The sequence below is a fragment of the Bradyrhizobium sp. SZCCHNRI3043 genome (assembly GCF_032377735.1).
In the GTDB taxonomy this organism is placed as follows: domain Bacteria; phylum Pseudomonadota; class Alphaproteobacteria; order Rhizobiales; family Xanthobacteraceae; genus Bradyrhizobium.
In genome coordinates this window covers 237,112-465,275 of the sequence record NZ_JAUHID010000001.1, presented here as the reverse complement: position 1 = coordinate 465,275, position 228,164 = coordinate 237,112, and the positions used below count along the sequence as shown (strand labels likewise).

Sequence of the window (228,164 nt, the reverse complement as noted above, 5' to 3'; positions counted from 1 at the left end):
TAGCAGGCGGGCCATGGGTGAGGCCTTCACCCGGCATTCCCTGCGCCCTCTCGTTTGTTTCGAAGGGCGGTGTCGATCGCACGATCCGGGCGTCATGCGCCGCGGGGATGCGAAGTCATGTCCGATATTGTCTGGGATATGGACCTCACGCCGTCGGCATGGCTGGACGGGCCTCATGGTTCGAGACGGCGCTGCGCGCCTCCTCACCATGAGGGTTCAGCTCCGAGAGCGGCGCGGCACATGGACCGTCAGCAGCGTGGTCATGGAGAGAGCGAGAGTGCTGGATCGATCTACACGGTACGTGTTCTGGGCACGACTTCCGCTCCTCACCCTGAGGAGCCCGCCGCAGGCGGGCGTCTCGAAGGGCGAGGCCCGTACGGTGGCCTCATGGTTGGAGACGGCGCTATCGCGCCTCCTCACCATGAGGGTCTCCAGCATTTGCGGGACGTGAGATCGAGCAGACACCAAACGATGCCGCCCTGCTCTCCCGCGCGCCCGTCAGAATCTCGGCAGATCGGGAAACGCCAGCTTGCCGCCATGGACGTGCATCCGCCCGAGCTCCGCACAGCGGTGCAGCGTCGGGAAGACCTTGCCGGGATTGAGCAGGCCCTGGCTATCGAAGGCGCACTTCACCCGCTGCTGCTGGTTGAGGTCGATCTCGGAAAACATCTCCGGCATCAGGTCGCGCTTCTCGATGCCCACCCCGTGCTCGCCGGTCAGCACGCCGCCGAGCTCGACGCAGCAGCGCAGGATGTCGGCGCCGAACGCCTCCGCCCGCTCCATCTCGCCCGGCTTGTTGGCGTCGTACAGGATCAGCGGATGAAGGTTGCCGTCGCCGGCATGGAACACGTTGGCGCAGCCGAGCTGGTATTTTTCCGACAGCTCGCGGATGCGCGCGAGCGCCTTCGGCAGCGCGCCGCGCGGGATGGTGCCGTCCATGCAAAGATAGTCCGGCGAGATCCGGCCGACCGCGGGAAACGCCGCCTTGCGGCCGGCCCAGAACAAATTGCGTTCGGCCTCGGAGGTCGAGATCCGGCAGGTGGTCGAGCCGCAGGCGTTTGCAATCGTTTCGACGCGGCCGATCAGTTCGTCGACCTCGACGCCGGGGCCGTCGAGCTCGATGATCAGGAGCGCCTCGACGTCGAGCGGGTAGCCGGCATGAACGAAGGCTTCGGCGGCGTGGATGGCGGGCTTGTCCATCATCTCCATGCCGCCGGGAATGATGCCGGCGCCGATGATGCGGGCGACGCATTCGCCGGCGGCCTCGACCTCGGCGAACCCGACCATCAGCGCGCGCGCCGTCTCCGGCTTCTGCAGGATGCGCACCGTCACCTCGGTGACCACGCCGAGCAGGCCCTCGGAGCCGGTGATCAGCCCCATCAGGTCGTAGCCGGCGTTCTCGGCGCATTTGCCGCCGATGCGCAGCACCTCGCCGGTCATCAGCACGATCTCGCAGCCGAGCACGTTGTTGGTGGTCATGCCGTATTTCAGGCAGTGCACGCCGCCGGAATTCTCCGCGACATTGCCGCCGATCGAGCAGGCGATCTGCGAGGACGGATCGGGTGCGTAGTAGAAGCCGGCATGCGCAACCGCCTGGCTGATGGCGAGATTGGTCACGCCGGGTTCGGTGACGACGACGCGGTTGTCGAAGTCGATATCGCGAATGCGCTTGAACTTGCCGAGCCCCAACAGCACGCCATCGGCCAGCGGCAAGGCGCCGCCGGACAGCGACGTCCCCGAGCCCCGCGGAACCACCTTGATGCCCTGCTCGTGGCAGTATCTCAGGACCTTCGACACCTGCGCGGTGGTCTCCGGCAGCACCACGACCATCGGCGGCTGGCGGTAGGCCATCAACCCATCGGACTCGTAAGGGAGCATCTCGGCGGCGCTGTCGATGACGCCTTCGCCCGGCACGATTGCGCGCAGTGCAGCAACGATCTCGTCGCGGCGCGCCAGCACCGCCCGATCAGCTTCCGGCATCATGATCGCCATCGCGTTCCTCCGGCCCTCGATTTGCCCTGGCATATCAATCACAACGGAAACGGTTTGGATAGGCAGCGGATCAGCATCGGAGTTTGCGGCAGAGCAACAAACTCAGCCATTATGCTGATTTGCCTCAGCGCTTCCCCGCTTGTGCGTCGCTTGAGGCCATGCCACAACCTGCGCGCAAACTCGTCTCGTAACCCACAGAGCCTGATCCATGAAGAAAATGACTTTGAGCGCGCTCGTCATCCTCGCCTCGTCGTCGCTGGCGTCTGCCGCGCTGGCGCAGGATGCGGCCGCCGGCAAGACGTCCTTCAACAAGTGCCTGCCCTGCCACGCGATCGGCGAAGGCGCGAAGAACAAGGTCGGTCCGGAACTCAACGGCCTCGATGGACGCAAGTCGGGCAGCGCGCCGGACTACAACTATTCGGAAGCCAACAAGAACTCGGGCATCACCTGGAACGAGGCGGTCTTCAAGGAATACATCAAGGACCCGAAGGCCAAGATCCCCGGCACCAAGATGACCTTCGCGGGCATCAAGAACGAGACCGAGATCAACAATCTCTGGGCCTATGTCGCGTCGTTCGACAAGGACGGCAAGCAGAAGCAGTAAGCGGCCGGCCGCGGCCCTCCGCTCGAGACCTGGAGGCCCCGGCAGACGCCGGGGCCTTTCCATCATCAGGGCGCCGCTTCGACGGCCGTGAGCGCGCTGACCATCCGATCGACCTCGCCCACCACGAGCTCCGGCACCACATTCTGGACCATGTGCCCGAGGTCGGGCACCACGATCAGGCGCGCCTGGGGCAAGACCCGCGCGAGCGGCCGGGAATGGATCTCGGTATAGACCGTCCTGTCGGCATCGCCGGCCAGGATCGTGACCGGCACCTTGATCTCGCCATAGCGCGGCGCCTGCTCGATCACCGCCTGCTTCAGGGTGACGAGGTCGCGCGCATTGGCCAGGAACTCGCGCGGCCGCAGCAACAGCGGCGTCGCGGTCCGGTCGACGAAATCGTCCGGCATCTCCTGCGGCGCGAACACGCCGCGAGCACCAGGCGCCATCAGCGCCAGGCCGAGCGGCAGCGTGATCGTATGCGCCAGCAAGGGCCCGACCACCGGCGTCGTGACGGCCGCATTGTACTGCCCGACCCCGCCCCGCCAGGGATAGGCGACCGGCGCCAGCATGACGAGGCCCGCGACCCGGTCAGGGAAGTCGAGCGCCATGCGCAGGCCGAGCGCACCGCTCCAGGAATGGACCACCAGGATCACCGGGCCGATGCCGAGCCGGGCCAGCGCCTCGTCCAGCATGCGGGCCTGGACGGCCGGCGTCGAATCCTCGGCGCGATCGCGCGGGCTCCAGCCGTGGCCGGGACGGTCGACCAGGAGCACCCGATGCCGCCGGGCGAGCAGGTCGCCGAGCGGCCTGCGCATCGCCTCGAGGTTCGAACTGGCGCCGTGGACAAGCAGAAGCGGCGGCCGCTCCCCGTCACGCGGCCCGATATCCACAAGATTGATGGTCGCCCCACCGACCTCGACCGCCTCTCCCTGGGCCGGATAGCGTCTTTCCATCAGCACGACGCCGGCCTGGGTCAGCAGCGCCAGCAGCCCCAGGGCCCCCACTACGAGTATTGAAATCATTGATGATTTTCTGCCTGTCACCTGGACAGATACGGGTCAGATCGCAGCAGGTTGCGGCTGCGGCCGCCGTCTCCCGTCATTTCGCCCGCGAATCCTGTCATGATGGCGTCGTCGGCCATTTTATAACCATGGTCAGGACATTTCCTCGCAATCAGCCGATGGCCGTGAATTACTTGCGGTCGGGTCATTGCGCAGTCGAAGCACGATGACCGGCCCTGTGTTTAGTTTGGTGTTTTGGGAGGGGGTTACCGATGAGCTTTCGTTCAAGCGAGGCAGCCATCGACGAGATCGTCGCGAGCTGCAACGGCGACCTTCGCGGCGCGCTGAAGGCGCTGCTGCTGGTCAACGAGCATCTCGAGGCCGAGATCGCACAACTCTATGCCGCGGCCGCCCAGTACGGCCTGCCGGACCGCCGCAGCACCGCGTTCCACTGAGCCGCCAGCCCGCTCGCGGGCGAGCCGATCAGTCCTCCTGCGTCATGTCCTTGTTCGGGCACGCGTTGATCGTGGATCTCGCGAGCTTGGCGTCATCCTTCGATTTGAAGGGGCCGGACGCGAACCAGATGTCGCCCATGATCGTGACGACCGGGTTGCTGGTCACGATCTCGCAGCGATTGGTGGCGCGGTTGCCGACCACCCAGAACAGATCCGGATCCTCGGCCCAGGCGGCCGACATCGTCGTCATCACCAGCGCTGCCGTCAGCACCGCCCGCCGCATCGCGTCTCTCCTGCCGAGCTCCATCGTTGAGAGGCAGCTAGGTTCGCGCGGCCGGTCCGACAAGGACGGCCGCCCAGACGTGGTTAATCGGCCGTTACGGCTAGATGTCGCGCCCCTCGACCTTCTCGGTGAGGGTCTTCACCAGCTCCGGCACCTTGTCGAGATGCGGATTGACCTCGAGCGCCTTGCGGAACGCGTCCAGCGCCCGCTTCTCCTCGCCCAGATCCTGCATGATCATGCCGAGACCTGCGAGCGCGCCGAAGTGGCGCGGCTCACGCAGCAGGACCTGCTGGATGTCGGCAAGCGAGCGGCCGTAATCGTTCTGGAGGTAATAGATGGTCGCGCGACGGTTCCAGGCCTCGACATAGTCCGGACGAAGCTTAATCACCGAGTCCAGCAGCTTGAGCGCCACCTCGTTCTGCTTCGCGTCCATCGCCGCTTTGGAGCGCGACATCAGCAGGGCGACGGTATCGCTTGGGGTCTGCAGCCAGATCGCCCAAATCCGCGCCTCGACATGCTTGGCGCTGATCTCGTCGGGCGCCGCCTTCAGGGCACCGAACAGGAAATCGAGGCCCTTGGTCTTGTCGGCGCCGATCTTCGGCAGCTTGGCCGGAGCCTCGGGCGGCTTTGGCTTGACGCCGGCCCGCGGCTCCCCCTGCGCAAAGGCAAGATGCGGTACCGAAATGACGACAACGGCGAGAAGAATCGCCCGCAAGGATCGCTTGGCCATGCCCCAAGTCTAAACGCAGTCGGCACGTCCTGCAAAGCAGCACGCGCCTCAAAGACCTGTGAGGAGGCCCCTCTTCTCGAGGGGAGATCTACGGGATCAGCCCTGGCGCGCCTTGAAGCGGCGCTGGACCTTGTTGATCACATAGACGCGGCCCTTGCGGCGGACCAGACGGTTGGCGCGATGGCGGCCACGCAGCGACTTCAGCGAGTTACGGACCTTCATGGGACATCCTGATACGTTGAAAGGCCGTGTTGGACAGGCCGGAAGTGGCAAATACAAAGGGAGTTCCGCAAGCGACCAAGTCGCCCGGATTGGCCGGTTTCTAACCACCAGCCCGCCGGATGTCAATCATGGCGGGCCCCGGCTTCAACAGAACCGGCCGGCGACGCGCCCCTCGATCCAACTTGGCGATTGCCAAATTTGTTATATCATATAATCAATTTTCCAAAGCCAAGAACCAACCGCCGGGAACGCCCATGCCCAAGCTCGCTCTGCCCAAGATCGACGATGTCGTCGCCATCGACATCCATACCCATGCCGAGGAGCCCTGCGGCATGCATGCGGATGACGGCTACGACGATTTCCAGGCCCAGATGGCCGACTACTTCAAGTCGCCGCACAAGCATCCGCCGACGGTGCCGGAGACGGCCGCCTATTATCGCTCCAAGAACATCGCCGCGGTGATCTTCCCGGTCGACGCCGAGCGCGAGACCGGCTTTCGGCGCTACAACAACTACGAGATGCTCGAGGTCGCTTCCGACCATCTCGACGTCCTCATCCCCTTCGTCAGCATCGATCCGCACAAGGGCAAGCTCGGCGTGCGCGAGGCGCGCAAGCTGATCGAGGAGTATGGCGTCCGCGGCTTCAAGTTCCACCCTACGATGCAGGGCTTCTACGCCAATGACCGGCTGGCCTATCCGCTGTATGAGGCGATCAACGACGGCGGCGCGATCGCACTGTTTCACACCGGCCAGACCGGCGTCGGCTCGGGCATGCCGGGCGGCATGGGGATGCGGCTGAAATACTCCAACCCGATGTACATGGACGACGTCGCGGCCGACTTCCCCGACCTCAAGATCATCCTCGCCCATCCCTCCTTCCCCTGGCAGGAGGAGGCGCTGTCGGTGGCGACCCACAAGCCGAACGTCTACATCGACCTCTCGGGCTGGTCGCCAAAGTACTTCCCGCCGATCCTGGTGCGCTACATCAACTCGATCCTGCAGGACAAGATGCTGTTCGGCTCGGACTGGCCGGTCATCACGCCGGACCGCTGGCTCGCCGATTTCGCCAAGCTCGACATCCGCGACGAGATCCGGCCGAAGGTGTTGAAGGCCAACGCCCGCAAGCTGCTCGGGATCTGACGTCGTCGGTCCTGTCCTTGCCGCCCCGCGCAAGTCACGGGCATCATGCTATCATCCGCAGGCGCGGTGGCCATCAGCCTTAGCGCCTGTCTGCTTTCGATCAGGTGAGCGCCGTGCCCTTCAAAGCCGTGGTCTTCGATGCCTATGGCACGCTGTACGACATCCAGTCGGTAGCGGCCGTGACCGAGCAGGCCTTTCCCGGCCATGGCGACATCATCACGCAGATCTGGCGCATCAAGCAGCTCGAATACACCTGGCTGCGCTCGCTGATGCAGCGCTACGAGGACTTCACCGCCGTCACCCGCGACTCGCTGATCTACACGCTGCGCGTTCTCGGGCTGCAGGCCGATGCGGCGACGCTGGACCGCATCATCGCCAAATATCTCGATCTCGATCCCTACCCCGATGCGAGGGCTGCGCTCGCCGCGATGAAGGATCATCGGCTCGCGATCCTCTCCAACGGCAGCCCTGCGATGCTCGACAGCCTGGTCAAGGCCAGCGGCTTCGATGCTCCGCTCGATGCGGTCATCAGCGTGGATGCCCGGAAGATCTTCAAGCCGAGTCCCCAGGCGTACGCGCTGATCGAGGAGACGCTCGGGTTTGCGCCCGACGAGGTGCTGTTCGTGTCCTCCAACCCCTGGGACGTCTGCGGCGCCAAGGCGTTCGGATTGAACGTCGCCTGGATCGAGCGCGTCACCCCGGACGCCATGGCGGCTGCCTGCAGCCAGACCGACCTCGTCGCGCCGCTCACCCTGTTCAAGGCGCTGCGCACCCAGATGGACGAGTTGGGTTTGGCACCGGACTATCGTATTGCTGCGCTATCCGAACTGCCCGAGATCGTCGCCAAACATGAGCCTTGATTCCGTCCGCGCCTTCTTCACCGAAAAAGCCCCCGACATCGACGTCCTCGTCTCCAGCCAGAGTTCCGCCACCGTGGCGCTCGCGGCGGAAGCCTATGGTGTCGAGCCGGCCCGCATCGCCAAGACGCTGTCGCTGCGCGTCGGCGAGCGCGTCATCCTGATCGTCGCCGCGGGCCACGCAAGGATGGACAACAAGAAGGTCAAGGCGCAGTTCGGCGGCAAGCCGAAGATGCTCGGCCTCGACGAGGTCGCCGACATCACCGGTCACGAGGTCGGCGGCGTCTGTCCGTTCGGGCTGAAATCGCCGCTGCCGGTCTATTGCGACGTCTCGCTGAAAGCCTTCGACATCGTCGTGCCGGCGGCAGGCTCGACCCATAGCGCCGTCAAGATCACGCCGGACCGCATGGCCGAGCTGACATCGGCCGAATGGGTCGACGTTTGCGAGGTCGCGACTTAGTCGTCGCACCGAAATGATACCAGGCGCGGCAGCTTCATCGCGTCGTGCGCTCATTTGGCGACTGACGAAAGCTCACTGTCTTGCGAGCGAGCGGTGCCCGACTTCAAAAATAGCGCCCCCATGAGCGCCATGAACCATGCAACGAACGGATGCCAGAGCGGCACCGCCAGCAGTCCGAACCATCCGAAAGCGATTTCCGGCACTCGAGCGTTGCGCTCATAGCTCCGGGACGCGGGCATGAGTCCACCATTTGCGTCGTTGAAGGTGCAGGGTCCACGCCGGGCGGTCTCGACGCCGTCTTGTGTGTAGGTGATCAACGCACGTGCACGCACGGAGCAGATCAGCACATCTCCCGCGTCACTGACACCGATATCGAAGGCGCCGCCTTGCGAACCGACGTAAAAACCTCGCTCGAAGCCCTGGGGACCATAGCGCTGCACTCTCCCCAACGGCTCGCTCGCAACGAACACACGTCCATTTGGAGCTGCAACCCGGGCCGAGCCAAGCGCGTTTGGAAGCTCGATCGCATTCAGCCAATTGTCCGGAAACACCCCCAATCCGAGCGGTAGCAAAAACCCAATGATTCCGAGAGCGACGGCGCACCTTGCAACGGCGCTCGGCAGCTGCTTCCACATGGAAACCACTCCCCCGAACGTCACTTGCGCTTCCCTTTCGCCAGCTCCTTGACCAGGAACTCCGCCAGCACCTCGACCCGGGCGGGGCGCGGGCCGCCGGGCGGCATCACCAGATGCATCGCCCCTTCGGGCTGGCTCCAGCCCTTCAGGATCACCTCGACCTCGCCCGAGGCGATCGCGTCGCCAACGATGAAGTCCGGCAGGTCGGCGATGCCGAGGCCGGCGAGCACCGCCGGCAGCACCGCCTCGCCATTGTTGACGCGCAGCTGTCCGGCGGGGCGCACGCTTGCCTGCTCGCCGGCTGCATTGGTGTAGTGCCAGACGCCGGCGGTGGAGAGATAGGCGTAGCCGAAGCATTTGTGCTCGGCAAGATGCATCGGATGCGTCGGCCGTCCGTGCCGCTTCAGATAGGACGGCGCCGCCACCGTGTAGCGCGGCATCGCGCAGAGGCGGCGCGCCACCAGTGATGAGTCCGGCAGCCGCGCGATGCGCAGCGCGAGATCGAACCCCTCGCCGATGAGATCGACGGTCGCATCGCTCATGTGCAGATCGATCGACACTTCCGGATATTGTTCGAGAAAGACCGGCAGCAGCGGTGCGATCTTCTTCACACCGAAGGTCATCGGCACCGCGAAGCGCACCAGCCCGCGCGGCGTCAGCGATTGCGCCAACGCCTCGGTCTCCGCCGCCTCGCCATCCGCGAGCAGTTGCGCGGCCCTCTCTGACAGCCGCTGCCCGGCATCGGTCAGCGCCAGACGGCGCGAGGTGCGGTTGAACAGCCGCGTGCCCAGGCGTTCTTCCAGCCGGCTCACGGCCTTCGACACTGACGCCTTGGACAGGCTCAGCTCCTGCGCCGCGCCGGCGAAGGAGCGCAGCTCGACGACCTTGGCGAAGATCGCCATCGCCTCGAAATCCGGAAGTCGCGCCATTGGCGGCAATCTCACTTTTGGAAACAATGGGTTTCAATAGTTTCTATTTCTATACTCGGATCGTCAGCCTATTCCAGTGCCCAACGGCACGGCGGCTCGCGGCCGACGTGCAACAATGGAGCAAACCCATGATCGAATTGAAGCCCTTTGCGGCGCTGGGCGGCGCCGACCACGGCTGGCTGAAGGCCAAGCACCATTTCTCGTTCGCGAACTATTACGACCCCAGCAACATGGGCCACGGCGCCCTGCGGGTCTGGAACGACGACGAGATCGCGCCGAACACCGGCTTCCCTGCACATCCGCACCGGAACATGGAGATCATCACCTATGTCCGCGAAGGCGCGATCACGCATCAGGACAGCCTCGGCAACAAGGGCCGCACCGAGGCCGGCGACGTCCAGGTGATGAGCGCGGGCAGCGGCATCCGCCACTCCGAGTACAATCTGGAGCCGACCACGACACGGATCTTCCAGATCTGGATCGAGCCTGCCACCGATGGCGGCCAGCCGACCTGGGGCGCCAAGCCGTTCCCGAAGTCCGACCGCTCCGGCAAGCTGGTCACGCTGGCGAGCGGCTTCGCAGATGACGGCGACGCGTTGCCGATCCGCGCCAAGGCGCGCGTACTCGGCACCACGCTGAAGGCAGGCGAGACCGCCGAGTACAGCGCCGACAATTCCCGGCACATCTATCTGGTGCCCGCGGCCGGCAGCGTCGAAGTCAACGGCGTCCGAGTCAACGCCCGCGACGGCGCCGCCATCCGCGACGAGGCCACGCTGAAGATCACCGCGCTCGAAGATTCCGAGCTGGTGCTCGTCGACGCCGCCTAACCGTCTCACGCGATCCCGGCCGGGCATCCGGCCGGGACGCTCTTCCCGATCATCCTCGTCCCCACGGAGACTGCCATGACCAAGGTTCTCGTTCTCTACTACTCCGCCTACGGCCACATCGAAGCGATGGCCAACGCGGTGGCCGAAGGCGCCCGCGAGGCCGGCGCCACCGTGGACGTCAAGCGCGTGCCCGAGCTGGTGCCGGCCGACGTTGCCAAGGCCTCCTACTACAAGCTCGACCAGGCAGCCCCGATCGCCAAGGTCGAGGAGCTCGCCGATTACGACGCGATCATCGTCGGCACCGGCACCCGCTTCGGCCGCATGGCCTCGCAGATGGCCAACTTCCTCGATCAGGCCGGCGGCCTGTGGGCTAAGGGCGCGCTCCACGGCAAGGTCGGCGGCGCCTTCACCTCGACCGCGACCCAGCACGGCGGCCAGGAAACCACCCTGTTCTCGATCATCACCAACCTGCTGCACTTCGGCATGACCATCGTCGGCCTCAACTACGGCTTCGCCGGCCAGATGAAGCTCGACGAGGTCACCGGCGGCTCGCCCTATGGCGCCACCACCATCACCAGCGGTGACGGCAGCCGGCAGCCGAGCGCGAACGAGCTGGCGGGTGCGCGCTATCAGGGCCGCGTCATTGCCGAGACCGCAAAGAAGCTGCATGGCTGATGCGACTGGGGCGGCACTTCCGCAAACGAAGTGCCGCCCCATTTCGCAAGAGTTGGAAAGTAGGAGAGGAGTCCGCAATGCCCGCCATGCTCGAACTGGTGACGCTGGCCCGGTTGGCCCGCCATCCGCTGCAGATGATGGCGCGCCGCTGGTACTGCAAGAGCCTCTACCGCGCCAGCCGCGGCCAGCGCCGCTGCCCGGAATGCACGGCCGCTACAGCGGCTTGATCTGCACCTTCCTGAACTTCACGACGCCCGAGCCGTACTGCAGGGCGATCGGTCCCGCCGCGTGCTTGCTGTCGTCGACATCGGCGGTCTTCTCGCCGTTGAGGATCACGGTCAGCCGCGTGCCCTTGGCGGTGATCTCGTAGGTATTCCACTTGCCGCCGGCCTTCGGCATCGGATCGACCTTGGACACGTCGACGATCGCGCCGGTGCCGTATTTCGGATCGGGCCGCTTGTCGAAGATGTTGACCTCGTAGCAGATGTTGGAGTCGATCTTCGCCGACTGGTCGCAGCGGATGAAGATGCCGCTGTTGGCGGCGTCATCGACCCAGAACTCGGCCTTGATCTGGAAGTCCTTGTAGCTCGCCTTGGTCACCAGATACGATGGATCCTTGCCGTCGAGCTTGTCGGCCGACAGCGCGCCGTCCTTCATCTCCCAATTGGCCTTGCCGACCTCGGTGAAGTCGGCCTTGGTCGTGGAGTCGACCAGGGTCACCCAGCCGTCATCGGCCAATGCCGCTCCCGTCATGCCTGCGCCCGCAATCAATAGTCCGGCCGCGAGCCCACTCAAGCGATACCGCATCGAAACTCCTCCCTGATTTCTGTTTCGTTCGTCGCCACGATAGCAAAGCGCCGGACAATTCAAACGGGTTTCGATGCTGCACCTGCTCTATCGTCTCCTCCAACTACACCGCCGTGGCGCGCGCAAAATCGACATAGATCTCGCGCAGCCGCGCCGCCACCGGTCCCGGCTTGCCGTCGCCGACGGGCTTGCCGTCGATCGTGACCACCGGCTGCACGAACGAGCTCGCGCTGGTGATGAAGGCTTCCTTCGCCGCGAGCGCCTCCTCCACCGTGAACAGCCGCTCCTCGACCTTGAGCTGGCGCTCCTCGGCGAGCTTCACCACGGCCTTGCGGGTGCAGCCCGGCAGGATCGCGTTCGAGTTCGGCCGCGTCACGATGACGTCGTCCTTGGTCAGGATGAAGGCCGAGGACGAGCCGCCCTCGGTGACATGACCGTCCTCGACCATCCACGCCTCGCCGGCCCCGGCCGCGGCGGCCGCCTGCTTCGCGAGCACCTGCGCCAGTAGCGCCACGCTCTTGATGTCGCGGCGCGCCCAGCGGATGTCGGGCACGGTGATGACGCCAATTCCCGTCTTCGCCGAGGGCGCATTGATGATATCCTTGGCGGTGACGAACATCACCAAGGTCGGCTTGACGTCGCCCTTGGGAAACGGGAAGTCGCGGCCCTTGTCGGCGCCGCGCGTCACCTGCAGATAGACCATGCCCTGGTCGAGCCGGTTGCGTGCGACCAGCTCCTTCTGCAGCTCCTCGATCCGCGCCAGGCTCTCCGGCAGCGCCAGCCCGATCTCGCCGACCGAGCGCTCCAGGCGGGCAAGATGCGGGGCACTGTCGACCAGCTTGCCATCGAGCACCGCCGCCACTTCGTAGATGCCGTCGGCAAACAGGAAGCCGCGATCGAGGACCGAGACCTTGGCCTCGGACAGGGGCACGAAGGCGCCGTTGACGTAAGCGATCGGGTCCAAATTCATATTCTCCAACTTCGAGATTCAGGGTTCGCGCGTTCCGCGCGCCCCGGAACGACGGTAAGTGCTAATGCGACAGGATCTTCGACAGGAACTGCTGCGCCCGCTCGCTGCGCGGCTGGCCGAAGAAATCCTCCTTCTTGGCGTCCTCGACGATCTCGCCGCGGTCCATGAAGATGACGCGGTGGGCGACCTTCCTGGCGAAGCCCATCTCGTGGGTCACGACCATCATGGTCATGCCCTCGCGGGCGAGATCGACCATGACGTCGAGCACCTCGCTGATCATCTCCGGATCGAGCGCCGAGGTCGGCTCGTCGAACAGCATCGCGATCGGGTCCATGGCGAGCGCACGTGCGATCGCCACGCGCTGCTGCTGACCGCCGGAGAGCTGCGCCGGAAACTTCTGCGCCTGCTCCTTGAGACCGACGCGATCCAGGAGCTTCATGCCCTTCGCGGTCGCTTCCTCATGGCCACGACCCAGCACCTTCTGCTGGGCGAGGCAGAGATTGTCGATGATCTTGAGATGCGGAAACAGCTCGAAGTGCTGGAACACCATGCCGACCCGCGAGCGCAGCTTCGGCAGGTTGGTCTTGGAATCATTGACCTTGAGGCCGTCGATCGTGATCACGCCGTCCTGGAACGGCTCCAGCGCGTTGACACATTTGATCAGGGTCGACTTGCCGGAGCCGGAGGGGCCGCAGACCACCACCACCTCGCCCTTGGCGACCGAGGTCGTGCAGTCCTTCAGCACCTGGAAGCTCGGGCTGTACCATTTGTTGACGTGGCTGATTTCGATCATGGGAGCCGACTATCTGATGATGGAGATGCGCGACTGCAGGCGGCGGACGCCGTAGGACGCGACACAGGAGATGGTGAAGTAGACCAGGGCCGCGAACAGGTACATCTCGACCAGACGGCCGTCGCGCTGGGCGACTTTCGAAGCAGCGCCGAGGAAGTCCGGAATCGAGAGCACGTAGACCAGCGACGTGTCCTGGAACAGCACGATGGTCTGCGTCAGCAGCACCGGCAGCATGTTGCGGAACGCCTGCGGCAGCACGACGTAGCGCATGGTCTGCGCATAGGTCAGGCCGAGCGCCGAGGCCGCGGCCGGCTGGCCGCGCGAGATCGACTGGATGCCGGCGCGCATGATCTCGGAGAAATACGCCGCCTCGAACAGGATGAAGGTGATCAGGGAGGACGCGAACGCGCCGACCTTGATCGGCCGCGACGAGCCGGTGATCCACTGCCCGATATAGGGCACCAGGAAGTAGAACCAGAAGATCACCAGAACCAGCGGCAGCGAGCGCATGAAGTCGACATAGAGCCCGGCGATAAAGCCCATCACCCGATAGCCGGACAGCCGCATCAGCGCGATCAGGGTGCCGAACACAAGACCGCCCGTCGCCGACAGCGCCGTCAAGGTCAGCGTGAAGGTCATGCCGTCGATGAAAAGATAGCTCAGCGAGCGGCGGATGACGTCGAAATCGAAATTGGCCAGCATCTCATTTGCCCGTGATGTAGCCAGGGACCGCCACTGCGCGCTCCAGGAGCCGCATGCCGATCACGACGATGACGTTGATGACGAGATACATCAAGGTGGCGGCGCTGAAGGCCTCGAACACCTGGAACGAGAATTCCTGCATGGCGCGCGCAGCGCCCGTCAGCTCGATCAGACCGATCGTGATTGCGACGGCGCTGTTCTTGACCGTGTTGAGAAATTCGGACGTCAGCGGCGGCAGGATGATGCGGAAAGCCATCGGCAGCAGCACGTAGCGGTAGGCCTGCAAGGTGGTGAGGCCGAGCGCGGTCGCCGCCAGCTTCTGGCCGCGCGGTAGCGAGCCGATGCCGGCCGCCAATTGCACGGCGACACGCGCCGACATGAACAGGCCGATGCCGACGGCCGCCGTATAGAATGGCGCATTGGGCATCTGCTTCAGCCACAGGCCGATCGTGGGCGGCAACAGCTCCGGCAGCACGAAGAACCACAGGAACAGCTGCACCAAAAGCGGCATGTTGCGGAAGAACTCGACATAGGCGAAGGCGATCCAGGTCGCCAGCTTGGACGGCAAGCTGCGCAGGATGCCGACGATCGTGCCGCAGATCAGCGCGATCACCCAGGCCGACAGCGAGGTCACGATCGTGACCTTCAACCCCGACAGCAGCATGTCGAAATAGGTGCCGGCCCCGGTCGGGTTCGGCTCCAGGAAGATGTGCCAGTTCCAGGTGTAGTTCACGGGGACATCCTGAGAGGGAATTAGCTCGCAAGTCGCATTACACAGTCTTTGCCAAAAACTCGCTGCGCTCCCTCCCCCCTTGCGGGGGAGGGTCGGGGGGTCCACACGGGCAGTCTTTCCTGAGACCCCCACCCCCGACCCCTCCCCGCAAGGGGGAGGGGGGCGCATCGAATTCGGCGCGAGAGCTGCGACCTCACCTTACGGCTTGTACGAATCCGGATCCGGCGAATCCGACGGCTTGGCGAACTCGGCCTTCAGCTCCGGCGACAGCGGGGTGTTGAGGTTCAGGCCCTTCGGCGGGATCTTCTGCATGAACCATTTGTCATACAGCTTGGCGCCCTCGCCGCTGGTGTAGATCTTGGCGGTCGCCGCATCGACCACCTTCTTGAACTGCGGGTCGTCCTTGCGCAGCATGATGCCGTAGGGCTCAGGCTTCGAGAACGCGTCCTTGGAAACGACATAGGCGGCCGGATCCTTGGAACCGGCGACGAGGCTCGCCAGAAGAATGTCGTCCATCACGAAGGCGACGGCGCGATCGGTCTCCACCATCAGGAAGGCCTCGGCATGATCCTTGGCCGGGATGATGTTGATGCCGAGATTGCGCGCGGCATTGGCCTCGGTCAGCTGCTTGATGTTGGTGGTGCCGGCGGTCGACACGACCGATTTACCCTTCAGATCGTCGATCGAGTTGATCTTGCTCGCCTTCTTCGAGACGTAGCGGCTCGCCGTCAGGAAGTGGGTGTTGGTGAAGGAGATCTGCTTCTGGCGCTCGGCATTGTTGGTGGTCGAGCCGCATTCGAGATCGATGGTGCCGTTGGCGAGCAGCGGGATGCGGGTCGACGACGTCACCGGGTTGAGCTTCACATCGAGCTTGTCGAGCTTGAGCTCCTTCTTCACGGCATCGACGATGCCCATGCAGATGTCGATGGCAAAGCCGATCGGCTTCTGATTGTCGTCGAGATAGGAGAACGGGATCGAGGAGTCGCGGACGCCGAGCGTAATGGTGCCGGTCTCCTTGATGTTCTTCAGGGTCCCCGTCAGGTCCTCGGCCTGCACCTGGCCGGCGCAGAGCGCGGCGGCGACGGCAAGACCGAATAGGCGAAGCTGCTTCATAACTGATCTCCTCAATCCGGCTGATTGCCGGATGCTTGCATAAACCACAGCGAACTCAAAATGGCCCCCGCCCCCGGACGATCTCCGGCCGGACGAGCGCGGGCACCATAGACCGCCCCGCGGCGGGACGTCCTCGGACGATCGCGACAAATTGCCTGTCCCGCGTCCCCTTCGACAAGACGTTCGGGCTGAAACGGCAGCGCCGAACGTCGGGATGGTAAACTGCGAGGGGCTCGCGAGCCCCGCGACCAGACGAAAGTCTCACTCGGGCAGTTCCCGCACGCGGCAATGCAACCGCACAGCACACGGGCCTCGTGGTTCGAGACGCGCCGCGCGCGGCAAGCCCGCCTTCCATCTTCCTGATCGGCGCCGCGTTCCTCACCATGAACGTCACCGCGGACTTCGCCAAGGCACCAGTCCTCGCCCTGAGGAGCCCGCCGAAGGTGGCCATCTCGAAGGGCGGCCGCAGGCGCTGAACACGACCGGGGCGTCGCTCACCCCGCCTCAGGCAGCGAGAGGTGAGCACCGATAACGCCAAGAGATGTGTGCTCATGCCCCCTTCTCGCCTCACAACGGCTTCTGCAGCTCGCCGAGATCCCAGAACAGCCCGGCCATCAGGCCGAGCGCCTCCTCCGTGACATCCAGCAGAATGTGCTCATCCGGCGCGTGCTGCGAGCAGCCCGGATAGGAATGCGGCACCCACATGGTCGGCATCTTCAGCACGTCGGCAAACACGTCATTGGGCAGCGAGCCGCCGAAGTTCGGCAGCACGGCGGGCGCTTTGCCGGTGCTCATCTTGACGGACTCCGCGGCCCATTTGATCCAGGGGCTGTCGATGTCGGCGCGCGAGGCCATGAAGCTCTGCGCCATGCTGACTTCGATCATCGGGAAGCCATGCGCGGCGAGATGGTTCTTCACGTCGGCTACGATGCTGTCGACCTTGGTGCCGACGACGAAACGCAGCTGCAGCACGGCGCGGGCGCGGCCGGGGATCGCATTCGCCGGCTTGTCGATATTGCCGGAGGAGATCGCGAGCACCTCGAGCGTATTCCAGGCATAGAGCCGCTCCGCGGGCGTCAACCCCTCCTCGCCCCAATTGTCCGACAGCGCCGGCTCGTCGGCGGTCGGCTCCACCTTCACGTCGGCGAGGATGGCGCGGATCGCATTGGTGAGACGCGGCGGCTTCAGCGACTCCAGCTTGATACGGCCGTGGCCGTCGACCAGCGTGGCGATCGCGTTCGCCAGAATGGTCGCCGGATTGGCAAGCACGCCGCCCCAATTGCCGGAGTGATTGCCGCCCTCGCGCAGCTTGACGTCGAGATGCAACCGGATGCCGCCGCGGCAGCCGAGAAAGATGGTGGGGCGCGCGGTCGACAGCCGCGGGCCGTCCGAGCCGATGAAGACGTCGGCCTTCAAGGCGTCGCGATGCAGATCGGCCACCTTGGCGAGATCGGGCGAGCCGATCTCCTCGCCCATCTCGATGATGAACTTGGCATTGAAGCCGAGCTTGCCGCCACGCGCCTCGCGCACCGCGCGCAGCGCCGCCATGTTGACGCTGTGCTGGCCCTTGTTGTCGGCGGTGCCGCGGCCATAGAGACGATTGCCCGCCGGCGTCACCGCCCAGGGATCGCGGCCGTCGCGCCATTCGCCAGCCATGCCGTCGACGGTGTCGCCGTGGCCATAGCTGAGCACCGTCGGGGCGCTGTCGCTCTCGTGGTAGGTCGCGATCAGAAACGGCGACTTGCCGCTCGGCGAGGGCACGATCTCGGAGGAAAAGCCGAGCGCTGCAAAGGACGGCGTCAGCTCTTTGGTCAGATACGCCGCGAGCTCGTCCTTGCGCTCGGGATTGAGGCTCTCGGTACGATAGGCGACCCGGCGGCCGAGCTCGGCCAAGAAGTCACCGCTCGTCAGCGTCTGACGGGCACGGGCAATTGCATCAATCCTGGTCATGGCGCTTTTCCAGTCACAACGAAGGCGGCGTCATATCGGGATCGCGCGGCGAGCGGAAGGGGCTGGGTTTGAATTCAATGCTGACATCAAGCAAGTCTCGGATTTCGGAACCGCGTAGCCTGCCATCAAACTCGGTGGTTGGATCGTGCTGCGGCTTGCTCGGTACTCCTCGCCCGCCCGTGTAACGCCAGCCCCGTCCTCGTCCCGGACGAAAGTGGTCAACTGACAATCCAGAGGCGCAGTCTCTCAATTCACCGCGTGGCTGACCATCACCTCGATCAGCTTGGCGCCGGGCCTGCGGAACGCGTCCGACAAGGTCGGATTCAGCTCGCGCGGATCACTGATGCGCATCGCCTCGCAGCCGAGCGACTGTGCCAGCCCTGCAAAATCCACCGGCGGGTCGGCAAAATCCATGCCGATGTAGTTGTCGTCGCCGTGAAACGACAGCAGCCGCTGCTTGATGATGCGATAGCCGCCATTGTTGACGATGACCACCGACAGCGGCAGCTTGTGATGCGCTGCGGTCCACAGCGCCTGGATCGAATACATCGCGCTGCCGTCGCCGGAATAGCACACGACCGGACGATCGGGATTGGCGAGACTGACACCGACCGAGGCCGGCAGGCCCCAGCCGATGCCGCCGGAGGCGAGGCCGTGATAATTGTAGCGGTCGCGATAGGGCCACAGCGCCGTCATGTAGCGCGCCGAGGTCAGGCCCTCGTCGACCAGGATGCCGTGCTCAGGCATCGCCTCGGCGACCTGCAGCGCCAGATAGTCCGGGTCGATCGGCGTCCGCTCGCGGGCCGCCTCGATCTGCGCCGCCAGCGTCCGGCGCCGTGCGCTCCAGTTCTTCGACGACAATCCCGCGGTCCGCTCCTGCGCCCGCGCCTTCAGGGCGGCGCCGCCAAGCTCGCGCAGCAGCGGTGTGAGCTGCTGGAGCGTCTCGCGGACATCGGCCTTGAGCGCGATCTCGGCGCCGAAGTTCTTGCCCAGCTCCCAATCGACCAGGCCGATCTGCACGATTGGCAGGCCGTCCGGCAGCGGCTCGGTCTCGCTGTGCACCGACATCCGCAACGGATCGGCGCCGAGCACGATCATCAGATCATGCGGCGCCAGCAGCTCGCGCACCTGCTTCTGGGCGCGCGACAGCGCGCCGATGTAGCAGGGATGCTCGGACAGGAAGTGCGCGCCATAGGGCGCCGACTGCTGATGCACCGGCGCACCGATCGCCGTAGCGAACTCGGCCGCTTCCTGCAACGCATCGCTCTTGACGATCTCGTCGCCGGTGGTGATGACCGGCCGCTGCGCTTTGAGGATGCGCTGCGCCAGTGCCTGCAGGGCCTCGCTGGACGGGCGCACGCGCGCATCGACCCGCGTCGAGCGACCGAGCTCGATCCCGGCCTCGGCATTGAGGATGTCGCCGGGCAGCGAGATGAAGACCGGCCCGGTCGGCGGTGTGGTCGCGACCTTGGCGGCACGCCTGATGATGCGCGGCAGGTCCTCCAGCCTCGTCACCTCGACCGCCCATTTCACCAGCGGCTCGGCCATGCGCACCAGCGGACCATGGAGCAGCGGCTCCATCAGGCCGTGGCCCTGCTCCTGCTGGCCGGCGGTGAGGATCATCGGCGTGCCCGTGAACTGCGCGTTGTAGAGCGATCCCATCGCATTGCCCAAGCCCGGCGCGACGTGGACGTTGCAGGCGACGAGGCGTCCCGAGGCGCGGCTGAAGCCGTCGGCGATCGCCACCACCAGGCTCTCCTGCATCGCCATGACGTAGGTGAGATCGGGATGATCCTTCAGCGCATGCATGATCGGCAATTCGGTGGTACCGGGATTGCCGAACAGATGCGTGATGCCCTCATCCTTGAGCAGCGCGAGGAAGGCCGAGCGTCCGGTGGTGCGGTTTTTCATGGGTCGGCTCCTCCAGGCACGGTCCTATTAGTTGACGCCAACTCTCGCTCCACCGTCATTGCGAGCGAAGCGAAGCAATCCAGGGTGGCGCACGCGACTCTGGATTGCTTCGTCGCTACGCTCCTCGCAATGACGGCGGAGAGAGCGCGAGCTACGCCTTCGCCATGGCGTCATACGCCGGATAGTCCGTGTAGCCCTTCTCCTCGCCTCCATAGAAGGTCGGACGGTGATACGGCGTCAGCGGCCAGCCGCGCTGCAGGCGGGCGGGCAGGTCCGGGTTGGAGATGAAGGTGCGGCCGAAGGCGATGGCGTCGGCGTGGCCGGCCTGGATCGCGGCGTCCGCCGGCTCGCCGGTGAAGCCGCCGGCGCCGATCAGCACGCCCTTCCACACCGGCCGGAACAGAGCGATGGCCGACGGCACGTTCTGCCAGTTGACGTCGGCGCGGCCGGCGCCGGAGGAGCGCGGCTCGATCAGATGCAGATAGGCGATGCCGAGCTTGTTGAGCGCCTCGATCGCGTAGGTATAGAGCGGCATCGGCTCGGCCTCGCCGGAGCCGTTGGCGATGCCATAGGGCGACAGCCGCACGCCGACCTTGTCGGCGCCGCAGGCGTCGATCACCGCCTGCGTGACCTCGAGCAGGAAGCGGCAGCGGTTCGCGATTGCGCCGCCATAGCGGTCGGTGCGCTGGTTGCTGCGGGTCTGCAGGAACTGCTCGATCAGATAGCCGTTCGCGCCATGCACCTCGACACCGTCGAAGCCCGCCGCGATCGCGTTGCTCGCCGCTTGGCCATAGGCCGCGACGAGCGCGGGGATCTCGTCGGTCTCCAGCGCCCGCGGCGTCTCGTAGGTCGCCGGCCTGCCGTCCGCCGTCATTGCCTTGAGATCGTCGCCGATCGCGATCGCCGACGGCGCCACCGGCAGCGCGCCGCCCGGCTGGAACGAGGAGTGCGAGACGCGGCCGACGTGCCAGAGTTGCAGAAAGATGAATCCGCCCTTGGCATGCACCGCGTCGACGACCTGCTTCCAGCCGGCGACCTGCGCCGCGCTGTAGATGCCCGGCACGTTCGGGCTGCCGGTGCCGGTCGGCAGCACCGGCGAGGCCTCGGCGATGATCAGCCCGCCCGGCGTCGCGCGCTGCGCATAATACTCAACGTTGAGCGGCCGCGGCGCGAGGGTCTCCCTTGCGGCGCGCATGCGGGTCAACGGCGCCATCACGACGCGATGCTTGAGGTGATAAGGACCGATCGTGAGCGGTGAAAACAGCGCAGGCAGCATTTCGTCCCCAGATGTCGTTGCGATTGTCGATTGGGATCATCTTGTTCGCAAAACATGATGGTGGCAATGTCCGCCCCACGTCAGTACGAGCAGACCCTCCATGCCGAAAGCGAACGCCCTGCCCTCGCTCAGCCTGCGCATCGATCTCGATGACGGCAGCCGGATCGGGCCGGGCAAGATCGCGCTCCTGGAGAACATCGCGCGACACGGCTCGATCTCTGCGGCCGGGCGCGCGATGGACATTTCCTACAAGCGGGCCTGGGACCTCGTCGACGAGATCAACCGGGTGTGCCGGCAGCCCGCGGTCGCGCGGCAGACCGGCGGCCGCAATGGCGGTGGCGCAGCGCTGACGGCGTTCGGCGCGCAGTTGGTCGAACGTTATCGGCGCATCGAGCGCGATGCGGCTGACGCCGTGAAGAAGGATCTCGCCGCGCTGCGCAGCGACATCGAGAAGCCGAGGAAGGCGCGCGGGGCCAAGGCCGCGTCGTAAGCCGGTTCCAGACGACGCGATGCATCTGCGACCGGACTGGTGCCCTCGCGTTGCAGCCGCAAAAAACCCGTCTTGCCGTCAGCCGGATGATCTTGCGGCCGCGCCAGGACGTCATACACCAGCATCTCATCGTCATGCCGGAGAACCTGCCGTGTCTCACCCTGCCCTATCCGCCGACCACACCGCCGTCATCACCGGAGGCGCGTCCGGCATCGGGCTTGCCGCCGCCATGCGCTTCGCAGAACGCGGCATGAACGTCTGCATCGCCGATGTCGACGAGGCCCGGCTCCGCGACGCCGCCGCCAGGCTCGCGGCTGCGGCCAAGCGTGGCGAAGCTGCGGTCATGACCGCCACGGTCGATGTGAGCAACCGGGACAGCGTGGTCGCGCTCGAAACGGCGGTGCGGCAGCGCTTCGGCGCGATCGACGTGCTGATGAACAATGCCGGCATCCAGCCGGGCAGCAAGATGCTTGCCGACGACAATTGGCAACGCATCCTCGGCGTCAATCTGTGGGGCGTCATCCATGGCACGCAGGTGTTCGCCCCCGGCATGATCGCGCAAGGCAAGCCGGCGCTGATCATCAATACCGGCTCCAAGCAGGGCATCACCACGCCGCCCGGCGATCCCGCCTACAACGTTTCGAAGGCCGGCGTGAAGGCGTTCACCGAGGCGCTGCAGCACGAGCTGCGCAACACGCCCGGCTGCGAGGTGACAGCGCATCTGTTCATTCCGGGCTTCGTGTTCACGCCGCTGACGGCGAATGGCCGCGTCGAGAAACCGGCCGCCGCCTGGACGCCGGAGCAGACGGTCGACTTCATGCTGGAGCGGGTTACGGCCGGCGACTTCTACGTGCTGTGCCCCGACAACGACGTGCCGCGCGCGCTGGACAAGCGGCGCATCCTGTGGGCGGCCGGCGACATCGTCGAGAACCGGCCGCCGCTGTCGCGCTGGCATGCCGACTACGCCGACGCATTCGCGGCGTTCGCAAAGATATCGCCATGATCCGACCACATCGGAGCGGCGGCGCATAGCTGCTCCCGGTCTCAGCACAAGCTCCCAGACGCGTCGGATCGTCGCAAGGCGGTCCGCGTGCGTTCGGGACGTCTACCCATCGACCGAATCGCTACGGTCGAACGCTCTTGCAACTCACTGATTTGCCGCGGGCGCGACATCGCCGCTGGTCGCCGGCTCTTGAAGCGCCCCTCGACCGTCAAGCGGTGAGATGTCGCAGCTCTGCGGGAGCGCCATCCGTACGCCGCACGACAATCTGACGCAGACGCATTCCACAATCCCTGCGCGAAGCAGCCACGAAGCAGGCAGCAGATAGCCCTCATCATCCGCACCCGCGTCAGCCGCGCCCGTTGCTTCGGCTCATCCGCAGTGGTGCGCAGCTTTGAGGAGTACGTTGGACATGTCGCGCCATCACCGTCACCATCACGACAGTCACCACGGTCACCATCATCACAACGACCACCACCACCATCATCATCACAATCATCACTGCCAGCCGGCGCCTGCGCCAATGCCTCCGACGCCGCCCACGCCGACACCGCCCACGCCGCCGACGCCCGCGCTCGGCTTTGCCGATCTCGGCGTCGTCTTCAACGACGCGACGCGCTTTCTCGAAGGCGGACTGTGGCGCAACGTGGTCGAGGAAGGCGGCCAGGGGCTTGGCAGCGTCTACAACTACACTGGCGATCTCACCGTGATTCAGGATGGTCTGAAGGCGATGGTTGCCGCCGGCCAGTTCACCGGGCAGACGCTCACCAACATCAACAAGATCCTCGCCGACATCACGGTCGCGCAGGATGCCGCGATGGCTTCGGTGACCGGCGGCGGCGCGTTCGGCAGCATCGCCGCCGCGGAGACCGCGCTGCGCAACGCGCATCTCGACATCCTCAACGTCGTCAACAACGATCCGAACCTTGCGGGCAAGGCGACCAACGCCGACGGCGCCACCGGCTTCCTGCAGGCGCCGGCGCTGCTGCCCGAAGGCGTGACGGCCGCAACCGCCGCCAAGGGCACGCTGGCCGAGCTCGGCCTGATCTTCAACGATGCCGCCAACCGGCTGATCGGCGGCGTGAACGAAAGCAATGTCGATGTCATCCAGGACGATGTCGACGCGCTGATCGCCGGCCTCAATGCGCTGGTCGCCGCCAATCCGCTGCAGTTCGGCGGCCTGACCGGCGTGCACGCGCTCGCCATCATCGACCAGCTCGCGCTCGTCAACACCCACATCAACGGTGCGGCCGGCAATGTCGACATCGGCCGCGCGCTGAACGACGACTTCCTCGACATCATCGACATCGTCGCCGGCGACACCAATCTCGCCAACATGGCGCAGCAGAACGGCCTGACCGGCTGGAGCGGCTTCGGCGACTTCCTCAACCCGACGCCGGCCTATCAGGACAACCAGGCACAGACCGATTTCTGGGCCATGTTCATCGCCCAGTCCAACGCGCTCGGCAAGGCTGCAATCGCCGCCGTCAATTCCGGCGACGCCGCCGCGATGGCCAAGGTCACCGCCGACCTGATGACCTTCAAGAAGGACGTCACCGATTTCGACGCGGCGCAGGGCGGCATCTTCCAGGCCCGCTTCGACAACGAGCTGCTCGGCGACCAGAGCACGCTCGGCGCCGAGATCGCCAAGATCCTCGAGGGCTTCCAGGCCGGCAACAAGGCGCTGGTCGCCGCGGCCGCCGACCAGATGCACCAGAACGCAGCCGATGTCGGCGGCAACAACATCCCGGTCAATGGCGGCGCCTACAATGTCGATGGCATCACGATCGGCCAGGTGCTGGCGACCACCGGCGGCGGCAACAGTGCCGACGCCGCCGCGCTGCTGGCCGCGGTCACCAGCGCGCCGGCCTCGAACGTGATCATGCTTCCCAGCGCCGCGCCGGCAGCACAGGCCGGCGCCGCTCCGGCAACCCTGGTCATGGACGGTCCGATGATGGAAGGGCCGATGATGGAGATGCCACAGCATCAGCATCATCACATGTGGGCGTGATCACCTGTCGCTCGGGCGCCTGCATCAGCAGGCGCCCGACGAGCGCGAGCGCGGTTTCCGTGGCCGGATCGGCCGAGATCACGGAGACCGCGAGCACGATGAGGTCGACCGGCTGGTGCGACAGCACGATCACATGCGTCGCATGCCGCGCATCCATCAGCGCCACCATGCGCTCGACGGCGGGGTCGGTGACCGCCCGCCGCCACGGCGCATCGGCCCGGCGCAGCACACGGCTTGACGCGAGAAAGTCGCGCAGCAGCGGCGGATCATAGGCGGTCAGCTCATCCTCGTGACAGCGGCGTGCGCTTTCGAAGACCGGCTGGCGCGTGAGCTCGGCGATCAGATCGTCGCGCGTTGCCCCAATCGAGGCCCCGATCGAGTCGAGCACGCCCGGCTCGCGGGCTTGCAGCATCGCGCGCAAGGCATCGCCGATCAGCCCGATCGTGAGCACGCCGGCCACCGCGACCGCGCAGAAACGCATCAATTGCGCCGCATCGACGTCCGGCGACAGCGCGGCCGCGGCGGCGCCGAGCAGGGCGGCGCCGAGGATTCGCAACAATGTCAGCAGCCCGCCCTGACGCTGCGTCTCCGCGCTGGCGCCGGCGATCAGGATCGCGGTCACCGCCAGCAGCGCGCCCAATGCGCCGAGCCGCACCGGCATGCTCGGCGCCAGCACGCGAAAATCGGTAATGATGAAGGGAATGACCATGACGGCGCCGAACGCGACGCGATCGATGGCGCGGTTCTCCCAGGTCAGCAGGCTCGCGCGGTCGCGGCGAAGCAGCAGCCACGCGCAGGTCGCAAAGCCTGCGAGCTGAAAGGCCGACAGCACGATCGTGTGCTGGCTTTCGAACTCGACCGGACCGAGCGCGCCGGCGAGCGCGAGCACCACGCCGACGGCCAGCGCGATCGCCTTGAGCGCGCGATGCGCGTGCCGGCGCAGCAGACCTTCCGTCACCACCAGCGCGCCGAGCGGGATCAGCGCCGCCGGAATCAGCGAGACGCGGTCGAGGAAAGCACTGTCCGTCCACCAGGCGATGCCACGCAACAGGAACAGCGAGGCGACGGTCCCGAGCAGAACGACGAGCCGCGCCGTCAGCGGTCCCCTCGGGTCGCGCCGGTGCAGCATGGCGGCGGCAACCGCGAGGCCGAGCGCGCCGCAGAGGTTGACGACTGAGTCCGCAACGATGCCGGCCGTCATGGCGCGGGCTCGCCGGACTGCAGGCGCGGACGCAGCGTGCCGAACGCCCTGGTGTCGTCGAGCCAATGCACCAGCGGCAGGATCATCCGCTGCAGCGCCAGCACGGCCGAGGTCGCCAGCAGCGCCGGCAGCGAGCCGGAGGGGATCTCGCGCAGCAGATAGCGCCGGGCGGCGGCGAGATCGATTCGGCCGAGCTGCAGCAGATCGTCGCCCCTGGTGTAGTCCAGCTCGCGCGCGCAGAAGCCGTTGTAGATGGCGTCGCGATGCTTGGGCGCATCGTCATACGTCTTCTTCAGCGCATCGGAGCCGCCGGTATAGGCGTTGGTGATGACGAAGCGCGCCTCGTCGAACCCAGCCTCGCCGCCGACACCGAACACCGCGCGATGCGCCCGCATGATGCCGCGCGCGAGCTGAAGATGCGCAAAGCTCTGTCGGGCCTGCGGCAGCGGCGACGGATAGACGTCCGAGAAGGTCTCGCAGACCATGCCGGCCACCGCCGGCACCTGCGTGACGTTGGAGATCCATTTCGGCCGCAGGCCGTCACGGACGAACAGCAGCAGCGTCGTGAGGCCGTAGAGCACGCCGGACAGGCCTTTGCCGCGCGCTTCCGGGTCGACCATCACCAACCCGAGATGGATCACCTGCTGGGTGTCGCCGTCGCGCTCGACCTGCATCACCGCGAGCGCATTGAAGGCGATCGGCCGGCCGCCCGCCTCCTCCGACACCACCGTGATGATGGCGCGCGCGAGCGGGTCGCGCTCGCCTGAGAAGATGCCATAGGTGAGCTCGCCGGCGGGCAGCGTCTTGCCGGCGACGGTGCGGAGATCGGCGACGAGCGCCGCCAGCGCCGCGTCGTCCAGGGTCGTGCCCGGGCTCTCGACGATGCGCGTGCGAAACTCCGCATGGGTTCGTAGCGACAGGTCCATCGCCTCCTGCCCCAGCGCCGTCAGCCAGAAGCCGACATTGTCGTGGATACGCCTGGCCGTTGCGACGACGTTCATTGTCCTCATCCACCTGCCCGATCAGAAACGTCTCGCCGAAGCCGTGCCTAGAGTTCACGACATACGCTCCGCGCCGTTAATTCATGATCATGACGCAGGACGGAGCGTCAGTGACGGTAAACGCAGGTTGAACGACCGCAAGCGGTGGACGCCATCGCATCCACCGCTTCCCGGCACGCGCGGAGTGTCCCCCTCACCGGATTGCATCTTCGATGCAATCCGGCCTCTACCCGCAGGCGGGGAGAGGCGAGGAAACCGCTGCTCACGCCGCCTTCGACACCTCCATCAGCAGGCGCTCGGCGCGGGCGTCCTCGATGCGGTTGACGAGCTTGCCGCTCTCGTGGCGGTCACGCAGGGTCTTGGTCAGGGTGACGCAAGTCTGCACCAGCATGACGATGCCCATCGTCAGATAGCCCTTCATCCAGAGATCGATCGGCATGAAGAACACGCCGAGGGCGACGAGGAAAGCGGAGGCGGCGAACGAGGCGTAGGAGAAGGTGATGAAGGCGCTGCTGTGGGGCTGGGTGTTCTGGTTCATGGTCGGCTCCTATGATGACAATCAGGTTGGCTGATGCGTTTCGATCGGTGGTCACGAAATTCAGTTGGCCGGTGCAGTGCGGCCGGCTTTCAGCCGCGCCAGCACGTCGTCGGCGGTGGTCTTGATGCGCGGGCCAAAGCCCTGCTCGGCGAGCTTCTCGGCGGTGGTGATCGGCCCCGTCGCGGCATCGAGCTCCATCAGCGCCTCGTCGGCCGCCTGAGCCTCGATCTGCCGCTCGCGCAGCCGTTTCAGCGTCGCCTCCGCCTCGGGCAGCGTGCATTCGTAGGGACGCGCCGCCTCGATGCCGCCGCGGCGCAGATTGCGCACGGCCTCGGAGGCGCGCGCAATCCGCCGGCCGCGATCGAGCTCGGCAATGCGCGCCTCGGCGTTGGCGACATGCTTCTTCAGCCTGGTGATCTCGGTCGCGAACAGCGCCCGCGCCGTCCTGGCAGCGTCACGCTCGGCCTCGAGGCCGGCGATCGCCTGCGCCGCCTCGCGGGCCAGATCCTCGCGGCCGCCGTCGAGCGCTGCGGTGGCGCGCACCTCGAGATCGGTGATCCGCGCCAAGGTCGCCTCGAGCCGCTTGCCCTCCTGCTGGTCCTGCGCGATGGCCAGCGCCAGCGCGCGCTTGCTGCGATCGACGGCGGCAGCGGCGTCACGCAGCTGCTGATCCAGGATCACCAGCGCGGTACGGTCCTGCAGCTCCTCCTCCGCGACGGCCACGGTGCCCCGAAACAGCGTCAGAACAGTCTTGAACATTGTGAACTCCCTGTTATGAGCATTGCTCATATAGTTTCTTCTAGCGCAATCATGAGCGGCGCTCAAGAAGTATTTTGAGCATCGCTCAATATTTTGGTTAACAATGTCCAAGACACTGGAAAGACGTGCAAAACAGCGCGAAGCCCTGATCGAGGCCGCCGAGCGGATGATCCGGACGAGGGGTCTCGCCGGTCTGAAGACGCGCGATCTTGCCCAGGAGATCGGCGTCGCCAATGGCGCGGTCTACAATCTCGTCGCCGATGTCGACGAGCTCGTGCTGATGGTTGGATCACGCACCCTGGCGCGGCTCGACGCGGAATTGTCGGCGGCCGAAAGCGCCGGGCCGCCGGGCCCCGAGGCTGCGCTGGTGCGCATCGCGATCGCCTACTGCGACTTCGCCGCCCACAATCTCGAGCTCTGGCGCGCGCTGTTCGAGCATCGCATGGCGCCCGAGAAGCCGCTGCCCGACTGGGCCATCGCCGACCAGATGCACCTGTTCCGTCACATCCACCAGCCGCTGGCGGCGTTGTTTCCGCAGCGCTCGTTCGACGACATCAGCGTCACCGCGCGCAGCCTGTTCTCGGCGGTCCACGGCATGGTCGCGCTCGGGCTGGAGCAGAAGCTGATCGCCGTTCCGCTCGCCGCCCTGCGCCAGCAGATCGCGACCATGGTGCAGGCGATGGTGACGGGACTGGTGGCGGAGGAGACGACCGGCCGGTGACGCGCAGCTTGGCGTCGCGCGCAGCGTCATCGGCCGCCTGACGCCAACGATCAAACACGACTGCTTCACGGCATTTCTCTCCTGCCTGCTGTGATAGCTAGTTGCTGCCCCGGCGGCGCGGCTCCCGCCTTGTTCAGCCGGAATTGACGGCGAGAACAAACAACCGCCCCATTGCTTCGCAGTATCATGCCGACGTTCGGACTTGTTCCAGACAACATGTCTGGAACTGCCGATCCACCAGCACTCGATGACGAGTGTTGGTCTGTGTGACATGTGCAGATCTCGGCGCATGGCCACGCTCATCCGGCCGGCAGAACCTGCAGCGTATGACGGCCGCGCAATCAAGAAAAAACTCCAACGAGTCCATGACGCGCGAGCCAAGGGGAAAATCGTGAGACATCTGCGTGCGCCCAATGACGACCGCGATCCGCCATTCCCGTCCGGCTACGACGACGGCCGGCGTCCGCTGTATGAACAACCGTGGCGCGACGAGCACGATCGGCCTACCCCTGCTGAATTCGCGTCCCGTTATGGCGTGCAGGAGGTTCCTCGGCCGCCACGGGAACGGCGTCTCCTCGGCGCGTTGAGCATGATGGGGCTCGTGGCTGTTGCCGCGGGCGTGGCCGGCTTTGCAGCGACGAGACTTCCTACGCGGTGGACCGCTGCGCTCTCCGCCAAGAGCAGCGCGGAGGCGACAACGACGGCAACAGTCCCATCGCCGCCGGTCCAAGCCGCGCAGACCGTTGCGCCAGTCCAGGATACTCTCCGGACCGGAGCGCTCGCGAGCGCCGCTCCGGCGGTCGCGCCGGACCAGAACATGCCGCTGAGGGAGGACGACCGTGTGCCGAAGTTCGATACGCGGATGGCCAATGCCGCGTCGGCGCAGCCGACCAGCGCGCGGCCCCCGATCCAGGGCGTGACGGATACCGAAATCAGCTTCGGAATGGCGGCGCCGTTCTCGGGTCCGGCCAGGGAGATGGGCCATCAGCTCAAGCTCGGCATCGACCTCGCCTTCGCGCAGGCCAACGAGGAAGGCGGCGTGCATGGCCGGCAGCTCAAGCTCTACACGGCCGATGATGCCTATGAGCCGACGCGGACGCTGAACGCGATGAAGGAGCTCTACGAGCAGCACAAGGTGTTCGGCTTCGTCGAGAACTACGGCAGTCCGACGGCCCTGATCTCGGTGCCGTACGCGCTCGAGCATCATGCGCTCTATTTCGGCGCCTTCACCGGCGCTCCTTCGCTCCGCCACGATCCGCCGGACCGCTACGTCTTCAACTACCGTGCCGGCTACGCCGAGGAAGCCCATGCGCTCGTGAACTATCTCGTCAAGAGCCGCAAGCTGCGTCCGCAGGAGATCGGAGTTCTCACCCAGCAGGATGCCTACGGCGACGCGGGGTGGGAGGGTGTCAGCAAGGCGATGCACGGGCTGCGCGGCGGCGTGGGCGACGCCTTCCGCATGAGCTACAACCGCAATACCGTCAATGTCGACGAGGCCATCGCGCAACTGCGCCGGCAGAAGCATGCGATCAAGGCGGTGGTGCTGGTCGCCACCTTTCGCGCCGCGGCCAAGTTCATCGAGAAGACCCGCGACCTGTATCCGGACATGATCTACGCGACGATTTCGGGTGTCGGCAGCACCGGCCTCGCCAGTGAGCTGATGGTGCTCGGCCCGCGCTATGCGGACGGCGTCATCTGCACCCAGGTCACGCCGGCGGTCGACGGCTACGCGTCCGTCACCCTGAACTACAAGAAGGCGCTCGACAGATATTTCCCGGGAGAGCCGGCGGACTACTCGTCCCTGGAAGCCTATCTCACCGCCAACATCCTGATCGAAGGACTGCGTCGCGCCGGTCCCGCTGTCGACACCGAGTCGCTGGTCGATGTCCTCGAATCGATGCGGAATTACGAGCTGGGCGTTGGATCAAGGGTGAGCTTCGGCCCGTCCGACCACCAGGCGCTGCACAAGGTCTGGGGCACGCAGCTCGACAAGACCGGCCAGTATCACGCAATAGATCTCGAATAGGCTGAATGGCCTGGGCTCGCCGCTCCGTGCAGCGTGCATGAGCGGGTTGCTTTCATCGGCGCTTTCGGCCATATCGATCGCATGATCAAGACTGAGACCTTGCACGCGAACACGTGGTGGCGCTCCATCTAGGAGCGGCACGGCCTCGTCATTCATTCGCCCGTCGCCGCCGTTCATCGGCCTGCGACGCGGTTCTTGTCATCAACAGCATCGAAGAGCTCGATCGAGCGGCGGTTCTCACTTCTGGAGAACCACGATGCCTCTCTCAATGCCAGAACGTCCCGTCATCCTGACCGGCGACAGGACCACCGGCCCCCTGCACCTCGGCCACTATGTCGGCTCGCTGCAGAACCGCGTCGCGCTGCAATCGACGCATCGGCAATTCCTGCTGCTGGCCGATGCCCAGGCGCTGACGGACAACGCCCACGATCCGGGCAAGGTGAGCCGGAACATCCTGGAGATCGCGACCGACTATCTCGCCGTCGGCATCGACCCGGAGATGACGACCATCTGCCTGCAATCGCACCTGCCGGCGCTGGCCGATCTCACGCTGCTCTACATGAACTTCGTCACGGTGGCGCGGCTCGAGCGCAACCCGACCATCAAGGACGAGATCCAGGCACGCGGCTTCGGCCGCGATATACCAGCCGGCTTCCTGTGCTATCCCGTCGCGCAGGCCGCGGACATCACCGCCTTCAGGGCGACCATCGTGCCGGTCGGCGAGGACCAGGCGCCGCTGATCGAGCAGACCAACGAGATCGTCCGCCGCATCAACCGCCAAGCGGGCACGGAGGTGCTCCCCGAGGCACGCGCGCTGATCCCGAGCGTCGGACGCCTGCCTGGCGTGGACGGCAAGGCCAAGATGAGCAAATCACAGGGCAACACGATTCCACTCTCCGCCACCGCGGACCAGATTCGCGATGCCGTCCGCCGCATGTTCACCGATCCCGGCCACGTCAGGGCCGCCGATCCGGGGCGTGTCGAAGGCAATGTCGTTTTTACCTATCTCGACGCGTTCGACGACGATCACGCGGCGGTCGCGGACCTGAAGGCGCGCTACGTCCGCGGCGGCCTCGGAGACAGCATCGTGAAGCAGCGACTTGATGACGTGCTGCAGGCCGTGGTCGCGCCGATCCGCGACCGGCGGGCAGCGTTTGCGCGTGATCCCGACCATGTTCTCGAGATCGTCAGGCACGGCACCGAACTGGCGCGCACCGTCACCGATGCGACCTTGCGCGACGTACGCGAGGCGCTGGGTCTGTTTGCGCTGCATTAGCGGTGCGATGCTAATGCCTGATAACATGAATTAACTAATTCTCGCTCCGCTGCGTCACTGGAACACGAAACGGCTGCGCGTGTCCCGTCGAAATAGGCGCTGCGCTGTCAAGCGGCCGCGAAAGGCGCTATGCTGCGTTCGCGCCTGCCCAACTGTGATGCCGAGATCCGGTTTCGAAGTATTCAGCACTCGCGTTTCACCCGGAGAACACATGGCGAAGCGACCCATCGTAAAGCCGCCGACGGCCGCAAAGCCGCAGCCAAAGAAGCAGGCTTTCGATCCGGCGGTGTTCCTGAAGACCGAAGGCCCAGGCCGGACGATCGGGAAATACCGAAAGGACCAGCAGATCTTTTCCCAGGGCGGCCTCGCCGATGTGCTGTTCTATATCATCACGGGCACGGTCAAGATCGTCGTCCATTCCGAGCAGGGCAAGGAGGCGGTCATCGCGCTGCTCGGTCAGGACGATTTTTTCGGCGAGGGGTGCCTGGCCGGCCAGTCTCATCGGCTGTCGGCAGCGTCGGCCATCACGGACAGCGAAATCCTGCGGATCACCAAATCGGCCGCGATCAGCACCCTGCGTGAGCAGCCGGCGTTCTCCGAGGTGTTCGTTTCGCATATCCTCGCCCGCACGATCCGCGTCGAGGCCGATCTCATCGATCAGTTGTTCAATTCGAGCGAGAAGCGCCTTGCGCGGGCGCTACTGCTGCTGGCCAATTTCGGCAATGACGGCAAGCCGCAGCGGGTCATCGCGAAGGTCAGCCAGGAGATGCTGGCCGACATGATCGGCACCACCCGCTCGCGGGTCAGTCACTTCATGAACAAGTTCCGCAAGCTGGGCTTCATCGACTACAACGGCCATCTCGTGATCCACAACTCCCTGCTGAACGTGGTTCTGCACGATCAGCCGCATATCGCAGGCGTGAAGTCGGTTGAAGGCAAGGCTCCCCTCAAGAGCCTATGACCGTGCATCTCGAGTGACCGTGCATCTCGAGATCGAGCTGGCGCTGGCCCTGCTCGATCCGCGCCACCATTAAATCAATGCTGGCTGCGCACCGCCGTCGTGGGCGGCTGGAGAAATGCATCGAACCGCTGCTTGACGATGGCGTAACATTCGCACGAGGCTTTCTCGAGTCCGGGCCGGTCGAGCACCTGAATGGTGCCGCGACGATAGCTGATCAGGCCGGCCGCCTGCATGGATTGCGCGGCAAGCGTCACCGACTTGCGATTGGCGCCGAGGATCTGCGACAGGAATTCATGCGTGTACGGAAGCACCGCCCCTTCGGCCCGGTCGTGCATCATCAGCAGCCATCGGCAGATGCGCTCGACGGGATCCATCTGTCACACGCCCCACGACTCGCTGTCGGTGGGCCACACCACCGAGCGGAAAGAATTGCCGCCGAATGAGCGGATCTGACCGACGCGCCAACCCGGCCTGCCGCCTGGCTCGCATAGGGCGGTCTCCGGCGATGAGGGTGCTGCCCGCCGACTGAAAGGCTGGCATGAGCACGCCTCTCGCCACAGCATCAGTGCCCGCTCTCCGTGAAAGGTCCTCTGGATGAGCGCGCGGGGGGGGCACAGCAAGCGTCAGGTGCTACTGCCCGGCGCTCGACGCGCGCCGGGGGGCCATTCCTCGATTCGGCTCCCGACGAATTGCGCTGCGGCAAACTGGACCCCTGTTCGCTTTTGCTCAGACTCCGACCGGTGAACGGCAACACAATAGTCTCATAATATCAAATTGTAAGGAAGAGAGCAGCGGGGAATTTGTAGTCGGAGTGCGTCCTGTTTTGGAGAATTCGCGTGTTGAGACATCAGAGCCAAGATACCGCTTTTCCGATCTTTCTCGAGCGGGCAGGCGTCCGGAATGACATACGCAGCTACAGGCTCATCCAACAATCTGTGCTCGCCGAATTCAGTCGTGCTGCATTGCAGACCCGCGATATCAACAGCGTTCTTCAGCGCGCCACCGCGCTCTGCGCCAAGGGCCTCAATGCACCGTTCACGATGGCGATGGAATTCGTGGCGGATGGCAAGAGACTGCTGGTCCGCGCGGGTTACGGATGGCCGAGCCCGGTCGAGCAATCATCGTTCGTCGTGGACAGCGCCTCGTCTGCTGGCCGCGCCTTCCAGACAGGTCAAGCCATCATCACCAGTCGCGGCCCCCCTGATGGTCGCTTCGAGACACCGGGACTTCTTCCAGTAGACCGCGGCATCAAGACGTCGATCAGCGTCCGGATCGATCGCGGCGGACAAGGCGGCGGCTATTTCGGCGTGCTCCAGGTCGACAGTCCGGCCCCCCGCCGCTTCGACGAGGCAGACGTTGCCTTCCTCACTGAATTCGCCGACCTCGTCGGGATTGCAATCGAGCGCCTGCATGAGGAGACGCGGCTCCGGGAAGCCTTGGACCATCAAGCCATGCTGACGCGCGAAATGGGCCACCGCGTCAAGAACAGCCTCGCATCCGTCGTGGCCATGCTCCGCGTCCAGTCGTTCGGGTCGCATTCGGCTGAAGCCAAGCGCGCCCTCGAAGACGCAGGATCGCGCGTGGCGGCCATTGCCCAGGTTCATGATCATCTCTCGCGGGCCTCGCAGATCGGCTTGATCGACGTCGACGTCTTCCTCAATGACTTCTGCAGCCGGCTGCAACGCGTCGCGGGAACGAATGTGCTGCGCTGCGACTCCGACCCGATACGGCTTTCGGCCGATCATGCCGTTCCTCTCGGCCTCCTGATCAACGAGCTGGTCAGCAACGCCGTGAAACATGCCTACCCGGGCCGGGACGGGACGATCGACATCTCCGCCCGTGACATCGACGGCTGGCTGCACCTCAGCGTGTCCGATCATGGTGTCGGTCTGCCGGCCGATTTCGACATCGATCAACCGCGCGCGAGCCTGGGGTTCCGGATGATCAAGGGGATGGTCGAGCAGCTCCGCGGCCGCCTCTCCGTCAGCGCCAACCAGTCGACCGGCACGCGTGTCCTGGTCGAACTGCCGATGATCCCCCGCAATGAAGGGATTGCTCCGGCGACAGCATTCGTCACCGCAGAGCGACCGGTGCTGGAGAAGACCCGGTGATCCCTTGGGCGATCATCAATTGCCAGCACGGCCGATGACGTGATCCTCGATGCGCCGCTGACAAGGCCGGCCGCTTTCTCGAACGGCAGCTCTTTGTCAATGCTCCTCGTCCACGTGCCGCTGGTGGCGACGAGCGCGCTACACGCTTCATGGTGAGACCACACCGCAAATCCGAACATGCGCGAGCCCGGCGGCATTTACCGGGCGGAAACCGTTGCTGGCGTTCAATGCGAGCATGGCACAGTTGCGCATGGAAGTTCGCGATTCGACCGGCACCATCCTGCCGGGCTATGGCGACGCATTCTTCGACCTCAGGCTCCCCGGCGATCACCGCCGCGTGGCGCGGACCCTGCTCCAGATCATTCGCGGCGACGATGTCCGCTCACCGGTGCATAGCGTCCACTTCTTCCGGGGCGCTTCCGAGATCGGCTGCTGGTCGGTCGACGACGAGCGCGCGGAGATGAGCTTCGTGGACCAGTTCGCGCACACGCCGCCGGCCGCGGCGTAACAGCTTCCCCGACGAGCTCAAGGCACGCGGCATCGGCCTCACGCGATCCGCGGGTGCGCGCCAGGTCCAGGCCGAGCGGATGATCGTGCCGTCATAGTCGGTGCCGAAAATCGCGACGTCCGGCACATGGCCGAGGATCGCCGTCAGCGCCCGCGGGATCAGGTGCGTCTCGGGATCGCGCAGCTCACCGATCAGGCCTGACGCGTCGGCACCGCCGGCGTTGAAGTGCGGCGATGGCCGGTGGACAGATTGTCGTAGTAGATCGGCACGTAGCCGGCCCCGGCGACAGCCTTGCAGCAATGAGCCCCGATGTAGCCGGCGCCGCCGGCAACCAGGATCGCTCCCTTGTGACCCATGCATGAAGGCCTTCTGATCAGCAAACGGCTGGATCGAGTCGCGGATGAGAAATGTGACCCAGCGAGCCAACCGCTGCAACCGGGCAGCGCGCGCCGGCCGGCGTCACCGACAACCGCTTGGCGGCAGGCCGCTCCGTGCTCTTAACGCTCTCGCACCCGGCCGGTCGTCCGATTGCGGTCAGGTGACGCCGAATAGCGGGCGTCCCGCGACTACAGCACGACATCTAGCCGTGAACAGACCTCGTACCGGGCCGCGCCGCTGATTCGGACGCGGTTCGTTCAAGCCACGTTCTGAACGTTAACGTGAGCGCGCACGACGTCGCATTCTGGGACATCATGCGCAGGCTCGCCGTGGCAGCGAGTCCAGCGCTGATGCCGTTGGCGCGATCCCGGCGCGGCGATCGCGGGCTGTGCCTGTGCTCAACCTGCTGGCCTGTTAGCTGGTTCATCACGGTCCGATCGCCCGCGGGTTCCGTTCGGCGCGCAGATGTCCATGCCCCGCGACGCATGGCTCACGACCCAGAGTCCAGGTGGCACGCGGCGCAGAATGGGGTACGAGTCGTCGGACTGATCAGCGTCGGCCGATGCGGGAGACGTCCCTTGAGTGAAACACCGAGCAACGTCGACGCGGCGGCGCGCGCTGCAGCGACGCCACCGCCCTCGTCCGCCGCGGCGCCCGGGCTCTCGGCGCGTCTCGGCATTCCGCTGCTTGCGGTGATCGCAGCGCTCGCCTTCGTGGCGCTCGCGACCACGCGCTGGAACGCCTGGACCGGCAACGCAACGACCCAGTCGACCAACGACGCCTATGTGCGCGCCGACCTGACGCAGCTCTCGAGCCGCGTGGCCGGCGAGGTGACGAAGGTCGCGGTCAGCGATTTCCAGCAGGTCAAGGCCGGCGACCTGCTGGTCCAGATCGATCCGGCCGACTACGAGGCACAGGTGTCGCAGGCCGAGGCCAATGTCGAGGCGGCACAGGCGGCGCTCGACAACCTCAGCAATCAGGTCGAGCTGCAATACGCAACCATCGCGCAGGCCGAAGCGCAGCAGGTCTCGGCCGGCGCGGCCGAGGTGCAGGCCAGGCAGGAGGAAGAGCGCCAGCAGTCGCTGTCGCAGAGCGAGGCAGGTACCAAGCAGCGGCTGGAACAGGCAACGGCCGCCTATGCCAAGGCACAGGCGGACGTGCGCGCGAGCCGCGCGGTGATCGCCGCGCAGCGTCATCAGCTCGAGGTGCTCACCGGCACCAAGAAGCAGCGCGGCGCCGATCTCGCCGGCGCCAAGGCCGCGCTGGCCGCCGCGCGGCTCAAGCTCGGCTACACCAGGATCACCGCGCCGTTCGACGGCGTCGTCGGGCAGCGCCAGGTCCAGGTCGGCGACTACGTCAATATCGGCAGCAGCCTGATCGCGGTGGTGCCGCTGCCGCATGTTTTCGTCATCGCCAACTACAAGGAAACGCAACTCACCCATGTCGCGCCCGGCCAGCCGGTCGAGGTCACCGTGGACTCGTTCCCCGGCGAAAGCCTGCAGGGCCGCGTCGAGCGGATCGCGCCGGCCTCCGGCTCGCAATTCGCGCTGCTGCCGCCCGACAATGCCACCGGCAACTTCACCAAGGTCGTGCAGCGCATTCCGGTCCGCATCGCCCTCGACGGCGACCAGCCGCTGCTCGCGCGGCTGCTGCCGGGGATGTCGGTCGTGACCCACATCCGCACCACCGGCCAGGCCGATGGCGCCAAGTGAGACCGATCGCGGACCGCTGTCGCGCGGCGGCCAGGCGGCGCATCCGCTGTTTGCCGTCGGCGCCGTCCTGCTCGGCTCGTTCCTGGCGAATTTCGACAGCCGGCTGACCTCGGTCGGCCTGCCCGATCTGCGCGGCGCATTCTCGCTCGGTTTTGACGAGGGCGCCTGGCTGTCCACCGCGGCGATCGGCTCGCAGATCGTGATCGCGCCGGCCGTGGCGTGGCTCGCGACCGTGTTCGGTCTGCGCCGCGTGCTCGGCATTCCCAGCCTGATCTATGCCGTGCTGTCCCTGATCATTCCGTTCGTGCGCGACTATCCGACCTTGATCGCGCTCGCGATCCTGCACGGCATGCTGCTCGGCACCTTCGTGCCGGCCACGCTCATGATCATCTTCCGCAACCTGCCGATCCGCTGGTGGCTGCCGGCCATCTCGATCTATGCGATCCGGGTCGGCTTCGCGCTGGATACCTCGACCTCGCTGGTCGGCTTCTACGTCGAGCATCTCGGCTGGCAGTGGCTGTACTGGCAGGGCGTCGTGCTGGCGCCGCTGATGGCGCTGATGGTCTATCTCGGCACCCCGGCCGAGCCCGTCAACCGCGCGCTGCTCGAGAACGCCGACTGGGGCGGGATGCTGCTGCTCGGCAGCGCCGTGGCGATGATCTATGCCGGACTCGACCAGGGCAACCGGCTCGACTGGCTGCAATCGGGCACGGTGATGGCGCTGCTAGGCGGCGGCGCCGTGCTGTTCGTCCTGTTCCTCGTCAACGAGGCGCTCGCCCCGCAGCCATGGGCGCATTTCAACGTGCTGTTCTCGCGCAACATCGGGCTGTCGCTGGTCGTGATCCTGCTCTACACGCTGACCAGCCTCTCGAATGCGTCGCTGGTGCCGAACTTCCTCGTCACCATCACGCAGTTGCGGCCGGAGCAGAGCGGCTCGCTGCTGTTGTTCTACGGCGCGCTGCCGATGGTCGTGCTGGTGCCGCTGTCGATCGTGCTGCTTCGCCATCTCGATCCTCGCATCGTCGTCGTGCTCGGTCTCAGCGCCTTCGCGGCGGCCAATCTGCTCGGCACCCAGATCACCCACGCCTGGGCGCGCGAGGATTTCATCGTCATCGTCGTGCTGCAGTCGATCGGGCAGGCCCTGACCTTGCTGCCGATCATCATCCTCGCGCTGTCGAATTCCGATCCGGCCCGCGCGACGTCCTTTGCGGCCTATATCCAGGTGATGCGACTCGGCGGCGCCGAAATCGGCGTCGCCCTGATGGGAACGTGGCTGCGGGTGCGCGAGCAGGTGCATTCGGCCTATCTCGGCCTCAACATCCGGAGCGGCGATCTCGACGTCGCACGCGCATTGCAACGGTTGACCGGCTATTTCGCCGCGCATGGCGGCGGCCAGGCCAAGGCCCGCGCCGTCGGGACCTTGGCCGCGCAGGTGCAGCGCGAGGCCAACGTGCTCGCTTATCTCGACGCGTTCTGGCTGTGCTTCTGGCTCGCGATCGCCGCGCTCCTGCTGGTCGCCCTGATCACGCGCGCGCCGTCGGGCCCGTTCTCGCCAGCACCGATCGGTCTGAGGGCGGCGTGGATGCGACGGTTCGGATCGTCGACGACGTGAGCGAGCCCGACCCCGCATTCGGGTCGTAGCTTCCTCTCCAACAACGCCGGCGCGCCTCTGCGCCTTTAACCTTCTGGCGAAAGCCGAGCCGCGCGATCAGAATTGCTGGCGCTGCATGTTGCGCGCTATATCTGAGAGCTACGACATCTAGCCGTGAACAGATCTCAAACCGTGATTCGCAAGCGATTCGGACGCGGTTCGTTCCAGCCGCGTTCCGAACCTTAACAGCGGCACGGTGAGCGTCGCATTCTGGGACATCATGCGCGCGATGGTTGCGGCAGCTCATCGAGCGGCCATTTCGGACGCTTGATCTTCCTGTAGGGCAACGTCGTCACGTCGCGCGCGACCACGCCGGGCGCATCGACCATGATGATGTCGGCCGCGATCGGCGCAAATGCCGCGCGGAAATGCTGGGCGGATTTCACCACGACGAGCTTGCGCGTGGCAGGATCGCAGCCGAGCTGCGTGAAGAAGTCGGTGCCGAACGCCTGGCAACGGAACGTCGTGATCACGACCTCGACGCCATTGCTCACGATCAACGCGCAATCGCCGAGCTTGGCGGGCGTGCCGGCAAGGCCCGTCATCACCATGTTCTCCTTCAGCGCCTTGATCTCCCAGGTCGCATCGACCGAATCACCCGACAGCGGACCGATCTTGCCGCCGATCCGCAGCGGCAGCTTGGCGCCAACGCCGGCATCGAAGGCGATGCGCACCGCTATCGGATCCCAGAGTGGACCGAGGCAGGCATTGCCGATGTTGCGGTCGAGCAGCCGGCGCAGGATGAACGTGGAATCGCCGGGCGCACCGCCGCCGGGATTGTCGCTGGCATCGCCGAGCACGATGGTGCCGTCTGTCGCCAAGGCCTGGTCAAGCGCGGCATCGACGGCGGGCATACGCTCGGTCACCGCCTCGCGCATGCCGATCAGCTCGTCCGCAAGGCGGCGTGCCAGCGCCTTCGCCCTGACACCATCCGGATCGACGGCGGCATCGCTGTAGACCAGCACCTTGGTGCCCATGTCAGGCGTGTCGCCCCAGCCGAAGCCGTGCACGATCGAGACCGAGACGATGCCGTCCTTGCCTTCGAGCGCGGTGATGCGGTCGACGAAGCTGCGCACCGGCTCGCGCGTGGTGTGCAGGGTGACGATCATGTCGGTGTCGACCAGGGCCTTCTGCAGCTTCAGCCGCTTCTCGGCGATCTCGTTGCAATGCTTCACCAGATCCTGCGCGCGCTCGAGGATGTCGGTGTGCGGATATTCCTTCCAGCAGATCAGCAGATCGGCGCTTCTGACCATCAGCTCGCTCATGTGAACGTGGGGGTCGAGCGTCGCACCGATGACCACATCGGGCCCGACGATCTCGCGGATGCGCGCGAGCAGCTCACCCTCGCAATCATCATAGCCGTCGGCGATCATCGCGCCGTGCAGGCCGATCAACGCCATGTCGACCGGCAGCGCGGCTTTGAGGTCGGCAAGAATCTGGTCACGCAGGGTCTCGAACGCGGCGCGGGTGACCAGCCCGTTGGGCACGGCCGCGGCCACCAGCCCTTCGATCAGCGTCCAGCCCTTGGACGGCCCGACCTGGCGCGCAGCCCATAGCGGCCCGCCATGCATCTGCATCTTGTCGGGGTGCTGGCCGGCCGGGAAATAGGCGCGCTCATGGAAGGTCGCGAGCCCCGTGGGCATCGGAGCGAAGGTGTTGGTCTCGGTGGCAAGGGCGGCGGAGAAGACACGCATGGAGGGGAGGCTCTTGGTTCGCGCGAGGGACGAGGATGCGGCGCAGGGGACCGCATCGCGTCCATCAGCACAAGCCGGCAGGAAGGAAGAGCGCCCGTCGCCCAGCGCATGAGCGGCGTCAGACCGCCCTCTCAAACGCGACCGACTGATCCTCGATCGCCTTGATCGCGACCAGCGCGACCTGCGTCAGCGCCTCGCGGTCGGCGCCTGACGACGCCATCACGCTCATGCCGGTGATGACGGCCGAGACATAGCGGGCGAGCGCCGCAGGGTCGGCGGTGGCAGCCAGATCGCCTTCGCCCTTTGCGCGATCGAAACGCTGCCGGAGCTGCGCCTCGGTCTGCGCACGGCGGGCCGCGAGCTCGAACGGCACATTGGCCGAGCCGGAGCCGCAGGCGAGACCGCCCTGCACCAGCAGGCAGCCGGGCGGATTGGACGGATCGGTCTGTTTCTCGGCGACGCCCATCAGCATCCGCGCGGTGACCTCGCGCGCGGTCGGCGCGCTCAAGACCTCGTCCATCCAGGCCTCCCGTCGCGCCGTGTAGCGGTCGAGCGCGGCCCTGAGCAGGGCCTCCTTGCTGCCGAACGCGGCATAGAGGCTGGGCGGGTTGATGCCCATGGCGTCGGTGAGCTGGGCGATGGTGGCGCCCTCATAGCCATGGCGCCAAAACACCTCCATCGCCTGGTCCAGCGCGGTGTCGCGATCGAAAGTCCGGGGCCGTCCGATGCCCATGTGCAAACTCCTGTTCCGTCTCCGCCCCGTCCGATTTCTTATCTAGTTGTTATTGAACGCGATTTCTTTGATCTGGCGCAGTCGCCGAAAGTCGGGCTACTATTTTCGTAGTATCCGTTACATAAGTCTCTTGCGAACGGGTTGCCAGCGCCACATTTGTAGCGAGCACTACAAAACTGGAGCGCGCCAATGCCTTCGCCCGAAATTCGTTCCTCCGGCCGCCTGAAGCGGTGGCTGAGCACCGTCGCCGCCGCTGGCCTGCTGATTGCCGCCGGATCCTATGCCGGCTCCCAATATTTCAACTTCAGTTCCGCGCCGAATGCAGCCCGCGCTGCGGCCCCCGAACAGGCCGTCGCCGTTACGGTTGCCGTGGTCGAGCCGCGAAAGGCGAGCCTGTGGGACGAATTCTCCGGCCGGCTCGAAGCCGTCGAGCGGGTCGAGATCCGGCCGCGGGTGGCCGGTGCCATTCTCGGCACCAATTTCACCGAGGGCTCGCTGGTCAAAGCTGGCGACGTCCTGTTCAAGATCGACCCGGCGCCCTACGCAGCCGAGGTCGACCGGGCGCAGGCGCAGCTGGAAGCGGCGCGCGCCCGCGCCGCTTTCGCTGCCAACGAACTGGAGCGCGGCGCGCAGCTGGTCGGCAATTCGATCGTGACCAAGCGCGATTACGACCAGCGCGACAACGGCAATCGCGAGGCGATCGCCAACGTCAAGGCCGCCGAGGCGACCTTGCAGACGGCCAAACTCAACCTCGACTACACACAGGTGCGGGCGCCAGTCGACGGCCGGGTCGGCCGGATCGAGGTCACCGTCGGCAACCTCGTCGCCGCCGGCTCGGCCTCGCCGGTGCTGACTTCGCTGGTGTCCGTCAATCCGATCTATGCGAGCTTCGATGCCACCGAAGAGCTGGTGTTGCGCGCATTGTCGGCGATCGCCGATGGCTCGGGCAAGCGCGGCAATCTCGACCGCATCCCGGTCGAGATGACGACCTCGGGCGGCATCGCGGCATCCGGCCACATCCAGTTGATCGACAATCAAGTCAACGGGCAGAGCGGCACGATCCGCGTCCGCGCCGTGTTCAAGAACGAGGACGGCCGGCTGATCCCCGGCCAGTTCGCGCGCGTGCGCATGGGCCAGCCGCAGCAGCAATCGCTGGTGCTGCTCGACGAGCGCGCCATCGGCACCGACCAGGACAAGAAATTCGTGATGGTGGTCGGTGACGACGAGCGCGCTGTCTATCGCCCGGTCAGCCTCGGCGGCAGCGTCGACGGCCTGCGCATCATCTCCGCCGGTCTCAAGCCCGGCGAGCGCGTCGTCGTCAACGGCCTGCAGCGGGTGCGGCCGGGTGCGTTGTTGAAGACGCAGGTGGCCGCGATGGGCGCACGCGATGGGGCGGCGTCAGACAACAAGCAACTGGCGCAGCGCTGATCGTCATTGAGGCCCGGCTATCCGCGACCACCACAACTGTCGTCCCCGCGAAAGCGGGGACCCATAACCACCGGCCCTGCTTGTCGACCAAGGAAGATGACCCGCAGTCTTTTTCACCAATTGGCCGTCCGCGGTATGGGTCCCGGCGTTCGCCGGGACGACACCGGATGTGAGGCGGCAGCGAGCCAAACAGGCCAAGCGAAATCCACACTACACGCTGACATCTCCCGACCACGGGGCCTCCCATGAACCTCTCCAAATTCTTCATCGACCGGCCGATCTTCGCAGGCGTGCTGTCGACGCTGATCTTCCTCGGCGGCTTGATCGCGCTGTTCTCCATGCCGATCTCCGAATACCCCGACGTCGTGCCGCCCTCCGTCGTGGTGCGCGCGACCTATCCCGGCGCCAATCCGAAGGTGATCGCCGAGACGGTGGCGACGCCGATCGAGGAGCAGATCAACGGCGTCGAGAACATGCTCTATATGAGCAGCCAGGCGACCACCGACGGCGCGATGACGCTCACGGTCACCTTCAAGCTCGGTACCGATCCGGACAAGGCCACGCAGTTGGTGCAGAACCGCGTGCAGCAGGCCGAGCCGCGGCTGCCCAACGTCGTGCGCCAGCTCGGCGTCATCACCAAGAAGAGCTCGCCCGACCTCACCATGGTCGTGCATCTGATCTCGCCGAACGGCCGCTACGATACGACGTACCTGCGCAACTACGCGGTGCTCAACGTCAAGGACCGGCTGGCGCGCATCGACGGCGTCGGCGACGTGCAGCTGTTCGGCGCCGGCGACTATTCGATGCGGGTCTGGGTCGATCCGCAGAAGGCGGCCGAGCACGGCCTGTCGGCGTCCGACATCGTCAAGGCGATCCAGGCGCAGAACGTCGAAGCCGCGGCCGGCGTGGTCGGCGCATCGCCCAGCGTCAAGGGGCTCGACCTGCAGCTCTCGGTCAATGCCGAGGGCCGGCTGTCGAACGAGGACCAGTTCGCCGACATCGTCGTGAAGACCGGCGCCCATGGCGAGATCACGCGGCTGCGCGACGTCGCGCGCATCGAGCTCGGCGCCTCGGAATATGGACTGCGCTCGCTGCTCGACAACAAGCAGGCGGTGGCGATCCCGATCTTCCAGGCACCCGGCTCCAACGCGCTGCAGATCTCGGACAACGTCCGCGCCACCATGGCCGAGATCAAGAAGACGATGCCGGAGGGCGTCGAGTACCACATCGTCTACGACCCGACCCAGTTCGTGCGATCCTCGATCGAGGCCGTCGTGCACACGCTGTTCGAGGCCATCGTGCTGGTCGTGATCGTGGTCATCCTGTTCCTGCAGACCTGGCGCGCCTCGATCATCCCGCTGCTGGCGGTGCCCGTCTCGATCGTCGGCACCTTCGCGGTGATGCACCTGTTCGGCTTCTCGATCAACGCGCTCAGCCTGTTCGGCCTGGTGCTCGCCATCGGCATCGTCGTCGACGACGCCATCGTCGTGGTCGAGAACGTCGAGCGCAACATCGAGAGCGGCCTGTCGCCCCGCGACGCCACCTACCAGGCGATGCGGGAGGTGTCGGGACCGATCATCGCGATCGCGCTGGTGCTGGTCGCAGTGTTCGTGCCGCTCGCCTTCATCTCCGGCCTCACGGGACAGTTCTACAAGCAGTTCGCGCTGACGATCGCGATCTCGACCGTGATCTCCGCCGTCAACTCGCTGACCCTGTCGCCGGCGCTGTCGGCGCTGCTGCTCAAGGGCCACCACGAGCCGAAGGACCGCCTCACCCGCATCCTCGATTCGTCGCTCGGCTGGTTCTTCCGCGGCTTCAACCGCACCTTCGTCCGCGCCTCCAACAATTACAGCGGCAGCGTGTCGAAGGTGATCACCGGCAAGGCCGCGGTGATGATCCTCTATGTCCTGCTGGTCGGCGCCACCGCCGTGCTGTTCAAGCAGGTGCCGGGCGGCTTCGTGCCGGGCCAGGACAAGCAGTATCTGGTCGGCTTCGCGCGGCTGCCCGATGGCGCCACGCTCGACCGCTCCGAGGAGGTCATCCGCAAGATGAGCGACATCGCGCTGACCCAGCCCGGTGTCGAGAGCTCGGTCGCCTTCCCCGGCCTGTCGATCTCCGGCTTCACCAACTCCTCCAATGCCGGCATCGTGTTCTCGACCTTGAAGCCGTTCGACGAGCGCAAGGATCCGTCGCTGTCCGGCGGCGCGCTGGCGATGGAGCTCAACAAGAAATATGCGGGCATTCAAGACGCCTTCATCGCGATGTTCCCGCCGCCACCGGTCAACGGCTTGGGCACCATCGGCGGCTTCAAGCTGCAGATCGAGGACCGCGCCGGGCTCGGCTATGAGGCGCTCAACGACGTCAGCAAGGCGTTCATGGCGGGCCTGCAAAAGTCGCCGGAGATCGCCGGCGTGTTCTCGAGCTTCCAGGTCAACGTGCCGCAACTGTTCGCCGACATCGACCGCACCAAGGCGCTGCAGCTCGGCGTGCCCGTGACCGAGGTGTTCAACACCCTGCAGATCTACCTCGGCTCGTACTACGTGAACGACTTCAACAAGTTCGGCCGCACCTATTCGGTGCGCGTGCAGGCCGACGCGCCGTTCCGCGCCCGTGCCGACGATATCCGCCAGCTCAAGGTGCGCTCCGCCTCCGGCGACATGGTGCCGCTGTCGGCGCTGCTCAACGTGCGACAGAGCGCAGGTCCCGAACGCGCCATCCGCTACAACGGCTTCCTGTCGTCGGACATCAACGCGGCAGCGGCACCCGGCTTCTCCTCGGGCCAGGCGCAGGCGGCGGCGGAGCGGGTCGCGGCCGAGGTGCTGCCGCCGGGCTTCGCCTTCGAATGGACCGACCTGACCTATCAGGAGTTCATCGCCGGCAATTCGGGCCTGTGGGTGTTTCCGCTCGCGATCCTGCTGGTGTTCCTGGTGCTGGCCGCGCTGTACGAGAGCCTCACCTTGCCGCTCGCGATCCTGATGATCGTGCCGATGGCGCTGCTGGCGGCGATGTTCGGTGTCTACCTCTCGAAGGGCGACAACAACATCTTCACCCAGATCGGCCTAATCGTGCTCGTCGGCCTCTCCGCCAAGAACGCGATCCTGATCGTCGAATTCGCCCGCGAGCTCGAATTCGCCGGGCGCACGCCGCTGCGCGCCGCGATCGAGGCCAGCCGGCTCCGGTTGCGCCCCATCCTGATGACGTCGATGGCCTTCATCATGGGCGTGCTGCCGCTGGTGCTATCGACCGGTGCAGGCTCGGAGATGCGGCGGGCGATGGGGGTCGCGGTGTTCTCCGGCATGATCGGCGTCACCGTGTTCGGCCTGTTCCTGACGCCCGTGTTCTACGTGCTGCTGCGAACGCTGACCGGCATGAAGCCGCTGACCCAGCACGGCGGCCACGGCACGGTGGCAGCGCAGCCTGCGGAGTAAACGGCATGTGAACAAGCGTGATGTCGGACGCGGAGAAACGCAATCGTCTCTTGTTTCGTAGAGGCAAGTGACAGTCGGCGTCCTCATCACGCTTCCCCGATGATCCGGGGCACGATCAATTCTCAGCGACTGTGAACTGGATCACAGACCAGCGCAGCGGAATGGAGGACGCCAACTCCAGCACGTTGCGCCGACCCGGCGGCCTGTCCCGCACCAGGCCGCCGGGTCATTCGACCGAAGGAGTTGCAACATGGATTTTTTGAATCATCTCGTCGCCGCCAGGCTGAAGAAGACGGCAAAGGGTTTTGAACGCATCGGCGCACACGGTGCAGCGCGGCGGCTGCCGGCTCCGACCCGTGCACGGGCGACGAGCAGACCGGCGCTCGGCCTCGTCGTCGACAATTCGGCGGAGAGCGAACCGGTGCCGGCGCTTGCCTGCCCGGACGATCAAGGCTGCAGCGCCGGATTGTAGGGCCGCAAGCCCCCAACGCGTCTCTGAGGTTGAACCCGGCCGGACCAGGCCAGGCGCCGGCAGCGGACGATCTCAACACGCCCCGCCGCAACGCGGCCGACGCCGCCCCTAGCGCCAAAATGGCATCATCTCACGATCAAAACTCGCGCTTGCCACGGCTGGGAACAGCCGATAGCTTTTTTGAACCTTTCAAAGCGCGACGGATCATCGAGCATGTTTTCACGGCGGACCAGCCCCACGGGTGTGAAGGTGTCGAACGGAACGGGTCGGGCGACGCCACGCGCGGCCCTCACCGTCTCGAAGACGGTGCTGGTGGCTGCGGCAGCCGTGCTGAGCCTCGCCGCGGCGGCGCAAGCGCGCGATCTCACGGTGGTGTCGTGGGGCGGCAACTATCAGGACGCGCAGCGCAAGATCTACTTCCAGCCGTTCGCCGCCAAGCTCGGCGCCACCGTGCTCGACGAGAGCTGGGACGGCGGCTACGGCGTGCTGCAGGCCAAGGTGAAGGCCGGGGTGCCGAACTGGGATGCGGTGCAGGTCGAGGCCGAGGAGCTCGAGCTCGGCTGCAGCGACGGCATCTATGAGAAGATCGACTGGAGCAAGATCGGCGACAAGAAAGGCTTCATCCCGGCCGGCGTGAGCGATTGCGGCGTCGGCGCCATCGTCTGGTCGACGGGCATGTCCTATGACGGCGACAAGATCAAGGACGCGCCGAAGACGTGGGCGGACTTCTGGGACACGGCGAAGTTTCCCGGCAAGCGCGGCCTGCGCAAGGGCGCCAAATACACGCTCGAATTCGCGCTGATGGCCGACGGCGTGCCGGCGGCCGACGTCTACAAGATGCTGAAGACCAAGGAGGGCGTCGAGCGCGCCTTCAAGAAGCTCGACGCGCTGAAGGCCGACATCGTCTGGTGGGAGGCCGGTGCGCAGCCGTTGCAGCTGTTGTCGTCCGGCCAGGTCGCGATGACCTCGGTCTATAACGGCCGCATCAGCGCCATCAACCGCACCGAGGGCAAGCATTTCGGTTTCGTGTTTCCGGGCAGCATCTACGCGGTCGATAGCTGGGTGGTGCTGAAGGGCTCGCCGAACAAGGATGCCGCGATGAACTTCATCGCGTTTGCGAGCCAGGCCGAGAACCAGGCCAAGCTGCCCGAATACATCGCCTACGGCCTGCCGAACATCGCCGCCGCCAAGCTGGTGCCGGAAAAATTCGCCGCCGAGCTGCCGACGACCCCCGATAATCTCAAGCAGGCGATCGCGCTCGACGTCGGCTTCTGGACCGACAATTCGGAAGAGCTGTCGAAGCGCTTCAATGCCTGGCTGGCGCGCTGAGGCTCGCCGCTTCAGCAAACCGGGCGCGCGATGATCGTCGTCGCGACGCGCGCCTGCCCTCCTCGTGCATGAGTCCCGGCGAGGTCCGCGCCGAAAGCCTCCGTCATGGATACCCCCTTCATCTCGTTCCGGCAGGTGGTCAAGCGCTTCGCTGCGCTGACCGTGGTCGACGATCTCGATCTCGATATCGCCCGCGGTGAGTTCGTCGCCCTGCTCGGGCCCTCCGGCTCCGGCAAGACCACGCTCTTGATGATGCTCGCCGGCTTCGAGCAGCCGACCAGCGGCACGATCGAGGTCGGCGGCGCCAGGGTCGACGGGCTGCCGCCGCACAAGCGCAACATGGGTGTGGTGTTCCAGAACTACGCGCTGTTCCCGCATATGAGCGTGCGCGACAACATCGCCTTTCCGCTCAAGATGCGCGGCACGTCCAAGCCCGAGATCGCGCAGCGCGTCGCCCGCGTGCTCGACATGGTCAAGCTGTCGACCATGGCCGAGCGCAAGCCGGCGCAGCTGTCCGGCGGCCAGCAGCAGCGCGTCGCGCTTGCCCGCGCCCTGGTGTTCGAGCCGCAGGTGGTGCTGATGGACGAGCCGCTCGGCGCGCTCGACAAGAAGCTGCGCGAGCAGATGCAGCTCGACATCCGCGACCTGCACCGCCGGCTCGGCCTCACCATCGTGTTCGTCACCCACGATCAGGACGAGGCGCTGACGATGTCGGACCGCATCGCCGTGTTCAACCACGGCAGGATCGAGCAGATCGGCACGCCGCGCGAGATCTACGAGCTGCCGCGCACGCCCTTCGTCGCCGAGTTCATCGGCGAGACCAACCTGCTGGCGTGCAAGGTCGACGAGCACGCGGGCGAGGCGGTGCGGCTGACGACGGACTCGGGCCTCGCGCTGGCGGCGCATGCCGGGGCCGGCCGCATTGATGGCGGCAGGGTGCAGGTCTCGATCCGTCCCGAGGCCATCCGGATCAACGATCATGCAGCGGCGACCGCGAACCGCCTGACCGCGCGCATCCTGGATGCGGTGTATTTCGGCGATCACATGCGTCTGGTCGCCACGGTCGGCGCGCAGCGGCTGATCATCAAGGGCGATCGTGCCGGTGGTCAGGCTGCGGAGGTCGGCAGCGAGGTCGCGCTGTCGTTCGCGGCGTCGGATGTCTGGGTGGTGGGATCATGCGACCAGACCTCCGCCAACGGTTGACGGCATTTCTTCTGCTGGCGCCGCTTCTGGCGTTCATGCTGTCGTTCTTCGTCGTGCCGCTGGTGACGATGATGAAGTCGGCGGTATCGGATCCGGTCGCGACCGAGTCCCTGCCCCGCACCCACAAGGCGCTGGCGCGCTGGGACCGCATAAGCGTTCCTCCTGCAACCGCACAGGCCGCGTTCGTCGACGACATCCGCAAGCTGGCCAATGACGAGCAGTTCGGCGATCTCGTTCGCCGCCTGAACAGCGCGCAGTCCGGCTTCCGCAGCCTGCTCGGCAAGACCCGCCGCGCGCTCGACGGCACCGGCGCGGTCGACCTCGCCGCGATCGACTCGCGCTGGAGCGAGACCTCCTATTGGACGACCATCGCCGAGGCCGTGGCCTCGCCCTGGACCGACAAGAACCTGCTCGCCGCCGTCGACCTCGAGCGCAACGCCGCCGGCAATATCGCTGCGATGCCGGACGGCGCCTCGGCCAACCGCCTGATCATGATCCGGACCTTCGTGACCTCGGCGCTGGTGACGCTGGCCTGCATCCTCATCGGCCTGCCGTTCGCGATGGTGGCCGCCTCGGTCGACGGCTGGCGCCGGCAGATCCTGCTCGGCGCGGTGCTGCTGCCGCTGTGGACCTCGCTCCTGGTGCGCACCGCGGCCTGGTATGTCGTGCTGCAGGACAACGGCCTGATCAATGCCACGCTCAGGGGATTGGGCCTGACTTCAGCGCCGGTCCCGCTGATGTTCAACCGGCTCGGCGTCGTCATCGCGATGACGCATGTGCTGCTGCCGTTCATGGTGCTGCCGATCTTCAGCGTGCTGATCGCGATCCCGCGCAACCTGATGCCGGCGGCGGCCTCGCTCGGCGCGCATCCGCTGCGCGCCTTCGTCCACGTCCTGCTGCCGCTGTCGATGCGCGGCGTCGTCTCCGGCGCGCTGCTCGTGTTCATGGCCGCGCTGGGCTACTACATCACGCCCGCTTTGATCGGCGGCGCCAACGACCAGATGATCAGCTCGGTGATCGCCTACTACGCCACGGGGGCGGCGAACTGGGGCATGGCCGGCGCGCTCGGTCTCGTCCTGCTGGCGATGACGATCCTGCTCTATGCCGTCTACATCCGGCTGACCTCGGCCGAGGAGCAGCGCGCATGAAATGGCTTCCGCTCATCAAGCTGCTGTTCGCGATCGCCGTCGTCGTGTTCCTGCTCGGGCCGTTGATCGCGGTGCTGCCGTTGTCGCTCACCGACAGCGTATTCCTGAACTATCCCATTCCCGGCTATTCGACGCGCTGGTTTCGCGAGCTGGTCACCGCCGAATCCTGGCGGCTGTCCATCGCCAACAGCCTGCTGATCGGCTCGGGGACCACAGCCCTTGCAACGTTGCTCGGCACGCTCGCCGCGCTCGGCCTGCGCGGCAGGCGCGCCTCGCTGCTGATCTCGACCTTGCGCACCGTGTTCCTGCTGCCGATGGTCGTGCCGGCGGTCGTGCTCGGCGTCGGCATGCAGCTGATGTTTTCGCGCTACGGGCTCACCAACACCTATCTCGGCGTCATCATCGCGCACACCGTCGTCGCCGTTCCGTTCGTGCTGGTCAACGTCTCCTCAGCCTTGCAGGGCGTCGATATCCAGCTCGAGCGGGCCGCCGCGAGCCTCGGCGCCTCGCCCGCCATGGTGCTGCGCTCGGTGACCTTTCCCATCGCGCTGCCCGGCATCATCTCCGGCGCATTGTTCGCTTTTGCGACCTCGCTGGACGAGGTGGTGCTGACGCTGTTCGTCGCCGGCCCCAATCAGCGCACCCTGGCGCGGCAGATGTTCGCCACCATCCGCGAGAACATCAGCCCGGCGATCGTCTCGGCGGCGGCCGTGTTCATCGTCGGCACGATCGCGCTGTCGCTGGCGATGCTCGCGATCCGGCGGCGGATGTCGTGAAGGCCCGACGCGCACGCCTGCCCGTCGAGTTACTCGTCATGCCCGGGCTTGACCTGGGCATCCACGTCCTTTCCTCCACGCATGAAGACGCGGATGGCTGGGACGATCCCGGCCATGACGTCGTGGAGAGAGCCGGACTACAACCCTGATCGTCAAGTCAGATCGCCCTACCCCGCCTTCACGTACTTCCGCCAATTGTGCGCTTCCTTGAACCCGAGCACCTCGCGCGCCTTGCGGTTCGACAACGGCGCTTCGCGCTCGCCGAGCTCACGGGTGATCGGGACGTTGGGACAGTAGCGGCGCAGCAGCTCGCGCGTCGGGATATCAGCCGTCACCGTGTCGTTGACGGCGTTGAAGACCTGGAAGCCGAGCCCGTCCTTCTCGATCGCCAGGTGCACGATCTCGCCGAGGTCGCGGGCGTCGATATAGGACCACGCATTGCGCTTGCGCGACGGGGGATCGGCGAGAAAGCCGGGAAACCTGTCGTATTCATGCGGCTCGATGACGTTGCCGATGCGCAAGCAATAGATGTCGATGCCGTAGCGCATCGCAAACGCCCGCGCGGTCTTTTCGTTCACGACCTTGGACAGCCCGTAGGAATCCATCGGGTCGGTGTCGTAGTCCTCCTCGAGCGGAAAGCTCCTGAAGTCCTTGTCGCCCTCCGCGAAGCATACGCCATAGGTGGTCTCACTGGAGGCGATGATGATCTTGCGCACGCCGAGTTTGGCCGCGGCCTCGATGACGTTGTAGGTGCTGATCGTGTTCACGCGAAAGGTCTCATTGTCGGGCTCGATGAGCACCCGCGGGATCGCGGCGAAATGCACCACCGCATCCGGCGCCCGTGGCGGCCGTCCGGCGTTGAAGCCGCCGAAGCCATGATGCGTGGTCAGCGCGTTGAAGGCCTGGCCGCTGTCTGTCAGATCGGCGATCAGGGTGTTGATCCCGGGGTGATCGAACGGCTTGAGGTCGACGTTGAGGAGCTCGTAGCCCTCGTCCTGGAGATGCGGCAGCACATGCCTGCCCGCCTTGCCTGTTCCCCCGGTGAACACCACGCGTTTGGCTGTCATTGTTCTATCCTCGTGAATGCGTCGGTTCTAGCAGCTTCCGCCGCGCCCGCTCCATAGGAACTTCCAACCGGCCGTGGCCCGCTGTCCCTCGACGTCGAACCGTGTTGCCGCGCCGCATGGGCTGACGAACGCGCCGGCCGGCAGGCGATCCATTTCAAGCTGTTCCTTGTAGATGAAACATTCCACGCACGATTCCAACAATCCGAATTCGGCCAATGTCCCCACAGGCCAAACCCAAGCAACTCATTCGCCTCTGATCCATCACGACGCTGGCGACAGCGGCCGCTGAGACTCTTTCTCACCATCAGCAGCCAAGTTCCCGCACTCGTGATAGGTAACTAATTGCCGTTACGTAGATGCACTGGGCGGCTGGTCCGTCCCGGAAAGGAGTTGTCATGCGATTGTCGTCTCGCGTCGTCGCGCCGTCATTCGTTGCAGTATTGGCGACGATCCTGCTCTGCGGCACGGCCGTCTCGCAACCTGCAAAAGGCTCCGCCTCCACTGCTCCTGTTTCGAAATATCGAGGTAGTACTTGAGCAGCGTGATACCCGAACGCTCGATCATTGCCTCGAATGCCGGCACGGTCTCGAGGAATTCCTTGGTTTCCTCCTTGGTGCAGAAGCCCATGACGCGCTCAACTCCAGCCCGGTTATACCAACTGCGATTGAACAGCACGATCTCTCCTGCCGCGGGCAAGTGCGAAACGTGACGCTCGAAGTACCATGAACACTGTTCCCGATTGCTTGGCGGCCCCAGCGCCACGACGCGGGTATCACGCGGGCCTAGATGTTCGACGATCGACTTGATCGTGCCATCCTTGCCGGCGGCGTCGCGACCTTCGATGATGACGAGGATGCGCTGACCGCGCTCGATCACGCAGCGCTGCAGCTTCACGAGCTCTCCAATGAGACAAGTTTGTCCAATCGATGCACGCTGACGTTGCGCTAGATCAATTCATACAGGCCTTCTCGGATCATTGTCGTTTTTGAGACACCGGATGCGGGTAGCTGCGCTCCCCGAAAATGAACTTGGAGATGCTCCTATGAACAAGTCGTCCAAAGCCGTGCTGGCTGCACTCATCATCGCCACCATGCCGCTTCTCGTTGCCCCTGTCATTGCCGCTCCGGTAACCTCCCCGCTGATGCTGCGCAGCGCTGTGGCGCCATCGGTCGAGACCGTGCGATATCGCCATGGCTGGCACGGCGGCACGGGTGTCGGAATTGGTGCAGGCATCGCTGGCGCGCTGATCGGCGGAGCGATCATTGGGGCAACGCAACCCTACGGATACTACGGCTACGGTCCCGGGCCGGTCTACGTCGCTCCGGCTCCCTATGTGGGCGACGCGGTCAGCTATTGTGCGCAACGCTTCAGGTCTTATGACCCGTATTCCGGCACGTATCTTGGTTACGACGGCTTACGACATCCGTGCCCGTGAGAGTAACCGGAGTCTCCGCCTGTCTGTTGTGATTCAAGCCTGTGATCTATTCAGATCAACCGCTCGAAATATAACAAATCCGCTATAGCTGGACGCCTCATTGGCGGGCTCCGTTCCTCCTTGTCCACTCATGAAAATGAGTGGACATTATTGGACTCCGTGCTCCCCTTCAGAGGCTGCTCCAGTCTCGCCGGGCGCTGTTCTTCTGAAACAAGGGCCTGCTCGTCCGGCGTGACGGAGGTCGACTACTGACGCTATCGTGGCCGCTACTACCGCGCTTCCGGAGTCCGCAATCGGTTCTGGGATTCCCGGCGCCGAAGCTGGAGCCGCTACCTACCGACCCGGCCATTTCGCGCCGGGCTACTACGCACCAGGCCAATACGGTTGTCCCTACCGCTATCGTCGCCGCCACGTGCCATGCTGAGGGCACGATTAATCCAAGATATACAGAAGAGACGCGGTAGCGCTCATCTGCGTTTGGGAATGTCACGGCTAAACATGCGCCGCGCAGCGGCGCCAAAGCTTGTTGCTGTGATTATGTCAACTCCGTTGACGCGTTCACCTTTATCGTCATGCCGGCCTTTCCGCCTCGAAATTACCCCCGCGGTTTTGCGCTACATCAAGGTCGCCATGACCGCGAGGAGCAGGCTGTTTTTCTCTTTCTTCAACCTGCGGAGAAACCAGATGAGCCTTCCGAGATTGTGGACTACCAGCCAGGAGCCTGCATTCGACCCATTCAGGGCCATGCGGCGTGAAATGGAGAACGCGCTTCGCGTTTTCGATCAGGGTTTGCCTTCTCCCAGCATTGGTGCCGGGGCGCCAGCAGTCAGTGTGGCGGAGACCAAGGATGCTTTCGAAGTGACCGCCGAACTTCCCGGCGTGGACGACAAAGATATCAAGGTCAGCCTGGACGGCAACCAGCTGGTTATCTCCGGCGAGAAGAAGGCGGAGAGCACGAAAGACGAAAAGGACTGGCACGTCGAGGAGCGCAGCTACGGCTCATTCTATCGATCGATGTCTCTCCCATTCGAGCCGGAAGAGGGAGCCGTCGAAGCTCACTTCGACAAAGGCGTGCTGCATCTCGCAATCAAGAAGCCGGCCAAGGCGGTGAAGACCACCAAGACGATCGATATCAAGACAGGTGCTCCACCGAGCGCAAGCCCCGCACCGAACAAGGCCGCCGCACCTGGCAAGGCCGCTTAGTTCTGCGCGGCAGAAAGCCGGAGACCAGACCGAGGTAAGCCGGTCGCGGTCTCCGGATTTGGTCATTCGCCTTCTCCGGTGCCGCGATCGAATGAGACTTCGTAGCTTGATCGGCTTCTTGGTCTCAGCGAGCCTCCGTCACGCCTCTGCGATAGAATGAGAGCTCCGATGAAGAAGTCAGTTCGCTCAATTGAGGAGTCTGAGCAGAAGGTGCCACGTGCCGACCGGCCGCCGTCGGAAGGATTTGTGGTCATTGTCGACGGGCACTTCAAGTCGGCGTTTGAGACGGCCGAAGCGGCCGAAGCATCAGGTCGTAAACTGAAGTCGACTTATCCGATGCTCAAAATCGAAATCTATGACGCCGCTACAAGGGGCAGAACCTTGTTAACCCAAGACACATAGCTATCGCATCGTCCTCGTCGGGAGCGGACAATGGCCTTCCTAAAAAGGGAACTGTATCGCCAGGTAAAAGGCCCCGATATCACACGCGAGGATCGCTGTTTCCTTGTCTTCGATACAGACACCAAGAACTTGTATGTCGAGCGGGAGGTGGCGCGTTTGGAGACTGGCATTGGGGGCACGATCGAATACCAAACGGCGACAATGGATATTTCGGACTATCTGACGCAGGGCGGTCAAACAGCTGGTCACCGCGAACTTTGGCGTTTGCTGAGAGCGCTCTTCAACGAGGACCGCGACGGTGCCGGCCCCTCGCGTGAGGTCTAACTTCGCCGCACCTTTTCACCGCCATCATCTGATGAACTCCGCACCCCAAGCCGACTGATCCGGCGCCGCGCGCACGACGACCTGCGGCGACGTCATGTTGGGCTTTGCTTCTCTTTTACAATTTGCGCCAACAGTCTGCGCACTCGCTCATCGTGAAATGTCATTCCGAAAAGGGCCAGAACGACCTGGCCGGGCGGAAGTTCCTCGTCGCCCTTTGCCTGTCGAATGAACATTTCCATCTCGCCATTTTCACGAACAACGATAGCCGCGTCGTTGGCCTTGGCCGGCACCGGGCCGTATACCTTGATCCCAATCAACAATTCGGCCTAGCCGTAGCCTATGGTGGCAATGACCATCATCCCAGGCCCGGAGCCAAAGCGAGATGAACACGCAGCTCGGCACTGGTGCTGCGGCCGAAAGCAGGGAAGCTCTGCCCTATGTGCCGCGTCCATCGACTGGACGCCCGGTCAGCGAGCCGGCCGTACAGCCACGATTTGCGACGAGGCGCTGGGTTCTCGTTGGGATCGCGGCACTGCTTCTTGCTGCATCCCTGGGCATCTGGTGGTCGTTCAGCGGCGACGCTTCAGTTCGATATGAGACAGCATCTGTTGCGATCGGCGACATCGCGCGCGACATCAACGCCACGGGGTCGGTCAATCCGGAATTGACGATCATTGTCGGGACCTATGTCTCCGGCGTGATCCAGGAATTGAGTTGCGATTACAACACGCAGGTCAAACGCGGACAAAGCTGCGCCAAGATTGATCCCCGCCCCTATCAGAGCATCGTCGATCAGGCGAAAGCCAGTCTCGCCATCGCGAAAGCGCAACTGGAGAAGGACAAGGCATCGCTCACCTATGCCAAGGCCAACCTGGAACGCCTCGCCACGCTCGTCAGGACAAGCGCCGTGTCGGAGGACGCCTACGACAATGCGAAAAACGTGTACGATCAGGCTCTGGCGCAAATTGCGTTTGACGGGGCCACCATCCAGCAGCGCGAAGCCGTGCTCGCCGCGGCACAGGTCAATCTCGACTATACCAACATCATCTCGCCGGTCGATGGCACGGTCGTTTCGCGCGCCGTCACCATGGGACAAACTGTGGCGGCGAGTTTCCAGACTCCCACCTTGTTTCTGATCGCGACCGACCTCACCAGGATGCAGGTGGACGCCAATGTCAGCGAGAGCGACATCGGCGGCATCAAGAATGGCGACAAGGCGACGTTCACGGTCGACGCATATCCGAAACGTCTGTTCGAGGGAACGGTGACCCAGGTCCGCCAGTCCCCGCAAACCGTGCAGAATGTCATCACTTACGATGTCGTCGTGAGCGTCAACAACCCTGATCTGGCGCTCAAGCCGGGCCTGACGGCGGCGACAAGGATCATCGTCGATCGGCGCAGCGGCGTGCTCCGAGTTCCGAACCGGGCGTTGCGTTATGTCCCGACCGGGACCGCCCTTGGCGACACGAAACAAGCGCGCGTTTGGGTGCTGCGGGACGGATCGCCGGTGCCGGTTCAGGTCATGGTCGGGCTCGACGACGACGAGTTTACGGAGATCGTGCAGGGCGACCTGAAGATCGACGACCGGGTGATCGTCGCGGAGCAACGGAATTCAGCGAAAGCACGTTCCAGCGTGCCGCGGCCCCGCCTCTGATCGCATCGGCTACAACGATTGAAGGCACATGGCGGAGCCGGTTATCAGGATTGAGGGAGTGTCGCGGACATATCATGTCGGCGACATCGACGTTCGCGCGCTTTCGGACGTCAGCCTGATCGTCGAACATGGCGAGTTCATCGCCATCATGGGCGCGTCCGGATCGGGCAAGTCGACGCTGATGTCGATCCTCGGTTGCCTCGATCGGCCTACCGCCGGTCATTACTGGTTCGACGGCATCGACGTCGCGCAGCTTGCAGAGCCGGATCTCGCCGGCCTTCGCAGCGAGCGGCTTGGGTTCGTATTCCAGAGCTTCAATCTATTGCCGCGCACCAGCGCCATCGACAACGTCGCCTTGCCGCTTCTGTACGCGATGTCCGGCCAGAGCCATGCGAGCGCGCGCTTCGAGCGGGCTCGCGCGGTTCTGGACAAGCTCGGGCTGCGCGACCGGGAACGCAACACGCCGGGCCAGTTGTCGGGCGGGCAGCAGCAGCGGGTGGCAATCGCGCGGGCCCTGATCAATCAGCCGAGCCTGCTGTTGGCGGATGAGCCGACCGGCAATCTCGATACCCGCAACTCCAACGAGATCATGCAGACGCTCAGCTCGCTCAATCGCGAACAGGGCGTCACCATCATCGTGGTGACCCACGAGCCGGATGTCGCGGCCTTTGCCGATCGCGTGCTGACCATGCGCGACGGCCAGATCATCACGGATGTGAAGAAGACAAAGCCCGCCAAGGCGCCGCAGCCGGCGAGCGGGACGGCGGACAAATTGGTCCAGCCCAGGGAGCGGTCGGCCTACGTCGCAATGTCGGTCGCATCATGGCCCTTTGCCTGGATGGTGATGACGGCGGCCGCCGAGGCGATCTGGCGCAACAAGATGCGTTCAGCGCTGACAATGCTTGGAGTCTTCATCGGCGTCGCCGCATTGATTGTCATGGTGTCCGTCGGCCAGGGGGCGAACGAGGCGGTCCGAAAGGAGATCGCAAGGCTCGGGACCAACCTCGTGGTCATCCTGCCGGGCGCCGCCACAAGCGGGGGCGCTCGGGGGGGCTCCGGAAGCGCTTCGACGCTGACCGTTGCCGACGTCCGGGCGATCCGGCAGGAGGCACCCGCCGCCGGGGCGGTGAGCTACCTCATCCGCCAGCCGGGGCTGATCCGCTTTGCGAACCAGAACTGGACCACCGGCATTCAGGGCGTAAGCGCCAATTATCCTCCGATGACGAACTGGCAGATCGCCGCAGGGCGGGCGATCACTCCGGAGGACGAGCGAAGCTCGGCGCTGGTCGCGGTCCTCGGCGAGACCGTGCGCCGGCAACTCTTCGGCACCTCTCAGAATCCGATCGGGGCGACGGTGCAGGCCAAGGGTGTGTCGTTGCGGGTGGTCGGAATTCTTGAAACCAAGGGACAGACATCTTTTGGGCAGGACCAGGACGATCTGATCATGGTTCCGTTCACCACCGCCGAGCGCAAGATTATCGGCGTTGCCGCCCCAAGCCAGCAGCAAACGGCGATCAACTGGATTTATCCGACGCCGCCGAATCCGTATGGGCTTCAACCGCGCATGACCGGGTATGTGAATCAGATTTACGTGCAGGCGGTGGATCAGGCCGGGATCCAGGCGGCGATCGATCAAGCTACTGAAATCCTGGCGCGGCGTCACCGCATCCGCCCAGGCACCATCAACGATTTTTCCGTGCGCAACCTCAGTCAGATTGCGCAGACCGCGGAGGGAAGCAGCCGCATCATGGCGCTCCTCTTGGCCGCGGTGGCGTCCATCTCGCTTGTGGTCGGCGGCATCGGCATCATGAACATCCTGCTCGTCTCGGTGACGGAGCGAACGCGGGAGATCGGACTACGGATGGCGATTGGCGCGCGGAGATTGCACGTCCTGCTACAATTTCTTGCCGAGGCGATCTTCATCAGCGTCAGCGGCGGCATCGTGGGAATTGTCATCGGCGCGGCGTTGTCCGTCGCCATCTCCATCCTCACAGGCTGGCCGGCGCCGATATCCCTGGCCGCGATTGCCGGCGGGTTCCTGTTCTCGGCAGCCGTTGGCATATTCTTCGGCTACTACCCCGCGCGAAAGGCCGCTCGGCTCGATCCCATCGAAGCGCTGCGCTACGAGTAAGCAATACGTTGACCAGACGGCCCGACGTTGACGGGCTCGGGAAACTTGCGCATCATAACTCCTTCACGAAATTTCGAAAGACTTCGCTCGTATGGACTGAACGAACCAGGCCAGGACGCAGAAGCCTAATCGACGGAAGCCGCCGCCCCATCAGCAACGCCGTCGAGTTTCGCCAGGCGCTTCGGTCGCGGGCCCGAACTCGCCGTATTCCGGACTGCCTCGGTCAGCATCTCACGGAGCTCGGCCTTCGTCTTATGCGGTTGCCGCGTGCTCGATTTCTGCCATTTTGCCATCTACCTAATATGGGGATGCCCGCGCAAAATGCCACTTTTTGGTTCCAGGCATGGGTCTTCGGCGGCGACGAGAGGCGGAACGCCCAGGAGCTCATACGCACGATCGACGATGTGTCCAAAGATATCGTCTGCGAACATGACGCGGGCTTCAGCGAGCAATTGTCCACGAGTGGACATGTTAGCTCGATTCATGTCCACCCGACGAGGCAAACGTCATCCCGCTGTTGCTCGGATGGGATTGGCTGACGCCGGCTCAGCAGGCTGATGTGGCCGCGTTCGTGCCGAAGGCGCTCGACGCGCTGCTCCTGGACGGCGGACGCTTCACCTGGGCCGCCGGGCCGCTGACCAAGGGCTCGAACCTCGGCCATGGCACCGGCGGTCTGGCTCGACCGCGCGCGGCGGTTCGCCTGGGATTGCATCACGGACGACGCCCGGCTTCCCACCATCGATGTGGTCTGACGTCAGCGGTCTGCTGAACGGCTTCCAGTCATCCGCACGCTGGGGCAAAGCGCCGATGTCGGCCTGGGCGCCTCGACGGGGAGTGATCGACGACGACAAGCGATATTTACGCCGAGGGTGGACGGTGCTCGCGAAACGCAGTCGCGAGGGTTCTAAGCGCTTCGCGGGATTTGGCGTCCGAGAGTGTCGAGAGAAGAATGATTTCGGACGAGGGAAGCGAGGGCAGTCCGAACCGCCGGCTAACCTCGACCGTGCCGGCCGGCGCGAGCCGGCAAGAGAATACGGCGGTGGCCAAGCCGGCCGAGACTGCGTCGGACACGACGGAGGAACCGCCGCCGAGGAAAACCTCCGTCCAGGCTATTCCCGCAGCGTCGAGCGCGCGGGTGGCGATGTCACGGACTCCGCAGGACGGCGACAACGCGGCCAAACGCAGCGGCTCGCCTGCTCGATGCACGAAGTCCGGAGATGCAAACCAGCCGAAGTGTTCCGGCGCAAGCACCTCGCCGTCGCGCCGGTCGTCCTCCCTGCGGATAATCGCCGCATCGATTTCGCCACAGTCGAAAGCGTCCAGCAGGTTGCGCGAATTGTCGAGCCGCACTTCGATGGTGAGCGCCGGGTCGTGTGCGTTCAACCGCGCAAGGAGTGTCGGAATCTCCGATCCAGCCACATGGCTGGCAATGCCGAGCGCAAACCGGCGACGAGTCGAGGATAGCCCCGCGACGGCGCGGTCATGGGCGGCAAGAAAGTCGCGCGCCGATTCAAGGAACACCGCGCCCTGCGCCGACAGCCGGACCAACCGCGGCGTCCGTTCGATCAGTTTCTGGCCGAGCCGGTCTTCAAGCCGTTTCAGCTTTACACTGATCGCGCCTTGGGTGGTGCCAAGCACCTCCGCCGCCCGTGTGAAGCTCTGCTGATCGGCGATCGTCACGAAGGCCTGGACGGCATCCACGTCCAGTATGGTCATCCCATCTATCCAAATTTGCTGTCTTTGAAATATCCAACCATCCAGTTCTGGAATGGTCAAGTCCCGGCTATGTTGCGTCCCACCGCGACACGCGAACCGAGTTGCGGCTCCTCTCATCACCGCTGGATTTCACCATTGCCGACCACAACGTCGGAAGGCCGAATCATGACCCCTGCACTGACACGCCGAAGTACAATCGCCTTGGCCGCCGCCTGCCTCTCGTCCCTCATGTTCGGCCTGGAGATTTCCAGCATCCCCGCAATCCTGCCGACGCTGGAGCAGGTGCTGCGCGCCGATTTCAAGCAACTCCAATGGATCATGAACGCCTATACGATCGCGGTGACGACCGTTCTGATGGCGACCGGGACGCTGGCCGACCGCTATGGGCGCAAGCGCATCTTCATGGTCTCTATCGCCGCGTTCGGCGTGACGTCGCTTGTCTGCGGCGTGACCGAGAACGTCTCGGTGCTGATCGGCGCCCGATTTCTCCAGGGCCTCAGCGGCGGCGCGATGCTGATCTGTCAGATCGCCATCCTTTCTCATCAATTCCAGGAAGGACGGCAGCGCGCCATCGCCTTCGGCTGGTGGGGGATCATCTTCGGCATTGGTCTCGGCTTCGGTCCGATCATCGGCGGCGCGATCGTCGCGGTCTCGAGCTGGGAGTGGGTGTTCTTCGTCCATGTCGCGTTTGCGATCCTGACACTGATGCTCACCCTCAGCGGCGTTCAGGAATCGAAGGACTCCGAGGCCGGCAGTCTCGACGTTGCGGGCATCATCACACTGTCGTTGTCGGTCTTCTGTCTCGCTTTCTTCATCACGCAGGGACCGGATCTTGGCTTCACCAGCCCGACCGCCCTGGGAGTCATTGGCGTTGCGATCGCGAGCTTCATCGCTTTCATCATCGCCGAAAAGTTCAGCCCGCGACCGATGTTCGACTTCTCGGTATTCCGCATCCGCGCTTTTTCCGGCGCAATCATCGGCTCGGCCGCGATGAACTTCAGCTTCTGGCCCTTCATGATCTATTTGCCGATCTGGTTTCAGGCGGGCCTCGGCTACGACAGTGTCTCTGCTGGTCTCGCATTGCTTGCCTACACCCTTCCGACGCTCGTCGTGCCGCCGCTGGCGGAGCGGCTTTCGCTACGCTATCAGCCCGGTTTCGTCATTCCCGTTGGCCTGTTCATGATCGGTCTGGGCTTCATTCTGATGAAATTTGGTAGCGCCGCCGCGCAGGCAAGCTGGCTGACGATGCTGCCCGGGTCGCTGTTCGCCGGGATCGGCCTCGGCCTGACCAACACCCCTGTTACCAATACGACAACGGGTGCGGTTTCGAGCGATCGTGCCGGTATGGCGTCCGGCATCGACATGAGCGCCCGGATGATCTCACTGGCGATCAATATCGCGGTGATGGGTTTCATCTTGATCAGCGGCGTGCTGGCACACCTCAAAAATGCGCTGCCGGATTCATTGGACGCCGCGCATCTGCGCTTCTTCGCCGAGAGGATCGCCGCAGGAAGTCTGGTTTCCGTTCCAGAGCTGTCGGAGTCGCTCGTCCATCAGGCGCTTGTCCAAGGCTTTGGATGGGTGATGCTTTACGGTGGGGTCGGCGTTTGGGGACTCGCTCTCGTCAGCCTGCTCGCTTTTCGGCCTCGGGACCATCGATCGATGAAATCGCCGATGGTTTGAAGGCAGCGCGGTGAATGGTCCGTTCGGCCGTCGGCCGGTCTCTTCAAACTCACGACCCGCCGGCGAAAGATCGAGTGGCCCGGCCCGCCGGGCAAATCGCTGCTGCACAAGCAGCCTGTACAAGGCGCGATGTGCCGGCTCATCCCCGCGGGCTCGAGGTCGATTGCGGCCCCAACCGCATGCGCCGAAAAACTCATTTCGCGCGCCGGTTCAAACACATCGCCCTCGCCGGCCATTCGAGCAAGAAGATTTCTGTTTCTTTTTTCCAGAAATCGTGTTTTCCTCTCGTCCGTCCCGTCTCACAAGAGGGGCGCTTCGCGGTCGTCACGAACGTCGAGGCGGGATGCGGTGGGCGTGTCGATGTTGCAGCGTGGCTGAGCCGCGCCGACGAACGACGTTGATGCGCACGGTCAAGTCGCGTGGTCCTGGCATCCCGATGCTGATGTCCAGCGCAACGTGCGCAAGCACGTTGTGCGATACGGTGGCCAGAAAGCCCGGCGCACCGGGGAGATCGCGAAGCAGCCGTCAAAACCATCGCGCGGGGAATGCCGGGTGTTCTCGGCTGAACCTGTGGTGACTGCCGCCTGCTTTTTTTCTGCAGGCGGGCCATGGGTGCGGCCAGCGCCCGGCATTCCCCGCGCCCTCTAATTTGAGAGGGCGATCGATCAGCAAGCCTCGGACGCGACAGCGCGCCGCGAGACAGCGAAGCCATGTCCTTTGATCATGTCGACAACGTCAAGTTCGCCAAATCGGCCAGCACCGGACCGTCCATCGGCATGCCGCTCTGCAGGCCTCGCGTTCGGCGCAGGTGCGCCTCCGTGCACCGGAAAATCGCACGCGCCGACAATGTCAGCGCCTGGATCTCGGTGCCTGGTTCTTCGAAGGTCGGAGAATGGACCGAGGTTGGGTCACCGGCCGGATCGGCCGATGGTGGGCACGACAGGGATCGAACCTGTGACCCCTACCATGTCAAGGTAGTGCTCTCCCGCTGAGCTACGTGCCCTAGTCCAGAAGTCCGTTCGGGTGGGCGTCCCTATATCGGCTCCCACGCAGGCAGGCAAGGACGCAAAATGCCGAAATTGGGAATAATCCGCCAGTTCCGGACGTCCGTCCCCGGCGGCTCAGGCCGCCAGCATCTTGTTGACCTCGCTGACGAGCTCGCGGAGGTGCACCGGCTTGGACAGCACCTTGGCGTTCTTGGGCGCCTCCGAATCGGAGTTCAGCGCGACCGCGGCGAAGCCGGTGATGAACATGATCTTGATGTCCGGATCGAGCTCGGAGGCGCGGCGCGCCAGCTCGATGCCGTCCATCTCCGGCATCACGATGTCGGTGAGCAGCATCTCGAACGGCTCCTCGCGCAGCCGCTGGTAGGCCGACATGCCATTGTCGTGGGGCGAGACCTGGAACCCGGCATTTTCCAATGCCTTGACCAGGAAGCGGCGCATGTCGTTGTCGTCTTCGGCGAGCAGGATTTTGTGCATGGCGAGGGGTTGTCTGGTCCGGGTGAGAGGCGGAGCGTTGCCGCCACTAAGCCTGACGGGCGGTAAATTTCGGGTGAAAGATTGCGCCTTTTGATCCGACATCGGCAAGGCAATTTGAGGGCTGAAGGTGCGGTCTTCGACCGAAACAGCACGCCAGCTCAGAGTTGTTCCAAACGGCGGGTGAACTTTTTCATTGCTTTTCGCTTGGCAGAACGGCTCGGATTATCGAAGATGTGCGTTGGCAAGAGCAGTGCCTGCGTTGTCCAGCGCGAATCGGCCGGAGGATACCGGCGCATCAACGGACGTGACATCGACGCACGTGACCAAGGGGACGGCGCCCAGAGATGACGGACTTTGATGGCGAATTGCCGCCGTTCGAGATCATGGAGCCGACCGAATGGCGCGCGCCCATCATCTTCAATTCCCCTCACTCCGGATCGGCCTACCCCGACGATTTCCTCCAGGCCTCGCGCATTGATCTGCCGTCGCTCAGGCGCTCCGAAGATTCGTTCATGGACGAATTGATCGGCGACCTCCTGTCGCGCGGGTTTCCGGTGGTCCGGGTGCATTTCCCGCGCTGCTATGTCGACGTCAATCGCGAGCCCTATGAGCTCGATCCGCGGATGTTCACCGGGCGGCTGCCGAGCTTTGCCAACACCCGCTCGATGCGGGTGGCCGGCGGCCTCGGCACGATCCCGCGCGTGGTCGGCGACGGCCAGGAGATCTATCGCGACCGGCTGAGCGTCGACGAGGCGCTGCACCGCATCGAGACGCTGTACAAGCCGTATCACCGCGCGCTGCGCCGGCTGATCAACCGCGTGCACCAGCAGTTCGGCACGGTCGTCCTGGTCGACTGTCATTCGATGCCGTCGGTCGGCGTCTCGCGCGACGAGCCGCGCCGGCCCGACATGGTGATTGGCGACCGCTACGGCACGAGCTGCGCGTCGCTGCTGCCGGACCTGGTCGAGGACGTGCTCGGCCGGCTCGGCTATTCCGTCGGCCGCAACAAGCCCTATGCCGGCGGCTTCATCACCGAGCATTACGGCAATCCGGCCACGGGCTTGCATGCGATCCAGATCGAGCTCAATCGCGCGGTCTACATGGACGAGCGCCGCAGGGAGCGCGGACCGCGGTTCGCGCAGGTCGCTTCCGATCTCGCCGTGCTCGCCGAGGTGCTGGCGACGGTGCCGCTCGGCGACCTCGGGCCGTTCCAGGCGGCGGCGGAATAGAGCGGCTGCGCTTTCGGTACGAGGGATTTCGGCTGGTGGCGTCGGCACAAAAAAAAGGGCCGCTTGAATGACAAGCGGCCCAAGTCTAGGGAGGAAACGCCCAAGGAGGGCAGCGATAACGCGAAGCGCTACCGCACCGCAACAATATGCAATCGCGCTGCACAAAGCGCAAGGGTTTTTCCGCCCTTCTCCATGCAAAAAAACATAGGCCGGGTTGCGTTCAGCGCGACCCAGCCCTCTCCTTTTCATCATAGATGTCAATGGCTTGATTGGAGATTCCAAACGACCCGAGAGGGACCGCGGGTTTCGCTTTCACTTTCACATGAGAGGCCAGCGACGGATCAATCGCGCCCGGCCAGCGGGCCGGACACCAAACGGTATCCAAGATGCCACGCCAGCGTTCCATATCCGGATGCACGCCGGACCGCTTTGAGCTAGGCATAGCCGCTCATTGCCACCCGATTCCCTCACCCAAGGACGCGTTGTGACGGTCATCGATTTCTCCGCCTTCATCGGTCGTCTGGCGACCGCGTCGGGCGAAACCATCCTGCCGTTCTTCCGGACCTCGCTGCTGGTCGACAACAAGAGCAGCAGGCACGATTTCGATCCGGTGACGGAGGCCGACCGCGCCGCCGAGGCGGTGATGCGCCGCCTGATCAAGGCGAACTTTCCTCAGCACGGCATCGTCGGCGAGGAGTTCGGCAATGAGCGCGAGGACGCCGATTACGTCTGGGTGCTCGATCCGATCGACGGCACGAAGTCCTTCATCGCCGGTTTTCCGACCTGGGGCACGCTGATCGCGTTGCTGCACAAGGGCACGCCGGTGTTCGGCATGATGCACCAGCCTTTCATCGGCGAGCGCTTCGCCGGCGACAACGGCTCCGCCAACTACAAGAACGGCGGCGGCGAGCGCCGGCTCTCGGTCCGGCGCTGCGAGCGTCTCGCGGACGCGGTGTGCTATACGACGAGCCCATTGTTGATGAACGAGGCCGATCGCGCCACCTTTGGCCGGGTCGAGGCCGAGACCCGGCTGTCGCGCTATGGCGGCGACTGCTACTCCTATTGCATGCTGGCCGCCGGCCATCTCGATCTCGTCATCGAGACCGAGCTCAAGCCCTATGACATCGCCGCCCTGATCCCGATCATCAACGGCGCCGGCGGCATCGTCACCGATTGGGAAGGCGGCCCGGCGCAGAACGGCGGCCGGATCGTCGCCGCCGGCGACAAGCGCGTCCACGAAGCGGCGCTGAAGCGGCTGGCAGCGGGCTGAGCCCGCCTCCACCGGCCTGGCTCCTCCTCGAACTGAACGGAGACGTCCGGCCTGTCGCCGGACGTCTCATGCAGCGGCCCGGCGCAAATGCTCGACGAGCAGCTTCGCGGGACGCGGCAGCGCCTTGAAGCTGCGAGCGCAGATCACGAGCCGGCGATCGGCCCAGGCGTCGCGCAGCGCGACGAGGCTGATCGGCATCGACCGCGCGCAACGCCGCGCCGCCGCTTCCGGCACGACGGCAATGCCGATCCCGGCCGCCACCATCTGGCAGATCGCGTCGAAATCGCGCAGCCTGGCCCGCACGTGCTGGCGGATGCCGAGCCGCGCGGCGTGCCGGCCGATATGGACGTTGAGCGCCGTCCCCTGCGTGAGGCCGATGAAATCCTCCCCCGCGGTCTCGCTGAAGTCGATCTGCCGGCGGGCTGCGAACGGGCTGCGCCGCCCGGCGACCAGGATCAGCCGGTCCTCGCCGAAGGCGAAGCGCTCGATCGTCTCGGGCAACGCATGCTCCGCCGCAAAGCCGAGATCCGCTCTGCCGGACGCGATCGCCTCGGCGATCTCGGTGCTTTCGCGCTCCTCGACGTCGACATTGATGTCGGGATGCTCGCGCAGGAAGGCGGCCAGCGCCTTGGGCAGATGCTCGGCGAGGCCGACCGTGTTGGCGAGCAGCTGCACATTGGCGCGGCGGCCGGACGCGAAGCCCGAAAGCTCGCCTTGCATGGCCTCGACATTGGCCATGATGATGCGGGCGTGATCGAGCAGGCTCTCGCCCGCCGCGGTCAGATCCACGCCACGCCGGCCGCGCTTGAACAGCTCGACGCCGAACGCGTCCTCCAGACCCTTGATCCGCGCGCTCGCCGAGGCCAACGCCAGATGCGCCCGGTCGGCGCCGCCGGTGATGCTGCGGGCCTCGGCCACGGCAATGAAAAGCCTGAGATCGACCAGATCGAAACGCATGGTCATCCTGCCTCAGTCCTGGACGAAGGCTTGCTCCGTAACCTCCACATTGTGCCGCCAGCGCGGTCTGGTCAATGTGACGACCATGATCGACCCCATCCTCATCTTCATCGCCCTCGCGCTCACCTTGGCCGGCTTCGTCAAGGGCGCGCTCGGCCTCGGCCTGCCGACCATCTCGGTCGGGCTGCTCGCGGTCGCCATGCCGCCCGGCCGGGCGCTCGCCATCGTCATCGTGCCGGCAGTGATCACCAACATCTGGCAGACCTTCGCCGGCCCTTATCTGCGCGATATCGCCAGCCGCCTCTGGCCGCTGATGCTGGGGACCGCGATCGGCATCTGCCTCAACGCCGGCGCGCTCAGCCATGCCTCAACCCGCTGGGGCAACGTCGCGCTCGGCGTCTTGCTGATGCTCTATGCCCTGCTCGGCCTCACCAAGTTCGCCTTCAAGGTCGCGCCCCCGCACGAGAAATGGGTCGGCGGCATCGTCGGCCTCGTCACCGGGCTGATCTCGGCCGCCACCGGCGTGCAGGTCGTGCCCTCGGTGCCGTACATGCAGGCGATCGGGCTCGAGAAGGACGAGCTGGTCCAGGCGCTCGGCGTGTTCTTCACGGTCGCCACCGTCACGTTGGCGTTCAACCTGACGAGCTCCGGCCTGCTCAGCACGGCCACCGCCCTGCCCGGCGCGGTCGCCATGGCCTGCGCCTTTGTCGGCATGTTCGCGGGCCAGGCGGCGCGATCCCGACTGCCGGCCGAAGCGTTCCGCCGTGTGTTCCTGATCGCCATGATCCTGCTCGGCCTGTATCTCGCCGGCACGGCGGTCGTCGAGTTGCTCTGGTAGGTCAGCGCGCCTCGAGCATCGCGATCCGGATGCCGAGATAGATCAGCAGCCCGCCGATCGCGCGGTTGAGCCAGAGCAGCGCGGCGGACGAGCCGCGCACGCGGCGCGCAGCCCGGGCCGCGACGACGGCGACGCCGAGGCACCAGATCGTGCTGTTGACGATGAAGATCGTGCCGAGCAGCAGGAAGGCGAGCGCCTTGTGCGGCGCATCGGCTGCGACGAATTGCGGCAGGAAGGCGAGAAAGAACATCGCAACCTTCGGATTGAGAATGTTGGTGAGCGCGCCCTGCCAGAACACCTGGCGGAGCGTCACCGCCGGCATCGACGTCGCATCACTGGCCCTGGCGGTGTCCGGCCGTCGCGCCAGAAGCTGCGTGATGCCGAGATAGACCAGATAGGCCGCACCGGCCCATTTCACCGCCGCGAAGGCCGCGGCGGAGGCCGTGAGCAGCGCCGACAACCCGATCGCGCTTCCGAACACGTGAACGAGGCACCCCGTGCTGATGCCGAAAGCGGCAGCGGCCCCGCCGCGCCAGCCGATCTGCGCGCTGCGGCCAACGATGTAGGCGGTGTCGGGACCCGGCGTGACGTTGAGCAGCAGCCCGGAGACGAGAAACAAAGGCAGATCGTGAATGCCGAGCATGATTGAACATTTCCTAACGATACCGGTCTAATCATCTACCTGGCCTCGGCATTGCTGTCTCGCACCGCAGAGGCCGGCGCGGGGCCGCATGGCAAAGGTGCCGCGATAGGGTCCGGAAAAGCGTTGGATTCGGCCGCCTCGGTCGTGGTATGCGCGAGGCGGGAGCACGATGTGATGGAAAGACGCCTCGCTGCCATCCTTTGCGCCGACGTCGCCGGCTATTCACGCATGATGGGAATCGACGAAGACGGCACGCACGCCGCCTTCAAGGCTCATCGCGGCGCCATCCACCCGATCATTCTCAATCACGCCGGCCGCATCGTCAAACACACCGGCGATGGCTTTTTGCTGGAATTCGCCAACGCCGCCAGCGCCATCCAGTTCGGGGTCGAGATGCAGTCCCTGATGGCGGAGCGCAACGCCGATCTGCCGGCCGACCGCAACATGCGCTTCCGGCTCGGAATTCATAAGGGTGAGTTCACGATCGACGACGGCGAGGCCTTCGGCGACGGCATCAATGTCGCCGTCAATCTCGAATCGATCGCCGTCCCGGGCGGTGTTGCTGTCTCGGCCAAGGCTTATGAGGAGGCCGGCCCGCAACTCCCCATCGAGCTGACTAGCGCCGGAAGCTTCCAGTTCAAGAACCTGCAGGAGCCGGTGCAGGCGTGGACATGGGAGCCCGGCAGCGAGGCGGCGATCCGGGCCGGGACGAGCGTCACCGGCCTGCCGCCACAATATCGCACGGCGATCGTCGGCGTGCTGCCATTCGTCAACCTCTCCGACGGCGCCGACGAGTATCTCGCCGACGGGCTCGCGGACGACCTGATCCATGCGCTGTCGCTGCAATCGTTCTTCCGTGTCCTGAGCCGCACCTCGACGTTTCGCTTCAGGGACCGCGGCCTCAATCCCCGCCTGGTCGCACGCGAGATCGATGCGACCTACCTGATTCAGGGAACGGTACGGCGCTCTGGTCACAAGCTCCGCGTGACGGCGGAACTGATCGCGCCCGAGACCGGCGCTCAATTGTGGACCGGTCGCTATGACGGCGACGTCGGTGATCTGTTCGCGATGCAGGACGAGATCACCACCAGCCTGTGCGCGGCGCTGATGCCGGAGATCTATCGTGTCGAAGCCTCGATTCCGGTCCGTGCGCCGGCGACCGACCCGACCGCCTGGGACCGCTTCCTGCGCGGTCTGTCGCACTACTACCGACCGACCAAGGCCGACTACGAGATCTCCATCTCGCTGTTTCGGCAAGCCATTGCGCTCGATCCCACGCTCGGCCTCGCGCACGCTTATCTCGCGACCATTCTGATGCAGGGCATCAATTTCGGCTGGATCAAGGGCTCGCGCGAGCTCTGGGACGAGGCGAAGAACCTGGCGCTGGACAGCGTGCGGCTCGACGCGCGCTCCTCCTTCGCCTATGCGATCCTGGCCTTCGTGCAGGCCATGCAGGGCGCCCATGAGGACGGCATGAAGGCGGCGCGCAAGGCGACCGAGCTCAATGCCTACGACATGGGGGCGCGCGGCGTGCTCGGGCTCTGCCATATGGTCAACGGCGAGCACCAGCAGGCCATCGATCTGTTCTCGATCGCGGCCCAGCGCGGCAACAGCGATCCGCGCTATCAATGGCCGGCGCTGAACGCCTACAGCCACTACCTGCTCGGCCGTTATGAGGCCGCGTTGTCGTGGGCCCGCGAGGAGCTGTTTCTCTACCCGAACCATCTGCAGGCGCTGACGATCCGCGCGGCAACCCTGGCGCAACTTGGTGCGACGGACCAGGCGAGCGACGCCGTCGACGCGCTGCGCGCGCAATATCCCTGGCTCACGCTGGATCGCCACATCAAGAACATCCGGTGGAAACGCCGGGACGACATCGACCACTACCGCGACGGACTGATCAGGGCCGGGCTGACGTGAGCCAATCGGACCGCATGTCGCCGGCCCGCCACATGGCCTACACATTGCTTCCGCAAATTGATTGGATTCGACTGCTGTTGCCGTGGTATCGCCCTGAGTAGGAGCAAAGACGGAATGGAGAGACGGCTGGCCGCGATTGTCTGTGCCGATGTGGTCGGTTACTCGCGGATGATGGGCGCCGACGAGGCGGGAACCCATGCCGCGTTCAAGGCGCATCGCGGCGCCATCCACCCGATCATCCTCAATCACGGCGGCCGCATCGTGAAGTACACAGGGGACGGATTTCTCCTGGAATTTCCGAGCGTCGTCGGCGCCATCGCGGCCTCGGTCGAGGTGCAGAAGCTGATGGCCGAGCGCAATGCTCATTTGCCGGCCGACCGGGTGATGCAGTTTCGCCTCGGCCTCAACATGGGCGACGTCATCTTCGACGAGGACGAGGTATTCGGCGACGGCGTCAACACTGCTGTGCGACTTGAAGCCGCAGCACCGCCCGGCGGAATTGCCGTCTCCCACAAGGCCTACCAGGAAGCCAGCAAGCACCTCACGGTCACCTTCGTCGACCGCGGGCCGTTCCGCTTCAAGAACATCGAAGACACCATCAACGTCTGGACCTGGGATCCGTCCTCGCCGGAGAAGACCCGCGAGCAGCGGTCCGCCACGACCCTGCCGGCGCAATACCGGACCGCCATCGTCGGCGTGCTGCCGTTCGCAAATCTCAGCGGCGAGACCGACGAATATTTCTCGGACGGCCTGGCGGAAGACCTCATCCACGCGCTGTCGCTGCAGTCCTTCTTCCGCGTGCTCAGCCGCAACTCCACCTTCGCCTTCAAGCATGCCGGCATGAGCGCCCGCCTGATCGCGCGCGAGATCGATGCGACCTATCTGATCCAGGGCTCGGTGCGGCGCTCCGGCGACAAGATCAGGGTGACCGCCGAGCTGGTCGCGCCGGAGAACGGCGAGCAGCTGTGGGCCGGCCGCTACGACCGCGACATCGGCGACCTGTTCGCCGTGCAGGACGACATTACCGCCAATCTGTGCACCGCGCTGATCCCCGAGATCTACCGTGCCGAGGCGGCGGTGCCGGTGCGGTCCAAGACCACCGACCTCACGGCGTGGGACCGCTTCCTGCGCGGGCTGTCGCACTACTACCAGCCGACCAAGGCCGACTACGAGAGTTCGATCGCGCTGTTCCGCGAGGCGATCAGGATCGACCCCGGTCTCGCCATCGCCCACACCTATCTCGGCACCATCCTGCTGCAGGGCATTCATTTCGGCTGGATCAGGAATTCGCGGGAGCTGTGGGACGAGGCAATGGCGCTCGCCGAGGCCGGCGTCCGGCTCGATTCCCGCTCGTCCTTCTCCTATTCGCTGCTGGCCTATGTCCACGCCATGCAGGGTCGGGTGGAAGCCGGGATGGAAGCGGCACGCAAGTCGCTGCAGCTCAATCCCTACGACATGGGTGCGCGCGGCGTGCTCGGCGTCTGCCATCTCGTCGCCGGCGAGCACCGCCAGGCGATCGAGCTGTTCTCGGTCGCGGCCCAGCGTGGCAACAGCGATCCGCGCTATCAGTGGTCGGTGCTGAGCGCATTCAGCCACTACATGCTCGGCCAGTACGACGCCTCGCTGTCCTGGGCGCGGGAGTCGCACTATCAGAACCCGAACCATCTGCAGTGCCTCGCCATCCGCGCCGCCGCGCTGGCGCAGCTCGGACGCTCGGTCGAAGCCGGCGAGGCCGTCGCGGCGCTTTTGAGCCAGCATCCGTGGATGACGATCGAGCGCCTCCTGAGCAACATCCGCTGGCGCAATCCGGCCGACATCGCGCATTATCGCGACGGCCTCACCAAGGCCGGCGTGCCGCTGACCAAGCTCACCCTGGTGGACACCAAGGCGAAATTCGCGGGCGAGTAGCGCGATCGCGACTTGAGGTTGACACTTGGGCGGGTTACGCCAATCATTGACGATTGCATTGTAACGTTCAGATGGCGGGGCTCCGCCCGTTCCTCGGCGCAATTCGGCGCCGCCCTCGTTTGTTGGCGTGATTTCGTTTTCATCACTCAGGTGCTTTCCAAGGATGTTCTTCGATGCAAGAAGACAGCGCCCGCGTCCGTGACGCCCTGCCCGGACAGCTTCCGGTCTCGTCCGATAACCCGTGTCCCTTCCTGCGCGCGCTCGTCGCCGGCGGTTTCGTCGACGGCCACAGCGTCCCCCTGAAGACCATCGGCGACCGGGTCGAGGCGGCGAGCGGCGAGACCGGCTTCAAGAAGCGGCTTGTCGGCATCGAGACCTTCGGCGTTGCCCTGATCGCGAACGGCCTGTCGCCGCTGCGGCTCCTGAAGAGCCTGTGGTCCGGCGCCGATCTCGACCAGTTGCGCAACGGTCCGCTCGACAAGCACGGCGGCGGATCGCGCATCCTCGACGCCGAGGCCAAGGTCCATCCCGGGGAGATCGACCGGTTCGCGAGCTTCGGCAGCGACTATCCCGATCCCAATGGGGGCACCGAGCGCGGCCTCAACGAGGCGCAGATCCAGACCTTCATGAAGGCCAATCTGACGCGCGACGGCGATCGGGTGCGCTGGTACTTCCCCATTCTGATGCAGGGCGAATGGCCAGTGCTGCTGAACATCCTCGGCAAGGGCGAGGGCGACGGCCGCTATCTGTCCGTTGCCGAGGTCCGCACGCTGTTCGTCGACCGCCGCCTGCCGCAGCGTATCGCCGCACGGCTGACAGCCAAGCCCAAGCCCGCGAACATCGTCTGGCGCATCGGCAAGGCACTCGTCGGCACGGCAGTGCTGGCCGGCGCCGCCATGTTGCTCGCCTGGGTGGCCGCACCCGACGCCGTCAGCGACAGGCTCGGCAAGGTTCTGCCGAAGAAGGTCGCGGCGTTGATTCCGCCCGCTTTGCCCGAGACCGAGCCGACCAGGGCGGCCTATTGGCTCGATCAGGGCTGGACCACGCAGGACCGGCACTGGTTTCACCACGTGACGCAGGGCACCGCGACCTTTCCGATTCCCTACGCCTGGTTCATGGCGATGGAGCAGCCTTATCTGACGCCGTTCGGCACGCCCGGCCTGATCTCCGACAGCGCCTATCTCGAACGGTTCGGCTTCATCCCGAGCCCGAAGAGCGTCGACGGCGACCCCAGCGCGCTCCGGCCGTTCGGCTACGCCGCCACGGCTGCCAAGACCGAGCCGGCAGCGCCGCTGCCGTCCGGCCTGAAGCCGACCCCGGCCGGCAACGAAGGCGGCCTGCCGGTCGGCTTTGCCCGGCTCACCGGCGCGACCGATCCGGCCACCGGCGCCGCGCAGTCCGACAAGATCGGCCTGACCTGCGCGGCCTGTCACGCCGGCAGCATCCACTACAAGGGCGTCAGTGTGCGCTTCGACGGCGGCCCCGGGATGGCCGACCTGCGCAAGCTGGAAGAAGCCATGGGCTTTGCGATGATCTTCACGCAATACGTGCCCGGCCGCTTCTCCCGCTTTGCCGATCGCGTGCTCGGGCCGAACGCCTCCGACGCCGATCGCGAGACCCTGAAGAAAGGCCTGAAGGCCGCGACCGATTTCGCGCTCAACATGCAGGCCAACAACTACAAGACCACGATCGAGGCCAAGGGCCAGACCGAAACGGAGGAAGGCTTCGGCCGGCTCGATGCCCTCAACCGCATCGGCAACCAGGTGTTCTACCTCGACATGGCCTCGAGCGGTCTGCCCAACATGCTCGGCAACCAGGAGGCCATCGACGCGCCGGTGTCCTATCCGCCGATCTGGACCGTGCCGTGGTTCTCCTGGGCGCAATATGACGGATCGATCGCACAGCCCCTGATCCGCAATGCCGGCGAGGCGCTCGGCGTCTCCGCACAGATCAACTTCTCGCCGGAGACCGCGAGCGACAGGCTGTGGCGGTCGTCGATGGCGATCGACAACCTGCTCTACATCGAGAACATGCTGCGTGGTCCCGATCCGTTCGCGACGACGACGCCCGCGTTCGGCGGGCTGACCTCGCCGAAATGGCCGGAGAAGCTGTTCGCCGGCGACGACGCCTGGAAGATCGATCCGGCACGCGTTGAACGCGGCCGGAAGCTCTATGCCGCTGTTTGCGTCGAGTGCCATCTCGGGCCGGTCGCCGACCCCGTGTTCGACAAGACCTATCCGGACAAGAGCTTCTGGAAGATCAAGCCCGCCGAGGATTGGGAGAGCAAGGGCTGGAATGCCAAGGGTCCGATCCTCGACCTCGTGCAGAAGACGGTCGACGCGATGCAGACCGACCCCGGACAGGCGAGCATTCTCGCCAACCGCAAGGTCAAGGTGGCAGGATTCCTCGAGGTCGATCCGGCCAAGGATCTGAAGGGCTGCAACCTGCCGCAGGGCTCGACCACCGACATGCCCTACGCGCTGGCGCTGATGGCCGTCGTGCAGAAGGCGAGCGACAAATGGATGGAGGACCGCAACATCGGCGAGGCCGAGCGCGCCGCGCTGTGGGGCGACCGCAAGAACTGTCCCAACCCGGCCGGCAAGTCCTATCGCGCCCGCCCGCTCAACGGCGTCTGGTCGACTGCGCCCTATCTGCACAACGGCTCAGTACCGTCGCTGTACTGGCTGCTGACGCCGGCCGCCGAGCGGCCGACCTCGTTCTGCCAGGGCGCGCGCGACTATGACCCGAAGCCGGTCGGCTTCGCCGTGCCGAAGGGCGGCGAGAGCGCGTGCAAGGTCGGACAGACGCTGTTCATGACCAAGGATTCCAGTGGCAAGCCGATCAAGGGCAACAGCACGCTCGGCCATTCCTTCGAAGGTCCGACGAAGCCCAACAAGGACTATCCGAACGGCATCATTGGCGGTGCGTTCTCGGAGGACGAGCGCTGGGACCTCATCGAATATCTGAAGACGCTGTGAGGATGTGAGGCTGCGCACCTTCGTCACGACGAAGCCACGGGCCTCGTGGGACTGATCTCTTGCGGCGAGAGCGGTCCCTCCCCTCCCGGTTGCGGGCAGGGGTTGGGACGGAGGTCCATGAGCTCCGGTCCCTACAACTCACTGAGCGCGACAGCGACGTCCGTGCGCCGACCCGGGACCCATACTCCCGGGCGGCGATGGGGCGCAGGCTGGCGCCATAGCGTGCCTTACGCGGGCAGAGGTGGATGGAGCGAGCTACCTTCTTCTGCCCGATCAGAACATCGCGGGCGGGCTGACATTCACTCCGTGCTGGACCAGCACGAGAGAAGCGACCACGCCCATCAACGAGAACATGGTCACCAGACCGAATCCGGAATTGAGCGCATGGGGACCAACCAGCTTCCGCGCAATCATCATAATCATCAATGCCTCCTCCTGAATGTCGTTAGTGGACGTCACTAGAGGGACGGTGCGTTACCGGGGCGTTTCCAAACTTGGAGAGATCGGCGCGTGGTGAATGCATCCTTGAATGCACAGCAAGCCCGGCATGAAGCCCGCTTAACACTGATGGCCGATTTGGATTTGCATCGAGGTGAGGAGAGCGCCGGCGCTCGAAAAAGTTGAATCTTCGTAACTGCTCGCGCTGAACGGATCACAATGTCGACGACAAGGGTGGACCGCTACACGCGTGGGGCACGATGGCTGTGTCGCCAGAGCGATCTCGTGTACGCGCGGCGAGAGAACGAGAATCCGGTGTTTCCCAGCGAAAGTATATCGACACCTCGAATGACGTGGCCGTAGCCGCCAGGCCATATCCCGTCATCCGGTTGATGACGTCCGGCTCGGGACATATCGCGTCGAAGACGTTCGCGGTCGGCGTCCTGACTCGATCCTATCTCGCCTCATTCATCGCCGTCGCTGCGAGCAGCGCCGCCTCGATCGTGTCCCGGGTCTTGTCGAGATGCGCCGTCATGAGCGTCACCGCGCGCTCGGTGTCGCGCGCCAGCACCGCCTCCATCAGTTCGCGATGCTCGCGCGCGGCATCGCGGTTACCACGATCGGTCTTGCGGGCGAGATCGAGATAGCGCTCGTTATGCGCAAACAGGAGATCACGCACCCGCATCATCCAGGCGCTGCCGCAGGCCTGGGCCAACGCGGCATGGAAATCGGCATGCGCCAGCATCCAGGCCGGCGAGAAGCTGCCGTCATGGGCCGCGATCGGCGTCGCGGCCAGACGGTGATGCGCGGCAACGACCGTGGTCTCCCAGGCGAGATCACCGTTGGCGATGGCGTGGCGCAGGCACTTGGTCTCGATCTCGACGCGCATGTCGGTCAGGTCGCGCAGATCGGCCACCGAGACCGGCGCGACGCGGAAGCCGCGCTGCGGCGTCGCCGTCACCAGCCCTTCCGCCGTGAGCCGCGCCAACGCCTCGCGGATCGCCCCGGTGCTGACCGAGAAGGCTGATCCGAGCTCGCTGATCTTCAGCTTCTCCTCCGGACGATAGAGGCCGGCGAGCAGGCTGGCACGCAACTGCTCGTAGACGGTCTGGGTGGCGCTGCCGGACATCGACTCATTCTCGCGGGACAATCGATTCACACTAGCAGAGCCTAAAAGTATACTTTCATCAAAAAATATATTTTAATTGCACAGCCTCCGCCATCCCCCTATGCTCAACGCCAAAACGCCGCCGGCAGCGCGGCCCATCAGGGAGGTATCCATGCGAAGCGCCATCGCAGCGGCAGGATTGTTCGTCGTCGCGTCCGTCCTCGCCGTACCCGCTCGGGCGGAGGATCAGCCGGGCATCACCGCCAGCGAGATCCGCATTGGACAGACCATGCCCTATAGCGGGCCGGTGTCCGCCTTCGGCATCCTCGGCAAAGGCGAGGTGGCCTACTTCAAGATGGTCAACGACCGCGGCGGCATCAACGGCCGGAAGGTCAACCTGATCTCGCTGGACGACAGCTACGTGCCGCCCAAGACCGTGGAGCAGACGCGACGGCTGGTCGAGAGCGACGAGGTGTCGTTCATCTTCTCGACCATGGGCACCGCGCACAACACCGCGATCGCCAGGTACCTACAGGGCAAGAAGGTGCCGCAGCTGTTCGTCGCCTCGGGCGCCTCGAAGTTCGGCGATGCCGCGCAGTTTCCGCAGGCCGTAATGGGCGTGATGGCGCCGTTCCGCAACGAGGCGCGGATGTATGCGCGCTACGCGCTGCAGCAGAAGCCGGATGCGACCTTCGCCATCCTCGCGCAGAACGACGATTTCGGCCGCGACTATCTCACCGGGCTGAAGGACGTGCTCGGCGAGCGCTTCGACACGGCCGTGACCGTCGCGAGCTACGAGGCTACCGAGCCGACCATCGACTCGCAGATCGTGAAATTGAAATCCAGCGGCGCCGACGCGCTGATCATTGCCGCGACGCCGAAATTCGCCGCGCAGGCGATCCGCAAGACCTTCGAGATCAACTGGCGGCCGATGACCTTCCTGACCAACGTGTCGGTGTGGATGTCCTCGGTGATGGAGCCGGCGGGCCTCGAGGCCGGCAAAGGCATCATCTCGACCGCCTATGTGAAGGATCCGCTGGATCCGGCCTGGGCCGACGATCCCGGCGTCAAGGGCTGGCGCGACTACATGGCGAAATACGTGCCCGACGGCGACATCCGCGATTCCAACTACGTCAACGGCTACAACAACGGCATGGTGCTGGAGCACGTGCTGAAGGCGGCCGGCAACGATCTGTCGCGCGAGAACATTTTGCGGCAGGCGCTGTCGATCAAGGACCTGGAGCTGCCGATGCTGCTGCCGGGCATCAAGGTCAGCACCAGCGAGAGCGACCATCTGCCGGTCGAGCAGGTGCAGTTCATGCGCTTCACCGGCAAGCAGTGGGAGCGGTTCGGCGAGGTGCTGTCGACCAAGTAGCGGCGGCTGCCCTGTTGGACTTTCGGCGGCGAAGGCGTAGACCTCTGCCGTCGTCCACAGGAGAGCCGCGGCGCCGATGTCCGAGACTGAACCGCTCACGCTGAAATTCCGCTGTCCGAAGGAGCTCGAACGCCTCATTCCGCAGCCGGTGCCGGCGCCGATGGGCGTTCCCGACTGGATCAAGACGATGCCGGCCACCGCGTTCAGCGCGCTCAACCAGGCCGAGGAGCAGACCGTCAAGCGCTGCCCGCCCTTCATCGACGCGATGACGACGGGCTTCCTCATTCCGCTGATCTGCGACCTCAAGGTCGAGGATGGCGGGATCAGTTGGGACAACGAGCTGCCGCCGGGCGGCGCGATCGATTTTCCGCGCTCGCCGATCAGCTTCCACGACGTCGCGCAGGTCGCGGGCTCGCCGCTGTTCGAGACCGACCGCTTCCTGCTCAAGTTTCACAATCTCTGGACGATCGAGGCGCCGGAGGGCTGGGCATTGCTGTTCACGCATCCCATCAACCGCTTCGACCTGCCCTTCACCACCGTGACCGGACTGGTCGACAGCGACCGCTTTCACGACTCGTTCGTGCACTTCCCGGCGCACTGGCATGACACGGCGTTTCGCGGCGTGATCCCGAGGGGTACGCCGGTCGCGCAATGCATTCCGGTGAAGCGGCAGACGTGGGCGATGCAGACCTCGGCCTTCACCGAAGAGGAAATCGCCGAGATCCACGTGGTGCGCGACGCGCTGAAGCGCGAGACCGGCGTCTATCGCAAGCGGTTCAGGGCTTAGCTGTCGCAGCGCCGTCGATCTGCAGGAATCTGGCGGCATCGCTCGGACGGAAGAAGAAGCGGCCGTGCGAGGTGACCGCGAGCGTGTAGGCCGCGCGTGTCAGCAGATGCGGCCGGCCGCGCACCACCGTGCGCAGCGCCGCCTGCGCGCCATCGCGATCCCCCATCTCGGCGAGGCACATCGCGAGATTGGCGCGGGTCTGGGTGTCGTCGGGCCGCAGGCCTAGCGCATGGCGGTAGGTACCGGCGGCCTCTGCATAGTCGCCGTCGAGGAACTGCACCCAGGCGAGCTCGATCAGGATGTCGGGCCGCCCCGGCGCTGCCTCGCGCGCTGCCAGCAGGTGCGTGCGGGCACGGACGCGGTCATTGGCCTGGAGACGGAGGCGTCCGAGATCGAGCTGGAGGTCGACGCTGTCGGGTGACAGCGTCAGCGCCTCCTCGATCACGGCGATGGCTTCACCGAGCTGTCCCGACTTTGCAAGCCGCCCCGCCAGCTCCTGGAACGCTGGCAGAAAAGGCGGCCGCCGCGCCGCGGTCTTGCGCAGTTGCGCGATGCCATCGGCGGCACGTCTGGATTCGCACAAGGCGGCGCCGAGCAGCGTCTCGAGCTCCGGATCGCTGCCGCGGAGCGCCGCCTTCTCCAGCGGCGCAATCGCCTCGCTCGCGCGCTGCTGGCCGAGCAACGCATGGGCCTGGACGAGCAGCGCGGCGCGATCAGTCCTGGCTGTGCGCAGGATCGAGGCGGCAATCTGCTCGGCGCGCGCGAACTGCCGCGCGCGCAGCGCGTGGATCGCTTCCTGCAGCGCCTGCGCCTGCTGATTTTTCCGCCGTTCACTCACGTCTGCAGCCAAGCTCCGAGGAAGAGGTCGAGTCTAGCTAGCTCGCCGGCCCCAGGAGTGTCCAGCAGCACGCTCACCCGAACAGCGGCGTGCCCGGCACGAAGGCGTCGAACGCAGCCCAGAACTGCGAGCGGTAGCGGTCCTGCTCCTGCAGGATCTCGTGCTTGGCCCCGGCGATGACGAGATGCGAGCCGGCGCGCAGATGATAGGCGAACTCCTCGATCGCCGCGGTCGACACCACGGTGTCGCTGGACGCCGCCAGCATCAGGATCGGCTGCCGGATCTGGGAGGGATAGGTCATGCCGCGGAAGGTCATCATCGCCGAGAAGGCGGAATCGGCCCAGGCCACCGTCGGCGAGGCGATGCCGAGCGTCGGATCCTCCTCGAGGATCGCGGCGTTGCGGGCATAGCGGACGGGATCAGAGGTCAGCGGATTGTTGACGAACGGCGCCAGCCCGCTGATCTCGTCGTTTCCGCCCGGCACGTAGCGGCCGCCCTGCCCGGCGATGCGCATGGCCCGCAGCAGCAGCCGAGCCGGCAGCGCGGTGCGGCTGTCCGGCAGATCGATCATCGGCGCCGACAGTACGACGCGATCGAACCAGCGCTTGCCGGCATGCGCGAGCCGCAGCAGCACGGTGCCGCCCATCGAATGCGCCAGCGCGAAATAAGGCGGCGGACAATCCGGCAGCACGACCTGGGTGACGAAGGTCTCGACGTCGAGTTCGTAGTCGGAGAACGAGCGCACATAGCCCTTGCGGGAATCGCGCAGGCGCCGCGACGAATGGCCCTGGCCGCGCCAGTCGATGATCGCGACCGCAAAGCCGCGGTCGCGCAGGTCGCGCACCGTCTCGAAATACTTCTCGATCATCTCGCTGCGGCCGGTGAACACGCACACCGTGCCCTTGCGCCCGGCCGGCGGGGCCCAGCGCGCAAAGCGCAGCTCGGCGCCATCGGGAGTCTTGATGGTGCCGGCGGTGGCGTTTTCGGGGACGGGATTGGCGGGAATCGAGACGAGCGTCATGAGGCGCCCATCGAATAGGTGAAAGGCAGTGGGAATCAAGGGGTGGAACGGCAAAAAGAGCAGGTCTCGGACGCCCTTGAACGTCGAAACGTCCGACCCATATCGAGGCCGTGCAGGCCGCGTCAGGCTGCACGACAGCCCGGCCCGATGGCGGGCGGGTTAGCCAACAGTCGCTCAATGGAGGACTTTGACCATGCGTACCTACGACCTCACCCCCTTCTATCGTTCCACCGTCGGTTTCGACCGTCTGTTCTCGCTGCTCGACCAGGCCACCAGCGATCCCACCCCCGGCTATCCGCCCTACAATATCGAGCGCACCGGTGAGAACGCCTACCGCATCACCGTCGCCGTCTCCGGCTTTGGCAAGGATGAGCTCTCCCTCGTCGCGAAGGAAAACACGCTGACGATCAAGGGCGAGAAGGCCGCCAACGAGAACGGCAAGAAGAGCGAGTTGCTGTATCGTGGCATCGCCGCCCGGGCCTTCGAGCGCTCGTTCCAGCTCGCCGACCACGTGGTGGTGAAGAACGCCAGCCTCGAGAACGGCCTGCTCCACGTCGACCTCGTGCGCGAGATCCCCGAGGCCAAGAAGCCGCGGTCGATCCCGATCTCGACGAACGCGCAAGCTGAGCAGCCGGCGATCGAGGGTTCGGCCGAGAAGGCCGCCGCGTAACCGGCACACATACTCAGGAATGCGAACGCCCCGGGCAGCCGGGGCGTTTTTTTGTGTGGTGCTGCAGTGCAATCAAACGACCGTGACTGACGGTAACGGTCTGCGCCCTGCCCGCGAAGACCCCAGTGATCACCGCGCCAACCCGAGCCACTGGAGCCGTTAACATGAACGTCGTTCGTACCCTCACCCTCATCGCCGCCCTGTCGGCTTTTGCCGGCCCCGCTCTGGCGCAGCCGGCGCCGCCGCCCAAGGTCCACAACGTCGTGCTGGTGCACGGCGCCTGGGCCGACGGCTCGAGCTGGGCCAAGGTCATCCCCTATCTGCAGGCCGCTGGCCTCAAGGTCACCGCCGTGCAGAATCCGCTGACGTCGCTGGCGGACTCCGCGGCTGCCACCCGCCGCGCACTGGCCGAGCAGGACGGACCGGCCGTGCTGGTCGGCCATTCCTGGGGCGGCACGGTCGTGAGCGAGGTCGGCACCGACCCGAAGGTCAGCGCGCTGGTCTATGTCGCGGCGCGTGCGCCCGACGCGGGCGAGGATTTCGTCAAGCTCGCCGGTCAATATCCGACACCGCCGGCCCGCGCCGGCATCGTCGACCATGACGGCGACACCAAGCTCAACGAGGACGCCTTCCTGAAGTATTTCGCCAACGGCGTCGATGCGACGACGGCCAAGGAGCTCTATGCGGTGCAATGGCCGACCGCGGCGACGATCTTCGGCAACCGCACCACCCAGGCGGCATGGCACGACAAGCCGTCCTTCTATGCGGTGTCGAAGCAGGACAAGACGATCGATCCGGATTTCGAGCGCTTCCTGGCCAGCCGCATGAAGGCGACCACGATCGAGCTCGACGCCGGGCACCTGTCGCTGGTCTCACATCCGAAGGAGATCGCTGATCTGATCCTGAAGGCCGCCGGTCAGCACGAGTAGAGCGATTGATGGTGCGGGACTCGTCCCAGCGGCAACAAGCAACGCTGTCATGCCCGCGAAGGCGGGCATTCAGCACGCCGCGGCAGTCACGAGCAACCGAGATGCTGGTGGCGACTGGATCGCCCGGTCACGCCGGGCGATGACAGTTGTGATGGCTCGCGGCCGGGCAGACCGCTCAATCGCCTCTAATCCAGCCCCTGCACCGGAGGCATCTTTGCCGTCGGCTGGATCTGCGGTGTCGGCTTGGCCGCGGCCGCCGGCGCTACGGAGCCGGTGGTCTGAGGCGGCGCGGCTGCCGACTGCACCGGCTTGGCATCAGACGGCTTCGCCTCGGATGACTTGGCCTCGGATGACTTGGCCTCGGACGGCTTGGCCTCGCCCGTCTTCGGCTCGTCGGCCTTGGTTTCGACCGGCTTCGTCTCGGCAGGCTTGACGTCGGCGGGTCTGGCCTCGGCCGGCTTGATGTCCGCAGGCCTGGGCGGAAGGGCTTTGGGAGCCTCCGTCGGCTTCGGGTTGAGCGCCGCGGTCTGCGGCGACGGCGCTGCCGGTCGGGCTGCTGGCGTCGGCACCTTCGGCTGAACCGGCACCGCGGTGGCAACGCGCGGCGCAGCCGGCATCGGCGGCACCAGGCGCGGATCGGCCCGGATCACGCTCGGCGGCGGCAGGCGGTCGAGGCCGCCGCGCGGGGCCGGCTCATAGCGCATCCGCTCGTACTCCTCGCCCCATTGGAACGCCGGGACGAAGCGGATGATGCGGCCGGAGCGGGCATCGACCACGAGCTTGCCGTCCTCGCCCTCGCGATCGAGCACCGCCACGACGTAGACATTGCCGCGCTGACGCGGCACGCCGAGCGGCGAGAAGCCGTTGTCGCGCAAAATCGCATAGACCTCATGCACCGGCAGGAACGTCGGCGCATAGCCATAATCCTGCAGGTAGCCGTCCTGACGGTAGACCGGCGCCGGCGGCACATAGCGCTCGTCGCGGTAGCCGTAGTCAGGGCCCGACCGGTAGCCGTAACGCGGCGGCGGTGCGGGCACGACGGCCGGCGGCGGCAGATCCGGATAGGGCGTATCGAAATCGGAGACCGCCGTGTAGGGCGCACGGACGCCCGATGGCGGCAACGGCTCGGCCTGCGCGGCAAACGGCGCGATCAACGCGGCTGAGACGACTCCAACTAGCAACTTCATGGCTCAAAGCTCCTGCATGCCCCCGCACGTGAAGCTGTTCGCTTCTTCTCAAGTGCCGCGGAAGTTCTGCCGTGATTCCGGCGGTCCTGGGTCGGCGAGGGGGCGGGATCGGGGCGTCAGGTTTCAAAATCGAGCGCAGCGCGTGATCGCCCGGCCCGGTCGGGTCGTTCGGTCAGCGGCTGAAACGGAAGATTTGCCGGGGAATGGGCGCGTTGCTGCGCCCGGACCTCAGGACTCCGCGATGCTTGTGTGATAGGTTAAAGTTTGGCATCTTGCGGTTTAGGACAGAAATGCTGTCTAAAATTTCGTTGCAAAGGTGACCGAGACTTTGCAATGATGTTACGGCGCCTGAGGGCGCTGCGACATGAACAGGCCGCGGTCGTCCAGCGGGGACATGGTCCCCCGGCGGCTGGCCTGAACTCTGCAAATGCGGCTCGCTGACAAGGACGAGCGTTGGCTCCGGAGAGGGGCCGCGCAGCGCCCGGGGTGCGCCGGACGGACTGTACCGGACTGTGGTGAAGGCCCTGACCAATAATTTATGGGGACGGATATGAGCGGATCGAAGGTCGAGCACGGAAAGTTGGGCGGCGCGGTGCTGGCTGTGGATTCGCGTGAAAAACCGGCCGAGATCACGCGCGAGCTGCATACGTGGCGCCCGGAAGCCGAAGGTCTGTATGACCCGAGCCAGGAGAAGGATTCCTGCGGCGTCGGCTTCATCGCCAACATCAAGGGCCAGAAGTCGCATCAGATCGTCGCCGACGCGCTGAGCATCCTCTGCAACCTCGAGCACCGTGGCGCCGTCGGCGCCGACCCGCGCTTCGGCGACGGTGCCGGCATCCTGGTGCAGATCCCGCATGCCTTCTTCTCGCGCAAGGCAAAGGAGCTCGGCTTCACCTTGCCCGCCCCCGGCGAATACGCCATCGGCGCGCTGTTCATGCCGCGCGACGAGGCGTGGCGGAACGTCATCAAGAGCATTATCGCCGACCAGATCGAGGACGAAGGCCTGGTGCTGCTCGGCTGGCGCGACGTGCCGACCGACAACTCCTCGCTGGGCGTGACGGTCAAGCCGACCGAGCCGCGCAGCATGCAGGTGTTCATCGGCCGCAACGGCGCCGCCAAGACCGAGGACGAGTTCGAGCGCAAGCTCTACATCCTCAGGAAGTCGATTTCGCAGGCGATCTATCAGCGCCGCGACCGCGGCATGTCGGGCTATTACCCGTGCTCGATGTCGTGCCGGACCGTGATCTACAAGGGCATGTTCCTGGCCGACCAGCTCGGCAAGTACTACGCCGACCTGCACGAGCCGGACTTCGAGAGCGCGCTGGCGCTGGTGCACCAGCGCTTCTCGACCAACACCTTCCCGACCTGGTCGCTGGCGCATCCGTATCGGATGATCGCGCACAATGGCGAGATCAACACCCTGCGCGGCAACGTCAACTGGATGGCGGCGCGGCAGGCCTCGGTGTCATCGGAGCTGTTCGGCAAGGACATCAGCCGGCTCTGGCCGATCTCCTATGAAGGCCAGTCCGATACCGCCTGCTTCGACAACGCGCTCGAATTCTTGGTGCAGGGCGGCTACTCGCTGCCGCACGCGGTCATGATGATGATCCCCGAGGCGTGGGCCGGCAATCCCTTGATGAGCGAGGAGCGCCGGTCGTTCTACGAATATCACGCCGCGCTGATGGAGCCGTGGGACGGCCCCGCCGCGATCGCCTTCACCGACGGCCGCCAGATCGGCGCCACGCTCGACCGCAACGGCCTGCGGCCGGCGCGCTATCTCGTCACCAAGGACGACCGCATCGTGATGGCGTCCGAAATGGGCGTGCTCAAGATTCCTGAGGACCAGATCGTCACCAAGTGGCGGCTGCAGCCGGGCAAGATGCTGCTGGTCGACCTCGAGCAGGGCCGCCTGATCCCGGACGATGAGATCAAGGCGCAGCTCGCCGCCAGCCATCCCTACCAGGAATGGCTCACGCGCACGCAGATCCAGGTCGAGAAGCTGCCGGATGCGCCGACCACGGGCGCGCGCACCAACCTGCCGCTCTTGGACCGGCAGCAGGCATTCGGCTACAGCCAGGAAGACATCGCGATCCTGATGACGCCGATGGCGGCGACCGGCGAGGAGGCCACGGGCTCGATGGGCAACGACACGCCGATCTCGGCGCTGTCGGACAAGCCGAAGCTGCTGTTCACCTACTTCAAGCAGAACTTCGCCCAGGTCACCAATCCGCCGATCGACCCGATCCGCGAGGAGCTGGTGATGAGCCTGGTGTCGATCATCGGCCCGCGGCCCAACCTGTTCGACCTCGAAGGCGTCGCCTCGACCAAGCGGCTCGAGGTGCATCAGCCGATCCTGACCGATGCGGACCTCGAGAAGATCCGCTCGATCTCGGAGGTCTCCGACAGCCACTTCGTCTCGCGCACGCTCGACACCACCTTCGATGCGAGCCTGGGCGCCGCCGGCTTCGAGCAGATGCTCGACGATCTCTGCGGCCGCGCCGAAGCCGCGGTGCGCGAGGGCGTCAACATCATCATCCTGTCCGACCGCATGGTCTCGGCCGACCGGATTCCGATCCCGTCGCTGCTCGCCTGCGCCGCCGTGCATCATCACCTGATCCGCACCGGCCTGCGCACGTCGGTGGGTCTCGTGGTGGAGTCGGGCGAGCCGCGCGAGGTGCATCACTTCGCCTGTCTGGCCGGCTACGGCGCCGAGGCGATCAATCCTTATCTCGCCTTTGAGACCATCATCGCGCTCAAGGACAAGCTGCCGGGCGCGCTGAGCGACTACGAGGTCGTCAAGCGCTACATCAAGTCGATCGGCAAGGGCCTGCTCAAGGTCATGTCGAAGATGGGCATCTCGACCTACCAGTCCTATTGCGGCGCGCAGATCTTCGACGCGGTCGGACTGAAGGCCGAGTTCGTGCAGAAGTTCTTCTACGGCACCCACACCCGCATCGAAGGCGTCGGCCTGCCGGAGATCGCCGAGGAGACCACGCGCCGTCATCGCGACGCGTTCGGCGACGCGCTGGTCTACAAGACCGCGCTCGACGTCGGCGGCGAATATGCCTTCCGCACCCGCGGCGAGGACCACGCCTGGACCGCGGAATCGGTCGCGACGCTGCAGCATGCGGTGCGCGGCAATTCGAGGGAGCGCTACCAGGCGTTCGCCAGGCTGCTCAACGAGCAGTCCGAACGGCTGCTGACCCTGCGCGGCCTGTTCCGGATCAAGTCGGCCGAGGACGACAGGCGCAAGCCGGTCCCGCTCGACGAGGTCGAGCCAGCCAAAGAGATCGTAAAGCGTTTCGCCACAGGTGCCATGTCGTTCGGCTCGATCTCGCGCGAGGCCCACACCACGCTCGCGATCGCCATGAACCGGATCGGCGGCAAGTCGAACACCGGCGAAGGCGGCGAGGAAGCCGACCGCTTCAAGCCGCTGCCCAACGGCGATTCCATGCGCTCGGCGATCAAGCAGGTCGCCTCGGGCCGGTTCGGCGTGACGACGGAATATCTCGTCAACTCCGACATGATGCAGATCAAGATGGCGCAGGGTGCCAAGCCGGGCGAAGGCGGCCAGTTGCCCGGCCACAAGGTCGACGCGACCATCGCCAAGGTGCGCCACTCGACGCCGGGGGTCGGCCTGATCTCGCCGCCGCCGCATCACGACATCTACTCGATCGAGGATCTCGCGCAGCTGATCTACGACCTGAAGAACGTCAACCCCGACGGCCAGGTCTCGGTCAAGCTGGTGTCCGAAGTCGGCGTCGGCACGGTTGCCGCCGGCGTTGCCAAGGCGCGCGCCGACCATGTGACGATCGCGGGCTTCGAGGGCGGCACCGGTGCCTCTCCCCTCACCTCGATCAAGCATGCCGGCTCGCCGTGGGAGATCGGCCTTGCCGAAACCCACCAGACTTTGGTGCGCGAGAGGCTGCGCAGCCGCATCGTGGTCCAGGTCGACGGCGGCTTCCGCACCGGGCGGGACGTCGTCATCGGCGCCCTGTTAGGGGCCGACGAGTTCGGCTTCGCCACCGCGCCGCTGATCGCGGCCGGCTGCATCATGATGCGCAAGTGCCACCTCAACACCTGCCCGGTCGGCGTCGCGACCCAGGACCCGGTGCTGCGCAAGCGCTTCACCGGTCAGCCCGAGCATGTCATCAACTTCTTCTTCTTCGTCGCCGAGGAAGTCCGCGAGATCATGGCCGCGCTCGGCTACCGCTCGTTCAACGAGATGGTCGGCCAGACCCAGATGCTCGACCAGTCCCGCCTGGTGGCGCATTGGAAGGCCAAGGGCCTCGACTTCTCCAAGCTGTTCGTCAAGCAGAAGGAGGCGCCGGGCCAGAAGATCCATCACGCCGAGGCGCAGGACCATCACCTCGAGGCCGTGCTCGACCGCAAGCTGATCGAGCAGGCCAAGCCCGCGCTCGACCGCGGCGCGCCGGTCAAGATCGAGGCCGAGATCAACAACACCGACCGTTCGGCGGGCGCGATGCTCTCGGGCGCGGTGGCGAAGATCTACGGCCATGCCGGCCTGCCGCAGGACACCATCCATGTCAGCCTGAAGGGCACCGCAGGCCAGGCCTTCGGCGCCTGGCTCGCCCAAGGCGTCACCTTCGAGCTCGAAGGCGAAGGCAACGACTACGTCGGCAAGGGCCTGTCGGGCGGCCGCATCATCGTCAGGCCGCCGCGCAACTCCGGCATCGTGCCGGAGGAGTCGATCATCGTCGGCAACACCGTGATGTACGGCGCCATCTCCGGCGAGTGCTTCTTCCGCGGCATCGCCGGCGAGCGCTTCGCGGTTCGCAACTCCGGCGCGGTCGCCGTGGTCGAGGGCGCGGGTGATCATTGCTGCGAATACATGACCGGCGGCATCGTCGTCGTGCTCGGCAAGACCGGGCGCAACTTCGCGGCCGGCATGTCGGGCGGCGTCGCCTACGTGCTCGACGAGGCCGGCGACTTCGACAAGCACTGCAACATGGCGATGGTCGAGCTGGAGCCGGTGCTGTCGGAGGAGATGATCGCCGAGGACACCTATCACCAGATGGGCGACCTCGAGGCGCATGGCCGGGTCGACGTGTTCAAGAACCTGCTGGCGTCCGACGTGGAGCGGCTGCACGTCCTGATCTCGCGCCATGCCAAGGCGACGGGCTCCAAGCGCGCCGCCGACATCCTGGCGAACTGGAAGGACTACGCGCCGAAGTTCCGCAAGGTCATGCCGGTGGAATATCGCCGTGCCCTGAAGGAGCTCGCGGCCAACGCCGACGCCGAGCCGAAGATCGCGATCGGGGCTTGAGGTCGCTCCTCATGGTGAGGAGGCGCGTAGCGCCGTCTCGAACCATGAGGCCAACAGCGGGGCCTCGCCCTTCGAGACGCGGCGCAAGCGCCGCTCCTCAGGGTGAGGAGAAGCGGGAAGCAAATTCCTCATGGTGAGGAGGTGCGAAGCACCGTCTCGAACCATGAGGCCGAGGTCGAGGCCTCACCCTTCGAGACGCGGCGAAGGCGCCGCTCCTCAGGGTGAGGGGAAGCACAGAGGAAATTCCTCACGGTGAGGAGGTGCGAAAGCAACCGTCTCGAACCATGAGGCCCGAGCAGTCAGGGACGTCGTAGGTCATGGGCAAGGTCACAGGTTTTCTCGAAATCGAGCGGCACGATCGCAAGTACGCGCCGGTTGCCGAGCGGCTGAAGCATTTCCAGGAATTCGTGGTGCCGCTCTCCGAGAAGGAGCTGCGCGACCAGGCGGCGCGCTGCATGAATTGCGGCATCCCCTATTGCCACGGCACCGGCTCGGCCGCGCCGGGCACCACGGGCTGTCCGGTCAACAACCAGATCCCGGACTGGAATGACCTGATCTACAACGGCAATTGGGAAGAGGCCGCGCGCAACCTGCACTCGACCAACAACTTCCCGGAGTTCACGGGCCGGATCTGCCCGGCTCCGTGCGAGGCGTCGTGCACGCTGAACATCGACGACAATCCGGTGACCATCAAGACGATCGAATGCGCCATCGTCGACAAGGCCTTCGAGCAGGGCTGGATCAAGCCCGAGCCGGCCGCCGTGAAGACCGGCAAGAAGGTCGCGATCGTCGGCGCCGGCCCCGCTGGTCTCGCCTGTGCGCAGCAGCTCGCCCGCGCCGGTCACGACGTCCACGTCTATGAGAAGAACGCCAAGGCCGGCGGCCTGCTGCGCTACGGCATTCCCGACTTCAAGATGGAGAAGGGCATCATCGATCGCCGCATCGGACAGATGGAAGGCGAAGGCGTCACCTTCCACTATGGCGTCAATGTCGGTGGCAAGGATGGCCTCGATGCCAAGACGCTCTTGAAGGACTATGACGCCGTCGCGCTGACCGGCGGCGCAGAAGCTCCGCGCGACCTGCCGATCCCAGGCCGCGACCTCGCCGGCATCCACTACGCGATGGACTTCCTGCCGCAGCAGAACCGCCGCGTCGGCAACGAGAAGGTCGAAGGCGACGACATCCTCGCCGCCGGCAAGCATGTCGTCGTGATCGGCGGCGGCGACACCGGCAGCGACTGCATCGGCACCTCGCTGCGCCAGGGCGCGCTTTCGGTCACCCAGCTCGAGATCATGCCCGCGCCGCCGGAGCGTGAGAACAAGGCGCTGACCTGGCCGAACTGGCCGCTGAAGATGCGGACGTCGTCGAGCCAGGCCGAAGGCGCGGTGCGCGAGTTCGCCGTGCTGACGCAGAAGTTCGAAGGCGAGAACGGCGCGGTCAAGAAGCTGCATTGCGTCCGCGTCGACGCGCAGTTCAAGCCGGTTCCCGGCACCGAGTTCGTGCTCGATGCGGACCTCGTCCTGCTGGCGATGGGCTTCGTCCATCCGGTGCACGAGGGCCTGCTCAAGAGCCTCGGCGTCGACCTCGACCCGCGCGGCAACGTCAAGGCCAACCTGACCGACTACCAGACCTCGCAGCCGAAGGTCTTCTCCGCCGGCGACATGCGCCGCGGCCAGTCGCTGGTGGTGTGGGCGATCCGCGAGGGCCGCCTGTGTGCGCAGGCGGTCGACAAGTTCCTGATGGGCAAGACCGAGCTGCCGCGCTAGCGGCGGCCGATCAAGCGCGTTAGTTGGATGCGACCCGCTTAGTTGGACTCATCTGCCGCCGCACCGTCGGTGCGCTCCCTCCCCCTTGCGGGGCGGGGTCGGGGGTGGGGGTCTCCAGACGCTGAATTTCGTTGCGTTCGCCAGCGCGTCAAATGCGCTTGGTGCGGTCGCAACTCTCGCCGGACGCCCTTCGTCCACCCCCCTCCCGTCATTGCGAGGAGCGAAGTGACGAAGCAATCCAGGACCGAGGAAATGACTCTGGATTTCTTGGCTCGCAATAACGCGGTGGCACCCGCCCGCGGACCTATCGCTCAGCTTTCATATAGAGCGCGACTCGCGGACCCCCACCCCCTCCCCGCAAGGCGGAGGGGAGTTCACCGCCTTCGGTGTGAGTAGCAGACTCCAACTCGCTAACAGAAAAAGGGGTGGGGGCTTCGTCGACATGAGTCGCCGCTCGGCCTGAAGTGGCAGGTCAGGCCGTGGCCGCATGATCGATCGGATGAGCGTCGAAGCGTCAGGGTCGACGTTTCAACCGTGAAGCCCCCACCCGTCCTGGCCGTCAGGCCAGCTCGGATGAGCCGCGTCGCGCGGCTCTGATGTCAGGAAGGGTGAGGCCGTGTGCGGCGGTGACAGTCCTGCTCCGACGTCCGCGGCAGGATCAATCGCGTCGCGTGCATCACGATGTCAGTCATGCTGGGCGATCCCCCTTGTTCGACGGCCGGACGCCGCGAGCCCCCTTGGGTTCCCGCAACCTAAGGGTGCGACTCTTAAGATAAGCCCAATGCGGACGCCGGCATTCCCTTCAAATGCCGCGCAACACGCGAAAAAGCTTCGTATCGACTGTTGCCTGCTCGATCGATTGCGAAGCACGTTCGAGAATCGAACATCATCCACGACACGGTCGTCCGGAGATCAGCTCGACGTCCGCGCCCAGATGTCTTCGATTGGCACGGGAGGCGTCACACGGAAGATGTCGTCGATGAGCCGGCCGAGTTCGTCGGCGCTCTCGATGATCCGCTCCTCGATCACGTCTCCGTCGCGCGCCTGCCGCTGATAGCGGCGGCTGACCAGCTTGTGACGCACGCCGGGCTCGACACGCTCCATCATCAGCGTATGCGTGGCCGGCACGTTCGGGCTGGTCGACGTATACCAGCTGCCGAGCACATAATCGGCATGGATCTGCGGCACGAGGTCGAACGCATACATCATGCGCCAGCCCGTCGGCTGCTTCGCGCTGACCGTATAGAGCCCGTCCCACGTGCCGATGCGAAACGTTCCCATCGGCGTCTGCTGCTCGGAGCCAACTTCGAGACGAATGGGCGCATCCATCATGCAGATGCCGAAGCCGACATCGACGAGATGCGGATAGCCGTCGACCTTGACCATCAGCATCATGTGCTGGCGCGGCCCGAGCGGATCGGTCGGCGCCGAGCGCCAGCGCACGCGCCCCGTCAGGCCGCTGACCTCAAAGCCGACCGCTTCCAGCACCGCCTGGAACAGCACGTTCTGCTCGAAGCAGTAGCCGCCGCGGCGGCCGAGCACGAGCTTCTGTTGCACCGACGGCAGGTCGACATGGACGGGACGGCCCATTAGCGGATCGAGCGCCTCGAACGGCAGCGCGTCGACATGCGCGGCCTGCAGCGCTGCGAGCGTCGACAGGTCGGGCGCGAGCGGCCCGCGATGGTCGATGCGGGCGAGATAGGAATCCAGTTGAAGCTCACCGGCCATCGTCATGCCTTCCGTCAGCTCTCGATGCGCTTCCAGATCACCTCGACGGGCACCGGAAGCGTGACGCCGAACACCTCCTCGATGACGCTGCGCAGCGCATCGGGCGTTTCGATGATCCGTTCGCTCCGCACCTCGCCATCACGCGCCTCGATGACCAGGCGGCGATTAACCAGCTTGTAGCGCGCCTCACGCGTCAACCGCTCCAGGATCAGCATCGAGGTGAACGGCGTCAACGGGCTGGTCGAGGTGTACCAATTGCCGAGCACGTAGTCGGCGTGGATCTGCGGCGCGAGGTCGAAGACGTACATCGTGCGCCAGCCGGCGGGCTGCTTCGCCGCGAGCCAATAGAGCCCATCGGAGAGCGTCAGGCGGAACGTGCCCATCGCAGTCGGCTGCTCGACGTCGGGCACCATCTGCAACGGCGTATCGAGCAGGCAGGAGCCGAAACCGACATCGGCGAGATGAGGCCCCTCCGGCAGGTCCACCTTCAGCATCATGTGCGTGCGCGGCGTCAGCGGCGCGTCGGCATCGAGCCGCCAGCGCACCCGCGCCGAGAGCGGCGTCACCGCAAAGCCGATCGCCTCCAGCGCCGCCTTCAGCAGCGCGTTCTGCTCGAAACAATAGCCGCCGCGGCGGCCGTCGACGATCTTGGCCTGCACCGACGCGAGATCGATGTTCACGGGACGGCCGAGCAGCGGATCCAGGCCCTCGAACGCGATCGCATCGACATGCGCCGCCTGCAATCCGGCAAGCGTTTCGAGCGTCGGCGCCAGCGGCCCGCGATAGCCGATGCGCACGAGATATTTATCCAGATCGAATGCGCCCGGCATCGGCTCTGCTCCCTGTCTCGGGCGAGCCCATAGCACGACGCCGCCGTGCCCGGCCAGACCGGGACCGCGCACGTGCCCAAGCTCGGCTCATCCCGTCTGCCGGCTCCAGCGCTCGGCAAAACGATGCAGCGGCAGGAAGGTCTCCAACAGCTCGCGCCCCAGTGGCGTCAGCTCGTAGCCGCTGTCGCCCAGCACGATGAAGCCCGCCTCGCGCAGCTCGTCCAGCCGCGCCTGCAACACGGTCGGCGAGGCCTCGTCGCAGGCCGCGCGCAGCGCTCGGGAGGTCAGGGCGTCGTCGCGCAGCTCCCAGACGATGCGCAGGCACCAGCGCCGGCCCAACAGATCGAGCAGCGCCATGACCGGCCGGCCCGAGCGCGAGCCGCGCACCCGGCGCGGTTGAACGTCTTTCGGCACGAAAACTCTCCAACAGCTTGCCAAGCGCTACGGAAAGCGTAGCATACCGCTACAGTAAATGTAGCACCGCACAGGAGGAACCGCCATGCCCCGGATCGCCCCGCTGCAGCCGCCCTATCCGGCCGACATCCAGGCGCAATTCGACCAGATCATGCGCGGGGCGCCGCCCTTGATGCTGTTCCGGGTGATGGCCGGCCATGCGCGCGCCTGGACCAAATTTCGCGGCGGCAGCCTGCTCGACCGCGGCCCGCTGTCCCTGCGTCAGCGCGAGATCGTCATCGATCGGACCTGCGCGCTCAATGCGTGCGAGTACGAATGGGGGGTGCACGTCCGCATCTTTGGCACAGACGCCGGCCTGACGGCGCAGCAGATCGACGCCACCGTGAATGCACCGGCCGACGCGGCGTGCTGGTCGGCCCCCGAACAAGCCCTGATCGCTGCGGTCGATGCCTTGCACCAGCGGTCGACCTTGAGCGAGGACGAATTCACCCGCCTCCGCCTGCATCACGATGAGGATCAGGTGCTGGAAATCATCCTGCTGTGCGGCTTCTATCGCACCGTGTCGTATGTCGCGAACGCACTGCAGCTGCCACTGGAGGCCGATGCGGCACGATTCAACGCAGGCTGACCGGTCTTCCCAAGCGCGCGGCAGCCGGGCGCCCGCAAACGACGCTTCGAGCTAGGCCACCCCTGCCCGCAGCAGATCATGCATGTGCAGGATGCCGACCGGCCTGGCGCCGTCGGTGACGATCAGCGTGGTGATCTTGGCGGAGTTCAGGATCTCCAGCGCCTCGGAGGCCAGCGCCTCGCGGCGGACGGTGCGCGGGTTCGCGGTCATGATCTCCTCGACCGATGCGGACAACAGATCGGCACGCATCTTCCGCCGGAGGTCGCCGTCGGTGATGATGCCGGCGACGTGGCCGCGAGCATCGACGATGACGACGCAGCCGAGTCCCTTGGCCGACATCTCGGCCAGCGCATCCGGCATGCCCGTGCCCAGCGGCTTCAGCGGCACCGCGTCGCCCGAGCGCATCAGGTCCGAGATGTGCTTGAGCATGGCGCCGAGCTTGCCGCCCGGATGGAAATTGGCGAATTCGAGCGCGGTGAAGCCGCGGCCTTCCAACAGCGCGATCGCGAGCGCATCGCCGATCGCCGCCTGCATCAGCGTCGAGGTGGTCGGCGCCAGATTGTGCGGACAGGCCTCGCGCGCCTTCGGCAGCTCCAGCACGATGCGCGCCGCCTGCCCCAGCGACGATTGCGCATTGGAGGTGATCGCGATCAGCGGGATGGCGAAGCGCTTGGTGTAGTTGACCAGCGTCTTCATCTCCGGCTGCTCGCCGGACCACGACAGCGCGATGACGACGTCGTCGGAGGTGATCATGCCGAGATCGCCATGGCCGGCCTCGGCGGAATGGACGAAGAAGGCGGGCGTTCCAGTCGAGGCGAGGGTCGCGGCCATCTTGCGGGCGACGTGGCCGGACTTGCCGAGACCGGTGAGGATCGCCCGGCCCTTGGCCTGGCGGATCAGCTCGACGGCGGCGGCGAAGGCCGGCCCCAGAGGACCGCGCAGTGCAGCGGAGATCGCGGCAATGCCATTGCTGCCGGCGTCGAGCGTGCGCAGCGCCGACTGGATATCTGCGTTTGCGGGAGCGGCTTCGGGCAACGGCTTCGATCTCGGCATGCGGACTTCCAAGGCTGAACAGTCAGGCGCCGCTCTTTAGCATGGGTAAGGCAGCAAGGCGCCATCAACAGCCCATTAACCATATTTGTTTTTACTCCCTTAACGAGGCGGTTTGCCGGCGGCGCGGGTGTCCCGACGACGCATTTGATTTTGTTGGAGTATTTTTCATCGTGGGATGGAGGCCTGACAGCGGCCGCGCAGGACGCGCGATAAGGCGCGCGATGTGGCGCGGCGCCTCCGCCGCATGCCTGCTGCTCGGCGCGCTCGGCCCCGATGCGGCCCATTCCCAGACCATCGACGCGTTCCGGCCGGTGCGCGACGGCTTCCTCGCCCCGCAGGACTCCCCGCTGCGGCGGACCGTGGTCAGCGGCCTGACCGATGCCGTACCGACGCCAGGGCTGCCCGCGACGCCTGCGCCGACCAGCTCCACCGCACGACGAAATCTGGTTCCCCTGCCCGGTGTGCCCGCGGCGAGCGGCGCTGCCGAATTCGGCTATGATTCGCTGAACCGCAATCGGAAGAAGCCGAAATACTATCCCGCCCAGGCGCGGCCCAAGCCGCCGCCGGGCCCCGGCACGCGACCTTCCGGCGAGCTGACCGGGCAGTTGCGTCCGACCTTGCCGCCGTCGGCCACAGCCAACAGGCAGCCGGTCCCGGCCGCCATGGCGGGCACGGTGCCCGGCCAGCCGCCGCGCAAGCGTCTCAAGATCGACGACGACCCGTTCGGCGCAGTCGGCGATTACGCCGGCCCGTTCCTGATCAAGGGCGCGGTGGAGCTCTCGGCCGGGTATGACAGCAACCCGGCCCGCCTCGCCAGGCCGCGCGGCATGCCGGCTTGGATGATCGCGCCGGAATTTTTGGCGGTGTCGAACTGGGAGCGTCACGCCCTCGTCGCCGACCTGCGGGGCTCCTTCACCGGCTATGGCAGCACCCTGCCGGCTATCATGGATGGCGGCATCAATTCGGCGCCGACCACGCTCGACCGCCCCGACTTCACCGGCCATGTCGACGGCCGCCTCGACGTCAGCCGCGACACCTCGGTCGGCGCCCAGCTGCGGCTGCGCGCCGCGACCGACAATCCCGGCAGTCCCAGCGTGCAGGCCGGATTGGCGCGCTATCCGGTCTACACTACGCTCGGCACCACCATCGGCATCGACCAGCGCTTCAACCGGCTGCAGATTTCGGCGGGCGCCACCGCCGACCGCACCAGCTATCAGCAGAGCAAGCTGACCGACGGCACGATGACGTCGAACGACGACCGCAACTACAACCAGTTCGGCGGCATCGGCCGGGTGTCCTACGAGGTCATGCCGGGCCTGAAGCCGTTCGCGGAGGTGCAGGGCGACAGCCGCGTGCACGACCAGCGGGTCGACCGTTCGGGCTATCAGCGCGACTCCTCGGGCGGCTACGCCAAGGCCGGCACCTCGTTCGAGTTCACCCGGCTTCTGACCGGCGAGGTTTCGCTCGGCTATGCCACGCGCAGCTATGTCGATCCGCGGCTGAACCGGCTGCAGGGCTTCCTCACCACGGCCTCGCTGGTGTGGTCGGCGACGCCGCTGACCACCGCGCGCTTTCTCTCCGACACGCAGCTCGCAGAGACCACGGTGGCCGGCGCCTCCGGCGTGCTGGTGCGCACCTACACGGTGCAGGTCGACCACGACTTCCGGCGCTGGCTGACCGGCATCGGCAAGTTCAGCCTCGGCACGCTCGACTATCAGGGCTACGGCCGCAGCGACCGCACCTATTCGGCCGAGGGCAACCTCGTCTACAAGATGTCGCGGAACGTCTGGGTCAAGGGCACGCTGCGCTACGACAAGCTCGACTCCAACATCACGGGTGCTGGGTCGTCCGGCACGGTGGTGATGCTGGGCGTAAGACTGCAGAATTGAGCAGGAATCGTAGGGTGGGCAAAGGCGCGCAGGCTCCGCTCTCTCCGCATATTCCCTATGAGTTGGCGCGACGTGCCCACCGTCTTGCGCGCGATGCAGATGGTAGGCACGGCACGACACGGCTATCGCCGCGTCGTTCCTTTGCCCACCCTACGGCACCTACGCCGCAGCCACCGTGAGCTGGGCGCCGTCGGCCTGCACGATGCGGACGCGGCTGCCGGCCGGCGTATCCGGGCCGGCGACGCGCCACACCGTGTCGTCGATGCGGACGGTGCCATTGCCGCCGACGATCGGCTTCTCCAAGGTGAACTCGCGGCCGACCAGGGCCGCCGAGCGGCGGTTGAGGAACGGATTGTCCCGCGACGGCGCCGCACTCGCCCGCGCGAAGCGCCGCCACAGCGGCACGGCGGCGATCGAAAACAGCGCGAACAGCAGGATCTGCAGTTGCCATCCCGGCGCAAACGCAAACGACAGCAGCCCGACCAGCAGGGCGGCGAGGCCGAGCCAGAACAGGAAGATGCCCGGCGCGAGCAGCTCCAGCGCCATCAGGATGATGCCGAAGATCAGCCAGTTCCAGGTGCCGAGCGTCACGAACATGTCGCTCATCAGTGTCCTCCCTGCGTCAAGCCTGCGGTGGCGTCGGCGGTTTCGGGGCCGTCCCCGCTGACGGCACCGAGCCGCCGCGGCGCGCGGCTGCCACGGCCGAAGCCGCGCTCTCGCCGAACGTCGCCTTGGCGATCTCACCGATGCCGGCGAGCGAGGCCAGCATGCCCGTTGCCTCCAGCGGCAGCATGATCACCTTCTGGTTCGGCGAGTCGGCGAGCTGGCCGAACGCCTTGATGTATTTGTCGGCGATGAAGTAGTTGAGCGCGGCGACGTCGCCCTTGGAGATCGCGTCCGACACCATCTGCGTCGCCTTGGCCTCGGCCTCCGCGGCGCGCTCGCGCGCCTGGGCATCGAGGAAGGCCGACTCGCGGCGGCCCTCGGCCTGCAGGATCTGGCTCTGCTTGGCGCCCTCCGCGCGCAGGATCTCCGACTGCCGCTGGCCCTCGGCCTGCAGGATGTCGGCGCGCTTGACGCGCTCGGCCTTCATCTGCCGGCCCATCGCCTCGACCAGGTCGGCCGGCGGCACGATGTCCTTGATCTCGATGCGGTTGACCTTGAGGCCCCACGGCGACACCGCGGCGTCGACGACGCGCAGCAGCCGCTCGTTGATCTCGTCGCGATGCGACAGCACCTGGTCGAGATCCATCGCGCCCATCACCGAGCGGATGTTGGTCATCGTCAGCGTGACGATCGCCTGGTTGAGGTTCGACACCTCGTAGCTCGCCTTGGCGGCGTCGAACACCTGGTAGAAGGCGACGCCGTCGACCGTCACGGTGGCGTTGTCCTTGGTGATGACCTCCTGCTCGGGGATGTCGATCACCTGCTCCATCATGTTGATCTTGCGCCCGATGCGATCGAAGAAGGGCACGATGATGTTGAGGCCCGGCGACAAGGTGCGGGTGTATTTGCCGAACCGCTCGACGGTCCAGTCGAACCCCTGTGGCACGGTCTTCACGCCGGAATACAGCGTGAAGATGACCAGCAGCACCAGCGCTATGGCGAAAATGTCGAAACCGCTCATGGATCCTCCAAGGGAGGAGACGATCGTCCCCTCACCAGCCTCTGCAGCCATCACGATCTAGGGATTACTGCATGATTTTGTCGGGGATCCGCTAGGGGCGGTTCAGGAAAGTATTTTCGAGGCGCGGACGGTCGTCCGACTTGCGCCGGCGGGCGGCTCACCTAGCGGGCCGGCAATACCGCCGACGGCTCAGAGCCAGCCCTTTACAACCAGCCCTGCAGCTCGCGCAGCACCAGCTGCCGCAGCACCTCCATGCCGGGCGCGCTGTCGTTCAGGCACGGCACGGCGGAGAATTCCTCGCCGCCATTGTGCTTGAAGATCTCGCAATTCTCGCCGGAGATCTCCTCCAGCGTCTCCAGGCAGTCGGCGGAGAAGCCCGGCATCACCACGGCGATGCGCTTGACTCCGTCCTTGGCGAGCTTCTCGATGGTCTTGTCGGTATAAGGCTGCAGCCACTCCGAGAAGCCGAAGCGCGACTGGAAGGTCAGCAGCAGCTTGGTGTCGTCCATGCCGAGCCGGCTGCGCAGCAGCTCGGTGGTGGCGACGCACTGCTCGCGATAGGGATCGCCCTTGTCGACATATTCCTTGGGCATGCCGTGGAACGAGGCCACGATCAGCTCGGGCTTGTACGCCAGCGTCTTCAGATGATCCTCGATCGAGACCGCCAGCGCCTCGATGTAGAAGTCGTCGTTGTAATAAGGCGGCGTCACCCGCAGCGTCGGCTGCGCGCGCAGCTCGGTCAGCACGCGGAACGCCTCGTCGCACACGGTCGCCGAGGTCGCGGCCGAATATTGCGGATAGAGCGGCACCACCAGGATGCGGTCGCAGCCCTTGGCCATGAGACCATCGACGCCAGCCTTGATCGACGGATTGCCGTAGCGCATTGCCCAGTCGACGATGACGTGGCTGCGATCGGCGATGCTGGCGGCGAGCTTCTCGCTCTGCGCGCGGGTGATCGTCTTCAGCGGCGATTCGTTCTTCTCGGTGTTCCAGATCGATTGGTAGTCTTTCGCCTTCTTGCGCGGCCGGACATTGAGGATGATCCCGTTGAGGATGATCTTCCACAACAGGCCCTGGTCCTCGATGACGCGGCGGTCGGACAGGAACTCCTTCAGATACACCCGCACGCCGGCGGCGTCGGCCGTATCCGGCGTCCCGAGATTGACCAGCAGCACGCCGACACGTGACGTGCTCGCGGCCGGCAACGGCCTGACGTCGACAGGCCTGGCATTGTCCAGAGAGATGGCGGCGGTCATGATGCCCGTGACTGCTGAAGGGCGTGGCTTGGCGGCTTGTTTCGACATTGTCAAGATAAGGGCCATTTCACCGATGTCATCGGGCTGGAGGAGCCATGACGATTGCCGAATTGTGCATTTTCGCCAGCGTGATGCTCTACCTCTTAACGATCCTGCCGGCGAAATGGATCAGCATCGACGGTGCCGGGCGCTATGACAACGCCCGGCCGCGAGATCCCGCCTTCTATGCCGGCGGCATCCGCGAGCGGGCGCTGGGCGCCCATCAGAACGGCATCGAGGCGTTCCCGTTCTTTGCCGCGGCGGTGCTGCTGGCCGAGTTCCGCGGCGCGCCGCAGAACTTGATCAACGAGCTGTCGGTGCTGTTCGTGATCGTGCGCACCGCCTATGTGCTGACTTACGTCGGCAACCGGCCGTCGCTGCGCTCGATCCTGTGGGCGATCGGGTTTCTGATCACCGTCGCGATCTTCTTCCTGCCCCTGCTGCGCCAATACCTGCCGGTTTGAGTGGGCCGGTTTCCGGACGTGAGACGCGTCACATCTCCGTGCCCGCCGGGATGCTAACCACAACGGCTATGGGGGCTCCGTCTGTACGCCTTTCGTTTCTCCTTTGATCCGGTCCGCTGCGGCCAGTTGATTGGATTTGACGGCGAAATTCCCTATAGGGCGGAGTGAATTCGACTGCCGCAGCGGCACTGTGAGGCCGCCAGAGGGATCGTGATGACTTTGACCAGCTCGGCCCCCGCGCGCGCGCCGCGCGACCCGGGAAATTACCAGACCGCCCTGCAATCGACGGTGCGGGCGGCAGCGGACTGGCTGATCGCCAATCAGAAGCCCGACGGTCATTGGGTCGGCCGCGCCGAATCCAACGCCTGCATGGAGGCGCAATGGTGCCTGGCGCTGTGGTTCATGGGGCTCGAGGAGCATCCGCTGCGCAAGCGCCTGGGCCAGTCGCTGCTCGACAGCCAGCGCCCGGACGGCGCCTGGCAGGTCTATTTCGGCGCCCCCAATGGTGACATCAACGCGACCGTCGAGGCCTATGCCGCGCTGCGCTCGCTCGGCTTCCGCGACGACGAGCCGCCGGTGCGCCGCGCCCGCGAATGGATCGAGGCCAAGGGGGGCTTGCGCAACATTCGCGTGTTCACGCGCTATTGGCTGGCGCTGATCGGCGAATGGCCGTGGGAGAAGACCCCCAACATCCCGCCCGAGGTGATCTGGTTTCCGCTCTGGTTTCCGTTCTCGATCTACAACTTCGCGCAATGGGCGCGCGCCACCCTGATGCCGATCGCGGTGCTGTCGGCGCGGCGGCCGAGCCGGCCGCTGCCGCCCGAGAACCGGCTGGACGCGCTGTTTCCGCATGGGCGCAACGCGTTCGACTACGAGCTGCCGGTGAAGGCCAATGCCGGCGGCTGGGACAAGTTCTTCCGCGGCGCCGACAAGGTGCTGCATGCCCTGCAGAACCTCGGCAACAAGCTCAATCTCGGCCTGTTCCGGCCCGCGGCCACCAGCCGCGTACTGGAATGGATGATCCGCCACCAGGATTTCGACGGCGCCTGGGGCGGCATCCAGCCGCCCTGGATCTACGGCCTGATGGCGCTCTACGCCGAGGGCTATCCGCTCAACCACCCCGTTCTCGCCAAGGGCCTCGATGCCCTGAACGATCCCGGCTGGCGGGTCGATGTCGGCGATGCCACCTACATCCAGGCGACCAACAGTCCAGTGTGGGACACGATCCTGACCCTGCTCGCCTTCGACGATGCCGGCGTGCTCGGCGATTACCCCGAGGCCGTCGACAAGGCGGTCGACTGGGTGCTCGACCGCCAGGTCCGCATGCCCGGCGACTGGTCGATGAAGCTGCCGCACGTCAAGCCGGGCGGCTGGGCGTTCGAATACGCCAACAACTATTATCCCGACACGGACGACACCGCCGTGGCGCTGATCGCGTTGGCGCCGCTGCGCCGTGATCCGAAGTGGCAGGCCAAGGGCATCGACGAGGCGATTCAGCTCGGCGTCGACTGGCTGATCGGCATGCAGAGCGAGGGGGGCGGCTGGGGCGCGTTCGACAAGGACAACAACCAGAAGATCCTGACCAGGATCCCGTTCTGCGACTATGGCGAGGCGCTCGATCCGCCGTCGGTCGACGTCACCGCCCACATCGTCGAGGCGTTCGGCAAGCTCGGCATCTCGCGCAACCATCCCTCCATGGTGCAGGCGCTGGACTATATCCGACGGGAGCAGGAGCCGAGCGGCCCGTGGTTCGGCCGCTGGGGCGTCAACTACGTCTACGGCACCGGCGCGGTGCTGCCGGCGCTGGCCGCGATCGGCGAGGACATGACCCAGCCCTATATCGGCCGCGCCTGCGACTGGCTGGTCGCAAATCAGCAGGCCGATGGCGGCTGGGGCGAGAGCTGCGCGTCCTACATGGATGTCAGCGCCGTCGGCCGCGGCTCCACCACGGCGTCGCAGACCGCCTGGGCGCTGATGGCGCTGCTCGCCGCCAACCGGCCCCAGGACCGGGAAGCGATCGAGCGCGGCTGCATGTGGCTGGTCGAGCGGCAGTCGGCCGGCACCTGGGACGAGCCGGAATTCACCGGCACGGGCTTTCCTGGTTATGGCGTCGGCCAGACCATCAAGCTCAACGATCCCGCGCTGTCTGAGCGGCTGATGCAGGGCCCGGAATTGTCGCGCGCATTCATGCTCCGCTACGGCATGTACCGGCACTACTTCCCCCTGATGGCCTTGGGCCGCGCGCTGCGGCCGCAGGGGCACGGCACCACGGCATCGGCGCCTTCGCTGTCGTCCCGGCCTTGAGCCGATTGCGTGATATGCAACTACTTATAAAGGACAAATTCGACCGAAAGTATTTTCGTGCTCGCATTTGTCCAAGATCAGCAGCTTACCCGTCCTCCCGCCAGCCATCCACTCGCCGGGGAGGAAGGTCATTCATTTCATCAGCTCTCGGCCCTTCATCCGGTGGGATTGACGATGGAGGCTGGCATGAGCGTTACAAGCGATCGTGCATGCAGCCCGGCGCGTCGAAGCGCTGAAGCCAATTCTCTGGGAGGTTCGTCGTAACTTTCGTCGGTCAGACGAAACAGTGCGGCGCGATGGCCTTACGCGGGTCATACAGAGACGACGCTCGCGTGACGCTCGCCCGGATGGGCGGACGAACTGGCGAGCTTGGACTCAGGCTGCCGCATCGCGGCCAACCCTTCGTTCATCGTGATCCGGGGCGTGTAGCCCAGCTCGGTCTGAGCCTTGCGGGTGCTGATAGTGAATGGCTTGCCGATCAGGCGTAACATCTGGCGCGTGATCGGCGGCTCGCCCTTGAGGCGCAGGACACGCCACGCTGCACCCATGAGGCCGGCCATGGTCCAGGCTATTCCGAAACGAACGGACTTGTCCGCAGCAGTTACCCCACGAGTGGCGAGCAGAGACGAGATGAAACTTTTCAAGGTGCTCTGCTCGGCATCGGCGATGAAATACGCTTCACCCCCCCGGCCCCGATCTGCGGCGAGAATCAGCGCGTCGCACAAATTATCGACATGGCAGCTCGACATGGCCTGCGTGCCTCCAGCGACCCACTGCCACCGGCCTGCGTTCACGGTCTCTACCATGTGATCGAGAGTTGGCATTTTGCCTCCCCAGATAAATGGCGGCCGCAGCGCGATGGTCTCCAGGCCGGAGCGCATGCCGTTAGCTGCCAGCAACACGCGCTCGCCTTCGGCCTTCGAAGATCCGTAGGGTGAGAAGGCGCGGACTTGCAGCGGCAGGCTCTCGTCGGCATTCAATATCGGTTCGGGATCGCCCATGACCACGGCCGCAGCGCTCACCGCGACGAGGCGGCGCACGCTGGCCGTCGCTGCGGCCGCGTTCACGACGGCGCGCGTGCCCTCGACGTTGATCCGGTCGAAAATCTCCTGGCTGCCCCAAAGCTTGAAGTGCGCGGCGACATGAAACACGACCTCACATCCTGTCATCGCCTTTCGCAACGCTTGGTCGTCGTTGAGTTCGCCGCGTACGGGCGTTGCTCCGAGTGTCTTGACTTGCGCCTCGCTCTCCGCGCTTCGGGCGAGCGCCCGCACCTGCCACCCCCGCATGAGGAGATGCGTAATCAGGCGGCCGCCAACAAAGCCGGAGCCACCGGTCACGAGAGCGATGCGGTGCTGGTCGGATGGCGTGGTGGGAGCAGTCATGGCGAACCTCCTTGAGCCGGATGACCCAGCCTCGCGCCGCTCCGTTCAAAAGTCAACGAACATATTTCATAATTTGTTCGTTTGCATATCCCCGGGAGTTCTAGTATTCTTTCCGAACGATGGAATCGAAGACATCCATGCCCGCAACCCCTTCTCCTACCGAGGAAACTTCGTTTCGGGCGCAGATCCTCGACACCGCGCGCGCCCAAGTGCGCCGCCATGGGGAGGCCAAGACCAACGTGGTCGACATCGCCCGCGCTCTCGGCACTTCGCACACGACGATCTATCGCCACTTCCGCTCCAAGGCGGACATTTTCGATGCCCTGGTCGTCGAGGCGATGCGTGATGAGGAGGAGATGGCAAGCCGCTTCGTCGAGGCGGAAGGACCTTTCGCGGAGCGTCTGGAGGGCATGGTGCTCGCGCTGAATGCCCGCAAGCGGGAGCGGTTCACTGCGGATGCCGAGGTTTACGGCCTATACCGCCGAATTGTGGAAGAGCGGCCGGAGATCATCGCCGCTTACTCACGAGCAATGACTGCTCTTATCGCCCGCATTCTGGCTGATGCAAAGAAGCGGGGCGAGATTCGAGTTGATGATATCGAGGCTGCCGCGGGCGTTGTGCGCGACGCAGTCACCGTGTTTGTCCACCCCGCTCATGTGGCAGCCGCCGTAGCGGCCAATCTGCCAAGCGAAAAAATGGCCCGCAACGTCGTGCGCACGCTGTGCGCCGGCTTCCGCGCAGGAGCCGAATTGACCTGAAGCAGACCTTCGCGCGGGGCGTGTGTCAAACAGGCGCTGGCTTCTATGGCCTTTGACAATGCCGAGGTGGGCCTCATCTGCCCTGGGGACTACCTCCAATCGCCTATCAAACCCCGCGGCGGAAGGTATGGGTCCCGAGTCGGCGCCACGACCGCGCCATCGCGCGCTCGTGGCTTGCCCGGGACGACACAATTGTTGCTGCGCGATCGCGGCCAACCTTCACCGCTGTCATGTCCCGCGCAAGCGGGGCATCCAGCACGCAGTGACCAACGCGTGGCCAGGAGCGAAGCCCGCGCCGCTCAGAAACAGGTCGTGCGTTCCGCCGCGATGTAGCCCAGCAACAAGCCCGCGCCGAACAGCAGCACCAGACCGGCGGCGCCGAATTCCAGGCCGCGCATGATCAGGGCGCCGCCGCCCTCGCGGCCGGCGCTGAGCCGGCGGGCGACGTCCTTGGCGGCGACGGCGAGCACCGCGATGGTCGCGACGGTCACCGCCGTGCCCATGCCCATCACGAAGGTCGCGGCGACGCCGGCCCAGAACATGCCCTGGGCCAAGGCGAACACCAGCACCAGGATCGCGCCGGAGCATGGGCGGATGCCGGCGGCGAAGATCGCCTGAAAGCCGCGCTGCCAGCCGCCGGGACCGGCGAGCTCGCTCGGCGCGGGCCCGTGGGAATGGCCGCAACCGCAGTCATCGCCGTGAACGTGATCGTGGTGGACGTGATCGTGAGCGGCGGAACCATGCGCCGCCGCAGCATGGGCGTGCGCATGATCGTGGTGATGATGATCGTGGCCGTGGTGGTCGTGACCATGATGGTCATGACCGTGATGATCATGATGAGGCGCGCGATGCTGGTGATCATGCGCATGGCTATGATCATGGGTCGACGGCGCCACCGCGGCCGCGGGCGCACCGGCCAGCGCCAATGCCGGCGCCGCCGGCTGCCAAGTGCGCAGGAACGCCGCGCCCTTGACCCAAACCAGGCGCGCGCCGAGCAGCGCGATCAGCCCGTAGCTCGCGATCTCCACCACCTTCTCGGCGCTGCACATCGTGGCCGCGGTGGCATTGAGCACCACGGCGCCGATGCCGACGATGACGACCGCCACCAGCGCCTGCATCAGGCCCGAGGCGAACGACAGCACGATGCCGCGCTTGGCCGTCTCCTGGTTGGCGACGAGATAGGACGCGATGACAGCCTTGCCGTGGCCGGGGCCCGCAGCATGAAAGATGCCGTAGGCAAACGAGATCGCCAGCAGCCACCACACCGCCGAGCCGTCTTCCTTGGCTGAGCGGATCGCCCCCGACATCTGGCGGTAGAACTCCGACTGCTTGGCGAGCAGCCAGCCGACGATGCCGCCGACCTGTGGCTCGGCCGGTGCGCCGAACGGCGGCTTGGCGAGCAGCGCATGCGAGGCGGCGTCGGCGGCGACGAGTGCTGCGAGGATCGCAACGCAGGTCAGGAGCGGTCGAGCGGAGCTGGGGCGAGGCGTCATGGACATTCCACTGAGATCTTGTTGGCGAAGTTCATTCCGAAATTGGCGTTCGCCCCGCCGCTCAGGAATGTCTGTTCGTTCATGGTCTGCGCGACGGATCCGCCGTCGCTCGGTCTCACCAGGCCGAACTTGCAGCCCGAGGGAGCGCTGACCAGCGTGACGGGATCCTTCTCCGCCATCTGGAAATCGATGAAATAGCTGGGATCGTAGACCTCGACCTGGAGCTGCTTCGTCTTCACCGGCGCCTTCAGCGGCAGGGTGAAGTGCAGGGTCAGCTTGGTGTCCTTGTATTCGAGGTAATAGTCGACGGGGTCCTCGAGCTTCTGCTTGCGCCCATCGGCCTTGAGGAAGGTGAAGTAGGCATATTCCTTCAGCGACTCGGCGTTGGTCTGCGCCAGCGGCGCCAGCTCCTCGCGGGTGTAGACGCCCTTCTGCTTGGTCTCGAGGCCCTGCAGCGCGTAGGTCGCGAACATGTCGTCGAAGGTCCAGGCGTGGCGCACGCCGGTCACCGAGCCATCGGCCGCATAGAGCAGCTCGCTGGTCGCGGTGACCCAGACATGCGGGTGGGCGCTCGCCGCGCTCGCGCCGAATACGAGCGTCAGCGCAGCGAGGACGAACCGGACCAGTGCCATCCTCTTCACCTCAAGCCGCCTTGGCAACGTCGAGCAGGCCGCGCCGGCGCAGCAGCGCGTCGGGCTCGGGCTCGCGGCCGCGGAAGGCGATGTAGGCCGCTTCCGGATCGAGCGAGCCGCCCGAGGCGTAGACATTGTCGTGGAGCCGCTTGGCGACCGCCGGATCGAAGATGTTGCCGGCTTCCTCGAAGGCGCCGAAGGCATCCGCATCCATCACCTCCGACCACATGTAGCTGTAATAGCCCGCCGCATAATGGTCTCCCGAGAAGATATGGCCGAATTGAGTCGGCCGGTGGCGCAGCGCGATTTCGGGCGGCATGCCGATCTTCTCCATCTCCGCCCGCTCGAACGCACGCACGTCCTTCGACGCCGCCGCCGGCTGGGTGTGGAATTCGAGATCGATCAGCGCCGAGGATACGAACTCGACGGTGGCAAAGCCCTGGTTGAAGCGGCGCGCGGCCAGGAAGCGCTCGAGCAGGTCCTGCGGCAGCGGCTCGCCCGTCTGGTAGTGGCGCGCGAAGGTTTGCAGCACCTCGGGACGCTCCTGCCAGTGCTCGTAGAGCTGCGACGGCAGCTCGACGAAATCGGTGAACACTGCAGTGCCCGATAGCGAGGGATAGGTCACGTTGGACAGGATGCCGTGCAGGCCGTGGCCGAACTCGTGGAACAAGGTGCGAGCGTCGTCCGGCGACAGCAGCGACGGCTGGCCGTCGGCGCCTTTCGCAAAGTTGCAGACGTTGATGATCAAGGGCGCAGTGTCGCGGTCGAGCTTCTGCTGGTCGCGCAGCGAGGTCATCCAGGCGCCGGAGCGCTTCGACGAGCGGGCAAAGTAGTCGCCATAGAACAGCGCCTTGTGGCGGCCTCCCGCGTCCTTGATCTCCCAGACCCGGACGTCCGGATGCCAGACCGGGATGTCCTTGCGCTCGGCGAAGGTGATGCCGAACAGCCGCGTGGCGCAGTCGAAGGCGGCCGCGATCATGTTGTCGAGCGAAAGATACGGCTTGATCGCCGCGTCGTCGAAGTTGGCCTTCGCCTGGCGCAGCTTCTCGGCGTAATAGCGCCAGTCCCAGGCCGCGAGCTTGAAGTTGCCGCCCTCCGCCGTGATCATCTCCTGCAGCTGGTCGCGGTCGGCCAGCGCCTTGGCGCGCGCCGGCTTCCAGACGCGCTCCAGCAGCCCGCGCACGGCCTCCGGCGTCTTCGCCATGGAATCCTCGAGGCGATAGGCGGCGAAGTTCGGAAAGCCCATGATCCTGGCGGCCTGCTCGCGCAAGGACAGAATCTCGCCGATGACGGCATTGTTGTCGTTGGAATTGCCATTGTCGCCGCGCGCGGTGAAGGCCTTGAACACCTTCTCGCGCAGGTCGCGGCGGGCAGAGCTCTGCAGGAACGGCTCGACCGAGGAGCGTGACAGGGTCACGATCGCCTTGCCAGGCATGCCGCGCTCATCCGCCGCAGCCTTGGCGGCAGCCACGAAGCTCTCGGACAGGCCGGCACGGTCGTCCTCACCGAGCTCGAGGTACCAGTCCTGCTCGTCGCCGAGCACATGGTGGCTGAAGGTGGTGCCGAGCTGGGCGAGCTTCTCGTTGATCTCGGCCATCCGCACCTTGTCGTCATCGGATAGGCCGGCGCCGGCGCGGCGGAAGCGGGTGTAGGTGCGCTCCAGGAGCCGCTGCTCCTCACCGGTGAGCTTGAGGTCCTTGCGGTTGTCGTAGAGCAGCGCGATGCGGCCAAACAGCACGGCATTCATCATGATCGGGTTCCAGTGCCGCGCCATCCGCAGCGACACGTCCTTGTCGATCTCCAGAATCGCCGGGTTCGAATGCGCCGACACCAGATCGTAGAACACCGCCGCGACCTTCGACAGCAGCTTGCCCGACCGCTCCAGCGCCGTGATGGTGTTGGCGAAGTCCGGCTCGGCCGGATCATGGGTAATCGCGGTGATTTCGGCGGCGTGGTCGGCGAAGGCGCGCTCGAAGGCCGGCAGGAAGTGCTCGGGTTTGATCGCGTCGAAGGGCGGTGTCTGGTGCGGGGTCTCCCAGGCCACGAGCAGCGGATTGGTCTGGGCGTCGATCACAGCGGTGGTGTCTGACATCGGCTGGGGTCCGTCCTCTCCCGGAAGTTCGATGCGCCCCTCATACCACGGAGCCGGCCCTTTTTGGGTCATTTCCCCTTGAAGGGCCGGGCCTTTTCGGAGAGATTGCGGCCCGCAACAGGACCCTGGACCATGAACGCAGAGACCACCTCCAAAGCCGGCCGCCAGATCGCCTGGCCGACCGTGATCACCGTCATCTCGGCGGCGATCCTGATCGGTGCCGAAGTGTTCGGTGCGGCCTTCGCCGGCGGCTGGGCGCTCGCGATTCTGTTCGGGCTCGGCGATGGCGGCGCCCACATCGTTCAGGCCGTGCTGTTCGCGATCGGCGTGTTCGTGATGATCGGCTTCATCCGTGGCGCGCAGCGCATCGAGCCGTTCACCAGGCGCGCGTGAGTCACGCGAAAACACTGTCCTGCAAGGGTGAACGCGTTACGAAACTTTAAGCTCGCTTAACGTTCGTTCAGACATCTGCGCAGCATGTGTGTCGCGTAAGCACAGATTAGGGAAATCTTTCCCGGCGCCCAAAAATTCCTTGCGAACGAAATTCAAAACGCTTATTTCCGCTTCTGCCCAATTTCGCACGTGCCTGTGGTCGTGTGTCAGTCGGTAGGTATCCGGACAAGAGGCCGGACAGCCGCCAAGGGATGAGGAACCGAGGGGCCCTCGGGTCGTTGCGATCAAGATCACCATGATCGAGATCGTCATGCTCCAGAGCCCAGCATCTCTCTCAAGAGATGCCGCTGAAGGTCACCCCATCTCTTGCAACCGTGACTGGCAGCCGGAGGCGAACCGGCGCACCCCGCTCTCAACGGGGGACGCGACTTAAAGCAACGACGGATCGGGCTTTTTTGGTCTCTACCGGCAGTCCAAAGCCGGCGCGGGCTACTGAAAAGGCTTGTCCTTCATTGCCAGGTGTGCGGGCGGGAAATCCCCAACCAATCCACGGCAGCACAATTCGGCTACGGGTTCGAGGTTTTGTCGCCTTTCCATCGGGCGGCAACGCCAAGGCACCCGTGTCGGGATCATTTTGAACGGGTCTCGTCGCTGGGACCGTTTGGAGGGTGCTATGACCGAACGTATCCGGGAATTCCTGCGCAACCGCCGCGAGGAAGGTCTGGACCACGAGCCCTGTCTCGTCGTCGACCTTGAGATTGTGCGCGACAACTACATGAGCTTCGCCAAGGCGCTGCCGGACAGCCGCGTGTTCTACGCGGTCAAGGCCAACCCGGCGCCGGAAGTGCTGTCGCTGCTCGCCTCGCTGGGCTCGTCGTTCGACACGGCGACCGTCGCCGAGATCGAGATGGCGCTGGCCGCCGGTGCGACGCCGGACCGCATCTCCTATGGCAACACGATCAAGAAGGAGCGGGACATCGCGCGCGCCTATGCGCTCGGCATCCGCCTGTTCGCGGTCGACTGCGCCGCCGAGGTCGAGAAGATCGCGCGCGCAGCGCCCGGCGCCAAGGTGTTCTGCCGCATCCTGTACGATTGCGCCGGCGCCGAGTGGCCGCTGTCGCGCAAGTTCGGCTGTGATCCGGAGATGGCGGTCGACGTGCTGGACCTGGCCAAGCGGCTCGGCCTGGAGCCGTGCGGCATCTCGTTCCATGTCGGCTCGCAACAGCGCAAGGTGAAGGCGTGGGACCGCGCGCTGGCGATGGCCTCGACGGTGTTCCGCGACTGCGCCGAGCGCGGCATCAACCTGACCATGGTGAACATGGGCGGGGGCTTCCCGACCAAGTACCTGAAGGACGTGCCGCCGGTCGTGCAGTACGGCCGCTCGATCTTCCGTGCGCTGCGCAAGCATTTCGGCAACCAGATCCCGGAGACGATCATCGAGCCGGGCCGCGGCATGGTCGGCAATGCCGGGATCATCGAGTCGGAAGTGGTGCTGATCTCGAAGAAGAGCGACGAGGACGAGCTGCGGTGGGTCTATCTCGACATCGGCAAGTTCGGCGGTCTCGCCGAGACGATGGACGAGTCGATCCGCTACGCCATCCGCACCCCGCATGAGGGCGCGGAGATGACCCCGTGCGTGCTCGCCGGCCCGACCTGCGATTCGGCCGACGTGATGTACGAGAAGCTGCCGTATCCGCTGCCGGTGACGCTCTCGATCGGCGACAAGGTGCTGATCGAGGGGACCGGAGCCTATACGTCGACCTACGCGTCGGTGGCCTTCAACGGCATCCCCCCGCTGAAGACCTATCACATCTGACCTGGCTTGCTTCGCCACCCGCTTGCGGGTGAGACGACGCGAAGCTTCGGGTGGGGCTGCCCCCACCCCGACCCTCCCCCGCAAGCGGGGGAGGGAGCGATAGACCGTCACCTTCAACCTGACATCACGTGTTTGCGCGCGGGCGGTGGCTCGCGGCGCAGGCCGGGGACTGACGTGCCATGACCGCTTTTCGCATCCCTTCGACTGCGCCTGCTCGGACTTCCGCTCCGTTCGTGATCCGCAGCGAGTGTGCTTCCGACGTCGCGGCGCGCGAGACGCTGCTGGATGCCTGCTTCGGCGACAACCGCCATGAGCGCACCTGCCAGCGCCTGCGCGACGGGCGCGCGCCCGCCGCAGGCCTCGCCTTGTCGGCGGTGCGCGGCGGCGCCCTGGTGGGAACGCTGCGGTTGTGGCACGTCAGCGCCGGCGGACGCGATGCGTTGATGCTGGGACCGCTGGCGGTCGCGCGTGAGGCGCGCAGCCTCGGCGTCGGCGCTGCGCTGATGAACGCCGCGCTGATGATCGCGGCGTCGCGCGGCCATGGCGCAGTGATCCTGCTCGGCGATGCGCCCTATTACGCCCGCTTCGGCTTCTCGGTCGCGCAGACCGCTGAGCTGGAGCTGCCCGGCCCGTTCGCGCGCGAGCGCTTGCTCGGGCTCGAGCTGGTCGAGGGTGCGCTCGACGGCGCCGCAGGCCCGATCCTCGCCACCGGCGCCCGGGAGCGGAAGGCCCGCCGCAGCCGCAAGGAGCGGCTGGTATCATGCGCGGCGTAACCGCCCGCGACGGGCACGCACCGCGGCGGCGGACATTGCTGCCGACGCTCCTGCTGATCCTGCTCGGGATCATGATCGTCCGCGACATCGTGGCGCGGCGCTGGAGCAGCACGCCGCCCGCCGGACCTGACGTCACCCGCCTGCGTTAGGCATTTCGGCAACGGACGCCGCAGCAGCCCCTCAGGGGTTGCGCAGGTGCAGCAAAAGCTCTTTAACCCCCGAAAATCCCACCACGAGGTCCGCCATGTCCCGCCGTCTGATCTCTACCGGATCACCGTTCGAGAAGAGCTTCGGCTACAGCCGCGCCGTCGTCGATGGCGACTTCGCCTTCGTCGCCGGCACCACCGGCTACGACTACACCACCATGACGATGCCGGCCGATGTCACGAGCCAGTCACGCAACTGCTTCAAGACCATCGCCGCCGCCCTGCAGGAGGGCGGCTTCGAGATGGCCGATATCGTCCGCGCGACCTACTACCTCACCGACGTCAACGACGCGGATGCCCATTTCGCGGTCTGCGGCGACGTGCTCGGCGACATCCGTCCGGCAGCCACGATGGTGGTCGTCGCAGGCCTGCTCAAGCCCGAGATGAAGGTCGAGATCGAGGTCACGGCCAAGCGGCGCAGCACCTAAAAGCGGCGCAGCGTCTGAAGGCGGCGCGCCGCCTGAATCCATCCATCCCACGCACCTTTCGCGGAGAACCATTCATGAGCTCGCAGATCCACGCGAAGATCACCGGCCCCGTCGTGATGATCGGCTTCGGCTCGATCGGCAAGGGCACCCTGCCCCTGATCGAACGCCATTTCGACTACGACAAGAGCCGCTTCGTCATCATCGATCCGCATGACGACGGCGCGCTGGCGAAGAAGCATGGCGTGCGCTTCATCCAGCAGGGCGTGACCCGCGACAACTACCGCGAGCTGCTGGTGCCGCTGCTGACCGCGGGCGGCGGCCAGGGCTTCTGCGTCAACCTGTCGGTCGACACCTCCTCGGTCGACCTCATGACGATGTGCCGGGAGATCGGTGCGCTCTACATCGACACCGTCGTCGAGCCGTGGGCCGGCTTCTATTTCGACAAGCAGATGGGCGTCGAGCAGCGCTCCAACTACGCGCTGCGCGAGACGCTGCTGGCCGCCCGCCGCAAGAGCCCGGGCGGCACCACCGCCGTCTCCACCTGCGGCGCCAATCCCGGCATGGTCTCCTGGTTCGTCAAGCAGGCGCTGCTCGACATCGCCAAGGACACCAAGACCGAGATCGTCGAGCCGAAGAGCCGCGAGGGCTGGGCGCAGCTGATGCAGAAACTCGGCGTCAAGGGCGTCCACATCGCGGAGCGTGACACCCAGCGCTCCAGGAATCCGAAGCCGATGGACGTGTTCGTCAACACCTGGTCGGTCGAGGGCTTCGTCTCCGAGGGCATGCAGCCGGCCGAGCTCGGCTGGGGCACGCACGAGGCATGGATGCCGGAGAACGGCCGCCGCCACACCGAGGGCTGCGGCGCTGCGATCTATCTGCTGCAGCCGGGCGCCAATACCCGCGTGCGCTCGTGGTGCCCGACGCCGGGCGCGCAATATGGCTTCCTGGTGACCCACAACGAATCGATCTCGATCGCCGACTACTACACCGTGCGCGACGGCGACAAGGTCGTCTATCGCCCGACCTGCCACTACGCCTATCACCCGGCCAATGACGCCGTGCTGTCGCTGCACGAGATCTTCGGCGCCACCGGCAAGATGCAGGGAAAGTGGCACATCCTCGACGAGAACGAGATCGTCGACGGCATCGACGAGCTCGGCGTGCTGCTCTACGGCCACGGCAAGAACGCCTATTGGTACGGCTCGCAGCTCTCGATCGAGGAGACCCGCCGCATCGCGCCGTATCAGAACGCGACCGGCATGCAGGTCTCGTCCGCCGTGCTCGCCGGCATGGTGTGGGCGCTGGAAAACCCGACCGCCGGCATCGTCGAAGCCGACGAGATGGACTTCCGCCGCTGCCTGGAGATCCAGTCGCCGTATCTCGGCCCGGTGAAGGGCTACTACACGGACTGGACGCCGCTGAACGACCGCCCGGGCCTGTTCCCCGAGGATATCGACACGTCCGATCCCTGGCAATTCCGCAACATCCTGGTGCGGTAAACCTCCACTGTCGTCCCGGGCAAGCCACGACGGCAACGCCGTCGTGGCGCCGACCCGGGACCCATACTCCCCGGCGGGTATGAGACGGGAGATGGAGCTAACAGCCCGCCTCGAACGACGTCCTGGGGTTATGGGTCCCGGCGTTCGCCGGGACGACAGCGGAATTTGTGGCCGCGTTTGGGCCTCTCCAGCTACTTCCGCTCCATCGTCGGCGCGATCTTCTCGGCCGGGGCTGGCGGCAGCGCAGGCTTGGCGCCTTCCTTTTGAGCTTCCACGTCAGGGCGCGCGGGCTCTGGCGCCGGCGTGGTCGGGCGGGTGCCGCCGGGCTTGGACTCGGCCGGTGTCGCTGACGGCTCAGGCGAGGCTGAGGGCGTCGCCTGCGCGATCTGGTCGAGATGATTGGCCATGATCTCGGTCAGCGAGATGATGGCCACCAGCGCGCCCAGGCCGAGCAGGCCGCCTGCCAGCAGCATGTCCCGGCGCAACGTCTGTTTGCTGTTGATCAAGGCCATGGCTTGTCATCCGCATCCTGTGATGTGCGGAACAACGGTCACGCGCCTGCGAGGTTCCATCGGAGCCTGCGCCCCAGTGCCCCATCAGAGCCGCAGCAGGCCGGCCTCGCCGCTTTCGTCCGAGAATGCGAGCCACGTTCCCGCAGCATTCCAGCCCAGCGCCACGATCGGCGGCGTCTCGTTCCGCCGCACCAGGATCTCGGCGCCGTCCTGCATCCGCACCATCAGCACGGTGCCGTCCTCGTAGCCGCAGGCCAGGATGTCCTGCTTGGGATGGCAGGCGACCGCAGTGACCTTGGCCTTCATCGGCGCCAGCATCGCCGGCTCCTTGCCCATCGGACCATCCTTGCCGACGAACGGCCACAGGATGACCATGTCGGCCCCCGATGTCGCCAGGAAACGGCCGCCGCTGCCCCAGGACATCGATTTCACCCGCGAGGGGTAGCCGGTCATCCGCATGTGCCTGGAGTCAGCTAGGCGCCAGCCGTGCAGCGCCGGCTCGTGCATCGCGGTGACCAGGAACTTGTTGTCCGGGCTGAAAGTGACGGCGTGATGCGAGCCGGCCCATCCTAAAAATTCCGGCTCGCCCGCCATGTTGGGAAACCACAAGGTCGCGCCGTTGTAATGCGCGATCGCGAGCCGCAGGCCCTTCGGCGCAAACGCAAGTCCGCCCGCGGTCGAGGGCACCTCGAGCGACTTCTCCTCGCCCTTGGGCTGACGCACGAACGCGGTCTTGCCGACCGACCAGGCGATCGCACCATCCGGATGAAGCGCAACGTTGTCGATCCAGCGCCGCTTCGGATCGGTCACGAGCACGCTGACGCTGCCCGCCTTGTCGAGCGAGGAAACCTTGCCGTCATCGCCGCCGATCACGATCCGCGATCCGTCCGACACCGCCGACAGGATGCCGCCGCCGGTGACATCCACCTTGCTGATCTCGCCGTCGCCGTCGACGACAGCGACGCTCTCCTCGGTGCCGACGAAGACGGCACGATCGCCGAGATAGTGCACGGCCGTGACCGCCATGCCGAGCGAGACCGGCTTCACCTTGTCGGTGACGGACACGATGGATGCGGCCTCGCCGCTCTGGTCGAACGACGTCATCAGGTCACGATGCAGCGTTCGAAACCTTCGCGGATAGCGTCTTCCGGCAGCTCGCGGCCGATGAAGACGACGCGGCTCTGGCGCGCCTCGTCGGGCTTCCACTTCCGCTGATGATCGCCTTCGAGCATCATGTGCACGCCCTGGAAGACGTAGCGGTCGTCATCGTCCTGAAACGACAGGATGCCCTTGGAGCGCAGGATCTTGCCGCCCTCGGTCTGCACCAGGTTCTGCAGCCACGGCATGAACTTCGACGGATCGAGCGGCTTGTCGGAGCGCAGCGACAGCGACTGCATCTCCTCGTCGTGATAGTGCTTCAGGCCGTGATCGTGATGATGATGGTGATCATGGCCGTGGTCGTGATCATGGTGGTGATGATCGTGATCGTCGCCCGCTTCGAGGAATTGCGGCTCGATCTCCAGAATGCGGTCGAGATCGAACGCGCCGCGCTCCAGCACATCCGAGATCGCGATCTGGCAGCGCTCGGTGCGATGCAGCTTTGCGTAGGGGTTGATGGCGCGGATGCGCGCCTCGACCTCGGCGAGCTCCGGCTTGGTGACGAGATCGGTCTTGTTGAGCACGATGACGTCGGCAAACGCGATCTGGTTCTTGGCCTCCGGCGCATCCTTGAGCCGGTCCGACAGCCACTTCGCGTCGGCCACCGTCACGACCGCGTCGAGCCGCGCGTTCTTCTGCACGTCCTCGTCGACGAAGAAGGTCTGCGCCACAGGCGCCGGATCGGCCAGCCCGGTGGTCTCGACGATGATGGCGTCGAACTTGCCCTTGCGCCGCATCAGGCCGGAGATGATGCGCACGAGATCGCCGCGCACGGTGCAGCAGATGCAGCCGTTGTTCATCTCGAACACTTCCTCGTCGGCGCCGACGATGAGGTCGTTGTCGATACCGATCTCGCCGAATTCGTTGACGATGACGGCGTATTTCTTGCCGTGGTCTTCCGAGAGGATGCGGTTCAGAAGCGTGGTCTTGCCGGCCCCGAGATAGCCGGTCAGGACCGTCACTGGTGTCTTGCTCGCGTCGGACATGCTCACTCCGAAAACCTCAGATCGCGTCGAAAATGGCTCAAAAGCGCACCGCCGCGAGGGCTCGAAAACCCTAACGGACCAGCGCGCTCGTCAGGGCCCTTATATTGTGCCTGACCATGGCAATGTAAGTGGGAACGGGGCCCTTTTCATCGCTCAGGGCGTCGGAATACAGCGTGCCGCCGATCTTCGCCCCGGTCTCAGCGGCGATCCGGCCGACCAGCCGGTCGTCGTTGAAATTCTCCAGGAAGACGGCCGGAATCCCCGCTTTTTTCACTTGGCGGATGATCTCGGCGACGTCGCGGGCCGACGGCTCGGTCTCGGTGGAGACGCCGAGCGGGGCGATGAAGGCGACGCCATACGCATCGGCGAAATAACCGAAGGCGTCATGGGTCGAGATCACCTTGCGCCGCTCGGCCGGGATCTTGTCGATCTCGGCGCGGACCTCGCGGTCGAGCGCATCGAGCTCGCCGAGATAGCGCTCCGCATTGGCCTTGAAGACCTCCGCATCTGTGGGGTCGGCCGCGACCAGCGCATCGCGGATGTTCTTCACATAGGCCTTGGCATTGCCGACCGACTGCCAGGCATGCGGATCGGCATCCGAGCCGCGCTTGCGCGGGGTGATGCCCTGGGTGGCGACGACGATCGGCGCCTTGCTGCCGGAGGCCTGCTGCAGCCGCGGCAGCCAGCCCTCCAGCCCGAGGCCGTTGACGATCAGGAGCTGCGCGGCGCCGACATCCTTCGCATCATGCGGCGTCGGCGTGTAGACGTGCACGTCGCTGTCCGGCCCGACCAGCGAGGCGACATTGACCTTGTCGCCGCCGACCTGGCGGACGAAATCGGCGAGGATCGAGAAGCTGGTGACGACGCTCAGCCGGGTCTCGGCCGATGCGGGGACAATCAGAACAAGGCCGAAGAGCAGGCTCAGCGCGGACAGCAGGCGTTTCATGGGCATCGACTTCAAGCTTCGAGATGGCGTCCCGGAAACAGTTGCGGAAGCACGCCGCCCACGCGTCCGAACAGCACCGAGGTGAGATAGAGCAAGGACGCGACCAGGATGATCGCAGGCCCCGAGGGAATGCGGGTCTGGAACGACAGCACCAGCCCGACATAGCCGGAGACGATCGCAGAGGCGACCGCGATGCAGATCATCGGCGTGACGTCGCGCGACCAGAACCGGGCGATCCCCGCCGGCAGGATCATCAGGCCGACCGCAAGCAAGGTGCCCAGCGCCTGGAATCCATTGACCAGATTGACGACGATCAGGGCGAGGAAGATCAGATGCGCCGGCGCACCGGCCCGGCTCACCGTGCGCAGGAACAAGGGATCGACGCTCTCCACCACCAGCGGGCGGTAGATCACGGCGAGCACCACGAGCGTGATGGTGGCGTTGGTCGCGACCATCAGCAAAGTCGGATCGTCCATCGCCAGGATGTTGCCGAACAGCACGTGCAAGAGATCGACGTTGGTGCCCTTGACCGAGACGATGGTGACGCCGATCGCGAGTGACGCCAGATAGAAGGTCGCGAGCGACGCGTCCTCCTTCAGCCCGGTCGAGCGCGACACGAGGCCCGATAGCAGCGCCACGGCGAAGCCGGCGATCAGGCCGCCGGTCGTCATCGCGAACAGATTGAGCCCCGACAGCAGGAAACCGATCGCCGCGCCGGGAAGGATCGCGTGGGCCATGGCATCGCCCACCAGGCTCATGCGCCTGAGCATCAGGAAAACGCCGATCGGTCCGGAGCCGAGCGACAGCGCGATGACCGCGGCGAGCGCGCGGCGCATGAACTCGAAATCCGAGAACGGAGCGAACAGCACCTCGCGCAGCATCATGCCGCCTTGGAGGCTTGCGCGGGCACGCAGGGCGCGGCGGCATCGTCGAACGCCTCGCACATCCGACGCGCCTGCGACAGATTGTCGGCGGTCAGCACCTCCGCCGTCGGTCCCCAGGCCACGGCCTCGCGCGCCAGCAGCAGGGTCTGCGGGAAATGCGCGCGCACCATGTCCATGTCGTGCAGCGCCGCCAGCACGGTGCGCCGCTCGCCATGCCAGTGCTCGATCAGTTGCAACAGGTCGGCCGAGGTCTTCGTGTCCATCGCATTGAACGGCTCGTCGAGCACGATCACGCGGGCATCCTGCAGCAGCACGCGCGCGAACAGCATGCGCTGCATCTGGCCGCCCGACAGCGTGCCGATGCCGCGCCCCTCGAAGCCGGTCAGCCCGACGGCTGCGATCGCCTGCGCGATCTTCTCGCGCGCGACCGCGCCGATGCCGCCGAACATGCCGGTGCTGCGCCACAGTCCGGTGCTGACGAAATCGAACACCGAGATCGGGAAGGAGCGGTCGATATCGGCGATCTGCGGCAGATAGGCGATTTCGCGCGGCCTCACACCGGCGGCCGTGATGGTGCCGGCGAGCGGCTTGAGCAGGCCGACAAGGCCGCGGAACAGGGTCGACTTGCCGGCGCCGTTGGGACCGACCACCGCGAGCAGCGCGCCCGTCGCGACCTCGCCCGTGAGGTGATGCACCGCCGGGTGGCGGTCATAGCCCAAGGTAACGTCGCGGAATTGCAGTTGTGCCATCGCCGTCATCACCGCATCGCCAGCCAGACGATCAGCCACAACACGGCGCTGGCGACCAACGCTGCGCCGAGCCGCGTGGTCACGGGCATGCGCAGGATCGACCACGGCGCGGCCTGCGCCGGATGCGGCGCGGCGGGGCCGTGGCTGTGGGCATGGCCGTGCGTATGGGTATGGTTGTGACTCTGGAGGGCGGACTGGGTCATCTCGTCATAATGTTACATTATAACATCACCTCTGTCCACCGCGGCCGGGGGGTTTCTGGGGCCGAAGGTCTTCGACGCACTCGTCATCGCGAGCGCAGCGAAGCGATCCAGGCTGCCTGCGCGGAGGGATTCTGGATTGCGTCGCTCCGCTCGCAATGACGGAGGAGAGATCGCGCCGCTCTCCGATAAAACGGTCGCCAGGACAGAGCTGCCAATTGGGTTCTCGTCATGCCCGGGCTTGTCCCGGCCATGACGGTGTGGAGAGGAGGCGCCTCTCCCTCGATCGACCTGCCCTCGGCAGCCAATTTGTCAGCTAAGATACCGCACCAGGGCCAGGCCGCCGAACAGGCCCGCGATCGAAATCCCGACCGATCCCAGCACATACAGCGCGGCTAGGCCCAGCGCACCCCGCTCGTACAGCAGCGCGGTGTCGAGCGAGAACGCCGAGAACGTGGTGTAGCCGCCGAGGATGCCGGTCATCAGGAACAGCCGCCAATGCTGGGGCGCTTCGCCCTTGAAGGCGAGGTAGCCGGCGATCAGGCCCATCACGGTGGAGCCGGTGATGTTGATGATAAAGGTGCCGTACGGGAAGTCCGTCCCGAATGCCCTGGCGCTGGCCATGTTGATCGCGTGCCGTAGCGAGGCGCCGCAGCCGCCGCCGAAGAAGACGAGAAAATATCCGACCAGCTGATTCACGGGACCTCACCTGCAGCAGGCATCGCGAGAATGGATGCCCTGCCCTTGCCACAAAAGATGCAAAACTTTTGCCGCAGCGGCTTCCGCCTTGCAAGGATTGCCCGCATCAAACCGCGTCGGGCATGAAAAAGGGCGGCGAGCCGAAGCCGCCGCCCTGGTGTCTCGCCCGGCTCGCGATCAGATCGCCTTGCCGTAGAGCTCGTCGACGTAGTCCCAGTTGATCAGGTTCTCGACGAACGCCTTCAGATAGTCGGGACGGCGGTTGCGATAGTCGATGTAGTAGGAGTGCTCCCAGACATCGCAGCCGAGGATCGGGGTCGCGCCATGCACCAGCGGGTTCTCGCCGTTCGGGGTCTTGGAGATTTCGAGCTTGCCGTTCTTGACCGAGAGCCAGCACCAGCCGGAGCCGAACTGGCCGACGCCGGCGGCCGCGAAGTCGGCCTTGAATTTCTCGAAGCCGCCGAGATCCTCGTCGATCTTCTTCTCGAGCCGGCCAGGCAGCTTGGAGCCGCCGCCGTTCGGCTTCATCCACGACCAGAAATGGATGTGGTTGAAGTGCTGGCCGGCATTGTTGAACACCGCGGGGTTCTTGCCGAACGAGCCCTTGACGATCTCCTCGAGGGACTTGCCTTCGAATTCGGTCCCCTTGATCGCATTGTTGCCGTTGGTCACATAGGCCTGATGATGCTTGTCGTGATGGTACTCGAGCGTCTCCTTGGACATGTAGGGTCCGAGGGCTTCATAGGCGTAAGGCAGGGGGGGAAGCGTAAAGGTCATGGGGGCGGTTCCGCAACTTGTGGAAGACGGGATTTAACGGGACCTTCTTATAGAAGGTTCCGACACCGTAAAACACCGTGAATTTGGAAAAAGCGAGCCGCTTTGATGAGCATCGAGATCGACATATTGAATGGTGACGTCGCCTGGCCGCTGGTCAAGCCGCTTTACGACGCGGTTTGGCCGCCGGAGGTGGTCGCCGGATTACCGTGGGCAGGTATCACATTTGCGCATGCCGACCTGCGGGTGCTGGTACAGGACGAGAGCGGCGAGGTGCTCTGCCATGTCGGCATCTATCGCCGACTCGTGAAATGGAACGGTCAGAACGTCAATGTCGGCGGCATCGGCGGCGTTTTGACGCGCGCCGACATGCGCAACCGCGGTCTCGCCACGGTGGGACTGAACGCGGCGATCCAGACCCTGCGGCACGAGGACTCGATCAACTACGCCGTCCTGTTCTGCGCGGCGGATCGCATCCCCTTCTATACGGCACGCGGCTTCATTCCGTTCGACGGCGACGTCTACGCCGAGCAGCCCGAGCAGGGCCGCATCCGCTTCGACACGCTGTCTGCGCTCGTGCACGACGTCAAGCGCACCGCGCCGACGCGCGGCACCATCGACCTCTGCGGCCTGCCGTGGTGAGGCCGCTCTTCCCTGTCGTCCCGGACAAGCGCGCGGCACGCGCGCGCAGATCCGGGACCATACCCGCAGGGAGATGTTTGAGGCACGCGGGTCATTGGCGCTTTGCCCATGATGTCCGCTGCGGAGTATGGGTCCCGGCTCAAGGCCGGGACGACAGCGGAGCACATGGCAGTCTTCCGGAAAAAATAATTCTCTTGCGTTTTTTACGAAATCATGATTGTATCCCGGCATCCCGCCTCACCGCGAGGGGCGTTGCGCGCGATCGTCACGACACGCGAGGTGGGGATGCGATGGCCGCGTTGCTGCCGCAGCATGCTTATCGGCGTGCGGACGAACGGTAGCGCGCGGACGTGAAGTCGCAGCGTCCTGACACCCCGAAGCTGGTGTCAACCTGGCGCAATGCTAACGCATGGCGCTGGGGATGGTGGCCAACAAGCCCGGCGCACCAGGGAGACTGCGTATAAGCGTGAAGACCGTCGCGCAGGGAATGCCGGTTGAATCGGCTTTGCCTGTGGTACCTGCCGCCTGCATTTTTTTCGCAGGCGGGCCATGGGTGAGGCCTTCACCCGGCATTCCCTGCGCCCTCTGCATTTTTGCAAGGGCCACGATGATCGCAGACCTCGGGCGTGAAGGGCCGCGAGACTGCAAAGCTATGTCCATCGCTGTTTGAACCGTGAAACCGCCTCACCCGCCGTCGTCGTCCCGGACAAGCCGTGACGCGCGCCAGCGCAGCATGGCGCCGATCCGGGACCCATACGCCGCGGCGGACGTGAGATGCGAAAAGCCAATGGCCGGCGTGCCTCAAACCGCTCCCTGGGGGTATGGGTCCCGCTCAAGGGCCGGGACGACAGCGGAGTTTGTTGCGGCAGTCAAAGCCTTTTCCCGGCGCATGCCATGAGACAATCGAACAAGGGATTGAGACGCCCCGTCGGCAATGCACCTGATCGTGATGATCATGCCTTGGACAACCGCACCTCGACGATTGCAACTGCGCCGTTTGCTGTTATGGAAACGCGGCTTCAACGGGGGGTAAGATGATTTGGAAATTGCGTTTGGCTGGTCTTGCGCTGGCGACCGTCGTGATGGCGCAGCCCGCTTTGGCCGCCGATGATCCGACCGGCACCTGGCTGACCCAGGCGGGCGACGCCAGGATCAAGGTCGCCAAATGCGGCGCCAATCTCTGCGGCACCGTCGTGTGGCTGAAGGAGCCGATGGACACCGACACCGGCAAGCCGGCCGTCGACAACAAGAATCCGAATCGCTCGCTGGCCAACCGCCCGATCATCGGGCTGCAACTGTTCGAAGGCGTTCACTCGGAGGGGCCGAACAAATGGTCCGGCAAGATCTACAACGCCGACGACGGCCAGAGCTACACCAGCCACATCTCCGTTTCCGGCCCGGATACGCTGAAGGTGGAAGGCTGCGTCGGATCGCTGTGCGGCGGCGAGACCTGGACCCGCTCCCGCTGATCCGCGCTCAGGCGACCGCGGCTTTCAACGCGGTCGCAGCCGACGCGTAGCCGCCTCGTGCGCCGTCGATGAAGTGGACGTGATCGGGCCGGATCGCGGACGGCGTGAAGCAGGTCATCATCGCGGCATCCTGCCGATGCAGCCCGTAGCGGACGATGCCGCGCGAGGCCGCCGCGCCAAGCCGGCGCTCCAGCTCCTGCGCGAGCTCGTCGGTGCAGTCGAGGATCATGCGCAGCGCATCGTCATATTTGCGGAAGTCGGAATTCTCGACCACCTGCTGCTTGTAGAGATCCGGCACAAAGCCGCCGATGCTGATGTTGAACCGCATCACGGCATAGACGAACAGCGTACGTCCGAGCACGCGGGCCCAGCGCGAAAACAGCAGTCCGCGCGCGGCGCGGACCTCGTAGCCAAATCCCTGCGGCGGCCATCGCAACGCCGGCGCGCCGGCCGGCACCGGCCGCCCGGCATCGGGGCTGCGCTCGGTGAGCGTGATGATCTCCTCGATCACCTTGCGATAGGCCTGCGCATCCGCGCTCGGGGCCGGCAGCACCAGCACCGACAGAATGACCCCACGCGCCGCCGGAATCTCCTCGAAGCGGCACGAGAGTCCGGACAGATCGGGCTGCGCACCGGACGGCGCCGGCGGAATCGCGAACTCGCCCCGCTTCATCGCAGTCTCGGCCCAGCCCAATCCGCCGCCCGCGAACATCGCATAGGACAGATTGGCCGATGGACCGTAGCGCGCCACGCGGACGTCGAGCCCCTGCGCGCGGATGGCCGTCACGGGGACCAGCGCGACGCGCATCGCGAGAGCGAGATCCTCCTTGACCCAGGTCGCGGTGGAGGCAAGGGCTTCGCGCGCGGCCGCTTCGTCATCCGGGCTGACGGCGAAGCTGGCGCCGTCACCGCCGAACACGAACGGGAATTCGCGCCCCTCCAAGGCATTGGTGACCGCGGCGATGACCGCCGCCCCGGCCATGTTGACCGCCTTGTAGCGCTTGTCGGCGATCGCCTTGGTCGACTCGACGATGTCGGCCGTGCCGATCAGCCAATCATCCGGCACCGGCTGGTAGAGCTGCGGCTCCATCAGGCGCGCAAAGCCGCGAAACACCGGAATCGAGGCATAGTAGTCCGCAGCGCTGGTCTTCGACATCGAGAGGCATCCGTCCGGGGTGCGCGTCCAATGAGGAGCTACGTTCATTCCTGTCAAGCGGGTTCACGCAACGATATTTGGCAGCGGACGTGTCGCCAGGCTTGCGCCGCGTTATCGTTCTGTCGGGTTCGACGTGCTAGCCTTTCGCCATGATGGCCGACAGCTCCCCCGTTCCACAACTCGCCGCCCGCGCGCTCCAGATCGCGGACCGCATCAATACCGCCGGCTTCGAAGGCCAGGTGCTGTCGGCGACGCCGCTTGCGGTCCGCATCGGCGAGACGGGAGTCGCCGTGGTCTTCCGCTACGGCGTCGTCGTCTTCATCGGCCTGTCGGTGGCCGAGGAGATCAACTTCCTCGACCGGCTGAGCGCGCGGCTGTTCGGCCCGATCGCGCCGCACGAGGAAGAGACGGCCAAGGTCCAGGTCGCGCGCGAATCCGACGAGCCGATCCCGGTCGGCGGCCCGGTCCTGGTCAAGGAATTGTCGCTGGAGCGACTGCTCATCGTCGCCGATGCGCTGGCGAAAAGCGTCGTGCTCGGCCGCAGCGAGCGCGAGATCGCCAACGTGTTCGACACCATCGAGCCGTTCGCGCGCGAGCTGGCGATGCTGGGGCGAACCTCGAAGAGCCGGGTGGCGATGCTCAAGCTGCTCGGCGAGGCGCTGCTGGTGCAGCACCGGGTCTCCGGCCGCGTGGCGGTCGGCGAGAAGCCGGACGTGTTGTGGGACCGGCCCGATCTGGAGCGGCTCTATGCGCGGCTCGAGGACGAGTATGAGCTGAAGGAACGGGAGGAAACCCTCAACCGCAAGCTCGCGGTGATCGCCGAGACGGCGACCACGCTCGCCGACATCATCGACACCAAGCGCTCGCTGCGGCTCGAGGTGATCGTCGTCATCCTGATTGCCAGCGAGATCGTGCTCGGCTTCTACGAGATCTTCGCCCGCGGCGGGCACTGACGATGGAGCTGCCGCACGCCGGGCGACCGAGGGCGTTGCATTCAGCGATGGTTCAGGCGCGACATGGAACTTTCGCCTGGGCGCGATGAGCGATGCGGGGGATGTCGAACCATGACGTGGGTGGGGAGCTTGCGACGACCGCCGGCGGCCGGCAGCCACGAGGTGTGGCGAGCGCCCCGCCGCCGGTGCGGCGATGCTGGTCGGCCAATGCCGTCACACCAGCGCTCTGACGTTCCAGGTCGCATGACGGACCCCGGCGAGCTTCGCCAGCTCGGACACGACGCGGTCGAGATCGACCGCATCGACCGCGAGCGGCACCAGCGTCGCGACGATCTCGACGATGTCCTCCGACCGATAGACGACCTCGGTCTCCCGCACCGGGTATTTGGCCGCCTCCAGCCGCTCGTCGAGCGCCTCGCGCAACTCGGCGGCGCGCAGCCCGTCGGTGGTCAGGACGATCTCGTAGTGCGCCTCCGACGTCTGCGCATTGAGCGGGATGCGATCGATCGCGTTGACCAGCGGCCGCAACAGCGTGTTGCCGGCCAGCACGAACACGGTCAGCGCCACCGATTGCGCGATCAGGTCGGCGCCGGCGCAGGCGCCGACCGCGGCGGACGCCCACAGCGTCGCGGCGGTGTTGAGCCCGCGGACGTTCATGCCCTCCTTCATGATCGTGCCGGCGCCGAGGAAGCCTATCCCCGACACCACATAGGCGATGATCCGCACCGCGCCGTCGGCGCCGGTGAGGCGGTTGCCGAGGTCGACGAAGGCGGCCGCGCCGACGGCCACCAGCACGTTGGTGCGCAGCCCGGCGCTGCGCTGCCGGTATTGCCGCTCGGCGCCGATCAGCGTCCCCAGCACGAAAGCCGTGAACAGGCTGACGAGCGTGTCGAGGAAATCATAGACCTGGAAGGTGTGGAGGAATCGCATGGGCTTGCCGACTGTCTGCGGTATTGTGCTCCGTGGCCCGCCTGGCGGCAGCGACACGCGTGGCATCCGGCGGCGGAACCGCCGCGAGAAGCCGCTTTCTTAGGACGTCCTTGATCGAAATCAAATCCCAGTCCCTCCCGCATATTTTAGGCTAATATGATCAACAGGCAGATGACGTCCGGCAAACACATGACGCCATTCTCCGACGTCCGCAGGGATCACAGCCCGGCCGTCCGGCTGGGGCATGATGCGGTGAGTGCGGTGAAGCTGTCCCAGGAGCTCACCGCCGAGATCGACGCCTGGGCGGAGGCCCACCAGATGACACGCTCCGACGCCATCGGCCAATTGCTCACGATCGGCCTGCATGCATCGCGGCCGGCAGCAACAGGGCAGCTCACGTCGCAGGATCCCGTCGCCATCGAGCAGAATGCGATCCGGCTGATCGATCGGATGCTCGACCCGAACCTGTCGGCCGACGAGCGCCAGCGGCGGATTCGCCGCCTGATCGAAGGTCCTGCGGAATTTGCCAACGAGCGGATCGACCTGCCGCGACATCCGGGCTGACGCGAACGGCTCAGGCGGCCGAGCGCGCCACCACGGCCTCGTAGATGTCGTCCTCCTGCGCCGTGTGCATGCGCACCAGCGTCTCGATCGCCTCGATCACCCGTTGCGCATCGCGGATCAGATAGCGGTCCACATGCTCGGACGGCAGATCCTCGACCAGCCGGCCGAGCAGCCGCGCCAGATGCAGTATCTCGCGATGCGCCCGGCTCATCGCCGACAGGCCATGGCTCTCCTGCAGGAGCCGCGCGAGCTTCGGATAGACCGAGCCTTCGTCGTCGCGCTCATGCGCCACGACCTTGTCCTGCACCAGGCCGTTCGCCTCCATGATCAGCGCCACGGCGCTGTCGGGCGAGGCCTCGTCGAGCGCATCGACGATCGAGCGCAGGCGGTCGAGGCCGCGCAGCAGCGCCTGGTGATCATGCCTGAGCCCGCGGCCGTCTTCGGCCGTGATCCGGCCGGCCTTGCTGCGGCCAGCCGGGAACAAAGCGCGGAGCGCGTTCAGGATGACGGCGACGTCGATGGCCTCCTGGGCCAGGGCGGCAGGCACCGGCTGCAGCAGGCCGAAGGCGGCGGCCCCCATCGCGACAAACGACAGGCCCATGCCGACGAAGATGCTCTCCAGGGCGATGCGCCGGGCGCGCTGCGCGATCACGATCGCCTCGCCCACCCGATCGAGCCGATCGGCGAGAATGACCACGTCGGCGGCTTCCGACGAGGCGCTGGCGCCGCGGGCGCCGAGCGCGATGCCGACATCGGCGGAGGCCAGCGCAGGGGCATCGTTGATGCCGTCGCCGACCATGATCGTGGGATGCAGCCGTTGCTCGGTCTTGACCGCCTCCACCTTGTCGGAGGGAACACGGTCCGCCAGCACGGCGTCGAGGTCGAGCGCCGCGCCGATCGCCTGTGCGGCCGCGGCGCGGTCCCCGGTCACCATGACCATGCGCGCGATGCCGGCCTCGCGCAGCCAGCGGATCGCCCGCGGCGTATCCGCGCGCAGCTCGTCGGCCAGCAGCAGCGCCCCGATCGGGCGCCCCTCGACGGCAACGAAGACGATCAGGGCCGAACGCCACGACGCCCGGCGGATCGCGCGCGCCGCCCAAGCCGGCGGCGTGCGGCTGCCGAGCACGAGGTCGCGCGAGCCCGCCATCACATGGCGGCCATCGATCAGCCCTTCGAGGCCCGAGCCCATGGTCTCCCTGACCTGTTCGGGCACCTTCAGCTTCAGCCCGCGGGCCTGGCCGGCCTGAACGATCGCGTGCGCCACCACGTGGTGCGAGGCCTGCTCGAGCGATGCGCAGAGCAGCAGTACCGCATCGGCGTCCTCGCCCGGTGCCGCGTCGACCGAGAGCAGCCGCGCGCCGCCGACGGTCAGCGTGCCCGTCTTGTCGAACAGCACGGTATGGGCACGCGCGAGCGCCTCCAGCTTGCCGCCGCCCTTGACCAGGATGCCGCTGCGCGCGGCCTGCGCGACCCCCGCGATGAAGGCCACGGGTGCGGCGAGGATCAACGGGCAGGGCGTCGCGGCGACCAGCACCGCAAGGCTCCGGATCAGATCGCCCGAGGCGAACCAGGCGGCCGCCGCAATGGCGAGGCTGACGGGCAGAAAGATCAGGGCATAGCGGTCGGCAAGCCGCACGAACGGCGCCTTCGCGGTCTGGGCCGTCGTCACCAGCTTGACGATGCCGGCATAGGTGCTTTCTCCCGCGGTGGCCGTGACCACCATTTCGAACGTGTCGCCGGCGTTCACCGATCCCGAAAGGATCGCCATCCCGCGCGTCTTCGTCACCGGGATCGGCTCACCCGTGAGCGCCGACTCGTCGACGACGGCGATGGTCGCTTCGACCATGCCATCGACCGGGATGATTTCGCCGGCGCGGACCATCAGGCGATCACCGACCGCGACGCTGGCGATCGGAACGTTGTCGATGTCGTCGCCACGGCGGCGATGCGCCTCGCGCGGCGCGCGATCGACCAGCGCCCGCAGATCGTGCTCGGCGCGGGCGACGGCAATGTCTTCCAGCACGTTGCCGCCGGAATACATCAGCGCCACGACAGCGCCAGCCAGCGGCTCGCCGAGGATGATTGCCGCGCTCATCGACACCAGCGCAATCGCGTCGACGCCGATGCGGCCGGCCAGGAAATCGCGGACGATCGAGACGATCAGCCCGAGGATAACAGGAACGGTCGAGGCCGTGAACGCGATCCCGGCAAGATCGGGGCGACCGAGCACATGCGCGAGGCCGCCCGCGGCGAGGCCCGCGATTGCGATTGCGACGAGGCTCCACCGCAGAATGCGCTCGAACATGGATACCGGTTCCGGATTGCGCCGGCACTATCGCTGCCGCCGCGCGTCGGACGCTTGAGCGAAATCAACGGCGAGAGCGACCGATCGCCGCAAATGGCCTCAGGCGGTATTGCCTGCGTCGACCGTCAGCACGGTGCCGGTGACATTGCGCCCGCCGTCGCCGAGCAGGAATTCAACCATCGCGGCCACGTCATCGGTTTCCGGCAGCCGCCGCAACGCGCTCCGGCCGGCGATGCGCCGCTGCTGCTCCTCGTCCATGCTCTGCGTCAGCTCGGTGGCGATGAAGCCCGGCGCGATCGCGTTGACGGTGATGCCGACCTTGCCGACCTCGCGCGCCAGCGAGCGCGTGAAGCCGTTGGCGGCCGCCTTGGTCGCGCCGTAGACGGACAGGCCGTTGTAGCCGGTAGAGGCGATGATCGAGGAGATGTTGATCACCCGCCCTTCGCCCGCGGCCATCATGTGGCGAACGACGTATTTCGTCAGGATCATCGGCGCCAGCACGTTGAGCCGCACCAGCGCCTCGATCTCCGAATTGTGCATGGTCGCGAGCAGCCCTTCAGTGCCGAGACCGGCATTGTTGACGAGACCATAGAGCGGACCGAACTCGTCGCGGACCGACTTCACGAAGGCCGGAAGGTCGTCAACGACGCTGAGGTCGCAGGCGCGGAAATGAATGCCGGCGCTGCTGGCGCTGAACTCGGCCATCGCTGCGCGCAGTTCGTCGCTCTCCCGGCGGGCCACCGCGATGACGTCATAGCCCGCTCCCGCGAGCCTGCGCGCGATGGCGAGCCCGATGCCACGGCTGCCGCCGGTGACGAGAACATTATGCATCGGCGCGCGCCAGCTTTCCGGCCGGTGTGACGTCGAGCGCTGGCACGACGCGGATCATCGCCGGCACCTTGTGAGCCGCGAGACGCGCGCGACACGCGGCGAGGATCTCGTTGCGAACCGTCTTACTCCGCGCCGGATCGGCATCCGCCGTCAGCACGACCTCGGCGACGACGATGCCGCCGGTGATCGGGCTGCGTCGCGACTTGGCGCGCGACATCCGCACCTCGGGATGGCCATTGATCACGGCTTCGATCTCTTCGGGATGGACCTTGAGCCCGCCGACATTGATGATGCCGTTGCGGCGCCCGACGAAGTAGTAGCGATCGCCGCGCAGCTCGACCATGTCGCCGGTGTCGACATAGCCGTCCGTATCGGTCAGGGCAGCCGCAGCGCGTCCGACATAGGCGTGCGCCGCGCGCCTGGAGCGGATGCGCAGCGAGCCGTCGACGACCTTCATGTCGACGGCCCCGCGGCCTTCGCCGAGCAGCGTCGCAGGAAAACCCTCCAGCCCATCATTGACCGCGAAGCCGACGCCGGCCTCCGTCGAGGCGTAGGCATGACCGATCGAAGCGTCGGGAAATGCCTGCTTCAATCCGTCGAGCACGGCCTGGTCGGCGATCTCGCCGGAGAGACGCACATAGCGCGGCGCAAAGCCTTCCACCGACCCACTCATCAGCAGCTTGCGCCAATGCGACGGCGTTCCGGACATGTGAGTGACGCCGCGCGCGTTGAGACGCGCGATGTGGTCCGTGAGCCCCTCGCCCGGATCCGACAGCACCATCGAGCCACCGCCGACGATGGCACGCAGGAAGATCTGCAGGCCGCCATAGCGGCGAATGTCGTAGAAGGTCGCCCACACCGGCATCGCTTCGCCAGGACCCGGACGGTCGCCGATGATCGCGCCGCACAGGCCCTCGAGCGTATGCCCGACAATCTTCGGCACGCCCGATGTGCCTGATGTCAGCATCAGCCATTCGGTGGCGCGCACCGTCTGCACCACCTCGACAGAAGGTTGCGGCAGGGCGACCTCGATCACGAGATCCACGCCGCAGGCGTCGAAACGCTGGACCTCATCGGTCACAATGACGTCGATGTCCGCATCGGCGATGATGCTGGCGAGATGCTCGCCCTTGAGATCCGGCGGACACAACAGCAGGCGCCCCGCGACGCCGTCGATCTCGATCAGCGCGAGGCCGGCGAGCAACTGGCCGGAGGTCGCCAGCAGCACCGAACGTCCGTTGAGCTCTTTGGTGCGGCCGCCGAGGCAGCTTCCACGCGAGAGCTCGGCGAGCGATAGGACGTGACGCGGATCGGAGATCGTCCGCTCGGTCAGCGCGGTCCCGAGATGGTCGCGAAGAGCGAAGATCTCACGCGGGGACATTCTCATAGGCCCCGATGAAGTCGCCTATCGTGTTGGGGAACGTCACGTCCTCGGACAGTGTGAATGGATCGACGCCGAGATCGTCCTCGAGACGGGCGACCAGGATGGCAAAAGCGAGCGAGTCGAAGCCGGTCTCGTGCAACGTCAGTTCGTCGGTCAGCGGCGGCAGCTTGACCTTCTGCTCGTCCGCAATCTGCTTGATCGCTGCAATGATTCTTAACCGTACCGACATGGGCCAATCCGCTCACTGTTCAAACGATGAAACCGACCATAGGACGAGAAGGTGAAGGAAGCCGGACTTCCCAGCCATCTTTCGGGACCGTTGGTAAATACCCATCACGGCCTATGATTAAAATCATCTACAAACGAACCTCGCCGGCGAGGATCCGCGCATGGAGATCCCGATCGAGCGGGCAATAGGCACCCGTCCCGGCGTCCCGCACGTAGAGCGGCTCGTGCACGATCGACGGATCGAAGCCGTCGCGCATCAGCTCCTGCTTCTTCTGCTTGAATGTTTCGGTCGACTGCAGCGACGACGTGATGCGGAGCGCCACCGGCCGCGCATAGGGCGGTAACCGGCAGGCAAGTTCTACGGAGAGGCGATCGAGATCGAAGCTCTCGCCGACAACGAGCGCCGCCATGCCGGCGCGTCCATCGCAGCCCGGCACGACGACCCCATAGGTCGATGCTTCCAACACGCCGGGACATTGCAGGATCGCCTCGTTCACCTCGCTGGTCGCGACGTTCTCGCCCTTCCAGCGGAAGGTGTCGCCGACGCGATCGACGAAATAGAAGAAGCCTTGGTCATCCTGGCGCATCAGGTCGCCGGTGCGGAACCAGGCATCGCCCTTCGCGAAGACGTCGCGCAGGATCTTCTTCTCGGTCTCGCCCGTGTCGGTATAGCCCTCGAAGCGGCCGCCTCCCTGGTCCGCCGTACCGATGCGGCCAATGGCCTCGCCGATCTCGCCGCGCGCGCAGACCAGGCACCGCCCATCGGGTCCGCGCAAGGGTGCGCGCTGGTCGGCGTCCAGCTTGATGATTTCGGCGGGGAAGCGATGCGCAAGCAGCGACGGCACGCGCCCGATCGATCCCACCCTGCCCTCGACATTGTAGAGTGAGAAGTTGCCTTCGGTCGCGGCATAGAATTCCAGCACCTGGGGGATGGCGAAGCGCGCCTGGAACGCCTCCCAGACGTCACCGCGCATTCCGTTGCCGCAGGCGAGCCGCAGCCGATGGGCGCGGTCGAAATCGGACGGCGCGGCGGCCAGCAGATAGCGGCAGAGCTCGCCGATATATTGCACCAGCGTGCAATCGTGACGAACGATGTCGCGCCAGAACTTGCTCGCCGAGAATTTCTCGGCGAGCACCGCCGCACCGCCGGCGCGCAGCATGCTGCAGGGCGCGACGATGCCGCCGACGGAATGATAGACAGGCAGACAGTCATAAAGGCGATCGTCGGGACCTGCACCGGTGAGGCCAGCAAACCAGCCGCCCCAGTTCATGATGCGGCGATGGCTGATGCTGGCGGCCTTGGGCAGGCCCGTCGTGCCGGAGGTGTAGATCAGCAGCGCGCGGTCGTTGATCGTCACGGCGCGGCGCTCAGTTGCGTCGAGCGCGCGCGTATCCATCGCGGCGACCGCGACGTCGAGATCGCCGCCGTCGGCAACCCAGACACGCGGCCCGCCCGCGATCACCGGCGCAACCTCCGTATAGGCTTCGTGGAAGTCCTTGGAGACGATCACATGGACTGGCCGAGCCACATTGATGCAATGCGCGAGCGACGGTCCGATCAGATTGGTGTTGATGAGCGCAACCACGCCGCCGACGCGGCTGACCCCAAGCCAGGCGGCCAGGTAGTCGGGTCGGCTCGGCATCATCAAAGCGACCGTGTGGCCAGGCCCGATGCCGTTGGCCAGCGCCCAGCGGGCGTATCGGTTGATGCGCGCAGACAGGGCGGAATAGCTCAGCGTCTCGCGATCGGAGACGAGCGCCGGCCGTTCGGGCTGCTTCGCAGCCCAGTCGTCCACCACGTCGGCGAACAGCCGCGCCGGCTCTGCCTCGATGCGCGAGGTCAGCTCGATCGCCTTCAGCCAGATCTTTGCCGCCGACGGCCTTCGAGGGGACGTGCTGAGTTCCACAGATCGATCCGACTGCCCGGAGTTCATGAACGCCCTCACCCCAATTCGGCGTGCTTATAGGCCGGGTGGCCTGACCAGCCGTTAACCGGGAGGGTTAACCGGCCGAGAGTGCGTCGCTGTTGATGCGAATGCGATCCTTTACGAAGTTCTCGGAAATGCCGGTTAGCGTACCGCTCCCAGAACATGCCAACGCGAAGGCCGGCATGCCCAAGGACACGATGACACGACGCGCATTGCTGCGCTGCGCCGCCTGGAGCAGCGTTGCAGCCATGACTTCGACCACGGCGTTCGCCGGAGTTGATGCGCCCTATCCGGCTCAGCCTGTCACCTGGGTCATTCCGTTTGCTCCGGGTGGGGCCACCGGCCGGCTGTCGCTCTTGATCTGCGACCGGCTGACCCGCCGACTGGGCCAGCCCTTCGTGCTCGATCACCGGCCGGGTGCGGGCGGCGCGACCGCCACCAAGAACGTCGCGAGCGCTCCGCCGGACGGTTACACGATCCTTGCGACCTCGACCGCCAACGTCATCACGGCCTCGATCGACGGCTCGCCGAGCGCCGACGGAGGTCTCACGCCGGTCGCCGGCATGGCGCGCATGCCGCTGCTGCTGTTGGTCAGCCGGCAGCTGCCAGTCAAGACGCTGCCCGAATTCCTGGCCTATGCCAAGGCCAACCCGGGCACGCTCAGCGTCGGCTCCGCCGGCCCCAGCACCGTGCAACTGCTGTCGGCCGAGCTGTTCCGGACCCTCGGCGGCATCACCTGGTCCACCGTGCACTATCGTGGCTCGGGGCCGGCCTTGACTGACCTCGCCTCCGGCCACATCCACGCGATGTTCGACAACGCCGCTTCCGCCGTCGACCTGTTGCGCAGCGGCAAGGTCCGGGCGCTGGCGGTGTCGACCCGCGAGCGCGCCGCCGCCTTCCCCGATCTGCCGCCGGTCGCCGACGTGCTGCCGGCGTTCGAAACCTCCGGCTTCTATGGCGTCGCAGTGCCGCACGGCACGCCGGAAGCCATCGTCGAGCTGCTCAACCGCGAGATCAACGCCGCGCTGGCCGATCCCGACATCAGCAGGCAGTTCGCGGAGGTCGGCGCCACGCCGCTCACCGGCGACGTCGGCGTCTATGCCGCGACCTACCGCGCCGAGATCATGCACTGGCGCAAGCTGGTCCCGCAGGTGAGCGCGAAGAACTGACCTCCGCGCCCGCAACCCGCCTGCCTCAAGCCGCCGCGACGCCCTGCAGCACCAGCCGGTTGAGCCGGGCCGCGAACGCGGCCGGATCCTCCGGCAGTTCGCCGTCGAGAATCTGCGCCTGCTCCAGCAGCAGGAACGACAGGTCGTCGACCTTGGCCTTGTCGGCGGCGGCCTTCGCGACCGCCACGACCAGCGGATGGCGCAGATTGATCTCGAGGATCGGCTTGGTGCGGGCGCCGCGCGCCTGCTGCGACAGGATGCGCTCCAGCTCGCGGTCGGGACCATGGCTGCCGGCGACCAGACACGAGGCGCTGGTCGTGAGCCGGGTCGAGACCTTCACGTCGGTGACGTGGTCGCCGAGGCTTGCCTTGATCAGTGCGATCGTGTTGGCCTCGTCGGCGGCCGGCTGTGCCTCGTCCTCGGGCTTCGGCTCGGTCACCGGGATCGGATCGAAGTTGATGTCGCCCTGGCTCAGCGACTTCAGCGGCTTGCCGTCATATTCGAGCCTCGCCGAGGTCCAGAACGCATCGACCGGATCGGTGAGCAGCAGCACCTCGACGCCGCGCGCCTTGGCGGCCTCGAGCCGCGGATTGGACTTCAGCCGCTCGATGCTGTCACCGACCAGGAAATAGATCTCGGTCTGATTCTCCTTGAGCCCCTCGACATACTGCTTCAGCGAGCGCTTCTCGCCTGATGTCGTGGTGAAGCGCGCCAGGGCCAGCAGCTTGTCGCGGCGCTCGAAATCCTCGTACAGGCCTTCCTTGATGACGGCGCCGAACGAATCCCAGACCTTGTCGAAGTTCTCGGCGTCCTTGTCGGCGAGTTGCTCCAATTCGCTGATCACCCGCGTCGTCACCGCCTTGCGAATCTGGGCCAGCTGCGGATTGTTCTGCAGCATCTCGCGCGACAAATTGAGCGGCAGGTCCTCGCTGTCGATCACGCCGCGGATGAAGCGCAGATAGGCCGGCATCAGGTCGGCGTCGTCGGTGATGAAGACGCGCCGGACATAGAGCTTGACCTTGCCCTTGCGCGCCGGCTCGAACAGGTCGAACGGCTTGGTCGACGGCGCGAACAGCAGCACCGCATAGGAATAGCGGCCCTCGGCGCGGTAGTGCAGCGTCATTGCCGGCTCGTCGAACGCGTGCGCAATCGACTTGTAGGCCTTGCTGTAATCCTCGGACGTCAGCTCGGACTTCGAGCGCTGCCATAGGGCGCTGGCGGAGTTGATCTGGCGCGGCTCGCCCTCCTCCGGCACCAGCATGATCGGGAACTGGATGTTGTCGGAATAGGCGGTGACGATGCGCTCGATCTCATAAGCTTCGAGATACTTCCTGGCGTCGTCCTTGAGGTGCAACACGATCTCCGTGCCGCGCGCCACCCGCTTGGCGTCCTCCTCGGACGCGGGCGCGACCTCGAAGCCGGCGCCGCCGGAGGAGGTCCAGGTCCAGACGTCATTCTCGCCGGCGCGCCGGCTGATGACGACGATGCGGTCGGCGACCATGAAGGCCGAGTAGAAGCCGACGCCGAACTGGCCGATCAGGCCGGTGCCGTCCTTGGCCTCGGCCAGCTTCTGCACGAACGCCTTGGTGCCGGAGCGGGCGATGGTGCCGAGATGGTCGATCAGTTCCTGGCGCTCCATGCCGATGCCGCTGTCGGCGATGGTCAGCGTATCCGCCGCCTTGTTCGGAATGATGCGGATCTGCGGCGGCTCGCCCTCGCCGATCAGGTCGGGCCTGGCGATCGCCTCGTAACGCAGCTTGTCACAGGCGTCGGAGGCGTTCGAAATCAGCTCGCGCAGGAAAATGTCGGTCTCGGAATAGACCGAATGCACCATCAGATGGAGCAGCTCGGAGACTTCGGCCTGGAAGGAATGGCTAACGGTCGCGGTGTCGGTCATCGTCGTGCGTTGGCCCATGCTATCAGGGGTGGAGAGAGACCGTCGATATAGCGCGGCGGCGGCACCGATCAAGCCTTTCGGCCGGGGGGATCATCGAGCGATCGTTCGGCGGCCGCGAGCAGCTTGTCGATGACCGTGTCGAGGGTCGCGATCTCGGCGGCCGAAAGCACGCTCAGCAGCTCGGCCTCGCGCGCCAGCGCATGGGGCACGATTCTGCGGTACAGCGCCCTGCCGGCGGCCGTCAGCGCTACGATCCGCTCCCGTCCATCCGCGGGATCGCGGCTGCGGCTGACGATGCCGCGTGCCTCCAGGCTCTGCATGGCGCGGCTGACGTTCATCTTGTCGAGCGTCGTCAGCCGGCCAATCTCCTTGGTCGGCAACCGCGGCTGCTCGCCGAGCGCCGCCAGGATCCGCCATTCCTGGCGCGACAGCGCGAACCGGTCGGCATAGACCTCCGCCACCGCCAGCGACACCTGCTCGGCGAGGCGGGCCAGCCGATAGGGAAAATAGCGCTGCAGTCTGAGCTCGCGCTCGGTGGTCCCCTCGCCGTCCCTCCGGTCCCGCATCTCGCTGGCCAGCTTCGTCATCGCGTCCTCTGCCCTCATCCGTTCCAGGCGCTCGCCCCTGGCGACCTCAATCCGATCCCAATCGGGTTGATCTGGATCAAAGCGACCAGATCGTATCATCCGTTACCATCTTGCCAACCACGAACATGGGAGGACAATCATGCAGATCGAGAAGATCCATCACGTCGCCTATCGCTGCGCCGACGCCAAGGCCACCGTCGACTTCTACAAGAAGGTCCTCAACATGGACCTGCTCGGCGCCATCGCCGAGGACAAGGTGCCCTCGACCAAGGCGCCAGATCCGTACATGCACATCTTCCTCGATGCCGGGAACGGCAACATCCTCGCCTTCTTCGAGCTGCCGAACTCGCCGCCAATGGGGCGCGATCCCAACACCCCGGAATGGACCCAGCACATCGCCTTCCAGGTCAAGGACATGGCGGAGCTCGAGGAAGCGAAGGCGCGCGCGGAGACCGCCGGCCTCGACGTCGTCGGGATCACTGACCACACCATCTTCAAGTCGATCTATTTCCATGATCCGAGCGGCCACCGGCTGGAGATCGCGGCCTGGACCGCGACGCCCGACCAGATCGCGCGGATGAAGTCGGTCGCCCACGCCATGGTGGACGAATGGGCGACCACCAAGAAGCCGCCGCGGCACACCGCCTGGATGCACGAGAAGGAATTCGCAGGCAGCGACTGAGCGATTGCTCGTCCCGACAGTCCCGACCGCAACGCGCCAGGCGAGGCAGCCATGAGCAACTATGTCTATCCGCGATTTCCCTACGTCTGCTCGGCGGAGCAGCGCGGCGGCGAGACCCGCCGCCATCCGATCGTCGTGATCGGCGCCGGGCCGATCGGCCTGACGGCGGCGCTCGATCTCGCCGCCCGCGGCCAGCCCGTCGTCGTGCTCGATGACAACGATACCGTCAGCATCGGCTCCCGCGCCGTGTGCTACGCCAAACGCCCGCTCGAGATCTGGGATCGGCTCGGTTGCGCCGCGCCGATGGTCGAGAAGGGCGTCAGTTGGAACATCGGCAAGGTTTTCTTCCGCGACCAGCTCTCTTATCAATTCGATTTGCTGCCCGAGCCCGACCATCGCTGGCCGGCAATGATCAACCTGCAACAATACTATCTCGAGGAGATTCTGGTCGATGTCTGCAACAGGACGCCGCTGATCGACCTGCGCTGGAAGCATCGGCTGGTCAGCCTCAAGCAGACCGACGACTGCGCTGATCTCGCGGTGGAGACGCCGGACGGCATCTTCACCATGGAGGCGCAATGGGTGATCGCCTGCGACGGCGCCAATTCTGACACCCGGCGCATGGTCGGCGCTGAGTTCAAGGGCCAGTTCTTCCAGGACCGCTTTTTGATCGCCGATGTCAGGATGAAGGCGGAGTATCCGACCGAGCGCTGGTTCTGGTTCGATCCGCCGTTCCATCCGGGCCAGTCGGTCCTGCTGCATCGCCAGTCCGACAACATCTGGCGCATCGACTTCCAGCTCGGCTGGGACGCCAATCCGGACGAGGAGAAGAAGCCCGAGCGCGTGATCCCGCGCATCCGGGCCATGCTCGGCGAGACCACCGAATTCGAGTTGGAATGGGTGTCGATCTATCAGTTCGCCTGCCGCCGGATCGACAATTTCCGTCACGGCCGCGTCCTCTTCGCGGGCGATGCGGCGCACCAGGTGTCGCCGTTCGGCGCCCGCGGCGCCAACACCGGCGTGCAGGACATCGACAACCTCGCCTGGAAGCTGGCGCTGGTGCTGCGCGGCGAGGCGCCGGAGAGCCTGATCGACAGCTATCACGAGGAGCGCGCCTTTGCCGCCGACGACAATATCCTGAACTCGACACGGGCGACCGACTTCATCACGCCGAAGACGCAAGCCAGCCGCCTTTATCGCGACGCCGTGCTCGACCTCGCACAGAACCACAGCTTTGCGCGGCCGCTGGTCAACAGCGGCCGGCTGTCGACGCCGACACCCTATGTCGCGTCGTTGCTGAACACGCCTGACGGCGGGAGCGTCCCCGGGGCGATGACGCCTGGCACCAATGCCGCCGATGCGCCGGTGACGATCGTGGGACAGCCCGGCTGGTTGCTGAACTGCCTCGGCTCGGGCTTCACGGTGGTCACCTTCGAGCCCGCCGTGACGGCCGAGCAGCTCAGCATCGACGGCATCACGGCGCGGGTGATCGTCGTCGGCCGCGACATCGCTGATGCCAAGGGCCTGCTCGCGGCACGATACGGTGCCTCGCCCGGCACGACCTATCTGTTCCGTCCCGATCAATATGTCACCGCCCGCTGGCCGCAGTTTGACGAGAACGCGATCACGGAGGCGGTCCGGCGCGCCTGCGGCAGGCGCGGCGCGGTCCAGCAGGAGCTTGCGGCATGAGCCTGACCCTCCCCCCGAACATCAGCGATCCCGACGACTTCTATGCCGAGCTGATCGGCGGCCAGCGCGACCTCAGCGAGGACGAGGCCCTGCGCATGAACGCCAGGCTGGTGCTGCTGCTCGCCAACCATATCGGTGACCGCGCGATCCTGAGCGAGGCGATCCGGCTGGCAAGGTCGCCCGCCGGCTGATGCAGGCCACAACACGCCACATCGGCAGCCGGCTTTGATCCGGATCAAAGCCGCTTCTCCGCATTTTGCGGCAGACAGAGAGACCAGCCGGCGAGTCGTGCGCCGGCGCAGAGTCCGCTCGCTTGCGCACATTGCGGCTCCCGATCCGATCCCGGTCGGTTTCATTGTGACAACATCATAATGTCACGCCACCTTCACTGAAGGCCTCTACGTCTTCGCCTCGTTCCACAACGGCACGGGGATTCGCATGTCGCGCTACTACAAGACGCTGCAGACGCAGCGCTTCGACGACTATCGCTACTATCATCAGAGCCGGATCAATCAGACGCTGCACCTGATCAGCGCCGTGATCTTCCTCGTGTGCTATGCGCTGCTGTTCAAGGATCCGGCGATGGCCGGCCTGGTCGGCTGGCTCGCGATGCTGACGCGGCAGACCGGGCACTTCTTCTTCGAACCGAACGGCTATGACCACGTCAACGGCGTCAGCAACGACTACAAGGAGGCGGTCAAGGTCGGCTACAATCAGACCCGCAAGATCGTGCTGCTGACGGTGTGGGGTCTGGTGCCGGTGGCGCTGTTCGCGTTTCCGACGCTGTTCGGCCTGTTCGCCGAGCCGGCCAGCCGGATGGACTTCGTCCGCCACGTCGGCCTGCTCTGGCTCGCGGTCGGCATCGGCGGCGGTCTGTTTCGCGTTATCCAGCTGTTTGCAATGCAGGATGTCTCGACGGGCCTGATCTGGGCCTTCAAGGTGCTGACCGACCCGTTCCACAACATTGCGCTGTATTGGAAGTCGCCGCTGGCGCTGCTGCGCGGCGAGCTCATCGATCCGACCATCAAGGACGCCTCGCATTGGGGCGCCGCCGAGGACGAGGCCGAAGAAGCTGCGCATCTCACCTGATCGCGAGTTCCCGCCGCCGGCCGGTCCTGCGGCGGGAGTTCTCGAACAGAGGGGCTGCAACAACATGGAACAACTCTCCTGCTACGCCGTTGCGGCCTCAGTGCTGGCGGCCTTCAGGAGCTCCCCATGTGTGACTACAGCCTCCATACTGTTGCTTCCCGCGATGCCAAAACTGCCGACGTGCTGGTCTCCTGTCGATTTCCCGGCACGGAGACCCGCGGCTTCTGCACCAAGGACGACCCGTTGACCGCCGTCTGCCTGCGGCCGGGCACGGAGCTCGCCTTCGAAGACGATGTCCGCATCAAGGGCTTCTTCTTCCGCCGCAAGGTCGGCGCCCATCTCGCCCGCTTCCGCCAGGTCGACACCAACAAGCCGACCGAACATCACGATGCGCTCGAATTCTCCAATGGCCGAATCGTCAAGGTCACCGACCTCGCCACCGGCCAGCGCGCCCGCGTGCTGCAGATGCCGGCCGATCCGGCCGCCAGGCGCACGACGGCACCGCTCACGATCGAGCTGCGGGCGACGCAGCTCTGAAGGCTTCGACATTGACTTCGACATGGACGATGTCGGCGCCGCGGCGCTGGCGTCGCCCATGACCAATCGAAATGCTCGGCTCATCGAACGCGATGCGTTGCGGGAGTGAGGTCTTGCTGCGGATATCATCGACATGCGTCGTCGCATTCCCGCGGCCCGTCGGACCCGAGTGATACGGCAGTCGTCCCTCTGAAAATGAGAGGGCACGGGGAAGGCCGGGTGTTGACCGCGGCCCATGGCCCGCCTGCAACAAGAAAAGCAGGCGGCAGTCACCACAGGTCGGGCCTGACAACCGGCCTCCCCCGCGCGATCGGTTTTAACGGTGTCCTTCGTGCTCTCCCTGGGGATCGGCTTTCTTGCCCCCATCGCCCGCGCGTGCCGTCAAGCAACGCTTGCGGACTTGACCTCAGCGTCGAGAGGCCAGGACCACACGACTTCGCCGTCCGCGCCGGACTGCGCTCGTCTGGCACAGCCGTCACGTCCATCGCAGCCCACCTCCACGTTCGTGACGACGCGTACGTCCCTCTGCACGAGGCGGGATGGGAGGAGATAAGCGTTATTTCGGAAAAATAGCAAGAGCAATTTCGCGAAATCCGCAAGCGCCCATCGAGCAGGGGCGGTGCGCTCCCCTTCCCCTTGCGGGGAGGGGAGCGCACGACGGGGCCGGCGCAGAAGGCGGAGGCTCGGGAAGCGCAGTCCGACGAATGCCTGGTTCAATCCGGCAGGTTCGTGAACCGCGGCCGCCAGACGCCGAGGATGACGTTCACGGTGGCGACGCCGAGCATGACCCAGATCGCGCCTTGCTCGGTGCCGAAGTTGGGCTGCAGCGTCGCCGGATCGATCTGGCCGGCAACGGCGCGCGCGGCCTCGTCGGCCGCTTCCTGCATCGGTCCCTGCACGGCGGCAAAGCCCCATTCGAAGACGAGGATGCCGGAAGCGAGCTTGGCGAGCGCCCAGCCGGCGCTCTCCGGCCTCAGGACGGTGAGGCCGTCCGCGGAGCAGGCTCCGGCTTCTGCACCGCCGTGGTGCCGGTGCCGCCCTGCCCGACGCGGAACAGTTGGATGTAGCTGCCGAGATAGAGCGGTGTGAGGCCGGCGACCGGCTGCTCAGGGAGCGGCGGGTCGAGCAGCAGAACGGCATCGAAGTGCGACCGCCAGCCGGCCAGATAGCGCGCGAGCGGCAACACGTCGGCCGACGGCGTGTCCGGCTGCAGCCAGCGCCACGCGGCGGGCTCGGCCAGCGGCTGCGCAAGGCGCGCGAAAGAGGGACGGACCGCCACGGGCTGCTGGCTCGGATGGGCGAACATCAGCGGCCAGAACGCCCGTCGCTCGATCACGAGCAGCGCCGCCATATGGGAATCGACATAGCGGAATCCGGGCAGGATCCGCTCGCGCCGGCTGGAGACGGGCTGCTCATGGCCATGCGCGGCGATGACGCGCGCGCCGGGCTGCACATGCGCGATCGCCGCACGCAGTTCGGCGAGGTCGACCCTGTGATCGATCCATGCCGATGCGATGTCCACGGTCCGAATCAGCGTCAGGCCCGCGAGGACGATGCCGACGAGCGCCGCCTTCCTGCCGGACACGACCGGCTGCAGGCCGGCGAACAGCAGCAGGCCGCACATCGCGGCAAAGCGCATATCGATGAACGTTCCGCCCAGCGCGCTCCATGGCGCCGCGACGAAGGCGACGAACAGCGCCGCCAGCGCCAGCGGCATGCCCGGCGCGACGACGATCTGGCGCCGGACGAGGATCAACACCGAGAGCACCGCGACGGTCGTTATGACCGTCAGCTCGGCACTGGTGGTCAGGAACGGCGTCATGATGCGCCACAGCTTCGGCGGTCCGATCCAGGCGCCGAGCTGCAGCCCGCCCTCACCCAGCGGACAGAGCCCGTAGAGCAGCACGGCCGGGCTGAGCGTGATGCCGAGCGCGCAGGCGACGACCACCAGCTCCCGTGCAAGGCCGGGCGACCGGCGCAGCCGCCACAGCCGATCGGCCTCTCCAGCGCCGATCAGGACCGCGAAGAACAGCAGGCCGAAGATGTGGCAGAGGAAGGCGGCCGCCGCGGCGATGGCCCCCCACGCGATCGCGGGCAGCCAGCCGCGACGGCGCAGCGCCACCCAGCCGGCGGCGCCGCCGAGCGCGAGACCAAGCGAGAGCTGGAAATTCATGAAGCCGAGCAGGAAGACGCCGTCATAGGCGATGATGCCGGCCGCCAGCGGCCACAACGACAAGCGGCCGAACACCGCGCGGTGATAGGCGATCACGCCAAAGAGCGGCGCGAACAGGCTGAGCGCGAGCAGGATGCGGCCGCCGACATGAACGTCGGTGAAGCGCAGCAGCGCCACGCCGATCACATCCATGCCGAGATTGGGCAGGACGCGCCAGTTCGGCGCGTACATCTGCGACAGCACGGGATCGTCGGGATGCGCCAGCACGAACAGGCGCGCGAGGTGGTTCGGATAGTCGAGCACCGGCGGCACATCGACCAGCAGGAACGGCAGCGCGAGCACGATGGCGAGCACGAGCGCCAGCACGGCCCAGAGCCGCTGCATGTGGCTGGCGGTGGACGCGAACGCCGGATCGTGCAGACCCGGGAGAGTATCTGAATGCAGGATGAGGCCGGCCGGCGCGATGGCGCCGGTCACCGACGAGCACGATTGCGAACGCATTGAGGTACCCCACTCCGCCCGGGATACTTCGATACCATCCGATCAAAGACTGCAAGACGCTCAAATACAACCTTATGGTTGTGCCTAATGCCCCGTTACTTTACGGGGGTTCGTGGAACCAGCGGCTCAGGCGATCGCCTGGAGATAACGCCGCACCGAGCGATCGAACGCCGCCTTCGCATCGTCGCCGATGTTCTTCTGCCACCACGCGCCGTAGATGCGGTCGAAGGCGAGCGGCGCGACCGCATCGGCGATGCGGCGCACGGCGGCGGCGCCGAGCGGGATGTAGTTCGGATAGGAGTACATGAAGCTGACGTGGCGGCGATCCATCGCCACCATCGCGATGTCACCGGTCAACAGCGCGCCCTTGCCGTCGGCACCTTTGCGCCAATGCAGGATGGTGGCGCCGGCGAAATGCCCGCCGGTCCGCAGCAGCACGACGTCATCCGAGATGGCGAGGCGATCGCCCGTCCATGGCACGATGGCCGGATGCGGCCGGGTGACGAAGGCGCGGTCGTCGTCATGAAGATAGACCGGCGCGTTGCCGAATGCCTCGCTCCAATCGGCGACCGCGCCATAGTAGTGCGGATGCGACACCGCGATGGCCTTCAGGCCGCCCAATGAGCGGACGCGGGCAATGGCTGCCTCCGTCGCCAAGGGAATGCAGTCCCACATCACGCAGCCATCCGGCTCGGGAACGAGCAGCGCGCGCTGACCGATCGCAAAGCTGGGATCCAAAGCGAGGCCGGTCAGGCCGTCATCCTCGCGCCAGATGACCTGATGCCGGCCAGCAAGGTCGTCGCGGCTGAGGAAGCTCTGTCCCTTCCAGTTCACATATTGCCGCTCGTCCTCGCAGACGACGCAATGGCCGGGCGGCGCCTTCGTATCGGGAAACTGCGCGCCGCATTGAAAGCAGGTCCAGAGAGGCATGGATCACCGGTCGTCGAGATGGGATTGCGGAGGATAGCACGCGGACCATCCCGGAACACCGTCGCGCGCGGCTTCGTGATTGCCTAGTGTCGCCGGACGCCCGACAGGAGTTCTCGACATGCCGACCACGCTGCGCCGCGCCTACGTTCACCGCCTGCCGATGCGCAGCCCCGACGATGTCGGCGCGCTCGAGGCCAGGATCGCGCAAGGCGCCATCGATCCCGCCGGCATCGTCGCCATTCTCGGCAAGACCGAGGGCAATGGCTGCGTCAACGATTTCACCCGCGCCTTTGCCGTGCGCTCGCTGGAGGCGCTGCTCGGCCGATATCTCGCGGCCGACGCCGTGCGGCAGATCGCGATGGTGATGTCCGGCGGCACCGAGGGCGCGCTGTCGCCGCACATGATCGTGTTCGAGGCACGCGACGGCGGTGACGCCATGGCGCCGCGCGATGTCCCGACATCGCTGGCGCTCGGGCGCGCGCGAACGCCGGTGCTGGCGGGCGAGCATCTCGGCCGCATACCGCAGGTCGAGCTCGTGGCGGCCGGCGTGCGCGCGGCGATGGCTGACGCCGGCATCAGCGATCCCGCCGACGTCCATTACGTGCAGGTGAAATGCCCGCTGCTGACGATGGAGCGGATCGAGGCGGTGGAGGCGCGGGGAGAGCGCACCGCCGTGCGCGATACGCTGAAGTCGATGGGCTTTTCCCGCGGCGCCTCGGCGCTCGGTGTCGCCGTCGCGCTCGGCGAGGTCGCCGCTGCCGATCTCTCCGATGCGACGATCTGTGCCGATGTCTCGCGCTACAGCGGGCGCGCGGCCACCTCAGGCGGCGTCGAGCTGCTCGACCACGAGATCATGGTCGCCGGCATGTCGGCCAAGTGGAGCGGGCCGCTGGCGATCGATCATGCGGTCATGGGCGATGCCATCGACATCGAGCCGGCCCGGCAGGCGCTCGCCCGGCTCGGCCTGAACGTGCCGGGCCAGGTGCCGGCCGCCGATCGCAGCCGCATCGCCGCGGTGCTCGCCAAGGCGGAGGCGGCGCAGAGCGGCCGGCTGCGCGGCCAGCGGCATACCATGCTCGACGACAGCGACGTCTCTTCGACCCGCCACGCCCGCGCCTTCGTCGGCGGCGCGCTGGCCGGGCTGTTCGGCTTCACCGACCTGTTCGTCTCGGGCGGCGCCGAGCATCAGGGCCCCGACGGCGGCGGGCCGGTCGCGATCATCGCCGAGCGCCGCTGATCTCACGGTCGAAATCCCGGGCCACGCGTTCTACCTGATCACCACGGCGAAGTTCTGAGCCGCATACGCGTCCCGATCGGGAAACAGATTCGCCAGAATCCCGCCGCATCTCGCGACGCGGCGGGAGCAGCTCGAACCGAAAATCGACCGAAGTGATCGTCAAGCGAACGATCCACCTCGCGAGACGACGTGAAAGACCACCAACTCTCCCATCAGCAATTGAATGATGGAGATCAGCTCAACCAGGAGGTTTCAATTGTTGCCGTGAGGCGACATTTTGCGAACAAGTCTCATTTTCAGAAATGGATGGAAACTTTTCGTATTCCGGCCACCAGCGGAACCAGCTTTGGACCGCTTTCCCTCGCTTCTTGACTTGCATTCGCAACAGGCCCGCGCCCGTTGCGGGCGTTCAAACGAACCCAAGTCAAAGTTTTGCGTAACGAATGGGGTGGTCGAGTATGGGTAAGGCAATCTTTCCAAGGAGCTTGCGAGGGGCAAGCGGGCACGAGTGGGATCCATCTCCCGAGATTTCCGGTGTGAAAGTCTCGGCGGTCGCGAGCCTGATCGCGGTTGCCTCGTTCTCCAGTGCCGAAGCCCAGCAGGCGCCGCTGCCGTCCGTCAACGTCGAAGCCCCGGTGGCCCGCCCCAAGCCGGCCGCCTCGCGCCCGACCGCGGACCAGGTCCGCGCCCGCGACGCAATGCGCCGCGCCGCCCGCCAGCAACAGCAGCAGCAGGCCGCGGCGCCGAAGAGCAATCTGCCGCCCGACCGCAACCCCTATTCCAGCCCCGCTTCCGACTACAAGGGCGAGCGGCTGCAGGCCTCCGGCAAGTTTCCGGAGAAGCTGCTCAACACGCCAAAGACCGTCACCGTCCTGAGCAAGGAGATCCTGGCGGACAAGAACTCCACCAGCCTCAAATCCGCCGTGCTCTCCACCGCCGGCGTGACGCTCGGCACCGGCGAAGGCGGCAACGCGTTCGGCGACCGCTTCTTCATCCGCGGCTTCGACGCCCGCAACGACGTCTTCATCGACGGCGTGCGTGACGCCGGCGTCTCCGTGCGCGAGAACTTCTTCACCGAGCAGGTCGAGATCCTGCGCGGCCCGGCGTCGTCGTTCGCCGGCCGCGGCACCACCGGCGGCGCGATCAACATCGTGACCAAGCAGGCCACGACCGAGAACAGCTTCTACAACATGGACACCACGCTCGGCACCGACAGGACCAAGCGCGTGGTGATCGATGTCAACCAGAAGATCACGCCGACCTTCGCTGCCCGCGTCGGCGGCCTGTTCCAGGATGCCGGCGTTGCCGGCCGCGACTACGTGACCGACAACCGCAACGGCGGTTTCATCGCCACCAAGTGGACGCCGCTCGACACCGTCACCCTGTCCGCCAACTACATCCACAACGAGGTGACCGGCCGTCCGGACTTCGGCGTGCCGTATTATCGGCCGAGCACGCTCACCGCCGGCGCGCCGTTCCCCGAGGTCGGCTCGCCGCGCAACGCCTGGTACGGCTTCGTCAACCGCGACTTCTCGCGTGTCGGACAGGACATCGGCTCGTTCAATGCCGAGGTGAAGGTCACGCCCGACCTGACGATCTCCGACAAGGTCCGGGTGTCGCGCTCGACCTTGAACTACATCGGCACGCTGCCGGAAGGCCCGACCAACATCAATCCGCCGTCCGGCGCGCTCATCAGGGCCAACCCGCAGAGCCGCTTCCAGCAGACGGACGTGCTCGCCAACCAGCTCGAGGCGACCTACAAGTTCGACACCGGCAACTTCAGGCACACCGTGCTCGCCGGCCTCGAGGTCTCGCAGGAAAAGGCGCGCATCAACAGCTACACCGGCCTGACCTCCGAGCAGCAGGGCCTGGCGTTCGCGGGCAGCGGTTCGCTCTCGGGCGTGAGCGTGTTCAACCCGCAATTCACGAACCTGCCGTTCGGCATTCCGTCGCTGGGGCAATTCCCGACCAACGTGAAGATCGACTCGGCGAGCGTCTACGCGCTGGACAGCGTCAACTACCGCGATCTCGTCATCCTTAACGGCGGCGTGCGCTACGACAAATACGACGTCCGGGTCGACGGCTTCGGCACCGTCAACGGCGTCGCCAACACGCCGGGCTCGACGGCGGCCTCCAGCGGCATGCCGAACTTCAACGTCGGCATGACATTGAAGCCGGTGCCCTACGCCAGCTTCTATGCGGCCTACGCCACGTCATCGAATCCGGTCGGCGCCGAGTTCGACGGTCTCAGCCCGCAATATGGCGGCCTCTCCGCGGTCACCAATGGCGGCGCCAACCAGATCTTCGGGCCCGAGAAGAACACCTCGATCGAGATCGGCACCAAATGGGAGCTGCTCGACGGTCGCCTGCTGGTCACGGGAGCGCTGTTCCAGACCGAGAAGGAGAACGCCCGCGAGTCGCGCAACATCACCAGCGCCGCGCAGGCCACCGCGGACTGCCCGTATCCGGCAGGCACCATCGGCTCCGTGCCGTGTCTCTCGGCCGGTGCCGCCTACCGCATCCGCGGCATCGACCTGCAGGCCGGCGGCAAGCTGACCGACAAATGGAGCATCTTCGGCGGCATCGTGCTGATGCAGTCGGAGGTGACGAAGTCGAACATCCCGCCGGCCAACACCGCGCTGTTCACCAGCAATGTCGGCCTGCAGCTCGCCAACACCGCGCACCAGTCGTTCAGCCTGCTGACGAAGTACCAGATCAACGACACCTGGGAGATCGGCGGCCAGGCGGTGTACCGCTCGAAGATCTTCGGCGGCACCTGGCTGGCGGCGAACCAGGGCACGGAGTTGCCGAGCTACTGGCGCTTCGATGCGTTCGCGGAAGCCAAGCTCGACAAGAACTGGACGGCGAAGGTGTTCGTTGCCAACATCTTCGACAAGCTCTACTACGACGCTCTCTATCAGAGTGCCACGCCGTTCGTGCTCGTCGGTCCGGGACGAAGCGCATCGATCGTCCTGTCCGGACGGTTCTGATCGCAGACCACCCAGCCGGGGGCACACATCAAGTGATGAGTTCATGCTGATCTGTGTCCCCGGAATTCTGAGCAAAGACGATGTGGCGGAGTTTCGCCGCATCATGGACTCCAGCGACTGGGAGGACGGCCGCTCGACGGCCGGCGCCCAGTCCGCCATGGTCAAGCGCAACGAGCAGCTGCCGCCCGACAGCGAGGTGGCGCGCAAGCTCGGCCACCGCATCATTTCGGCGATGACCGCCAATCCGCGCTTTCTCGCCGCCGCCATCCCGCAGCAGATCTTCCCGCCGCTGTTCAACCGCTACAGCGCGGAGTCGGGTCATCATTTCGGCATCCACGTCGACAACGCCGTGCGCGGCGACAAGCTCACGGGCCTGCGCATCCGCACCGACCTCTCGGTCACGCTGTTTCTCTCCGAGCCGGAGGATTACGACGGCGGCGAGCTGGTGATCGAGGATCTCTACGGCTCGCACGAGGTGAAGCTGCCGGCCGGCGACCTCGTGCTGTATCCCTCCTCGAGCCTGCACATGGTCACCCCGGTGACGCGCGGCGTCCGCGTCGCTTCGTTCTTCTGGCTGCAGAGCATGATCCGCGATCCCCTCGCGCGCAGCATGATCTTCGATCTCGATACGACGATCCAGGGATTGTCGCAGCGGATGGGGCGCGACGATCCGGAAATGGTGCGGCTGACCGGCCTCTATCACAACCTGATCCGCTACTGGGCCGAGAACTAGAGGTTCTCCTTCGGTCGCAACGATCTGGTTGAGTTCGGTCGTTTACGAGCCGGGTTGCACGCGATGCAGCCCGGCTCGTTCGTTTTGGTGATGATCCCATCGTTCAGGCGCTTTCCCCAGCGGTCGCGATAGACTGCCATCCGAGCTCGCATGCGGTCGGCTGGTCCGTTTCTCGGAGCTGTCGATCCATGTCTTTGACCGCTGGCGGATCGTCGTTGGCGAGCTCTGCGATTTTCCGTGGCGGTGAGCGCGTGCGCTTCGCGAGCCCCCATCGCGACCGCGATGGCCGTTGATCACGACGTGATCAGGGGCGTGCGGCGCGTGCTTCTTGAACGACGCCGATCTCATCGGCATTCTGATTCGGACATCGACGCCCTCAAGCTCCTTTCGGACGGCATCCCGTCCCGAAAGCCGCGCGGCATGCCCTCGTACCAGCCGAACAGGATCATCACGGCGGTGCCGACTAATTAGAATCGATGGAAGACCGAACGGAGGCAATTGCGTGACGCGCGGCCGCATCGGCGGCGTCATGCACGGCTAGCTCCGTCTCGCATCAGGACTTTCAGGGAGTTAGGACGTCACGTGCGGCATCGACGGCCGATGAACAGGCCGCACGATTCGATTTTTCATTTGGCATCGCACTCACCGGAGTGACTGCCGACCTTGATGTTCCCGCTTTGAGTCAACGGGCCGTCTCAAAACAGCCGGGTTACGACTAGAAACATTACAGAGAAGATAACTACCAAGGGGTATGCAGCAACATGTTCAGGATCGTTCTTCATGTAGGAGCGGTGATCGCAGCCGTTTCGGCCGGCGCCATGGCGCATGCCGAGCAGCCGGCCACATCGCCGAGACCTGGCCAGGCTGCAACCGCCCCGCAGACCACAGCACCAAATCCGGCGAATGCGACCGGAGCGAAATCCGTTCAGCCTGCGGCTACAGCGGCCGCCACGCAGGCGCCTGCCGTTGCGCCCGTCAACGCCGCCGCGGCCAGCGCGCCGGCTCCCGTTGCGCACGCAGCTCAAACTCAGAGCGCGGCGCCGAAGCCAGTGACCATCGGACAGGCGCAGACGGCCCCCGCTGTTGCCCAGCCCGCGCCGCAGACGGCCGCGCCTGCTCCCACGGCAACGGCTCCGGCCACCGGCGGCGCCGCCACGGCGGCCGCACCGGCACCGGCTGTCACCACGCCGCAGGCTGCCGCAACGAGCCAGGCGCCGGCAGCCGCAACGAACGACGCCCAGCCGTCGACCGCTGCCGAAACCGTTACTGACGCGTCGGTGGGCGACAAGGCGAAGGATCAGGCAGAGAAGCCGACGCAAGGCGGTGCGCAGGCGGCATCACACGTGCCGCACGATCTGTCGCCATGGTCGATGTTCCTGGCCGCCGACATTCTCGTGAAGTCGGTGATGATGGGGCTGGCGCTCGCCTCGCTTGCGACCTGGACCGTCTTCATCGCCAAGACCATCGAGTTCTCCATCCTGCGCCGGAAGCTGAGCAGCGCGCTGCGCAAGGTCGACGACGTACGCTGGCTGTCGGAAGCCAAGCTCGCGCTGGGATCACGCCAGAACGTGCTGACAGCACTGATCGATGCCGCCATGCACGAGATCAGGATGTCGTCCGAACTGCCGTCTCACGGCGTCAACGAGCGCGCGGCATCGAGTTTCTCCGAGATCGTGCGTGCCGAAGGCCGGCGTTGCCGGACCGGCATGGGCCTGCTCGCCACGATCGGCTCGATCTCGCCCTTCGTCGGCCTGTTCGGCACGGTCTGGGGCATCATGAACAGCTTCATCGGCATCTCGAAGTCGCAGACCACGAACCTCGCCGTCGTCGCGCCCGGCATCGCCGAAGCGCTGCTCGCGACCGCCATCGGCCTCGTCGCCGCGATCCCGGCAGTAATCATCTACAATCACTTCACGCGGGTGACGAAGGGCTACATGGAGCTCGTCAACCGGTCCTCCGGCGCCACCGCCCGCATGCTGTCGCGCGATCTCGACCGCGGCCAGAGCCACCACAGCCATCACGGCGAGCGCTTCGAGCCGATCCACGTCCACTCCGCGCCTCCGATGGCGCTCGCAGCGGAGTAGGTCATGGCCGTTTCTCTGTCTGAAGGTGATGGTGACGACGATCTCGGCGAGACCAGCGACATCAACGTCACCCCGTTCATCGACGTGATCCTGGTGCTGCTGATCATCTTCATGGTCGCGGCACCGCTCTCCACGGTCGACGTGCCGGTCGATCTTCCAACCTCGACCGCCACGCCGCAGAAGAAGCCGGACAAGCCGATCTATGTCAGCATCAAGCCGGATCTGACGCTGTTCGTCGGCGAGGAGCAGGTGAAGCGCGCGAGCCTGGTCAGCACGCTCGAGCACATCCCCGAGGCCGCCAAGGACAAGTTCATCTTCCTGCGCGCCGACCGGGGCGTGGCCTATGGCGAGCTGATGGACGTGATGGAGCTGCTGCGGACCGGCGGCTATCCGAAGATCAAGCTCGTGACTGTCGAAGGCGTCTCACAGGCCGCCGCCCAGGCTGCACATTGAAACCAGTGAAACGACGGAAGTGAAGAATGGTCGAACACAAGTATCAAGGAGCGTCGCGCCGCTTGTGGATCTCAGCCGCGATTGGCGCCGTGATGTTGCACGGTGGCGGCGCCGCACTCGCGGTCGTCCATCTCAGCGGCAATGATGCGGAAGGTGGCCTCGGCGCCGCCGGCGCCGAGTTCGCGCTCGAGATGGCCTCGCCCCAGGTCGAGGACAACGATCTTCCGCCGGGTCCCGACAGCGACGCGGCCGAAGCTGCGCCGGAGCAGATGCAGCAGACCGCCGAAGTCCAGGAGTCCGACGCCGTCAAGGACAAGCCGACCGAGACCGAGGAAGAGGCCGATCGGGTCGTCACGCAGAACGACCCCAAGAAGCCGGAGAAGGAGGAACAGCAGCAGGCGACCCAGCAGGCCGAGGCGTCGGTCGCGTCTGCCGCGCAGGAAGAATCGGCCCGCAAGGCGCTGGACGAGGCCGCGCCGCCGGCGGAGACGGCCAAGGCCCCCAATCCGGGAATGGGCAAGGACAAGCAGAAGCTGACCAACGATTGGGGTCGCAAGATCAGTGCCTATTTCGAGCTGCACAAGCGCTATCCGGAAGGCAAGAAGCACAATGGCACGGTCAAGGTCGCGCTGGTGCTGAGCCGGGCCGGCAAGGTGGTGTCTGCGTCCGTCATGCAGTCGTGCGGCGACTCGATGTTCGACGATGCCGCGCTTGCGATGATCCGCCGCTCCGACCCGGTGCCCGCGCCGCCGTCCGGACTGACGGACGATCAGTTCAGCTTCAGCCTCGACGTGAACTTCAACCAGAAGAAGTAGTCGTGGCCGAACTGACACGCAGATCCGGAGTTGGCAGCGCTCACCTCGTGGGCGCTGCATTTCGTTTTGGAGACTGGAGCCAGCCACTCCCGCCGCGCGTCCACCCGTCGCTGGGTGGCTATACTACATGGCGAAGCCGGCGCGAAACTCCAGCTTCCAGGCTTGCGGCCCTGCCCCGGAATGACTGTGGCCGCGTCACGACAGCAGGCGTGATCTCCAGGCACGCGCTCAGAAGACCGCAGATGCGGCGCGCGGGCGCCTGCCGGGCAGCCGATCAGTACTGTACCCGCGCGCCGACCTGCACCACGGTCGCCGACAGATTGTTTTCGCGGAAGTTGGAGCGCGTCTCCTCGCGCCGGACGCTGGCCCTGAGCTGCAGCAGGCGTGAGAACTTGTAGAGCATGCCGAGCTCGACCAGGTAGCGGTCGTCGACCCGCGTCGTGCCCGTGAAGGCGTCCTGACCAAAGCCGGCGAGGAAGGTGCCGATCAGCCACGGCTCGAACTGGTGCTCGACGCCGACCGTGACGTCGCGCTTGAGCACGCCGGAGATTCCGGGCTCGGTGATCTCCACGACCTGCGACTTGGCGCCGAACATCACCGCCGTCTCCTTGGCATACTGCCAGGTCAGGTTGGCGTCGGCGATGAAGCCGTTGACCGGTTTCAACATCGGATCCTGATAGCGGCGCGTGAGATAACCCACCGCAACGTCGCCGGTCAGCTTGTCGGCATAGTTGAAGGTCACGCCCGCCTCGACCGCGGTGCCGGTGGAGTCGCGGCGAAAGCCCTCGGCATCGACCGCGATGTCGTGAACGCGGCGGTCGACGGCGACGTCGACGAAGGGCCGGATCTCCGGGGTCAGGTTGTAGGTCACGCGGCTCTGCGAGCCGTATTGGACGAAGTTGCGATCGGCGTTGCTGACGATCTGGCCGTCCATCAGCGGCGCGTTCTGGAACGCGACACGGTCGATGGCGGCCTTGGTCGAGATTTCGACCTCCTCGAACCGCTTGGTGACGCCGGCCGAGCCGCCGACGGTGGAGGCCAGCGGAATCTTGGCGAACCGGCCGGCGAAGCGCGGCGTGCCGGGATCATCGGCATCGACGGCAACGTGCCCCTCGCCGTTGAGCGCAAACGTATCGGTGATGTCGTAGCGTCCATTCACCTTGGCGTCGACGGTAGGCCTGCTGAGCTGCCGGAGCTTCGCATAGTCGATGTAGCCGACGCGCACATCGGCGTTGAGCAGATGCCGCTCGAACTGAGAGCGCACGAGCAGGACCGGCGCAACGCTGACGAACGCCGAGCCCTTGCCTTGTGGTACACGGCCGGGATTGCTGTCGAAGCCTGACGACATTTCGAACGCAGGCTTCAGGATGAAGTTTCCCACCGTGATGCCCTTGGGCTCATAGGGGTCCTCCTCCATCATCGGCGGCTGCGCCGGCGGCTCCTGCGGCTTCTGCCCCTTGTTCACCGGCGGCAGCCGCATCTTCGGCTTATCGGCCAGAACGGGCGGAATCGGCTGCGCATCCTGTCGCGGAATCGGCGGCAGGTTGCGCGGCAGCACGCCACGGGTGGCCGGCGGCGGACTGACGGCGAAGGCCAGCGCATCCAGACAGCGATTAGGGACGTTCGTCGTCGACAGCCGGCCGGGCGTCGACAAGCAGCCGCCAACCAGGAGGCCGGCGGACGGAGCACCGAAAAAGCCGTTTCGAACCGGAGCCAGACGCGGCGCCGGTTCGCGGCGCGCGGCCTGAGGGAGCGCGCCCGCGCCAGCATCGATCGGAGACCGCGGCCGCGGCGGTGCAGCCCCATCCACCTGCGTTGCCGCCTTGGGCTCCGGCTCGACGCCGCCAGGCGAAACGATCACCTGCGGAATGACCAGCGGTCCATTGCCATTCGCGGGCCGCGCCGGCTGGCGGCGGCGGTTGGGCACGACCACCACCGGCCCACCCTCGGTGGCCCCGGGATCTGCATAGGCTCTGACCTGGCTCCCCGGAACGACGGTCTGACCGTAGGACGGCGCGGCTCCAAACAGCGTCACGAGCAGCACGGTGATCGCAACCGACTCCTCCTGGCACCATGAGACGTCGCGACCGATGCCACGTCTGGAAGCGACCGTCTCTCGTGCTGCCCGTTCCAAAAAGCCTCGTCTCCGTCGAGTTCGGCAACCTGCGAAGCGCCCCCCCCCGCGGCGTGACACGTTCCGGCATCACGGCGCCGCGGGGGCCGAAGGCCGGATCACTCGATGATCAGCGTGCCCTTGTTTCCCTGATGGAAGTCGTCGAAGAATTCGTAGCGTCCCGGCTTCTGCGCCTTGACCTTCACGACGCCTTCCATGTTCGGCTTGATCACCGTCTCGAACTCCAGGGGCTCGCTCTCGAACTCGACCGGCGCGCCATCCAGATTCTTGACCTTGAACACGATCGGCGTGTCGGCCGGCGCCTTCATCTCCGTCGGCTGAAACTTGTTGTCCTTGACCGATATCTCGATCGTGGTCTCCGCCGCGCCCGCCGGAAGCGCGAGCGCCGCGATCAACAGCGCGGCGGCTCCTGCTGCCTGTACCTTCCCAAAGAGATTCATGGTGTATGTCCCTGTCCCGAATTCACCCGAATGTGCCGGACGGCTTCCAGACGCTCGCCTGTTTCGACGAGTCTCCGACACTTCATAGAACGACTATAAAGTCCCGAATGCGGCAATTTGCCGTGTCCAAATTTGACAACATCGTTGTGCGCGACAAAGCGCGCGACTTTATTAGTTGCGTAGCGTCGCGGCGCCGCGCAGATGCATCGGCTTGAGCATCGCCGACGCGCGGCACCGAATGACAGCGACGAAAATCAGCGGTCTCTGCGGTCGAGAGCAGCATGATCGCCTTGGTTCGCATCGCGGCTGTGCTGATATGAGACACGACAGGTCATGCAGCGTCGTCGCACACCCCGCGAACCACACGAGACTCACGATCGACCGCGCGCGCTGCGCGCAGCACATGCATGATCCTCATGCGCCGGCTCGTCGAGGCGACTGCGAGCGAGATACACGCATAGGAACGCGCTCGCGCTGGTCCCGCGCGGCATGGGCCGAAATGTGCGTGCGCGTCCATCCAGCTCGAGCCGTGCGCGGACAAGCCTTGCGCGCACCAGAAATGAAATCAGACGCGAGCCCGCCCGCCCATATCGGCGGCGAGCGCACACGACCGATGCCCGCCGCCTCACCTGCCGACCCCCAGCCGCTTGTCGTGAATGCTGAGGGACCGCGGCATGCGTGCGGGCTTCGCGGCGCCCGACGTCGGATTCACGCGCAGGGGCGGCAGATCGGGCACGACGGATACGTGCTCCTCGTTCGCCATCGGCTCGGGCTCCGGGTTCTGCCGTGCGACGCTGCGCGCCGCCGCCGCACGCACGATTCCGGGCACGCGCTTGCGTCCCGTGACCATCGCGCGCATCAGGTTCTCCCGCTGCAGCACGCTCATCCACACCGTGCCGAGCACATGCACGGCGATCAGGGCGATGATGGCATTGGACGACAGCGCATGCGCCTGTTCGATCCAGCCGACGCCGAAGAACCGGACCGAGACCTGCATGACGCCGCTGATGGTCGAGACGATCAGAAGCGCGAGCATCACGACCAGCATCGCGGCGCCTGCCGGGTTCAGCCCGAGATAGCGTCCCGTCTCTCCGCGCAGCATGCCCACGATGTATTGAGGCGCCGCCCGCAGCTTGAGGCTGATCCGCGCGAACAGCGAATGGCGGCTGCCGATCAATCCCCAGATCAGCCTGAAGGCGAGCAGACCGATGACGGCGTAGCCCGCCAGCCGATGCAGGCGGTCGAACGTGTTGGGCGTGACGCAGGCGACGAGCACGAAGGCCGCGAGCGACCAGTGCCAGACGCGCAGCGGAAAATCCCAGACCGCCACGGTCCCCGAACTTGAGTTCGCCGGCGTCTCGGAGGAGACGCTCCGCTGCGCCCGGCCTGCGTCACGCATGACCATCAGATCACTTCGCCTTCGTATGCTTCAGTGCGAGGTCCTCGGGGCTGTAGAACAGCTCATAGAGCTTGCCGCCCTTGACGCCGTAGACCTCGTAGCAGGTGCCCTCGATCTTGGTCTGGCGGACCTCGTAGCCGGCAGCCTTCGCCTTCGCTTCGGCCTCGGCCGTCGTCTTCCACGACGCCTTGTCGAGCTTGGTGCAATCCTTGTAGCCGTCGGCGAGCGCAGCGGAGCCCGACGCAAGACCCGCCGCCAATGCCACAACCATTATCTTGATGACCTTCATTATCAAATCCCTCCTCGAAGACTGCGCCATCGGCGCCAACAGCGCTCGATGCGCGGGCTACAAAGGGGAGGGAGATTTCAACGAAACTTGGACATCGCATTCCGCGGCGGACGGCCTCGACACGCATGCGCGGCTCGAAACAATCCGCATCCGGCCGCAATGTCGCTGAGATGCGAACTCATATACGTTCCAGTCAGGATCGAACCGTGTCGGCAGGCTGCTGATCTTTTTCCGGAATCGGCAACGTGCGTAGTTCCCCGTACGTTGCAACTGATATTGATTCGCAAGGATGTAGCAGCACTGGCGCGAGGCGCACGCGCCTTCCCCGCGCATAAGGCGTCACTGGCGATGCGTGCGGGACCACACTCCTGCCCGATTGCGGCTGTGACCAGGGTGAGGCGAGAAAGGAACAGACAGCTACACGGCTGCGACCTTAAGCCTCAGAAAAAAATATTCTGAGCGCTGCGATCGTTCACACGACCGGAGCGATATCGGTACCGGAAAATGACAATGCGGCTGTGCGCACGCATCTACCAACCGTCAAGCGCACATGCGTGCGAACAGCGGTATACTGAAGAAGCGATCCTGATCTCAGGGCCGGGCGATGCCCTTGCCGACACCGACCACCGGCCAGGATGGCGGATCGCTGCAGGGAAACGACTTGTCGGATGCCTCGGCAACGACGTCCCAGCTCGCGTCGGGATCTGCCATGGAATCGCGCCCGGACGAGCGGCCACGGCCGGGTGAGCTGCCCTTGCTCTCGCCGCCGCTGCGGACCGCGACGTCGGCGCGCCTCGCGAGCCTTGGCGCGAATTTCGACATGCTTCATTCCATCGCTGCGGCAGGCAGGATGATGATGGATCGCCCTTGCCGCTATGGAGCGACAAGCGCCGCCCTCGGCGATGGTTCCACAAGGAGCGACCGAGCTTGCGTCCCACGGTCGCGCGTAAGCCGACGCACATCAACGCGCCCGGCCACCGGGAATGGAGAGATCGTCACTTCGTCCCGGAGAAGACGCGGCTGATGAAGTCGGAGCTCTCGGGCGACTTCGTCGTCTCCGGCGACGGCTCGGGCTGGGCCGGCGGTTCGGCTGGTACGGATCGGATCTGCGGTCTGTTTCGGGCGCTGACGCCACGCGTCGCGCGCGCCTCCTGCTCGCCTCCGTTCGGCTTGCTCACCGTGATCATGATCTTCTCGGAGATCACCGGCGGATCGAAGTTGAGATGCCTGGTGTCGCCCAGCACGAGCTGCAGCGTGTGCTTGCCGGGCGACAATTCGATCCGCGCCTCCGTCTCCCCCGCTGCGTAATGAACGTGTTTCTTGTCACGCGGAATCTCCTCGCCGGCCTGCATCGTCTCGTCGACGTCGACCAGAAGATGATGATGGCCACTGCCGGCGAAATCGTCACCCGCATGGGTAACGCCCATGTTGCGAAGTCCGAAGCGAGCGATGACGGGCCCGGTCACCGTCTCCCCGTCCGCAGGGGAGATGAAATAGACGCGGGCATCCTTCGCAGCCTTCGTTCCCTTGGCCGGCGCCAATGACGGCGCGAGCACGAGCGATGCAGTCAGGATGAGGCAGAGTCGCGCAGACCTCGGCAGCATGCAAATCCCCTATGGTGAGAGCGCGACGCGGAAACCCAGGGTCGGATGCCGGATGCGGCCGTCATAGCGGTCGCGGCTGCCGGCCCGCGCATCGGCGGCGCCGTTCTTCCACGATCCCGAGCGGATGACGCGGGCATAGCTGCTCTCCTCGAGCCAGGCCGATCCGTCCGCCGGCGCGCCCTTGTAGTTCTTGTGCCAATTGTCGGCGACCCACTGGCCGATGCCGCCGCCCATGTCGAACAGGCCGTAAGGATTGGCCTGGACGCTGCCGATTTTCGGCGGCTGATCCGTCTCGGCCTCGCCGGCGCCGTTGCACCCCCTGCAACTGGCCATGCCCGGGCGCATGCGATCGCCCCACCAATAGCGGGTGCGCTGGCCGCCGCGCGCGGCGTATTCCCACTCGGCCTCGGTCGGCAGCCGGTACGACTTGCCGGTCGCCTTCGACAGCCAGCCGAGATAGGCCTGGGTGTCGTCGTAGCTCAGGTTGGTGACCGGACGATCATCCGCACCGGTCGCGATGTCGGCGCAGCTTGCCGCCGCGACACACTGCCTCCACTCGCCTATCGTGACGGGATACTTGCCGAGCGAGAACGGCCGCACGCTGACCTGATGCGCCGGCTGCTCGGACTCGTCGTCGCCACCCATCGCAAAACTGCCGCCGGCGATCGCGACCAGCTCGGGCACGCGCAGCTTCGACTCGGCTTCCGGCGCCCGCGCGGGCCGCGAGATGGCTGCGGTGTCGGATGATCGCGCCAGCGTCGCCTCGAGTGCCGGAGCCTGGCGCGGCGCGATGAAGGCGCTGGACGGCGATTGCGAGGCGTCCTGGGGCGCGCTGGCGGCTTCCAACAGGATCCGGCGCGGCGAAGGCAGCGGCGCGGCAGACTGCGCCTCCCGCTGCGAGCTCGACGATCCGGCCGACCCAGGCGGCGCCTGAATCAGCAGCCCGATCTCGCGTAGCGGCAGCAGCACGCCGCCGAGGAAGACGATGCCGAGGACCACGACGCCGAGCGCTCCACGGATCAGCTTCTTGCGAGCTCCTGCAGCCGGTGCGAACAGGGCCTTCAGCCGGCCGCCCTCACCCTTCTCCTCCTGATCATCGTCGCCGCCGTCGTCCCATCTGTCCGGAAGGGACGCCGCCGGCGCGAGCGACGGGCGCGGACGCACCGGAGAGACAGCTGCAGGTTCTCGTCGAGCCGCACTCTCCGGCTCTGCGATCTCCCATTCGGCGTCGAGCGACTGCTCGAGCGCGCCGCACATCATCAGCAGCAGCCCGCCTTCGCTCTTGCCGGTCCAGCGCTCCTGCACCTCGGGACACTCGACCTGATCCTCGACGCGCAGGAAGCTCGGCGGACGCATCGGGCTGAGCGAGACCTGCACCGTACGGCCGCAGCGCCGGCAGGCCACCGCGCGGGAATCCTCCGGCAGCGCATCCTCGGCAAGCTTGGGAGCCCGCAGCCATTGCAACGCTGAACTCTCGCTCATGCTGTCCTCGCTCGTGATGCCCGCCAACCCCGTCACTGACCCCAGCTGGCGAACACGTCCTTGAACACGCGGTCGCCGTCGGATCCCTTCTCGATCGACAGCAGCGCCCGGTTGCCGCCCTCGTAGACGATCGGAATGTCGAACCACTGCTTGCCCTTGAGAAGCATCAGGTTGCGCTTGGTATCGACCTCGTTGGCGGACAGCGCGACCATGAAGTATTTCGGTGTCACCCTGGCGGTCTGGGTCACCAGCGCCGTCCCGCGCTCGGCCTCCTCGCCCTTCAGGCCGATGCCCCTCAGGCTGTTGAGGCCGCTCACCGACTGATCCGGCCAGTCGAACTTGAGCTCCATGACGTGGCTCGCCGGCATCTCCATGTCGGCGTTCCGCCGCAGCGAGATCGTGGCCTTGGCGCCGTTCTCGATCTCGATCTCTCCCTTGATCGCCAGCGTCGCATCGAGTCGCGGCCCTTTGCTCTGCTCGATCGACCAGGTGACCTTGCCCGGATAACGCTTGCCCTTCGGATCCTGCGAATCCTCATGGTAGAGGAACGCCTGCGCCGGTGTGCTAACCGGCACGCTCATGCCGACCGTGGCATGCTCCTCGGCCGCGGCGACAACCACCGGCTTGGCCTCCGGCGTGATCCGCTCTGCATTGACCTTATGGGCGCCCGGTTCGCTCGGCAGAGCCGACGCTGCCGTCGCACCGCTCAGGGACAGCTGGATCCATTCCGACGCGCGCTCCCAGGACACCGCCGCACCGACGACTGCCAGCAGTCCGGCCGCGGCAAATGCCATCACCCGCCGGCTCGGCAGACGGCGGCGTGGTGCCGCGGCGTTCTCCGTCGACTTGAACGCCATCTCGACGAGGGAGGGATGAATCTTGATCTCTGTCGCCGGCGCTGCAGAAGTCGCAGCAGAGGCTGGAGCCGCAGCAGCGGCGGCGGGCTCAGTGGTGGCAGAAGCCGCTGCCGCAGCGGGTGTCGCAACGACGCCACGCTTCACGGGCTCTGCCGGCGCGGCGCTCGTGGACTCCGCCTCGATCTCCGCCGTGACCACCTTCTTTTCGGCAGGGCGCTGCGGCACCGCAAACCGATCGGCGACAATGACCGGCGCTTCAGTGACGGCGGCCGCGCGCGGTTGGGTCTGCTCGGCCGTGGCCGGCTGCGCGACGGCCGGAAGCTCGGGCGGAGCCGGAGTCACAACCGGCGTCACCATGTCCGCGGCCGGCTCGCGCGGCGGACGCCGGCGCAGAATGCGAACCTCCGGCGAGGGCTTGGGCGCAGCCGCGCGGCTCTCGGCCCGCTGCGGTATCGCGGGCGCGCTGGGCTTGGCCGCGGCAGCCGTGACGATGTCCGTCCCCGAGCGGCGGGCCATCGACAGATATTTCGCGACGGTGGCGATCTCCTCTTCGAGCGAGTGCGTCGTGATGACCTGCCGTGGCTGCGGCCGCTGCTTCGGCGCCGGCGCGCGGGCCGGCCGCGGCAGCTCGGCGGCCGGTGCATCGGCCGGCCTGGACGTATCAGCGGGCAGCAGCGGAGCTGGGACCGAGGCTGCCCCGACGCCGGCAGGGCGCGCACGCAGCTCGATCCTGCGATCGGGAAAGAGGATCTCGGCGAGATCGCGCAGCGAGGCACCCGGCATCAGCAGCCGCCGCAGCGCCGGCGGAACGCGGCGCTGCGTGTTCGTCTCGGTGCGTTTGACAACAGTATCGTTGCGGCCGGCTTCGACCACGGCCCCGTCGTCGTGAAGCTCGTCGCTGATCAGAACCTTGCGGGCCCGCAGCATCGCCGTCAGTTCGCGCAGATCGGAGCGGGAGGCATGGTCGATGACCAGAAGATCGAAGGTGCCGATCCGGGCCGGCAGCAACTCGGCGACACGCCAGGCCGGCATCACGTGACAGGGAATCTCCTCGAGCCAGCCGTCCAGAGACCTGCGCGCGGCAAACCGAAGTCGGCGCGCGGTCGGGCCGGAGCAGGCCGACGCCATCTTCTGCATCGAGTCCCTGAACCGCTTCACCGCTTGCCTGACGGCGCCGCCCGCATTCTGCGCGATGCCCAGCGACATGCGGGCGCCGATCACCGCTTCGAACAGGGCCAGCGACCGCGTCTCCAGCCGAGCGCGCTGAGCCGCGAGGTCATGCAGCAGCTGCCGCTCCTCCGGACTTTCGATCCGCATCAGCACGGCCCAATTCCAGGCCGCCACCCATTCCGCGAGCGTCGCCGCATCCTTCGCCTCGCCCGCGGCCGGCGCGGACCGCAGCCGCTGCGCCAGACTCGGCGCGCCCGCTGCAGTCGCCATCCGGCAGGCGGTCCTGACGAGTTCGTAGTCCGGGCTGGCCTCGCGGATCTTCTCCATGGTCGCGAGAATGCCTGTCCACCGCGTCTCGAGCTCCTGGGGCTCCGTCTCGGCGTCACCGACCCGCGACAGCACGTCATCCTGAACGGAGACGGCGAGCTCTCCCGCCCGGGCGAACAATTCGCCCAGCCGCGCAAGCTCGACCAGCGGACCCGATACGCGCGTCATGACGGTCCGGATAGCCGCGCCGAACGCGGCCAGCCGCTGCGCATCCGCCAGCATCGCCCTGACCTCGCCGTCCGGCATCGACAGCTTGCAGCAGGCATCGGCCACATTGCGGACGGCGAGCGCGGCCGTCACGATGGCGGCCTCGACGCTCTTGACGATGTGCTCGAGGTCATCGAACGTCCGCGCCGATTCCAATTGAAGCGCGGGTGCATCGATCTGCGTCGCGATCGACGTCCAGCGCGCGCGCAACGCATGCAGGTCGTGGCGCCACAGCAGGAAGCGCCCGACATATTGCCAGTCCGCCGGCTTCGACGGCGCGGCACCGTCCACCGTGATCGCTTCGACGGCGGCCTTCAGCGCGCGGCGCGAGGGCGAGAACCGCGCGAACGGCTTCTCGCCGGCCGCAAGCCGCTCGACCACGCGGATCGCGTCCTTCCTGGTGAACGCCTCGACCGGCGCCTGCACCTGGCGCCTTGCGAATTCGGCGCTCCGCGACAGTTGGAACGAGGCATCACGCGCCCAACCCACGACCTTGTCGAGACCTGCGGGAGCGTCAGCCTTTGCGGCACCGAGCGGCGACAGCCGCGCGAGCCAGGTCTCTTCGGCGATGACGCGATGGCCGGCTACCAGCGCATCGAGGTCGGCCGCCAGGCGGGTGGTTGCGTCAAGCCCGAAGGTCGCGATGGCGTCGAGCGCGAGATCCTCGTCGCGGCCTGCGTCCGACGTCAGCCCTGCCTGGTGCTGCAGCTCCGCGTGCAGACGCAGGATCGCGGCGGTATCGGGAAGCGCCGCGAGCTCCGGCAACTCGTCATCGATGTGCTTGAGATCAGTGGCAAGCCGCAGCCGCGCTTCGCGCGCCTTGTCGACCGCCGTGACGAGCGGGTCCGTAGCCGCGAGCAGGCGCTTCGGCCGGTCGGTGAACCAGGCATGAATGGCCTGCTCGCCGATCAGCGCATCGAACAGATCGAACGGCAGCTCCGGCAAGCCGCCAGCGAGCCGCAGATTGCGCCCGACGATCTCGGCGATCTCGTCGTCCAGCGATGCGATCTGCGTGCGCTTCGAGATGATGTCGCGCTCGAGCCGGCCGATCTGACCGACATGGTCGCGCAGATTGGTCGCGTCCAAGATCGATTGCAGCCGGCCGGCCAGGGCTTCGGCCTTCCTGAGCACGTCCTTGTCGGAGCCCGTCGAGCTGACGGTCAGCTCGCGAATGGCCGGCGGCAGCTTCTGATGCAGCAGGGAAAGTGCAGCCTCGTCCCTGGACACGACGAGGACGCGCGAGCCGAGCGCGAGGTGATGGCAGACGACGTTGGCGAGCGCCGTGATCCGATCGTCCCGTGCGACGGACTGGACCATCAGGCCATCCGACCGGGACAGCTCGCGCACGATTTCGACATCCTCCACGACCGCCGGCAACGGGAAGAACAGATCTCCCTGCTCGATGGCGGCAGGCTTGGGCGCAGGCGCAAGGTCGATCGGGCCACCGACGACACTGGACAGATGCCGGCGCAAATTGGCGTGCCCTCGTCCATCCGGCTGCGACAGCAGCGCGCTCACGGCTTCCGACAGACAGCACTCGCTTTGCGGCGCATGCACGATCGCGTTCTTGAGGCAGTCGATGTCGCGCAGGGCGAGGCTCTCCGGCCGACGCCGCGCGGAGATGGCCCAGCGTCCCGACGTGAGCGTGGCCTCCGCGGCCTCCATCGCCGGCGCGCCGTCCGAAGACGCAGGATTGCGCGACGGCTTGTGACCGGATTGCACGCCCGCGGCGCTCAGGATCTGATCGAGGCCGATCGGCGTGAACGGCGACAGCTCTGCGCGCTGCTCCAGCACCTCGACCAGGCGGTCCGACCTGTCGCGCACGGCAAGCGCCGCGTCCGGTGCCACGGCATCCAGCGCCCTCAAATTGACGGCTGCGCCGACGAAGCGCGGCCGGACCCTGACCTCGGCATCCGGACGCTCGATGATCTCGATCTCGACCGCGCGCTCGAGCAGCGGCAACTCGAATTCGCGCCCGCCCTGCCGCCACGATGACAGCGCGATGCCCCACAGGACCTCCATCGCCTGATCGGCGCGGGTCGCGGCGGCCATATCGCGCAGCCGCTGGTGGATCGCCATGGTACGGCGGCGCATGCGCTCGGTGTCGGCCCAGGCGGTCCATGGCCCGCTGATATAGCGCTCGATCCGCTGCACGAGGTCAGGGCGCTGCTCCAGGCGCAGCCGTCCGGTCCAGGCGCCCAGCGCCGGGGCCGGCGAAAAATCCTCGGGCCGTGCGTGGCGGGCAAAGGTGAGGCGGTTCTTCTCGATCTCGTCGACCGTGACCAGGATGCTCTCGTGCTGCGATGGACGACGGTCGGGGTCGGACGACGGCTCGACCCAGGTTTTGAGATCGTCGTCGATGGCGGGCGGCTCCGTCGCGGCGAGCGCCTCGACGGCGAGCCACACCGGGCCGTCGACATCGAAGGTATTGAGCACCACGCCCGGCAGACCCGCCAGCTCCTCCTGGTCGAGCGTGAAGCCGTGATCGTCGGCGAATGGATGATCCGGCTGCCGCTCCGCCGGGGAGCCCTCGGCACGAATGATCTCGGTCAGACTGCCGAGCACGTCCTGCAACGGCTCGACGGCCGATCCCGTGCCGAGCACTTCGCTCGTCGAGAACGCCCAGGCGTCGGTCGGCGACTGCGGCTCCAGGGCCGCCGCGCCGATAACACCAAGCAGCCGCATGCCGTGATCGGCTGCACTGTTCTGCGCCTTGCGATCGCCCGCGCCGGCCTCGTTGGGCCGCACATTCACCAGCTGGCTCATCGCGCAGATCCTTCTCTGAAGTCGGCCGCGACGTCGGCACGAGCGCGGCGAGAGGCTGACCGACAAGGATGGCCCTGCGCGTGATCACGGTGCGCCGGGCGATCGGAGAGTGGGTTCAGAGTGGACAAGCTTGCCTCGCTGCAACGTCGACGGAACTCCCGACTCGTTGCGGAGGGGTATGGCGAAGTGAGGTCACATCAATGACCCGACAGGTAGATGAATGTGACGATTCTCGCTCCCGTAGGAGAATCGGGAAAAAATCCCGGGTCGTTCGATGAGGAAAATCGTGCCTAAGAAGTTTGTTGGTCTTGGCTTTTCGTGTAGCGCGGCGCGTGTGGCCGGCAACAAGCTTGGGCTGCGGACGAATACGCTGGAATGTGTCTAAGAATACTTCTAACGCTCAAGAAGAAATATCAGGACGCATGCCGAACGCCCGATCTCCCCGCCGCAGCGCGGCTGCGGTCCAGGTTCGGCCACTTACCTGCCGCGCATGCGGCTCGCTTGCGAGACAGGCGCCACAAGCATCGGTGCCGGCGTGCATTGCACTGCGTCGCTCCCTCCGCAGGTACCGTGATCGCATCGACGGAAGCGGCGCGGACAGGACGCGCGCGATGGCCCGACGAAGTCCGGGGATGTCGCTGGGTCCTATGCGGCGGCTCCCGGCCGGCGCTGCTTGAAACACCCTCGAAGCTGAAGTAGCTGTTGTCGCAATGACATCGACGTCGTCCAGACGTTTCCCCGATCGATGGGCCGGGACTGCATGGTGAGGCAACGGACGAGAGCTGCGGCCGCATGCGGTGCCATGCTGTTCACGCTGGTTTCCCTGTCGTCGCGCGCGCAGGCGCAGTCTGACGGCGCGGCAGGCCGTGAACCGGCAACCGTCAAGCTTTCTGCAACGCAACAGAAGCAGATCGGACTCCAGACCGCCGTGCTGGCTGCGGAATCCCATCCCGAGCAGTTTCGCGCCTACGGCACGGTGCTGGACGTCGGCAGGCTGACCGACCTAACCAACAACTACGCCAATGCCCAGGCGCAGCTGCAGACGGCGCAAGCGAAACTCGACGTCGCAAGGCTCGCATTCGAGCGCGCCCGCGACCTCGTGCAATCGGCAGCAATGCCGCGGAAGGACGCCGAAGCGGCGGAGGGCACGTTCCGGACTGATCAGGCCACCCTGGCTGCCGCGGAATCGCAAGTGAAGACCCTGATGGCGACGGCGCGGCAGGAATGGGGCGCGGTCATCGGAAAGGGCATCATCGAGCGCTCGCCGCAGGTCGTGCAATTGATCGAACGCGAGCAGCTGCTGGTGCAGGTCACGCTGCCGCCCGGCGTGACCTTGGCCGGGCCGCCGCGCGGCGCGCTGGCGCAGGCGCCCACCCGCAGCGCCAACATCGATCTGCGCTATTTGTCGGCTGCGCCGCGAACGGATCCGCGCATCCAGGGCGTGAGCTATTACTTCGTCGCCGCCGGCGACAGCGGGCTGCTGCCGGGGATGAACACCACCGCCTACGTGCCCTCGGGCAAGTCGTTCGACGGCGTCTTCGTCGAGGACACGGCGATCGTGCAATGGCAGGGCCGCTCGTGGGTTTATCTGCGCGCCGGTCCCGAGCTCTTCAAGCGCCATCCGATCCGCACCGACCAGCCGGTGTCCGACGACGACTATGTCGTGCAGGACATTCCGTCGGGCTCCGAGATCGTCCTGCGCGGCGCGCAGGTGCTGTTGTCGGAGGAGGCCAAGAGCGAGCTTCGCGGCGGCGGCGATGATGATTGACGGCGTTCGCGGCGCCGCAGCCGGCCCCCAGGCGGCGCTGATCTCGTTTGCCATCCGCTTCCGCGGCATCGTGCTGGCGCTGGCCTGCACTGTTCTGGCGTATGGCATCTTCTCGCTGGGCGGCGCGAATTATGCGGTGTTTCCCGAATTCGCCCCGCCGCAGGTCTCGATCCAGACGGAGGCCCCCGGACTCAGTCCCGAACAGGTCGAGGTGCTGGTCACGCAGCCGATCGAAACCGCGATCAACGGTCTCGCGGGCGTCGAGAGCATGAGGTCGTCGTCGATCCAGGGACTGTCCGTCATCTCGGTTATCTTCCAGCCCGGCACCGAGGTCTTCCGGGCGCGGCAATTGGTGACCGAGCGACTCGCGGTCGTCGCCGGCAGCCTGCCACAGGGCGTGCGGGCGCCATCGATGACGCCGCTGGTGCCGGCGGCCGGCACGGTGCTGGCGATCGGGCTGACCTCCGAACAGCGCTCGCTGATGGATCTGCGCACGATCGCCGATTGGACCGTGAGCCGACGGCTGCTGGCCGTCGCGGGCGTGGCGCAGGTCACGACCTATGGCCGGGACATCCGATCGCTGCAGGTGCAGGTGCGATCCGACGACCTTGTCCGCTTCGGCGTCGGCATGAACGACGTCGTCGCCGCCGCGCGCAAGGCCACCGGCGTGCGCGGTGCCGGCTTCGTCGACACCGCCAATCAACGGGTCATCCTGCAGACACAGGGCCAGTCGCTCACACCCGAGCAGCTGGCCCGGACGGTCCTGCTGCACCAAGGCGGCGCCAGCGTGGTACTCGGCGACGTCGCGACGGTCGTGAACGCGCCGGAGCCGCCGATCGGGGGGGCGCTGATCAACGGCCAGCCCGGCATCATGATGATGATCAGCCAGCAGTTCGGCGCCAACACCCGCAACGTCGCGGCGCGCGTCGAGGCCGCGCTGCGGGAGCTGCGCCCGGCGCTCGACAGCGAGAAGGTCAGGCTGCACGCCGATCTGTTCCGCCCGGCGACCTTCATCGATGCAGCGACGCAGAACGTGCTGTACGCGCTGCTGATCGGCGGCGCCCTGGTCATCATCGTGCTGTTGCTGTTCCTCTATGACTGGCGCACCTCCGTCATCAGTTGCACCGCGATCCCGCTGTCGCTGTTATCGGCTGTGCTGGCGCTGCAGTGGATGGGACAGAGCCTGGACACGATGACCCTCGGCGGCCTCGCCATCGCGATCGGCGAGGTCGTCGACGATGCCGTGATCGGCGTCGAGAACGTGGTGCGCCGGCTGCGCGAGAACCGCGGCCTGCCGTCGCCGCGCAGCGAAGCCCGCGTGGTCTACGATGCCATGCTCGAGGTGCGCAGCGCGGTCGCCTATGCGACTTTCGCCGTGCTCCTGGTGTTCGTGCCGATCCTTGCGCTGCCGGGCCTCGCCGGCCGGCTGTTCGGGCCTCTTGGCATCGCCTACATCCTCGCCGTGGTGGCCTCGCTGATCGTCGCGCTGACGGTCACACCGGCGCTGTCGATGCTGCTGCTGGCCGGCCGGAAGCCGCGCGAGGAACGCGAGCCGCCGCTGGTGCGCTGGTCGCGCGGCTCCTACGAGACGCTGTTGCGGCGGCTCGGCCGCTTTCCCAAATCGGTCATGGCGACGGCCGTGCTGGTGACCGCCGCCGGCGCAAGCCTGGTGCCGTTCTTCGGCGGCACCTTCCTGCCGGACCTGAAGGAGGGTCATCTGATCCTCCATGTCTCGACGCTGCCAGGAACCTCACTCGACGAATCGCTGCGGCTGGGCACGCTGATCGCCGAGGCCCTGCAGGGCGTGCCGGAGGTCCGCAGCGTGGCGCAGCACGCCGGCCGCGCCGAAGCCGGCGTCGATACCGCGGGCACGCATTCGAGCGAGATCGAGGTCGACCTGAAGCCGGGCCTGTCCGGCGAACAGCAGGAGCTGGCGCAACAGCGCATCCGCGCCGCGCTCGCCAACTTCGCCGGTATCAACCTGTCGATCAAGACCTACCTGACCGAGCGCATCGAGGAGACCCTGTCCGGCTTCAACGCCGCCGTGGTCATCAACGTGTTCGGCCCCGATCTCGACGATCTCGAGCGCGCGGCGCGCGACATCGCGCGCGAGCTCGGCGAGGTCTGGGGCGCGATCGACATCCAGCAGCAGTCGCCGCCAGGCATGCCGCAGGTCAACGTGACCTTGCGCCCGACCGACCTGCAATCCTGGGGCCTGGATGCGGTCGAGGTGCTGGAGCTGATCCGCACCGCCTATCAGGGCGACGTGGTCGGCCAGGCCTATGAAGGCAACGTCGTCTTCAACGTCATCGTCAAGCTCGACCCGGATGCGACGGCACGCCCCACCGAGATCGGCAACATGCCGATCCGGACGCCGAGCGGCGCCTACATCCTCCTGAAGCAGGTCGCGGACATCTACGGCACCGCGGGCCGCTACGTCGTGCTTCATCGCAATGGGCAGCGCGTTCAGACCGTGACCGCCAATGTCGCCGAGCGCGATCTCGAATCCTTCGTGGCCGCGGCCAAACGGAAGATCGCCAAGGAGGTCAAACTGCCGCCGGGCGCGCATGTCGAGTTCACCGGCGCGGCCGAGGCGCAGGCCAAGTCGCGGCGCGACCTGCTGGTGAATTCGCTGCTGGCGACGATCGGCATCGTGCTGCTGCTGTCCTTCGTCACCGGGCACTGGCGCAACCTGGTGCTGGTGCTGATCAACCTGCCTTTCGCCTTCGTCGGCGGCGTCATCGCCGTCGCATTGACCGGCGGCGTGCTGTCGCTCGGCTCGATGGTGGGCTTCGTGACGCTGTTCGGGATCGCGCTGCGCAACTCGATCCTGATGATCTCGCATTACGAGCATCTGGTCATCGTCGAAGGCCGCGCCTGGACTCTGGAGACCGCGATCGCCGGCGCCGCCGACCGCCTGGTGCCGATCCTGATGACCTCGCTGGTGACCGGCCTCGGCCTGCTGCCGCTCGCCCTCGGCGCCGGCGAGCCGGGCCGCGAGATCGAGGGGCCGATGGCCGTGGTCATCCTCGGCGGACTCCTGACCTCGATGGCGCTCAACCTGCTGGTGCTGCCGACGCTGGCGCTGCGCTTCGGCCGGTTTGCGCGCGGCGTGCACGCCCGCGGAGATGTCGCGGCGAGCTGATCTTGGGCGTTAGACGTCCGCGACGTTCGCCGCACGTGGCTGCTCGACGCTTCACCGTGCGGGCCGGATGAAGGAGATTAACTTCCGACCCGTGTTGACGAGCTTGCCACTGGTCAACTGCAGACCTTCGCGACCGAATTCCCGGCGTCCGCATTCAGCCCATTACGGACGTGGAAGGTTGCTGGTACTCACGATCGAACCGGGCTGGATCACTACGTCCGGGCTACCTCCGGTCGCGACCCTTCGCGCGGACATCCCGGGTCGGCAGCCTTGGGCCACAACCGGAAGCACGGCCGTACAAAGGAGTCTTTGCACGGCCGCCCTGAGGTCTTACCAAGGTGCCTGGACTACTTTCACGTCGTGCTTTCCTCGCTTGTCCCAGACGGTCACTTTATCGACCCGCTCTTGCGCCATGAAGGATGCGGTGACCGTGAACGGCTTTTCCATTGGCAAACCGATTTCTGGGAGAAGAAACAGCAGCACGTGCTCCGGCGGAAATAACGTGATCGCTGACCTGACCAGCTTCACTTCGGTATTCGAAAAACTCACCACGCCCTGCGCAGTCAGGTCGACGAAAGGTCCAACCTGGACAGCGAAGTAGTCTGCAAAGCCAGGCTCCCATCTTCCAGGCGGTGCCCTGTCCTTTGCGGCCCACGGAATAGGGTCGTCATCGCCCAGTAACCGATTCCACGGGATAGGATCGTCGTCCCCACGACGGAGCCATGGCCAAGGTATCCCATCTCCACCAATCCTGTCTGAGCTGCTCAAAGGTATTCCTCCTCAGATTTATTTAAACAGGATGATTCTCTCACGCCTATGACGCTCCTACAACCTGAACGTTTGTTGAGCTAGGGCGCCATCCGACCTCTAGCGTCCCTCAGAGGCGACGTCCGCAACGGGGCACGTGCTGCCGTCCCGAACGAGCTAGCGTCACGGCCGGTGTACCTCAGATGGTTGCCGACTTGATGCAGCGCCGCAAGTCGGCAGGCTCCAGCCCGTTGCGGACATCCCAGGCGTAGACCGGAAGGTCGGAGATGGGCCAACAGCAGACATCCAGTGCGCTGGTTCACGTTGACTTCGTCGCCACAAACGCCACGGCAAACTTGCACCACAGCGGGACGTCGCTGGCGAACTCGAAGAAGTCATCGAAATAGACGAGGCCCAGATCGATGAGCCTCCGCGTCAGAGCTGCGAGTGCCTCTGGACCGAAGCTTGGACCAAAAGAGAGTAGCTCCTCATCAGCACCGTGCGGCTTATCCGTCTCAAGGGCATCAAGCACGGCCTGATACGATACGCCCCTTTCGGTCAAGGCGCGCCGACGGATGACAATCCCGTATTCAGCAGTGACGGCAACGAAATTCATTCCCACTCCGTTGGTCGTGAGATATCTCCGAGCCTCACATTTACCGAACCATGCGACGTCTTCAATGGGTCAATTCGCGACTTGATCGGACGCCTCAGCGTGTCCGGAATTCGCCCTTCTCGGACCTTCCGGCCGCCGCCAAAGACGTCAGCCTGCTGGGCTTGAGCGGATATGCTTCTCGAGACTTGTACGGGCCCGGAGCCAGGCGCGCACGACCGACAAGTAGACCTCTGATGCGATGCGCCCAAAATCTGATTTTACTCACCGCCTCAAGCACATCACCCTTGTCCAGTCCTCCCACGGAAAATATTCTAATTTCGTTTTTCAGAAAATCATGATTGACTATGCGCATCCCGTCCCGCCATGAGGGGCGCTTCGCGATCGTCACGAGACGTGGGTGCGGGATGCGGTGGGTGCATTGGATCGCAGCGCGAGCAATCGTGCGGACGAACGAGCCCGATGCGCCGGCGAAATCGTAGGGTCCTGGCCTCCCGGTGCTGAGGCCAAGCGGATGGTGACGATGATCCGTCCGTGACGGGGGCAAGACAGCCGGTCCCCGGGGAGAGGACGTATAAGCCGCCCAACCATCGCGCAGGGAATGCCGGGATGTCTCGGCTGAACCTGTGGTACCTGCCGCCTGCATTTTTTTCGCAGGCGGGCCATGGGGGCGGCCAGCTCCCGGCATTCCCTGCGCCCTCTTCGTCGATGAGGGCGAAACGACCCGCACAACTCGGACGCACGGAGCGCCGCGAGGCCGAGTGATTGCGTTCTCAGAAACACCCCGCCGCAGATGTCGGCGCCCCCAGCGTCGAGGCGGCGCAGAGACGATGGACGTCCCGCATGACAGCGCGCACAGACGCCAGGACTGTCGACCACTGGCCCGGTGGACGTCGGCGTCGAGTTGCCTCAGCCGTTCAGCCGGTCGATGTGCACCTTGCCGGCCTTCATCACCAGCGGAATGTGATCGCCCTGGCCGAGCAGGCACGAGACGTCGCGCAGCGGATTGCCCTCGACCACGAGCAGGTCGGCAAAGGCGCCCGGCAAGATCCGGCCGAGCTTGCCTTCCATGCCGAGCACCTCGGCGCCGATCACGGTCGCGCTGGCGATGACCTCGCGGGGACCAAGGATCTCTGCGCGGATCCGGAATTCGTCGCTCTGCAGGCGCTGCGACGGGCCGAGCAGGTCGCTGCCGAAGCCCATCTTGACGCCGGCGTCGCGGTAGATGCCGAGCGAGCGCAGGCCGGCATCGCGCACATCGGCGATCTTGGCGACGCTCTCCGGCGGCAGGCCATACTGCGCGCCCTCATTGGCGAGCGCCTCATAGGTGACGAGCGTCGGGATGACATAGACGCCCTTCTCGGCCATCAGGCGCGCGGTCGGAAGGTCGACCAGATTGCCATGCTCGATGGTGCGCACGCCGCAATGGACGGCGCGGGCGATGGCTTCCGCCGTGTAGGCATGCGCCAGGACGTAGGTCTGCCGCGCGCGAGCCTCGGCGACGATGGCGCGGATCTCGTCCTCCGAGTAGCCGAACGCACCGACGGGATCGGTCGGCGAGGCCACGCCGCCGGACGCCATGATCTTGATCTGGTCGGCGCCCATCTGCAGCTCCTCGCGCACCGCCTTGCGCACCGCATCGACGCCATCGGCCACCCGGGCCAACGCACCGACGCGCACGCAGCAGGGACAGGGTGCGTTGTCGGACAGGAAATCCGTCCGCGCCCGCATGTCGCCATGGCCGCCGGTCTGGCTGAGCGCCCGGCCGGAGACGAACAGCCGCGGACCTTCGGTGAGGCCGGTGTCGACCGCCTGCTTCAGCGGATAGCCCGCGCCGCCGGCATCACGCACCGTGGTAAAACCCCGCCGCAGCATGCCCTTCAGCAGCAGCGCCGAGCGCAGGGTGACCAGCACGTTCGGCATCTGCACCTGTTGTGCGAGATTGAGCTCGACCGCGATCGCATGCACGTGCAGATCGATCAGGCCCGGCATCAGCGTCTTGCCGTCGAGATCGATGGTCTGATCGGCGCTGGTCTGCAGCGGCTTGTCAGACACCTCCTTGATCAGATCGTCCTCGACCAGCACGTGATGGCCTTCGCGCAGCTCCGGCTGCAGCGGGTCGAGCAGAGCGGCATTCTTGAACAGGATGGTCGACATCGGATGTCCTCGATCGGAGCTAAGCGTGCGTCAGCGGGCGGAGCGGGCCGACGATGACGGTGTTCTCCCCTATCCTGTCCTGCGGCCTCGAGCCAGCTCGGGACGGAATACCTGTCTTCTCAGCCGATCGACATCAGGCTGGCATTGCCGCCGGCGGCCGCGGTGTTAGTGGAGAGACTGACCTCGGTGACCAGCCAGTCGAGATCGTAGCAGCCGTCGCTGGCGCGCGGCGTGACGAGCGGGACGATCGGTCCGGGGCGCGTGGCGAGGTCGCGGCCGAGCGCGATCAATTCATCCGCCTCACCGTCGGAAAGCACGGCCTGCAGATCGCGGAGAGCCCGCCAGCTGTCGACGATCCGCAGGCGGCCGCGCAGCCGGCTGGTGAGCGGTCCCAACACGGCACAAGCAGGGCTGGCGCGTTCGACGAACGCGTCGTTTCCGGTCATCAGAATGACGCCGATCTGGACCAGCAACGCCTGCTCGCTTCTCGCCAGTGCAGCGACGACGCCGCGCGCGGTGATGCGATAGATGTTCTGTTCGCCGACGGGTCCTGGCAACTCGATCTCGAGGCCGGCCAGCACCTGGGGCCCATGCGCCTCGCACGCCAGCGCCGCCTCGGCATGTCCGCTGGCGCGCAACCCGTCGAGGTAAGAGCGCAAGACCGCGTCAGACTGCGACGCCATGAGCCGCTGGCGCGGCGGCATCGCGAACAGCCGGCGCAGATACAGCGGACCGCCGGCCTTCGGCCCGGTCCCCGACAGGCCGGAGCCGCCGAATGGCTGCACGCCGACGACTGCGCCGATGACGTTGCGGTTGACATAGATGTTGCCGGCGGCACTGCGGCTCGACGCCCGCGCGATCGTCTCCGTGATGCGCGAATGGATGCCGAAGGTCAGGCCATAGCCGGTGAGGTTGATCGCGTCGATGAGGTCAGCGAGCTGCTCGCGACGGTAGCGCAGGACGTGGAGGACGGGGCCGAACACCTCGCGCTCGACATCGAATATGTTGCCGATTTCGATGATGGTCGGCGCGACGAACGTGCCATGCGCCGCCTGCGGCGGCAGCGGCAGCCGCTCCACGGCATGGCCGCGCGCCTGCATCTTGGCGACATGCGCATCGAGCGTGTCGCGGGCCTCGCCGCTGATCACCGGGCCGACATCGACCGACAACGACGCGGGATTGCCGAGTTCAAGCTCGCGCAGCGCGCCGTGCAGCATCGACAGGATGCGGTCGGCGACGTCCGCCTGCAGGCAGAGGATACGCAGCGCCGAACAGCGCTGGCCAGCGGAGTCGAAGGCGGAAGCGATGACATCGCCGACAACCTGCTCGGCGAGCGCCGAGGAATCCACGATCAGCGCGTTTTGGCCGCCGGTCTCGGCGATCAGCGGCACGGGCTGTCCATGGACGGCGAGGCGCTCGGCAAGCTGTTTCTGGATCAGCCGCGCGACGTCGGTCGATCCCGTGAACATCACGCCCTGCACGCTGTGATCGCCGACCAGCGCGGCGCCGACGCGGCCGTCGCCCGGCAGCAATTGCAGGACATCCGCTGGAACGCCGGCCTCATGGATGATGCGGACGGCCCCGGCGGCGATCAGCGGCGTTTCCTCGGCCGGCTTGGCCAGCACGGAATTGCCGGCCGCGAGTGCGGCCGCGATCTGGCCGGTGAAGATCGCGAGCGGAAAATTCCACGGGCTGATGCACACCACGGGGCCGAGCGAGTCGGGACTATCGCCCTCGGAGAGACGTTCGATCTCGCCCGCATAATAGCGCAGGAAATCGACGGCTTCGCGCACCTCGCCGACGGCGTTCGCAAAGGTCTTGCCGGCCTCGCGGACGATCAAGCCGATGAGGACGAGGCGACGCGCCTCCATCGCCTCGGCCGCGGCACGCAGGCATGCGGCGCGCGCGCGGGGGCTGGTCGCGGCCCAGGCCGGCGCGGCGTTCGCCGCACGCGACAGCGCCGCCTCGATCTCGGCAGGCGCGGCATCCCTGACCGCGCCGACGACGTCACGGCGATCGGCGGGATTGCGAATGAGGCGCGCGCCTTCGCTGGTGGTCGCTCCGGGCGCCGCAGCCGTCCAATCGAGGCTCGCGCTCGTGACCAGGCCTTCGCCGAGACGCGCCAGCGCGCGCTGATCGGAGAGATCGAATCCGGCCGAGTTCACGCGGCCCGGGCCGAACAGGTCGGGCGGACGCCTGATCTTGACGTGGGGGGCACCGGGGCGTTCCGACGCGCGAACGATGGCGACCGGATCTGCGATCAGATCGTCGACGGACACGGCCGGATCGGCGATGCGGTTGACGAAGGAGGTGTTGGCGCCGTTCTCGAGCAGCCGGCGCACCAGATAGGCCAGCAGCGTCTCATGCGAGCCGACGGGGGCGTAGATGCGGCACGGGCGGCCGAGCCGTGCCGGCCCGACGACCTCCTCATAGAGCGGCTCGCCCATGCCGTGCAGGCACTGGAATTCGTACTGGCCGCGCTCGTAGGTGGGGCCGGCCATCTCGACGATCGATGCCAGGGTTCGCGCATTATGCGTCGCGAACTGTGGGAACACGGCGTCCGGCGCGCGCAACAGCTTGCGGGCGCAGGCGAGGTACGACACGTCGGTATGGCTCTTGCGGGTGAAGACCGGGAAGTCCTCCAGGCCATCGACCTGCGCGCGCTTGATCTCGCTGTCCCAATAGGCGCCCTTGACGAGACGCACCATCAGCCGGCGCTGCGAGCGCCGCGCGAGGTCGATGAGCCAATCGACGACGAAGGCGCAGCGCTTCTGATAGGCCTGGATGACGAAGCCGATGCCGTTCCAGCCGGCGAGGTCCGGATCGAGGCAGAGCGCCTCGAGCAGATCGAGCGACAGGTCGAGACGGTCCGCTTCCTCGGCGTCGATGTTGAGGCCGATGTCGTAGCGCCGCGCGAGCAGCACCAGCTGCTTCAGTCGCGGCAGCAGCTCGCCCATGACGCGGCCGCGCTTGATGCTGACATAGCGCGGATGCAGCGCCGAGAGCTTGATCGAGATGCCCGGCCCTTCGTAGATGCCGGCACCGGCCGAATGACGCCCGATCGCATGGATCGCCGTCTCGTAGGCCGCGAAGTAGCGCGCGGCGTCTTCCGCCGTCGTCGCCGCCTCCCCGAGCATGTCGTAGGAGTAGCGGAAGCCCAGCGCTTCCCACGGCCGGCTGTTGGACAACGCCGCGTCGATGGTCTGCCCGGCAACGAACTGCTCGCCCATCAGGCGCATGGCGAGCGTCACGCCCTTGCGGATGATCGGCTCGCCGCCGCGAGCGATGAGCCGCGTGACGGCCGAGGCCAGGCTATCCTCGCTTGCCGCGGCCGTCAGCCTGCCGGTGACAATCAGGCCCCAGGTCGCGGCGTTCACCAGCAACGACGGGCTGTGCCCGATATGGGCGCGCCAATCGCCGGTCGCGATCTTGTCGCGGATCAGCGCATCGCGCGTTGCGGTGTCGGGAATCCGCAGCAGCGCCTCGGCCAGGCACATCAGGGCCACGCCCTCCTGGCTCGACAGCGAATATTCGTGGATCAGTCCCTCGACGCCGCCGGATTGCGCCTTGCCGCGCAGACGCACGACGAGATCCCGCGCCAGACCGGCCGCTCGTGCCGACGATGCCTCCGGGAGCACGGCGAGATCGAGCAGCGGCGCGATGCACTCCGGCTCGGCGCGGCGATAGGCCGAGGTGATCGCAGCGCGCAGCCCGTTCTGGCGCTGGACCCGGGTAGCGAACGCGGCGAACGGTCGTGGCGGCGACTGCGACATGACCCGTCTCCTCTGAAGCGATCCCCGTCACTCGCCATGCTTACGCGGCGTTGGCGCACGTCGCGAGCGACGGATAGCGCTACCGCCCGATCAACTGATCGGCGTAGTAGCCGATGGTCTTGCGGTAGATCACCGCCCTGTTCCACTCGCGCATCGCCTCGAAATTCGCCGAGCCCTCGTCATAGGGCGCGCCCATCTTGAAGCCGTTGCTGTGCAGCAGGTTGGCGGTCGAGGCCAGCACGTCGGCGGTGGAGTGGCGCAGGTCGACGCGGCCGTCGCCGTCGAAGTCGACGCCGTATTTGATGTAGGACGACGGCAGGAACTGGGTCTGGCCGATCTCGCCGGCGAAGGCGCCGACGAGGTCGCGCAAGGTGAGATCGCCGCGCTGCACGATCTTCAGCGCCGCCAGCAGCTCGCCCTGGAACAGCTCGGTGCGGCGGCAGTCATGCGCCAAGGTCGCGAGCGTGCGGATCACCGGCAGCTTGCCCATGTCACCCTTGCCGAAATCAGTCTCCAGCCCCCAGATCGCGACCAGGATCTGGCGCGGCACGCCATATTGCTGCTCGATGCGCGACAGCAGCGCCGCGTGCCGTTGCAGCATGGCGCGGCCGCCATTGATCCGGCCCGCGCCGACGCGGGTCGAGACGTACTGCTCGAAGCTCTTGTTGAAGGTGTAGCGCTGGCGGCGGTCGAAGGCGAGCACGGCCGGATCGAGCGTCACGCCCGACAGCGCCTGGCTGATCGTGCCGCCCGAGACGCCGGCGCTCTGCGCCTCCGCCGAGACGCCCGCGATGAAGGTATTGAAATCGCCACCGCAGCGCGCCGCCTGCGCGGTGCTTGCCGCTGAGAGGGCCGAGAACGAGGCCGCGAGCAGCACGGCAAGACGACGCAAGAGCATGCGGGATCCTTCGTCAGTTCAGAGCTTCGTGATTCCAAGTGCAGCGCGATCATGGCACGGGCGAAATGCTCGCGTCAAAACTGCGGCGGCGTGCCGCAAAGCGCCGATCACGGAGCCGGTACGCTCCCTCTCCCGCCTGCGGGGGAGGGTTGGGGCGGGGAGGCGTACACTGCGCACGAGGCAAGATGCATGATCACCCCCTGCCTGCAGCTTCCATCACCCCCGCTTGATCCTCGTCAACACCGCGCCATCATGACTCCCTAGGCTCCACGGCCGAAATGGAGACGACGCCATGATCGGGATTACGCTGTCTGCCGACCAGATCCGCTCGGCGCCACCGGAGGTGCGGCGCTGGATCGAGCATCAGGTGCTGTCGGGCCTCGGGCTCGGCCCGGAGGCGCCGCCGACGCCTGCCCTCCCCGCCCAGAGCACGCATCTCGTCGCCTGCAGCGTCGAGGATGCGGCGAAGGTCCTAGCGCAGATCCAGAGCGCGCTGCCGGCGGTGAACGTGTTCTTCGAGTTCGGCCGGCCGGGCATTGCGATGGGCCAGCCGCCGATCATGATGTTCCGCCTGATCGACATCCTGCATCACACGCGGCTGCAGAACATCGGCCAGGTGATGGCGTCGCTGGAGATGATCAACAAGGCGCTGATCGAGGTGAGGCACGATCCCTCGGTGCGCCTCTGCGGCTTCGACAATGAGGGCCACTGCCTGATCGCCCCGGAGACGCAACGTGCCATCGCCAGCGTCTGGCAGAGCGTGATCGCCAGGCAGCATGGCGTGGCGGAGGGCGAGGCGGCGTGAGGGCTGCGGTGGGCCGAGGTTTACGCGACAGAGGCGGCCGTCGATTTGAGTCTGTGGTGTTGAGCATGGCGCCTTGTTCCGTCATTCCGGGGCGCTCGCGTAGCAGCAAATCAGCAAAGCTGATTTGCCGCGGAGAGAGCGAGCCTGGAATCTGGAGCTGAGGAACGCATCTGCATACCAAGCTCGAGATTCCGGGCTCGCTCGCTGGCGCGAGCGTCCCGGATTGACGGCGTGAGGTGAGATCACGGCTCGTATCCCGACGAGGTCAGCAGGCAACCACGGCAAGCAGCCCCCTCTCCGCACCTCACGTTCGATCCAGCCTGTCCCGAAACGACGCGCCCTCGCCGCGACGCAGCCATGTCCGTCCCGGGCGGCTCGGGCCTTGAGCCTGCCGCCGTCGATGCTACGATATCATTGTCGTTCACGATCCCTCGGGAGATCGCCGATGCAGCACAATCAACGCCAGCGCCGATTGCTCCAGATCCCTCTGTTCCGCCTGCTCGCGATCAACCTCGCGCTCGGCCTCGGCATGGCCGTGGTGCTGGTCGGCGGATTGCTGCTGCTCGATCCCTGGGGCCTGCGTCACCTGATCTTCGCCGACCACTCGCCCGGCGTCGCCATCGGCCTCTTGCTCGGCTCGTTCTTCGTCACCTTCGGCTCAACCGCGATGGGCACCGCCATCATGGCGCTCGGCCGCAGTGATGATGAGGACGGTCCGAGCGGCGGCACGCGGGTGCATGCCCAGGTCAAGGTGCGGCGGCGTTAGAGTCGAACTGTTGCTGCACAGACGGTGCGCTCCCTCGCCCCGCTTGCGGGGAGAGGTGAAAAGCTGAGCTCGGCGCGAGATCCTCTCAATCGTCGCCTCACCAATGCCCCCTGCGCTTGTTCCAGGCGAACAGCACATCCGCAAACCGGTCGTAGCCGAAGCGCGTCAGCGGGCGCACCAGGCGGTTGCCGAACAGCGTGGCGAGCCAGCCCTCGCCGGGCGTCAGCGCCCACAGCAGCAGCGCCACGTCGGCGCCGGTGATCAGCTCCCCCTCCTCGTCGGTGGCGTGCAGGCGGCGGCGGACGTCGTCGACGTCGACACCGAACTCAGCCAGCGCCTGCGGCTCCTCGTTGATGTCCTTGAACACGACCCGCCCCGACTTCACCAGCGCCAGGAGCTTGTTGCGCTGCCAGTCGATGCCGGCGTCGCAGACCGGGCAGCGCGTGTTGTACCAGATGGTGAGTTGGGGCATCGACATGGGCTGCATTCGCGGCGGGGTGAGACGTCCACGATGAACGCACTTTCATCCGGCAAAATCGAGGAGTTTCGGGACCCCGCCGGCCGGTCCGTGATCGCTCTGGCTGCCCCGCCGATTCCGCGAAAACCATATGACAAAAAAGTCAAATTCGGGCAGCGGATAAGCATTTTCTGGCATTGACCGGACCGGCCCCGCCGCCGTAAAGCGCCATCCATGGCGAAAAAACCCGGCTCCAATCCCAAAGGCGAATTCGCCTTCTTCAACGTGACCTACGAGGACGGCTCGCAGCGCTCCAACCGCCGCGTCCCGGCCGAGCTGCTCGGCGGCCTCGACGGCGACGAGCCCGCCCGCGGCTTCATCATGGAGCAGGACCGCGACATCGCCGAAAAATCCGGCCGCCCGCCGCTTCAGATCAAGTCGCTGGAGCGCGTCGGGGCGAAGAAGAAGTAGATCAGCCGCGCCGCCGTAGGGTGGGCAAAGCGCGCAGCGCGTGCCCACCATCAGGTGCCTGCCGCGACACTCGGTGGGCACGGCGCGCCACATCGTCCCCAGCCTAACCACCGTGCCAGCGCCTTTGCCCACCCTACGGCAGTGCGCTATGCCGCTTGCTTCTGGCGCTCCCGCAACAGAGCGCTGTCGCCAGCGTCCATCGCCCTCGGCCGGTTGATCAGACTGACCAGCGTGTAGCTGATGATCAGCAGCAGAAACCACGAGCCGAGCTTGGCCGGCGACACCATGGTCCAGCCATGCGCCTGCTGCGGATAGAGCCAGACCCGCGTGAAGGTGCCGACGTTCTCCGATAGCCAGATGAACAGCGACACCAGGAAAAGCCCGAGCAGCAGCGGCATCGCGCGGTGCACGCGCCAGACCTTGAAGTGAACCGTCGCCGGCGCAAACAGCAGCGCCGCCCAGCCGAACAGCACCAGCCGCAGATCGAGCCCGTAATGGTCGGTGAAGAAGTTGAGGTAGACCGCCGCGCTCAAGCCGATCAGCCAACGCCGTGACGGATGGCCGGTGAAGCGGAAGTCGAACAGGCGCCAGACGCGGCAGAGATAGCTGCCGATGCAGGCATACATGAAGCCGGAGAACAGCGGCACACCGCCGAGCCGGATCAGGCTCGGCTCGGGATAGATCCAGGAGCCGGTCGCGGTCTTGAACAGCTCCATCACTGTCCCGACGAGGTGATAGATCAGGATGATCTTCGCCTCCTCCCAGGTCTCGAGCCTTGTGGCGAGCAGCGCGGCCTGAACACCGAGCATGCAGAGAAAGAGGAAATCATAGCGCGCGAGCGGCGCGGTCGCCGGATAGAACTGCCACGTCAACAGCATCAGCGCCACCGCGATGCCGCCAAACAAGCAGGCCCAGCCCTGCTTCACGCCGAAGCGGAGGAATTCGTAGAGGCCGGCAGTCCAGGGCGTCTCGGCTGCGCGAGCAACGAGGCGGGCTTCGGCGGCGATGAACGGACGCAGGGGCAGCCAGATGGCGGCGGCGCTGTCGTGCGCTGCGACCGATGAAAACTCGTCGTCTTGCATGGAAGTCGGCGTCCGGTGAGACGCTAATTCCTAGCAGCCGAGCGCCCAACACCGTCTGCGCAAAGTTCGGCCTCTTGCGGCAAGGACACGGACATTTGCGGACAAGATGTCGTGTCGGCCAACTCTGGCACCCCGCCACCGCCTTTCGGTGCGAGAGACCCGTGCGACGTCATCGCAACTTCCGTAACGTCAAATCTCTGCCAAGCTCGGCGCATCCAAGGGGGCTCAATTCTGTGCAACCTCGAATATCCGACAAAACTCCGAGCTAGATAGAATTGAACGAATTCTCACACCTTGATTGGCAAAAATACGCCCACCGCGCGGGCTTGCTATGAGATTACCTCCTTGATGATGTATTGCAACGACAAGCCAACGATCATCGAATACCGGCGCACCACTTGACCCCGGCATTGTATCAGTCGTGTACTGGATATGATCATCCAACAAGTTGACTACCTTGTTGTCCGTGAGACAAATCTGCTTTATCCCGCCCTGAGGGTGCTGAATGATCACAACGTTATCCCCCCGATCGACACCCTCTCTCGACAAAGTCAACTCACCCCATGCAGCGAGATCGCGCGCACCGCCCCTCGAAATAACCTTCACAGCCGTACAGTCCAGCCGCATACTCGTTATGAAAGAGTCAGCATCAAGTGAATAGCTTGCCACGTCCCTCAGCTTGCCACTCTCATCATCTTCAAAATTGAAATCCACCTCAGAACTCGATGCATCCGCCCTGGTCGGAATGACATGATGGTTAGTTAGCAAATATCCGCCGCCAACTAAAAAGCCGCTACCAGTTCCTGACGGAGTACGCACTCTACAAACAGCCCTAGCACGTGACAGCCCCTTACGAATCCACGCTAGACTCCTTAATTGGCTAACAGGACCAATGATCTTCTCCACCCCAGCTAGCGCCGACGAAGGAATTTGCACAGGCTTCTCACTCACCGGCGGAAACAGCAGAGATAGCCTTTCAACATCGTCAATCATTTCGAGCAGCGCCGCATCTATTCTGGCACTATCGCGATCAAAGTCTTCCGCCGAAATCTGCAACAGCCGCCGCGCCTTGTGCAGTCGATTCAATCTAGCGAATTGAACTGATATCTCGTTCAAACGACTCGTCGAGATCCCGGACCCACCGCTTGCAAGGTCCCCCCTCAGGAGATCACGAATACCTTCCGCAGCAGCGAACGGCTCCCCACCGGCGACAAGCTGACGAAGGCGGTCGAAAGTTGTTTCAGATGAAATTGCCATTATGGAGCACCATCAATCTACTGGGCCGAGCGAGATAGGACACCCAATGATATTGACAACTTCAACAGCAGCCACGGCCAAGCAATAGAAAATCGCATAACAAATAAACAAAGCGCCCTCCTCTTGGATCACAGTTTTGAGAAGGACACCCAGCCCAGAAAAGACTACTGATATGACAATCAGCACATCAAATTGAGCACGCCTAGCCGCCCGAGGGATCGATGAGCTACGCGCATCCCAAAAATGGAAAACAAGCCAGGCGCTAGCCAGAAGGATGGAACCAACAACAAGATGATCAAAATACAAATAGAAATACGCTTGAAGGAACACAACCCAACTAAGACCCCACATTACAGCAATCAAACTCAACACGAGAACAGAGACTTTCACCAATTCATAAATATAGTCATCAACCGCATGACTTCCGTATCTCAACCTAAGGTGAAGCTCCATCGACAGGACAAAGACGAAAACTAGCACCAACCCGAAATAAGAGCTTCCAAAAAAGAGAACACAGTCAACAAGAGGAATAACAAAGAACGCCAGCACCGCGATCGCAATGTTTCGAAACTCGTACAGATACACAGCCGCAAAGACATGCCTGTACGAAAGCCCTCTTCTAACTACCCCTTGTCTCCAACTGGAAAACTCCTGAAGTAACACGAGAGAAATCCCCGCCACCAGAGCAACTAGCCAATCCAAGCGATACGAAAAAACACCAACAAAACTGATCGCAGCCAAAGGAATAGCAACAACCAACACCAGCAGAAGTACATCAAACTTCAGCGCATACAGCACTGGGTTGTTAATCCTGAAGTAATTCTCCAACATTAGAAGCGACCCTTATCTTGAATCCAACAGAAACTTCTTCGCAGAAAACGAAACGTCAACAATTGATCGAACGGAGGACATGTCGACTGAGCTGGTCCTGGCGATTAGCTCCGCGATTGAAATCTTTTCATTAAAGGTCAACTGAACTCCACCTAACACTTCCACTATTTGCCTAATTCCGGAGATTCCATAAAATTGGTCAATATTAACCGCTCCGCGACCACCTAGTATTTGGAACGACGAACCCACGTCTTTCGCGTAAAGTTCCGACCTCGCTCCGACAAACTCGCACCTCCCTTGCCGCAAGATGATAATTTGATCTGCTACCAAATCGACCTCATCTACGTGATGGGTACTTAGCAAGATTGACGCAGGTGCCGAAAAAGAAGCTGTCAATTCCTTCAATTCTGAAAGCAACGTGGCGCGAGCCGCAAAATCCAAATGAGCCAGCGGCTCATCTAGAACAATCAGACGCGGAGAAGTGAGGAGACACCTTACAAGGTCAACCCTCATCAGAAATCCAGCCGACAACTCTGACCAGTTCTTATGCGAAACGTCCTCTAAATTGTAGCGCGCCAAATAATCATCAACCGCTTGACGATTGACCTTTCTCAGCTTTCCACAAGTCGCAGAAATGAATTCCAGGGTGGACTTAACACTTGATTCTGAGCGCAAATGATCCGACGAAACGAATGCAATTTGCGCCTTAATCGACAACCAATCAATCGGCCGCCCAAAGCCAAAGTATTTTATGTCCCCAGAACTCGGCCGCAAGTTCCCTGTGATCAGTCTGAGCAGTGTCGTTTTTCCGCTGCCGTTATCACCGCACACTACACTGATTTGACCAAGCCTCAGTTCGAGACTGACAGGCCCGAGCATGAAACGCCCATCACCGAGAGATTTGGTTATTTCTGTTGCCGAGACGCAAGGACTTCCTCCGTCAGTCTTTGAGATCTCGCCAATTATTCTACGCCGAAGCTCATTTGTGTCGACCGAGATACGTCCTTCGCGTTCGACGGTCACGAGCTTCTCTCCTACTCCGACCACACGACCGCTCATCTGAAACTTTTTGAAGCCAAAATTGAACTGCTTGAGCAGCTTCAAAATGGCAATTGAGATATCGTTTATGTTTTCGGTCTGAGTCGTTGATAGTCGTTCGGCACGTTCGTACCGATTTAGCCTCGAAAACAAGTGAGTGACTTCATCCTTGAGAGCGGGCGCGCAATCAATTATCAGGAGGCGCAGTCGCTCAAGCGCCGCGCGCAAGTCATTATTCTCGACGAGAGATCGAATCTCCGCCTCGATTTGATCGACCAACTTTGGCTGAGTCATCAATGACCCACGGCGCCTCGACTAGGTCCTTATTGGTAATAGCCCGAACAAGGCGATCGATCTGATCAATCGAGAGTTGAATAGTCAACTCGATTTCAGAGATATGAACCGGATGTCCGCGGAGATATAGCTAAGATCGATAGCCTTCAAAACGGCCGAGCCGGCCGACCCTATTTATAACAAGGGGGTCGGCCGGTTTGAGAGACTTAGGAGAGATCCTATAGAAATGAATGCCGTCGAACTTAATAACGCGACGGACGACCACCCGTCTACAAAGAGTCAAGGAGACGGGATCTCCGAGGGTTCAGTTGTCCAAGAAGCTCCGCAGCTTCCTCGACCGGCTCGGATGCTTTAGCTTCCTTAGCGCCTTCGCCTCGATCTGGCGGATACGCTCTCTGGTCACCGAGAACTGCTGGCCGACCTCTTCCAGCGTGTGGTCGGTGTTCATGCCGATGCCGAAGCGCATGCGCAGCACGCGCTCCTCGCGCGGGGTCAGCGAGGCGAGCACGCGGGTGGTGGTTTCGCGCAAGTTCGACTGGATCGCGGCGTCGATCGGCAGGATCGCGTTCTTGTCCTCGATGAAGTCGCCGAGATGAGAGTCCTCCTCGTCACCCACGGGGGTTTCGAGCGAGAGCGGCTCCTTGGCGATCTTCAGGACCTTGCGCACCTTCTCGAGCGGCATGCCGAGCTTTTCGGCGAGCTCCTCCGGGGTCGGCTCGCGGCCGATCTCGTTCAGCATCTGGCGCGAGGTGCGGACGATCTTGTTGATCGTCTCGATCATGTGCACGGGGATGCGGATGGTGCGGGCCTGATCGGCGATCGAGCGGGTGATCGCCTGCCGGATCCACCAGGTGGCGTAGGTCGAGAACTTGTAGCCGCGGCGATACTCGAACTTGTCGACCGCCTTCATCAGGCCGATGTTGCCTTCCTGGATCAGGTCGAGGAACTGCAGGCCGCGGTTGGTGTACTTCTTGGCGATCGAGATCACGAGACGGAGGTTGGCTTCCACCATCTCCTTCTTGGCCTGACGGGCTTCGCGCTCGCCCTTCTGCACGGAGTGCACGATCTTGCGGAACTCGCCGATCTCCAGACCGGTGAGCGCGGCCATGGCCTGCACCTCCTGGCGCAGGTCCTTGATGCGGTCCTTCTCGTAGTGGACGAAGTTCTTCCAGCCCTTCGCGGAGAGCTTGGAGACGCGGTTGAGCCAGCGCGGATCGAGCTCCGAGCCCTGGTAGTTGCGCAGGAAGTCCTCGCGCGCCACGCCGTGGGAGTCGGCCAGGCGCATCAGCCGGCTCTCGAACGAGACCAGCTTCTTGTTGATGTCGTAGAGCTGCTCGACCAGCGAGTCGATGCGGGCCTGGTTGAGGCGCAGCGACTTCACCTCGACGATGATCTCGTCCTTGAGCTTCTTGTACTTGCGCTCCTGCGAGGGCGACAGCGACTCGCTCTGCAGCTGGTTGGCGATGTCCTGCTCCTGCAGGCGGCGCAGCTTCTTGTACTCGGACGCGATCTTGTCGAACGTCTCGACGACCTTCGGCTTCAGCTCGGCCTCGATGGCCGCGAGCGACATCTGGTTCTCGAATTCGTCGTCGTCCATGTCGGCTTCGGCCGCCGCCTCGCCGGGGTCCTTCTCCTCGGCGGGCGCGCCGTTCGGCGCGGCACGGAACGGGGTCGGCTGCTGCGGGGCGGCCGGCGGCGCCACCGCGGCCTGGACGTCGCCGCCCTCGGCCGGAGCGCCCTCGCCATTCACGGGCGCGGCGATCTGCGGATTCATGCCGCCCTTGGCCTCAGGGCCGGCATAGGTGGCTTCGAGATCGATGATGTCGCGAAGGAAGATCTTGCCTTCGTTGAGCTCGTCGCGCCAGATGATGATGGCCTGGAACGTCAGCGGGCTTTCGCAGAGGCCCGCGATCATCGCCTCGCGGCCGGCCTCGATGCGCTTGGCGATGGCGATTTCGCCCTCGCGCGACAGCAGCTCGACGGTGCCCATCTCGCGCAGATACATGCGCACGGGATCGTCGGTGCGCTCGCCGGGCTCCGACTTCTTGACCTCGGTGACGGCCTTCTGGGTGATCTCGACGAGCTCGTTGTCGGTCTCGTCCTCGCCGTCGTCCTTCTCGTCGGAGTCGTCGGCCTCCTCGGCCTCGGTCACGTTGATGCCCATGTCGGAGAGCATCGACATGATGTCTTCGATCTGTTCCGGCGAGGTGGTGTCGGAAGGCAGGACCTCGTTGAGCTGATCGAAGGTCACGAAGCCGCGCTTCTTGGCCTGCTTGATCATCTTCTTGACGGCGGCGTCCGACAGGTCGAGCAACGGCGAAGGCGCATCGGCGGCGTCCTTCTCGGGAGCGTCGGCCGCCTTGTCGTCCTTTTCCTTGTCCTTCACCTGCAGCGTCTTTGCCTTCGTGGCCATTCATTGCTCCCGAAACGCGCCCGCTCCGCCCATGGCATCTTCGCCCTTGGCATCGCGGCGCCCGCCTGCTCTACTCAAACTGTTCTCGACGCGGAAAGGGCGGCGCACTTTTAACGTCGCCACCCCCTGAAGTCTGTCGCTGGTGTCGTCCCGTTTTCGGACCGGCGCGCGTTTCTTGCAAAAGCGATACCGATTTTGCAATCGAATCCGGCGCCCGACATGCAGGCGCGGTGTCCGACAGCGAAACCAATCCATCTGCTGCAGAAAATGCCCCGGACCTCTTAAACTTCGATTAACCCTGTTTTTGCAGCCAAACCATGGATTTGGCGAGTCTTTTCGCGCGGACCTGATACCGCGCGGGCGGACCGGGCCGAAATGTGCTCAACTGGCGACTGGGCGCCGGGCGTCCAGTCTACACGTTGCGGTTGGTCCGTCCGGACAGTTCCCCGAAGCCTTCGATCAGCGCTTCGGTACCGTCCATCTCGGCCATCCTGGCCTTCACGTCCCTCAACCAGCCCATGTTCGGCTCGCTCGGCTCCTCGCCCAGCGCCAGCTCGGCATCCTTCAATTCCCTAAGTAAGGAGTGCCATTGCCGATGCAAGGCAACGAGCTGATGCCAGGTCGCAAGAACGTCATCGCGCGCCGCCCCCGACTTGGTCGCCCACACCGCCGCGGTCGTGATCGCCCGCTCAACCCGTTGAAGAAGCTCGGAAAAGCCAGACTTCTCCAGATCGGCCCGCATCTTCTCGGCCTGCTCGTCCGGGTCCGGCGAATGGTGGTGGTCGTGGGCGAAGGCGGCGATGACGGCAGCGCGGAGCTTGTGCGCCTCGGGATGGGCCAGCTCCAGCGCGGCGACCTCCTCCAGGTGATCGTGCAGGAGCCAAGGGTGGTTGATCAGGCACTGCAGGATCAGGGCCTCCCGGCGCGAGATCGCCGAGCGCTGGCCGCGCATGATCGGGCTCATGGCGAGCTGCGGGCTGGCCGCCTGGTAGGGGCCGCGGGCCATCGCCGGGCCTGTGGATGGCGGTCCGCCGCGGCGGCCGCCCCCTGTGGATAACCGCCCCGATTGTCCGGAACCGGGACTGCGGGGGCCAAACCGCCGTCCTGATTCGGCACCGTAGCCGCGGCCAAAGCCCCGGCCGCCGTCCGGGGCGAATGCCCGGTACAGCCGGTCGCTGAGGTCCTGCTTGTAGTAGCGCCGTACCACCTCGTCGGCGATGCCGCCGGTGAGCTGGCCGATCCGCGCCTCCAGCGCGGCACGGCGCTCCGGCGTGTTGAAGCTGCCGCCCTCGACCTCGCGCGACCAGATCACCTCGGCCAGCGGCTTTGCGACTTTGAGCACCTCCTCGACCGCGCCGCGGCCGCCGGAGCGGACGAGGTCGTCGGGATCCTGTCCTTCCGGCAGCAGCGCGAAGCGGAGACTCTTGCCGGGCTTGAGATGCGGCAAAGCAAGGTCCGCGGCGCGATAGGCCGCCTTCTGGCCGGCGCGGTCGCCGTCGAAGCACAGGATCGGCTCGTCGACCATCTTCCAGATCAGCGAAAGCTGGCTCTCGGTGAGCGCGGTGCCGAGCGGCGCCACGGCGCCGGCAAAGCCGGCCGCCACCAGCGCGATGACGTCGACATAGCCCTCGACCACGATCAACGGCGCGCCATTGTGCGCGGCCTGGCGGGCGCTCGGCAGGTTGTAGAGGTTGTCGCCCTTGTGGAAGAGCGGCGTCTCCGGCGAGTTGAGATATTTCGCCGGCACGTCCTTCTGCAGCGCGCGGCCGCCGAAGGCGATGACGCGTCCGCGGAGGTCGGTGATCGGGAACATCACGCGGTCGCGGAAGCGGTCGTAGGGCACCGGAATGTCGTCGCCACCGACCAGCAATCCCGCCTCGACCATGTCGGCCACCGGCACGCCCTGGGCGCCGAGATATTCCTTCAAGCCGAACCGATCCGGCGGCGCGTAGCCAAGCCGGAATTGGAGCTGCGTCTGCGGCAGGATCGCGCGATCGGCAAGATAGCCGCGGGCGCGCGCGCCATGACGGGACGCCAGCGTGTCAGAAAAGAACTTCGTCGCCAGCTCCATCACGTCGTACAGCGTCTTGCGCTGCCGCTCCTGGCGCGCCGCATCGGGCGTGACCGCGGGCAGCGCCAGGCCGGCGATTCCCGCCAGCCGCTCGACGGCTTCGGGGAAGCTGCAACCCTCGGTCTCCATCACGAAGTCGAAGATGTTGCCGTGCTTGCCGGACGAGAAGTCGTGATAAAAACCCTTCTGGTCGTTGACGTAGAAGGACGGCGTCTTCTCCTGCTGGAACGGCGACAGCCCCTTCCACTCGCGCCCCGCCTTCTTGAGCTTCACGCGCTTGCCGACGACGTCCGAGACCGGAAGCCGGGCGCGCAGCTCATCGAGAAATTCCGGCGTGAAGCGGGCCATGAGCGGGGCGGAGGTCCTGTGGTGATGGCCTAGGCATATAGGCACCCGTGTACGAAATGTGAACTTCCTCCGGCTTGTCCGGGCTATTCACAGGCCAGCTCGATCCTCCGGTCATTCCGGGGCGCCCGCAGGGCGAGCCCGGAATGACCGCGTGGAGAGACCGGGTCACGGCGCCAGGAAGCGCCCCGAGACGATGCGGCCGGCTTCGTCCACCGGCCAGTTGTAGACATAGGTCCAGGCTTGGCTGACGCTGCCGTCGGCCAGCGTCACGGCGAGGCACTGGCGCAGATATTCGGTCGGCTGCTCAAAACCCTCGCCGCAGGCCTCGTACATGTCGAACTCGCGCAGCATCGGCTCGGGCTGGCGCAGCCGGAACAGCTCGCCGTGCACGATATCGGCGGCATTGTCCGACAGCACCAGGCCGGGATAGTGCTGGATGCGGTAGAGCCGGGCGCGGCAGCTGGCCTCGGCGACGAAATCGGCATTGGCCGAGAGCAGCCGCGCCATCGGATGGTCGAAGCCGCGCATCAGGGTGCCGTAGACGAAGAGAAGATCAGTCATGGCCCGTCTATAGCGGCGATCGCCGATGATGCGAAGCGCCCGGCCGCGCCCTGCTCCGCTCAGGCAGCCATGATCTCGTCGCTGACGACGTGAAATTTGGTCAGGGTCATCAGGCCAAACGAGGTCGACAGCGCGACGTCGGCGGCGTCCCGTCCGGTCGCCATCAGGATGCGACCGATGCGCGGGACGTTGTGGCGGGCATCGAACGTGTACCACCGGCCCGAGAGATAGACCTCGAACCAGCCCGAGAAATCCATCGGGACCGGATCCGGCGGCACGCCGATGTCGCCGAGATAGCCGGTGCAATAGCGCGCCGGAATGCCCATGCAGCGGCAGAAGGTCAGCGCGAGGTGGGCGAAGTCGCGGCAGACGCCGGCGCGCTGCTGATAGACGTCGTGCGCCGACTTCATGGCGTGGGCGTGTTCATAGCCGAAGGTGACGTGGCTGTGCACGAAGTCGCAGATCGCCTGCACGCGCGCCCATCCCGCCGGCGCACGGCCGAACAACGACCACGCGACCTCGGCCAGCTTGTCGGTCTCGCAATAGCGGCTCGGCATCAGATACAGCAGAAGCTCATCGGGCAATTGTTCGATCGGCAGTTGCTGGGCGCCGGGATCGATTGCGTCCGGCCGCCCACTGTCGCGGACGATGGCGCTGCCATGGAAGGTGACCCCGCCGGCCGGCGCCACCAGGCGTCCACAGAGATTGCCGAAGCTGTCGTTGTAGAACTTGATCGGCACCTTCGGCTCTGTCGTGATCGTCTCGGTGCCGACGATGTCCGGAAAGCGCGACGGATGGATCGACAGCATGATCACCATCGGCGTCGCCGCCGGGGCCGCATAGGCGATCTCGAATCCAACCTTGATCAGCATGAAGCCTCCCTGCCTCGTTCGGGCGGCACGATGCGCCAGCCTCATCCAGCCCGGACCGTAGGCCCATTGCGAACTTCTGTCTTGTGAATGATCGCCAGAATCAGCATCGTTTGGGCGACCATCATGATGTCCGCCGGCCAAATCCTCATCTGTCTGCCCAATCCGAGATCGGTCTGCCGCTTCATGAAGCAACGAGAGGCAGCATGACCGTGTCCGGCACGAGCAACACTCATCTACTCCTTCAGCCAGACGAAGTTCCGCCTGTGCTCGAGCGCAACGCCGGTGGCGCGTCGGCATTGCTCTTCACGTGCGATCACTACGGCCGCCTGCTGCCGCGCGCACTCGGCGATCTCGGCCTGCCCGAAGGCGAGCTCGAGCGGCACATCGCCTGGGACATCGGCATTGCCGAGGTCGCGGAGCAAGTATCGCGGGCACTCGATGCGCGTCTGGTGGCGCAGCGCTACTCACGCCTGGTGATCGACTGCAACCGATCGCCGAAGGCGCCGAACTCGATTCCGATGATCAGCGAGCGCACCACGATCCCCGGCAATGAGGGCCTGACGCATGAGGACGCCGAGCTGCGGCGGCGCGTCATCTTCGATCCCTATCACGACCGGATCACTGACGTGCTCGATGCGCGCAAGGCCGCCGGCCGGCCGACCATCCTCGTCTCGCTGCACAGCTTCACGCCTGTCTATGCCGGCATCGCGCGGCCCTGGCACATCGGCACGCTGTACCAGCACGACCGCGTGCTGCCGCCGCTGCTGTTGAAGGCGCTGCGGGCCGAGCCCGATCTCGTGGTGGGCGACAACCAGCCCTATGCGGTCGGCGATAGCACCGACTACACCATCCCCGTGCATGGCGAGGCGCGCGGGCTGATCAATTCCGGCATCGAGATCCGTCAGAACGAGATCGCCGAGCCCGAGGGCCAGCAGCGCTGGGCCGAGCGGCTGATCCGCATTCTCGGCGAGATCGAGGTCGAGCTGCGCCGCAAGGGTCTCGCTTAGATCATGATGCGATTCCACGGAATCGCATCATGATCTCATCTCTTTGTTTGAGCATGATCTCCGCGCAAACGCCTTCGGCGTTTGTCGCGAGGGAAAACCGGTTTCCACTTTTCCGGATCATGCTCTGGCTCGCTACTCCGTGATGTCGGAGGCGTCGTGATGCGCGAGCAGGCCGGCAAGCCGCCACAGCGCCGTCCGCAGATCGTCATGGCTCGGCAGGCCGAGCGCGAGCCGCACCGCGTTCGGTGAATGGCCGTGCGCCACCGCAAACGCGCTCGCCGGCGTGATCGCGATGCCGGCGCGGGCCGCAGCGGCCGTCAAGGCTTCGGCGCGCCAGCCCTCCGGCAGATGCAGCCAGACATGGTAGGAGCGCGGATCAGCCTCGATGTGATGACCGGCGAGGCACTCGGCGACGATCGCCTGCCGCACCAGCGCATCGGCACGCTTGCGCCTGGTGATCTCGGCCGCCGTGCCGTCGGCGAGCAGCCCCATGCCGGCGGCCAGCGCCAGCGACGTCACCGACCAGGCCCCGGTGCGCACCGTGGCGGCGAATTTTTCGCGCATGCTTCCCGGCACGTAGAGAAAACCGACCGCAATCCCCGGCGCGAGCCGCTTGGCAAGGCTGTCGACAACGACGACGCGCTCCTCGGCCTGCGTCGCCAGCGAGACCTGATCGCTGAGGAAGCCGTAGACCAGATCCTCGATGATCATCAGCTCGTGCTTGCGCACCAGACGCACGATCTCCTCGCGCCTCGCCTCGCTCATCGTCAGGCCGAGCGGATTCTGCATCACCGGCTGGATGTAGATCGCGTTGAGCGCACTGCTGCGATGCGCCTTGGTCAGCGCGTCCGGGCGGACGCCCTCGCCGTCCATCGCGAGCGGCACCAGGGTCACGCCGAGCCGCGCCGCGATGCCCTTGATCATCGGATAGGTCACGGCCTCGACGCCGAGCCGGCCACCGACCGGCACCAGCGCCGAGATCGCCGCAGCCAGCGACTGCCGTCCGCTGCCGGCGAAGACAAAGTTCTCCGCGCGCGGGCGCCAGCGCTCGCTCGCGAAGAAGGCCGCGGCGGTGCGCCCGGCCTCGGCCAGCCGGCGCTGCGTGATCGGCGCCAGCACCGGCGCGAGCTTCTCCGGCCGCTGCCAGACCGCCATCGATTTCGCGATCATGGCCGCCTGGTCGGGCAGTGTCGGAAAATTGAACTCGAGATCGATGCGGCCGTCGAACGGCTCCAGCCGCAGCGAGGACGGCACCGGCACCGCCTCTCCTGCGACGAAAGTGCCGCGCCCGACCTCGCCCACGACCAGGCCCCTGCGCAACAATTCGGCATAGACACGGGCTGCCGTGGAGGCGGCAATTCCTCGCTCGTAGGCGAACTGGCGCTGCGGCGGCAGCCGGTCGCCGGCCTTCAGCCTGCCGTTGGCGATGTCCTCGGCGATGTCGTCCACCAGGACCGTATACGAAGCATTCATGCTATATTGCACCGAGAGCAATGTTTCGATTGCACCGAGATATGTACTGCGCGATTGCTCTTCGAACAACGCAATTGAAGAGCAATAGGTGACTCATGGCATATTCCCTGGCGCAGCGTTGGGCAACTCCGCAAGTTGCCCACGGAAAGAGCAATTTGCTCGGGGTGCCGCAACTCTGGCTGCAGCGCCTGTTCTGGCGGTCCGAACTGGCGATGCTCGATCGCGAACAGATGCGTGATTGCGGCCTTGATCCGGCGATCGTCCAGGAAGAGGCCAACAAGCCGTTCTGGCGCGACTGACAACGAGACCTGGGAGGACACAGCCATGCCGATGCTTCCGTTCCATCAAGTCGACGTGTTCTCCAAGGTCGCCTTCAAGGGCAACCCGCTTGCCGTGATCGCCGAGGCCGACGGCCTCGACGACGCGGCGATGCGGGCGATCGCCAACTGGACCAATCTGTCCGAGACGACCTTCCTGTCACGCGCTCAGAATCCGGGCGCTGATTATCGCGTGCGCATCTTCACCCCGCAGCGCGAGCTGCCTTTTGCGGGCCATCCGACGCTCGGCTCGTGCCACGTATGGCTCGCGCTCGGCGGCCGGCCGAAGGGCGAGCATGTCGTGCAGGAATGCGGCGCGGGTCTCGTGCGCATCAAGCGTGACGGAGACCGGCTCGCCTTCGCAGCCCCGCCGCTCAGGCGCTCCGGCGCCGTCGATGCCGAGCTGACGAGCAGGATCACAGCAGCGCTCGGCATCCAATCGAGCACGGTGCGCGCCGTGCAGTGGGTCGACAACGGCCCGGGCTGGATCGGCGTGCTGATCGACTCGCGCCGCGCGCTGCTCGACATCCGCTTCAATCCGGCGGCGCTGCCGCAACAGCCGATCGGCGTGGTTGCGCCATGGGATCGGGCGCAGGATGGCCCGGAGGCCGACTACGAGGTCCGCGGCTTCATGTGGGGCGGCGGCGAGGACCCGGTGACGGGCAGCCTCAATGCAAGTCTGGCGCAATGGCTGATCGGAGCCGGAATTGCTCCGAAGCAATATGTCGCCTCCCAGGGCACGGTTCTCGGCCGCGCCGGCCGCGTCCATGTCGCGCAGGACGGCGAGACGATCTGGATCGGCGGTGACGTCGCGCCGGTGGTGAAGGGAACGATCAGCCTGTAAGGCGACCGCCGCAGAACCTCGAGTCGGTCGCAGACCGGTCTGGTGTCAGCGCGGCCTCATTGTTCTCCCGGCGATGCGAAGCATCGTCCGGAGACGCGCCACGCGCGGCGCTCCTCACCAGGAGTTTTTTTGACTGCGCGGCGAATTTGCCCTCATCCTGAGGAGCCCGCCGAGGGCCGGCGCCTCGAAGGATGATGGAAGGGAGGCTGGGGCTGCGGAGGCGAGCTCGTCAGCGCGCCCGCGTCAGCGCCAGCCACACGCCGCCGCCGATCATGAAACCGCCGGAGATGCGCGACACCAGCCGCGTCCGCCTGGCCGAGAACAGTTTTCGCGCACGGCCCGCGAGCAGCGCATAGATCGCGTCGGTGAGACCCGCAATCAACATGAAGGTGACGCCGAGCAAACCGACCTGCGGCACGTGATCTCGGCTCATGTCCATGAACTGCGGCAGGAACGCGCCGAAGAACACCATCACCTTCGGGTTCGAGAGCAGCACCAGCAGCCCCTGCAGGAAAAAGCCGCCGCGCGGCGGCGGTGGCGGCGCCTCGCCCGCAGAGATCCCCTCGATCGGCGAGCGGATGAGCTGAATGCCGAGCCACACCAGATAGGCCGCACCGATCAGCCGCACCCATTCGAACCAATAGCCCATCGTGGCCATCAGCGACGTCAGGCCGACGGCGACGATGCCGATCGCGATCGCCAGCCCGGTCTGCACGCCGGCGATATTGATGAGCGCGGCGCGGGTCCCGTGGCGCAGACCGTTGGCGATCAGCAGCGTCACGACGGGACCCGGCAGCAGCGCGAGCCCGATGCAGGCGGCGACGAAGGCGAGATAGACTTGCAGGGACATGAGGCGCCTCGATGCGAATGAGGCGCTCACTAATGCACGAGATGTCTGCTGAGGGAAGCCTGCTTGTCCTCGCGCGATCCACACCGCAGCGCTCTTGACACGCAACCATTTGGTTGCCTATTCTTTCTCACATGGATGATGTCTTCAAGGCGCTTGCGGACGGCTCACGACGCGCCCTGCTCGACAGGCTCCACGCGCGGAACGGGCAAACCCTGACCGAACTCTGCGACGGCCTCGCGATGACGCGACAGGCCGTGACCAAGCACCTTGCCATTCTGGAAGCGGCCAATCTGGTCGCGACGATCCGGCATGGCCGCGAGAAGCGGCACTATCTCAATCCGGTGCCGATCCATCACATCGGGGAGCGCTGGATCAAGAAATTCGAGCGCGGCAAGCTCGCCGCGCTCAGCGAGTTGAAGCGGCAATTGGAGGAGCGCGATGAGTAAGCCCGAATTCGTCTACGTCACGTATATCGCGACGACGCCCGAGAAATTGTGGGAGGCGCTGACATCAAACGAATTCGCGAAGCGCTACTGGTTCGGCACCGAACTGCATTCCGATTGGCGCGTCGGCTCGCCGTTCACGCTGGTGACCGACGGGATGACGACGGATGTCGGCCAGATTCTGGAGTTCGATCCGCCACGCCGGCTCTCCTACACCTTCCAGCACGTCCTGAAAGACGAGTTTCGCAACGAGCAGCCGACCAAGGTCGTGTTCGCGATCGAACAGCACGGCAACTCCGTCAAGCTGACCCTGACGCATGAAGGCTTCGAAGGGGCGGGGAGATTGCTCGATGCGATTTCCAACGGCTGGCCCGCGATCATGTCCGGCCTAAAAAGTCTGCTGGAGACCGGAACCGCGCTGGCGATCCCGATGTCAGCGCTCGGCAAAGGAGGTTGAGCGATGGATCTTGCAAAGTTCAGGCCCGCCACCGTCTACACGATCTACATCGCCGCCAGCCCTGAGAAAGTGTGGCAGGCGCTGACCTCCGCCGAGTTCAGCCGGCAATATTTCTTCGGCTTCGCCGTTGAAGCCGAACTGAGGGCGGGCGGCGCCTTCATCGTGCGCGCGCCGGACGGCTCCGAACACATCAGCGGCCAGGTGATCGTCTGCGAGCCGCCGCACCGGCTGATCGTCACGTGGGACGTCAACTGGCCCGGCCTCGTCGAGGCACTGGGCCGCACGCTCGTGACCTATGAGATCGAACCGGCCGGCGACGCCGTCCGTCTCACGATGACTGAAGCGCACGAGCGGCCGCTCTCCGACGACATCCTGTCCGGCGGACGCCAGGGCTGGCCGGCCATCCTGTCGAGCCTCAAGAGCGTGCTCGAGACGGGCAAGCCGCTCGCGGTGAAGATGACGCCACCGACGCGCATGCTGGCGGCCCTGAAGGCAATGGGGATTGCAGTGCCTTAAACGACAAGGCCTGCTACGACACCGCGGCGATCTGTGGGATGCTGGCGAGGACGGCGCCGACCTGGACCGCATTGCTCAGCATGCCACCCCAATGCAGCCAGCGCAGCCGACGCACGGCCGTCGCATCGCCGGAATCCCTGTCGCGGATGCGCGCGTCCATCTGCCGCAGAAACCAGCGGCGCGAGACCAGCGCGAACGCCGCGATCAGGCCAATGCCCAGCCCCAGAACGGGGCGGCCGTCGGCCAGCACGGCGAGCGCGCCGATGCCGCCAGCGATCGAAAGCGCCACGAAGTAGGAGTCGAACATGCCGCGCAGGAGCCGGGTGACCGGCACGATGTCGAGCCGCACCAGCAGGAACGCCGGCGCGGCCAGCAGCAGATAGAACATCGGCAGCAATAGGACGATCGCGGCAAACAAGGCGACGTTATCCGGCATCATCCTTCTCCGACATTGGGACCGGCCGACCATTGGCGAGCCGCGGTTCGAACCAAACCCGTGCGATCGTCGCGGCAGTCCTGGCCTTACGCCGGAGCTACGATCCGGCGGTACAGATGCCAGCTCGCATGGCCCAGCACCGGCACAGTGACCAGCAGCCCCAGGAAGTACGGCAATGCCGAGATGATCAGCAGCACGGTGATGACGGCGGCCCAGCCGATCATCGGGCCGGGACTGGTCACGACCGCGCGCACGCTGGTGATCATCGCCGTCACGAAATCGACGTCGCGCTCCAGCAGCAGCGGAAACGATACGACCGTGAGCGAGAACAGCACCAGCGACAGGGCGGCGCCGTCGAGATTGCCGATCGCCAGAAAGAGCAGACCCTCGTTGGTCGTCAGCACCACGGTCATGAACTCCTTGATGCTGGAGAACGAGGCATTGAGCCCGAGCAGCAGCGCGATCAGGAGGCGCACCTGGTACATCCAGATAATGAAGAAAAATAGCGTCACGAACGCCATCCAGGCAATCTCGCCGCGTGACGTGATCGTGCGCCAGATCGCGCCATAGGTGATCGGCTGGCCGAGCTCGCGGCGGCGACTGACCTCGTAGAGACCGATCGCGACGAACGGGCCGATCAGCGCAAAGCCCGCGGCCAGCGGATAGGCCAGGTAGACCATGCCGAACGCGGTGACGCACAGCACGATGCTGATGCCGCCGAGCACGTAGATCAGCCCGAAAGCAAGGCCGAACATGGGCTGAGCCTGAAAATCACGGAGGCCTTGCGTCAAGGCTTCGGCGATATCGGCCGTCGTGATGCGGCGCACCACGGGATCGGATCGTCCCGAGACGGATGCGGTCATCGGCGTACCCTCCTGACTGTTCTTGTTGGCGATGATGCTAACAGCGGTAGGGCGAGGATTTCAATTTCAACTTGTAGGCAGCGGACAGGGTCTAAGCCGTGGCGTCCCGTGAGGCGAGATGCGAAGCCGCGCGGCGCCGCAGGTCCCCTCTCCCCCGTCCTTACGGGGCGAGAGCTGGGGTCAGGCGCGGCCACATCCGACGCATGTTGTTGGACCCGTGCTCGTCACCAAGCGGGGGGAGCCTCGCAAGCCGCGCCATCGGGCTCGCACGGCAGCAAGCTCGCCCTACCCCCGCGCCCGCAACTCGCGCCTCAGCACCTTGCCGGTCGCCGTCATCGGCAGGGTGTCGGTGAATTCAACGTGGCGCGGGTATTCGTGCGCAGCGAGCTTCACTTTGACGAAGTCCTGGATCTCTCGCGACAGAGTGTCATTTGCAATGAAGCCGGGCCGCAGCACGATCCACGCCTTGATGGCCTCGGTGCGCACCGGGTCGGGAATGCCGACGACGGCCGCCAACGCGACTGCCGGGTGCTTGAGCAGCGTGTCCTCGATCTCGGCCGGGCCGATGCGATAGCCGGCCGACGTGATGACGTCGTCCTCGCGGCTCGCATACCAGAAATAGCCGTCGTCATCCTGGGTGCCGAGATCGCCGGTCAGCAGCACGTCACGAGCGAACTTCTTCTGCGTCGCCTCCGGATTGCGCCAGTATTCGATCATGGTACAGGGATTGGGCTGGCGCACGCCGATGATGCCCCTCTCTCCGCGCGGCAGCTCCTCGCCCTTGTCGTTAACGATCAGAACCTCGAAGCCCGGCGTCGCCTTGCCCATCGAGCCCGGCCGGATCGGAAACAGCCTCGCATTGTTGCCGACGACGAGATTGCATTCGGTCTGGCCGTAGATCTCGTGCGCATCGATGCCGAAGGTCGCGCGCACCCAGTCGAGCAGCTCGGCGCCGAGCGACTCGCCGCCGGTGAGGATGCTGCGCAGCTTGACGCCCTCGTGCTTGACATTGGCCTGGCGCATCAACTTCAGCGCGGTCGGGGGCAGGAACACGTTGCGGACGCCGTAGTCCGCCATCAGTTGCATTGCGGCCTGCGGCTCGAATTTCCTGGCGCGATAACCGATCACCGGGATCGCGTGATACCATGCGGGAAACAGCGCGTCGAACAGGCCGCCGATCCACGCCCAATCCGCCGGCGTCCACATGACGTCGCCGGGCTTCGGCAGGAAGCCGTGCACCATCTCGACATTGGGCAGGTGGCCGAGCAGTACGCGATGGGCGTGCAGCGCGCCCTTGGGATTTCCGGTCGTACCCGACGTGTAGATGATGATGGCAGGGTCGTCGCTCGACGTGGCGACGGTCGGGAATTGATCCGAGGCGCGCTCCAGCGTCGGCCAGAAGGCTCGGGCGCCGAGGCCGTCGCCGTCAGTGACATAGATCGTCTTGAGCTCCGGCAGGTGGTCGCGAATGCGCGCAAGCTTCGCAAGGCCCGTGGCGTCGGTGACGACGACCTTGGCGCCGGAATTCTGCAGCCGGAATTGCAGCGCGTCCTCGCCGAACAGCGTGAACAGCGGCACGGAGACGAGACCGGCGCGGAACGCCGCCAGATGGACGATCGGCAGCTCCAGCGACTGCGACAGGAACACCGCGACGCGGTCGCCCTGCGCGAGACCATCGGCCTTCAATACGTTGGCGAAGCGACAGGAGTAATCGCGCAGCTCATCGAATGAGACGCGCCGGGCGGCGCCGTCCTCCTCGACGACGACCAGCGCGAGGCGGGCGGAGCCGTCGGCGTGGCGATCGCAGGTCGCGACCGCGATGTTGAACTGCGCCGGAATGTCCCAGCGGAAGTCGCGAGTGAGCTGGTCGTAGTCGGACGTTTCCTTGAGCATTGTTCTCTCCGTCATGGCCGGGCGAAGACCCGCCTGCGGGGCCGAAGCCCCTCCGGCGCGGCGACGGCCCGGCCATCCACGTCTTTACTCTTGATGATAGTCTTAAAGACGTGGATGCCCGGGACAAGCCCGGGCATGACGATTTGGGGATGGCTCGGCGCTTCGCGCGGCCTAGCCCGACAGCGCCGCCTTCACCAGTGCGCTCGCCTTGGCAAAATCCATCTGTCCCGTGTACTTCGCCTTCAGCACGCCGATCACCTTGCCCATGTCCTTCATGCCGGCGGCGCCGGTCTCAGCGACGGCGGAGGAGATGGCCGACTTCACCTCATCGTCGCTCATCTGCTTCGGCAGATAGGCCGAGATGACCGCGATCTCCTCGCGCTCGCCCGCGGCGAGCTCGGCGCGGCCGCCCTTTTCATACAGCTCGACCGACTCCTGACGCTGCTTGATCATCTTCTGCAGCACCGCGAGCACGTCGGCGTCGGTCAAGGGCGGCTTGCCTTCGCCGCGCGCCGCGATGTCGGCATTCTTCAAGGTCGAGTTCACCATGCGAAGGGTGGACAGCTTGCGCTCGTCCTTGGCCTTCATCGCCTCCTTGACCGCATTGTTGATGTCGTCACGCAGCATGATCTCGCCCTCTCAAAATCCATTGGCGCTGGTCTAGGCGGTTCGCCCACCCGAAACAACACGGTTCCGCATCCGTTCCGGTCGGATGCCTCGAAACTCCAGTCAAATTGACCGATATCGCGTGTGAATCGGCCGCTTCCCGCTTTGACGCCGCGCGCCAGGGGCACTATGTAGAGGCCTCATGACACACATCGATACTGACGCCGCCTGGCCGGACCATAAACCGACCGCGCTCCTCGTGCTCGCCGACGGCACGGTGCTGGAAGGCTACGGCCTCGGCGCCGAAGGCCACGCCGCGGGCGAGGTCTGCTTCAACACCGCAATGACCGGCTACGAGGAGATCCTCACCGATCCGTCCTATGCCGGCCAGCTCATCACCTTCACTTTCCCGCATATCGGCAATGTCGGCACCAACGACGAGGATATCGAGACGGTGAACATGGCGGCGACGCCGGGCGCGCGCGGGGTGATCCTGCGCACCGCGATCACCGACCCCTCAAATTATCGCGCGACGCGCCATCTCGACCAGTGGCTGCGCGCGCGCGGGATCATCGGGCTGTCCGGCATCGACACAAGGGCGCTGACCGCGCTGATCCGCTCCAAGGGCATGCCGAACGCCGTGATCGCGCATGCCAGGGACGGCAATTTCGACCTCGACGCCCTGAAGAAGGAAGCGCGGGAGTGGCCGGGGCTGGAGGGCATGGACCTGGTGCCGATGGTGACCTCCGCCCAGCGCTTCACCTGGGACGAGACCCCCTGGGTGTGGAACGTGGGCTTCGGCCAACAGACCAATCCGGAATTCAACGTCGTCGCGATCGACTACGGCATCAAGCGCAACATCCTGCGCCTGCTCGCCGGCGTCGGCTGCAAGGTGACCGTGGTGCCGGCCACGACGTCCGCCGAGGACATCCTCGCGATGAAGCCGGACGGCGTGTTCCTGTCGAACGGACCGGGTGATCCCGCGGCGACCGGCAAATATGCCGTGCCGGTCATTCAGCAAGTGATTTCGTCGGGCACGCCGACCTTCGGCATCTGCCTCGGCCATCAGATGCTCGGGCTTGCGGTCGGCGCCAAGACCAAGAAGATGCATCAGGGCCATCACGGCGCCAATCATCCGGTCAAGGACGAGACCACCGGCAAGGTCGAGATCACCTCGATGAACCATGGCTTCGCGGTCGACCAGGATACGTTGCCGTCGGGCGCGACGCAGACCCACATCTCGCTGTTCGACGGCTCGAATTGCGGCATTCAGCTCGAGGGCAAGCCGGTGTTCTCCGTGCAGTACCACCCGGAAGCGTCGCCCGGCCCGCGCGACTCGCACTATCTGTTTCAGCGCTTCGCCGAGCTGATGCGCGAGAAGAAGCGCAGAGCGGCCTGAGGTCGGCAGCTGGACACGATTCGAAATGCCCGGGCTGGTCCCGGGCATTTTTCTGTCCGCAATCTTGTGATCGCCGGCATCTGTTTTGCCCTCGATCTTTTCGCACCACATTCATATGATGATCAACATACATTGGAGATCGACGATATGAGCGAGACGGATTCGCGCGCTGAATTCGGCGTGGTGCCCCTGGCGGCGCTGGCCTCGATGCCCGGGCTCGATTTCGTGCGCGGCATCTTTGCCAGGACTTTGCCGCAGCCGCCGATCATGCAGACGGTCGCGCCGTTCGACTGCAGCGCCGAGCCCGGCCAGGTCGTCATGCACAGCGTGCCGGCCTTGCGGCATTATAATCCGATCGGTTCGGTGCATGGCGGCTACGCCGCGATCCTGCTGGATTCCGCGATGGGGCTCGCCGTCCACACGATGTGCCCGCAGGGCAGCGGTTACACCACGCTGGAATTCAAGGTCTCCTTCATCAAGGCAATGACCGAGGCCACCGGCATCGTGAGAACGGAGGGCAGGACGCTATCGTTCGGACGCCGCGCCGCGACGGCCGAGGCACGCATCGTCGATTCGCAAGGACGCCTGCTGGCGCATGCCACCACGACTTGCCTGGTGTTCGAACTGCCCAAGGCGTGAGCCTGGAACGGCGGCCGCGCAGGCCGGTTGATAGGGCGAGGCCCCATCCTTTGTTCCGAGGTCGCCATGCCTGCCGCCCCCTCGCCCCGCGTCAAGTCGATCGAACCGCTCGGCATCGTGTTCGCGGATGACGGCCTGGTGCCCAATAACCCGATGCCGTTCCTGGTCTACAAGGCCGTCATCGATCTGGACGGCGCCGATCCGGCGGCCGACATCGAGCGCGTGTTCGCCGCCAGTGGCTGGGGCAGCATGTGGCGCAACGGCGTCTACGACTATCTGCACTATCATGCGACCGTGCACGAGGCGCTGGGTGTCGCCGGCGGAACGGCGCGGGTCCGCTTCGGCGGCGATCAGGGCCAGGAGCTGGAGCTCAGGCCCGGTGACGTCACCATCCTGCCGGCCGGCACCGGGCATCAATGCATCGCTGCCAGCAGCGATTTCTGCATCGTCGGCGCCTATCCGCCCGGACCGAAGATGCAGGTCACGCGGCCGACGCCGGAAAACCGCGCGCGCGCATTGAAGACGATTCCGGAGGTGCCGCTGCCCGCGACCGATCCCGTGCTCGGCGCGGGTGGCCCACTCACGCGCCTGTGGCAGCAGGCGCGCTGATCAGGCGCAATACAGCCGATACAGCGTCTGCAGGATCTCGCGGACCTCCCGGCTCGCCAGCCGATAGTAGATGGTCTGGCCATCGCGCCGGGTGGCGACGAGATCGAGCGCGCGCATCTTGGCGAGATGCTGCGACAGCGCCGCCTGTCGCAACCCGACCTGCTCGGCGAGATCGCCGACTGCGCGCTCGCCGTCGATGAGGTTGCAGAGCACCATGAGGCGCTTCGAATTCGCCATGGCAGCGAGCAGGCCGGCCGCCTCCTCCGCCTTGTCGTCGAGCGCCGCCACCATGGTCTCGCGGGCTTTGCGCCTGGCCTGTGTTGTCATCATTGTTACTTCTTCAATTTCGTATATATGCAATAATGCACATGATAGCCGATTGCAACATGCGCCCAACGAGGGAATCAAGGGACGATATGATCACGGAGTATACGGCGGTTACGGCGCTCGCAGGCGGCGCCCTCATCGGCGCTGCAGCCGTCATGCTGATGGGCCTGACCGGCCGCATCGCCGGCGTCAGCGGCATTGCCGCGCGGCTGTTGCCGCCCTGGGACGGCGCGCTCGCTGGCCGGCTCGCCTTCATAGGAGGGCTGGTCGCGGCCGCCCTTGCAGTCCGCATCGTCAGCGGGAGCCTGCCGCCGCTGAAGCTGGAGGTCGGTCCGATCGATATGGTTGCAGCCGGGCTGCTGGTCGGCTTCGGGGCGGTCTGGGGCAACGGCTGCACCTCGGGTCATGGCGTCTGCGGCATCGCCAGCCTGTCGCCGCGCTCGATCGTCGCCACGCTGATATTCATGGCCACCGCGGTCGCGACCACCTTCCTCGTTCGCCACGTGCTGTGAGGCACCATGATCATTTTCGTCCAGTTCACCGTCGGCCTCATCTTCGGACTTGGGTTGCTGCTCTCGGGCATGTCCAATCCGGAGAAGGTGCTCAACTTCCTCGATTTCGCGGCGATCCGCTCCGGCGGCTGGGATCCGAGCCTGATCCTCGTGATGGCTGGAGCGGTCGGGGTCACCTTCGCCGGCTTTCGACTGGTTTTGCGGCGCCGGCGTCCCGTCCTCGGTGACCAATTCCACCTGCCATCCTCGCAGACGCTGGATTGGCGGATCGCAACCGGCCCTGCCGTCTTTGGCATCGGCTGGGGCCTCGCCGGCATCTGCCCGGGCCCGGCCTTCGTGGCGCTCGGCTACGGCTCGCCTGCCATCGTCCTGTTCGTCACGGCCATGATGATCGGAATGGCCGCAGCCCGCATGCTCGCGAGCCGCCGGCCCTCGCTCGCCGCGGTCGCTTCAGAATGAGGGAGGCTTGAATGTCCGGCATTCCACATCCGGTCGACCTGTCGGTGAAACCCGAGGTCACACCGTTCTTCGATCCCGCCACCAACACGGTCAGCTACGTGGTCAAGGACCCAGGCTCGCGGGCCTGCGCGGTGATCGATTCGGTCATGGATATCGACTATGCCTCGGGTCGCATCGCGCCCCATTCCGCCGACAAGATCATTCGCCTGATCGAGGATCGCGGCTGGCAACTGGACTGGCTGATCGAGACCCATGTCCATGCCGACCATCTGTCGGCGGCGCCCTACATCCAGTCAAGGCTGGGCGGCAGGATCGGCATCGGCGCCAATATCAGGATGGTGCAGGAAACGTTCGGCAAGATCTTCAACGAAGGCACCGAGTTTCAGCGCGACGGCAGCCAGTTCGACCGCCTGTTCCATGATGGCGATACCTACCGGATCGGCGCAATGACCGCCTTCGCCATGCATACGCCGGGTCACACGCCGGCCTGCATGACTCATGTGATCGGAGACGCCGCCTTCGTCGGGGACACGCTGTTCATGCCGGACGGCGGCTCGGCACGTGCCGACTTTCCCGGCGGCGATGCCCGCACGCTGTATCGCTCGATCCGCCGGGTGCTGGAGCTGCCTGACGCGACGCGGCTGTTCATGTGCCACGACTACGGTCCAAACGGCCGCGACATTCGCTGGGAAACGACGGTGGCCGAGCAGCGCGCGCACAACATCCACGTCCGCGACGGCATCACCGAGGATCAGTTCGTCGCCGCCCGCGAAGCGCGCGACCGCACCTTGGACATGCCCAAGCTGATCATCCCGTCGTTGCAGGTGAACATGAAGGCGGGACGGCTGCCGACGCCCGATCAGGACGGCCGGCGCTTCCTGAAAGTGCCGCTCAACACGCTCTAAGACCCCCCCTCCGCCCCGCCGAGCACGCGGCAGACGTCGCGGCTCGGCTTTTCCATTTGGCAGCGTCCGCGCACCGGCGCGGCATGCCACTCCGGAGCATCACAGGATGACGCTGTCCGCTGCCGAGCTTGCGCTCGGCTCGCTGTCCGGCTCTTTCGTCGGATTCACGCTCGGCCTGATCGGCGGGGGCGGATCGGTGCTGGCCGTGCCGCTCATGGTGTATCTGGTGGGCGTCGGCAATCCCCACGTGGCGATCGGCACGAGCGCGGTCGCCGTGGCAATCAACGCGGCGGCCAATCTCGCCAATCATGCCCGCTCCGGCAACGTCAAATGGCGTTGCGCGCTGGTGTTTGCTGCAACGGGCGTGGTCGGCGCCTTCGCGGGCTCGACGCTCGGCAAGATGGTTGACGGCCAGAAGCTGCTGCTGCTGTTCGCCCTGGTCATGATCGTGATCGGCCTCTTGATGCTGCGCAAGCGCGGCACGGACAGCCAGCTGGACGTCAAGCTTTCACGCGACAATCTGTTGCCGCTATTGGCATTCGGCTTCGGCACGGGAATGCTGTCCGGCTTCTTCGGCATCGGCGGCGGCTTCCTGATCGTTCCGGCTCTGATGTTTGCGACAGGCATGCCGATCCTCTACGCGATCGGCTCCTCGCTCGTGTCCGTCACGGCGTTCGGACTGACGACCGCAGCGAACTACGCGCTGTCGGGACTGGTCGACTGGGCGCTGGCGGCGACCTTTCTCGTCGCCGGCATCGCCGGTGGCCTGGTCGGTGCGAAGCTGGCCGCTCGCCTGTCCGGTACGCGCGGCACCCTGAACAAGGTGTTTGCCACCGTGGTGTTCGTGGTGGCGGCTTACATGATCTATCGGAGTTGGTCGGCACTCGGCCACTCCGGATAGTGCGGCGTGGATATGAGCCGGAGCCGGCATCGAGGCCGGACGGGCGCCCCACGTCCTCGCAGCTCGCCCGGAGCTCAACTCAACGCGGGCCCGCTTATGCCGCGTTGCTGCCTTCCTGGCGGCTCGCTTCGAACAAGAACCAGGTGCGGCGTTCGGTCTCGTCGATGAAGGTCTCCAGCAATCCCGCGGTGGCCGGATCGTCATTGTCGTCGCACAGCCCGTGCGCCTTCCGCATCGCAGCCGCGACGTGCTTGTTGTCCTCCATCAACTCCCGCAACATCTCGCGCGGCGGCACATACTCCTCGTTGTTGTCCTTGATGGTCTGCAGCTTGCTGATCTGGCTGATCGATTTCAGCGTGGTGCCGCCGAGCTTCCGCACCCGCTCGGCCAGTTGGTCCGTGGTGGCAAAGATCGCGTCCGACTGCTCGTCCAGCATCTCATGGTAGTCATGGAAATGCCGTCCGCTGACGTGCCAGTGGAAGTTCTTGGTCTTCAGATAGAGCGCAAAGGCGTCGGCAAGCAGCGTGTTCAAAGCTGTCGAGATCTTGTTTACGGCGTCCGGCGACAGATCGGTCGGGGTATCGAGCTCGGGGGCGGTCTTGTCGGTCTTTGCTTTACTCACGGCCTAACCTTCCTGTTAGAAGCAACGATGGACACGGGTGATCGGACCCGTTAACGCTCGCTGACCCCTCCAGTTCCGATCAAGGAACTGTGTTTGCCGGAACACGCCATGGACGACTGGATCGACTATTACGATTCCACGCACACGATCTATGCGAGCAAGCTGCATCGCGACCTGCACTTCCAGGGGATTGCGCGTGACATCGTCGGGTATATTCCCTCGCCCGACGCGGTCGTTCTCGACTATTCCTGCGGAGAGGCCTTATCAGCCGCCAAGGTCGCCGACGCATGCGTGACGCTGATCCTGGCCGAGCCGGCGCCGGGCGTGCGCGGCCGGTTGATCGCGCGTTTCGCGCCCAACACCAAGATCCGCGTGCGCTCGCTGGACGAGCTGCGCAACATGCAGGAAGGCTCGATCGACCTCGTCGTCATGAACTCCGTGGCGCAGTACATGAGCGAGGCGGAATTCGACGCAGCCCTGGCCGTGATCAGGCGGCTGCTGAAGCCGTCGGGAAAGTTCATCCTCGGCGACGTCCTGCGTCCGGACGTTGGCATGGGCCGTGACGTGCTCGCGCTGCTGATGTTCGCCGCACGGGACGGCTTTCTCAAGGATGCCCTGGTCGGGCTGGTCGCCACGGCGCTGTCGGATTACCGGCAGCTGCGCACCAAGGTCGGCCTGCAGCACTACAGCGAGGCCGAGATCCTGGCGAGACTGAAGAAGGCCGACCTCAGCGCCGTCCGGGCGCCCAAGAATATCGGCCACAATCCCTGGCGGATGACCTTCGTGGCTCGGCCGATGACGGGAACCGGGTGACCGCGTGGGCCGACCAGCCCGCCGCAACTGCCAACATCAAGCAACTGGATTAGGGTTAACTGAAACACGGGCTGGCTCACGCGGCCGTGAGAGGTAAGATCACCCTCGGCCCGGTGGCGGAAGCTACGACGCGAAGAGCGGTGCAACGCTCTTGAACCTGGTTCAAGTCCAGGCCGGGCCTCCAGCCTTCGCTGCTGCGCAGCTTCGGCTCGGCGAGCCAGCGACGGCAGGGCGCCCCTCCGCCCCTCTCCGCCAAATTGGCCGTTGATTTCGGCCCAAAACCCTTTTCGCTCAGAGGAAACTGGTCTAAAGACCGCTCGCGCGCGAGCACTGGTCGCGCCTGGGCCTTACGGGGACGCGCGATACGCGCGCCCTTTTTTTGTGCCCAATTCCTGCCCGTTCCTTGCCCGTGAGCTTGAATGCCGAAACGAACCGACATCTCGACCATCCTGATCATTGGCGCCGGTCCGATCGTGATCGGCCAGGCCTGCGAATTCGACTATTCCGGTACGCAGGCGGTGAAGGCGCTGAAGGAGGAGGGCTATCGCGTCGTCCTCGTCAACTCCAATCCGGCCACGATCATGACCGATCCGGAGCTGGCCGATGCGACCTATATCGAGCCGATCACGCCCGAGATCGTCGCCAAGATCATCGAGAAGGAACGCCACGTCATCCCCGGCGGCTTCGCGCTGCTGCCGACCATGGGCGGGCAGACCGCGCTGAACTGCGCGCTGTCGTTGCGCCGGCAGGGGACACTGGAGAAGTTCGACGTCGAGATGATCGGCGCCACGGCTGATGCGATCGACAAGGCCGAGGACCGCCAGCTATTCCGGAATGCGATGGAGAAGATCGGGCTGCAGACGCCGAAGTCGCGTCTCGCCAACGCCTCCGCGCTGAAGAAGCAGTACCGCGACAAATATCTCGCCGAGCGCGAGAAGCTGTCCGGCGCCGAGCGCGACGAGCTCGACCGGCAGTGGACGCTGGGCGAGAACGAGCGCCGCAAGCGCTACCAGGAGCATGCGCTGGGACAGGCGCTGATGGCGCTGTCCGAGATCGGCCTGCCCGCGATCATCCGTCCCTCCTTCACGATGGGCGGCACTGGTGGCGGCATCGCCTACAACAAGGAAGAATATCTCGACATCATCGAGCGCGGTCTCGACGCCTCCCCCACCAACGAAGTGCTGATCGAGGAATCGGTGCTCGGGTGGAAGGAGTACGAGATGGAGGTGGTCCGCGACAAGAAGGACAACTGCATCATCGTCTGCTCGATCGAGAACCTCGATCCGATGGGCGTGCACACCGGCGACTCGATCACCGTCGCGCCGGCGCTGACGCTGACCGACAAGGAATACCAGATCATGCGCGACGCCTCGCTGGCGGTGCTGCGTGAGATCGGCGTCGAGACCGGCGGCTCCAACGTGCAGTTCGGCGTCAACCCGGCCGACGGCCGCATGGTCGTGATCGAGATGAATCCGCGCGTATCGCGCTCCTCGGCGCTGGCCTCCAAGGCGACCGGCTTCCCGATCGCCAAGGTCGCGGCCAAGCTCGCGGTCGGCTACACGCTGGACGAGATCGCCAACGACATCACCGGCGGCGCGACCCCGGCCTCGTTCGAGCCGACCATCGACTACGTCGTCACCAAGATCCCGCGCTTCGCATTCGAGAAATTCCCGGGCGCCTCGACCACGCTGACGACCTCGATGAAATCTGTCGGCGAGGTGATGGCGATCGGGCGCACCTTCCAGGAGAGCCTGCAGAAGGCGCTGCGCGGGCTGGAGACCGGTCTCACCGGCCTCGACGAGATCGAGATCGAAGGTCTCGGGCGCGGCGACGACAAGAACGCGATCCGGGCTGCGCTCGGCACGCCCACGCCGAACCGTCTCCTGCAGGTCGCGCAGGCGATGCGGCTGGGCTGGTCGAACGAGGACATCTTCAACTCCTGCAAGATCGACCCGTGGTTCCTGGCGCAGATGCGCGGCATCGTCGAGATGGAGGACAAGGTCCGCCGGCACGGCCTGCCGCCGAACGCGAGCGGCATGCGCACGCTGAAGGCGATGGGCTTCTCGGATGCACGGCTCGCGGTGCTGACCAACACCACCGAAGCCGACGTCGCGGCCAAGCGGCAGGCGCTGGGCGTCCGTCCGGCGTTCAAGCGCATCGATACCTGCGCGGCGGAGTTCGCTTCGCCCACCGCCTACATGTATTCGAGCTACGAAACGCTGTTCGCAGGCCAACTCGCCGACGAGAGCGCGCCGTCCGACAAGAAGAAGGTGATCATTCTCGGCGGCGGTCCGAACCGGATCGGCCAGGGCATCGAGTTCGACTATTGCTGCTGCCACGCCTGTTTCGCGCTGTCCGACGCCGGCTTTGAGACCATCATGGTCAACTGCAATCCGGAGACGGTCTCGACCGACTACGACACCGCCGACAGGCTCTATTTCGAGCCGCTGACCTCCGAGGACGTGCTGGAGATCATCGCGACCGAGCGCAAGAACGGCACGGTGCATGGCGTCATCGTGCAGTTCGGCGGCCAGACGCCGCTGAAGCTGGCGCGTGCGCTGGAGGCGGCCGACGTGCCGATCCTCGGCACCTCGCCGGAGGCCATCGACCTCGCCGAGGACCGCGACCGCTTCAAGCGCGTCCTCGACAAGCTGCATCTGAAGCAGCCGAAGAACGGCATCGCCTATTCGGTCGAGCAGGCCCGCCTGGTGGCTGCCGATCTCGGGCTGCCGCTGGTGGTGCGCCCGTCCTACGTGCTCGGCGGCCGCGCGATGCAGATCATCCGCGAGGACAACCAGCTCAGCGACTACCTGCTCGGCACCCTGCCCGAGCTGGTGCCGGCCGACGTCAAGGCGCGCTACCCGAACGACAAGACCGGCCAGATCAACACGGTGCTGGGCAAGAACCCGCTGCTGTTCGATCGCTATCTGTCGGACGCGACCGAGATCGACGTGGACTGCCTTTCCGACGGCAAGGACACCTTCATCGTCGGCATCATGGAGCACATCGAGGAGGCCGGCATCCACTCCGGCGATTCGGCCTGCTCGCTGCCGCCGCATTCGCTCGACGAGGCGACCATCGCCGAGCTGGAGCGGCAGACCCGCGAGCTGGCGCTCGGGCTCGACGTCGTCGGCCTGATGAACGTGCAATATGCGATCAAGGACGGCACGATCTACGTGCTCGAGGTCAATCCGCGTGCCTCGCGCACGGTGCCCTTCGTCGCCAAGGTGGTCGGCACGCCAGTCGCCAAGATCGCCGCCCGAATCATGGCCGGCGAGAAGCTCGCCGATTTCGGCCTGAAGAAGCGCGCGCTCAGGCATGTCGGCGTCAAGGAATCGGTCTTCCCGTTCGCCCGTTTCCCGGGCGTCGACACCGTGCTCGGCCCGGAGATGCGCTCGACCGGCGAGGTGATGGGCATCGACCGCTCGTTCGCCGTGGCGTTCGCCAAGAGCCAGCTCGGCGGCGGCACACGCGTGCCGCGCAAAGGCACGGTGTTCGTGTCAGTACGTGAAAGCGACAAGGCGCGCATCACCGAGGTGGTGCGGATGCTGCACGAGCTCGGCTTCAAGGTGGTGGCGACATCCGGGACCCAGCGCTTCCTGACCGATCAGGGCGTGCCGACCGAGAAGATCAACAAGGTGCTGGAGGGACGGCCGCACATCGTGGACGCCATCACCAACGGTGACATCCAGCTGGTCTTCAACACCACCGAAGGCCCGCAGGCGCTGGCCGACAGCCGTTCGCTGCGGCGCGCTGCCCTCTTGCATAAAGTGCCGTATTACACCACTCTTTCGGGTGCCGTGGCGGCCGCGCAAGGCATCCGTGCCTATCTCGGGGGAGACCTTGAGGTCCGCACCCTGCAGAGTTACTTTTCCGAAAACTAATCGCAGCGCGCGGGCGAACGCCCGCTAAGCGGTTGGCAACAATCGGCAATAGAAGCTTTCAGGAACCCGCCGCCCCGTTCGATGTTGTACCGGCCTTTGACGGGACGGTCTTGCCGGGCCTTCAGGCTTTGCTTTGAGCCGCAAAGGCCTATTCTGAAGCTGCTGATCGTGCGCGCCCCCGCCCGCACGACTGAAGGACGAGAAGAGATGGTGGAAAAGGTTCCCATGACTTCGATGGGCTACGCCGCGTTGGAGAACGAGCTCAAGCAGCGCCAATCGGTGGACCGTCCGCGCATCATCGAACATATCGCGGAAGCGCGTTCGCATGGCGACCTGTCCGAGAACGCGGAATATCACGCCGCCAAGGAAGAGCAGTCTCACAACGAGGGCCGCATCGCCGAGCTCGAGGACAAGCTCGCGCGCGCCGACATCATCGATGTGACCAAGCTCTCCGGCGACACGATCAAGTTCGGCGCGACGGTGACCCTGATCGACGAGGATACCGAGAAGAAGGCGGTCTGGCAGATCGTCGGCGAGGTCGAGGCGGACGCCAAGAAGGGCAAGATCTCGATCACCTCGCCGCTGGCGCGCGCGCTGATCGGCAAGAAGATGGGCACCACCGTCGAGGTCATGGCGCCCGGCGGCGCCAAGTCCTACGAGATCGCCAAGGTCGAGTGGCGCTGAGGACCCGAGGCACCGGAGCGGTGCCTGTGACCGTTCGGACGAAACCAAGGGCTGCGCGAAGGCGCGGCCCTTCGTCGTTTGGCCGGCCGCACTGCGGCACAATGGCGTTCGGCAGCACACGGTCAATTCATCGGACTGCAGGCCACACGCCGGTGACGGGCTTTCAGGAATGAGCTAGTGCAGAACCGACGAGCCGTGCCGGGAGGATGGGTCCGGTCAGTCGCATCATGATGGCTTTGATTGGGGGATGATCGACATGGAGCAGATGTTCTCGAAATGGCAACCGGCTGTGCTCAGCCTGTTTCGCTTCGTCACGGGCCTGTTGTTGTTTCAATACGGCGTGGCGAAGATCTTCAAGTTTCCGGCCGTGGACATGTTTGCCAAAGTTGAGCTGCTGTCGCTGTACGGTGCGGCCGGTTCGCTCGAACTGGTGCTCGGCGGATTGCTGATCCTTGGGCTGTTCACGCGCCCGGTCGCCTTTATCCTGTCCGGCGAGATGGCCTTCGCCTATTTCATTGGCCACTTCCCGAGAGGTTTCTTCCCGGTCGTCAACAACGGCTCGCTGGCGATCGCGCTCTGCTTTGCCTGCCTCTATCTGACGACCTCGGGCGGGGGTTCGATCAGCCTGGACGCGCTGCTGCGCAAAAAGAACTGAACTCTCTCGCGTCCTGTTCGCTTCGCGACCTCGAGCTTCCGGGTTCAGCCTTGGCGAGGCTGGCCCGGAAGGACAGCCGGGCCTAGCTGCGCCCCTTGACCTCGAGCGGCACCGCCGCCTCGTATTTCGAGTTGTGCAGCACCAGGGACGTTCGCACGTTGCGCACGTGAGGTGCCGCCGTCAGGTGGGTCACGAACTCCTGAAACGTCGCCATGTCCGGTGCCACGCATTTCAGGATGAAGTCCACCTCGCCGGACAGCATCCAACATTCCCGCACCAGCGGCTCGGACCGCACGAACTCTTCGAACGCCTTCAGGTCGGCGTCCGCCTGGCTCGACAGGTGGACCGAGGCGAACACGGTCACGTCGAAGCCGAGCTTGCGCGGGTCGAGCAGGCCCCGGTAGCCGGTAATGTAGCCTTCCTCCTCCAGGGTCCGCACCCGGCGCAAGCAAGGCGGCGGCGAGATGCCGACCCGCTTGGCGAGCTCGACATTGGTGATCCTGCCGTCGGCCTGAATTTCACTCAGGATTTTGAGATCGATCTCATCAAGATTCTTGGACACGGGGATTGTGGGCTCTGGCGGAACAGGAGGAGGCGCAGGGGCGCCGGGAGACGATGGGCAACTCTCTTAGCGCAAGCCGGTCAATTCGCGCAATTTTATTACTTTAGATTTCCCCTGTTGACCGGGTCGTGAAGGGAAAATTCGCCGAGATGCGTTGCAATTCTTGCATAGCTTGCCAGATGGCTTAGACTTGGATTTGACATTTTCGATGGGGCTTCGGAGCGTTTCTTCCGCGCATTCCGCTCGCTGCGTCGTTAATCCTCCCTTTTCCAACGAGTCTTCGGCCACATGCAAGCTCCGATCCATGCCAAAGTCGTCATCATCGGTTCCGGCCCTGCCGGCTATACGGCGGCGATCTACGCGGCACGAGCTATGCTGGAGCCGGTGCTGATCCAGGGCATCCAGCCCGGCGGCCAGCTCACCATCACCACCGACGTGGAAAACTATCCGGGATTTGCCGACGTCATCCAGGGTCCCTGGCTGATGGAGCAGATGGAGAAGCAGGCGACGCATGTCGGGGCCCAGATCAAGACCGACCTCGTGACCAAGCTGGAGCTGGGGCAGCGTCCGTTCCGCCTGACCTGCGACTCCGGTGACGTCTACCTCGCCGAGACCGTCATCCTGGCGACCGGCGCCCAGGCGCGCTGGCTCGGGCTGCCGTCGGAGGAGACCTTCAAGGGCTTCGGTGTCTCGGCCTGCGCGACCTGTGACGGCTTCTTCTATCGCGGCAAGGAAGTCATCGTCGTCGGCGGCGGCAACACCGCGGTCGAGGAAGCGCTGTTCCTGACCAATTTCGCCTCGACCGTCACCGTCGTGCACCGGCGCGACCATTTCCGCGCCGAGCGCATCCTGCAGGAGCGGCTGTTCAAGCATCCCAAGATCAAGGTCGTCTGGGACAGCGCCCTCGATGAGATCTGCGGCGCCAGCTCGCCATCCAAGGTCACGCATGTCCGACTCAAGAACGTCAAGACCGGCGCGCTCACCGAGCTGCCCGCCGACGGCGTCTTCGTCGCGATCGGCCACGCGCCAGCAACCGAGCTGGTCGCGGGGCAACTGAAACTGAAACCGTCCGGTTATGTCGAGGTGATGCCGGGCTCGACCGCGACCTCCGTTCCCGGCGTGTTTGCAGCCGGCGACGTTGCCGATGAAACCTATCGGCAGGCGATCACCGCAGCCGGCATGGGCTGCATGGCCGCCCTGGAGGCCGAACGCTTCCTCGCCCACGCCGCGAGCGAACGCGCCGCGGCGGAATGAACTGACGATGCCACGATCACGGGATGGATTTACGGATATGGATTGGGACAAGCTGAAGGTGTTTCACGCAGCGGCGGAAGCAGGCAGCTTCACGCATGCCGGGGAGCAGCTCGGGCTGTCGCAATCGGCGGTGTCGCGCCAGGTCAGCGCGCTCGAGCAGGAGCTCGCAGTCTCGCTGTTCCACCGCCACGCCCGCGGACTGATCCTGACGGAGCAAGGCGACCTCCTGTTCCGAACCGCGCATGACGTCTTCATGCAGCTGCAGGCGGCGCGCGCCAAGCTGACCGACAGCCGCGAGCGCCCGAGCGGCGACCTGAAGATCACGACCACGCCGGGCGTCGGCATCAACTGGCTGATCCCGCGACTCGGCGAATTCACCGCGCTCTATCCGGAGATCCGGATCTCGCTGATCGTCACCGACGAGGAGCTCGATCTGTCGATGCGCGAGGCCGACGTGGCGATCCGCACCCGCAAGCCGACCCAGCCCGATCTGATCCAGCGCAAGCTGTTCGCGATCAGCTTCCACGCCTATTGTTCGCCGGAATATGTCAAGCGCTTCGGCACGCCGCGCACCCTCGACGAGCTCGATGATCATCGCATCATCATGCTGGCCGACGGCCAAGTCGCCCCGCACCTCCAGAACCGGAGCTGGCTGGTCGATGCCGGCCGCAACGGATCCGGTCCGCGCGAGGCCTATTTCAGGGTCAACAACATCCTCGGCCTGGTCCGCGCCTGCCAGCAAGGCCTCGGCATCGCCGCGCTGCCGGACTACCTCGTCGAGGAAAACAGCCGTCTCGTGCAATTGTTCGGAGAGTCGGATTCGATCCAGCTCGACACCTACTTCGTCTATCCCGAGGAATTGAAAACGGTCGCACGCGTTCAAGTGTTCCGTGACTTCGTCGTGAGCAAAGCGCAGCGCTGGCCGGCGTGAGATTGTGCATGTCTGACATGCGGCTTGCATGGTTGCTGCGACGCCATTGAGCCCATACTGAAGTTGTGCTGAGCGTTGGCGTTGCGCATTGTCCCCCTCCTCCAGTGGCGCGAGCGTTCAGAAATCCCTCTTGGAAGGTGATTGTGTCGGCCTCGTTGGCCAGTACCTCCAGCCGGGCTCATTTGGGCCCGGCTATTTTTTTGCCGAATGTTTCCGTGTCGTGCCCGATGCGGCGTTGACAGCATCGCCTGCACCGCGCATCTAGATCGCATGTCCACGTCTTCGCACGCCAAGCTGTCGTCGAAAAAAGCTCCCCTCCCGGGGACATGTGGACGCGCGCGCTAGAATCTCTCGAATTCACCGCCGCATCACCAGCCCCGCCGCGAGGACGGGGCTTTTTTGCGTGTCCCGTCTCCGGCTCCTGCTACCCAAGGAGATGGACCATGACCAACATTACGACCCGACTGCAGGGCCTCTGGCTACCCCTGATCACGCCGTTCCGCGATGGCGCGCTCGACGAGCCATCCTTACGCAATCTGGTTCGGCACTACGCCGCCAAGCCGATCGATGGACTGGTGCTCGGTGCCACGTCAGGCGAAGGACTGGCGCTGTCTTGGGACGAGCGCGCCCGCCTGATCAGCGTGGTCCGGGACGAGCTCGACGCCACCGGCCGGTCGCTGCCGATCTGTCTCGGTGTCGGCGGCGTGGCGACGGCCGAGGTGAGCGAATCGCTCGACCGAACCGCGGAATGGCCGATCGACTTCTATCTGATCTCGAGTCCGCCTTACGTGCGCCCGTCGCAGCGCGGCCTGCTGGCGCATTTCACCGCATTGGCTGACCGCACCACCCATCCGATCGTGCTCTACAACATTCCCTATCGCTCGGCGGTCGGCCTCGACAACGAGACGCTGCTGCGGCTCGCGCAACATCCGGCCGTCGCAGGCCTCAAGGATTGCTGCGCCAATCGCATGCAGACGCGCGACTTGATCGCACGCCGACCGCCCGGATTTCGCATCCTCACCGGCGAGGACGCCCAGAGCTTCGATGCGCTGCAGGCCGGTGCCGACGGCGCCATCCTGCTCTCGGCGCATCTGGAGACCGAGACGTTTGCCGCAATCTTGCAGCACGTAAAGGCCGGCCGTCACGACGCGGCAGCAGCGTGCTGGGCGCAGGTCGAGGATCTCACGCGGCTGCTGTTCACCGAGCCGAGCCCGGCCCCGGCCAAGTACTGGCTGGCGCGAACCGGCATCATCGCGAGCCCCGACGTGCGACTACCTATGGTGGAGATCGGTGCCGGCCTTGCCGTACGCCTCGACCAGGAGATCGAGCGCCGCACGGCGACAAGGACGCAGAGCTGCGTCGCCTGAGCGCTCCCCGAAACGATCGTCGGACCGAGAGACGAAGCCGCAGCGCGGCCGCGGGCCACATCGGAGACCACGGAGGCCGACACCTCCGTGGTTAATCCGAGCTAACAAACGCGATCAAAAGCGGCGCAGTCCGCAACCTCGTGTTTAAAGATGTTCCGCTATGGATGTTGAAAACGTCAAAGAGCGCGGGGGCGTCGTGGCTTTGCAGGATCATCCATACCCTGAGCATCAGGGATTCAGCGTCGAAGACATTCTCTGGGCGGTCGGGATCTGGTCCGTGATCCTGACCCTGACGCCGGCTATCGCCTTCTATTTCCTGATGGTCGCCTGACCTCGCCGCGCCCTCTCGCGCGGCGCGAAATCGGCACTCACGCGAGATCGTGTGACCCGACGCAAAAAACGCGCGGAAGACCGCGCGTCGATGCCTCATCTGATGCCGCGATCAGGCCGCCTGCTTGTGCATGGCGCCGTTAGCCGACACGGTCCCGCGAATCGCCCGCACCGAGCGCTCGATCGCAGCCCAGAGGCGCGCGATCTCGGCTGCGGCACGCCCCTCCGCATAATATTCACGCACGCCTTCGCCCTGGCCCAGCGCCATCAGCAGATCGGCGCGGTTGGTGATCTGGCCGCCCCACACCGGCGCCTTGAACTTCGCCAGCGCCTCCCGGGCGATGGTCACGATCGGGCTTTCGGCATCGTCGCGGCGCGCCGGTGCGCCATTGAGAACGACCGCGTAGGGCTTGCGCGCGGCGCGGCAGGTCTGGATCGTCTCCTGCACCGCGTTGACGTCGAACACGCCAGGGCGGGCCGGGATGATCACCATGGTCGCGTTCTTGATCGCATCCTCGACGACGGCCGAGATGGTCGGCGGCGTATCGATCAGCACCCACTCGACGCCGTCACGGCGGGCGGCGGACACGATCGCGCTCACCGAGTTCACGGCCGTCTTGATCGGCGGCTCGTTGGTGCCGCGCAGCTTGTGCCAAAGCGTCAGCGACCCCTGAGGGTCCGCATCGATGAGCAGACTAGACTTGCTCGACTTGATCTGCGCAGCGAGATGGGCGGCCAGGGTGCTCTTGCCTGAGCCGCCCTTACGCGATGCGAAAACAATGACGTTCATACCTTGGCCTCCAGATTGACCCCGGCAGCGAAAATGAATCAGCGGACTGATTCGCGGAAGAAAAATTTAGCGATTAATAAGACGTAACTCCTGATTGCCGAAACGGATTGGTTTTTGAGTCACACCAAAGCAGGCAAAACAGCAGATCCGGCCGCGATGTTCGACAACATCCGGTCATGCCCCATCGCATTTACATGTTGAGGCTGCGCATCGAGGTGCGCATCCAGGGACCTCGGTCATTCCGAGTGCCGCCAAATGCGGCCATCGGCATCGCTCAAGTCGCGTCCGGTCGCGTCCACTTCTTCGCTTTGCCGGCGCGCGCAGTGACCGGCTTGGTGACAGGACGAATGCTCATCGGCCGTTCCGCGCGGCCAGATGACGCTGCCTGGCGCTGCGGTGGCCCGAAATGGGCGCGGCATGGCGGCGACAGCTCGGCCTTGCGGCGGACCATGCAGGCGGTGACACGATCGACGTCGGGAATGTCGGAACTACAAAGCCGGAACGCATCGCCCGTGCACGCCTGCTCCTGCTCGGGGGTATAGGCCCGTGCGGTTACGGGGACTAACAGCGCGGCTACTACGATCAGTACGGCAGAGATGCATGGATCGAGATCAATCCCTCTCATCGTCCCCTCCCCCTCGTTGCCGCAAAGTGTGATTGAAGGAGACAGGATTCGCAAGCAACAGCGCCACGCCGCGCTTCTGATCCGGCGCAGCAAACCGCAAGCGAGCGCACGCCCCGGCGATATATCCGTCGAAATACGGAGACCGGGCTCAGGCTTCCGCACAGCTCTGCGCACACGCCCAGTCTACAGCCATACGCGAGAGGTCGCGACAGGGCTACAAATCACGGTGCACGATCAACCGGGCGCGGAGCAGGGATAGAGGTGAGCTTGCGAACGGCACAGCAATGGTCCTGGCCATGGTACAGTTGGGTGGGCTCGAACCACCGACCTCCTGTTCCACAGACAGGCGCTCTAACCAACTGAGCTACAACTGCATCCGCCATGGACTGCCCGCGAGGGGGCGTCCGAACGGGCCGGAAACTAGGTGCAACGGGCCAATTTGGCAAGGCCGAGAACGGATAAAGTCCCCGGCCATGCCGGCGTTTTTTGACGCTGTTTCGGCCCGAGTGAGCCCCCGTTCAAGCGGGAGCCCAGAAAGCATCGAACCCGGCCGCAACGCGTCCGGGTCCTGGATCTTCCGCTGGCCTCACCGGCACACGGCCGGACCGCGCACCTGGCTCGAATCAGGCCGGCCTCAGGCCGCCGTCTTGAACAGCTTGCTGGCGCTTTCCTTGATCGGCTCGACCGTCTCGGCCGCAACCTTCTGGCCGAGCTCGCCGAGCTCCTTGGCCTGGGACGTGAAGGTCTCGAACTGCTTGCGCGCGAAACCGGTCCACAGCTCCATCGCCTCCGACGGCGACTTCACGCCGAACAGCTCCTGGGCGAAGTCGAGCGAAGCCGTCGTATTGGCCTTCGTAAATTCCATGACCTTGGACGAGTAGACGCCGGCGCCCTTGCTGGCGTTGGCGAAGAAGGCCTCGATGGCCGAATTGTGCGTTTCCGCAGCGTCCTTGAACTTGGCGTAGTTCTCACGGGCCTGCGACACGCCTTTTTCGGCGAGCGCGCGCACCTGCTCGGGAACCTCAAACGGGATGATGGACGCGGAGAACGGATCGGTGGCATTGGTCATGGCATGTATCCTTCGAAACATTGAGACTGGACCGTCCCGGCAATCGGGAAGTCACTTCGGATCACGCAGAGGAACCGCCCCTGGGAGGTAACAACCTCGCGTAGAGCTATATCGTGTCGTTTTTGTGCAACGCAATGGAAATTCCATTATCAGGAACTCCTTGTCGCGTCCGCTTCCAGAATTTACGGGAGCGGAGAACGTCCCCTCAGGCCTTGGGCTTGGCGGTGTCGATCGCAGCCTTGCCGATGGCCTGGCCCATTTCGCTTGCCTGTTCGGTGAGCGACCGCATCTGGCCCTGAACAAATTCGCTGCGAAGCCGCAGCACCTCGGGCAGGTCCTTGGCGTGCACCAGCGATTGGGCGTAGTCGAGCGATGATTGAACGTTCCTTTCGGCATAGGACAAGACCTTGGCGCCGATGTCCTTGGCCCGGCCCGCACCGTCGCGCTGCGCTGTTCGAGCGAGCCTGCCGTCGCCTCCGCTCCAGCCAGGAGCTGCTCGAACGTCTGACGTGCCTGATCGAAGCCTGCCTCCGCCATCGCTCGCATGTCTTTCGGAATCTCGAATCGTCGCCCGTCGTCGGTCATGGTTCCCCGGCGTCCCGATTGGCTTCGCCCGCAGCGCCTCGTCTCGAAGCGGCCGTCCCCGCTGCCTACGCAACTCGTGGTCCCCAACGGGGGGATTGCAACGAGCCATGCCCGGGTTCGCCGCAATTCCGTGCGCTGCGCTCACGAGGAACACATTAAGGTTATCCAAGCTTTAGCAGGACAGGAGTATGGCCCCGCCGTGGACCTTGGCCCTCAAAACGCGCGATAGTAACGAATTCTTAACGCCACCAGTTCCGGCCGCCGATCAACATCACAAGAGCCGTTCGCCGTCGTCGCCCATGACCTACGCCGATCTCGAATTGCAGGCCCTCAGCGACCCCCGGCTGGCTGTCCACGCCGCCGGCAGTCTGCCGGCTTGGCTATGGTCGGCCGATGGCAGCCGTGTGCTGTGGGCCAATGCGGCCGGTGCACGCGCCCTCGGCGCGGCGAGCGCAACGGCGCTGATCGCGAAGACGCTCGGCCCCGCCGACGCGCATCGCCGCCAGGTCGCTCAATTGGGACGGCGTCTGCCCGAGACCGGCGCCTTGCGACTCGAACGCCTCCGTGGCTTCGGCGCGCCGCTCGGCACGCTCGCGACCTGCGGCTGCACCAGGATCGATCTGCCGGATGGCACGCGCGCGGTGCTGATCACCAGCACCGACGGGGGCGGACGCAGCGTCCCGCTGGCGGAACGCCTGAAGCGGCTCGTGGAAGCCAGCGGACATGCGCTGATCGCATTCACCCAGGATGGCCAGTTCGCCGGCATCAGTGCAGCCGGACGGCGCCTGTTTGGCACGCGCGACCTGAGCGAGCCGGATTTCGCCGAGATCCGCAGAGCGGCGCTTATCGACGGCATGGCCAAGGTGACGTTCGGCACCGAGCGCGCAGCGCTCTACCGCATCGGCAGCGGCAACCAGGTCGGACTGGTGGCCGTCCCGATGCCGGCCCTAGCCGACGGGATGGAGGCGCCAGGCTCGGCGCAGACATCAGAGCCAACCGCAGATGCCGCCCCCGCATCACCAGCCCCCGCGCACGTTGCCGCTGGGCCCGTGGTCGTGATTTCGCCTCCTCTTCCGGTGGATGCAATGACTGAACGCCGAACCGAATACGAATCCCCCGCGCTGTCGAACGAAGCGCCGGCCGAATTCCTGCTGATCGACGATCAGGCCAACGCCGACCTGTTCGAGGCGCCGGTGCCGGTGCCGCAAACGACGGATGAGACGCATCCTGCCGAGTCCGACGCGGCGGAGCCTTCAGTCGGCCGCCGCCACCCACTCCGGTTTTCCTGGCAGATGGATGCCGAGGGACGATTCTCGATCGGCTCCGACGAATTCACCCGCCTGATCGGGCGGCACAGCGCCGCCAAGCTCGGCCGTCCCTGGCATGAGCTCACTGCATCGCTAAGCCTCGATCCAGACGGGCGGGTCAGTGCGGCGATCGAAACGAAAGAGACCTGGAGCGGGCTCGTCGTCAGTTGGCCCGCGGACGGCGAGCGGCTTGCGGTCGAATTGTCGGGACTGCCTGTCCTGACGGAGGACAGGACCCATGCCGGCTATCGCGGCTTCGGCGTCTGTCGCGACCTCGACGCTCTCGACCGGCTGGCCGCACTGCGTCGCCCCGCATTGGCCGATGCAGACGCGGCCGATGCTCCGGACGCCGACGAAACCGAGCCTGCCCAATCCGACCATGTGCAGGCCGCAGATGTGCCGCCGCAGCAGGAGAACGTCACTGCGTCATCGCGTGAGGCTTCCATTGCGGCGGACGTACACCACATCGACGGCATCGGGCTCGAAACGACCGGGAACGTGGTCCCGTTCCGCGCTCCGGGCGAGTCCAAGCATCCGGTGCTCACGCCGGTGGAGAACAGTGCGTTTCATGAACTCGCGCGTCAGCTGTCGGCCCGGCTCGAAGGCGAGATCCGCAACTCAGCCGCGGACGTCGCGAGTACGGCGTTCGAGCCGGGATCGCGCGTGAGCGATCCGTTGGTCCCGCCGCAGCAGCAGACCCCATCGGCAACGGAAACGGCGACCGATCATGGCGCGGGGCTGCAGACCGAATGGCTCATCCCCGAGGAGCCGCCGGCCCAGGGCGACAGCCAGCGCGACCGCATCCTGCTCGACCTGCTGCCAACGGGCATGCTGATCTACCGGCTCGATCGCCTGCTCTATGGCAATCCGGCCTTCTTCAGGCAGATGGGCTACGCCGACCTTGCGGCCCTGGAGCAGGCGGGCGGGCTCGATGCGCTCTATGTCGAGCCGGGCGTGTCGTCAGCGTCGAACAAATCCGAGGCCGGCACCCCCGTCACGATCTCGGCAGCCGACGGCTCCTCCAGCGAGGAGGTGAAGGCGGAAGCCCGCCTGTTCACGATCACCTGGGACGGCGATACCGCCCATGCCCTGATCTTCGCTCCGGTGCCCGGAACCGCGGCCGCGGTTCCGACGGCGACCGACGCTGCACCGATGCCGGTGCCGGCCTCGGCTGCACCAGCCCCCCTGGTCGTGGCCCCGCCTCCGGCCGCCGGCCACGCCGAAGCCGAAGACCTTGCGGCGATCCTCGACGTCACAGCCGAGGGCATCCTGATGTTCGACGCCGGCGGCAACATCCACGCCTGCAACCGCAGCGCCGAGGCGCTGTTCGGTCACGACGGCGCGGCGCTGGTGCGCCGTAACCTGATCGAGCTGTTCGCGCCGGAAAGCGCCCGCCTAGTGCTCGATTACCTCGACAGCGTGCAGCAGGCCGGCGCGTCGAGCGGGCTCGATCAGGGCCGCGAGGTGCTCGGGAAGATCGCTCAGGGCGGCCTCATTCCGTTGTCGATGGCAATTGGCCGGACCAGGCCCGACGGTCCGAACTTCTTTGCCGTGTTCCGCGATCTGTCGCAGCTCCACCGCGGCGAAAGCGAGTTGCTGCAGGCTCGTCGCGTGGCCGATCGGGCCGCCAACGCCAAGGCCGACATGCTGGCTCGGATCAGCCACGAAGTACGCGCGCCGCTGAACGCGATCATCGGCTTTGCCGAGGTGATGATCGGCGAACGGTTCGGCACGATCGGCAACACCCGCTACGCCGAATACATGAAGGACATCCGCACCTCGGGCGAGCGCGTCGTCTCCCTGATCGACGATCTGCTGGAGCTGTCGCGCATCGAGACCGGCAAGCTCGAGCTCGCTTTCACCAGCCAGAATCTCAACGAACTGGTGGAGAGCTGCGTCGCAGCGATGCAGCCGCAGGCCAACCGCGCCCGCATCATCATCCGCACCTCGCTGTCGCAACTGCTGCCGCCGGTCATCGCCGACGCCAGGGCGCTGCGCCAGATCGCGATGAACGTGATCTCGGCTTCGATCTCGCTGGCCAATCCCGGCGGCCAGGTCATCGTCTCGACCGCGCAGACCGATTTCGGCGAGGTCGCGCTGCGCGTCCGCGACACCGGTCATGGCCTGAACGATCAGGAGGTGGCTGCGGCGCTCGAACCGTTCCGTGCGCCCTCGGCTTCCGAGCAAGGCTCCGATGGCGCCGGTCTCAGCCTGTCGCTCACCAAGGCGCTTGTCGAAGCCAACCGGGCGCAGTTCCATATCAAGGCCGCGCCGAAATCCGGCACGCTGATCGAGGTGGTGTTCTCGCGCGCCATGGCGCGCAATCAGAGCACCGGCTGAACCGATCCTGCCCGGCGTACGGCCAGCGCACGCCGCTTGAGACCGAGCAGCAGCGGACCGAACGCCAGAACGAAGCCGGCGAATGCGACCACCCAGGCAAGCGCCGCGACGTGTAGCAGCACCTCGGTATGCGCCGGCGCCAACACGGCGCAGACCCGCGTGACCGCTGCGACGATGATCGCCAGATAGATCACCTGGGTCGCGGGCGCGGCCGTCAGCGCCTGGCCGGTGTGGCCGAGCGTGGCCCGCGTCATCACTGCAAGCGTCGTGATGCCGGCGGCCCCGACCATCCAGGCGTGCAGCCCGGCGCTTGGCAGAATCCATCCGAGGCTAGCGGCCGCCGTGAGCAGGAAGCCGAGCGGGACGAACACGTAGCCGACATGCAGGATGACCAGCAGCCGTTCGCGCAAGGTGCGATCGCCGGCCCAGCGCGCAAGCCTCACCACATGCAACAATCCGGCCGCCGTGAGCGCAAGCGCGGTCGGCGCGCTCTCAGGAACCAGAATCCAGCCGAGCAGGCTCAGCGCACTGAACAGCACGACGGCGATGTCGAAGCGGCCGAACGGCGCCGGCAGCCGGCCGGGATTGTGCTTGACCAGCCAGTTGCGGGTGAAGCTCGGCGTGATGCGGCCGCCGATCAGTGCGAGCAGCAGCACGATCACGGCAACACCGACGCGAATGGCGTAGTCGGCCGAGCCGCGCAGATGAGCCTCGACATGGAACGCGATGTTGCCGGCGCACAGCACCGCGACGATTGCGACCACCGGCAAATTCCGCCAATTGCGCCCGGCGACGATCTCGCGCGCGGCGGCCAGAACGACAAGCATGAGGAAGCTCGCATCGATCAGCAGCGCGGCCCACCAGGGGCCCAGCGCGGACATCGTGACGGCCAGTCGTCCGGCCATCCACACGATCACGAGGGTGAGCAGCGGCAGGCCCCGGATCGGCAGACGTCCGGTCCAGTTCGGGATCGCCGTGAACAGGAAGCCAGTGACGATGGCCGGCAAATAGCCGTAGAGCATCTCGTGCACGTGCCAGTCGCGGGGAGCGAAGCCGGAGCTCAGCTTCAGCTCGCCGTAGAAAGCCGGGACCCAGATCAGGATCGCCAGCGCGGCCTGGAGCGCGCCCAGCAGAAAGAACGGCCTGAACCCGTTGGCTAGAACGGTCCAGCCCTGATAATTGCGTGGAATGGCCATGTGCATGCTCGTTGGATGGTCGACCGGAACCGCGCCGATCATGGCGCCCTATCCCATATGTAGTTGCGTACTGCGGACGACCGCTTGCGCCAGCACAAACTTCCGACGGATCGCAAAAACGTGCTATTGAGCGCCGCAAAATTGAGCCGAATCCGGCCCCGGAGAACACCATGGCTTCCATCGACCGTTCGCTGGTCGCGCATCTGCCGCTGTTTGC

207 protein-coding genes, 3 tRNA genes and 2 pseudogenes (1 of these 212 running past the window's edge) are annotated in these 228,164 nt (G+C 65.5%); 105 read left to right on the top strand and 107 right to left on the bottom strand.

Features of this window, described 5'->3' with window-relative positions; genetic code table 11:
- Positions 1-498: 498 nt before the first annotated feature.
- Positions 499-1,992 carry an FAD-linked oxidase C-terminal domain-containing protein gene (locus QX124_RS02185; RefSeq protein WP_315796029.1) on the bottom strand — a complete coding sequence of 498 codons (1,494 nt, stop codon included), beginning with the start codon at positions 1,990-1,992 and terminating at the stop codon, positions 499-501.
- Positions 1,993-2,200: 208 nt separating this feature from the next.
- On the opposite strand from QX124_RS02185, the gene cycA reads away from it, so the two are divergent.
- The gene (cycA, locus tag QX124_RS02180; RefSeq protein ID WP_315736540.1) at positions 2,201-2,596 is read left to right on the top strand and encodes a cytochrome c-550 CycA; all 396 of its coding nucleotides are present in this window, start codon (positions 2,201-2,203) and stop codon (positions 2,594-2,596) included.
- Between the two features lie 65 nt (positions 2,597-2,661).
- On the opposite strand, the gene QX124_RS02175 is transcribed toward cycA, so the two are convergent.
- Positions 2,662-3,618, bottom strand: coding sequence for an alpha/beta hydrolase (locus tag QX124_RS02175; protein WP_315796026.1), 957 nt, complete (start codon positions 3,616-3,618; stop codon positions 2,662-2,664).
- Positions 3,619-3,869: 251 nt separating this feature from the next.
- Here QX124_RS02175 and QX124_RS02170 point away from each other — a divergent pair, with 251 nt between their 5' ends.
- The gene (locus tag QX124_RS02170) at positions 3,870-4,052 is read left to right on the top strand and encodes a hypothetical protein (protein WP_231319498.1); all 183 of its coding nucleotides are present in this window, start codon (positions 3,870-3,872) and stop codon (positions 4,050-4,052) included.
- 28 nt (positions 4,053-4,080) lie between these two features.
- Here the strand turns inward: QX124_RS02170 and QX124_RS02165 are convergent, their stop codons facing one another.
- From QX124_RS02165 to ykgO, 3 genes are all read right to left on the bottom strand, one after another.
- The gene (locus tag QX124_RS02165; RefSeq protein ID WP_315736538.1) at positions 4,081-4,335 is read right to left on the bottom strand and encodes a hypothetical protein; all 255 of its coding nucleotides are present in this window, start codon (positions 4,333-4,335) and stop codon (positions 4,081-4,083) included.
- A gap of 100 nt (positions 4,336-4,435) precedes the next feature.
- Complete coding sequence (locus QX124_RS02160) at positions 4,436-5,065, bottom strand: tetratricopeptide repeat protein (RefSeq protein WP_315736537.1); 630 nt, start codon at positions 5,063-5,065, stop codon at positions 4,436-4,438.
- A 96-nt stretch (positions 5,066-5,161) separates the two neighbouring features.
- A complete protein-coding gene (gene ykgO / locus QX124_RS02155) occupies positions 5,162-5,287 on the bottom strand; it encodes a type B 50S ribosomal protein L36 (protein WP_006611362.1) in 126 nt (41 codons plus the stop codon).
- Positions 5,288-5,541: 254 nt separating this feature from the next.
- Between ykgO and QX124_RS02150 the strand changes: the two genes are divergently transcribed.
- The 3 genes from QX124_RS02150 to QX124_RS02140 all read left to right on the top strand — a co-directional run bounded on the left by QX124_RS02150 (position 5,542) and on the right by QX124_RS02140 (position 7,743).
- Entirely contained in the window at positions 5,542-6,426 is an 885-nt protein-coding gene (locus QX124_RS02150; RefSeq protein WP_315736536.1) for an amidohydrolase family protein, read from the top strand.
- A 113-nt stretch (positions 6,427-6,539) separates the two neighbouring features.
- A complete protein-coding gene (locus QX124_RS02145; RefSeq protein WP_315736535.1) occupies positions 6,540-7,286 on the top strand; it encodes a haloacid dehalogenase type II in 747 nt (248 codons plus the stop codon).
- The gene (locus QX124_RS02140; RefSeq protein WP_315736534.1) at positions 7,276-7,743 is read left to right on the top strand and encodes a YbaK/EbsC family protein; all 468 of its coding nucleotides are present in this window, start codon (positions 7,276-7,278) and stop codon (positions 7,741-7,743) included. The genes QX124_RS02145 and QX124_RS02140 overlap by 11 nt, the downstream gene beginning before the upstream one ends.
- A gap of 50 nt (positions 7,744-7,793) precedes the next feature.
- Here QX124_RS02140 and QX124_RS02135 read toward each other — a convergent pair whose 3' ends face one another.
- Positions 7,794-8,378: a hypothetical protein gene (locus QX124_RS02135; RefSeq protein WP_315796022.1), complete on the bottom strand. Its 585-nt coding sequence runs from the start codon at positions 8,376-8,378 to the stop codon at positions 7,794-7,796.
- A gap of 20 nt (positions 8,379-8,398) precedes the next feature.
- On the bottom strand, positions 8,399-9,307 hold the full coding sequence (locus QX124_RS02130) for a LysR family transcriptional regulator (RefSeq protein ID WP_315754622.1): 909 nt from the start codon (positions 9,305-9,307) through the stop codon (positions 8,399-8,401).
- 128 nt (positions 9,308-9,435) lie between these two features.
- Here QX124_RS02130 and QX124_RS02125 point away from each other — a divergent pair, with 128 nt between their 5' ends.
- The 3 genes from QX124_RS02125 to QX124_RS02115 all read left to right on the top strand — a co-directional run bounded on the left by QX124_RS02125 (position 9,436) and on the right by QX124_RS02115 (position 11,036).
- Positions 9,436-10,134: a pirin family protein gene (locus QX124_RS02125; protein ID WP_315796021.1), complete on the top strand. Its 699-nt coding sequence runs from the start codon at positions 9,436-9,438 to the stop codon at positions 10,132-10,134.
- A gap of 75 nt (positions 10,135-10,209) precedes the next feature.
- On the top strand, positions 10,210-10,809 hold the full coding sequence (wrbA, locus tag QX124_RS02120; RefSeq protein ID WP_315796020.1) for an NAD(P)H:quinone oxidoreductase: 600 nt from the start codon (positions 10,210-10,212) through the stop codon (positions 10,807-10,809).
- Positions 10,810-10,886: 77 nt separating this feature from the next.
- Positions 10,887-11,036, top strand: coding sequence for a hypothetical protein (locus tag QX124_RS02115; RefSeq protein ID WP_315736529.1), 150 nt, complete (start codon positions 10,887-10,889; stop codon positions 11,034-11,036).
- On the opposite strand, the gene QX124_RS02110 is transcribed toward QX124_RS02115, so the two are convergent.
- The 9 genes from QX124_RS02110 to QX124_RS02070 form a co-directional block, all read right to left on the bottom strand.
- A complete protein-coding gene (locus QX124_RS02110) occupies positions 11,023-11,616 on the bottom strand; it encodes a DUF1080 domain-containing protein (RefSeq protein WP_315796018.1) in 594 nt (197 codons plus the stop codon). The genes QX124_RS02115 and QX124_RS02110 overlap by 14 nt on opposite strands.
- A gap of 103 nt (positions 11,617-11,719) precedes the next feature.
- A complete protein-coding gene (locus tag QX124_RS02105) occupies positions 11,720-12,580 on the bottom strand; it encodes a D-amino-acid transaminase (RefSeq protein WP_315736527.1) in 861 nt (286 codons plus the stop codon).
- 67 nt (positions 12,581-12,647) lie between these two features.
- A complete protein-coding gene (locus QX124_RS02100) occupies positions 12,648-13,379 on the bottom strand; it encodes an amino acid ABC transporter ATP-binding protein (RefSeq protein ID WP_315736526.1) in 732 nt (243 codons plus the stop codon).
- A 9-nt stretch (positions 13,380-13,388) separates the two neighbouring features.
- On the bottom strand, positions 13,389-14,081 hold the full coding sequence (locus QX124_RS02095; RefSeq protein ID WP_315736525.1) for an amino acid ABC transporter permease: 693 nt from the start codon (positions 14,079-14,081) through the stop codon (positions 13,389-13,391).
- A 1-nt stretch (position 14,082) separates the two neighbouring features.
- Positions 14,083-14,814, bottom strand: a complete 732-nt coding sequence (locus tag QX124_RS02090) for an amino acid ABC transporter permease (protein WP_315754611.1) — start codon at positions 14,812-14,814, stop codon at positions 14,083-14,085.
- Between the two features lie 198 nt (positions 14,815-15,012).
- Positions 15,013-15,927 (bottom strand): amino acid ABC transporter substrate-binding protein, encoded by a 915-nt coding sequence (locus tag QX124_RS02085; protein ID WP_315796014.1) that lies wholly within the window; start codon positions 15,925-15,927, stop codon positions 15,013-15,015.
- A gap of 567 nt (positions 15,928-16,494) precedes the next feature.
- On the bottom strand, positions 16,495-17,877 hold the full coding sequence (locus tag QX124_RS02080) for a M20 family metallopeptidase (protein WP_315796013.1): 1,383 nt from the start codon (positions 17,875-17,877) through the stop codon (positions 16,495-16,497).
- Positions 17,878-18,123: 246 nt separating this feature from the next.
- Positions 18,124-19,788 (bottom strand): thiamine pyrophosphate-binding protein, encoded by a 1,665-nt coding sequence (locus tag QX124_RS02075; protein ID WP_315796011.1) that lies wholly within the window; start codon positions 19,786-19,788, stop codon positions 18,124-18,126.
- A gap of 151 nt (positions 19,789-19,939) precedes the next feature.
- Positions 19,940-21,064, bottom strand: a complete 1,125-nt coding sequence (locus QX124_RS02070) for an alkene reductase (protein WP_315796009.1) — start codon at positions 21,062-21,064, stop codon at positions 19,940-19,942.
- A gap of 100 nt (positions 21,065-21,164) precedes the next feature.
- Between QX124_RS02070 and QX124_RS02065 the strand changes: the two genes are divergently transcribed.
- A complete protein-coding gene (locus QX124_RS02065; protein WP_315796007.1) occupies positions 21,165-21,554 on the top strand; it encodes a winged helix-turn-helix domain-containing protein in 390 nt (129 codons plus the stop codon).
- 151 nt (positions 21,555-21,705) lie between these two features.
- Positions 21,706-22,557, top strand: coding sequence for an SDR family NAD(P)-dependent oxidoreductase (locus tag QX124_RS02060; protein ID WP_315796005.1), 852 nt, complete (start codon positions 21,706-21,708; stop codon positions 22,555-22,557).
- 346 nt (positions 22,558-22,903) lie between these two features.
- On the opposite strand, the gene QX124_RS02055 is transcribed toward QX124_RS02060, so the two are convergent.
- Positions 22,904-23,053 (bottom strand): hypothetical protein, encoded by a 150-nt coding sequence (locus QX124_RS02055; protein WP_315777926.1) that lies wholly within the window; start codon positions 23,051-23,053, stop codon positions 22,904-22,906.
- Between the two features lie 24 nt (positions 23,054-23,077).
- Here QX124_RS02055 and QX124_RS02050 point away from each other — a divergent pair, with 24 nt between their 5' ends.
- Positions 23,078-24,565 carry a hypothetical protein gene (locus tag QX124_RS02050; protein ID WP_315796003.1) on the top strand — a complete coding sequence of 496 codons (1,488 nt, stop codon included), beginning with the start codon at positions 23,078-23,080 and terminating at the stop codon, positions 24,563-24,565.
- Here the strand turns inward: QX124_RS02050 and QX124_RS02045 are convergent.
- The 4 genes from QX124_RS02045 to QX124_RS02030 all read right to left on the bottom strand — a co-directional run bounded on the left by QX124_RS02045 (position 24,492) and on the right by QX124_RS02030 (position 28,064).
- The gene (locus QX124_RS02045) at positions 24,492-25,766 is read right to left on the bottom strand and encodes a hypothetical protein (protein ID WP_315796001.1); all 1,275 of its coding nucleotides are present in this window, start codon (positions 25,764-25,766) and stop codon (positions 24,492-24,494) included. The genes QX124_RS02050 and QX124_RS02045 overlap by 74 nt on opposite strands.
- Complete coding sequence (locus QX124_RS02040) at positions 25,763-26,767, bottom strand: hypothetical protein (RefSeq protein ID WP_315795999.1); 1,005 nt, start codon at positions 26,765-26,767, stop codon at positions 25,763-25,765. Before QX124_RS02040 ends, QX124_RS02045 begins: the two co-directional genes overlap by 4 nt.
- Positions 26,768-27,029: 262 nt before the next feature.
- A complete protein-coding gene (locus QX124_RS02035; protein ID WP_315716622.1) occupies positions 27,030-27,305 on the bottom strand; it encodes a YiaA/YiaB family inner membrane protein in 276 nt (91 codons plus the stop codon).
- Positions 27,306-27,365: 60 nt separating this feature from the next.
- Positions 27,366-28,064 (bottom strand): PspA/IM30 family protein, encoded by a 699-nt coding sequence (locus tag QX124_RS02030; RefSeq protein WP_315754589.1) that lies wholly within the window; start codon positions 28,062-28,064, stop codon positions 27,366-27,368.
- Between the two features lie 103 nt (positions 28,065-28,167).
- On the opposite strand from QX124_RS02030, the gene QX124_RS02025 reads away from it, so the two are divergent.
- The 4 genes from QX124_RS02025 (at position 28,168) to QX124_RS02010 (ending at position 33,048) form a co-directional block, all read left to right on the top strand.
- The gene (locus tag QX124_RS02025; RefSeq protein ID WP_315754587.1) at positions 28,168-28,785 is read left to right on the top strand and encodes a TetR/AcrR family transcriptional regulator; all 618 of its coding nucleotides are present in this window, start codon (positions 28,168-28,170) and stop codon (positions 28,783-28,785) included.
- Between the two features lie 817 nt (positions 28,786-29,602).
- Positions 29,603-30,811: an ABC transporter substrate-binding protein gene (locus tag QX124_RS02020; protein ID WP_315795996.1), complete on the top strand. Its 1,209-nt coding sequence runs from the start codon at positions 29,603-29,605 to the stop codon at positions 30,809-30,811.
- A gap of 256 nt (positions 30,812-31,067) precedes the next feature.
- Entirely contained in the window at positions 31,068-32,087 is a 1,020-nt protein-coding gene (trpS, locus tag QX124_RS02015; RefSeq protein WP_315795994.1) for a tryptophan--tRNA ligase, read from the top strand.
- 211 nt (positions 32,088-32,298) lie between these two features.
- The gene (locus QX124_RS02010) at positions 32,299-33,048 is read left to right on the top strand and encodes a Crp/Fnr family transcriptional regulator (RefSeq protein WP_315736510.1); all 750 of its coding nucleotides are present in this window, start codon (positions 32,299-32,301) and stop codon (positions 33,046-33,048) included.
- Positions 33,049-33,122: 74 nt separating this feature from the next.
- Here the strand turns inward: QX124_RS02010 and QX124_RS02005 are convergent, their stop codons facing one another.
- On the bottom strand, positions 33,123-33,422 hold the full coding sequence (locus QX124_RS02005) for a Crp/Fnr family transcriptional regulator (protein WP_409997651.1): 300 nt from the start codon (positions 33,420-33,422) through the stop codon (positions 33,123-33,125).
- A gap of 462 nt (positions 33,423-33,884) precedes the next feature.
- Between QX124_RS02005 and QX124_RS02000 the strand changes: the two genes are divergently transcribed.
- Together QX124_RS02000 and QX124_RS01995 are read left to right on the top strand one after the other, a co-directional pair.
- Complete coding sequence (locus QX124_RS02000; protein ID WP_315795992.1) at positions 33,885-35,159, top strand: sensor histidine kinase; 1,275 nt, start codon at positions 33,885-33,887, stop codon at positions 35,157-35,159.
- 250 nt (positions 35,160-35,409) lie between these two features.
- Positions 35,410-35,667 carry a hypothetical protein gene (locus QX124_RS01995; RefSeq protein ID WP_315779118.1) on the top strand — a complete coding sequence of 86 codons (258 nt, stop codon included), beginning with the start codon at positions 35,410-35,412 and terminating at the stop codon, positions 35,665-35,667.
- A 75-nt stretch (positions 35,668-35,742) separates the two neighbouring features.
- Here the strand turns inward: QX124_RS01995 and QX124_RS01990 are convergent.
- Positions 35,743-36,023: pseudogene (locus QX124_RS01990) on the bottom strand (NAD-dependent epimerase/dehydratase family protein); the annotation flags it as partial.
- Positions 36,024-36,623: 600 nt separating this feature from the next.
- On the opposite strand from QX124_RS01990, the gene QX124_RS01985 reads away from it, so the two are divergent.
- Positions 36,624-37,757, top strand: a complete 1,134-nt coding sequence (locus QX124_RS01985) for an HlyD family secretion protein (protein WP_315795990.1) — start codon at positions 36,624-36,626, stop codon at positions 37,755-37,757.
- A complete protein-coding gene (locus QX124_RS01980; protein ID WP_315795989.1) occupies positions 37,744-39,369 on the top strand; it encodes an MFS transporter in 1,626 nt (541 codons plus the stop codon). The genes QX124_RS01985 and QX124_RS01980 overlap by 14 nt, the downstream gene beginning before the upstream one ends.
- A gap of 257 nt (positions 39,370-39,626) precedes the next feature.
- Here the strand turns inward: QX124_RS01980 and QX124_RS01975 are convergent, their stop codons facing one another.
- Together QX124_RS01975 and QX124_RS01970 are read right to left on the bottom strand one after the other, a co-directional pair.
- Complete coding sequence (locus QX124_RS01975; RefSeq protein WP_315795988.1) at positions 39,627-41,102, bottom strand: M81 family metallopeptidase; 1,476 nt, start codon at positions 41,100-41,102, stop codon at positions 39,627-39,629.
- A 118-nt stretch (positions 41,103-41,220) separates the two neighbouring features.
- Positions 41,221-41,835 carry a TetR/AcrR family transcriptional regulator gene (locus tag QX124_RS01970; protein WP_315736503.1) on the bottom strand — a complete coding sequence of 205 codons (615 nt, stop codon included), beginning with the start codon at positions 41,833-41,835 and terminating at the stop codon, positions 41,221-41,223.
- A 189-nt stretch (positions 41,836-42,024) separates the two neighbouring features.
- On the opposite strand from QX124_RS01970, the gene QX124_RS01965 reads away from it, so the two are divergent.
- The 7 genes from QX124_RS01965 (at position 42,025) to QX124_RS01935 (ending at position 51,619) form a co-directional block, all read left to right on the top strand.
- Complete coding sequence (locus QX124_RS01965) at positions 42,025-43,263, top strand: efflux RND transporter periplasmic adaptor subunit (RefSeq protein WP_315795987.1); 1,239 nt, start codon at positions 42,025-42,027, stop codon at positions 43,261-43,263.
- A gap of 245 nt (positions 43,264-43,508) precedes the next feature.
- Positions 43,509-46,691: a multidrug efflux RND transporter permease subunit gene (locus QX124_RS01960; protein WP_315795986.1), complete on the top strand. Its 3,183-nt coding sequence runs from the start codon at positions 43,509-43,511 to the stop codon at positions 46,689-46,691.
- Positions 46,692-46,941: 250 nt separating this feature from the next.
- Complete coding sequence (locus tag QX124_RS01955) at positions 46,942-47,163, top strand: hypothetical protein (protein WP_315736500.1); 222 nt, start codon at positions 46,942-46,944, stop codon at positions 47,161-47,163.
- 213 nt (positions 47,164-47,376) lie between these two features.
- Positions 47,377-48,492 (top strand): ABC transporter substrate-binding protein, encoded by a 1,116-nt coding sequence (locus QX124_RS01950; protein ID WP_315795983.1) that lies wholly within the window; start codon positions 47,377-47,379, stop codon positions 48,490-48,492.
- Positions 48,493-48,597: 105 nt separating this feature from the next.
- Entirely contained in the window at positions 48,598-49,695 is a 1,098-nt protein-coding gene (locus QX124_RS01945; RefSeq protein ID WP_315795981.1) for an ABC transporter ATP-binding protein, read from the top strand.
- Positions 49,696-49,730: 35 nt separating this feature from the next.
- Positions 49,731-50,843, top strand: a complete 1,113-nt coding sequence (locus QX124_RS01940) for an ABC transporter permease (RefSeq protein ID WP_315796607.1) — start codon at positions 49,731-49,733, stop codon at positions 50,841-50,843.
- On the top strand, positions 50,840-51,619 hold the full coding sequence (locus QX124_RS01935) for an ABC transporter permease (protein ID WP_315795979.1): 780 nt from the start codon (positions 50,840-50,842) through the stop codon (positions 51,617-51,619). Before QX124_RS01940 ends, QX124_RS01935 begins: the two co-directional genes overlap by 4 nt.
- 167 nt (positions 51,620-51,786) lie before the next feature.
- Here QX124_RS01935 and QX124_RS01930 read toward each other — a convergent pair whose 3' ends face one another.
- Positions 51,787-52,686 carry an NAD(P)-dependent oxidoreductase gene (locus tag QX124_RS01930; RefSeq protein WP_315795977.1) on the bottom strand — a complete coding sequence of 300 codons (900 nt, stop codon included), beginning with the start codon at positions 52,684-52,686 and terminating at the stop codon, positions 51,787-51,789.
- A 393-nt stretch (positions 52,687-53,079) separates the two neighbouring features.
- The gene (locus tag QX124_RS01925) at positions 53,080-53,592 is read right to left on the bottom strand and encodes a hypothetical protein (protein ID WP_409997662.1); all 513 of its coding nucleotides are present in this window, start codon (positions 53,590-53,592) and stop codon (positions 53,080-53,082) included.
- Positions 53,593-53,728: 136 nt separating this feature from the next.
- On the opposite strand from QX124_RS01925, the gene QX124_RS01920 reads away from it, so the two are divergent.
- The 4 genes from QX124_RS01920 (at position 53,729) to QX124_RS01905 (ending at position 56,050) form a co-directional block, all read left to right on the top strand.
- On the top strand, positions 53,729-54,121 hold the full coding sequence (locus QX124_RS01920) for a BA14K family protein (RefSeq protein WP_315795975.1): 393 nt from the start codon (positions 53,729-53,731) through the stop codon (positions 54,119-54,121).
- Positions 54,122-54,805: 684 nt separating this feature from the next.
- Complete coding sequence (locus QX124_RS01915) at positions 54,806-55,324, top strand: Hsp20/alpha crystallin family protein (RefSeq protein ID WP_315795972.1); 519 nt, start codon at positions 54,806-54,808, stop codon at positions 55,322-55,324.
- Positions 55,325-55,492: 168 nt separating this feature from the next.
- Entirely contained in the window at positions 55,493-55,726 is a 234-nt protein-coding gene (locus QX124_RS01910) for a hypothetical protein (protein WP_315771217.1), read from the top strand.
- Between the two features lie 30 nt (positions 55,727-55,756).
- Positions 55,757-56,050, top strand: a complete 294-nt coding sequence (locus QX124_RS01905) for a hypothetical protein (RefSeq protein WP_315736492.1) — start codon at positions 55,757-55,759, stop codon at positions 56,048-56,050.
- Between the two features lie 92 nt (positions 56,051-56,142).
- On the opposite strand, the gene QX124_RS01900 is transcribed toward QX124_RS01905, so the two are convergent.
- Entirely contained in the window at positions 56,143-56,367 is a 225-nt protein-coding gene (locus tag QX124_RS01900; protein WP_315795969.1) for a hypothetical protein, read from the bottom strand.
- 65 nt (positions 56,368-56,432) lie between these two features.
- Here QX124_RS01900 and QX124_RS01895 point away from each other — a divergent pair, with 65 nt between their 5' ends.
- The 3 genes from QX124_RS01895 to QX124_RS01885 all read left to right on the top strand — a co-directional run bounded on the left by QX124_RS01895 (position 56,433) and on the right by QX124_RS01885 (position 60,604).
- On the top strand, positions 56,433-57,704 hold the full coding sequence (locus tag QX124_RS01895; RefSeq protein ID WP_315771215.1) for an efflux RND transporter periplasmic adaptor subunit: 1,272 nt from the start codon (positions 56,433-56,435) through the stop codon (positions 57,702-57,704).
- A gap of 28 nt (positions 57,705-57,732) precedes the next feature.
- Positions 57,733-59,835 (top strand): ABC transporter permease, encoded by a 2,103-nt coding sequence (locus tag QX124_RS01890; RefSeq protein WP_315779135.1) that lies wholly within the window; start codon positions 57,733-57,735, stop codon positions 59,833-59,835.
- A 559-nt stretch (positions 59,836-60,394) separates the two neighbouring features.
- Complete coding sequence (locus tag QX124_RS01885) at positions 60,395-60,604, top strand: hypothetical protein (RefSeq protein ID WP_315795967.1); 210 nt, start codon at positions 60,395-60,397, stop codon at positions 60,602-60,604.
- Between the two features lie 89 nt (positions 60,605-60,693).
- Here the strand turns inward: QX124_RS01885 and QX124_RS01880 are convergent, their stop codons facing one another.
- Entirely contained in the window at positions 60,694-61,551 is an 858-nt protein-coding gene (locus QX124_RS01880; RefSeq protein ID WP_315795965.1) for a LysR family transcriptional regulator, read from the bottom strand.
- A 165-nt stretch (positions 61,552-61,716) separates the two neighbouring features.
- Between QX124_RS01880 and QX124_RS01875 the strand changes: the two genes are divergently transcribed.
- On the top strand, positions 61,717-63,234 hold the full coding sequence (locus QX124_RS01875) for an MFS transporter (protein WP_315795963.1): 1,518 nt from the start codon (positions 61,717-61,719) through the stop codon (positions 63,232-63,234).
- 14 nt (positions 63,235-63,248) lie between these two features.
- Positions 63,249-63,635 carry a hypothetical protein gene (locus QX124_RS01870; RefSeq protein WP_315795961.1) on the top strand — a complete coding sequence of 129 codons (387 nt, stop codon included), beginning with the start codon at positions 63,249-63,251 and terminating at the stop codon, positions 63,633-63,635.
- Between the two features lie 527 nt (positions 63,636-64,162).
- Here QX124_RS01870 and QX124_RS01865 read toward each other — a convergent pair.
- Both QX124_RS01865 and cpdR read right to left on the bottom strand, forming a co-directional pair.
- Positions 64,163-64,237, bottom strand: a tRNA-Val gene (locus tag QX124_RS01865).
- 118 nt (positions 64,238-64,355) lie between these two features.
- The gene (cpdR, locus tag QX124_RS01860) at positions 64,356-64,715 is read right to left on the bottom strand and encodes a cell cycle two-component system response regulator CpdR (protein ID WP_006610087.1); all 360 of its coding nucleotides are present in this window, start codon (positions 64,713-64,715) and stop codon (positions 64,356-64,358) included.
- Positions 64,716-65,059: 344 nt separating this feature from the next.
- Between cpdR and QX124_RS01855 the strand changes: the two genes are divergently transcribed.
- Positions 65,060-65,944 carry an N-formylglutamate amidohydrolase gene (locus QX124_RS01855; protein WP_315736485.1) on the top strand — a complete coding sequence of 295 codons (885 nt, stop codon included), beginning with the start codon at positions 65,060-65,062 and terminating at the stop codon, positions 65,942-65,944.
- A gap of 484 nt (positions 65,945-66,428) precedes the next feature.
- Positions 66,429-67,214, top strand: coding sequence for a histidinol-phosphatase (gene hisN, locus QX124_RS01850; RefSeq protein ID WP_315795959.1), 786 nt, complete (start codon positions 66,429-66,431; stop codon positions 67,212-67,214).
- Between the two features lie 66 nt (positions 67,215-67,280).
- On the opposite strand, the gene QX124_RS01845 is transcribed toward hisN, so the two are convergent.
- Positions 67,281-68,171: a LysR substrate-binding domain-containing protein gene (locus tag QX124_RS01845; RefSeq protein ID WP_315737053.1), complete on the bottom strand. Its 891-nt coding sequence runs from the start codon at positions 68,169-68,171 to the stop codon at positions 67,281-67,283.
- Between the two features lie 85 nt (positions 68,172-68,256).
- Between QX124_RS01845 and QX124_RS01840 the strand changes: the two genes are divergently transcribed.
- The gene (locus QX124_RS01840) at positions 68,257-69,009 is read left to right on the top strand and encodes a sulfite exporter TauE/SafE family protein (RefSeq protein WP_315795957.1); all 753 of its coding nucleotides are present in this window, start codon (positions 68,257-68,259) and stop codon (positions 69,007-69,009) included.
- 1 nt (position 69,010) lies between these two features.
- On the opposite strand, the gene QX124_RS01835 is transcribed toward QX124_RS01840, so the two are convergent.
- Positions 69,011-69,652, bottom strand: coding sequence for a LysE family translocator (locus QX124_RS01835; RefSeq protein ID WP_315795955.1), 642 nt, complete (start codon positions 69,650-69,652; stop codon positions 69,011-69,013).
- Between the two features lie 174 nt (positions 69,653-69,826).
- Between QX124_RS01835 and QX124_RS01830 the strand changes: the two genes are divergently transcribed.
- From QX124_RS01830 to QX124_RS01820, 3 genes are all read left to right on the top strand, one after another.
- The gene (locus tag QX124_RS01830; RefSeq protein ID WP_315777898.1) at positions 69,827-71,572 is read left to right on the top strand and encodes an adenylate/guanylate cyclase domain-containing protein; all 1,746 of its coding nucleotides are present in this window, start codon (positions 69,827-69,829) and stop codon (positions 71,570-71,572) included.
- 114 nt (positions 71,573-71,686) lie between these two features.
- Positions 71,687-73,480 (top strand): adenylate/guanylate cyclase domain-containing protein, encoded by a 1,794-nt coding sequence (locus tag QX124_RS01825; protein WP_315795953.1) that lies wholly within the window; start codon positions 71,687-71,689, stop codon positions 73,478-73,480.
- Positions 73,481-73,653: 173 nt separating this feature from the next.
- On the top strand, positions 73,654-76,458 hold the full coding sequence (locus QX124_RS01820) for a di-heme-cytochrome C peroxidase (RefSeq protein ID WP_315795951.1): 2,805 nt from the start codon (positions 73,654-73,656) through the stop codon (positions 76,456-76,458).
- Positions 76,459-76,731: 273 nt separating this feature from the next.
- On the opposite strand, the gene QX124_RS01815 is transcribed toward QX124_RS01820, so the two are convergent.
- Positions 76,732-76,881, bottom strand: a complete 150-nt coding sequence (locus QX124_RS01815; protein WP_315736478.1) for a hypothetical protein — start codon at positions 76,879-76,881, stop codon at positions 76,732-76,734.
- A gap of 469 nt (positions 76,882-77,350) precedes the next feature.
- Complete coding sequence (locus QX124_RS01810) at positions 77,351-78,025, bottom strand: GntR family transcriptional regulator (RefSeq protein ID WP_315777895.1); 675 nt, start codon at positions 78,023-78,025, stop codon at positions 77,351-77,353.
- Positions 78,026-78,176: 151 nt separating this feature from the next.
- Between QX124_RS01810 and QX124_RS01805 the strand changes: the two genes are divergently transcribed.
- Complete coding sequence (locus tag QX124_RS01805) at positions 78,177-79,379, top strand: ABC transporter substrate-binding protein (RefSeq protein WP_315795950.1); 1,203 nt, start codon at positions 78,177-78,179, stop codon at positions 79,377-79,379.
- Between the two features lie 76 nt (positions 79,380-79,455).
- Positions 79,456-80,166 carry a hypothetical protein gene (locus QX124_RS01800; protein ID WP_315795948.1) on the top strand — a complete coding sequence of 237 codons (711 nt, stop codon included), beginning with the start codon at positions 79,456-79,458 and terminating at the stop codon, positions 80,164-80,166.
- On the opposite strand, the gene QX124_RS01795 is transcribed toward QX124_RS01800, so the two are convergent.
- Together QX124_RS01795 and QX124_RS01790 are read right to left on the bottom strand one after the other, a co-directional pair.
- On the bottom strand, positions 80,156-81,004 hold the full coding sequence (locus tag QX124_RS01795) for a tetratricopeptide repeat protein (RefSeq protein ID WP_315736474.1): 849 nt from the start codon (positions 81,002-81,004) through the stop codon (positions 80,156-80,158). The genes QX124_RS01800 and QX124_RS01795 overlap by 11 nt on opposite strands.
- A gap of 73 nt (positions 81,005-81,077) precedes the next feature.
- Positions 81,078-82,025: an alpha/beta hydrolase gene (locus tag QX124_RS01790; protein WP_315736473.1), complete on the bottom strand. Its 948-nt coding sequence runs from the start codon at positions 82,023-82,025 to the stop codon at positions 81,078-81,080.
- Between the two features lie 193 nt (positions 82,026-82,218).
- Between QX124_RS01790 and QX124_RS01785 the strand changes: the two genes are divergently transcribed.
- Positions 82,219-82,695, top strand: coding sequence for an Hsp20 family protein (locus tag QX124_RS01785; RefSeq protein WP_315759446.1), 477 nt, complete (start codon positions 82,219-82,221; stop codon positions 82,693-82,695).
- Between the two features lie 164 nt (positions 82,696-82,859).
- Complete coding sequence (locus QX124_RS01780) at positions 82,860-83,624, top strand: alpha/beta hydrolase (RefSeq protein ID WP_315777890.1); 765 nt, start codon at positions 82,860-82,862, stop codon at positions 83,622-83,624.
- 185 nt (positions 83,625-83,809) lie between these two features.
- Here QX124_RS01780 and QX124_RS01775 read toward each other — a convergent pair whose 3' ends face one another.
- On the bottom strand, positions 83,810-84,811 hold the full coding sequence (locus QX124_RS01775; protein WP_315795945.1) for a hypothetical protein: 1,002 nt from the start codon (positions 84,809-84,811) through the stop codon (positions 83,810-83,812).
- 550 nt (positions 84,812-85,361) lie between these two features.
- Between QX124_RS01775 and gltB the strand changes: the two genes are divergently transcribed.
- Both gltB and QX124_RS01765 read left to right on the top strand, forming a co-directional pair.
- The gene (gltB, locus tag QX124_RS01770; RefSeq protein ID WP_315795943.1) at positions 85,362-90,098 is read left to right on the top strand and encodes a glutamate synthase large subunit; all 4,737 of its coding nucleotides are present in this window, start codon (positions 85,362-85,364) and stop codon (positions 90,096-90,098) included.
- 317 nt (positions 90,099-90,415) lie between these two features.
- On the top strand, positions 90,416-91,864 hold the full coding sequence (locus QX124_RS01765; protein ID WP_315795942.1) for a glutamate synthase subunit beta: 1,449 nt from the start codon (positions 90,416-90,418) through the stop codon (positions 91,862-91,864).
- 912 nt (positions 91,865-92,776) lie between these two features.
- On the opposite strand, the gene QX124_RS01760 is transcribed toward QX124_RS01765, so the two are convergent.
- The 3 genes from QX124_RS01760 to QX124_RS01750 all read right to left on the bottom strand — a co-directional run bounded on the left by QX124_RS01760 (position 92,777) and on the right by QX124_RS01750 (position 94,779).
- Entirely contained in the window at positions 92,777-93,592 is an 816-nt protein-coding gene (locus tag QX124_RS01760; RefSeq protein ID WP_315795940.1) for an arylamine N-acetyltransferase family protein, read from the bottom strand.
- Between the two features lie 14 nt (positions 93,593-93,606).
- Positions 93,607-94,422 carry an arylamine N-acetyltransferase gene (locus QX124_RS01755; protein WP_315795938.1) on the bottom strand — a complete coding sequence of 272 codons (816 nt, stop codon included), beginning with the start codon at positions 94,420-94,422 and terminating at the stop codon, positions 93,607-93,609.
- 87 nt (positions 94,423-94,509) lie between these two features.
- Positions 94,510-94,779, bottom strand: a complete 270-nt coding sequence (locus QX124_RS01750; RefSeq protein WP_315716709.1) for a winged helix-turn-helix transcriptional regulator — start codon at positions 94,777-94,779, stop codon at positions 94,510-94,512.
- 142 nt (positions 94,780-94,921) lie between these two features.
- On the opposite strand from QX124_RS01750, the gene QX124_RS01745 reads away from it, so the two are divergent.
- Complete coding sequence (locus QX124_RS01745; protein ID WP_315795936.1) at positions 94,922-95,464, top strand: carboxymuconolactone decarboxylase family protein; 543 nt, start codon at positions 94,922-94,924, stop codon at positions 95,462-95,464.
- 51 nt (positions 95,465-95,515) lie between these two features.
- Here QX124_RS01745 and QX124_RS01740 read toward each other — a convergent pair whose 3' ends face one another.
- Complete coding sequence (locus QX124_RS01740; protein ID WP_315795934.1) at positions 95,516-96,517, bottom strand: KpsF/GutQ family sugar-phosphate isomerase; 1,002 nt, start codon at positions 96,515-96,517, stop codon at positions 95,516-95,518.
- A gap of 170 nt (positions 96,518-96,687) precedes the next feature.
- Here QX124_RS01740 and QX124_RS01735 point away from each other — a divergent pair, with 170 nt between their 5' ends.
- On the top strand, positions 96,688-98,406 hold the full coding sequence (locus QX124_RS01735; protein WP_409997650.1) for an outer membrane beta-barrel protein: 1,719 nt from the start codon (positions 96,688-96,690) through the stop codon (positions 98,404-98,406).
- A gap of 159 nt (positions 98,407-98,565) precedes the next feature.
- Here the strand turns inward: QX124_RS01735 and QX124_RS01730 are convergent, their stop codons facing one another.
- From QX124_RS01730 to hemH, 3 genes are all read right to left on the bottom strand, one after another.
- The gene (locus tag QX124_RS01730) at positions 98,566-99,012 is read right to left on the bottom strand and encodes an NfeD family protein (protein WP_315779171.1); all 447 of its coding nucleotides are present in this window, start codon (positions 99,010-99,012) and stop codon (positions 98,566-98,568) included.
- 16 nt (positions 99,013-99,028) lie between these two features.
- On the bottom strand, positions 99,029-100,033 hold the full coding sequence (locus QX124_RS01725; protein WP_315716547.1) for an SPFH domain-containing protein: 1,005 nt from the start codon (positions 100,031-100,033) through the stop codon (positions 99,029-99,031).
- A gap of 203 nt (positions 100,034-100,236) precedes the next feature.
- A complete protein-coding gene (gene hemH / locus QX124_RS01720) occupies positions 100,237-101,289 on the bottom strand; it encodes a ferrochelatase (RefSeq protein ID WP_315772396.1) in 1,053 nt (350 codons plus the stop codon).
- 95 nt (positions 101,290-101,384) lie between these two features.
- Between hemH and QX124_RS01715 the strand changes: the two genes are divergently transcribed.
- Positions 101,385-101,792, top strand: coding sequence for an MAPEG family protein (locus QX124_RS01715; RefSeq protein WP_315795930.1), 408 nt, complete (start codon positions 101,385-101,387; stop codon positions 101,790-101,792).
- A gap of 213 nt (positions 101,793-102,005) precedes the next feature.
- Positions 102,006-104,096 carry a squalene--hopene cyclase gene (gene shc, locus QX124_RS01710; RefSeq protein ID WP_315795929.1) on the top strand — a complete coding sequence of 697 codons (2,091 nt, stop codon included), beginning with the start codon at positions 102,006-102,008 and terminating at the stop codon, positions 104,094-104,096.
- Between the two features lie 311 nt (positions 104,097-104,407).
- On the opposite strand, the gene QX124_RS01705 is transcribed toward shc, so the two are convergent.
- Positions 104,408-105,481: an NAD-dependent epimerase/dehydratase family protein gene (locus tag QX124_RS01705; RefSeq protein WP_315795928.1), complete on the bottom strand. Its 1,074-nt coding sequence runs from the start codon at positions 105,479-105,481 to the stop codon at positions 104,408-104,410.
- Between the two features lie 137 nt (positions 105,482-105,618).
- Here QX124_RS01705 and QX124_RS01700 point away from each other — a divergent pair, with 137 nt between their 5' ends.
- Positions 105,619-106,239 carry a TetR/AcrR family transcriptional regulator gene (locus QX124_RS01700; protein WP_315795926.1) on the top strand — a complete coding sequence of 207 codons (621 nt, stop codon included), beginning with the start codon at positions 105,619-105,621 and terminating at the stop codon, positions 106,237-106,239.
- A gap of 299 nt (positions 106,240-106,538) precedes the next feature.
- Here the strand turns inward: QX124_RS01700 and QX124_RS01695 are convergent, their stop codons facing one another.
- Genes QX124_RS01695 through QX124_RS01685 form a run of 3 tightly spaced genes read right to left on the bottom strand, consistent with a single transcriptional unit; the run spans position 106,539 to position 110,456 of the window.
- Positions 106,539-107,732 (bottom strand): nickel/cobalt transporter, encoded by a 1,194-nt coding sequence (locus QX124_RS01695; RefSeq protein WP_315795924.1) that lies wholly within the window; start codon positions 107,730-107,732, stop codon positions 106,539-106,541.
- A complete protein-coding gene (locus QX124_RS01690; RefSeq protein ID WP_315795922.1) occupies positions 107,729-108,364 on the bottom strand; it encodes a DUF1007 family protein in 636 nt (211 codons plus the stop codon). Before QX124_RS01690 ends, QX124_RS01695 begins: the two co-directional genes overlap by 4 nt.
- Positions 108,365-108,374: 10 nt before the next feature.
- Positions 108,375-110,456 carry a M3 family metallopeptidase gene (locus QX124_RS01685; protein ID WP_315795921.1) on the bottom strand — a complete coding sequence of 694 codons (2,082 nt, stop codon included), beginning with the start codon at positions 110,454-110,456 and terminating at the stop codon, positions 108,375-108,377.
- Between the two features lie 132 nt (positions 110,457-110,588).
- Between QX124_RS01685 and QX124_RS01680 the strand changes: the two genes are divergently transcribed.
- From QX124_RS01680 to QX124_RS01655, 6 genes are all read left to right on the top strand, one after another.
- Positions 110,589-110,849, top strand: coding sequence for a hypothetical protein (locus tag QX124_RS01680; RefSeq protein WP_315716541.1), 261 nt, complete (start codon positions 110,589-110,591; stop codon positions 110,847-110,849).
- A 673-nt stretch (positions 110,850-111,522) separates the two neighbouring features.
- Positions 111,523-112,665: a type III PLP-dependent enzyme gene (locus QX124_RS01675; protein ID WP_315777663.1), complete on the top strand. Its 1,143-nt coding sequence runs from the start codon at positions 111,523-111,525 to the stop codon at positions 112,663-112,665.
- Positions 112,666-112,844: 179 nt separating this feature from the next.
- Positions 112,845-113,438 (top strand): N-acetyltransferase, encoded by a 594-nt coding sequence (locus QX124_RS01670; RefSeq protein WP_315795920.1) that lies wholly within the window; start codon positions 112,845-112,847, stop codon positions 113,436-113,438.
- On the top strand, positions 113,426-113,587 hold the full coding sequence (locus QX124_RS01665; RefSeq protein WP_315736449.1) for a hypothetical protein: 162 nt from the start codon (positions 113,426-113,428) through the stop codon (positions 113,585-113,587). Before QX124_RS01670 ends, QX124_RS01665 begins: the two co-directional genes overlap by 13 nt.
- Positions 113,588-113,682: 95 nt before the next feature.
- Complete coding sequence (locus tag QX124_RS01660; RefSeq protein WP_315772379.1) at positions 113,683-114,072, top strand: RidA family protein; 390 nt, start codon at positions 113,683-113,685, stop codon at positions 114,070-114,072.
- A 74-nt stretch (positions 114,073-114,146) separates the two neighbouring features.
- Positions 114,147-115,571, top strand: coding sequence for a homospermidine synthase (locus QX124_RS01655; protein WP_315795917.1), 1,425 nt, complete (start codon positions 114,147-114,149; stop codon positions 115,569-115,571).
- Between the two features lie 191 nt (positions 115,572-115,762).
- Here QX124_RS01655 and QX124_RS01650 read toward each other — a convergent pair whose 3' ends face one another.
- The 9 genes from QX124_RS01650 to QX124_RS01610 form a co-directional block, all read right to left on the bottom strand.
- Positions 115,763-116,083, bottom strand: coding sequence for a hypothetical protein (locus QX124_RS01650; RefSeq protein WP_315795915.1), 321 nt, complete (start codon positions 116,081-116,083; stop codon positions 115,763-115,765).
- A gap of 84 nt (positions 116,084-116,167) precedes the next feature.
- Positions 116,168-117,187, bottom strand: a complete 1,020-nt coding sequence (locus QX124_RS01645) for a WD40 repeat domain-containing protein (protein WP_315795913.1) — start codon at positions 117,185-117,187, stop codon at positions 116,168-116,170.
- On the bottom strand, positions 117,187-118,227 hold the full coding sequence (locus QX124_RS01640) for a CobW family GTP-binding protein (RefSeq protein ID WP_409997649.1): 1,041 nt from the start codon (positions 118,225-118,227) through the stop codon (positions 117,187-117,189). The genes QX124_RS01645 and QX124_RS01640 overlap by 1 nt, the downstream gene beginning before the upstream one ends.
- A 70-nt stretch (positions 118,228-118,297) precedes the next feature.
- Positions 118,298-119,173: a metal ABC transporter substrate-binding protein gene (locus QX124_RS01635; protein ID WP_315795910.1), complete on the bottom strand. Its 876-nt coding sequence runs from the start codon at positions 119,171-119,173 to the stop codon at positions 118,298-118,300.
- A gap of 11 nt (positions 119,174-119,184) precedes the next feature.
- Positions 119,185-120,057, bottom strand: a complete 873-nt coding sequence (locus QX124_RS01630) for a metal ABC transporter permease (RefSeq protein WP_409997648.1) — start codon at positions 120,055-120,057, stop codon at positions 119,185-119,187.
- Complete coding sequence (locus QX124_RS01625; RefSeq protein WP_315795908.1) at positions 120,054-120,815, bottom strand: ABC transporter ATP-binding protein; 762 nt, start codon at positions 120,813-120,815, stop codon at positions 120,054-120,056. The genes QX124_RS01630 and QX124_RS01625 overlap by 4 nt, the downstream gene beginning before the upstream one ends.
- Positions 120,815-121,009, bottom strand: a complete 195-nt coding sequence (locus QX124_RS01620; protein WP_315795906.1) for a hypothetical protein — start codon at positions 121,007-121,009, stop codon at positions 120,815-120,817. The genes QX124_RS01625 and QX124_RS01620 overlap by 1 nt, the downstream gene beginning before the upstream one ends.
- Before the next feature lie 309 nt (positions 121,010-121,318).
- On the bottom strand, positions 121,319-121,705 hold the full coding sequence (gene crcB / locus QX124_RS01615) for a fluoride efflux transporter CrcB (protein ID WP_315795904.1): 387 nt from the start codon (positions 121,703-121,705) through the stop codon (positions 121,319-121,321).
- 177 nt (positions 121,706-121,882) lie between these two features.
- Positions 121,883-122,482 carry a superoxide dismutase gene (locus QX124_RS01610; protein WP_315753699.1) on the bottom strand — a complete coding sequence of 200 codons (600 nt, stop codon included), beginning with the start codon at positions 122,480-122,482 and terminating at the stop codon, positions 121,883-121,885.
- Positions 122,483-122,587: 105 nt separating this feature from the next.
- Between QX124_RS01610 and QX124_RS01605 the strand changes: the two genes are divergently transcribed.
- The gene (locus tag QX124_RS01605; RefSeq protein WP_315795901.1) at positions 122,588-123,121 is read left to right on the top strand and encodes a GNAT family N-acetyltransferase; all 534 of its coding nucleotides are present in this window, start codon (positions 122,588-122,590) and stop codon (positions 123,119-123,121) included.
- 1,034 nt (positions 123,122-124,155) lie between these two features.
- Positions 124,156-124,590 carry a DUF2147 domain-containing protein gene (locus QX124_RS01600; protein ID WP_315779200.1) on the top strand — a complete coding sequence of 145 codons (435 nt, stop codon included), beginning with the start codon at positions 124,156-124,158 and terminating at the stop codon, positions 124,588-124,590.
- A 7-nt stretch (positions 124,591-124,597) separates the two neighbouring features.
- Here the strand turns inward: QX124_RS01600 and QX124_RS01595 are convergent, their stop codons facing one another.
- Positions 124,598-125,746, bottom strand: coding sequence for a DUF3095 domain-containing protein (locus QX124_RS01595; protein ID WP_315795899.1), 1,149 nt, complete (start codon positions 125,744-125,746; stop codon positions 124,598-124,600).
- A 149-nt stretch (positions 125,747-125,895) separates the two neighbouring features.
- Here QX124_RS01595 and QX124_RS01590 point away from each other — a divergent pair, with 149 nt between their 5' ends.
- Complete coding sequence (locus QX124_RS01590; RefSeq protein WP_315795897.1) at positions 125,896-126,699, top strand: RMD1 family protein; 804 nt, start codon at positions 125,896-125,898, stop codon at positions 126,697-126,699.
- A gap of 213 nt (positions 126,700-126,912) precedes the next feature.
- Here the strand turns inward: QX124_RS01590 and QX124_RS01585 are convergent, their stop codons facing one another.
- On the bottom strand, positions 126,913-127,629 hold the full coding sequence (locus QX124_RS01585) for an MgtC/SapB family protein (protein ID WP_315795895.1): 717 nt from the start codon (positions 127,627-127,629) through the stop codon (positions 126,913-126,915).
- Between the two features lie 156 nt (positions 127,630-127,785).
- Here QX124_RS01585 and QX124_RS01580 point away from each other — a divergent pair, with 156 nt between their 5' ends.
- Entirely contained in the window at positions 127,786-128,193 is a 408-nt protein-coding gene (locus QX124_RS01580) for a hypothetical protein (RefSeq protein WP_315772365.1), read from the top strand.
- Between the two features lie 10 nt (positions 128,194-128,203).
- Here the strand turns inward: QX124_RS01580 and QX124_RS01575 are convergent, their stop codons facing one another.
- From QX124_RS01575 to QX124_RS01555, 5 genes are all read right to left on the bottom strand, one after another.
- Complete coding sequence (locus QX124_RS01575) at positions 128,204-130,498, bottom strand: heavy metal translocating P-type ATPase (RefSeq protein ID WP_315795894.1); 2,295 nt, start codon at positions 130,496-130,498, stop codon at positions 128,204-128,206.
- Positions 130,499-130,597: 99 nt separating this feature from the next.
- Positions 130,598-131,329: an SDR family NAD(P)-dependent oxidoreductase gene (locus tag QX124_RS01570; protein WP_315736432.1), complete on the bottom strand. Its 732-nt coding sequence runs from the start codon at positions 131,327-131,329 to the stop codon at positions 130,598-130,600.
- Positions 131,322-132,710 (bottom strand): AMP-binding protein, encoded by a 1,389-nt coding sequence (locus QX124_RS01565; RefSeq protein ID WP_315795892.1) that lies wholly within the window; start codon positions 132,708-132,710, stop codon positions 131,322-131,324. Before QX124_RS01565 ends, QX124_RS01570 begins: the two co-directional genes overlap by 8 nt.
- Positions 132,697-132,942: an acyl carrier protein gene (locus QX124_RS01560; protein WP_315716519.1), complete on the bottom strand. Its 246-nt coding sequence runs from the start codon at positions 132,940-132,942 to the stop codon at positions 132,697-132,699. The genes QX124_RS01565 and QX124_RS01560 overlap by 14 nt, the downstream gene beginning before the upstream one ends.
- A gap of 127 nt (positions 132,943-133,069) precedes the next feature.
- Positions 133,070-134,875, bottom strand: coding sequence for a long-chain-acyl-CoA synthetase (locus tag QX124_RS01555; protein WP_315795891.1), 1,806 nt, complete (start codon positions 134,873-134,875; stop codon positions 133,070-133,072).
- Between the two features lie 176 nt (positions 134,876-135,051).
- On the opposite strand from QX124_RS01555, the gene QX124_RS01550 reads away from it, so the two are divergent.
- Positions 135,052-136,038, top strand: a complete 987-nt coding sequence (locus QX124_RS01550) for a tripartite tricarboxylate transporter substrate binding protein (protein WP_315795889.1) — start codon at positions 135,052-135,054, stop codon at positions 136,036-136,038.
- A gap of 25 nt (positions 136,039-136,063) precedes the next feature.
- On the opposite strand, the gene htpG is transcribed toward QX124_RS01550, so the two are convergent.
- Positions 136,064-137,935: a molecular chaperone HtpG gene (gene htpG, locus QX124_RS01545; protein WP_315795887.1), complete on the bottom strand. Its 1,872-nt coding sequence runs from the start codon at positions 137,933-137,935 to the stop codon at positions 136,064-136,066.
- 68 nt (positions 137,936-138,003) lie between these two features.
- Positions 138,004-138,522, bottom strand: coding sequence for a MarR family winged helix-turn-helix transcriptional regulator (locus QX124_RS01540; protein WP_315795886.1), 519 nt, complete (start codon positions 138,520-138,522; stop codon positions 138,004-138,006).
- A 139-nt stretch (positions 138,523-138,661) separates the two neighbouring features.
- Here QX124_RS01540 and QX124_RS01535 point away from each other — a divergent pair, with 139 nt between their 5' ends.
- The 5 genes from QX124_RS01535 to QX124_RS01515 all read left to right on the top strand — a co-directional run bounded on the left by QX124_RS01535 (position 138,662) and on the right by QX124_RS01515 (position 142,519).
- Positions 138,662-139,204, top strand: coding sequence for a VOC family protein (locus QX124_RS01535; protein WP_315795884.1), 543 nt, complete (start codon positions 138,662-138,664; stop codon positions 139,202-139,204).
- Positions 139,205-139,255: 51 nt separating this feature from the next.
- Positions 139,256-140,893, top strand: a complete 1,638-nt coding sequence (locus QX124_RS01530) for an FAD-dependent oxidoreductase (protein ID WP_315795881.1) — start codon at positions 139,256-139,258, stop codon at positions 140,891-140,893.
- Positions 140,890-141,084 carry a DUF2783 domain-containing protein gene (locus QX124_RS01525; RefSeq protein WP_315795879.1) on the top strand — a complete coding sequence of 65 codons (195 nt, stop codon included), beginning with the start codon at positions 140,890-140,892 and terminating at the stop codon, positions 141,082-141,084. The genes QX124_RS01530 and QX124_RS01525 overlap by 4 nt, the downstream gene beginning before the upstream one ends.
- A 247-nt stretch (positions 141,085-141,331) precedes the next feature.
- Positions 141,332-141,982 carry an Mpo1-like protein gene (locus QX124_RS01520; protein ID WP_315777682.1) on the top strand — a complete coding sequence of 217 codons (651 nt, stop codon included), beginning with the start codon at positions 141,332-141,334 and terminating at the stop codon, positions 141,980-141,982.
- A 126-nt stretch (positions 141,983-142,108) separates the two neighbouring features.
- Positions 142,109-142,519, top strand: a complete 411-nt coding sequence (locus tag QX124_RS01515) for a hypothetical protein (protein WP_315795877.1) — start codon at positions 142,109-142,111, stop codon at positions 142,517-142,519.
- A 713-nt stretch (positions 142,520-143,232) separates the two neighbouring features.
- On the opposite strand, the gene QX124_RS01510 is transcribed toward QX124_RS01515, so the two are convergent.
- The 3 genes from QX124_RS01510 to QX124_RS01500 all read right to left on the bottom strand — a co-directional run bounded on the left by QX124_RS01510 (position 143,233) and on the right by QX124_RS01500 (position 146,123).
- Positions 143,233-143,406: a hypothetical protein gene (locus tag QX124_RS01510; RefSeq protein ID WP_315736421.1), complete on the bottom strand. Its 174-nt coding sequence runs from the start codon at positions 143,404-143,406 to the stop codon at positions 143,233-143,235.
- An 86-nt stretch (positions 143,407-143,492) separates the two neighbouring features.
- A complete protein-coding gene (locus QX124_RS01505; protein WP_315795874.1) occupies positions 143,493-145,193 on the bottom strand; it encodes a hypothetical protein in 1,701 nt (566 codons plus the stop codon).
- Positions 145,194-145,319: 126 nt separating this feature from the next.
- Positions 145,320-146,123 carry an MBL fold metallo-hydrolase gene (locus tag QX124_RS01500; protein ID WP_315795872.1) on the bottom strand — a complete coding sequence of 268 codons (804 nt, stop codon included), beginning with the start codon at positions 146,121-146,123 and terminating at the stop codon, positions 145,320-145,322.
- Between the two features lie 118 nt (positions 146,124-146,241).
- Here QX124_RS01500 and QX124_RS01495 point away from each other — a divergent pair, with 118 nt between their 5' ends.
- From QX124_RS01495 to QX124_RS01465, 7 genes are all read left to right on the top strand, one after another.
- Positions 146,242-147,360 carry a ring-opening amidohydrolase gene (locus tag QX124_RS01495; RefSeq protein WP_315795870.1) on the top strand — a complete coding sequence of 373 codons (1,119 nt, stop codon included), beginning with the start codon at positions 146,242-146,244 and terminating at the stop codon, positions 147,358-147,360.
- 189 nt (positions 147,361-147,549) lie between these two features.
- Positions 147,550-147,732 carry a hypothetical protein gene (locus QX124_RS01490; RefSeq protein WP_315795869.1) on the top strand — a complete coding sequence of 61 codons (183 nt, stop codon included), beginning with the start codon at positions 147,550-147,552 and terminating at the stop codon, positions 147,730-147,732.
- 86 nt (positions 147,733-147,818) lie between these two features.
- On the top strand, positions 147,819-150,350 hold the full coding sequence (locus QX124_RS01485; protein WP_315736417.1) for a TonB-dependent receptor: 2,532 nt from the start codon (positions 147,819-147,821) through the stop codon (positions 150,348-150,350).
- A gap of 43 nt (positions 150,351-150,393) precedes the next feature.
- Positions 150,394-151,083, top strand: coding sequence for a Fe2+-dependent dioxygenase (locus QX124_RS01480; RefSeq protein WP_315758759.1), 690 nt, complete (start codon positions 150,394-150,396; stop codon positions 151,081-151,083).
- Positions 151,084-152,132: 1,049 nt separating this feature from the next.
- Positions 152,133-153,167 (top strand): tonB-system energizer ExbB, encoded by a 1,035-nt coding sequence (gene exbB / locus QX124_RS01475; RefSeq protein ID WP_315736415.1) that lies wholly within the window; start codon positions 152,133-152,135, stop codon positions 153,165-153,167.
- Positions 153,168-153,170: 3 nt separating this feature from the next.
- Positions 153,171-153,620: a TonB system transport protein ExbD gene (exbD, locus tag QX124_RS01470; RefSeq protein WP_315736414.1), complete on the top strand. Its 450-nt coding sequence runs from the start codon at positions 153,171-153,173 to the stop codon at positions 153,618-153,620.
- A gap of 26 nt (positions 153,621-153,646) precedes the next feature.
- Complete coding sequence (locus QX124_RS01465; protein WP_315736413.1) at positions 153,647-154,435, top strand: TonB family protein; 789 nt, start codon at positions 153,647-153,649, stop codon at positions 154,433-154,435.
- A 274-nt stretch (positions 154,436-154,709) separates the two neighbouring features.
- Here the strand turns inward: QX124_RS01465 and QX124_RS01460 are convergent, their stop codons facing one another.
- The 4 genes from QX124_RS01460 to QX124_RS01445 form a co-directional block, all read right to left on the bottom strand.
- Complete coding sequence (locus tag QX124_RS01460; RefSeq protein ID WP_315795866.1) at positions 154,710-156,569, bottom strand: outer membrane beta-barrel protein; 1,860 nt, start codon at positions 156,567-156,569, stop codon at positions 154,710-154,712.
- A 98-nt stretch (positions 156,570-156,667) separates the two neighbouring features.
- Positions 156,668-157,009, bottom strand: a complete 342-nt coding sequence (locus tag QX124_RS01455) for a cupredoxin domain-containing protein (protein WP_315736411.1) — start codon at positions 157,007-157,009, stop codon at positions 156,668-156,670.
- A gap of 625 nt (positions 157,010-157,634) precedes the next feature.
- Entirely contained in the window at positions 157,635-158,408 is a 774-nt protein-coding gene (locus QX124_RS01450) for a cytochrome b/b6 domain-containing protein (protein WP_315796606.1), read from the bottom strand.
- Positions 158,409-158,418: 10 nt separating this feature from the next.
- Positions 158,419-158,697 carry a PepSY domain-containing protein gene (locus QX124_RS01445; RefSeq protein ID WP_315736410.1) on the bottom strand — a complete coding sequence of 93 codons (279 nt, stop codon included), beginning with the start codon at positions 158,695-158,697 and terminating at the stop codon, positions 158,419-158,421.
- Here QX124_RS01445 and QX124_RS01440 point away from each other — a divergent pair.
- Positions 158,687-158,866 (top strand): hypothetical protein, encoded by a 180-nt coding sequence (locus QX124_RS01440; RefSeq protein ID WP_315795863.1) that lies wholly within the window; start codon positions 158,687-158,689, stop codon positions 158,864-158,866. The genes QX124_RS01445 and QX124_RS01440 overlap by 11 nt on opposite strands.
- A gap of 422 nt (positions 158,867-159,288) precedes the next feature.
- Here the strand turns inward: QX124_RS01440 and QX124_RS01435 are convergent, their stop codons facing one another.
- The 4 genes from QX124_RS01435 to QX124_RS01420 all read right to left on the bottom strand — a co-directional run bounded on the left by QX124_RS01435 (position 159,289) and on the right by QX124_RS01420 (position 167,110).
- Positions 159,289-159,519, bottom strand: coding sequence for a hypothetical protein (locus tag QX124_RS01435; protein WP_315736409.1), 231 nt, complete (start codon positions 159,517-159,519; stop codon positions 159,289-159,291).
- A gap of 173 nt (positions 159,520-159,692) precedes the next feature.
- On the bottom strand, positions 159,693-160,301 hold the full coding sequence (locus tag QX124_RS01430) for a DUF4399 domain-containing protein (protein ID WP_315736408.1): 609 nt from the start codon (positions 160,299-160,301) through the stop codon (positions 159,693-159,695).
- Between the two features lie 9 nt (positions 160,302-160,310).
- Positions 160,311-161,783: a formylglycine-generating enzyme family protein gene (locus QX124_RS01425; protein ID WP_315795861.1), complete on the bottom strand. Its 1,473-nt coding sequence runs from the start codon at positions 161,781-161,783 to the stop codon at positions 160,311-160,313.
- A 32-nt stretch (positions 161,784-161,815) separates the two neighbouring features.
- A complete protein-coding gene (locus tag QX124_RS01420) occupies positions 161,816-167,110 on the bottom strand; it encodes an AAA family ATPase (protein WP_315795859.1) in 5,295 nt (1,764 codons plus the stop codon).
- A 760-nt stretch (positions 167,111-167,870) separates the two neighbouring features.
- Here QX124_RS01420 and QX124_RS01415 point away from each other — a divergent pair.
- Complete coding sequence (locus QX124_RS01415) at positions 167,871-168,878, top strand: efflux RND transporter periplasmic adaptor subunit (RefSeq protein WP_409997647.1); 1,008 nt, start codon at positions 167,871-167,873, stop codon at positions 168,876-168,878.
- Positions 168,871-172,023 (top strand): efflux RND transporter permease subunit, encoded by a 3,153-nt coding sequence (locus QX124_RS01410; protein WP_315795855.1) that lies wholly within the window; start codon positions 168,871-168,873, stop codon positions 172,021-172,023. Before QX124_RS01415 ends, QX124_RS01410 begins: the two co-directional genes overlap by 8 nt.
- 330 nt (positions 172,024-172,353) lie before the next feature.
- Here QX124_RS01410 and QX124_RS01405 read toward each other — a convergent pair whose 3' ends face one another.
- The 5 genes from QX124_RS01405 to QX124_RS01385 all read right to left on the bottom strand — a co-directional run bounded on the left by QX124_RS01405 (position 172,354) and on the right by QX124_RS01385 (position 180,211).
- Complete coding sequence (locus tag QX124_RS01405) at positions 172,354-172,572, bottom strand: hypothetical protein (protein ID WP_315795853.1); 219 nt, start codon at positions 172,570-172,572, stop codon at positions 172,354-172,356.
- 517 nt (positions 172,573-173,089) lie between these two features.
- Positions 173,090-173,386 (bottom strand): hypothetical protein, encoded by a 297-nt coding sequence (locus tag QX124_RS01400; RefSeq protein WP_315795851.1) that lies wholly within the window; start codon positions 173,384-173,386, stop codon positions 173,090-173,092.
- A gap of 906 nt (positions 173,387-174,292) precedes the next feature.
- Entirely contained in the window at positions 174,293-175,540 is a 1,248-nt protein-coding gene (locus QX124_RS01395; RefSeq protein ID WP_315795849.1) for a metal-dependent hydrolase family protein, read from the bottom strand.
- A gap of 119 nt (positions 175,541-175,659) precedes the next feature.
- Positions 175,660-179,313 (bottom strand): trifunctional transcriptional regulator/proline dehydrogenase/L-glutamate gamma-semialdehyde dehydrogenase, encoded by a 3,654-nt coding sequence (gene putA / locus QX124_RS01390; RefSeq protein ID WP_315795847.1) that lies wholly within the window; start codon positions 179,311-179,313, stop codon positions 175,660-175,662.
- Positions 179,314-179,392: 79 nt separating this feature from the next.
- Entirely contained in the window at positions 179,393-180,211 is an 819-nt protein-coding gene (locus QX124_RS01385; RefSeq protein WP_315779244.1) for a lytic murein transglycosylase, read from the bottom strand.
- A gap of 292 nt (positions 180,212-180,503) precedes the next feature.
- On the opposite strand from QX124_RS01385, the gene QX124_RS01380 reads away from it, so the two are divergent.
- Complete coding sequence (locus QX124_RS01380) at positions 180,504-181,016, top strand: hypothetical protein (protein WP_315736400.1); 513 nt, start codon at positions 180,504-180,506, stop codon at positions 181,014-181,016.
- Between the two features lie 445 nt (positions 181,017-181,461).
- Positions 181,462-181,782, top strand: a complete 321-nt coding sequence (locus tag QX124_RS01375) for a hypothetical protein (protein ID WP_315736399.1) — start codon at positions 181,462-181,464, stop codon at positions 181,780-181,782.
- Positions 181,783-181,879: 97 nt separating this feature from the next.
- Here QX124_RS01375 and QX124_RS01370 read toward each other — a convergent pair whose 3' ends face one another.
- Complete coding sequence (locus QX124_RS01370; RefSeq protein WP_315737048.1) at positions 181,880-182,254, bottom strand: thiol-disulfide oxidoreductase DCC family protein; 375 nt, start codon at positions 182,252-182,254, stop codon at positions 181,880-181,882.
- Positions 182,255-182,473: 219 nt separating this feature from the next.
- Here QX124_RS01370 and QX124_RS01365 point away from each other — a divergent pair, with 219 nt between their 5' ends.
- The gene (locus QX124_RS01365; RefSeq protein WP_008963614.1) at positions 182,474-182,710 is read left to right on the top strand and encodes a hypothetical protein; all 237 of its coding nucleotides are present in this window, start codon (positions 182,474-182,476) and stop codon (positions 182,708-182,710) included.
- Between the two features lie 146 nt (positions 182,711-182,856).
- Here QX124_RS01365 and QX124_RS01360 read toward each other — a convergent pair whose 3' ends face one another.
- The 8 genes from QX124_RS01360 to QX124_RS01325 all read right to left on the bottom strand — a co-directional run bounded on the left by QX124_RS01360 (position 182,857) and on the right by QX124_RS01325 (position 193,477).
- Complete coding sequence (locus QX124_RS01360) at positions 182,857-183,792, bottom strand: DUF817 domain-containing protein (RefSeq protein ID WP_315795844.1); 936 nt, start codon at positions 183,790-183,792, stop codon at positions 182,857-182,859.
- 225 nt (positions 183,793-184,017) lie between these two features.
- Positions 184,018-185,049 carry a trypsin-like peptidase domain-containing protein gene (locus tag QX124_RS01355; RefSeq protein ID WP_315795842.1) on the bottom strand — a complete coding sequence of 344 codons (1,032 nt, stop codon included), beginning with the start codon at positions 185,047-185,049 and terminating at the stop codon, positions 184,018-184,020.
- Positions 185,050-185,061: 12 nt separating this feature from the next.
- Entirely contained in the window at positions 185,062-185,847 is a 786-nt protein-coding gene (locus QX124_RS01350) for a hypothetical protein (RefSeq protein WP_315795840.1), read from the bottom strand.
- 45 nt (positions 185,848-185,892) lie between these two features.
- The gene (locus QX124_RS01345) at positions 185,893-187,212 is read right to left on the bottom strand and encodes an ATP-binding cassette domain-containing protein (RefSeq protein ID WP_315795838.1); all 1,320 of its coding nucleotides are present in this window, start codon (positions 187,210-187,212) and stop codon (positions 185,893-185,895) included.
- A 304-nt stretch (positions 187,213-187,516) separates the two neighbouring features.
- On the bottom strand, positions 187,517-189,625 hold the full coding sequence (gene rpoD, locus QX124_RS01340) for an RNA polymerase sigma factor RpoD (RefSeq protein WP_315736396.1): 2,109 nt from the start codon (positions 189,623-189,625) through the stop codon (positions 187,517-187,519).
- Positions 189,626-190,037: 412 nt separating this feature from the next.
- Positions 190,038-192,044, bottom strand: a complete 2,007-nt coding sequence (gene dnaG / locus QX124_RS01335; protein WP_315795836.1) for a DNA primase — start codon at positions 192,042-192,044, stop codon at positions 190,038-190,040.
- Positions 192,045-192,209: 165 nt separating this feature from the next.
- Positions 192,210-192,605 (bottom strand): gamma-glutamylcyclotransferase family protein, encoded by a 396-nt coding sequence (locus QX124_RS01330; protein ID WP_315795834.1) that lies wholly within the window; start codon positions 192,603-192,605, stop codon positions 192,210-192,212.
- A gap of 59 nt (positions 192,606-192,664) precedes the next feature.
- Entirely contained in the window at positions 192,665-193,477 is an 813-nt protein-coding gene (locus tag QX124_RS01325) for a transglutaminase family protein (RefSeq protein ID WP_315736393.1), read from the bottom strand.
- A 203-nt stretch (positions 193,478-193,680) separates the two neighbouring features.
- Between QX124_RS01325 and QX124_RS01320 the strand changes: the two genes are divergently transcribed.
- Complete coding sequence (locus QX124_RS01320; RefSeq protein ID WP_315795831.1) at positions 193,681-194,484, top strand: N-formylglutamate amidohydrolase; 804 nt, start codon at positions 193,681-193,683, stop codon at positions 194,482-194,484.
- 132 nt (positions 194,485-194,616) lie between these two features.
- Here the strand turns inward: QX124_RS01320 and QX124_RS01315 are convergent, their stop codons facing one another.
- Positions 194,617-196,026 carry a PLP-dependent aminotransferase family protein gene (locus tag QX124_RS01315; RefSeq protein WP_315758781.1) on the bottom strand — a complete coding sequence of 470 codons (1,410 nt, stop codon included), beginning with the start codon at positions 196,024-196,026 and terminating at the stop codon, positions 194,617-194,619.
- A 26-nt stretch (positions 196,027-196,052) separates the two neighbouring features.
- Between QX124_RS01315 and QX124_RS01310 the strand changes: the two genes are divergently transcribed.
- Positions 196,053-196,256: a hypothetical protein gene (locus QX124_RS01310; protein WP_315758782.1), complete on the top strand. Its 204-nt coding sequence runs from the start codon at positions 196,053-196,055 to the stop codon at positions 196,254-196,256.
- A 25-nt stretch (positions 196,257-196,281) separates the two neighbouring features.
- Entirely contained in the window at positions 196,282-197,118 is an 837-nt protein-coding gene (locus QX124_RS01305; protein WP_315779253.1) for a PhzF family phenazine biosynthesis protein, read from the top strand.
- Positions 197,119-197,347: 229 nt separating this feature from the next.
- On the opposite strand, the gene QX124_RS01300 is transcribed toward QX124_RS01305, so the two are convergent.
- The gene (locus tag QX124_RS01300) at positions 197,348-197,968 is read right to left on the bottom strand and encodes a LysE family translocator (RefSeq protein ID WP_315736389.1); all 621 of its coding nucleotides are present in this window, start codon (positions 197,966-197,968) and stop codon (positions 197,348-197,350) included.
- Between the two features lie 131 nt (positions 197,969-198,099).
- Here QX124_RS01300 and QX124_RS01295 point away from each other — a divergent pair, with 131 nt between their 5' ends.
- From QX124_RS01295 to QX124_RS01285, 3 genes are read left to right on the top strand one after another with little or no spacing between them, the layout of a single operon-like run.
- Positions 198,100-198,414, top strand: coding sequence for a helix-turn-helix domain-containing protein (locus tag QX124_RS01295; protein WP_315795828.1), 315 nt, complete (start codon positions 198,100-198,102; stop codon positions 198,412-198,414).
- Complete coding sequence (locus QX124_RS01290) at positions 198,407-198,868, top strand: SRPBCC family protein (RefSeq protein ID WP_315795826.1); 462 nt, start codon at positions 198,407-198,409, stop codon at positions 198,866-198,868. Before QX124_RS01295 ends, QX124_RS01290 begins: the two co-directional genes overlap by 8 nt.
- 3 nt (positions 198,869-198,871) lie before the next feature.
- A complete protein-coding gene (locus QX124_RS01285; RefSeq protein WP_315736387.1) occupies positions 198,872-199,384 on the top strand; it encodes an SRPBCC family protein in 513 nt (170 codons plus the stop codon).
- A gap of 13 nt (positions 199,385-199,397) precedes the next feature.
- Here the strand turns inward: QX124_RS01285 and QX124_RS01280 are convergent, their stop codons facing one another.
- The 4 genes from QX124_RS01280 to QX124_RS01265 form a co-directional block, all read right to left on the bottom strand.
- Complete coding sequence (locus QX124_RS01280; protein ID WP_315754605.1) at positions 199,398-199,820, bottom strand: hypothetical protein; 423 nt, start codon at positions 199,818-199,820, stop codon at positions 199,398-199,400.
- Positions 199,821-199,906: 86 nt separating this feature from the next.
- Positions 199,907-200,683 carry a DUF2189 domain-containing protein gene (locus tag QX124_RS01275; RefSeq protein WP_315736385.1) on the bottom strand — a complete coding sequence of 259 codons (777 nt, stop codon included), beginning with the start codon at positions 200,681-200,683 and terminating at the stop codon, positions 199,907-199,909.
- Positions 200,684-200,968: 285 nt separating this feature from the next.
- Positions 200,969-202,576, bottom strand: coding sequence for an acyl-CoA synthetase (locus QX124_RS01270; protein WP_315736384.1), 1,608 nt, complete (start codon positions 202,574-202,576; stop codon positions 200,969-200,971).
- Positions 202,577-202,747: 171 nt separating this feature from the next.
- A complete protein-coding gene (locus QX124_RS01265) occupies positions 202,748-203,203 on the bottom strand; it encodes a GatB/YqeY domain-containing protein (protein WP_315736383.1) in 456 nt (151 codons plus the stop codon).
- A 181-nt stretch (positions 203,204-203,384) separates the two neighbouring features.
- On the opposite strand from QX124_RS01265, the gene carA reads away from it, so the two are divergent.
- The 3 genes from carA (at position 203,385) to QX124_RS01250 (ending at position 205,829) form a co-directional block, all read left to right on the top strand.
- On the top strand, positions 203,385-204,581 hold the full coding sequence (gene carA / locus QX124_RS01260; protein ID WP_315779257.1) for a glutamine-hydrolyzing carbamoyl-phosphate synthase small subunit: 1,197 nt from the start codon (positions 203,385-203,387) through the stop codon (positions 204,579-204,581).
- Between the two features lie 147 nt (positions 204,582-204,728).
- A complete protein-coding gene (locus tag QX124_RS01255; protein WP_315795823.1) occupies positions 204,729-205,220 on the top strand; it encodes a PaaI family thioesterase in 492 nt (163 codons plus the stop codon).
- A 66-nt stretch (positions 205,221-205,286) separates the two neighbouring features.
- The gene (locus QX124_RS01250; protein WP_315795822.1) at positions 205,287-205,829 is read left to right on the top strand and encodes a cupin domain-containing protein; all 543 of its coding nucleotides are present in this window, start codon (positions 205,287-205,289) and stop codon (positions 205,827-205,829) included.
- On the opposite strand, the gene QX124_RS01245 is transcribed toward QX124_RS01250, so the two are convergent.
- The gene (locus QX124_RS01245; RefSeq protein ID WP_315737046.1) at positions 205,830-206,156 is read right to left on the bottom strand and encodes a metalloregulator ArsR/SmtB family transcription factor; all 327 of its coding nucleotides are present in this window, start codon (positions 206,154-206,156) and stop codon (positions 205,830-205,832) included. It lies immediately after the preceding gene.
- A gap of 89 nt (positions 206,157-206,245) precedes the next feature.
- On the opposite strand from QX124_RS01245, the gene QX124_RS01240 reads away from it, so the two are divergent.
- From QX124_RS01240 to QX124_RS01225, 4 genes are all read left to right on the top strand, one after another.
- Positions 206,246-206,668, top strand: a complete 423-nt coding sequence (locus tag QX124_RS01240) for a YeeE/YedE family protein (protein ID WP_315736379.1) — start codon at positions 206,246-206,248, stop codon at positions 206,666-206,668.
- Positions 206,669-206,674: 6 nt separating this feature from the next.
- Positions 206,675-207,127 carry a DUF6691 family protein gene (locus tag QX124_RS01235; protein WP_315779263.1) on the top strand — a complete coding sequence of 151 codons (453 nt, stop codon included), beginning with the start codon at positions 206,675-206,677 and terminating at the stop codon, positions 207,125-207,127.
- Between the two features lie 11 nt (positions 207,128-207,138).
- Positions 207,139-208,032 carry an MBL fold metallo-hydrolase gene (locus tag QX124_RS01230; protein ID WP_315772347.1) on the top strand — a complete coding sequence of 298 codons (894 nt, stop codon included), beginning with the start codon at positions 207,139-207,141 and terminating at the stop codon, positions 208,030-208,032.
- Between the two features lie 106 nt (positions 208,033-208,138).
- On the top strand, positions 208,139-208,933 hold the full coding sequence (locus tag QX124_RS01225) for a sulfite exporter TauE/SafE family protein (protein WP_315795819.1): 795 nt from the start codon (positions 208,139-208,141) through the stop codon (positions 208,931-208,933).
- A 94-nt stretch (positions 208,934-209,027) separates the two neighbouring features.
- On the opposite strand, the gene QX124_RS01220 is transcribed toward QX124_RS01225, so the two are convergent.
- A complete protein-coding gene (locus QX124_RS01220) occupies positions 209,028-209,555 on the bottom strand; it encodes a DNA starvation/stationary phase protection protein (protein WP_315717516.1) in 528 nt (175 codons plus the stop codon).
- A gap of 108 nt (positions 209,556-209,663) precedes the next feature.
- On the opposite strand from QX124_RS01220, the gene QX124_RS01215 reads away from it, so the two are divergent.
- The 5 genes from QX124_RS01215 (at position 209,664) to QX124_RS01195 (ending at position 215,591) form a co-directional block, all read left to right on the top strand.
- Positions 209,664-210,368, top strand: a complete 705-nt coding sequence (locus QX124_RS01215; protein WP_315795817.1) for a class I SAM-dependent methyltransferase — start codon at positions 209,664-209,666, stop codon at positions 210,366-210,368.
- A gap of 107 nt (positions 210,369-210,475) precedes the next feature.
- Positions 210,476-210,552, top strand: a tRNA-OTHER gene (locus QX124_RS01210).
- A gap of 235 nt (positions 210,553-210,787) precedes the next feature.
- Positions 210,788-214,252, top strand: a complete 3,465-nt coding sequence (gene carB, locus QX124_RS01205) for a carbamoyl-phosphate synthase large subunit (protein WP_315772342.1) — start codon at positions 210,788-210,790, stop codon at positions 214,250-214,252.
- 207 nt (positions 214,253-214,459) lie between these two features.
- Positions 214,460-214,936, top strand: a complete 477-nt coding sequence (gene greA, locus QX124_RS01200) for a transcription elongation factor GreA (RefSeq protein WP_315736372.1) — start codon at positions 214,460-214,462, stop codon at positions 214,934-214,936.
- Positions 214,937-215,192: 256 nt separating this feature from the next.
- Positions 215,193-215,591 carry a DoxX family protein gene (locus QX124_RS01195; protein ID WP_315777725.1) on the top strand — a complete coding sequence of 133 codons (399 nt, stop codon included), beginning with the start codon at positions 215,193-215,195 and terminating at the stop codon, positions 215,589-215,591.
- Between the two features lie 82 nt (positions 215,592-215,673).
- On the opposite strand, the gene QX124_RS01190 is transcribed toward QX124_RS01195, so the two are convergent.
- On the bottom strand, positions 215,674-216,153 hold the full coding sequence (locus QX124_RS01190; protein WP_015664493.1) for an Lrp/AsnC family transcriptional regulator: 480 nt from the start codon (positions 216,151-216,153) through the stop codon (positions 215,674-215,676).
- A 288-nt stretch (positions 216,154-216,441) separates the two neighbouring features.
- On the opposite strand from QX124_RS01190, the gene trxB reads away from it, so the two are divergent.
- The 4 genes from trxB (at position 216,442) to QX124_RS01170 (ending at position 220,036) form a co-directional block, all read left to right on the top strand.
- On the top strand, positions 216,442-217,407 hold the full coding sequence (gene trxB, locus QX124_RS01185) for a thioredoxin-disulfide reductase (protein WP_315736370.1): 966 nt from the start codon (positions 216,442-216,444) through the stop codon (positions 217,405-217,407).
- A gap of 7 nt (positions 217,408-217,414) precedes the next feature.
- Positions 217,415-218,338 (top strand): LysR family transcriptional regulator, encoded by a 924-nt coding sequence (locus QX124_RS01180; protein WP_315717522.1) that lies wholly within the window; start codon positions 217,415-217,417, stop codon positions 218,336-218,338.
- A gap of 443 nt (positions 218,339-218,781) precedes the next feature.
- A complete protein-coding gene (locus QX124_RS01175) occupies positions 218,782-219,705 on the top strand; it encodes a 4-hydroxy-tetrahydrodipicolinate synthase (RefSeq protein WP_315777726.1) in 924 nt (307 codons plus the stop codon).
- A gap of 160 nt (positions 219,706-219,865) precedes the next feature.
- On the top strand, positions 219,866-220,036 hold the full coding sequence (locus QX124_RS01170; protein ID WP_315777727.1) for a hypothetical protein: 171 nt from the start codon (positions 219,866-219,868) through the stop codon (positions 220,034-220,036).
- 111 nt (positions 220,037-220,147) lie between these two features.
- On the opposite strand, the gene QX124_RS01165 is transcribed toward QX124_RS01170, so the two are convergent.
- The 5 genes and pseudogenes from QX124_RS01165 to QX124_RS01145 form a co-directional block, all read right to left on the bottom strand.
- The gene (locus QX124_RS01165; protein ID WP_315736367.1) at positions 220,148-220,825 is read right to left on the bottom strand and encodes a ParA family protein; all 678 of its coding nucleotides are present in this window, start codon (positions 220,823-220,825) and stop codon (positions 220,148-220,150) included.
- A gap of 274 nt (positions 220,826-221,099) precedes the next feature.
- On the bottom strand, positions 221,100-221,450 hold the full coding sequence (locus QX124_RS01160; RefSeq protein ID WP_315795813.1) for a hypothetical protein: 351 nt from the start codon (positions 221,448-221,450) through the stop codon (positions 221,100-221,102).
- A gap of 297 nt (positions 221,451-221,747) precedes the next feature.
- Positions 221,748-221,824: transfer RNA gene (locus QX124_RS01155), tRNA-His, on the bottom strand.
- A 260-nt stretch (positions 221,825-222,084) separates the two neighbouring features.
- The gene (locus QX124_RS01150; protein ID WP_315736365.1) at positions 222,085-222,519 is read right to left on the bottom strand and encodes a phasin; all 435 of its coding nucleotides are present in this window, start codon (positions 222,517-222,519) and stop codon (positions 222,085-222,087) included.
- Positions 222,520-222,724: 205 nt separating this feature from the next.
- Positions 222,725-223,104 (bottom strand): annotated as a pseudogene (locus QX124_RS01145) (phasin).
- Positions 223,105-223,403: 299 nt separating this feature from the next.
- On the opposite strand from QX124_RS01145, the gene QX124_RS01140 reads away from it, so the two are divergent.
- Positions 223,404-226,751 (top strand): PAS domain-containing sensor histidine kinase, encoded by a 3,348-nt coding sequence (locus QX124_RS01140; RefSeq protein ID WP_315795811.1) that lies wholly within the window; start codon positions 223,404-223,406, stop codon positions 226,749-226,751.
- Here QX124_RS01140 and QX124_RS01135 read toward each other — a convergent pair.
- Positions 226,736-227,947 carry an NnrS family protein gene (locus tag QX124_RS01135; RefSeq protein WP_315795809.1) on the bottom strand — a complete coding sequence of 404 codons (1,212 nt, stop codon included), beginning with the start codon at positions 227,945-227,947 and terminating at the stop codon, positions 226,736-226,738. The genes QX124_RS01140 and QX124_RS01135 overlap by 16 nt on opposite strands.
- 170 nt (positions 227,948-228,117) lie before the next feature.
- Here QX124_RS01135 and QX124_RS01130 point away from each other — a divergent pair, with 170 nt between their 5' ends.
- Positions 228,118-228,164, top strand: the 5' end (the start) of a protein-coding gene (locus QX124_RS01130; RefSeq protein WP_315756082.1) for a Crp/Fnr family transcriptional regulator. The gene runs 673 nt beyond the window's last position; the window shows 47 of its 720 coding nt (coding positions 1-47); its start codon is at positions 228,118-228,120; its stop codon lies beyond the right edge, outside the window.

Excerpts from the sequence above, each read along its gene's own strand:
- QX124_RS01935 (WP_315795979.1), top strand. The coding sequence starts at position 50,840 with ATGAAATGGCTTCCGCTCATCAAGCTGCTGTTCGCGATCGCCGTCGTC.
- QX124_RS02030 (WP_315754589.1), bottom strand. The coding sequence starts at position 28,064 with ATGTTCAAGACTGTTCTGACGCTGTTTCGGGGCACCGTGGCCGTCGCG.
- QX124_RS02170 (WP_231319498.1), top strand. The coding sequence starts at position 3,870 with ATGAGCTTTCGTTCAAGCGAGGCAGCCATCGACGAGATCGTCGCGAGC.
- cpdR (WP_006610087.1), bottom strand. The coding sequence starts at position 64,715 with ATGCACAAAATCCTGCTCGCCGAAGACGACAACGACATGCGCCGCTTC.
- QX124_RS01695 (WP_315795924.1), bottom strand. The coding sequence starts at position 107,732 with ATGACGCCTCGCCCCAGCTCCGCTCGACCGCTCCTGACCTGCGTTGCG.
- QX124_RS01150 (WP_315736365.1), bottom strand. The coding sequence starts at position 222,519 with ATGACCAATGCCACCGATCCGTTCTCCGCGTCCATCATCCCGTTTGAG.
- QX124_RS01740 (WP_315795934.1), bottom strand. The coding sequence starts at position 96,517 with ATGCCGAGATCGAAGCCGTTGCCCGAAGCCGCTCCCGCAAACGCAGAT.
- QX124_RS01705 (WP_315795928.1), bottom strand. The coding sequence starts at position 105,481 with ATGACTGCTCCCACCACGCCATCCGACCAGCACCGCATCGCTCTCGTG.
- QX124_RS01630 (WP_409997648.1), bottom strand. The coding sequence starts at position 120,057 with ATGATGCTGCGCGAGGTGCTGTTCGCTCCGTTCTCGGATTTCGAGTTC.
- QX124_RS01530 (WP_315795881.1), top strand. The coding sequence starts at position 139,256 with ATGAGCAACTATGTCTATCCGCGATTTCCCTACGTCTGCTCGGCGGAG.
- QX124_RS01280 (WP_315754605.1), bottom strand. The coding sequence starts at position 199,820 with ATGCCGGATAACGTCGCCTTGTTTGCCGCGATCGTCCTATTGCTGCCG.
- QX124_RS01435 (WP_315736409.1), bottom strand. The coding sequence starts at position 159,519 with ATGTCGAAATTCGCGCCAAGGCTCGCGAGGCGCGCCGACGTCGCGGTC.
- QX124_RS01685 (WP_315795921.1), bottom strand. The coding sequence starts at position 110,456 with ATGTCAGACACCACCGCTGTGATCGACGCCCAGACCAATCCGCTGCTC.
- QX124_RS01560 (WP_315716519.1), bottom strand. The coding sequence starts at position 132,942 with ATGTCGGTACGGTTAAGAATCATTGCAGCGATCAAGCAGATTGCGGAC.
- QX124_RS01410 (WP_315795855.1), top strand. The coding sequence starts at position 168,871 with ATGATTGACGGCGTTCGCGGCGCCGCAGCCGGCCCCCAGGCGGCGCTG.
- QX124_RS01950 (WP_315795983.1), top strand. The coding sequence starts at position 47,377 with ATGTTTTCACGGCGGACCAGCCCCACGGGTGTGAAGGTGTCGAACGGA.
- QX124_RS01960 (WP_315795986.1), top strand. The coding sequence starts at position 43,509 with ATGAACCTCTCCAAATTCTTCATCGACCGGCCGATCTTCGCAGGCGTG.
- QX124_RS01825 (WP_315795953.1), top strand. The coding sequence starts at position 71,687 with ATGGAGAGACGGCTGGCCGCGATTGTCTGTGCCGATGTGGTCGGTTAC.
- QX124_RS01640 (WP_409997649.1), bottom strand. The coding sequence starts at position 118,227 with ATGTCCGACGCGAGCAAGACACCAGTGACGGTCCTGACCGGCTATCTC.
- QX124_RS01520 (WP_315777682.1), top strand. The coding sequence starts at position 141,332 with ATGTCGCGCTACTACAAGACGCTGCAGACGCAGCGCTTCGACGACTAT.
- QX124_RS01915 (WP_315795972.1), top strand. The coding sequence starts at position 54,806 with ATGAGCCTTCCGAGATTGTGGACTACCAGCCAGGAGCCTGCATTCGAC.
- QX124_RS01445 (WP_315736410.1), bottom strand. The coding sequence starts at position 158,697 with ATGAAGGTCATCAAGATAATGGTTGTGGCATTGGCGGCGGGTCTTGCG.
- dnaG (WP_315795836.1), bottom strand. The coding sequence starts at position 192,044 with ATGGCCCGCTTCACGCCGGAATTTCTCGATGAGCTGCGCGCCCGGCTT.
- QX124_RS01905 (WP_315736492.1), top strand. The coding sequence starts at position 55,757 with ATGGCCTTCCTAAAAAGGGAACTGTATCGCCAGGTAAAAGGCCCCGAT.
- wrbA (WP_315796020.1), top strand. The coding sequence starts at position 10,210 with ATGACCAAGGTTCTCGTTCTCTACTACTCCGCCTACGGCCACATCGAA.
- QX124_RS01535 (WP_315795884.1), top strand. The coding sequence starts at position 138,662 with ATGCAGATCGAGAAGATCCATCACGTCGCCTATCGCTGCGCCGACGCC.
- QX124_RS01645 (WP_315795913.1), bottom strand. The coding sequence starts at position 117,187 with ATGACGTCGTTCGACCAGAGCGGCGAGGCCGCATCCATCGTGTCCGTC.
- QX124_RS01585 (WP_315795895.1), bottom strand. The coding sequence starts at position 127,629 with ATGCGATTCCTCCACACCTTCCAGGTCTATGATTTCCTCGACACGCTC.
- QX124_RS01590 (WP_315795897.1), top strand. The coding sequence starts at position 125,896 with ATGATGGCCGACAGCTCCCCCGTTCCACAACTCGCCGCCCGCGCGCTC.
- QX124_RS01800 (WP_315795948.1), top strand. The coding sequence starts at position 79,456 with ATGTCCGAGACTGAACCGCTCACGCTGAAATTCCGCTGTCCGAAGGAG.
- QX124_RS01415 (WP_409997647.1), top strand. The coding sequence starts at position 167,871 with ATGGTGAGGCAACGGACGAGAGCTGCGGCCGCATGCGGTGCCATGCTG.
- QX124_RS01425 (WP_315795861.1), bottom strand. The coding sequence starts at position 161,783 with ATGAGCGAGAGTTCAGCGTTGCAATGGCTGCGGGCTCCCAAGCTTGCC.
- QX124_RS01620 (WP_315795906.1), bottom strand. The coding sequence starts at position 121,009 with ATGACCCAGTCCGCCCTCCAGAGTCACAACCATACCCATACGCACGGC.
- QX124_RS01230 (WP_315772347.1), top strand. The coding sequence starts at position 207,139 with ATGTCCGGCATTCCACATCCGGTCGACCTGTCGGTGAAACCCGAGGTC.
- QX124_RS02080 (WP_315796013.1), bottom strand. The coding sequence starts at position 17,877 with ATGACCAGGATTGATGCAATTGCCCGTGCCCGTCAGACGCTGACGAGC.
- QX124_RS01845 (WP_315737053.1), bottom strand. The coding sequence starts at position 68,171 with ATGCGTTTCGATCTGGTCGATCTCAGGCTTTTCATTGCCGTGGCCGAG.
- QX124_RS01855 (WP_315736485.1), top strand. The coding sequence starts at position 65,060 with ATGACGGACTTTGATGGCGAATTGCCGCCGTTCGAGATCATGGAGCCG.
- QX124_RS01480 (WP_315758759.1), top strand. The coding sequence starts at position 150,394 with ATGCTGATCTGTGTCCCCGGAATTCTGAGCAAAGACGATGTGGCGGAG.
- QX124_RS01730 (WP_315779171.1), bottom strand. The coding sequence starts at position 99,012 with ATGAGCGACATGTTCGTGACGCTCGGCACCTGGAACTGGCTGATCTTC.
- greA (WP_315736372.1), top strand. The coding sequence starts at position 214,460 with ATGGTGGAAAAGGTTCCCATGACTTCGATGGGCTACGCCGCGTTGGAG.
- QX124_RS01345 (WP_315795838.1), bottom strand. The coding sequence starts at position 187,212 with ATGACTCAGCCAAAGTTGGTCGATCAAATCGAGGCGGAGATTCGATCT.
- QX124_RS01890 (WP_315779135.1), top strand. The coding sequence starts at position 57,733 with ATGGCGGAGCCGGTTATCAGGATTGAGGGAGTGTCGCGGACATATCAT.
- QX124_RS01275 (WP_315736385.1), bottom strand. The coding sequence starts at position 200,683 with ATGACCGCATCCGTCTCGGGACGATCCGATCCCGTGGTGCGCCGCATC.
- QX124_RS01995 (WP_315779118.1), top strand. The coding sequence starts at position 35,410 with ATGGAAGTTCGCGATTCGACCGGCACCATCCTGCCGGGCTATGGCGAC.
- QX124_RS01880 (WP_315795965.1), bottom strand. The coding sequence starts at position 61,551 with ATGACCATACTGGACGTGGATGCCGTCCAGGCCTTCGTGACGATCGCC.
- QX124_RS01635 (WP_315795910.1), bottom strand. The coding sequence starts at position 119,173 with ATGAAACGCCTGCTGTCCGCGCTGAGCCTGCTCTTCGGCCTTGTTCTG.
- QX124_RS01680 (WP_315716541.1), top strand. The coding sequence starts at position 110,589 with ATGAACGCAGAGACCACCTCCAAAGCCGGCCGCCAGATCGCCTGGCCG.
- QX124_RS01385 (WP_315779244.1), bottom strand. The coding sequence starts at position 180,211 with ATGCTCTTGCGTCGTCTTGCCGTGCTGCTCGCGGCCTCGTTCTCGGCC.
- QX124_RS01870 (WP_315795961.1), top strand. The coding sequence starts at position 63,249 with ATGGTCCGTTCGGCCGTCGGCCGGTCTCTTCAAACTCACGACCCGCCG.
- QX124_RS01450 (WP_315796606.1), bottom strand. The coding sequence starts at position 158,408 with ATGCGTGACGCAGGCCGGGCGCAGCGGAGCGTCTCCTCCGAGACGCCG.
- QX124_RS02020 (WP_315795996.1), top strand. The coding sequence starts at position 29,603 with ATGCCGCTGAGGGAGGACGACCGTGTGCCGAAGTTCGATACGCGGATG.
- QX124_RS01970 (WP_315736503.1), bottom strand. The coding sequence starts at position 41,835 with ATGGGCATCGGACGGCCCCGGACTTTCGATCGCGACACCGCGCTGGAC.
- QX124_RS01165 (WP_315736367.1), bottom strand. The coding sequence starts at position 220,825 with ATGAACGTCATTGTTTTCGCATCGCGTAAGGGCGGCTCAGGCAAGAGC.
- QX124_RS01675 (WP_315777663.1), top strand. The coding sequence starts at position 111,523 with ATGACCGAACGTATCCGGGAATTCCTGCGCAACCGCCGCGAGGAAGGT.
- QX124_RS01690 (WP_315795922.1), bottom strand. The coding sequence starts at position 108,364 with ATGGCACTGGTCCGGTTCGTCCTCGCTGCGCTGACGCTCGTATTCGGC.
- QX124_RS01195 (WP_315777725.1), top strand. The coding sequence starts at position 215,193 with ATGGAGCAGATGTTCTCGAAATGGCAACCGGCTGTGCTCAGCCTGTTT.
- QX124_RS02165 (WP_315736538.1), bottom strand. The coding sequence starts at position 4,335 with ATGCGGCGGGCGGTGCTGACGGCAGCGCTGGTGATGACGACGATGTCG.
- QX124_RS01420 (WP_315795859.1), bottom strand. The coding sequence starts at position 167,110 with ATGAGCCAGCTGGTGAATGTGCGGCCCAACGAGGCCGGCGCGGGCGAT.
- carA (WP_315779257.1), top strand. The coding sequence starts at position 203,385 with ATGACACACATCGATACTGACGCCGCCTGGCCGGACCATAAACCGACC.
- QX124_RS01395 (WP_315795849.1), bottom strand. The coding sequence starts at position 175,540 with ATGTCGACCATCCTGTTCAAGAATGCCGCTCTGCTCGACCCGCTGCAG.
- QX124_RS01785 (WP_315759446.1), top strand. The coding sequence starts at position 82,219 with ATGCGTACCTACGACCTCACCCCCTTCTATCGTTCCACCGTCGGTTTC.
- carB (WP_315772342.1), top strand. The coding sequence starts at position 210,788 with ATGCCGAAACGAACCGACATCTCGACCATCCTGATCATTGGCGCCGGT.
- QX124_RS01290 (WP_315795826.1), top strand. The coding sequence starts at position 198,407 with ATGAGTAAGCCCGAATTCGTCTACGTCACGTATATCGCGACGACGCCC.
- QX124_RS01360 (WP_315795844.1), bottom strand. The coding sequence starts at position 183,792 with ATGCAAGACGACGAGTTTTCATCGGTCGCAGCGCACGACAGCGCCGCC.
- QX124_RS01485 (WP_315736417.1), top strand. The coding sequence starts at position 147,819 with ATGGGTAAGGCAATCTTTCCAAGGAGCTTGCGAGGGGCAAGCGGGCAC.
- cycA (WP_315736540.1), top strand. The coding sequence starts at position 2,201 with ATGAAGAAAATGACTTTGAGCGCGCTCGTCATCCTCGCCTCGTCGTCG.
- QX124_RS02085 (WP_315796014.1), bottom strand. The coding sequence starts at position 15,927 with ATGAAGCAGCTTCGCCTATTCGGTCTTGCCGTCGCCGCCGCGCTCTGC.
- QX124_RS01700 (WP_315795926.1), top strand. The coding sequence starts at position 105,619 with ATGCCCGCAACCCCTTCTCCTACCGAGGAAACTTCGTTTCGGGCGCAG.
- QX124_RS02045 (WP_315796001.1), bottom strand. The coding sequence starts at position 25,766 with ATGACGGCCGGCATCGTTGCGGACTCAGTCGTCAACCTCTGCGGCGCG.
- QX124_RS01955 (WP_315736500.1), top strand. The coding sequence starts at position 46,942 with ATGGATTTTTTGAATCATCTCGTCGCCGCCAGGCTGAAGAAGACGGCA.
- QX124_RS02185 (WP_315796029.1), bottom strand. The coding sequence starts at position 1,992 with ATGGCGATCATGATGCCGGAAGCTGATCGGGCGGTGCTGGCGCGCCGC.
- QX124_RS01910 (WP_315771217.1), top strand. The coding sequence starts at position 55,493 with ATGAAGAAGTCAGTTCGCTCAATTGAGGAGTCTGAGCAGAAGGTGCCA.
- QX124_RS01215 (WP_315795817.1), top strand. The coding sequence starts at position 209,664 with ATGGACGACTGGATCGACTATTACGATTCCACGCACACGATCTATGCG.
- QX124_RS01650 (WP_315795915.1), bottom strand. The coding sequence starts at position 116,083 with ATGGCCTTGATCAACAGCAAACAGACGTTGCGCCGGGACATGCTGCTG.
- QX124_RS02130 (WP_315754622.1), bottom strand. The coding sequence starts at position 9,307 with ATGGCGCGACTTCCGGATTTCGAGGCGATGGCGATCTTCGCCAAGGTC.
- QX124_RS01270 (WP_315736384.1), bottom strand. The coding sequence starts at position 202,576 with ATGCTCAAGGAAACGTCCGACTACGACCAGCTCACTCGCGACTTCCGC.
- QX124_RS01555 (WP_315795891.1), bottom strand. The coding sequence starts at position 134,875 with ATGAACTCCGGGCAGTCGGATCGATCTGTGGAACTCAGCACGTCCCCT.
- QX124_RS01430 (WP_315736408.1), bottom strand. The coding sequence starts at position 160,301 with ATGCTGCCGAGGTCTGCGCGACTCTGCCTCATCCTGACTGCATCGCTC.
- QX124_RS01245 (WP_315737046.1), bottom strand. The coding sequence starts at position 206,156 with ATGACAACACAGGCCAGGCGCAAAGCCCGCGAGACCATGGTGGCGGCG.
- rpoD (WP_315736396.1), bottom strand. The coding sequence starts at position 189,625 with ATGGCCACGAAGGCAAAGACGCTGCAGGTGAAGGACAAGGAAAAGGAC.
- QX124_RS01400 (WP_315795851.1), bottom strand. The coding sequence starts at position 173,386 with ATGAATTTCGTTGCCGTCACTGCTGAATACGGGATTGTCATCCGTCGG.
- QX124_RS01660 (WP_315772379.1), top strand. The coding sequence starts at position 113,683 with ATGTCCCGCCGTCTGATCTCTACCGGATCACCGTTCGAGAAGAGCTTC.
- QX124_RS01670 (WP_315795920.1), top strand. The coding sequence starts at position 112,845 with ATGACCGCTTTTCGCATCCCTTCGACTGCGCCTGCTCGGACTTCCGCT.
- QX124_RS01820 (WP_315795951.1), top strand. The coding sequence starts at position 73,654 with ATGCAAGAAGACAGCGCCCGCGTCCGTGACGCCCTGCCCGGACAGCTT.
- QX124_RS02175 (WP_315796026.1), bottom strand. The coding sequence starts at position 3,618 with ATGATTTCAATACTCGTAGTGGGGGCCCTGGGGCTGCTGGCGCTGCTG.
- QX124_RS01380 (WP_315736400.1), top strand. The coding sequence starts at position 180,504 with ATGATCGGGATTACGCTGTCTGCCGACCAGATCCGCTCGGCGCCACCG.
- trxB (WP_315736370.1), top strand. The coding sequence starts at position 216,442 with ATGCAAGCTCCGATCCATGCCAAAGTCGTCATCATCGGTTCCGGCCCT.
- QX124_RS02005 (WP_409997651.1), bottom strand. The coding sequence starts at position 33,422 with ATGGATCCCGTCGAGCGCATCTGCCGATGGCTGCTGATGATGCACGAC.
- QX124_RS01780 (WP_315777890.1), top strand. The coding sequence starts at position 82,860 with ATGAACGTCGTTCGTACCCTCACCCTCATCGCCGCCCTGTCGGCTTTT.
- QX124_RS01965 (WP_315795987.1), top strand. The coding sequence starts at position 42,025 with ATGCCTTCGCCCGAAATTCGTTCCTCCGGCCGCCTGAAGCGGTGGCTG.
- QX124_RS01375 (WP_315736399.1), top strand. The coding sequence starts at position 181,462 with ATGCAGCACAATCAACGCCAGCGCCGATTGCTCCAGATCCCTCTGTTC.
- QX124_RS02050 (WP_315796003.1), top strand. The coding sequence starts at position 23,078 with ATGCCTCCGACGCCGCCCACGCCGACACCGCCCACGCCGCCGACGCCC.
- putA (WP_315795847.1), bottom strand. The coding sequence starts at position 179,313 with ATGTCGCAGTCGCCGCCACGACCGTTCGCCGCGTTCGCTACCCGGGTC.
- QX124_RS01440 (WP_315795863.1), top strand. The coding sequence starts at position 158,687 with ATGACCTTCATTATCAAATCCCTCCTCGAAGACTGCGCCATCGGCGCC.
- QX124_RS01930 (WP_315795977.1), bottom strand. The coding sequence starts at position 52,686 with ATGACAGCCAAACGCGTGGTGTTCACCGGGGGAACAGGCAAGGCGGGC.
- QX124_RS02010 (WP_315736510.1), top strand. The coding sequence starts at position 32,299 with ATGGCGAAGCGACCCATCGTAAAGCCGCCGACGGCCGCAAAGCCGCAG.
- QX124_RS01625 (WP_315795908.1), bottom strand. The coding sequence starts at position 120,815 with ATGACGGCGATGGCACAACTGCAATTCCGCGACGTTACCTTGGGCTAT.
- QX124_RS02075 (WP_315796011.1), bottom strand. The coding sequence starts at position 19,788 with ATGAAAAACCGCACCACCGGACGCTCGGCCTTCCTCGCGCTGCTCAAG.
- QX124_RS02110 (WP_315796018.1), bottom strand. The coding sequence starts at position 11,616 with ATGCGGTATCGCTTGAGTGGGCTCGCGGCCGGACTATTGATTGCGGGC.
- QX124_RS01575 (WP_315795894.1), bottom strand. The coding sequence starts at position 130,498 with ATGTTCGAGCGCATTCTGCGGTGGAGCCTCGTCGCAATCGCAATCGCG.
- QX124_RS02095 (WP_315736525.1), bottom strand. The coding sequence starts at position 14,081 with ATGCTGGCCAATTTCGATTTCGACGTCATCCGCCGCTCGCTGAGCTAT.
- QX124_RS01225 (WP_315795819.1), top strand. The coding sequence starts at position 208,139 with ATGACGCTGTCCGCTGCCGAGCTTGCGCTCGGCTCGCTGTCCGGCTCT.
- QX124_RS01610 (WP_315753699.1), bottom strand. The coding sequence starts at position 122,482 with ATGACCTTTACGCTTCCCCCCCTGCCTTACGCCTATGAAGCCCTCGGA.
- QX124_RS01370 (WP_315737048.1), bottom strand. The coding sequence starts at position 182,254 with ATGCCCCAACTCACCATCTGGTACAACACGCGCTGCCCGGTCTGCGAC.
- QX124_RS01815 (WP_315736478.1), bottom strand. The coding sequence starts at position 76,881 with ATGATTATGATGATTGCGCGGAAGCTGGTTGGTCCCCATGCGCTCAAT.
- QX124_RS02025 (WP_315754587.1), top strand. The coding sequence starts at position 28,168 with ATGTCCAAGACACTGGAAAGACGTGCAAAACAGCGCGAAGCCCTGATC.
- QX124_RS01755 (WP_315795938.1), bottom strand. The coding sequence starts at position 94,422 with ATGCCGGGCGCATTCGATCTGGATAAATATCTCGTGCGCATCGGCTAT.
- QX124_RS01945 (WP_315795981.1), top strand. The coding sequence starts at position 48,598 with ATGGATACCCCCTTCATCTCGTTCCGGCAGGTGGTCAAGCGCTTCGCT.
- QX124_RS01265 (WP_315736383.1), bottom strand. The coding sequence starts at position 203,203 with ATGCTGCGTGACGACATCAACAATGCGGTCAAGGAGGCGATGAAGGCC.
- QX124_RS01980 (WP_315795989.1), top strand. The coding sequence starts at position 37,744 with ATGGCGCCAAGTGAGACCGATCGCGGACCGCTGTCGCGCGGCGGCCAG.
- QX124_RS01500 (WP_315795872.1), bottom strand. The coding sequence starts at position 146,123 with ATGCCTCTCTGGACCTGCTTTCAATGCGGCGCGCAGTTTCCCGATACG.
- QX124_RS01250 (WP_315795822.1), top strand. The coding sequence starts at position 205,287 with ATGCCTGCCGCCCCCTCGCCCCGCGTCAAGTCGATCGAACCGCTCGGC.
- QX124_RS01325 (WP_315736393.1), bottom strand. The coding sequence starts at position 193,477 with ATGCTGATCAAGGTTGGATTCGAGATCGCCTATGCGGCCCCGGCGGCG.
- QX124_RS01975 (WP_315795988.1), bottom strand. The coding sequence starts at position 41,102 with ATGCGTGTCTTCTCCGCCGCCCTTGCCACCGAGACCAACACCTTCGCT.
- QX124_RS02035 (WP_315716622.1), bottom strand. The coding sequence starts at position 27,305 with ATGAACCAGAACACCCAGCCCCACAGCAGCGCCTTCATCACCTTCTCC.
- QX124_RS01255 (WP_315795823.1), top strand. The coding sequence starts at position 204,729 with ATGAGCGAGACGGATTCGCGCGCTGAATTCGGCGTGGTGCCCCTGGCG.
- QX124_RS01365 (WP_008963614.1), top strand. The coding sequence starts at position 182,474 with ATGGCGAAAAAACCCGGCTCCAATCCCAAAGGCGAATTCGCCTTCTTC.
- QX124_RS02150 (WP_315736536.1), top strand. The coding sequence starts at position 5,542 with ATGCCCAAGCTCGCTCTGCCCAAGATCGACGATGTCGTCGCCATCGAC.
- QX124_RS01330 (WP_315795834.1), bottom strand. The coding sequence starts at position 192,605 with ATGACTGATCTTCTCTTCGTCTACGGCACCCTGATGCGCGGCTTCGAC.
- QX124_RS01940 (WP_315796607.1), top strand. The coding sequence starts at position 49,731 with ATGCTGTCGTTCTTCGTCGTGCCGCTGGTGACGATGATGAAGTCGGCG.
- QX124_RS01655 (WP_315795917.1), top strand. The coding sequence starts at position 114,147 with ATGAGCTCGCAGATCCACGCGAAGATCACCGGCCCCGTCGTGATGATC.
- QX124_RS01725 (WP_315716547.1), bottom strand. The coding sequence starts at position 100,033 with ATGAGCGGTTTCGACATTTTCGCCATAGCGCTGGTGCTGCTGGTCATC.
- QX124_RS01465 (WP_315736413.1), top strand. The coding sequence starts at position 153,647 with ATGGTCGAACACAAGTATCAAGGAGCGTCGCGCCGCTTGTGGATCTCA.
- QX124_RS01495 (WP_315795870.1), top strand. The coding sequence starts at position 146,242 with ATGCCGACCACGCTGCGCCGCGCCTACGTTCACCGCCTGCCGATGCGC.
- QX124_RS02070 (WP_315796009.1), bottom strand. The coding sequence starts at position 21,064 with ATGCTGCCTGCGCTGTTTTCACCGCTCACGATCGGTCCTTATCACCTC.
- QX124_RS01840 (WP_315795957.1), top strand. The coding sequence starts at position 68,257 with ATGATCGACCCCATCCTCATCTTCATCGCCCTCGCGCTCACCTTGGCC.
- QX124_RS01830 (WP_315777898.1), top strand. The coding sequence starts at position 69,827 with ATGGAAAGACGCCTCGCTGCCATCCTTTGCGCCGACGTCGCCGGCTAT.
- QX124_RS01175 (WP_315777726.1), top strand. The coding sequence starts at position 218,782 with ATGACCAACATTACGACCCGACTGCAGGGCCTCTGGCTACCCCTGATC.
- QX124_RS01525 (WP_315795879.1), top strand. The coding sequence starts at position 140,890 with ATGAGCCTGACCCTCCCCCCGAACATCAGCGATCCCGACGACTTCTAT.
- QX124_RS02055 (WP_315777926.1), bottom strand. The coding sequence starts at position 23,053 with ATGATTGTGATGATGATGGTGGTGGTGGTCGTTGTGATGATGGTGACC.
- QX124_RS01565 (WP_315795892.1), bottom strand. The coding sequence starts at position 132,710 with ATGTCCCCGCGTGAGATCTTCGCTCTTCGCGACCATCTCGGGACCGCG.
- QX124_RS01595 (WP_315795899.1), bottom strand. The coding sequence starts at position 125,746 with ATGTCGAAGACCAGCGCTGCGGACTACTATGCCTCGATTCCGGTGTTT.
- QX124_RS02115 (WP_315736529.1), top strand. The coding sequence starts at position 10,887 with ATGCCCGCCATGCTCGAACTGGTGACGCTGGCCCGGTTGGCCCGCCAT.
- QX124_RS01170 (WP_315777727.1), top strand. The coding sequence starts at position 219,866 with ATGGATGTTGAAAACGTCAAAGAGCGCGGGGGCGTCGTGGCTTTGCAG.
- hemH (WP_315772396.1), bottom strand. The coding sequence starts at position 101,289 with ATGACCGCCGCCATCTCTCTGGACAATGCCAGGCCTGTCGACGTCAGG.
- QX124_RS01835 (WP_315795955.1), bottom strand. The coding sequence starts at position 69,652 with ATGCTCGGCATTCACGATCTGCCTTTGTTTCTCGTCTCCGGGCTGCTG.
- QX124_RS02140 (WP_315736534.1), top strand. The coding sequence starts at position 7,276 with ATGAGCCTTGATTCCGTCCGCGCCTTCTTCACCGAAAAAGCCCCCGAC.
- QX124_RS01295 (WP_315795828.1), top strand. The coding sequence starts at position 198,100 with ATGGATGATGTCTTCAAGGCGCTTGCGGACGGCTCACGACGCGCCCTG.
- QX124_RS02040 (WP_315795999.1), bottom strand. The coding sequence starts at position 26,767 with ATGAACGTCGTCGCAACGGCCAGGCGTATCCACGACAATGTCGGCTTC.
- QX124_RS02135 (WP_315796022.1), bottom strand. The coding sequence starts at position 8,378 with ATGTGGAAGCAGCTGCCGAGCGCCGTTGCAAGGTGCGCCGTCGCTCTC.
- QX124_RS01305 (WP_315779253.1), top strand. The coding sequence starts at position 196,282 with ATGCCGATGCTTCCGTTCCATCAAGTCGACGTGTTCTCCAAGGTCGCC.
- QX124_RS01285 (WP_315736387.1), top strand. The coding sequence starts at position 198,872 with ATGGATCTTGCAAAGTTCAGGCCCGCCACCGTCTACACGATCTACATC.
- exbD (WP_315736414.1), top strand. The coding sequence starts at position 153,171 with ATGGCCGTTTCTCTGTCTGAAGGTGATGGTGACGACGATCTCGGCGAG.
- QX124_RS01605 (WP_315795901.1), top strand. The coding sequence starts at position 122,588 with ATGAGCATCGAGATCGACATATTGAATGGTGACGTCGCCTGGCCGCTG.
- QX124_RS01810 (WP_315777895.1), bottom strand. The coding sequence starts at position 78,025 with ATGTCCGGCAGCGCCACCCAGACCGTCTACGAGCAGTTGCGTGCCAGC.
- QX124_RS01765 (WP_315795942.1), top strand. The coding sequence starts at position 90,416 with ATGGGCAAGGTCACAGGTTTTCTCGAAATCGAGCGGCACGATCGCAAG.
- QX124_RS01240 (WP_315736379.1), top strand. The coding sequence starts at position 206,246 with ATGATCACGGAGTATACGGCGGTTACGGCGCTCGCAGGCGGCGCCCTC.
- QX124_RS01665 (WP_315736449.1), top strand. The coding sequence starts at position 113,426 with ATGCGCGGCGTAACCGCCCGCGACGGGCACGCACCGCGGCGGCGGACA.
- QX124_RS01135 (WP_315795809.1), bottom strand. The coding sequence starts at position 227,947 with ATGGCCATTCCACGCAATTATCAGGGCTGGACCGTTCTAGCCAACGGG.
- QX124_RS01310 (WP_315758782.1), top strand. The coding sequence starts at position 196,053 with ATGGCATATTCCCTGGCGCAGCGTTGGGCAACTCCGCAAGTTGCCCAC.
- QX124_RS02065 (WP_315796007.1), top strand. The coding sequence starts at position 21,165 with ATGCCGAAAGCGAACGCCCTGCCCTCGCTCAGCCTGCGCATCGATCTC.
- QX124_RS01140 (WP_315795811.1), top strand. The coding sequence starts at position 223,404 with ATGACCTACGCCGATCTCGAATTGCAGGCCCTCAGCGACCCCCGGCTG.
- QX124_RS02160 (WP_315736537.1), bottom strand. The coding sequence starts at position 5,065 with ATGGCCAAGCGATCCTTGCGGGCGATTCTTCTCGCCGTTGTCGTCATT.
- QX124_RS01320 (WP_315795831.1), top strand. The coding sequence starts at position 193,681 with ATGACCGTGTCCGGCACGAGCAACACTCATCTACTCCTTCAGCCAGAC.
- QX124_RS01550 (WP_315795889.1), top strand. The coding sequence starts at position 135,052 with ATGCCCAAGGACACGATGACACGACGCGCATTGCTGCGCTGCGCCGCC.
- QX124_RS01235 (WP_315779263.1), top strand. The coding sequence starts at position 206,675 with ATGATCATTTTCGTCCAGTTCACCGTCGGCCTCATCTTCGGACTTGGG.
- QX124_RS01745 (WP_315795936.1), top strand. The coding sequence starts at position 94,922 with ATGCCCCGGATCGCCCCGCTGCAGCCGCCCTATCCGGCCGACATCCAG.
- QX124_RS01455 (WP_315736411.1), bottom strand. The coding sequence starts at position 157,009 with ATGAATCTCTTTGGGAAGGTACAGGCAGCAGGAGCCGCCGCGCTGTTG.
- QX124_RS01715 (WP_315795930.1), top strand. The coding sequence starts at position 101,385 with ATGACGATTGCCGAATTGTGCATTTTCGCCAGCGTGATGCTCTACCTC.
- QX124_RS01805 (WP_315795950.1), top strand. The coding sequence starts at position 78,177 with ATGCGAAGCGCCATCGCAGCGGCAGGATTGTTCGTCGTCGCGTCCGTC.
- ykgO (WP_006611362.1), bottom strand. The coding sequence starts at position 5,287 with ATGAAGGTCCGTAACTCGCTGAAGTCGCTGCGTGGCCGCCATCGCGCC.
- QX124_RS01775 (WP_315795945.1), bottom strand. The coding sequence starts at position 84,811 with ATGAAGTTGCTAGTTGGAGTCGTCTCAGCCGCGTTGATCGCGCCGTTT.
- gltB (WP_315795943.1), top strand. The coding sequence starts at position 85,362 with ATGAGCGGATCGAAGGTCGAGCACGGAAAGTTGGGCGGCGCGGTGCTG.
- htpG (WP_315795887.1), bottom strand. The coding sequence starts at position 137,935 with ATGACCGACACCGCGACCGTTAGCCATTCCTTCCAGGCCGAAGTCTCC.
- QX124_RS01875 (WP_315795963.1), top strand. The coding sequence starts at position 61,717 with ATGACCCCTGCACTGACACGCCGAAGTACAATCGCCTTGGCCGCCGCC.
- QX124_RS01515 (WP_315795877.1), top strand. The coding sequence starts at position 142,109 with ATGTGTGACTACAGCCTCCATACTGTTGCTTCCCGCGATGCCAAAACT.
- QX124_RS01540 (WP_315795886.1), bottom strand. The coding sequence starts at position 138,522 with ATGACGAAGCTGGCCAGCGAGATGCGGGACCGGAGGGACGGCGAGGGG.
- QX124_RS02125 (WP_315796021.1), top strand. The coding sequence starts at position 9,436 with ATGATCGAATTGAAGCCCTTTGCGGCGCTGGGCGGCGCCGACCACGGC.
- QX124_RS01160 (WP_315795813.1), bottom strand. The coding sequence starts at position 221,450 with ATGAGAGGGATTGATCTCGATCCATGCATCTCTGCCGTACTGATCGTA.
- QX124_RS01300 (WP_315736389.1), bottom strand. The coding sequence starts at position 197,968 with ATGTCCCTGCAAGTCTATCTCGCCTTCGTCGCCGCCTGCATCGGGCTC.
- QX124_RS01510 (WP_315736421.1), bottom strand. The coding sequence starts at position 143,406 with ATGCAGGAAGCGGCCGACGAGGCCGCGCGCGCCGTTGCCGGCCAGATC.
- QX124_RS01600 (WP_315779200.1), top strand. The coding sequence starts at position 124,156 with ATGATTTGGAAATTGCGTTTGGCTGGTCTTGCGCTGGCGACCGTCGTG.
- QX124_RS01760 (WP_315795940.1), bottom strand. The coding sequence starts at position 93,592 with ATGGCCGGTGAGCTTCAACTGGATTCCTATCTCGCCCGCATCGACCAT.
- QX124_RS01505 (WP_315795874.1), bottom strand. The coding sequence starts at position 145,193 with ATGCGTTCGCAATCGTGCTCGTCGGTGACCGGCGCCATCGCGCCGGCC.
- QX124_RS01895 (WP_315771215.1), top strand. The coding sequence starts at position 56,433 with ATGAACACGCAGCTCGGCACTGGTGCTGCGGCCGAAAGCAGGGAAGCT.
- QX124_RS01920 (WP_315795975.1), top strand. The coding sequence starts at position 53,729 with ATGAACAAGTCGTCCAAAGCCGTGCTGGCTGCACTCATCATCGCCACC.
- QX124_RS01180 (WP_315717522.1), top strand. The coding sequence starts at position 217,415 with ATGCCACGATCACGGGATGGATTTACGGATATGGATTGGGACAAGCTG.
- QX124_RS01355 (WP_315795842.1), bottom strand. The coding sequence starts at position 185,049 with ATGGCAATTTCATCTGAAACAACTTTCGACCGCCTTCGTCAGCTTGTC.
- QX124_RS01570 (WP_315736432.1), bottom strand. The coding sequence starts at position 131,329 with ATGCATAATGTTCTCGTCACCGGCGGCAGCCGTGGCATCGGGCTCGCC.
- shc (WP_315795929.1), top strand. The coding sequence starts at position 102,006 with ATGACTTTGACCAGCTCGGCCCCCGCGCGCGCGCCGCGCGACCCGGGA.
- QX124_RS01580 (WP_315772365.1), top strand. The coding sequence starts at position 127,786 with ATGATCAACAGGCAGATGACGTCCGGCAAACACATGACGCCATTCTCC.
- QX124_RS02100 (WP_315736526.1), bottom strand. The coding sequence starts at position 13,379 with ATGATCGAAATCAGCCACGTCAACAAATGGTACAGCCCGAGCTTCCAG.
- QX124_RS01750 (WP_315716709.1), bottom strand. The coding sequence starts at position 94,779 with ATGGCGCTGCTCGATCTGTTGGGCCGGCGCTGGTGCCTGCGCATCGTC.
- QX124_RS01790 (WP_315736473.1), bottom strand. The coding sequence starts at position 82,025 with ATGACGCTCGTCTCGATTCCCGCCAATCCCGTCCCCGAAAACGCCACC.
- trpS (WP_315795994.1), top strand. The coding sequence starts at position 31,068 with ATGCCTCTCTCAATGCCAGAACGTCCCGTCATCCTGACCGGCGACAGG.